At 62.2% G+C, this 224,707-nt stretch carries 220 protein-coding genes, 1 tRNA gene and 1 pseudogene; 117 read left to right on the top strand and 105 right to left on the bottom strand.

The window, feature by feature from the left end:
• Positions 1-228: 228 nt before the first annotated feature.
• The 20 genes from sdhC to AC2YI2_RS15830 all read left to right on the top strand — a co-directional run bounded on the left by sdhC (position 229) and on the right by AC2YI2_RS15830 (position 19,335).
• Positions 229-621, top strand: coding sequence for a succinate dehydrogenase, cytochrome b556 subunit (gene sdhC / locus AC2YI2_RS15925; RefSeq protein ID WP_487387464.1), 393 nt, complete (start codon positions 229-231; stop codon positions 619-621).
• Positions 622-632: 11 nt separating this feature from the next.
• Complete coding sequence (gene sdhD, locus AC2YI2_RS15920) at positions 633-1,013, top strand: succinate dehydrogenase, hydrophobic membrane anchor protein (RefSeq protein WP_487387463.1); 381 nt, start codon at positions 633-635, stop codon at positions 1,011-1,013.
• A 6-nt stretch (positions 1,014-1,019) separates the two neighbouring features.
• Positions 1,020-2,861 carry a succinate dehydrogenase flavoprotein subunit gene (sdhA, locus tag AC2YI2_RS15915; RefSeq protein ID WP_487387462.1) on the top strand — a complete coding sequence of 614 codons (1,842 nt, stop codon included), beginning with the start codon at positions 1,020-1,022 and terminating at the stop codon, positions 2,859-2,861.
• A 9-nt stretch (positions 2,862-2,870) separates the two neighbouring features.
• A complete protein-coding gene (locus AC2YI2_RS15910; protein ID WP_487387461.1) occupies positions 2,871-3,650 on the top strand; it encodes a succinate dehydrogenase iron-sulfur subunit in 780 nt (259 codons plus the stop codon).
• A 57-nt stretch (positions 3,651-3,707) separates the two neighbouring features.
• A complete protein-coding gene (locus AC2YI2_RS15905) occupies positions 3,708-4,469 on the top strand; it encodes a nucleotidyltransferase domain-containing protein (protein ID WP_487387460.1) in 762 nt (253 codons plus the stop codon).
• Positions 4,470-4,569: 100 nt separating this feature from the next.
• Positions 4,570-5,094: a protease inhibitor Inh/omp19 family protein gene (locus tag AC2YI2_RS15900; RefSeq protein ID WP_487387459.1), complete on the top strand. Its 525-nt coding sequence runs from the start codon at positions 4,570-4,572 to the stop codon at positions 5,092-5,094.
• A 28-nt stretch (positions 5,095-5,122) separates the two neighbouring features.
• A complete protein-coding gene (gene zapE / locus AC2YI2_RS15895; protein WP_487387458.1) occupies positions 5,123-6,298 on the top strand; it encodes a cell division protein ZapE in 1,176 nt (391 codons plus the stop codon).
• 167 nt (positions 6,299-6,465) lie between these two features.
• Positions 6,466-7,428, top strand: a complete 963-nt coding sequence (gene mdh / locus AC2YI2_RS15890; protein ID WP_487387457.1) for a malate dehydrogenase — start codon at positions 6,466-6,468, stop codon at positions 7,426-7,428.
• A 35-nt stretch (positions 7,429-7,463) separates the two neighbouring features.
• Complete coding sequence (sucC, locus tag AC2YI2_RS15885) at positions 7,464-8,657, top strand: ADP-forming succinate--CoA ligase subunit beta (protein WP_487387456.1); 1,194 nt, start codon at positions 7,464-7,466, stop codon at positions 8,655-8,657.
• 2 nt (positions 8,658-8,659) lie between these two features.
• Positions 8,660-9,562, top strand: a complete 903-nt coding sequence (gene sucD / locus AC2YI2_RS15880; RefSeq protein ID WP_487387455.1) for a succinate--CoA ligase subunit alpha — start codon at positions 8,660-8,662, stop codon at positions 9,560-9,562.
• Between the two features lie 97 nt (positions 9,563-9,659).
• Entirely contained in the window at positions 9,660-12,659 is a 3,000-nt protein-coding gene (locus AC2YI2_RS15875; RefSeq protein WP_487387586.1) for a 2-oxoglutarate dehydrogenase E1 component, read from the top strand.
• 11 nt (positions 12,660-12,670) lie between these two features.
• Positions 12,671-12,979: a YciI family protein gene (locus tag AC2YI2_RS15870; protein ID WP_487387454.1), complete on the top strand. Its 309-nt coding sequence runs from the start codon at positions 12,671-12,673 to the stop codon at positions 12,977-12,979.
• 51 nt (positions 12,980-13,030) lie between these two features.
• Entirely contained in the window at positions 13,031-14,272 is a 1,242-nt protein-coding gene (odhB, locus tag AC2YI2_RS15865) for a 2-oxoglutarate dehydrogenase complex dihydrolipoyllysine-residue succinyltransferase (protein ID WP_487387453.1), read from the top strand.
• Positions 14,273-14,293: 21 nt separating this feature from the next.
• The gene (locus tag AC2YI2_RS15860) at positions 14,294-14,710 is read left to right on the top strand and encodes an MAPEG family protein (RefSeq protein WP_487387452.1); all 417 of its coding nucleotides are present in this window, start codon (positions 14,294-14,296) and stop codon (positions 14,708-14,710) included.
• A 10-nt stretch (positions 14,711-14,720) separates the two neighbouring features.
• The gene (locus AC2YI2_RS15855) at positions 14,721-15,458 is read left to right on the top strand and encodes a DUF4241 domain-containing protein (RefSeq protein ID WP_487387451.1); all 738 of its coding nucleotides are present in this window, start codon (positions 14,721-14,723) and stop codon (positions 15,456-15,458) included.
• The gene (locus AC2YI2_RS15850; RefSeq protein ID WP_487387450.1) at positions 15,455-15,946 is read left to right on the top strand and encodes a hypothetical protein; all 492 of its coding nucleotides are present in this window, start codon (positions 15,455-15,457) and stop codon (positions 15,944-15,946) included. Before AC2YI2_RS15855 ends, AC2YI2_RS15850 begins: the two co-directional genes overlap by 4 nt.
• The gene (locus tag AC2YI2_RS15845; RefSeq protein ID WP_487387449.1) at positions 15,943-16,701 is read left to right on the top strand and encodes an SDR family oxidoreductase; all 759 of its coding nucleotides are present in this window, start codon (positions 15,943-15,945) and stop codon (positions 16,699-16,701) included. The genes AC2YI2_RS15850 and AC2YI2_RS15845 overlap by 4 nt, the downstream gene beginning before the upstream one ends.
• A gap of 21 nt (positions 16,702-16,722) precedes the next feature.
• On the top strand, positions 16,723-18,129 hold the full coding sequence (lpdA, locus tag AC2YI2_RS15840) for a dihydrolipoyl dehydrogenase (protein WP_487387448.1): 1,407 nt from the start codon (positions 16,723-16,725) through the stop codon (positions 18,127-18,129).
• 124 nt (positions 18,130-18,253) lie between these two features.
• Positions 18,254-18,763 (top strand): cytochrome b, encoded by a 510-nt coding sequence (locus tag AC2YI2_RS15835; RefSeq protein WP_487387447.1) that lies wholly within the window; start codon positions 18,254-18,256, stop codon positions 18,761-18,763.
• Positions 18,764-18,861: 98 nt separating this feature from the next.
• A complete protein-coding gene (locus AC2YI2_RS15830; protein WP_487387446.1) occupies positions 18,862-19,335 on the top strand; it encodes a DUF2867 domain-containing protein in 474 nt (157 codons plus the stop codon).
• Between the two features lie 3 nt (positions 19,336-19,338).
• On the opposite strand, the gene AC2YI2_RS15825 is transcribed toward AC2YI2_RS15830, so the two are convergent.
• The 8 genes from AC2YI2_RS15825 to tsaD all read right to left on the bottom strand — a co-directional run bounded on the left by AC2YI2_RS15825 (position 19,339) and on the right by tsaD (position 25,699).
• On the bottom strand, positions 19,339-20,436 hold the full coding sequence (locus AC2YI2_RS15825; protein WP_487387445.1) for a TraB/GumN family protein: 1,098 nt from the start codon (positions 20,434-20,436) through the stop codon (positions 19,339-19,341).
• A gap of 93 nt (positions 20,437-20,529) precedes the next feature.
• Positions 20,530-21,465, bottom strand: a complete 936-nt coding sequence (locus AC2YI2_RS15820) for a tyrosine recombinase XerC (RefSeq protein WP_487387444.1) — start codon at positions 21,463-21,465, stop codon at positions 20,530-20,532.
• Between the two features lie 50 nt (positions 21,466-21,515).
• A complete protein-coding gene (locus tag AC2YI2_RS15815; RefSeq protein WP_487387443.1) occupies positions 21,516-21,956 on the bottom strand; it encodes a DUF1761 domain-containing protein in 441 nt (146 codons plus the stop codon).
• A gap of 245 nt (positions 21,957-22,201) precedes the next feature.
• Positions 22,202-22,858: a class I SAM-dependent methyltransferase gene (locus AC2YI2_RS15810; RefSeq protein WP_487387442.1), complete on the bottom strand. Its 657-nt coding sequence runs from the start codon at positions 22,856-22,858 to the stop codon at positions 22,202-22,204.
• Complete coding sequence (locus AC2YI2_RS15805; RefSeq protein ID WP_487387441.1) at positions 22,855-23,289, bottom strand: EVE domain-containing protein; 435 nt, start codon at positions 23,287-23,289, stop codon at positions 22,855-22,857. The genes AC2YI2_RS15810 and AC2YI2_RS15805 overlap by 4 nt, the downstream gene beginning before the upstream one ends.
• Position 23,290: 1 nt before the next feature.
• Positions 23,291-23,584 (bottom strand): YciI-like protein, encoded by a 294-nt coding sequence (locus AC2YI2_RS15800; protein WP_487387440.1) that lies wholly within the window; start codon positions 23,582-23,584, stop codon positions 23,291-23,293.
• Between the two features lie 22 nt (positions 23,585-23,606).
• Entirely contained in the window at positions 23,607-24,611 is a 1,005-nt protein-coding gene (locus AC2YI2_RS15795; protein ID WP_487387439.1) for an NAD(P)H-dependent glycerol-3-phosphate dehydrogenase, read from the bottom strand.
• The gene (gene tsaD / locus AC2YI2_RS15790) at positions 24,608-25,699 is read right to left on the bottom strand and encodes a tRNA (adenosine(37)-N6)-threonylcarbamoyltransferase complex transferase subunit TsaD (RefSeq protein ID WP_487387438.1); all 1,092 of its coding nucleotides are present in this window, start codon (positions 25,697-25,699) and stop codon (positions 24,608-24,610) included. The genes AC2YI2_RS15795 and tsaD overlap by 4 nt, the downstream gene beginning before the upstream one ends.
• A gap of 77 nt (positions 25,700-25,776) precedes the next feature.
• Between tsaD and hemC the strand changes: the two genes are divergently transcribed.
• From hemC to AC2YI2_RS15760, 6 genes are all read left to right on the top strand, one after another.
• Complete coding sequence (gene hemC, locus AC2YI2_RS15785) at positions 25,777-26,706, top strand: hydroxymethylbilane synthase (RefSeq protein WP_487387437.1); 930 nt, start codon at positions 25,777-25,779, stop codon at positions 26,704-26,706.
• Between the two features lie 3 nt (positions 26,707-26,709).
• Positions 26,710-27,435, top strand: coding sequence for a uroporphyrinogen-III synthase (locus AC2YI2_RS15780; protein WP_487387436.1), 726 nt, complete (start codon positions 26,710-26,712; stop codon positions 27,433-27,435).
• Positions 27,436-27,515: 80 nt separating this feature from the next.
• Positions 27,516-28,721 carry a COG4223 family protein gene (locus tag AC2YI2_RS15775; RefSeq protein WP_487387435.1) on the top strand — a complete coding sequence of 402 codons (1,206 nt, stop codon included), beginning with the start codon at positions 27,516-27,518 and terminating at the stop codon, positions 28,719-28,721.
• Positions 28,722-28,736: 15 nt separating this feature from the next.
• Positions 28,737-30,350 carry a heme biosynthesis HemY N-terminal domain-containing protein gene (locus AC2YI2_RS15770; protein WP_487387434.1) on the top strand — a complete coding sequence of 538 codons (1,614 nt, stop codon included), beginning with the start codon at positions 28,737-28,739 and terminating at the stop codon, positions 30,348-30,350.
• A gap of 31 nt (positions 30,351-30,381) precedes the next feature.
• On the top strand, positions 30,382-30,843 hold the full coding sequence (locus tag AC2YI2_RS15765) for a tellurite resistance TerB family protein (RefSeq protein ID WP_487387433.1): 462 nt from the start codon (positions 30,382-30,384) through the stop codon (positions 30,841-30,843).
• 5 nt (positions 30,844-30,848) lie between these two features.
• Positions 30,849-31,580, top strand: coding sequence for a glutamine amidotransferase (locus AC2YI2_RS15760; RefSeq protein WP_487387432.1), 732 nt, complete (start codon positions 30,849-30,851; stop codon positions 31,578-31,580).
• A gap of 59 nt (positions 31,581-31,639) precedes the next feature.
• Here AC2YI2_RS15760 and AC2YI2_RS15755 read toward each other — a convergent pair whose 3' ends face one another.
• Positions 31,640-32,890 carry an MFS transporter gene (locus AC2YI2_RS15755; RefSeq protein ID WP_487387431.1) on the bottom strand — a complete coding sequence of 417 codons (1,251 nt, stop codon included), beginning with the start codon at positions 32,888-32,890 and terminating at the stop codon, positions 31,640-31,642.
• 127 nt (positions 32,891-33,017) lie between these two features.
• On the opposite strand from AC2YI2_RS15755, the gene AC2YI2_RS15750 reads away from it, so the two are divergent.
• Together AC2YI2_RS15750 and AC2YI2_RS15745 are read left to right on the top strand one after the other, a co-directional pair.
• Positions 33,018-33,308, top strand: coding sequence for a YggT family protein (locus AC2YI2_RS15750; protein WP_487387430.1), 291 nt, complete (start codon positions 33,018-33,020; stop codon positions 33,306-33,308).
• 1 nt (position 33,309) lies between these two features.
• Positions 33,310-33,621, top strand: coding sequence for a DUF167 family protein (locus AC2YI2_RS15745; RefSeq protein WP_487387429.1), 312 nt, complete (start codon positions 33,310-33,312; stop codon positions 33,619-33,621).
• On the opposite strand, the gene ppa is transcribed toward AC2YI2_RS15745, so the two are convergent.
• Positions 33,611-34,144, bottom strand: coding sequence for an inorganic diphosphatase (ppa, locus tag AC2YI2_RS15740; RefSeq protein WP_487387428.1), 534 nt, complete (start codon positions 34,142-34,144; stop codon positions 33,611-33,613). The two genes, AC2YI2_RS15745 and ppa, sit on opposite strands and share 11 nt — an antisense overlap.
• 168 nt (positions 34,145-34,312) lie before the next feature.
• On the opposite strand from ppa, the gene AC2YI2_RS15735 reads away from it, so the two are divergent.
• The 4 genes from AC2YI2_RS15735 to AC2YI2_RS15720 are packed head-to-tail and all read left to right on the top strand — an operon-like array spanning position 34,313 to position 36,959.
• Positions 34,313-34,954 carry a hypothetical protein gene (locus AC2YI2_RS15735; RefSeq protein ID WP_487387427.1) on the top strand — a complete coding sequence of 214 codons (642 nt, stop codon included), beginning with the start codon at positions 34,313-34,315 and terminating at the stop codon, positions 34,952-34,954.
• Positions 34,955-34,995: 41 nt separating this feature from the next.
• Positions 34,996-35,601: a hypothetical protein gene (locus AC2YI2_RS15730; RefSeq protein ID WP_487387426.1), complete on the top strand. Its 606-nt coding sequence runs from the start codon at positions 34,996-34,998 to the stop codon at positions 35,599-35,601.
• 54 nt (positions 35,602-35,655) lie between these two features.
• The gene (locus AC2YI2_RS15725; RefSeq protein ID WP_487387425.1) at positions 35,656-36,300 is read left to right on the top strand and encodes a hypothetical protein; all 645 of its coding nucleotides are present in this window, start codon (positions 35,656-35,658) and stop codon (positions 36,298-36,300) included.
• Positions 36,301-36,305: 5 nt separating this feature from the next.
• A complete protein-coding gene (locus AC2YI2_RS15720) occupies positions 36,306-36,959 on the top strand; it encodes a hypothetical protein (RefSeq protein WP_487387424.1) in 654 nt (217 codons plus the stop codon).
• A gap of 16 nt (positions 36,960-36,975) precedes the next feature.
• Here AC2YI2_RS15720 and AC2YI2_RS15715 read toward each other — a convergent pair whose 3' ends face one another.
• The 6 genes from AC2YI2_RS15715 to AC2YI2_RS15690 all read right to left on the bottom strand — a co-directional run bounded on the left by AC2YI2_RS15715 (position 36,976) and on the right by AC2YI2_RS15690 (position 44,850).
• Complete coding sequence (locus AC2YI2_RS15715) at positions 36,976-37,485, bottom strand: N-acetyltransferase family protein (protein WP_487387423.1); 510 nt, start codon at positions 37,483-37,485, stop codon at positions 36,976-36,978.
• Between the two features lie 210 nt (positions 37,486-37,695).
• Positions 37,696-38,127 carry an ester cyclase gene (locus AC2YI2_RS15710; RefSeq protein WP_487387422.1) on the bottom strand — a complete coding sequence of 144 codons (432 nt, stop codon included), beginning with the start codon at positions 38,125-38,127 and terminating at the stop codon, positions 37,696-37,698.
• 113 nt (positions 38,128-38,240) lie between these two features.
• On the bottom strand, positions 38,241-40,073 hold the full coding sequence (gene typA / locus AC2YI2_RS15705; protein ID WP_487387421.1) for a translational GTPase TypA: 1,833 nt from the start codon (positions 40,071-40,073) through the stop codon (positions 38,241-38,243).
• A 284-nt stretch (positions 40,074-40,357) separates the two neighbouring features.
• Positions 40,358-43,753: an acyl-[ACP]--phospholipid O-acyltransferase gene (locus tag AC2YI2_RS15700; RefSeq protein ID WP_487387420.1), complete on the bottom strand. Its 3,396-nt coding sequence runs from the start codon at positions 43,751-43,753 to the stop codon at positions 40,358-40,360.
• A 98-nt stretch (positions 43,754-43,851) separates the two neighbouring features.
• Positions 43,852-44,133 (bottom strand): YiaA/YiaB family inner membrane protein, encoded by a 282-nt coding sequence (locus AC2YI2_RS15695; protein ID WP_487387419.1) that lies wholly within the window; start codon positions 44,131-44,133, stop codon positions 43,852-43,854.
• A gap of 30 nt (positions 44,134-44,163) precedes the next feature.
• Positions 44,164-44,850, bottom strand: coding sequence for a PspA/IM30 family protein (locus tag AC2YI2_RS15690; protein WP_487387418.1), 687 nt, complete (start codon positions 44,848-44,850; stop codon positions 44,164-44,166).
• Positions 44,851-44,960: 110 nt separating this feature from the next.
• Here AC2YI2_RS15690 and AC2YI2_RS15685 point away from each other — a divergent pair, with 110 nt between their 5' ends.
• Positions 44,961-45,563 (top strand): TetR/AcrR family transcriptional regulator, encoded by a 603-nt coding sequence (locus AC2YI2_RS15685; protein WP_487387417.1) that lies wholly within the window; start codon positions 44,961-44,963, stop codon positions 45,561-45,563.
• Positions 45,564-45,666: 103 nt separating this feature from the next.
• On the opposite strand, the gene argH is transcribed toward AC2YI2_RS15685, so the two are convergent.
• The gene (gene argH, locus AC2YI2_RS15680) at positions 45,667-47,067 is read right to left on the bottom strand and encodes an argininosuccinate lyase (RefSeq protein ID WP_487387416.1); all 1,401 of its coding nucleotides are present in this window, start codon (positions 47,065-47,067) and stop codon (positions 45,667-45,669) included.
• Positions 47,068-47,093: 26 nt separating this feature from the next.
• Between argH and tlpA the strand changes: the two genes are divergently transcribed.
• The 8 genes from tlpA to AC2YI2_RS15640 all read left to right on the top strand — a co-directional run bounded on the left by tlpA (position 47,094) and on the right by AC2YI2_RS15640 (position 55,560).
• Positions 47,094-47,762: a thiol:disulfide interchange protein TlpA gene (gene tlpA, locus AC2YI2_RS15675; protein ID WP_487387415.1), complete on the top strand. Its 669-nt coding sequence runs from the start codon at positions 47,094-47,096 to the stop codon at positions 47,760-47,762.
• Between the two features lie 276 nt (positions 47,763-48,038).
• Entirely contained in the window at positions 48,039-48,446 is a 408-nt protein-coding gene (locus AC2YI2_RS15670) for a hypothetical protein (protein ID WP_487387414.1), read from the top strand.
• An 8-nt stretch (positions 48,447-48,454) separates the two neighbouring features.
• Positions 48,455-48,754, top strand: a complete 300-nt coding sequence (locus AC2YI2_RS15665) for a hypothetical protein (protein ID WP_487387413.1) — start codon at positions 48,455-48,457, stop codon at positions 48,752-48,754.
• Between the two features lie 156 nt (positions 48,755-48,910).
• Positions 48,911-50,185 (top strand): aspartate kinase, encoded by a 1,275-nt coding sequence (locus AC2YI2_RS15660; protein ID WP_487387412.1) that lies wholly within the window; start codon positions 48,911-48,913, stop codon positions 50,183-50,185.
• A 93-nt stretch (positions 50,186-50,278) separates the two neighbouring features.
• The gene (gene ptsP / locus AC2YI2_RS15655; protein ID WP_487387585.1) at positions 50,279-52,546 is read left to right on the top strand and encodes a phosphoenolpyruvate--protein phosphotransferase; all 2,268 of its coding nucleotides are present in this window, start codon (positions 50,279-50,281) and stop codon (positions 52,544-52,546) included.
• 16 nt (positions 52,547-52,562) lie between these two features.
• The gene (gene prfA, locus AC2YI2_RS15650) at positions 52,563-53,642 is read left to right on the top strand and encodes a peptide chain release factor 1 (protein ID WP_487387411.1); all 1,080 of its coding nucleotides are present in this window, start codon (positions 52,563-52,565) and stop codon (positions 53,640-53,642) included.
• Complete coding sequence (gene prmC, locus AC2YI2_RS15645; RefSeq protein WP_487387410.1) at positions 53,639-54,493, top strand: peptide chain release factor N(5)-glutamine methyltransferase; 855 nt, start codon at positions 53,639-53,641, stop codon at positions 54,491-54,493. The genes prfA and prmC overlap by 4 nt, the downstream gene beginning before the upstream one ends.
• A 323-nt stretch (positions 54,494-54,816) precedes the next feature.
• A complete protein-coding gene (locus AC2YI2_RS15640) occupies positions 54,817-55,560 on the top strand; it encodes a DUF4167 domain-containing protein (protein ID WP_487387584.1) in 744 nt (247 codons plus the stop codon).
• 125 nt (positions 55,561-55,685) lie between these two features.
• On the opposite strand, the gene AC2YI2_RS15635 is transcribed toward AC2YI2_RS15640, so the two are convergent.
• Positions 55,686-56,381, bottom strand: coding sequence for a DUF1013 domain-containing protein (locus AC2YI2_RS15635; protein ID WP_487387409.1), 696 nt, complete (start codon positions 56,379-56,381; stop codon positions 55,686-55,688).
• Positions 56,382-56,614: 233 nt separating this feature from the next.
• On the opposite strand from AC2YI2_RS15635, the gene acs reads away from it, so the two are divergent.
• Positions 56,615-58,567 (top strand): acetate--CoA ligase, encoded by a 1,953-nt coding sequence (gene acs / locus AC2YI2_RS15630; protein ID WP_487387408.1) that lies wholly within the window; start codon positions 56,615-56,617, stop codon positions 58,565-58,567.
• Positions 58,568-58,709: 142 nt separating this feature from the next.
• On the opposite strand, the gene AC2YI2_RS15625 is transcribed toward acs, so the two are convergent.
• The gene (locus AC2YI2_RS15625) at positions 58,710-58,922 is read right to left on the bottom strand and encodes a DUF1674 domain-containing protein (RefSeq protein ID WP_487387583.1); all 213 of its coding nucleotides are present in this window, start codon (positions 58,920-58,922) and stop codon (positions 58,710-58,712) included.
• Positions 58,923-59,004: 82 nt separating this feature from the next.
• On the opposite strand from AC2YI2_RS15625, the gene htpX reads away from it, so the two are divergent.
• From htpX to purH, 4 genes are all read left to right on the top strand, one after another.
• Positions 59,005-60,051, top strand: a complete 1,047-nt coding sequence (gene htpX, locus AC2YI2_RS15620) for a zinc metalloprotease HtpX (RefSeq protein WP_487387407.1) — start codon at positions 59,005-59,007, stop codon at positions 60,049-60,051.
• A gap of 47 nt (positions 60,052-60,098) precedes the next feature.
• Complete coding sequence (locus AC2YI2_RS15615) at positions 60,099-61,412, top strand: RsmB/NOP family class I SAM-dependent RNA methyltransferase (RefSeq protein ID WP_487387582.1); 1,314 nt, start codon at positions 60,099-60,101, stop codon at positions 61,410-61,412.
• Positions 61,413-61,517: 105 nt separating this feature from the next.
• Entirely contained in the window at positions 61,518-63,218 is a 1,701-nt protein-coding gene (locus AC2YI2_RS15610) for a heparinase II/III family protein (RefSeq protein WP_487387406.1), read from the top strand.
• A gap of 87 nt (positions 63,219-63,305) precedes the next feature.
• Complete coding sequence (gene purH / locus AC2YI2_RS15605) at positions 63,306-64,919, top strand: bifunctional phosphoribosylaminoimidazolecarboxamide formyltransferase/IMP cyclohydrolase (protein ID WP_487387405.1); 1,614 nt, start codon at positions 63,306-63,308, stop codon at positions 64,917-64,919.
• On the opposite strand, the gene AC2YI2_RS15600 is transcribed toward purH, so the two are convergent.
• Positions 64,916-66,316, bottom strand: a complete 1,401-nt coding sequence (locus AC2YI2_RS15600; RefSeq protein ID WP_487387404.1) for an MFS transporter — start codon at positions 66,314-66,316, stop codon at positions 64,916-64,918. The genes purH and AC2YI2_RS15600 overlap by 4 nt on opposite strands.
• Positions 66,317-66,495: 179 nt before the next feature.
• On the opposite strand from AC2YI2_RS15600, the gene pdxY reads away from it, so the two are divergent.
• Together pdxY and AC2YI2_RS15590 are read left to right on the top strand one after the other, a co-directional pair.
• Entirely contained in the window at positions 66,496-67,371 is an 876-nt protein-coding gene (pdxY, locus tag AC2YI2_RS15595; protein ID WP_487387403.1) for a pyridoxal kinase PdxY, read from the top strand.
• 17 nt (positions 67,372-67,388) lie between these two features.
• A complete protein-coding gene (locus AC2YI2_RS15590) occupies positions 67,389-68,039 on the top strand; it encodes a carbonic anhydrase (protein ID WP_487387402.1) in 651 nt (216 codons plus the stop codon).
• Positions 68,040-68,087: 48 nt separating this feature from the next.
• Here AC2YI2_RS15590 and AC2YI2_RS15585 read toward each other — a convergent pair whose 3' ends face one another.
• The 3 genes from AC2YI2_RS15585 to AC2YI2_RS15575 all read right to left on the bottom strand — a co-directional run bounded on the left by AC2YI2_RS15585 (position 68,088) and on the right by AC2YI2_RS15575 (position 70,356).
• Positions 68,088-68,912, bottom strand: a complete 825-nt coding sequence (locus tag AC2YI2_RS15585; RefSeq protein ID WP_487387401.1) for a lytic murein transglycosylase — start codon at positions 68,910-68,912, stop codon at positions 68,088-68,090.
• A gap of 174 nt (positions 68,913-69,086) precedes the next feature.
• Positions 69,087-70,109, bottom strand: coding sequence for an aspartate-semialdehyde dehydrogenase (locus AC2YI2_RS15580; protein ID WP_487387400.1), 1,023 nt, complete (start codon positions 70,107-70,109; stop codon positions 69,087-69,089).
• A 124-nt stretch (positions 70,110-70,233) separates the two neighbouring features.
• Positions 70,234-70,356: a hypothetical protein gene (locus AC2YI2_RS15575; protein ID WP_487387399.1), complete on the bottom strand. Its 123-nt coding sequence runs from the start codon at positions 70,354-70,356 to the stop codon at positions 70,234-70,236.
• Positions 70,357-70,610: 254 nt separating this feature from the next.
• Between AC2YI2_RS15575 and AC2YI2_RS15570 the strand changes: the two genes are divergently transcribed.
• Positions 70,611-72,491: an MFS transporter gene (locus tag AC2YI2_RS15570; RefSeq protein WP_487387398.1), complete on the top strand. Its 1,881-nt coding sequence runs from the start codon at positions 70,611-70,613 to the stop codon at positions 72,489-72,491.
• A 74-nt stretch (positions 72,492-72,565) separates the two neighbouring features.
• Here AC2YI2_RS15570 and AC2YI2_RS15565 read toward each other — a convergent pair whose 3' ends face one another.
• Both AC2YI2_RS15565 and leuB read right to left on the bottom strand, forming a co-directional pair.
• A complete protein-coding gene (locus AC2YI2_RS15565; RefSeq protein ID WP_487387397.1) occupies positions 72,566-73,312 on the bottom strand; it encodes a phosphatase PAP2 family protein in 747 nt (248 codons plus the stop codon).
• A gap of 17 nt (positions 73,313-73,329) precedes the next feature.
• Positions 73,330-74,442, bottom strand: a complete 1,113-nt coding sequence (gene leuB / locus AC2YI2_RS15560) for a 3-isopropylmalate dehydrogenase (protein WP_487387396.1) — start codon at positions 74,440-74,442, stop codon at positions 73,330-73,332.
• Between the two features lie 189 nt (positions 74,443-74,631).
• On the opposite strand from leuB, the gene AC2YI2_RS15555 reads away from it, so the two are divergent.
• From AC2YI2_RS15555 to AC2YI2_RS15530, 6 genes are all read left to right on the top strand, one after another.
• Positions 74,632-75,588: a bifunctional helix-turn-helix transcriptional regulator/GNAT family N-acetyltransferase gene (locus AC2YI2_RS15555; RefSeq protein ID WP_487387395.1), complete on the top strand. Its 957-nt coding sequence runs from the start codon at positions 74,632-74,634 to the stop codon at positions 75,586-75,588.
• Positions 75,589-75,832: 244 nt separating this feature from the next.
• Complete coding sequence (gene dapF, locus AC2YI2_RS15550) at positions 75,833-76,738, top strand: diaminopimelate epimerase (RefSeq protein ID WP_487387394.1); 906 nt, start codon at positions 75,833-75,835, stop codon at positions 76,736-76,738.
• Positions 76,735-78,006, top strand: a complete 1,272-nt coding sequence (gene mtaB / locus AC2YI2_RS15545; protein WP_487387393.1) for a tRNA (N(6)-L-threonylcarbamoyladenosine(37)-C(2))-methylthiotransferase MtaB — start codon at positions 76,735-76,737, stop codon at positions 78,004-78,006. The genes dapF and mtaB overlap by 4 nt, the downstream gene beginning before the upstream one ends.
• Before the next feature lie 112 nt (positions 78,007-78,118).
• Complete coding sequence (ftsY, locus tag AC2YI2_RS15540; protein ID WP_487387392.1) at positions 78,119-79,846, top strand: signal recognition particle-docking protein FtsY; 1,728 nt, start codon at positions 78,119-78,121, stop codon at positions 79,844-79,846.
• Positions 79,847-79,902: 56 nt separating this feature from the next.
• Entirely contained in the window at positions 79,903-80,568 is a 666-nt protein-coding gene (locus AC2YI2_RS15535) for a septation protein A (protein ID WP_487387391.1), read from the top strand.
• A gap of 38 nt (positions 80,569-80,606) precedes the next feature.
• On the top strand, positions 80,607-81,158 hold the full coding sequence (locus AC2YI2_RS15530; protein WP_487387581.1) for a DUF2585 domain-containing protein: 552 nt from the start codon (positions 80,607-80,609) through the stop codon (positions 81,156-81,158).
• Here AC2YI2_RS15530 and AC2YI2_RS15525 read toward each other — a convergent pair whose 3' ends face one another.
• Both AC2YI2_RS15525 and AC2YI2_RS15520 read right to left on the bottom strand, forming a co-directional pair.
• Positions 81,159-82,091: a prephenate/arogenate dehydrogenase family protein gene (locus tag AC2YI2_RS15525; protein ID WP_487387390.1), complete on the bottom strand. Its 933-nt coding sequence runs from the start codon at positions 82,089-82,091 to the stop codon at positions 81,159-81,161. It abuts the gene before it with no gap.
• Between the two features lie 81 nt (positions 82,092-82,172).
• A complete protein-coding gene (locus AC2YI2_RS15520; RefSeq protein WP_487387389.1) occupies positions 82,173-82,928 on the bottom strand; it encodes a class I SAM-dependent methyltransferase in 756 nt (251 codons plus the stop codon).
• 87 nt (positions 82,929-83,015) lie between these two features.
• Between AC2YI2_RS15520 and gloB the strand changes: the two genes are divergently transcribed.
• From gloB to AC2YI2_RS15505, 3 genes are all read left to right on the top strand, one after another.
• The gene (gene gloB / locus AC2YI2_RS15515; protein ID WP_487387388.1) at positions 83,016-83,786 is read left to right on the top strand and encodes a hydroxyacylglutathione hydrolase; all 771 of its coding nucleotides are present in this window, start codon (positions 83,016-83,018) and stop codon (positions 83,784-83,786) included.
• Positions 83,787-83,790: 4 nt separating this feature from the next.
• Positions 83,791-84,432 (top strand): DNA-3-methyladenine glycosylase family protein, encoded by a 642-nt coding sequence (locus AC2YI2_RS15510; RefSeq protein ID WP_487387387.1) that lies wholly within the window; start codon positions 83,791-83,793, stop codon positions 84,430-84,432.
• 104 nt (positions 84,433-84,536) lie between these two features.
• Positions 84,537-85,094 carry an HNH endonuclease gene (locus AC2YI2_RS15505; protein WP_487387386.1) on the top strand — a complete coding sequence of 186 codons (558 nt, stop codon included), beginning with the start codon at positions 84,537-84,539 and terminating at the stop codon, positions 85,092-85,094.
• Positions 85,095-85,344: 250 nt separating this feature from the next.
• Here the strand turns inward: AC2YI2_RS15505 and AC2YI2_RS15500 are convergent, their stop codons facing one another.
• Together AC2YI2_RS15500 and AC2YI2_RS15495 are read right to left on the bottom strand one after the other, a co-directional pair.
• Positions 85,345-85,869 carry a disulfide bond formation protein B gene (locus AC2YI2_RS15500; RefSeq protein WP_487387385.1) on the bottom strand — a complete coding sequence of 175 codons (525 nt, stop codon included), beginning with the start codon at positions 85,867-85,869 and terminating at the stop codon, positions 85,345-85,347.
• Positions 85,870-85,877: 8 nt separating this feature from the next.
• Positions 85,878-86,465 (bottom strand): YqaA family protein, encoded by a 588-nt coding sequence (locus tag AC2YI2_RS15495; RefSeq protein WP_487387384.1) that lies wholly within the window; start codon positions 86,463-86,465, stop codon positions 85,878-85,880.
• 151 nt (positions 86,466-86,616) lie between these two features.
• On the opposite strand from AC2YI2_RS15495, the gene AC2YI2_RS15490 reads away from it, so the two are divergent.
• From AC2YI2_RS15490 to AC2YI2_RS15475, 4 genes are all read left to right on the top strand, one after another.
• A complete protein-coding gene (locus AC2YI2_RS15490) occupies positions 86,617-87,576 on the top strand; it encodes an aldo/keto reductase (protein WP_487387383.1) in 960 nt (319 codons plus the stop codon).
• A gap of 63 nt (positions 87,577-87,639) precedes the next feature.
• A tRNA-Leu gene (locus tag AC2YI2_RS15485) sits at positions 87,640-87,724 on the top strand.
• A 113-nt stretch (positions 87,725-87,837) separates the two neighbouring features.
• Positions 87,838-88,491 carry a signal peptidase I gene (gene lepB, locus AC2YI2_RS15480; protein ID WP_487387382.1) on the top strand — a complete coding sequence of 218 codons (654 nt, stop codon included), beginning with the start codon at positions 87,838-87,840 and terminating at the stop codon, positions 88,489-88,491.
• Between the two features lie 94 nt (positions 88,492-88,585).
• A complete protein-coding gene (locus AC2YI2_RS15475; protein WP_487387381.1) occupies positions 88,586-90,247 on the top strand; it encodes an AMP-binding protein in 1,662 nt (553 codons plus the stop codon).
• Here AC2YI2_RS15475 and AC2YI2_RS15470 read toward each other — a convergent pair whose 3' ends face one another.
• Positions 90,248-91,249 (bottom strand): DUF2125 domain-containing protein, encoded by a 1,002-nt coding sequence (locus tag AC2YI2_RS15470; RefSeq protein ID WP_487387380.1) that lies wholly within the window; start codon positions 91,247-91,249, stop codon positions 90,248-90,250.
• 47 nt (positions 91,250-91,296) lie between these two features.
• Between AC2YI2_RS15470 and AC2YI2_RS15465 the strand changes: the two genes are divergently transcribed.
• Positions 91,297-91,842: a gamma-glutamylcyclotransferase gene (locus tag AC2YI2_RS15465; RefSeq protein WP_487387379.1), complete on the top strand. Its 546-nt coding sequence runs from the start codon at positions 91,297-91,299 to the stop codon at positions 91,840-91,842.
• Here the strand turns inward: AC2YI2_RS15465 and AC2YI2_RS15460 are convergent.
• The 4 genes from AC2YI2_RS15460 to ftsE all read right to left on the bottom strand — a co-directional run bounded on the left by AC2YI2_RS15460 (position 91,830) and on the right by ftsE (position 95,207).
• Positions 91,830-92,633 (bottom strand): lysophospholipid acyltransferase family protein, encoded by an 804-nt coding sequence (locus AC2YI2_RS15460; protein WP_487387378.1) that lies wholly within the window; start codon positions 92,631-92,633, stop codon positions 91,830-91,832. The two genes, AC2YI2_RS15465 and AC2YI2_RS15460, sit on opposite strands and share 13 nt — an antisense overlap.
• 88 nt (positions 92,634-92,721) lie before the next feature.
• Complete coding sequence (locus tag AC2YI2_RS15455; protein ID WP_487387377.1) at positions 92,722-93,387, bottom strand: YdcF family protein; 666 nt, start codon at positions 93,385-93,387, stop codon at positions 92,722-92,724.
• A gap of 145 nt (positions 93,388-93,532) precedes the next feature.
• Positions 93,533-94,555 (bottom strand): cell division protein FtsX, encoded by a 1,023-nt coding sequence (locus AC2YI2_RS15450; RefSeq protein WP_487387376.1) that lies wholly within the window; start codon positions 94,553-94,555, stop codon positions 93,533-93,535.
• Positions 94,548-95,207, bottom strand: coding sequence for a cell division ATP-binding protein FtsE (gene ftsE, locus AC2YI2_RS15445; protein ID WP_487387375.1), 660 nt, complete (start codon positions 95,205-95,207; stop codon positions 94,548-94,550). The genes AC2YI2_RS15450 and ftsE overlap by 8 nt, the downstream gene beginning before the upstream one ends.
• A gap of 160 nt (positions 95,208-95,367) precedes the next feature.
• Between ftsE and AC2YI2_RS15440 the strand changes: the two genes are divergently transcribed.
• The 3 genes from AC2YI2_RS15440 to AC2YI2_RS15430 all read left to right on the top strand — a co-directional run bounded on the left by AC2YI2_RS15440 (position 95,368) and on the right by AC2YI2_RS15430 (position 97,099).
• Positions 95,368-96,012, top strand: a complete 645-nt coding sequence (locus tag AC2YI2_RS15440; protein ID WP_487387374.1) for a hypothetical protein — start codon at positions 95,368-95,370, stop codon at positions 96,010-96,012.
• A gap of 59 nt (positions 96,013-96,071) precedes the next feature.
• Complete coding sequence (gene hpt / locus AC2YI2_RS15435; protein ID WP_487387373.1) at positions 96,072-96,614, top strand: hypoxanthine phosphoribosyltransferase; 543 nt, start codon at positions 96,072-96,074, stop codon at positions 96,612-96,614.
• Positions 96,615-96,739: 125 nt separating this feature from the next.
• On the top strand, positions 96,740-97,099 hold the full coding sequence (locus AC2YI2_RS15430) for a response regulator (RefSeq protein WP_487387372.1): 360 nt from the start codon (positions 96,740-96,742) through the stop codon (positions 97,097-97,099).
• 145 nt (positions 97,100-97,244) lie between these two features.
• Here the strand turns inward: AC2YI2_RS15430 and AC2YI2_RS15425 are convergent, their stop codons facing one another.
• The 5 genes from AC2YI2_RS15425 to AC2YI2_RS15405 form a co-directional block, all read right to left on the bottom strand.
• Positions 97,245-99,875, bottom strand: a complete 2,631-nt coding sequence (locus tag AC2YI2_RS15425) for a TIGR02302 family protein (RefSeq protein ID WP_487387371.1) — start codon at positions 99,873-99,875, stop codon at positions 97,245-97,247.
• 124 nt (positions 99,876-99,999) lie between these two features.
• Positions 100,000-101,268 carry a diaminopimelate decarboxylase gene (gene lysA / locus AC2YI2_RS15420; protein ID WP_487387370.1) on the bottom strand — a complete coding sequence of 423 codons (1,269 nt, stop codon included), beginning with the start codon at positions 101,266-101,268 and terminating at the stop codon, positions 100,000-100,002.
• A 21-nt stretch (positions 101,269-101,289) separates the two neighbouring features.
• On the bottom strand, positions 101,290-101,469 hold the full coding sequence (gene lptM / locus AC2YI2_RS15415; RefSeq protein ID WP_487387369.1) for an LPS translocon maturation chaperone LptM: 180 nt from the start codon (positions 101,467-101,469) through the stop codon (positions 101,290-101,292).
• Between the two features lie 181 nt (positions 101,470-101,650).
• Positions 101,651-102,544 carry a DMT family transporter gene (locus AC2YI2_RS15410; protein ID WP_487387368.1) on the bottom strand — a complete coding sequence of 298 codons (894 nt, stop codon included), beginning with the start codon at positions 102,542-102,544 and terminating at the stop codon, positions 101,651-101,653.
• Between the two features lie 157 nt (positions 102,545-102,701).
• On the bottom strand, positions 102,702-103,118 hold the full coding sequence (locus tag AC2YI2_RS15405; RefSeq protein ID WP_487387367.1) for an Lrp/AsnC family transcriptional regulator: 417 nt from the start codon (positions 103,116-103,118) through the stop codon (positions 102,702-102,704).
• A 307-nt stretch (positions 103,119-103,425) separates the two neighbouring features.
• Here AC2YI2_RS15405 and AC2YI2_RS15400 point away from each other — a divergent pair, with 307 nt between their 5' ends.
• Positions 103,426-105,075, top strand: coding sequence for a M20/M25/M40 family metallo-hydrolase (locus AC2YI2_RS15400; RefSeq protein WP_487387366.1), 1,650 nt, complete (start codon positions 103,426-103,428; stop codon positions 105,073-105,075).
• Here the strand turns inward: AC2YI2_RS15400 and AC2YI2_RS15395 are convergent.
• From AC2YI2_RS15395 to AC2YI2_RS15370, 6 genes are all read right to left on the bottom strand, one after another.
• Complete coding sequence (locus AC2YI2_RS15395) at positions 105,063-106,178, bottom strand: serine hydrolase domain-containing protein (RefSeq protein WP_487387365.1); 1,116 nt, start codon at positions 106,176-106,178, stop codon at positions 105,063-105,065. The two genes, AC2YI2_RS15400 and AC2YI2_RS15395, sit on opposite strands and share 13 nt — an antisense overlap.
• 72 nt (positions 106,179-106,250) lie before the next feature.
• The gene (gene hemA / locus AC2YI2_RS15390; RefSeq protein WP_487387364.1) at positions 106,251-107,465 is read right to left on the bottom strand and encodes a 5-aminolevulinate synthase; all 1,215 of its coding nucleotides are present in this window, start codon (positions 107,463-107,465) and stop codon (positions 106,251-106,253) included.
• A 247-nt stretch (positions 107,466-107,712) separates the two neighbouring features.
• Entirely contained in the window at positions 107,713-109,359 is a 1,647-nt protein-coding gene (locus tag AC2YI2_RS15385) for a globin-coupled sensor protein (RefSeq protein WP_487387363.1), read from the bottom strand.
• Between the two features lie 222 nt (positions 109,360-109,581).
• Positions 109,582-110,382 (bottom strand): FAD binding domain-containing protein, encoded by an 801-nt coding sequence (locus AC2YI2_RS15380; RefSeq protein ID WP_487387362.1) that lies wholly within the window; start codon positions 110,380-110,382, stop codon positions 109,582-109,584.
• Positions 110,383-110,395: 13 nt separating this feature from the next.
• Positions 110,396-112,750: a xanthine dehydrogenase family protein molybdopterin-binding subunit gene (locus AC2YI2_RS15375; RefSeq protein ID WP_487387361.1), complete on the bottom strand. Its 2,355-nt coding sequence runs from the start codon at positions 112,748-112,750 to the stop codon at positions 110,396-110,398.
• Between the two features lie 94 nt (positions 112,751-112,844).
• A complete protein-coding gene (locus AC2YI2_RS15370) occupies positions 112,845-113,330 on the bottom strand; it encodes a (2Fe-2S)-binding protein (RefSeq protein ID WP_487387360.1) in 486 nt (161 codons plus the stop codon).
• Positions 113,331-113,601: 271 nt separating this feature from the next.
• On the opposite strand from AC2YI2_RS15370, the gene AC2YI2_RS15365 reads away from it, so the two are divergent.
• Positions 113,602-113,898, top strand: coding sequence for a YMGG-like glycine zipper-containing protein (locus tag AC2YI2_RS15365; RefSeq protein ID WP_487387359.1), 297 nt, complete (start codon positions 113,602-113,604; stop codon positions 113,896-113,898).
• Positions 113,899-114,199: 301 nt separating this feature from the next.
• Positions 114,200-114,673, top strand: a complete 474-nt coding sequence (locus AC2YI2_RS15360; RefSeq protein ID WP_487387358.1) for a chemotaxis protein CheW — start codon at positions 114,200-114,202, stop codon at positions 114,671-114,673.
• Between the two features lie 80 nt (positions 114,674-114,753).
• Here the strand turns inward: AC2YI2_RS15360 and AC2YI2_RS15355 are convergent, their stop codons facing one another.
• Positions 114,754-115,140, bottom strand: a complete 387-nt coding sequence (locus tag AC2YI2_RS15355; RefSeq protein WP_487387357.1) for an ectoine synthase — start codon at positions 115,138-115,140, stop codon at positions 114,754-114,756.
• Positions 115,141-115,250: 110 nt separating this feature from the next.
• Here AC2YI2_RS15355 and AC2YI2_RS15350 point away from each other — a divergent pair, with 110 nt between their 5' ends.
• Positions 115,251-116,138, top strand: a complete 888-nt coding sequence (locus AC2YI2_RS15350; protein ID WP_487387356.1) for a LysR substrate-binding domain-containing protein — start codon at positions 115,251-115,253, stop codon at positions 116,136-116,138.
• Here AC2YI2_RS15350 and AC2YI2_RS15345 read toward each other — a convergent pair.
• Entirely contained in the window at positions 116,118-118,022 is a 1,905-nt protein-coding gene (locus tag AC2YI2_RS15345) for a propionyl-CoA synthetase (RefSeq protein ID WP_487387355.1), read from the bottom strand. The genes AC2YI2_RS15350 and AC2YI2_RS15345 overlap by 21 nt on opposite strands.
• 218 nt (positions 118,023-118,240) lie before the next feature.
• Here AC2YI2_RS15345 and AC2YI2_RS15340 point away from each other — a divergent pair, with 218 nt between their 5' ends.
• Complete coding sequence (locus AC2YI2_RS15340) at positions 118,241-118,618, top strand: hypothetical protein (protein ID WP_487387354.1); 378 nt, start codon at positions 118,241-118,243, stop codon at positions 118,616-118,618.
• On the opposite strand, the gene AC2YI2_RS15335 is transcribed toward AC2YI2_RS15340, so the two are convergent.
• Positions 118,610-119,266, bottom strand: a complete 657-nt coding sequence (locus AC2YI2_RS15335) for a YggS family pyridoxal phosphate-dependent enzyme (RefSeq protein WP_487387353.1) — start codon at positions 119,264-119,266, stop codon at positions 118,610-118,612. The genes AC2YI2_RS15340 and AC2YI2_RS15335 overlap by 9 nt on opposite strands.
• A 133-nt stretch (positions 119,267-119,399) precedes the next feature.
• Between AC2YI2_RS15335 and leuS the strand changes: the two genes are divergently transcribed.
• From leuS to holA, 3 genes are all read left to right on the top strand, one after another.
• Entirely contained in the window at positions 119,400-122,030 is a 2,631-nt protein-coding gene (leuS, locus tag AC2YI2_RS15330) for a leucine--tRNA ligase (protein ID WP_487387352.1), read from the top strand.
• Entirely contained in the window at positions 122,017-122,535 is a 519-nt protein-coding gene (locus AC2YI2_RS15325; protein WP_487387351.1) for a hypothetical protein, read from the top strand. Before leuS ends, AC2YI2_RS15325 begins: the two co-directional genes overlap by 14 nt.
• 75 nt (positions 122,536-122,610) lie before the next feature.
• Positions 122,611-123,657, top strand: a complete 1,047-nt coding sequence (gene holA / locus AC2YI2_RS15320) for a DNA polymerase III subunit delta (RefSeq protein ID WP_487387350.1) — start codon at positions 122,611-122,613, stop codon at positions 123,655-123,657.
• Between the two features lie 23 nt (positions 123,658-123,680).
• Here holA and AC2YI2_RS15315 read toward each other — a convergent pair whose 3' ends face one another.
• The 8 genes from AC2YI2_RS15315 to hemE all read right to left on the bottom strand — a co-directional run bounded on the left by AC2YI2_RS15315 (position 123,681) and on the right by hemE (position 132,443).
• Complete coding sequence (locus AC2YI2_RS15315) at positions 123,681-124,562, bottom strand: ParB/RepB/Spo0J family partition protein (RefSeq protein ID WP_487387349.1); 882 nt, start codon at positions 124,560-124,562, stop codon at positions 123,681-123,683.
• 34 nt (positions 124,563-124,596) lie between these two features.
• Positions 124,597-125,391, bottom strand: a complete 795-nt coding sequence (locus AC2YI2_RS15310) for a ParA family protein (protein WP_487387348.1) — start codon at positions 125,389-125,391, stop codon at positions 124,597-124,599.
• Between the two features lie 19 nt (positions 125,392-125,410).
• Positions 125,411-126,052: a 16S rRNA (guanine(527)-N(7))-methyltransferase RsmG gene (gene rsmG, locus AC2YI2_RS15305; protein WP_487387347.1), complete on the bottom strand. Its 642-nt coding sequence runs from the start codon at positions 126,050-126,052 to the stop codon at positions 125,411-125,413.
• Complete coding sequence (mnmG, locus tag AC2YI2_RS15300; RefSeq protein WP_487387346.1) at positions 126,049-127,926, bottom strand: tRNA uridine-5-carboxymethylaminomethyl(34) synthesis enzyme MnmG; 1,878 nt, start codon at positions 127,924-127,926, stop codon at positions 126,049-126,051. Before mnmG ends, rsmG begins: the two co-directional genes overlap by 4 nt.
• A 51-nt stretch (positions 127,927-127,977) precedes the next feature.
• Positions 127,978-129,300, bottom strand: a complete 1,323-nt coding sequence (mnmE, locus tag AC2YI2_RS15295; protein WP_487387345.1) for a tRNA uridine-5-carboxymethylaminomethyl(34) synthesis GTPase MnmE — start codon at positions 129,298-129,300, stop codon at positions 127,978-127,980.
• A gap of 167 nt (positions 129,301-129,467) precedes the next feature.
• Positions 129,468-130,733 (bottom strand): transcription termination factor Rho, encoded by a 1,266-nt coding sequence (gene rho, locus AC2YI2_RS15290; protein ID WP_487387344.1) that lies wholly within the window; start codon positions 130,731-130,733, stop codon positions 129,468-129,470.
• A gap of 172 nt (positions 130,734-130,905) precedes the next feature.
• Positions 130,906-131,430 carry a protoporphyrinogen oxidase HemJ gene (gene hemJ / locus AC2YI2_RS15285; RefSeq protein WP_487387343.1) on the bottom strand — a complete coding sequence of 175 codons (525 nt, stop codon included), beginning with the start codon at positions 131,428-131,430 and terminating at the stop codon, positions 130,906-130,908.
• Complete coding sequence (gene hemE / locus AC2YI2_RS15280) at positions 131,427-132,443, bottom strand: uroporphyrinogen decarboxylase (protein ID WP_487387580.1); 1,017 nt, start codon at positions 132,441-132,443, stop codon at positions 131,427-131,429. The genes hemJ and hemE overlap by 4 nt, the downstream gene beginning before the upstream one ends.
• A 424-nt stretch (positions 132,444-132,867) precedes the next feature.
• Between hemE and AC2YI2_RS15275 the strand changes: the two genes are divergently transcribed.
• From AC2YI2_RS15275 to dnaQ, 5 genes are read left to right on the top strand one after another with little or no spacing between them, the layout of a single operon-like run.
• Positions 132,868-133,686 carry a pyruvate, water dikinase regulatory protein gene (locus tag AC2YI2_RS15275; RefSeq protein WP_487387342.1) on the top strand — a complete coding sequence of 273 codons (819 nt, stop codon included), beginning with the start codon at positions 132,868-132,870 and terminating at the stop codon, positions 133,684-133,686.
• Between the two features lie 25 nt (positions 133,687-133,711).
• Positions 133,712-134,311, top strand: coding sequence for a Maf-like protein (locus AC2YI2_RS15270; RefSeq protein ID WP_487387341.1), 600 nt, complete (start codon positions 133,712-133,714; stop codon positions 134,309-134,311).
• Entirely contained in the window at positions 134,304-135,164 is an 861-nt protein-coding gene (locus AC2YI2_RS15265) for a shikimate dehydrogenase (protein ID WP_487387340.1), read from the top strand. Before AC2YI2_RS15270 ends, AC2YI2_RS15265 begins: the two co-directional genes overlap by 8 nt.
• Positions 135,164-135,751 carry a dephospho-CoA kinase gene (gene coaE / locus AC2YI2_RS15260; protein ID WP_487387339.1) on the top strand — a complete coding sequence of 196 codons (588 nt, stop codon included), beginning with the start codon at positions 135,164-135,166 and terminating at the stop codon, positions 135,749-135,751. Before AC2YI2_RS15265 ends, coaE begins: the two co-directional genes overlap by 1 nt.
• A gap of 2 nt (positions 135,752-135,753) precedes the next feature.
• Positions 135,754-136,473: a DNA polymerase III subunit epsilon gene (dnaQ, locus tag AC2YI2_RS15255; RefSeq protein ID WP_487387338.1), complete on the top strand. Its 720-nt coding sequence runs from the start codon at positions 135,754-135,756 to the stop codon at positions 136,471-136,473.
• Positions 136,474-136,720: 247 nt separating this feature from the next.
• Here dnaQ and secB read toward each other — a convergent pair whose 3' ends face one another.
• Together secB and AC2YI2_RS15245 are read right to left on the bottom strand one after the other, a co-directional pair.
• Complete coding sequence (secB, locus tag AC2YI2_RS15250) at positions 136,721-137,206, bottom strand: protein-export chaperone SecB (RefSeq protein WP_487387337.1); 486 nt, start codon at positions 137,204-137,206, stop codon at positions 136,721-136,723.
• Positions 137,207-137,328: 122 nt separating this feature from the next.
• Complete coding sequence (locus AC2YI2_RS15245; RefSeq protein WP_487387336.1) at positions 137,329-138,042, bottom strand: FxsA family protein; 714 nt, start codon at positions 138,040-138,042, stop codon at positions 137,329-137,331.
• Between AC2YI2_RS15245 and AC2YI2_RS15240 the strand changes: the two genes are divergently transcribed.
• The 5 genes from AC2YI2_RS15240 (at position 137,923) to gyrB (ending at position 143,283) form a co-directional block, all read left to right on the top strand.
• Positions 137,923-138,627, top strand: coding sequence for a Tim44/TimA family putative adaptor protein (locus tag AC2YI2_RS15240; protein ID WP_487387579.1), 705 nt, complete (start codon positions 137,923-137,925; stop codon positions 138,625-138,627). The two genes, AC2YI2_RS15245 and AC2YI2_RS15240, sit on opposite strands and share 120 nt — an antisense overlap.
• Positions 138,628-138,635: 8 nt before the next feature.
• Positions 138,636-139,739, top strand: coding sequence for a murein transglycosylase A (gene mltA, locus AC2YI2_RS15235; protein ID WP_487387335.1), 1,104 nt, complete (start codon positions 138,636-138,638; stop codon positions 139,737-139,739).
• Positions 139,739-140,347, top strand: coding sequence for a Smr/MutS family protein (locus tag AC2YI2_RS15230; RefSeq protein WP_487387334.1), 609 nt, complete (start codon positions 139,739-139,741; stop codon positions 140,345-140,347). Before mltA ends, AC2YI2_RS15230 begins: the two co-directional genes overlap by 1 nt.
• A complete protein-coding gene (locus tag AC2YI2_RS15225; protein WP_487387333.1) occupies positions 140,344-140,724 on the top strand; it encodes a helix-turn-helix domain-containing protein in 381 nt (126 codons plus the stop codon). Before AC2YI2_RS15230 ends, AC2YI2_RS15225 begins: the two co-directional genes overlap by 4 nt.
• Positions 140,725-140,859: 135 nt before the next feature.
• Positions 140,860-143,283, top strand: a complete 2,424-nt coding sequence (gyrB, locus tag AC2YI2_RS15220; protein ID WP_487387332.1) for a DNA topoisomerase (ATP-hydrolyzing) subunit B — start codon at positions 140,860-140,862, stop codon at positions 143,281-143,283.
• Positions 143,284-143,360: 77 nt separating this feature from the next.
• Here the strand turns inward: gyrB and AC2YI2_RS15215 are convergent, their stop codons facing one another.
• Positions 143,361-143,570, bottom strand: coding sequence for a hypothetical protein (locus tag AC2YI2_RS15215; RefSeq protein ID WP_487387331.1), 210 nt, complete (start codon positions 143,568-143,570; stop codon positions 143,361-143,363).
• 223 nt (positions 143,571-143,793) lie between these two features.
• Here AC2YI2_RS15215 and AC2YI2_RS15210 point away from each other — a divergent pair, with 223 nt between their 5' ends.
• Positions 143,794-144,816, top strand: a complete 1,023-nt coding sequence (locus AC2YI2_RS15210) for a MerR family transcriptional regulator (protein ID WP_487387330.1) — start codon at positions 143,794-143,796, stop codon at positions 144,814-144,816.
• Positions 144,817-144,825: 9 nt separating this feature from the next.
• On the opposite strand, the gene AC2YI2_RS15205 is transcribed toward AC2YI2_RS15210, so the two are convergent.
• The 12 genes from AC2YI2_RS15205 to AC2YI2_RS15150 form a co-directional block, all read right to left on the bottom strand.
• Positions 144,826-146,169, bottom strand: coding sequence for a bifunctional folylpolyglutamate synthase/dihydrofolate synthase (locus AC2YI2_RS15205; RefSeq protein WP_487387329.1), 1,344 nt, complete (start codon positions 146,167-146,169; stop codon positions 144,826-144,828).
• Positions 146,170-146,180: 11 nt separating this feature from the next.
• Positions 146,181-147,074 carry an acetyl-CoA carboxylase, carboxyltransferase subunit beta gene (gene accD, locus AC2YI2_RS15200; protein ID WP_487387328.1) on the bottom strand — a complete coding sequence of 298 codons (894 nt, stop codon included), beginning with the start codon at positions 147,072-147,074 and terminating at the stop codon, positions 146,181-146,183.
• 81 nt (positions 147,075-147,155) lie between these two features.
• Positions 147,156-147,995 carry a tryptophan synthase subunit alpha gene (gene trpA, locus AC2YI2_RS15195; RefSeq protein WP_487387327.1) on the bottom strand — a complete coding sequence of 280 codons (840 nt, stop codon included), beginning with the start codon at positions 147,993-147,995 and terminating at the stop codon, positions 147,156-147,158.
• A gap of 2 nt (positions 147,996-147,997) precedes the next feature.
• On the bottom strand, positions 147,998-149,218 hold the full coding sequence (gene trpB / locus AC2YI2_RS15190; RefSeq protein ID WP_487387326.1) for a tryptophan synthase subunit beta: 1,221 nt from the start codon (positions 149,216-149,218) through the stop codon (positions 147,998-148,000).
• 13 nt (positions 149,219-149,231) lie between these two features.
• Positions 149,232-149,885 carry a phosphoribosylanthranilate isomerase gene (locus AC2YI2_RS15185; protein WP_487387325.1) on the bottom strand — a complete coding sequence of 218 codons (654 nt, stop codon included), beginning with the start codon at positions 149,883-149,885 and terminating at the stop codon, positions 149,232-149,234.
• A gap of 70 nt (positions 149,886-149,955) precedes the next feature.
• A complete protein-coding gene (locus AC2YI2_RS15180) occupies positions 149,956-150,156 on the bottom strand; it encodes a hypothetical protein (RefSeq protein ID WP_487387324.1) in 201 nt (66 codons plus the stop codon).
• 30 nt (positions 150,157-150,186) lie between these two features.
• Positions 150,187-150,945, bottom strand: coding sequence for a M48 family metallopeptidase (locus AC2YI2_RS15175; protein WP_487387323.1), 759 nt, complete (start codon positions 150,943-150,945; stop codon positions 150,187-150,189).
• Positions 150,946-150,987: 42 nt separating this feature from the next.
• Positions 150,988-153,423 (bottom strand): response regulator, encoded by a 2,436-nt coding sequence (locus AC2YI2_RS15170; protein WP_487387322.1) that lies wholly within the window; start codon positions 153,421-153,423, stop codon positions 150,988-150,990.
• 120 nt (positions 153,424-153,543) lie between these two features.
• The gene (locus AC2YI2_RS15165) at positions 153,544-154,137 is read right to left on the bottom strand and encodes a nitroreductase family protein (RefSeq protein WP_487387321.1); all 594 of its coding nucleotides are present in this window, start codon (positions 154,135-154,137) and stop codon (positions 153,544-153,546) included.
• A 30-nt stretch (positions 154,138-154,167) separates the two neighbouring features.
• The gene (locus tag AC2YI2_RS15160) at positions 154,168-154,440 is read right to left on the bottom strand and encodes a DUF2218 domain-containing protein (RefSeq protein ID WP_487387320.1); all 273 of its coding nucleotides are present in this window, start codon (positions 154,438-154,440) and stop codon (positions 154,168-154,170) included.
• Positions 154,441-154,537: 97 nt separating this feature from the next.
• Positions 154,538-155,635 carry a mannitol dehydrogenase family protein gene (locus AC2YI2_RS15155; protein WP_487387319.1) on the bottom strand — a complete coding sequence of 366 codons (1,098 nt, stop codon included), beginning with the start codon at positions 155,633-155,635 and terminating at the stop codon, positions 154,538-154,540.
• Between the two features lie 6 nt (positions 155,636-155,641).
• Positions 155,642-156,523 carry a GntR family transcriptional regulator gene (locus tag AC2YI2_RS15150; protein ID WP_487387578.1) on the bottom strand — a complete coding sequence of 294 codons (882 nt, stop codon included), beginning with the start codon at positions 156,521-156,523 and terminating at the stop codon, positions 155,642-155,644.
• 107 nt (positions 156,524-156,630) lie between these two features.
• Between AC2YI2_RS15150 and AC2YI2_RS15145 the strand changes: the two genes are divergently transcribed.
• From AC2YI2_RS15145 to AC2YI2_RS15135, 3 genes are all read left to right on the top strand, one after another.
• On the top strand, positions 156,631-157,650 hold the full coding sequence (locus AC2YI2_RS15145; RefSeq protein WP_487387318.1) for a zinc-binding alcohol dehydrogenase family protein: 1,020 nt from the start codon (positions 156,631-156,633) through the stop codon (positions 157,648-157,650).
• Between the two features lie 180 nt (positions 157,651-157,830).
• On the top strand, positions 157,831-159,135 hold the full coding sequence (locus AC2YI2_RS15140) for a polyhydroxyalkanoate depolymerase (protein WP_487387317.1): 1,305 nt from the start codon (positions 157,831-157,833) through the stop codon (positions 159,133-159,135).
• Between the two features lie 205 nt (positions 159,136-159,340).
• Positions 159,341-159,790, top strand: coding sequence for a DUF2852 domain-containing protein (locus AC2YI2_RS15135; protein WP_487387316.1), 450 nt, complete (start codon positions 159,341-159,343; stop codon positions 159,788-159,790).
• 54 nt (positions 159,791-159,844) lie between these two features.
• Here the strand turns inward: AC2YI2_RS15135 and AC2YI2_RS15130 are convergent, their stop codons facing one another.
• The 8 genes from AC2YI2_RS15130 to ahcY all read right to left on the bottom strand — a co-directional run bounded on the left by AC2YI2_RS15130 (position 159,845) and on the right by ahcY (position 174,473).
• Positions 159,845-160,339, bottom strand: a complete 495-nt coding sequence (locus AC2YI2_RS15130) for a GNAT family N-acetyltransferase (RefSeq protein ID WP_487387577.1) — start codon at positions 160,337-160,339, stop codon at positions 159,845-159,847.
• A gap of 279 nt (positions 160,340-160,618) precedes the next feature.
• Positions 160,619-160,939, bottom strand: coding sequence for a thioredoxin (gene trxA / locus AC2YI2_RS15125; RefSeq protein WP_487387315.1), 321 nt, complete (start codon positions 160,937-160,939; stop codon positions 160,619-160,621).
• Between the two features lie 92 nt (positions 160,940-161,031).
• Complete coding sequence (addA, locus tag AC2YI2_RS15120) at positions 161,032-164,571, bottom strand: double-strand break repair helicase AddA (protein WP_487387576.1); 3,540 nt, start codon at positions 164,569-164,571, stop codon at positions 161,032-161,034.
• Positions 164,564-167,746 (bottom strand): double-strand break repair protein AddB, encoded by a 3,183-nt coding sequence (gene addB / locus AC2YI2_RS15115; RefSeq protein WP_487387314.1) that lies wholly within the window; start codon positions 167,744-167,746, stop codon positions 164,564-164,566. The genes addA and addB overlap by 8 nt, the downstream gene beginning before the upstream one ends.
• A gap of 171 nt (positions 167,747-167,917) precedes the next feature.
• Complete coding sequence (locus tag AC2YI2_RS15110; RefSeq protein WP_487387313.1) at positions 167,918-168,676, bottom strand: nucleotidyltransferase family protein; 759 nt, start codon at positions 168,674-168,676, stop codon at positions 167,918-167,920.
• Positions 168,673-170,199: a tRNA (adenosine(37)-N6)-threonylcarbamoyltransferase complex ATPase subunit type 1 TsaE gene (gene tsaE / locus AC2YI2_RS15105; protein ID WP_487387312.1), complete on the bottom strand. Its 1,527-nt coding sequence runs from the start codon at positions 170,197-170,199 to the stop codon at positions 168,673-168,675. Before tsaE ends, AC2YI2_RS15110 begins: the two co-directional genes overlap by 4 nt.
• A 15-nt stretch (positions 170,200-170,214) precedes the next feature.
• Complete coding sequence (locus tag AC2YI2_RS15100; protein ID WP_487387311.1) at positions 170,215-172,737, bottom strand: sensor histidine kinase; 2,523 nt, start codon at positions 172,735-172,737, stop codon at positions 170,215-170,217.
• A gap of 332 nt (positions 172,738-173,069) precedes the next feature.
• Positions 173,070-174,473 (bottom strand): adenosylhomocysteinase, encoded by a 1,404-nt coding sequence (ahcY, locus tag AC2YI2_RS15095; protein ID WP_487387310.1) that lies wholly within the window; start codon positions 174,471-174,473, stop codon positions 173,070-173,072.
• Positions 174,474-174,737: 264 nt separating this feature from the next.
• On the opposite strand from ahcY, the gene AC2YI2_RS15090 reads away from it, so the two are divergent.
• From AC2YI2_RS15090 to AC2YI2_RS15080, 3 genes are all read left to right on the top strand, one after another.
• Positions 174,738-175,004 (top strand): helix-turn-helix domain-containing protein, encoded by a 267-nt coding sequence (locus AC2YI2_RS15090; RefSeq protein WP_487387309.1) that lies wholly within the window; start codon positions 174,738-174,740, stop codon positions 175,002-175,004.
• A 186-nt stretch (positions 175,005-175,190) separates the two neighbouring features.
• Entirely contained in the window at positions 175,191-176,909 is a 1,719-nt protein-coding gene (locus tag AC2YI2_RS15085) for a SulP family inorganic anion transporter (RefSeq protein WP_487387308.1), read from the top strand.
• Positions 176,910-177,137: 228 nt separating this feature from the next.
• Positions 177,138-177,611 carry a nucleoside deaminase gene (locus AC2YI2_RS15080; RefSeq protein ID WP_487387307.1) on the top strand — a complete coding sequence of 158 codons (474 nt, stop codon included), beginning with the start codon at positions 177,138-177,140 and terminating at the stop codon, positions 177,609-177,611.
• Between the two features lie 35 nt (positions 177,612-177,646).
• Here AC2YI2_RS15080 and AC2YI2_RS15075 read toward each other — a convergent pair whose 3' ends face one another.
• Positions 177,647-178,342, bottom strand: coding sequence for a DUF4336 domain-containing protein (locus AC2YI2_RS15075; RefSeq protein WP_487387306.1), 696 nt, complete (start codon positions 178,340-178,342; stop codon positions 177,647-177,649).
• A gap of 52 nt (positions 178,343-178,394) precedes the next feature.
• Here AC2YI2_RS15075 and AC2YI2_RS15070 point away from each other — a divergent pair, with 52 nt between their 5' ends.
• Positions 178,395-178,979, top strand: a complete 585-nt coding sequence (locus tag AC2YI2_RS15070) for a TetR/AcrR family transcriptional regulator (RefSeq protein WP_487387305.1) — start codon at positions 178,395-178,397, stop codon at positions 178,977-178,979.
• Between the two features lie 79 nt (positions 178,980-179,058).
• On the opposite strand, the gene AC2YI2_RS15065 is transcribed toward AC2YI2_RS15070, so the two are convergent.
• From AC2YI2_RS15065 to AC2YI2_RS15045, 5 genes are all read right to left on the bottom strand, one after another.
• Entirely contained in the window at positions 179,059-179,340 is a 282-nt protein-coding gene (locus AC2YI2_RS15065) for an HPr family phosphocarrier protein (RefSeq protein WP_487387304.1), read from the bottom strand.
• 8 nt (positions 179,341-179,348) lie between these two features.
• Entirely contained in the window at positions 179,349-179,750 is a 402-nt protein-coding gene (locus AC2YI2_RS15060) for a PTS sugar transporter subunit IIA (protein WP_487387303.1), read from the bottom strand.
• Positions 179,751-179,903: 153 nt separating this feature from the next.
• Positions 179,904-180,374, bottom strand: a complete 471-nt coding sequence (locus AC2YI2_RS15055; protein WP_487387302.1) for an HPr kinase/phosphorylase — start codon at positions 180,372-180,374, stop codon at positions 179,904-179,906.
• A complete protein-coding gene (locus AC2YI2_RS15050) occupies positions 180,371-182,158 on the bottom strand; it encodes a stimulus-sensing domain-containing protein (RefSeq protein WP_487387301.1) in 1,788 nt (595 codons plus the stop codon). The genes AC2YI2_RS15055 and AC2YI2_RS15050 overlap by 4 nt, the downstream gene beginning before the upstream one ends.
• A gap of 23 nt (positions 182,159-182,181) precedes the next feature.
• Positions 182,182-182,916 (bottom strand): response regulator transcription factor, encoded by a 735-nt coding sequence (locus AC2YI2_RS15045; protein ID WP_487387300.1) that lies wholly within the window; start codon positions 182,914-182,916, stop codon positions 182,182-182,184.
• 319 nt (positions 182,917-183,235) lie between these two features.
• Here AC2YI2_RS15045 and AC2YI2_RS15040 point away from each other — a divergent pair, with 319 nt between their 5' ends.
• From AC2YI2_RS15040 to AC2YI2_RS15020, 5 genes are all read left to right on the top strand, one after another.
• Entirely contained in the window at positions 183,236-184,846 is a 1,611-nt protein-coding gene (locus AC2YI2_RS15040; RefSeq protein ID WP_487387299.1) for a phosphoenolpyruvate carboxykinase, read from the top strand.
• 127 nt (positions 184,847-184,973) lie between these two features.
• Positions 184,974-185,408 (top strand): alternative ribosome rescue aminoacyl-tRNA hydrolase ArfB, encoded by a 435-nt coding sequence (gene arfB / locus AC2YI2_RS15035; RefSeq protein ID WP_487387298.1) that lies wholly within the window; start codon positions 184,974-184,976, stop codon positions 185,406-185,408.
• 24 nt (positions 185,409-185,432) lie between these two features.
• Complete coding sequence (locus tag AC2YI2_RS15030) at positions 185,433-185,711, top strand: BrnT family toxin (protein ID WP_487387297.1); 279 nt, start codon at positions 185,433-185,435, stop codon at positions 185,709-185,711.
• Between the two features lie 49 nt (positions 185,712-185,760).
• On the top strand, positions 185,761-186,045 hold the full coding sequence (locus tag AC2YI2_RS15025) for a helix-turn-helix domain-containing protein (protein WP_487387296.1): 285 nt from the start codon (positions 185,761-185,763) through the stop codon (positions 186,043-186,045).
• Positions 186,046-186,092: 47 nt separating this feature from the next.
• Positions 186,093-186,461, top strand: coding sequence for a hypothetical protein (locus tag AC2YI2_RS15020; RefSeq protein ID WP_487387295.1), 369 nt, complete (start codon positions 186,093-186,095; stop codon positions 186,459-186,461).
• Positions 186,462-186,479: 18 nt separating this feature from the next.
• Here AC2YI2_RS15020 and betI read toward each other — a convergent pair whose 3' ends face one another.
• Positions 186,480-187,118: a transcriptional regulator BetI gene (gene betI / locus AC2YI2_RS15015; RefSeq protein WP_487387294.1), complete on the bottom strand. Its 639-nt coding sequence runs from the start codon at positions 187,116-187,118 to the stop codon at positions 186,480-186,482.
• A 120-nt stretch (positions 187,119-187,238) separates the two neighbouring features.
• Here betI and choX point away from each other — a divergent pair, with 120 nt between their 5' ends.
• From choX to AC2YI2_RS15000, 3 genes are all read left to right on the top strand, one after another.
• Positions 187,239-188,183, top strand: coding sequence for a choline ABC transporter substrate-binding protein (choX, locus tag AC2YI2_RS15010; protein WP_487387293.1), 945 nt, complete (start codon positions 187,239-187,241; stop codon positions 188,181-188,183).
• A 1-nt stretch (position 188,184) separates the two neighbouring features.
• The gene (locus tag AC2YI2_RS15005; protein ID WP_487387292.1) at positions 188,185-189,210 is read left to right on the top strand and encodes an alcohol dehydrogenase catalytic domain-containing protein; all 1,026 of its coding nucleotides are present in this window, start codon (positions 188,185-188,187) and stop codon (positions 189,208-189,210) included.
• 126 nt (positions 189,211-189,336) lie between these two features.
• Entirely contained in the window at positions 189,337-189,741 is a 405-nt protein-coding gene (locus tag AC2YI2_RS15000; protein ID WP_487387291.1) for a hypothetical protein, read from the top strand.
• On the opposite strand, the gene AC2YI2_RS14995 is transcribed toward AC2YI2_RS15000, so the two are convergent.
• A complete protein-coding gene (locus AC2YI2_RS14995; RefSeq protein ID WP_487387290.1) occupies positions 189,721-190,215 on the bottom strand; it encodes an SRPBCC family protein in 495 nt (164 codons plus the stop codon). The genes AC2YI2_RS15000 and AC2YI2_RS14995 overlap by 21 nt on opposite strands.
• A gap of 108 nt (positions 190,216-190,323) precedes the next feature.
• On the bottom strand, positions 190,324-191,340 hold the full coding sequence (locus AC2YI2_RS14990) for a DMP19 family protein (protein WP_487387289.1): 1,017 nt from the start codon (positions 191,338-191,340) through the stop codon (positions 190,324-190,326).
• Positions 191,341-192,293: 953 nt separating this feature from the next.
• Between AC2YI2_RS14990 and AC2YI2_RS14985 the strand changes: the two genes are divergently transcribed.
• Together AC2YI2_RS14985 and AC2YI2_RS14980 are read left to right on the top strand one after the other, a co-directional pair.
• Positions 192,294-192,725 carry a hypothetical protein gene (locus AC2YI2_RS14985; protein WP_487387288.1) on the top strand — a complete coding sequence of 144 codons (432 nt, stop codon included), beginning with the start codon at positions 192,294-192,296 and terminating at the stop codon, positions 192,723-192,725.
• Positions 192,722-193,342 carry an alpha-ketoglutarate-dependent dioxygenase AlkB family protein gene (locus AC2YI2_RS14980; RefSeq protein WP_487387287.1) on the top strand — a complete coding sequence of 207 codons (621 nt, stop codon included), beginning with the start codon at positions 192,722-192,724 and terminating at the stop codon, positions 193,340-193,342. The genes AC2YI2_RS14985 and AC2YI2_RS14980 overlap by 4 nt, the downstream gene beginning before the upstream one ends.
• A gap of 8 nt (positions 193,343-193,350) precedes the next feature.
• On the opposite strand, the gene coaA is transcribed toward AC2YI2_RS14980, so the two are convergent.
• The 3 genes from coaA to hisF are packed head-to-tail and all read right to left on the bottom strand — an operon-like array spanning position 193,351 to position 195,456.
• Positions 193,351-194,346 (bottom strand): type I pantothenate kinase, encoded by a 996-nt coding sequence (coaA, locus tag AC2YI2_RS14975; RefSeq protein WP_487387286.1) that lies wholly within the window; start codon positions 194,344-194,346, stop codon positions 193,351-193,353.
• Positions 194,346-194,666 carry a phosphoribosyl-ATP diphosphatase gene (locus AC2YI2_RS14970; protein ID WP_487387285.1) on the bottom strand — a complete coding sequence of 107 codons (321 nt, stop codon included), beginning with the start codon at positions 194,664-194,666 and terminating at the stop codon, positions 194,346-194,348. Before AC2YI2_RS14970 ends, coaA begins: the two co-directional genes overlap by 1 nt.
• Before the next feature lie 13 nt (positions 194,667-194,679).
• Positions 194,680-195,456 (bottom strand): imidazole glycerol phosphate synthase subunit HisF, encoded by a 777-nt coding sequence (gene hisF, locus AC2YI2_RS14965; protein WP_487387284.1) that lies wholly within the window; start codon positions 195,454-195,456, stop codon positions 194,680-194,682.
• Between the two features lie 277 nt (positions 195,457-195,733).
• Between hisF and recQ the strand changes: the two genes are divergently transcribed.
• Positions 195,734-197,593, top strand: coding sequence for a DNA helicase RecQ (recQ, locus tag AC2YI2_RS14960; RefSeq protein ID WP_487387283.1), 1,860 nt, complete (start codon positions 195,734-195,736; stop codon positions 197,591-197,593).
• A 142-nt stretch (positions 197,594-197,735) separates the two neighbouring features.
• Here the strand turns inward: recQ and AC2YI2_RS14955 are convergent, their stop codons facing one another.
• The 5 genes from AC2YI2_RS14955 to hisB are packed head-to-tail and all read right to left on the bottom strand — an operon-like array spanning position 197,736 to position 200,529.
• Positions 197,736-198,044, bottom strand: a complete 309-nt coding sequence (locus tag AC2YI2_RS14955) for a hypothetical protein (protein WP_487387282.1) — start codon at positions 198,042-198,044, stop codon at positions 197,736-197,738.
• A complete protein-coding gene (hisA, locus tag AC2YI2_RS14950; protein WP_487387281.1) occupies positions 198,044-198,769 on the bottom strand; it encodes a 1-(5-phosphoribosyl)-5-[(5-phosphoribosylamino)methylideneamino]imidazole-4-carboxamide isomerase in 726 nt (241 codons plus the stop codon). The genes AC2YI2_RS14955 and hisA overlap by 1 nt, the downstream gene beginning before the upstream one ends.
• Positions 198,770-198,797: 28 nt before the next feature.
• Positions 198,798-199,448: an imidazole glycerol phosphate synthase subunit HisH gene (gene hisH, locus AC2YI2_RS14945; protein WP_487387280.1), complete on the bottom strand. Its 651-nt coding sequence runs from the start codon at positions 199,446-199,448 to the stop codon at positions 198,798-198,800.
• Positions 199,448-199,924, bottom strand: coding sequence for a DUF2628 domain-containing protein (locus AC2YI2_RS14940; protein WP_487387279.1), 477 nt, complete (start codon positions 199,922-199,924; stop codon positions 199,448-199,450). The genes hisH and AC2YI2_RS14940 overlap by 1 nt, the downstream gene beginning before the upstream one ends.
• Positions 199,924-200,529: an imidazoleglycerol-phosphate dehydratase HisB gene (gene hisB / locus AC2YI2_RS14935; RefSeq protein WP_487387278.1), complete on the bottom strand. Its 606-nt coding sequence runs from the start codon at positions 200,527-200,529 to the stop codon at positions 199,924-199,926. The genes AC2YI2_RS14940 and hisB overlap by 1 nt, the downstream gene beginning before the upstream one ends.
• Positions 200,530-200,897: 368 nt before the next feature.
• Between hisB and hslV the strand changes: the two genes are divergently transcribed.
• From hslV to AC2YI2_RS14895, 8 genes are all read left to right on the top strand, one after another.
• A complete protein-coding gene (gene hslV / locus AC2YI2_RS14930) occupies positions 200,898-201,455 on the top strand; it encodes an ATP-dependent protease subunit HslV (RefSeq protein ID WP_487387277.1) in 558 nt (185 codons plus the stop codon).
• Complete coding sequence (locus AC2YI2_RS14925) at positions 201,445-201,981, top strand: GNAT family N-acetyltransferase (protein ID WP_487387276.1); 537 nt, start codon at positions 201,445-201,447, stop codon at positions 201,979-201,981. Before hslV ends, AC2YI2_RS14925 begins: the two co-directional genes overlap by 11 nt.
• Complete coding sequence (gene hslU, locus AC2YI2_RS14920) at positions 201,978-203,282, top strand: ATP-dependent protease ATPase subunit HslU (RefSeq protein WP_487387275.1); 1,305 nt, start codon at positions 201,978-201,980, stop codon at positions 203,280-203,282. Before AC2YI2_RS14925 ends, hslU begins: the two co-directional genes overlap by 4 nt.
• 75 nt (positions 203,283-203,357) lie before the next feature.
• Positions 203,358-203,720: a hypothetical protein gene (locus AC2YI2_RS14915; protein ID WP_487387274.1), complete on the top strand. Its 363-nt coding sequence runs from the start codon at positions 203,358-203,360 to the stop codon at positions 203,718-203,720.
• A gap of 125 nt (positions 203,721-203,845) precedes the next feature.
• Positions 203,846-204,187, top strand: coding sequence for a hypothetical protein (locus AC2YI2_RS14910; RefSeq protein ID WP_487387273.1), 342 nt, complete (start codon positions 203,846-203,848; stop codon positions 204,185-204,187).
• A 131-nt stretch (positions 204,188-204,318) separates the two neighbouring features.
• Positions 204,319-204,819: a hypothetical protein gene (locus AC2YI2_RS14905; protein WP_487387272.1), complete on the top strand. Its 501-nt coding sequence runs from the start codon at positions 204,319-204,321 to the stop codon at positions 204,817-204,819.
• A 69-nt stretch (positions 204,820-204,888) separates the two neighbouring features.
• Positions 204,889-205,830, top strand: coding sequence for a DUF1402 family protein (locus AC2YI2_RS14900; RefSeq protein ID WP_487387271.1), 942 nt, complete (start codon positions 204,889-204,891; stop codon positions 205,828-205,830).
• Positions 205,830-207,221: a cytochrome P450 gene (locus tag AC2YI2_RS14895; RefSeq protein WP_487387270.1), complete on the top strand. Its 1,392-nt coding sequence runs from the start codon at positions 205,830-205,832 to the stop codon at positions 207,219-207,221. Before AC2YI2_RS14900 ends, AC2YI2_RS14895 begins: the two co-directional genes overlap by 1 nt.
• On the opposite strand, the gene AC2YI2_RS14890 is transcribed toward AC2YI2_RS14895, so the two are convergent.
• Positions 207,187-207,720: a hypothetical protein gene (locus tag AC2YI2_RS14890; protein ID WP_487387269.1), complete on the bottom strand. Its 534-nt coding sequence runs from the start codon at positions 207,718-207,720 to the stop codon at positions 207,187-207,189. The two genes, AC2YI2_RS14895 and AC2YI2_RS14890, sit on opposite strands and share 35 nt — an antisense overlap.
• A 173-nt stretch (positions 207,721-207,893) precedes the next feature.
• Between AC2YI2_RS14890 and AC2YI2_RS14885 the strand changes: the two genes are divergently transcribed.
• Positions 207,894-209,891: a hydantoinase/oxoprolinase N-terminal domain-containing protein gene (locus AC2YI2_RS14885; RefSeq protein ID WP_487387268.1), complete on the top strand. Its 1,998-nt coding sequence runs from the start codon at positions 207,894-207,896 to the stop codon at positions 209,889-209,891.
• A 190-nt stretch (positions 209,892-210,081) separates the two neighbouring features.
• Here AC2YI2_RS14885 and AC2YI2_RS14880 read toward each other — a convergent pair whose 3' ends face one another.
• The gene (locus tag AC2YI2_RS14880; protein ID WP_487387267.1) at positions 210,082-211,062 is read right to left on the bottom strand and encodes a flagellin N-terminal helical domain-containing protein; all 981 of its coding nucleotides are present in this window, start codon (positions 211,060-211,062) and stop codon (positions 210,082-210,084) included.
• Positions 211,063-211,334: 272 nt separating this feature from the next.
• Between AC2YI2_RS14880 and AC2YI2_RS14875 the strand changes: the two genes are divergently transcribed.
• Positions 211,335-213,503 carry a malate synthase G gene (locus AC2YI2_RS14875; RefSeq protein WP_487387266.1) on the top strand — a complete coding sequence of 723 codons (2,169 nt, stop codon included), beginning with the start codon at positions 211,335-211,337 and terminating at the stop codon, positions 213,501-213,503.
• Positions 213,500-214,135: a glutathione S-transferase family protein gene (locus AC2YI2_RS14870; protein ID WP_487387265.1), complete on the top strand. Its 636-nt coding sequence runs from the start codon at positions 213,500-213,502 to the stop codon at positions 214,133-214,135. Before AC2YI2_RS14875 ends, AC2YI2_RS14870 begins: the two co-directional genes overlap by 4 nt.
• 180 nt (positions 214,136-214,315) lie before the next feature.
• Here AC2YI2_RS14870 and AC2YI2_RS14865 read toward each other — a convergent pair.
• Together AC2YI2_RS14865 and AC2YI2_RS14860 are read right to left on the bottom strand one after the other, a co-directional pair.
• A pseudogene (locus AC2YI2_RS14865) lies at positions 214,316-214,876 on the bottom strand (aminoglycoside phosphotransferase family protein); the annotation flags it as partial.
• A gap of 254 nt (positions 214,877-215,130) precedes the next feature.
• Positions 215,131-215,793, bottom strand: a complete 663-nt coding sequence (locus tag AC2YI2_RS14860) for a L,D-transpeptidase (protein ID WP_487387264.1) — start codon at positions 215,791-215,793, stop codon at positions 215,131-215,133.
• A 165-nt stretch (positions 215,794-215,958) separates the two neighbouring features.
• On the opposite strand from AC2YI2_RS14860, the gene AC2YI2_RS14855 reads away from it, so the two are divergent.
• Positions 215,959-216,483: an MmcB family DNA repair protein gene (locus AC2YI2_RS14855; RefSeq protein ID WP_487387263.1), complete on the top strand. Its 525-nt coding sequence runs from the start codon at positions 215,959-215,961 to the stop codon at positions 216,481-216,483.
• Between the two features lie 60 nt (positions 216,484-216,543).
• On the opposite strand, the gene AC2YI2_RS14850 is transcribed toward AC2YI2_RS14855, so the two are convergent.
• The gene (locus AC2YI2_RS14850) at positions 216,544-217,473 is read right to left on the bottom strand and encodes a LysR substrate-binding domain-containing protein (protein WP_487387262.1); all 930 of its coding nucleotides are present in this window, start codon (positions 217,471-217,473) and stop codon (positions 216,544-216,546) included.
• Positions 217,474-217,582: 109 nt separating this feature from the next.
• Here AC2YI2_RS14850 and AC2YI2_RS14845 point away from each other — a divergent pair, with 109 nt between their 5' ends.
• The gene (locus AC2YI2_RS14845) at positions 217,583-218,335 is read left to right on the top strand and encodes a 3-oxoacyl-ACP reductase family protein (protein ID WP_487387261.1); all 753 of its coding nucleotides are present in this window, start codon (positions 217,583-217,585) and stop codon (positions 218,333-218,335) included.
• 32 nt (positions 218,336-218,367) lie between these two features.
• On the top strand, positions 218,368-218,967 hold the full coding sequence (locus AC2YI2_RS14840; protein ID WP_487387260.1) for an NADPH-dependent F420 reductase: 600 nt from the start codon (positions 218,368-218,370) through the stop codon (positions 218,965-218,967).
• A 104-nt stretch (positions 218,968-219,071) separates the two neighbouring features.
• Here the strand turns inward: AC2YI2_RS14840 and AC2YI2_RS14835 are convergent, their stop codons facing one another.
• The 4 genes from AC2YI2_RS14835 to lhpI all read right to left on the bottom strand — a co-directional run bounded on the left by AC2YI2_RS14835 (position 219,072) and on the right by lhpI (position 224,429).
• Positions 219,072-219,632 (bottom strand): ActR/PrrA/RegA family redox response regulator transcription factor, encoded by a 561-nt coding sequence (locus tag AC2YI2_RS14835; RefSeq protein WP_487387259.1) that lies wholly within the window; start codon positions 219,630-219,632, stop codon positions 219,072-219,074.
• Between the two features lie 83 nt (positions 219,633-219,715).
• Positions 219,716-220,993 (bottom strand): ActS/PrrB/RegB family redox-sensitive histidine kinase, encoded by a 1,278-nt coding sequence (locus AC2YI2_RS14830; protein WP_487387258.1) that lies wholly within the window; start codon positions 220,991-220,993, stop codon positions 219,716-219,718.
• 14 nt (positions 220,994-221,007) lie between these two features.
• Complete coding sequence (gene hrpB, locus AC2YI2_RS14825; RefSeq protein ID WP_487387257.1) at positions 221,008-223,470, bottom strand: ATP-dependent helicase HrpB; 2,463 nt, start codon at positions 223,468-223,470, stop codon at positions 221,008-221,010.
• Positions 223,470-224,429, bottom strand: coding sequence for a bifunctional Delta(1)-pyrroline-2-carboxylate/Delta(1)-piperideine-2-carboxylate reductase (gene lhpI, locus AC2YI2_RS14820; protein ID WP_487387256.1), 960 nt, complete (start codon positions 224,427-224,429; stop codon positions 223,470-223,472). The genes hrpB and lhpI overlap by 1 nt, the downstream gene beginning before the upstream one ends.
• Between the last annotated feature and the right edge of the window lie 278 nt (positions 224,430-224,707).

Raw genomic sequence — 224,707 nt, 5'->3', positions numbered from 1 at the left:
ACCCCGCGGACGCCGGTTTCCAGCACAGCTAGCTTGGCCGGTCAGCATTTTCTGCTAAGTCCCGGAATAAAAATCGATTTGAATTTCGGCTGGTACTTTGTGAGGGCTTGTCGCGGCGCAATCCGGCGATTAAACACCGTTTTGACGCAATGCACATAAGAACCCCTCTCATTGCGCCGGCGCCGTTTCATGCGGCGGTCCTGCTTGCCCTCTCGGAGGCTTTTCTACATGGCGAACGCGGCTAAGAACCGGCCCCTCTCTCCCCACCTGCAGATCTATCGTCCCATTCCGACAATGATGAGCTCGATCATCCACCGGATCACCGGCATGGCGCTCTATTTTGGCACGATATTGGTGGCGTGGTGGCTGATAGCAGCGGCGTCGGGACCGGAATATTTCGCAACCGCGAACTGGGTCTTCGGCTCCTGGATCGGCCGCCTCGTTCTGTTCGGCTTCACCTGGGCGCTGGTGCAGCACATGCTCGGCGGCCTGAGGCATTTCGTGTGGGACCTCGGCTATGGTTTCGACAAGCACCTGACCACCCGTGTCGCCAAAATCACATTCGTCGCCGCCCCCGTCATCACGATCCTGCTCTGGATCGCCGGCTATATGGCCCGCTGAGGAGAATGACCATGGATATGCGTACGCCCCTCGGCAAGGTTCGCGGCCTCGGTTCAGCCAAGGAGGGCACCGATCACTTCTGGCGCCAGCGGCTGACGGCGGTCGCGAATGTGCCGCTGATGCTGTTCTTCATCGGCTTCATCATCAAATACAATGGCGCGCCCTATGAAGAGGTTGTCGCCGCCCTTGGCAATCCCGTCGTCGCCGTGGTGATGGGCCTGGTGGTGATTTCGGCGCTGATCCATATGCGGCTCGGCATGCAGGTCGTCATCGAGGACTACATCCACAATGAATTCCAGAAGGTCGTGCTTCTGATGCTCAATACGTTTTTCACCATTGTCGTCGGCGCGCTCTGTCTTTTCGCCGTGCTGAAGACCGGTTTTGCAGGATAATTGACCATGGCATCTCCCTCTTCACCGGCAGCCAGCGGCAAGGCCTACGAATATGTCGACCATGCCTATGACGTCGTGGTCGTCGGCGCCGGCGGCGCGGGCCTCCGCGCCACGCTCGGCATGGCCGAACAGGGCTTCAAGACCGCCTGCATCACCAAGGTGTTTCCGACCCGCTCGCACACCGTCGCCGCCCAGGGCGGCATCGCAGCCTCGCTGCAGAACATGACGCCCGATTCTTGGCAGTGGCACATGTACGACACCGTCAAGGGCTCGGACTGGCTCGGCGATGTCGACGCCATGCAATATCTCGCCATGGAAGCGCCGAAGGCGGTCTATGAGCTCGAACATTACGGCGTGCCCTTCTCGCGCACCGAGGACGGCCGCATCTACCAGCGCCCCTTCGGCGGCCATATGCAGAATTACGGCGAAGGCCCGCCGGTGCAGCGCACCTGCGCCGCGGCCGACCGCACCGGCCACGCCATCCTGCACACGCTCTACGGCCAGTCGCTCAGGAACAACGCCGAGTTCTTCGTCGAATATTTCGCGCTCGACCTGATCATGGCGCCCGATGGACGCTGCACCGGCGTCGTCGCGTGGAACCTCGATGACGGCACGATCCATCGTTTCACCGCCAAGATGGTGGTGCTGGCGACCGGCGGTTACGGCCGCGCCTACTTCTCCGCCACCTCGGCCCATACCTGTACCGGCGACGGCAACGGTATGATCGCCCGCGCCGGCCTGCCGCTCCAGGACATGGAGTTCGTCCAGTTCCACCCGACCGGCATCTATGGCGCCGGCTGTCTGATCACAGAGGGCGCGCGCGGCGAAGGCGGCTACCTCGTCAATTCCGAGGGCGAGCGCTTCATGGAGCGCTACGCGCCCAACGCCAAGGACCTCGCTTCGCGCGATGTCGTCTCGCGCTGCATGACCCTGGAGATCCGCGAAGGCCGCGGCGTCGGCAAGGCCAAGGATCACATCTACCTGCATCTCGACCATCTCGATCCGGCCGTGCTGCATGAGCGCCTGCCGGGCATTTCCGAGAGCGCCAAGATTTTTGCCGGCGTCGACGTGACCCGCGAACCGATCCCGGTCCTGCCGACCGTGCATTACAACATGGGCGGCATCCCGACAAATTACTGGGGTGAAGTGCTCAATGCCGATGGTGCCAATCCGGAGCGCATCGCGCCGGGCCTGATGGCGGTCGGCGAAGCCGGCTGCGCCTCCGTCCATGGCGCGAACCGCTTGGGCTCCAACTCGCTGATCGACCTGGTGGTCTTCGGCCGCGCCGCCGCGATCCGCGCCGGCGAAGTCATCGACCGAGTCGCGCCGATCCCGGCGCTCGACAAGGCGGCCTGCGACGGGATCATGGATCGCTTCGACCGCCTGCGTCACGCCAGCGGCTCGACGCCGACCTCCGTGCTGCGTGAAAAGATGCAGCGCGCCATGCAGGAAGACGCCGCCGTGTTCCGCACCCAGGTTTCGCTCGAAAGCGGCTGCAAGCGGATCTCGGAAATCTGGGGCGAGTTGAAGGACATCAAGGTCACCGACCGTTCGATGATCTGGAACTCCGACCTCGTCGAGACCTTGGAACTCGAAAACCTGATGGCCTGCGCCATCACCACGGTCCACGGCGCCGAGGCCCGCAAGGAAAGCCGCGGTAGCCACGCCCGCGAGGACTATACCGAAGGCAAGTTCGCCGGCCGCGACGACGAGAACTGGCGTAAGCATACGCTCGCCTGGGTCGACGCGTCAGGCAATGTCAAACTCGACTATCGCCCTGTTCATACCGAGCTGATCGCAGAGGGCATGGATCCACACAAGATCGAGCCCAAGGCGCGGGTGTATTGAGGAACTGAGATGGTTGAGCTTACTCTCCCCAAGAATTCCAAGATGACCGAGGGCAAGGTCTGGCCGAAGCCGGACGGCGCCAAGAATGTGCGGGAATACCGCATCTATCGCTGGTCGCCGGACGACGGCAACAACCCGTCGATCGACACCTATTATGTCGATGTCGACGATTGCGGCCCGATGGTGCTCGACGCGCTGATCTACATCAAGAACAAGATCGACCCGACGCTGACCTTCCGCCGCTCCTGTCGCGAGGGGATCTGCGGTTCTTGCGCGATGAATATCGACGGCACCAACACGCTTGCCTGCACCAAGGGTACGGACGAGGTGAAGGGCACGGTGAAAATCTATCCGCTGCCGCATATGCCCGTGGTCAAGGACCTCATTCCCGACCTCAACAATTTCTACGCCCAACACCGCTCGATCGAGCCCTGGCTCAAGACGGTCTCGCCAACCCCGGCCAAGGAGTGGCGCCAGAGCCACGAGGATCGCCAGAAGCTCGACGGCCTCTACGAGTGCATCCTTTGCGCCTGCTGCTCGACCTCCTGTCCGAGCTATTGGTGGAACGGCGACCGCTATCTCGGTCCCGCCGTGCTGCTGCAGGCCTATCGCTGGCTGATCGACTCGCGTGACGAAGCCAAGGGCGAGCGCCTCGACGATCTCGAGGATCCGTTCCGGCTCTATCGCTGCCACACCATCATGAACTGCGCCCAGGCTTGCCCCAAGGGGCTGAACCCGGCCAAGGCAATCGCAGAGATCAAGAAGATGATGGTCGAGCGCCGGGTCTGATCGATGCTCGAAGGATTTTCGCCAGACGCCGTCAGCGAAGTCCGAAGACGCCTGGATATGGTGCGGAGTTCGGGCGTCCGCATCCTCTTCGCTATTGAAAGCGGCAGCCGCGCCTGGGGCTTTCCTTCGCCCGACAGCGATTATGACTGCCGCTTCATCTATGTCAGACCGATCGAAGACCATCTGAAACTCGCGGCCGAGCGCGACGTCATCGAATTCCCGATCGAGGGCGAGATCGATACCGGGGGCTGGGATCTACGCAAGGCGCTGCTGCTGGCACTGAAGGGCAATGCGGTCATCGGTGAATGGGTGCATTCGCCGCATGTCTATGAGGAGATGACCGGCTTCCGCGAGCGTCTGGCAAAAGTGCTCGATACGATCGTCGATCCGAAAATGGTGGCTCGCCACTATTTCGGCCTGCTCAAGCGCCACGAACAGACCTTCTCCGGTGAAGACATAAGACTCAAGAAGCTGTTTTATGCCCTCCGCCCTGCTTTCTCGCTGCAGTATATGGCGGAGCGCGGGTTCGAGACGCTGCCACCGATGAATCTGCAGCAGATTCTCAAGAATATTCAATTGCCTGCGGAGCTTTCCGAGCGCGTGGCGGTTATGGTCGAAGAAAAGGCCGCGACGCGGGAGATGGGGCTCGGCAAACCGCCGGAAAGAATCGTCCAGTTCCTGATCGAAGCGAAGGAGCGCTATGGCAGGCTGGTCGAGAGCCTCGACGCTACAGAACAGGACATTTATCGGGAACATCATGCCGTCGCAGAACGCTTCTACATCGATGAAGTCCGTGCAAATGACGGCGTGGCACGGTGATGGCGTAAGTGTTACGACTTGATTAACCATATCGGCTTACGCTAAATCCGCCGCAATTTCCTGTTTTCGGGGAAGTTTGAAGGCTAGAAGGAGTAGATGGATGCAGGGTTCGAAAGTGATCGCGGTCGTGGCGGCCGGCTTGCTGCTTGCAAGCTGTGGCACGGACCGGATGGACACGGTCGATACCACGATGCGCCCGGAGCCGCTCGAGGCGCAGCCGGTGCAGACCGTCGAGACCGGCCAACTCCCGGATCCAACGACTGACACGTCGCAATTCCCGACCAAGCCCGAAAACGAAGTGGCGTTAAACCAGCAGGCCACCGACCAGATGGCCGCTGCAGCGCTTGACGTGAAGAAGGAAAGCATGGTCGGCAGCTGGAAGGTCAGCGCCAATGGTGCGAACTGCCAGATGTTCCTGACGCTCACCAATCTCGGCTCCGGCTCACGTGGCGGCACGCGCGGCTGCGGCAATGAGCTCGCACTGATGAATTCCTGGGAAGTCGCCGGCAAGCAAGTCACGGTCAAGGACCGCAATGGCAACTTGATCGCCACCTTCTTCAAGACCGCCGAAAACCAGTTCAGCGGCAAGAGCTCCACCGGCACGCCGATCAGCCTGTCCCGATAAACCAGGTCTTCCCCAGGTCGTCCACTGAATGCAGCCGCCGCCCGACTATTCCAAGAGCGTCGTCGAGCGGCTTGAATCCCTTGTGGCGGACGGCCAGATCGAGCGCGATCCGCAGCAGTTGATGATCGCCAAGCGGCTTGACGGTGTATTGAACGCGATCAAATCGCGGACGCCCGCGAAGAAATCCTCCGCCCTGGGCTGGCTTTTTGCCGCCAAGCGCCATACCGAAAACCCGGTGCACGGGCTCTACATCCACGGCAGCGTCGGCCGTGGCAAAACCATGCTGATGGATATGATGTTCGAGCTCGCGCCGATCGAGCGCAAGCGCCGGGCGCATTTCCATGAATTCATGGCCGACGTCCACTCCCGTATCCACGCCCATCGCCAGAAGCTCAAGAATGGCGAGACGCGGCAGGCCGATCCCGTGCCACCAGTGGCTGCTGCGCTCCATGATGAAGCGGTTCTGCTCTGCTTCGATGAGTTCACAGTCACCGACATTGCCGATGCGATGATCCTGTCGCGGCTGTTCACCGAGCTTTTCCAGCGCGGTTCCGTGCTGATTGCCACCTCGAATGTCGAGCCGGACAATCTCTATCGCGACGGCTTGAACCGCCAACTGTTCCTGCCCTTTGTGGAACTGCTCAAGCAATATGCCGACGTAGTTTCGCTGGATTCGCCGACGGATTACCGGCTTGAAAAGACCAAGAGCCTTCCGATCTGGCTGACTCCGCTCGGTCCTGAGACCGATGAAAAGATCGAAGCCGCCTGGCATAAACTGACAGACGGCGTCACCCCGCGCGCCGAAAGCATCGAGATGAAGGGGCGCGAAGTGCCGGTGCCGGCCGCTGCCCTCGGTGCAGCCCGCTTCTCGTTTCGGGATCTCTGCGAAAAGCCGCTCGGCGCCTCGGACTATATCGCGATCGCAGAGCGCTATCCCACCGTGTTCATCGAGCATATCCCCGTGCTCACGCCGCAGCAGGGCAACGAGACCAAGCGCTTCATCAATCTGGTCGACACGCTTTACGACAACAAGGTACGCCTCGTGGCTTCCGCCGAGGCGATGCCTGAGCAACTCCTGCCGATCCGCAGGGGAAATACCGGCTTCGAGTTTGACCGCACCGTGTCGCGGCTCTTCGAGATGCGTAGCCGGGATTATGTCGAATCTCACCGCGCATCAGGCGGGAATTCCTTGTCAGATCGATGACACCGATTGACGTTTACGTAAGATAATTATTATCTAACCGATTGAATTTGCTCACCCGAAAATAATGCGTTGACATTTTTGCTATTGGGTTTAAGCCGATTGCCCAAAGGCGACAGCTTCTTGTCAGCCGCCGCCTCGTTTGTCTCATCTGAACAAGGACATATTCCATGGCGCGTAAGAAGATCGCTCTCATCGGTTCCGGGATGATCGGCGGCACGCTGGCACATCTCGCCGGCATGAAAGAACTCGGTGACGTCGTTCTGTTCGACATTGCCGATGGCATTCCGCAGGGCAAGGGCCTCGACATCGCGGAATCCTCCCCGGTCGACGGTTTCGACGCGAACTATACCGGCGCGAGCGACTACTCGGCAATCGAAGGCGCCGACGTCTGCATCGTCACCGCCGGCGTGCCGCGCAAGCCGGGCATGAGCCGCGACGATCTTCTCGGCATCAACCTCAAGGTCATGGAACAGGTCGGCGCCGGCATCAAGAAATATGCGCCCAACGCCTTCGTCATCTGCATCACCAACCCGCTCGACGCCATGGTCTGGGCGCTGCAGAAGTTCTCCGGCATGCCGAAGAACATGGTGGTCGGCATGGCCGGCGTGCTCGATAGCGCCCGCTTCCGCTACTTCCTGGCCCAGGAATTCAACGTTTCCGTCGAAGACGTCACCGGCTTCGTGCTTGGCGGCCATGGCGACACGATGGTCCCGCTCGCCCGCTACTCGACCGTCGGCGGCATCCCGCTTCCCGATCTCGTCAAGATGGGATGGTGCACCAAGGAACGTCTCGAAGAAATCATCCAGCGCACCCGTGACGGCGGCGCCGAGATCGTCGGCCTGCTCAAGACCGGCTCGGCCTATTACGCTCCGGCCGCATCAGCAATCCTGATGGCCGAATCCTTCCTCAAGGACAAGAAGCGCGTGCTGCCCGCCGCTGCCCACCTCACCGGTCAGTATGGCGTCAAGGACATGTATGTCGGTGTTCCCACGATCATCGGAGCCGGCGGCATCGAGCGCATCATCGAGGTGGACCTCAACAGCGCCGAGAAGGCAGCTTTCGACAAGTCGGTCGCTTCCGTTGCCGGCCTTTGCGAGGCCTGCATCACCATCGCCCCAGCGCTCAAGTAATCGCCCTCAAGTAATTCCCCTCAAGGACGTCCCTCATGAACATTCATGAATACCAGGGCAAGGCATTGCTCAAGAGCTATGGCGCGCCGGTTGCCGATGGCGTGGCGATCTTCTCCGCCGACGAGGCCGCCGCAGCGGCTGCGAAGCTGCCCGGCCCGCTTTATGTGGTGAAGAGCCAGATCCATGCCGGCGGCCGCGGCAAAGGCAAATTCAAGGAACTCGGCCCCGACGCCAAGGGCGGCGTGCGCCTTGCCAAGTCGATCGACGAAGTCGTCGCCAACGTCAAGGAAATGCTCGGCAACACGCTGGTCACCAAGCAGACCGGTCCTGCCGGCAAGCAGGTCAACCGCCTCTATATCGAGGACGGCGCCGATATCGACCGCGAACTCTATCTTTCGATCCTCGTCGACCGCGCGGTCGGCAAGGTCGCCTTCGTGGTGTCCACGGAAGGCGGCATGGACATCGAGGCCGTCGCCCATGATACGCCGGAAAAGATCGTCAATGTCGACATCGAACCGGGCAAGGGCGTCACTGCTGAGAACCTCAAGGAACTCACCGGCGCGTTGAAGCTCGAAGGCGAAGCCAAGGCAGATGCCGAGAAGCTGTTTCCGATCCTCTACAAGGCCTTTGTCGAGACGGATATGAGCCTGCTCGAGGTCAACCCGCTGATCGTGATGAAGAATGGCCGCATGCGCGTCCTCGACGCCAAGGTGTCCTTCGACAACAACGCCTCCTTCCGTCATCCGGAGCTTCAGGAGCTGCGTGACCTCTCCGAAGAAGACGACAAGGAAATCGAGGCATCCAAGTACGACCTCGCCTATGTCGCGCTCGACGGCAATATCGGCTGCATGGTCAATGGCGCAGGCCTTGCCATGGCAACCATGGACATCATCAAGCTCTACGGTGCTGAGCCGGCGAACTTTCTCGACGTCGGCGGCGGCGCCTCCAAGGAAAAGGTCACGGCCGCCTTCAAGATCATCACCGCCGATCCGGCCGTGAAGGGCATCCTGGTCAACATCTTCGGCGGCATCATGAAATGCGATGTCATCGCCGAGGGCGTGATCGCCGCGGTCAAGGAAGTAGGCCTCAAGGTTCCGCTCGTCGTCCGCCTCGAAGGCACCAATGTCGAACTGGGCAAGAAGATCATCAACGAGAGCGGCCTGAATGTGATTTCGGCCGACGACCTCGACGATGCCGCCCAGAAGATCGTCAAGGCAGTGAAGGGCTGAACATGTCCATTCTCATCAACAAAGACACCAAGATCCTCGTCCAGGGTCTGACCGGCAATACCGGCACCTTCCACACCGAACAGGCACTGGCCTACCATGGCACCAAGATGGTCGGCGGCACGCATCCCAAGAAGGGCGGCGAAACCTGGGAAGGCAAGGGCGGCGAGAAGCTGCCGATCTTCGCTTCCGTCGCCGAAGGCAAGGAAAAGACCGGCGCCAACGCCTCCGTGATCTACGTGCCGCCGGCAGGTGCCGCGGCCGCGATCATCGAAGCCATTGACGCCGAAATCCCGCTCATCGTCTGCATCACCGAAGGCATTCCGGTGCAGGACATGGTCAAGGTCAAGGCCCGCCTCGACCGCTCCACGTCCCGCCTCATCGGCCCGAACTGCCCGGGCGTTCTGACGCCGGACGAGTGCAAGATCGGCATCATGCCGGGCAACATCTTCAAGAAGGGCTCGGTCGGGGTTCTCTCGCGCTCGGGAACACTTACATATGAAGCGGTGTTCCAGACCACCAACGAGGGCCTCGGCCAGACCACGGCCGTCGGCATCGGCGGCGACCCGGTCAAGGGTACCGAATTCATCGACGTCTTGGAAATGTTCCTCGCCGACGACGAAACCAAGTCGATCATCATGATCGGCGAAATCGGCGGCTCGGCTGAGGAAGATGCAGCCCAGTTCCTCAAGGACGAAGCCAAGAAGGGCCGGAAGAAGCCGATGGTCGGCTTCATCGCTGGCCGCACCGCCCCTCCCGGCCGCACCATGGGCCATGCCGGCGCCGTGATTTCGGGCGGCAAGGGTGGCGCTGAAGACAAGATCGCGGCCATGGAATCTGCCGGCATCCGGGTATCGCCCTCGCCGGCGCGCCTCGGAAAAACCTTGGTCGAAGTGCTCAAGGGATAAATCAAGGGTGGGCGGCTTCGGCCGCCCTCGCTTTCAGCGGACATCGGGTCCGCGAGTATGAGATCAGGAGGCGGAGCAGCGCTCCGCAATGGAAAAGATGGCAGTCGAAAGCGCCAACCAGCAGTTTACCGCGACATCCTTTCTCGATGGCGCAAACGCCCCGTATATCGAGCAGCTCTATGCCCGTTACCAGGATGACCCCAACGCGGTCACCGCGGAATGGCGACAGTTCTTCGCAGCCCTCGCGGACGCGCCTGCCGATGTGACCAAGGCCGCCAAGGGCGCCTCCTGGCAGAAGAAGAACTGGCCGGTGCCTGTCAATGGCGAACTGGTCAATGCGCTGGATGGCGACTGGCCGGCGGTCGAAAAGGCCGTTGCGAAGAAGTTGGAGGCCAAAGCCGCTTCGGTTGCCGTGGACACGCCTGCCAAGGCGATGTCGCCGCAGGAAATCGAGCGCGCCGCGCGCGACTCCGTCCGCGCCATCATGATGATTCGTGCCTACCGCATGCGCGGCCATCTTCATGCAAAGCTCGATCCCCTCGGCATCGCCGCCCCGGTTGACGATTACAACGAACTTTCGCCGGCGAATTATGGCTTTACCGAAGCCGATCTCGATCGCAAGATCTTCATCGACAACGTGCTCGGCCTCGAATATGCGACCGTCCGCGAGATGGTCGACCTTCTCGAGCGTACCTATTGCTCGACGATGGGCGTCGAGTTCATGCATATTTCCGATCCCGATCAGAAGAGCTGGATCCAGGAGCGTATCGAAGGCCCCGACAAGGGGGCGGACTTCACGCCCGTTGGCAAGAAGGCGATCCTATCCAAGCTCATCGAGGCCGAGGGCTTCGAGCAGTTCATCGACGTCAAGTACAAGGGCACCAAGCGCTTTGGCCTCGACGGAGGCGAATCGCTGGTGCCGGCGCTTGAGCAGATCATCAAGCGCGGCGGCCAGATGGGCCTCAAGGAAATCGTGCTCGGCATGGCCCATCGTGGCCGTCTCAATGTCCTCACCAACGTGATGCAGAAGCCGCATCGCGCCGTCTTCCACGAGTTCAAGGGTGGTTCCTACGCGCCTGACGACGTCGAAGGCTCGGGCGACGTCAAGTATCACCTGGGCGCCTCCTCGGACCGCGAGTTCGACGGCAACAAGGTGCATCTGTCGCTGACCGCCAACCCTTCGCATCTCGAAATCGTCGACCCCGTCGTGATGGGCAAGGCCCGTGCCAAGCAGGACCAGATCGCCGTCGAATGGGAAGACGACATCATCCCGCTGCGTGAGCGGGTCAAGGTTCTGCCGCTGCTTCTTCATGGCGACGCGGCCTTTGCCGGCCAGGGCGTCATCGCCGAAATCTTGGGCTTGTCGGGCCTGCGCGGCCATCGTGTGGCCGGCACGATGCATGTCATCATCAACAACCAGATCGGTTTCACCACCAACCCGGCTTTCTCGCGCTCGTCGCCCTATCCGTCCGACGTCGCCAAGATGATCGAGGCGCCGATCTTCCACGTCAACGGCGACGACCCGGAAGCCGTCGTCTACGCGGCCAAGATCGCCACCGAATTCCGGATGAAGTTCTACAAGCCGGTCGTGCTCGACATGTTCTGTTATCGCCGCTTCGGCCATAATGAAGGCGACGAGCCCAGCTTCACCCAGCCGAAGATGTACAAGGTCATCCGCTCGCACAAGTCGGTCGCGACGGTCTATGCCGAGCGGCTGATATCAGAAGGCCTGATGAGCCAGGGTGATTTCGAGAAGATGAAGGCCGACTGGCGCGCCCATCTCGAAGCCGAATTCGAAGCCGGCCAGGCCTATAAGCCCAACAAGGCCGACTGGCTTGATGGTGTCTGGTCGGGCCTGAAGATCGCCGACAATGCCGACGAGCAGCGCCGCGGCAAGACGGCCGTGCCGATGAAGGTGCTCAAGGAAATCGGCAAGAAGCTCTCGGAGATCCCGCAGGGCTTCAACGCCCACAAGACCATCCAGCGCTTCATGGAAAACCGGGCGCAGATGATTCAGTCCGGCGAGGGCATCGACTGGGCGATGGCGGAGGCACTCGCCTTCGGCGCGCTTTGCCTCGATGGCCACAAGATCCGCCTCTCCGGCCAGGATTGCGAGCGCGGTACGTTCTCGTCCCGCCATTCGGTGCTCTACGACCAGGAGACCGAAGCCCGCTATATCCCGCTCGCCAACCTCGCGCCGACCCAGGCGCGCTTCGAGGTCATCAATTCGATGCTCTCGGAAGAGGCTGTGCTGGGCTTCGAATATGGCTATTCGCTGGCCCGGCCGAATGCGCTTACCCTCTGGGAAGCCCAGTTCGGCGACTTCGCCAACGGTGCCCAGGTCGTGTTCGACCAGTTCATCTCCTCGGGAGAACGCAAGTGGCTGCGCATGTCGGGCCTCGTCTGCCTGCTCCCGCATGGCTATGAAGGTCAGGGCCCCGAGCATTCCTCGGCCCGCCTCGAGCGCTTCCTTCAGCTCTGCGCCGAAGACAATATGCAGGTCGCCAATTGCACGACTCCGGCTAACTATTTCCACATCCTGCGCCGGCAGATGAAGCGCGACTTCCGCAAGCCGCTGGTGCTGATGACGCCGAAATCGCTGCTCCGCCATAAGCGGGCGGTCTCGCAGCTGTCGGAAATGGCGGGTGAAAGCTCGTTCCACCGCCTGCTCTGGGACGACGCCGAAGTTATCAAGGACGGCCCGATCAAGCTGCAGAAGGATGCGAAAATCCGCCGTGTCGTAATGTGCACCGGCAAGGTCTATTTCGACCTTCTGGAAGAGCGCGAGAAGCGCGGCATCGACGACATCTACCTTTTGCGCGTCGAACAGCTCTACCCGTTCCCAGCCAAGGCGCTGATCAACGAGCTCTCGCGCTTCCGTCATGCCGAAATGGTATGGTGCCAGGAAGAGCCCAAGAATATGGGCGGCTGGGCCTTCATCGACCCTTATCTCGAATGGGTGCTGGCGCATATCGACGCCAAATATCAGCGGGTCCGCTATACCGGCCGTCCGGCCGCCGCATCGCCGGCAACGGGCCTGATGTCCAAGCATCTCGCACAGCTCGCGGCCTTCCTCGAGGACGCGCTGGGCAGCTAAGGATCAGGTGAATGGGCTATTTCCTCCTCAAACTCGCGTCGCCCCGTCCGACCTTCCCCTTCGACATCACGGATGTGGAGCAGAAGGCGATGGGTGAGCATGTCGAATACTGGCGCAAGCTGACAGCTGACGGGCACGCCGTGGCTGTCGGCCCCGTCTTCGATCCGAAAGGCCCCTGGGGGCTTGCGATCGTCGAGACCGAGAACGAGGCGGAGGCCGAGGCATTCACTGCCGCTGATCCTATCATCAATGCCGCGCTCGGTTTCCGCTACGAGGTGGCGCCCATGCCCCAGATCATCCTGCGCGAATCCAAAGACTGATCCGACATCCTTCCGCAGATATCAGCAATTCAACATTCAGGACTTCAGACAATGGCTACCGAAATCCGCGTCCCGACACTCGGCGAATCCGTCAGCGAAGCCACGGTTGGCACCTGGTTCAAGAAGGTCGGCGATGCCGTCAAGGCCGACGAGATCCTCTGTGAGCTCGAAACCGACAAGGTGACGGTCGAAGTGCCGGCGCCGGCGACTGGTGTACTCTCCGAGATCGTTGCCAAGGACGGCGAGACGGTCGCCCCGGGCGGCCTGCTCGGCCAGATCGCGGAAGGCGCCGTCGCCGATGCCGCACCGGCTGCTGCTCCCGCCGAGCCCGCCAAGGCTGAAGCGGCGCCAGCAGCACCGCCCGCTCCGGTGGCCCCGGCCGCTGTGCCCGCAACGTCCATGCCACCCGCCCCTTCCGCCGCCAAACTGATGGCGGACAGCAATGTCGCCGCTGCCGACGTCGAAGGCTCCGGAAAGCGTGGCCAGGTGCTGAAGGAAGACGTGCTCGCCGCGATCGCCAAGGGGCCGTCCGCTCCCGCCGCTGCTCCGGCAGCGCCCGCCGCACCGCGCGCAGTCTCTGCGCCGACCGATCAGGCCCGCGAAGAGCGCGTGAAGATGACGCGGCTCCGCCAGACCATCGCCAAGCGCCTCAAGGATGCCCAGAATGCGGCCGCCATGCTGACCACCTATAACGAGGTGGACATGTCTGCGGTCATGGACCTGCGCAACAAATACAAGGAACTGTTCGAGAAGAAGCATGGCGTCAAGCTCGGCTTCATGGGCTTCTTCACCAAGGCCGTGACGCATGCGCTCAAGGAAATCCCGGCCGTCAATGCCGAGATCGACGGCACCGATATCATCTACAAGAACTATGCCCATATCGGCGTCGCCGTCGGCACCGACAAGGGACTTGTCGTCCCGATCGTCCGCGATGCCGACCAGATGTCGATCGCCGAGATCGAGAAGGATATCGGCCGGCTCGGCAAGGCGGCGCGCGATGGCGCGCTTTCCATGGCCGACATGCAGGGCGGCACCTTCACCATCTCGAACGGTGGCGTCTATGGCTCGCTGATGTCCTCGCCGATCCTCAACGCGCCGCAGTCGGGCATCCTCGGCATGCACAAGATCCAGGAACGTCCCGTCGTCGTGGCAGGCCAGATCGTGATCCGCCCGATGATGTATCTCGCGCTCAGCTATGATCACCGCATCGTCGATGGCAAGGAAGCCGTGACCTTCCTCGTCCGCGTCAAGGAGAGCCTGGAAGATCCGGAACGCCTGGTTCTGGACCTCTAAGCCGGATTTCAGGTCGAGCAGATGGCGGCAGGCTTGCTTTCATTTCCAGTGCTTGCCGCCCTGAGCGTGGTGCTTTTGATCGTCCACGTCCTGCTGCAATCCTCCCTCGCGGTCCGCGAGACCGGCAAGGAATGGAATGCAGGCCCCCGCGATATCGAGGTGACGCCAAAAAGTGCGCTTGCCGGCCGGGCAAAGCGTGCCTCGGCCAATTTCCGCGAAACCTATCCCGGTTTCGTGGTACTGGTTCTGGCGCTCGCGATCGGCGGCGATGTCTGGCATCTTGGTCTAACAGGCGCTCTCGTCTGGTTCGCGGCCCGTATCGTCTATATCCCGCTTTATCTCCGCGGGGTGTATTATGTCAGGTCCTTCGTCTGGGTGGTGGCGATGGCGGGGCTTGCGCTGATGTTTGCCGGCGTGGTGCTTTCAGCGGCGCGATGAGGGGACAACAATGATGAACCTGCCGGCACGCATCCTGAGCATCGCTCTCCCGCTCCTCGGTCAGACACTACCGGCATTGGCATCGGATATGGCGACCAATCCCGGCGGCGTCGCGAAACTCGTCTCGATGAGTGATTCCGCACTCGATGCCAACAAGATCAAGAAAATCCTGCTCGGCGATGTGGTCCTGACATCGGGGCACATCGTTGCGACCGACCTTCTCGTACAGCCCAAGCGCATCCCCTTTCTCGTCACGGTTCCGCCAGGACGCTATCCCGTGACACTCTTTGAAGCGGAGGGGCGCATCGCCGCCGCGACCATGCGCTTCGCCGGGGGGGACCCGGTTCGCTGGCAGCTCGCCGTCGTCGAAGGCCAGGACATCAAGACGCTGAAGCCGAACGAATATTTCGGCTATGGCGTCGATACCGGCCTCGGCTGCTACATGGACAGGGAAACCGCTGCACTCATCGACGAGCGCGATGCCAAGGTGCAAGCAGAGACGGGCGGCCGGTATATCAGCTATTATGATGACGTTCTCAGCGACGAACTGGCGGCCAATGGCGACGACTATCTCCTGCATCAGCCGATCGCAGACAAGCCAGGCAATGTCGCGATATTCTCCTCCGGCTGGGGCGATGGCTTCTATCCGGTTTATTGGGGCCTGAACGCCGAAGGCACACCGATCGTGATCCTGACCGATTTCCAGGTGATCTCGACGCTTGTGGAAGCCAAGGAGGGCGAGAAGTGAGATCATTTCCCGCTCTGCTGTTCGCCCTCGCCTTGCCATCCCTCGCGCTTGCGGCCGAATGCAAGCAGGAAAAGGCCATCTATGCCGATCGCGACGGCGCCTATGAACTCAAATTCGAAGCCGTCGATTCCGAAGCCGCATCCTCGTCCTACCGCTTCACCATCGCCGTCAAGAACACCAGCGTGACGCTCGACGGCTTCGTCATGGGATCGGAGCCTGTCAATCGTCCGAATGGTATTCTCTTCCACAACTGCCCGGAAGGCGACACGACCGGCGAGGAAATCCAGAAATGCACGGTCTGGCAGGGCGTGATCTATTCCGCCGGATCAGGCAAGGTCGACCTTCTGCCGATAACGGGGTCGCCCGCCGCGTCCGAAATCCTGCTGCCCGGCTTCGCGCTCGGCCTTGTCGATTCTACCGCCTGGGGCACCGGCAAGGCCACGGTCGTCCCCTGGGACGTGCTCACCTTCAAGGGATGCCAGTCATGAGCGGCCCGACCGGCAAGGTGCTCCTGGTCACGGGCGGCAGCCGCGGCATCGGCGCCAGCATTTGCCGCAAGGCAGCCGCCGCCGGCTGGAGCGTGATGATCAATTACGTCGCCAATGACGAGGCGGCCATGGCTCTCGCCGACGATATCCGCCAGGCCGGAGGCAGCGCCAAGATCTTCAAGGGCAATGCCGGCACCGAAGAGGGCATCGCCTCGATCTTCTCCGCCGTCGACGACATGTTCGGCCGGCTCGATGGCTTCGTCAACAATGCCGGCGTCGTCGATTTCCCGCAACGGGTCGAGGATTTTTCCTGGGCGCGGCTGGAACGCATGTTCGCCATTAACGCCATCGGCGCCATCTACGCCGCAGGCGAGGCCGTCAAGCGCATGTCCACCATCCATGGCGGCCAAGGTGGGGCGATCGTCAATGTCTCCTCCGCTGCGGCTCAGCTCGGCGCCCCGAACCAGTATGTCGACTATGCCGCCAGCAAGGCCGCAATCGATACGCTGACGGTCGGTCTCGCCAAGGAAGTTGCGTCCGAAGGCATCCGGGTCAATGGCGTCCGTCCCGGCATTATCGACACCGATATCCATGCCTCGGGCGGCCTGCCCAACCGGGCGAGCGAATCCGCCGAGATCATTCCGATGCGCCGCGCCGGCCGCGCCGACGAGGTCGCCGACGCCGTGCTCTATCTGCTTTCCGACCAGGCTTCCTATATTACAGGGGCCATCTTGAATGTGAGCGGCGGCCGCTGACCGCCTATTGAGGGACTGACCATGTCTTATGATGTCATCGTTATTGGAACCGGCCCCGGCGGCTATGTCGGCGCGATCAAGGCGGCGCAGCTCGGCCTAAAGGTGGCTGTGGTCGAAAAGCGCGCCACCCCCGGCGGCACCTGCCTCAACATCGGCTGCATCCCATCCAAGGCGCTGCTCCACGCGTCCGAAGTCTATGCCCATGCCAGCCATGGCATGGAGAGCCTCGGCATCGAGCTCCAGGGCGTCAGCCTCAACCTCGAAAAGATGCTGGCCCACAAGGACGCGACCGTGAAGTCGAATGTCGACGGCGTCGCCTTCCTGTTCAAGAAGAACAAGATCGACTGGCTGCATGGCACGGGCAAGATCCTGGCCCCCGGCAAGGTCGCGGTAACCTCGGAAACCGGCGAAATCCAGGAGATCGAGGGCAGGAACATCGTCATCGCCACCGGCTCCGACGTTGCGGGCATCCCCGGCGTCCCGGTCGAGATCGACGAGAAGGTGATCATTTCCTCGACGGGTGGCATTGCACTCGACAAGGTGCCGCAGCATCTCGTCGTGGTCGGCGGTGGCGTCATCGGCCTTGAGCTAGGCTCGGTCTGGGGCCGCCTCGGCGCCAAGGTCACTGTTGTGGAATTCCTCGACCAGATCCTCGGCGGTATGGATGGCGAGGTTTCCAAGCAATTCCAGCGCATGCTCGGCAAGCAAGGCTTTGAATTCAAGCTCGGCGCCAAGGTGACCAATGTCGAACGCACGGAAGCCGGCGCCAGGGTGACCTACGAGCCGGTCAAGGGCGGCGAGCCGCAGTCGATCGACGCCGACGTCGTGTTGATCGCCACTGGCCGCAAACCCTATACCGAAGGTCTCGGTCTGGAGAATGCCGGCGTTGTGCTCGATAACAGAGGCCGCGTCGAGATCGACGGCCACTATCGCACCAATGTCGCAGGTATCTATGCGATCGGCGACGTGGTGAAGGGCCCGATGCTGGCGCACAAGGCCGAAGACGAGGGTGTCGCGGTGGCCGAGATCATCGCCGGGCAGCATGGCCATGTGAATTACGACGCGATTCCCGGCGTGGTCTATACCCAGCCGGAGGTCGCCTCCGTCGGCAAGACCGAGGAAGAACTCAAGAAATCAGGCGTGACCTACAAGGTCGGCAAGTTTCCCTTCATGGCCAATGGCCGAGCGCGGGCGATGGAAGCCACGGATGGTTTCGTCAAGGTGCTCGCCGACGCCACGACCGACCGGGTGCTCGGCGTCCATATCGTCGGCTTCGGCGCCGGCGAAATGATTCACGAGGCAACGGTGCTGATGGAATTCGGCGGCTCCGCCGAAGATCTCGGCCGCACCACGCATGCCCACCCGACCATGTCGGAAGCCGTCAAGGAAGCGGCCCTCGGCGCCTGGTTCAAGCCGATCCACACCTGAGCTGACAAGCGTCAACTGCAGGATTAAATCTTAGAAAGATTCTAAAATGCGCCTTGCCTTGCGGGGCGCATTTCTGTTTGATCCATGTCGGAGCGCAATAGTTTCACACCTTAAAGGCAGCCACATGAGACCTCTCATCTACAGCGTGCCCCAGCGGGCGCTTCACTGGATCACCGCCGCGCTCATCCTTTACAGCCTTCTTCTTCCTGGCGAGACCGAACGCGTGGTCGATCTGCTACGCGAAGGCAAGACTCCGACGCCGGAGGAATGGACCTCCGCGAATATCCATATCTATCTCGGCTTTGCCGTGCTGGGACTGACGCTCCTCCGGATAATCCTTCGCGTCGTGCAAGGCGCGCCGGCGGCGCCCGCTTCGGAGCCCCCTCTGCTGCGGCGGCTCGCCGCTGCGACGCACGGAGCGCTCTATGTCCTGCTCATCGCCATGCCCGCCGCGGGCATCGCCAAGTTCTATTTCGGCGTGGGCATCGCAGGCTTCATCCATGGCGGACCGATGAAACTCGCACTCTGGATCCTGATCGGCCTGCATGTCGCAGGCGCGCTGGTGCACAAGTTCTACTGGAAGACCGACGTGCTTGAGCGCATGACCAGCGGTCGGATCAAGTCCACCGGCTGATATCGCCGTGGCGGGCATAGAGTCGCAGCTTGCGATGGATATCTTGGTCGCTCGATAGCGGGATGATAGCCTCGCTCCTATCGATGAGGAACGAGGTCATGTCGAAAACGCGCGCAGTGCCGGTCCGATTGCCAGATCCCGCGCTGCCCGGCGCAGACTGGGCCGACGCCTTCGAGATCGGGCTGCCGGAAAGCAACGTTTCGGCGATCGATGCCGCCCGGCGGGCCCTCGGCAGCATGCCGGGTTGGGTGCGACGGCTGATGGCCGTGCGCAATGCACTGGCGCGGCTCGTTGGCCTCAAGGCCGGTCCCGACGGCGGGGTCGGTCCAGGCCAGAAAATCGGTATCTTCCCGATTCTCGCGGAGGATCCGAAACGGGTGGTGCTGGGACTTGATGACTGGCATCTCGACTTCCGGCTCGTCGTCGAGGTTGAGCATGACAAAGGCGAAGGCACTCTGCTTCGAGCGACCACGCTCGTGCACCGCAAAAGCTTGTTCGGCCGTCTCTATATCGGCCTTGTTGCCCCGTTCCACCGGGTGATCGTGCCCACCGCGCTTCGCAGCGCCCTTTGAGCGCTACTTTACCGCGGTGACCGTATAGCCCTTCTTGCGCAGCAACTCGACCAGCCCCTCATCGCCGATCAGATGCAATGCGCCGACCGCCATGAAGACATTTCCGCGGGCCAGGATCGGCTCGCCGCGATCGGCCATGTGATGATTGCGGGTGGTGATCAGCTTTTCCTCGAACAGCGCCATGTCCTGGAAGTCGCTGGCGTCCAGCTCCGGCGCGAAATAGGTCCCGGCTGGGAAGACAAGGCCGATCTCGCCCTGGAGATAGAGCTGCAGCGTCGTCTCCATCATGTCAGCGGTATACTGCGGATATTTCACCGAGCCGACGAGCGATTTCACGTGAAACGACATCGGCAGGCTGGCCACCACTTCCAACTGCTCAGCCAGCGTCTCGACGCCCTTCACTTCCTTGCCGGCGGCCAGGCCCTCCTGGGCGAGCTTCATGTCGAGGAACGGCATGCCCTGCGCCTTGCGGGACAGCTCACAGCTCGGCAGCGCCACCATCGAGGTGAGCAACCAGGGCTTCATCTTGGCGACGGCATTGAACGGCATGCCACGCTTCATCAACCCGTCTTCGAGCAGCTTCTGCTCGTCGGGCTGGAGGTAGTCGGCAATGGTTTCCTTGCCGGCGAAATACATCAGGTCCGGCCGCGCCATCATCTTGGCGGCTGCCTTCTGCTGGTCGAGAATCTCGTCCGATTCCAGCACCACCACTTTGGCGCCATCGAAAGCCGCCTTGGCCTCGTCGGGCAGGTTGGTCACGCGCGGATCTGAAAGATGCATCGTGCCGAGCAGCCAGTTGGGCTCCAGGCCTGCCCTTTCGACCTTCCAGAAGCGGGCGCCGGAGTTCTTGATCTTCTCGCCCTCGGCCCTCAGCTTCGCATAGGCCGCGGGATTGCTGACCTTGAGCCCGGCCACCAGATCCGTGGCACCGCAGGCCGGATCGTCCGCGGCACGGACGGGCGCGGCGAAGACCAGCGTCAGGGCAAGCGCCAGCAGGAGCAGGAAGGGAACCACGAGAAGCGCCGTCTGCAGCCGCTCGGCGATCCTATCCGGCGCGAACCGATCGAAATGGTGCTTCAATCTCAACTGAGCGGCAGACATGGCATTTCCCTAGAATCTGATCGCGTAGGCTAGCGCCAGGCCGCTCACATTCCCTTAACGTCTATGGTTAACCGGCCCGACGGGCCGGACGTGTCAGGCGCGCGGATGCGCGCGCTCGTAGATATCGAGCAGCCGCGCCGCATCGACACCGGTATAGACCTGGGTGGTCGACAGGCTCGCATGACCGAGCAATTCCTGGATGGCCCTGAGATCGCCGCCAGCAGACAGAAGATGCGTGGCGAATGAATGACGCAGCGCATGCGGCGTCGCGGTTTCCGGCAAGCCGAGCGCCGAGCGCATCTTCTGCATCTCGCGCTGGATGATCGCTGGCTGCAGCGGCCCGCCCCGCGCACCGAGAAAGATCGTCTGCTCCGATCCGACACTATGAGGGCAGAGCTTGAGATAGGCCTGCACCGCTTCAAGCGTCGCCGGCAGCAACGGCACGATCCGCGTCTTGCCGCCCTTGCCGGTGACCCGCAGCGTCCTGGCACCCGCCGGGACATCCTTCAATGTCAGTCCCAGCGCTTCGGAAATGCGCAGGCCGGACCCATAGAGCAGGCTGAGCACCGCCGCATTGCGCGCGGCGATCCACGGCTCCTCGGCCAGTTGGCCCTCGTCCGAACTCACCCGAATCGCCTGCGACGCGGTCAGCGGCTTCGGCAGGCTCTTGCCCTGCTTCGGCGAGCGAATGGCGCGGGAACCGGCCGCATTGACCAGCCCCTTCTTCTCGAGATGCCGGAGGAACGACCGCAGCCCGGCAAGCCCGCGCCCCAGCGTCCGGGCGCCCGCGCCGTCCTTGCGGCGGCTCGCGAGAAAGGCACGCAAATCGGCTGGTCGCAAATCCTTGATATCCGAGAGCTTGGCCGGCCCGCCGGCATGGCCCGCAAGAAACAGCAGGAACTGCCGCGTGTCGCGCTCATAGGCATCGACCGTCAGGGCTGACAATCGCCGCTCATGGTTCAGCGCATCGAGCCAGACCTGCCTTTCGGCCAGCAGTTTCTCATCCGCGAAAATTAGGATTTCGTTCATGCCATGCATCCCGTTGGCCCGGAGCATGCGCTGGAATCGTAAACCGGGCGTTAACCAAGCGTCGCCTCGGAGGGGCCAAACCAGCCAATGATGGCACCCATGGCGATGAGCACCAACAGCCAATGTATGCCGTCGATAACGGTCAGGGACCACCGCGATCCCTGATAGCGATGATTGACGACCAGCGGCACCGCGACAAAGCCGAACCAGAGGATGACCGACCAGGTGAGGCTGGATTTCAGGTCGAAATCCTCGGAATAGGTGCCGGCGAAGGTGATATCATCGAGCACCATATACAGCACCATGGCCAGCACGAATTCGGCGACGAAGGAGATGATGAAAGGCGAATAACGCATCTTCATCGCCGCAGGATCGAGCTCTGCCGCCCGCATCCAGGCCTTGCCCAGCACCATGTAATAGATCGCACCCACGACATAGCCGGCAAGCGTGGCGATGCCGACGGAGAGATAGTTGATCGACGAGAAATCCATGGTGCTTCAGTGCTCTCTTGAATGACAGCACCCCCCTCTGTCCTGCCGGACATCTCCCCTTCAAGGGGGAGAACGGATGGAGCATGCACGCCGGCCATCTCGAACGCGCGTTTGCCAGCACGCAACAGAGGACGAAGTCTGGGGCGGCGCGTCTTGCGGATCTCCCCCTCGAGGGGGAGATGTCCGGCAGGACAGAGGGGGGTAACCAGTGTCCAAACTTCTTTGATCGGATCACTCGAACGAGGTCAAGCAGCCTTGCCCACAAACCGCCACACCGTGGTCTTCTTCACCTCGGCGTCCTCAAGCGCCCGCGTAACCGGCACTTGATAGGTCGTAAGCTCGGTCATGACTTCTTTTGGGCAATAGGACCGGCCCGGATCGCCGACGATGACGGTCTTGCCCTCAGCAACGAGCGACGTGAACCAGGGGATCAGCGCCTCTGCAAAACGCTTGTCATAGAAGACATCGCCAGCCAGAAGCACATCTGCTTCGACCGAATGGCCCAGCTGGTCATCGCTGGTAAAGTCAATCCCAACTTCATTTAGCCGGCTATTGAGCTTCACGGCCATGCCTGTCCACGGATCGATGTCGGCGGCCAGCACCGACGCCGCCCCAGCCTTCATCGCCGCAATTGCCACCAGCCCGGAGCCAGAGGCGAAATCGAGGACAAGTTTGCCGGCGACGACCTCCGGATGATCCAGCACATAACGTGCCAGTCCCTGCCCACCGGCCCAGGCGAAGGCCCAGAAGGGCGGCGGCAGGCCGATTGCCTCGAGCTCTTCCTCGGTCTTCAGCCAGAGCTCATGCGCCTCGTCGGCGAGATGGAGCCGGATCTCCGGCACATGCGGCGGCGCCATCACCGACGTATTGTCGAGAATGAAGCGCTCGGGATCGGTCTTCACGGCGATTTCGGCGGATTGTCCAGGCCGCAGCGCTTGCAGATATGGAAATATTCCTCGTCGGTCACCGGCTGCACCGAGAGTCGGGAATTCTTAACCAGGATCATCTCGGCGAGCTTGGGATCGGCCTTGATCTCGTCGAGATTCATCGGCTTCGGGATATCGACGACGGCGCGGATGTCGACGCATTCCCAGGTCGGGTTGTCGGCCGTCGAATCGGGATGCGCCAGCGCGCAGACCTCGGCAATGCCCACGACCTCCTTGCCCTCGTTCGAATGGTAGAAGAAGCCTTTGTCGCCGATCTTCATCAAACGCATATTGTTGCGGGCGGCATAGTTGCGCACGCCGTCCCACTCCTGCCCCTTCTCGCCTTTCGACTTGAGCTTTTCCCAGGAGAAGGCATCGGGCTCGGACTTGAAGAGCCAATAGGCCATGTCACGCCTCCGGCTTGTTGTATGTCCAGTTCCAGGCCCGGACGTCGACATTGGCGAAGAGTCCGGCCTTGGCATAGGGATCGGCGGCGGAAAGCGCGCGCGCTTCCTCGATCGTCTCGGTCTTGACCACGACGAAGCTGCCATTCGGCTTGCCGTCGGCATCGAGGAACGGGCCGGCCAGCGCCAGCTTGCCCTCGGCATTCAAGCCGTCAAGGAAGGCGATATGGGCTGGGCGAGTATCCAGACGCACTTGCAGTGCGCCGGGCTTGTCCTGGCAGACGAAAGCGAAAAGCATGATCAGTCCTTTCTGAGCAGAATTATTCGGTGGTGATCGGCCGTGACATCAAACTCGCCATCGCGGCGCGGACGTCAAGACGGCCTTCAATGATTTCGGCCACAGCACGGGTGATCGGCATGTCGATGCCGCGTGTTTCGGCGATCCGGTCGGCAATGGCCGCGGCATGCGCGCCTTCGACCAGTTCGCCGGAGGGCAGCGTCGCCCGACCCGTACGGCCGGTCTCGATGCCGAAACGCAGGTTGCGCGACTGATGGCTGGTGGCGGTCAGGACGAGGTCACCAAGTCCTGTCAGGCCGCTCACCGTCTCCGGCGAACCGCCATGTGCCTCGACGAAGCGCGACATCTCGGCGAGCCCGCGGGCGATCAGCGCCGCCCGCGCCGAATCGCCGAGCCCGGCGCCCTCGACGATGCCGCAGGCGATGGCCAGCACGTTCTTCAGCGCGCCGCCGAGTTGCACGCCGGTGCGATCGGTCGACGGATAGAGCCGGTAGGACGGCCCGGAAATTGCCCGGGCGATCCGCTCGGCCTCGGCGAGCTCCGGCGAGGCGACGACCATCGCCGTCGGCAGGCCCTTGGCGATATCGGCGGCAAAACCCGGTCCCGACAGGACTGAGATGGAATGGCCGGGCAGCGCTTCCTCGAGCACATCGGTCAGCAGCCGGCCCGAGGACTTGTCGATGCCCTTGGCACAGGTGACGATCGATTGATGCTGGTGAAGATGCGCGGCGAGGTCGCGCGCGGCGCGCGCCTGTTCCTGGCTCGGCATGACGAAAAGCACAATGTCGGCCGTTTCGAGCACCGTCGTGTCCGACTCGAAGCGAACGGTGGCCGGCAGCGTGATACCGGGCAGGCCCTTGTCGTTGACGCGCGTCGCCCGGAGCGCCTCGACCTGCTCGGGCCGGCGGCAGAGCAACGTCACATCAGCCTTGGCAGACAGGGCCGCAACTGCCGCCAGCGCCGTTCCGAAGGCGCCGGAGCCGACGACGACAATGTTCTCGCGTGTCGGGTTTCCCGCAGCGCTCATGCCTTCGCACCCCGCTTGCCGCTGCCGATCACCGCCGCGGCCTCACTATCGAGCGGCCATCGCGAGCGCGGCGCGATGGTGAGATCATCGGGCTCAAAGCCTTCGGCCATGCGTTCGAGTCCCGCCCAGGCAATCATCGCCGCATTGTCGGTGCAGAGCGCCATCGGCGGCGCGACGAAGCGGAAACGGTTGGCATCACAAATCGACTGCAGCGTCGAACGGACCTCACTGTTAGCAGCAACTCCACCGGCCACGACCAGTGCAGGCTCTACCGCCTCGGGGAAACGCTCCCGGAAACGGGTGAGCCCACGCCCGACACGATCCTTCAGTGTCCGTGACACCGCATTCTGGAACGAGGCGCAGATGTCGGCAATATCCTGATCGGTCACCGGGGCAACCTTTTCGGCTGCCTGCCGCACTGCCGTCTTGAGCCCGGAGAAGGAGAAATCGAGCCGCGCTTCGCCGACCATCGGCCGCGGAAAGGCAAAGCGCTTGGGGTCGCCGCTCTGTGCCGCCCGCTCCACCGCCGGACCACCGGGATAGGGCAGGCCGAGCAGCTTGGCCGTCTTATCGAAGGCCTCGCCGAGCGCATCGTCGATCGTCGTGCCCCAACGCTGATAGTCGCCGACACCTTTGACGAGGATAAGCTGCGTGTGTCCGCCGGAAACCAGCAACAGCAGATAGGGGAAGGCGAGCCCGTCGGTGAGCCGCGCCGTCAGCGCATGTCCTTCGAGATGGTTGATGGCATAGAGCGGCTTGCCGGTCGCCATTGATATCGCCTTGCCGGTCAGCAGACCCACGATGAGCCCGCCGATCAGGCCGGGGCCGGAGGTCGCAGCAATCGCATCGACGTCTTCCAGCCTGGTATCGGAGCGCCTGAGCGCCTCCTCGATCAGCCGGTCGAGCGCCTCGGCATGGGCGCGCGCGGCAATCTCCGGCACCACGCCGCCATAGGCCGCATGGTCTTCAAGCTGCGACAGAACGACATCGGCGAGGATCACGCCGGTGCCGTCCTCGCGCCGTTCGACGATCGCCGCGGCGGTCTCGTCGCAGCTGGTTTCGATGCCGAGGATGCGGGTGGCTGCCAAGCTTGCGCCTATTGTCAGATTGCGGATAGAGCCAAAGATGATTAGGTGGAAGCCGATTACACGAGAGACCGGCGCATATGCAAACAAAAGCTTACCGGATCGGCACGCGCGGAAGCCCGCTGGCGCTGGCCCAAGCGCATGAGACACGCGACCGGCTGATGCTGGCGCATGGCCTGCCCGCGGAAGCTTTCGAAATCGTGGTGCTTTCTACAAAGGGCGATCGCGTCACCGACCGGCCGCTCTCGGAGATCGGTGGCAAAGGGCTGTTTACCGCCGAACTCGAGAACCAGCTTCTCTCCGGCGAACTCGATCTTGCGGTCCATTCCTCGAAGGACATGGCGACGCGTCTGCCCGACGGTCTCGAAATCATGGCTTATCTGCCGCGCGAGGATATCAGGGATGCCTTTGTCAGCCATAAGGCAGCAAGCCTGACCGCGCTGCCTGATGGCGCCATGGTGGGCACTGCTTCGCTCCGCCGCCAGGCGCTGGTGCGCAAGATCCGGCCCGACCTGCAGGTCAAGATTTTTCGCGGCCTTGTCGACACGCGCCTCCGCAAGCTTGCAGAAGGCGACGCCGATGCCACGCTGCTCGCTTTCGCCGGCCTGAAGCGACTCGGCAAGCCGGACGTCGCCACGGAAGTGCTCGACCCCACGATCTTCCCGCCGGCGCCGGCGCAGGGCGCGATCTGCATTGAAGCGCGCTCCGACAATGATGCGATGCGCAAGCTGCTGGAATCGGTCAATCACGCCGACACATTCGCCGCGGTGAGCTGCGAGCGCGCTTTTCTCGAGGTGCTCGATGGCTCATGCCGCACGCCGATCGCAGGATATGCGCTCGTCGAAGGTGACGTCATCCGTTTCTCCGGCATGATCCTCACGCCGGATGGGCAGACACACCATTCCATAGCCAGCGATGGAAATCTGTCGAAGGCAATCGACATTGGCCACAAGGCGGGGCAGGCAGTCCGCGACCGTGCCGGACCCGGCTTTTTCGAAGGCTGGAGCTGAGCGATGCGTGTCCTCATCACCAGGCCCGAAAGCCGTGCCGGAAAGACCGCCGCAAAGCTCGTGGAACTCGGCCATGAGGTCGCGAGGCTGCCGCTCTTCACACCGGTCCATGATCGCGCCGCCGCCGAAGCCGCGATAGCAACGCCGCATGCTTCGATTGCGGTCACATCGGCGGAAGCGGTGCGCGGGCTTGCCGAGCTCGGGCTGGCCTTGGCGCCACATCTCGGCACGAAGGTCTTCGCCGTCGGCAAGGCAACCGCCCATACGGCGCGTGCCGCCGGCTTCCGCAATGTGGAAGTGTCGATCGGCGGAGGGCCGGAACTCGCATCCCTCGTCATCAATTACTATGCCGCGGCCGGACACCCGTCGAAGCCGATCCTCTATCTCGCCGGCGAAAAACGCATGGGCCGCTTCGAAAAGCTTCTGGCGGAGAACGACATCGAATGCGTCGTCGCTGAGACCTATCGCATGGAGCCGATCCCCTATTCCCTGGAAGAGCAGCAAGCGATGCTGGTGGATGTGAAGGCGGATGCGGTGTTCTTCTTTTCACGCGAAGCGGCGAATGCCTTCTTCGCGCTCGACATCTTCCAGCAGAGCCGCGAGGCAATTCGCAAAACGCTCTTCCTCTGCCTCAGCCGCAATATTGCCGAAGCCGTACCGGAAGAACTGCACAACAGCGCTGTCGTGAGCGAGAACCCCGACGAGGACGAGCTCATCGACTTGCTGTGAAACGAAAAATACCTTGCCGCAAGGCGAGGGGCGGCTAAGCTCCTGCCAAGCCGCAAGGCGAAAGAGAGAAAGGCATCCAGATGGAACCGGAAGACCAGAGCCGCAATCCCCGGCCCAAGCCCGACCCCGTCACCATCGATCTCGGGGCGGAAGAGGTGAAGGAAATGCCATCAGCCGATGCCGACGGCACCGAGGACAATGTCACGGCTGACGCGGCGCCCGAGGCGGCAGCGGAAGCGACAGCCTCCGCCGAGTCGAATGCCAAGAGCTATTCCGGCATCCCGAATGCGAGCACCACACCCCGCACCGAGCCTACGGCCGAATCACCCCGCAGTCAGGGCAGCCTCGGCCTGATCGCCGCGAGCCTGCTTGGCGGCGTCATAGCGCTCGGCGGCGCGGCGGGCCTGCAATATTGGGGCGTGCTGCCCTCGCTCGGCACGAACGAGAAGGCCGAGGCCTCGCTCAACCTGATGGCATCGGATATCACTGCACTCAAGACGCAGCTTGCCGAACAGGCCGCTGCAACACCGAAGATCGATCTCTCGCCGGTCGAGACCAAGATCGCTGCGCTCGAGGAAAAGGTCGCCAAGGTGCCGGAGGCGAATGGGCTCTCCGCCGATGCCGATGCGCGTATCATAGCGCTCGCCGAACAGGTGAAGGCAGCGGAAGCCGCGAGCACGACGCTGAAAAGCGAATTGGAGACGGTGCGCGCCGCGCTCGAAATGCGCATCGAGGCGATCGAAAAGAAGCTCGATCAGCCGCGCGATGATGTCGAGGTGGCGATCGCCATCGCCTCTGCCGGCCTCAAGGCCGCGATCGACCGCGGCGGACCTTTCGTGGCCGAACTCTCGACGCTCGAAGGCATCAACCCGGACGATCCCGCGGTCAAGGAACTCAAGACCTTCGCCGCGACGGGGGTTCCCTCGCGCGCCTCGCTGGTTGCCGAGTTCCCCAAGGTCGCCGACACGATCCTTGCTTCCGCCCGATCCGACGATCCGAACCAGAGTCTCACCGATCGGCTGATGTCGAGTGCGCTCTCGGCGATCCAGGTCCGCCCCGTCGGCGAGGTCGAGGGCGAAGGCCCGGAAGCGATCGTCGCCCGAATGGAGGCCCGCATCACCAATGGCGATTTCGCTTCGGCGGCCGCCGAGTGGGACAAGCTTCCAGAACCGGCCAAGAAGGCGTCTGAAACCTACAAGAAATCGCTCGATGCCCGTATCCGGGTGGAGCAACTGGTCGGCACGGCGCTCAACAAGGCGGTCTCCGCCACCAAGACTGACGGTTGAGGGGTATAGAGTTTCATGATTCGTATCGTCGTCTTCTTCCTCCTCATCCTGGCGCTCGGCTTCGGCTTTTCCTGGCTCGCCGACCGGCCGGGCGAGCTCTACATCATCTGGCAGGGCCAGCGCGTCTCGATGACGCTGATGGTCGCGGCCGTGCTGGTCACCATGCTCGTCGTGACCGTCATGCTCGGCTGGTGGCTGGTCCGCACGATCTGGACCTCGCCGCAGTCGATGACGCGCTATTTCCGTGCCCGCAAGCGCGACCGTGGTTACCAGGCGCTGTCGACCGGTCTGATCGCCGTCGGTTCCGGCGACGCCCCGCTGGCGCGCAAGATGCTCGACCGCACCAAGGGCCTGATCTCAAGCGATTCCGAGCCGCTCATCCATCTTCTCGAAGCGCAGGCCAGCCTGATCGAGGGCAAGACAGAGGACGCCCGGAAGAAGTTCGAGGCGATGTCGGAGGATCCCGAGACCAGGGAACTCGGCCTGCGTGGCCTCTATCTCGAGGCGCTCCGCGTCGGCGCCCATGAAGCTGCCCGTCACTATGCCGAAAAGGCGGTCGAGAAGGGCCCGCATCTGCCCTGGGCCGCCGAAGCGACGCTCGAGTACCGCACCCAGGCCGGCCGCTTTGACGACGCGATCCGCCTGCTCGAAGGCCAGCGCGTCCTCGCCGGCATGGACCGCAAGGTGCATGACCGCAAGAAAGCCGTGCTGCTCACCGGCCGGGCGCTGTCAAAGCTTGATGCCGATCCCAAGGGCGCACGCGACGATGCCCAGATGGCGCTGAAGCTGGCGCCCGATCTCGTGCCCGCCGCAACCACGGCCGCGAAAGGCTATGTCCGTGAGGGCAACATCAAGAAGGCACTGTCGATCCTCGAGCAAGTCTTCAAACTGACACCCAATATGGAACTGGTCACCAACCATCTCGCCGCCGGCGGCGCCACCGCTCAAGAAAAGCTCAAGCGCGCCGAACGGCTCGAATCACTGCAGCCTGGAAGTTACGAGGGCGTCTATGCCGTCGCCTGGGCCGCGCTCGACGCCCGCAATTTCCCACTCGCCCGCGCCAAGGCCGAAGCGGCGGCGAAAATCGCCGAGCGCGAGAGCGTCTATATGCTGATGTCCGATATCGAGGATGCCGAGGGCGGCGACCAGGGCCGCATCCGCCACTGGCTCGCCCAGGCACTCCGCGCAACCCGCGATCCGGAATGGGTCGCCGACGGCCAGGTCTCGGCCCACTGGCTGCCGGTCTCGCCGGTGTCGGGCAAACTCGATGCCTTCGAATGGAAACAGGCCTATGGCCCCGCCCAAAGCGCGATCGAAGACTATTCCAACCATGCAGAGGAGGCGTTCCGCAGCCTTCCCGCTCCCGCCAGGGAAGCGGAACCCGAACCAGTGGCAAAGACTTTCGATACGGAGCCGGCTGTCGAGCAGATGGTGGCTACCGCAGAAACGCTTGAGGCTTCGAAGCCGGCGGAGAAGACCAAGCCTGAGCTCGTCGTTGTCGACGAGACCGCGCCAAAGCCGGTCGAGGTGATGTCGCCTGACGCTCCCTTCTTCGGCCGACCGCCTGATGATCCTGGCGTGAAGCCGGTGAAGGCGGTGGCCGGGAAGCAGAGCTTCAAACTGTTCTGAAAACGGGTGGCCTAGCGGCGAGGAAAGTGTGATGTTCGAGAAGCTGAAGACTTTCCTCAATGGCCTCGCCGGCGAAACCCTCAAGGTGGAACCGGACGAGGTGGCCGTGGCGATCGTGGCGCTTGCGCTGCACGTCATCCATGCCGACGGCATTGTCGAGGAGAAGGAGAACCAGGTCCTGGAAACGGAAATCCGGGCCTATTTCAACCTCTCCAAGGGCGAATATGAGGAAATGCTCGCGGCCGCCAAGCGGCAGGAGGAGAGCGCGGTCGATCTTTTCCGCTTTACATCGCGGATCAATCGCGCTCTTGATGAACGTCAAAAGACTGAGTTCATCGGCCTGCTCTGGCAGATCGTCCATGCCGATGACAAGAGAAACGAGCTCGAGGATCACCTGGTATGGCGCATTGCCGAATTGATCGGCGTGTCAGGCCGTGTTCGCATTGAGAAGCGGCAGGACGTGGAACGACAGAGAAAGGGTCTGGATAGTTAGTCGCCATGCTTCAATCGCTCGGAATAGAAAAGCCGGATGACCGGCCGGTTCTGATCGTCCTCCATCAGGAACATTCAACACCCGGCCGGGTCGGCCATATGCTGGAAGCCCGCGGACTTCGCCTCGATGTCCGCCGCCCGGCAATGGGCCAGAAATTGCCCGAGACTCTCGCAAACCATGCTGGCGTCGTCATCTTCGGCGGCCCGATGAGCGCCAATGACACCGACGATTTCGTCAAATACGAGATCGATTGGATCAATGTGCCGCTGACTGAAAATCGTCCCTTCCTCGGCATCTGCCTCGGCGCGCAGATGCTGGTGAAGAATCTCGGTGGCCAGGTTTTCGGCCATCACGAGGGCATGACGGAAATCGGCTGGTATCCGATCGAGCCGACCGAGGAGGGCAGCCAGATCATCGAATGGCCGAAGATGGTCTATCATTTCCATCGCGAAGGCTTCGACCTGCCCAATGGGGCAACCCGGCTCGCCCGCGGCGACATCTATGAGAACCAGGCGATCCGCTATGGCGAGAATGCCTGGGGCATCCAGTTTCATGGCGAGCTGACACGGGCGATGATGCACCGCTGGGTCGTCCGCGGCGCCCACCGCTTCGTCCTGCCGGGCGCCCAGACCGGCGACAAGCATCTCGACGGCCGTTACCTGCATGACGGGCCACTCCGCAACTGGATGTCCGGCATGCTCGACGTGGTCTTCCGCCCGCAGCACGTCAGCGTCTGACTTTCCTGGTAGAAAACCCCTCCCAAACCCTGCCTACAAAGGGGAGGGAGGGGTCCAGTTTAGGCTTTGGCGCCTTCCCGCTCTGGCGCCGCCAGCGTATCGATCTTGCGCAGCTGCGGGAAAATGCCGGCCCAGATCAGCGATACGGCGAGCGCACCGATGCCGCCGACCACCACCGCCGGAACCGCGCCGATGAAATGCGCCATCGTGCCGGCGCGGAACTCGCCGAACTCGTTTGACGCGCCGATGAAGACCGAATTGACCGCGTTCACGCGACCGCGCACGTCGTCGGGTGTCCAGAGCGCAATCAGCGTCTCGCGCACATAGACGGACACCATGTCGCCCGCGCCCATGATCGCAAGCGCCACGATTGACAGCCAGGCCGTCTGCGACAGGCCGAAAACGAGTGTGCCGGCTCCCCAGACCGCGACACCGATGAACATCTTGATTCCGGACGCATGCCGGATCGGGAAGGTCGCGAGATAGAGCGCCATGGCGATGCCGCCGACGCCGGGCGCAGCGCGCAGAAGGCCGAGACCGATCGGACCCAGCACGAGAATATCGGAGGCGAAGATGGGCAAGAGCGCCACCGTACCGCTGAGCAGCACGACGAAAAGATCGAGCGAGATGGCGCCGAGCACCACCTTCTCGGAATTGATGAAGCCGAAGCCCGCCAGGATATAGGACCAGCTGGTCGGCTCGCCGACCTTGCGCTGCGCGGGCTTGGGAATGAGATAGACCAGCATCGCGCCAGCGACCATGAAGACGAGCGCCACCGAATAGGCCACCGTCGGACCGAGCCCAAAGAGCAGGCCGCCTGCCACCGGCCCGACGATCGACGCCGTCTGCCAGGACGAGGCATTCCAGGCGAAGGAATTGGCGAGGTCCTTCTCCGGCACGAGATTCGGCGCGAGCGACTGGGTCGCCGGCCCCATGAAGGCACGCTCGATGCCAAACACGATCAGCACGATGAAGACGGGAATCGGCGCGAAAGCTCCGGTGACGGTGAGCGCCAGCAGGGCGGCAGCGCAGAGCGCGCTGATCGTCAGGCAGATCGCGACGATGGCGCGCCGGTTGTAGCGATCGGTCACGCTGCCGGTCACCAGGATGAGCAGCAGCGACGGCAGGAACTGCACGAGCCCGATCAGGCCGAGATAGAGCGCATTCTTGGTGACGTCATACATCTGCCAGCCGACAGCGACCGAAATGATCTGTGTCGCGAAGGCTGCGAGGAAGCGCGATGCGAAAAAGAGAGAATAGGAACGATGCCGGAAAGCGGCGAAGCGGTCGTCCGCCGAATTGATTTGCATGATTTCGCTCGTGGAAAGTCGTTTTTTCGGCTTCGGCCGTTAATCATAGCGGAGATGGGAGAGACGCCGCTCTTGCCCGATAAAGAGCCAATGATTATCTGTCTGTCAACGCCAGACGGAGACCCGGATGATCCCCCTTCTTAACACGCTGATGTTCGCACTGAATATCTATATCTGGATTTTGATCGCCAACGCGATCTTCTCCTGGCTCTACGCCTTCAACGTCATCAATACGCGCAACCAGTTCGTCAGTATGGTCGGCCGCGCTCTCCATCAGATGACAGAGCCGGTGCTGAGGCCAATCCGCCGATTCATGCCCGATCTCGGCGGCGTCGATATCTCGCCCATCGTGCTGGTCCTGATCATCTATCTGATCCAGCAGATTATCATCTACTATCTCTACCCGCTCGCCGTGTGATTTGGCCAAGGCCAGTTCCTCGCCGGAATCGCGGCTGTCGGTTCGGCTGACGCCGAATGGCGGCCGCGAAGCTATCGATGCCTGGGAATGCAGCGCAGACGGCGGGATATCGATCAAGGCGCGGGTTTCCGCAGCGCCCGAGGGCGGCAAGGCCAACAAGGCGCTTGTCGTTCTGCTTGCCAAGGTGCTCAGGATCCCCAAGACCTCGATCGAAATCGCTTCGGGCGAAACATCACGCACAAAAAACCTCCGGATCGCCGTCGACCCGGAGGTTCTGTTGGAAAAGCTCGCGGCGCTAAAGCTTACTTCGTAGCCTTGTAACGCTCGATTGCCTCGACGATCAGGCGGCGCGCATCGGCAGCGCCCCTCCAACCATCGAGCTTCACCCATTTGCCGGGCTCGAGATCCTTGTAGTGCTCGAAGAAGTGCTCGATCTGCTTTATCGTTATCGAGGGCATGTCGGTATATTCGTGCACCTTCTCATAGCGCAACGTCAGCTTCGGCGACGGCACGGCAATGATCTTCTCGTCCTTGCCGGAATTGTCTTCCATCATGAGCACGCCGATAGGGCGGACATTGATCACGCAGCCGGGGACAAGCGGACGCGTCGAGGCGATCAGCACGTCGATCGGGTCGCCATCCTCGGACAGCGTGTGCGGCACGAAACCGTAATTGCCCGGGTAATGCATCGGCGTATAGAGAAAGCGGTCGACGACCAGCGCACCGGCTTCCTTGTCCATTTCGTACTTGATCGGGTCGCCACCGACGGGCACCTCCACGATCACGTTGACATCTTCCGGCGGGTTGTTGCCGATCTTGATGGCGTCGATACGCATCGGAGTCTCCTTATGATTTGTGCCGGCAATAGAGGGAATCGACGGGTCTGACAACATTGCTGCGCCAGCCACAGAACGATTCTCGACTATTTTCCCAGTCTCCGATAATGAAAGATGAAATCCGGTGGGTGCGACAACGAAAGCCGGTCGAGGTCGGGGGGCCGCCGCATGCTCAAGCATCGCATCTTCTTGTTCGTCCTGATGCTGGCGGCTGCCAGTTCTTCGCCCACTGCCGCTGCCGAAAGCGTATATACCGACTTTCCCTTCGACAACCGCCGCTGCAAGTCGCTTTTGCCAGAAGCAGCTGCCGATGAGCCGGATGGTGGTGGCGTATCGATGGTCTGCCCCGGCTACAAGGGATTCGACGTCTACTACAAGGAGGGCGATAGCCGCGTCAGCGTGCATTACGGCCATCTCGCCGATGAGGTGATCGCCGATGCCTGGGAATCCTTCGGCGCCTTCAACAGCGTCGGCGAAAAGATCGAGTGGCGGCTCGATGCCAGCGGCGTGCCGTTGGCTGCGATCCATCGCTACAATCTGGCAAACTTCAACCCCGAGACCGGCATGGCGGATGAGGCCCTCAAGGGCGAGGTGCTCGTCATTTCCCGAGTCGGCGGCAAGGACGACAAATCCGGATGTTTCGTCGGGCTGGTGGACGCGCGTGCCAACAAGGACGCCAATGAGATCGCCCGCAAGGTAGCCGATACGCTGGCAGCCAAATTCAGTTGCGGCAAGGACATGCCGGAATATCACGGCACACGCGGTCCCAATGCCGGCGATCCCACCATTTCATTCGGCGACGCGCAATAACGCGCCTCCACCATACCCTCCCCTCCTGAGAGGCAACCATCATGATCCGATCCGTCATCGCGTCCTCCCTGGCGATCGTTCTATATGCAGGCCTGCCTGCCGCAGCGGGCGCGGCCGAAAGCGTTTACACCGACATTGTGCTCGGCAAATGCAAGGCGATCGTCGAGCCCAATCCGGACGAGCCCGGGGGCGATTTCATCATCACGCTTTGCCCGGGTCTCAAGGACTACAAGGTTCTCTTCAAGGAAGGCGATCTCAGGCAGAGCCTCCACTACGGCTTTCTGAGCAAGGCGATCGTCGATGACGCGTGGGCGTCCTTCGGACACTTTAACTACATGAACCCCAAGATCGAATGGCGTGTGGACGACACCGGCGTACCCTATGCGGCAATCCAGCGCTTCTTTATCGGTGAGGCGGACAATTTGGGCCAGGTCCTCAGGGTCTCGCGGGTCGGACAGCCGGACGACGAACAAGGTTGCCCCGTCGGCTATGTCGATGCGCTGGCCAACAAGAACGCCAACGATCTCGCGCGTGAAGTCGCCGACACGCTCGCGGCGTCGTTCCAGTGCGGCAAGGACGCAGCCGTGTATCATGGCACACGTGGGCCCAAGGCTGGTGACATTGCTGACTTCACCGGCATGCAATAGCCGTCGCGAATGAATTGCCGGCATGGCGCGTCAGGTGAGTCAAAGGACATCGCCATGCACCGCTTCATCGTTACACTCCTCGCCGCCCTTGCCTCAATGGCCGCGCCGCTTTCTGCCGGCGCCGCCGAGAGCGTCTATACCGACAGCAGGCTCGACAAATGCGAGAACCTGATCCCCAATCCCGAGCAGATCGACATCGACATGGGCGTCGCCTCCTATAGATGCGACGGCTACAAGGGTTATCCTTTCTATTTTGATGAAAACGATGTCCGGCAAAGCACCTATTTCGGCTATCTGAGCGACGAGATCCTCGCAGGCGCCGGCGAGACTTTCGCGGTGTTCAACCATATCGGCGACAAGATCGAATGGCGGCTGGACGACAAGGGCGTGCCGCGCGCGACCATCCTGCGCTACATCCTGGAACACCAGAATCCCGAGACCACGGAACTGGACAAGGCCTTCTATGGCCAGGTTCTCGTGGTCTCGCGCGTGGGCCAGCCAGACGACATGACCGGGTGTGTGATGGCCTATGTCGACGCCCTGGAGAACACGGACGCGAACGAACTGGCGCGAAAGCTGGCAGACGAGCAGGCACCGACCTTTGCCTGCGGCAAGGAAAAGCCCGGTTTCCACGGCAAGGTCGGCGCCAAGGTCAGCGAGCCGCAGTATAACTATCCCAAACTGAGCGAAGTGAAGTGAAGCCAATGACCGCCCTCCGCGCCGCCATCCGCATCTTCCCCGTCCTGCTCGTGATCGGCTTCGGCGCACCGGCCATGGCCGCAAGCAGCGTCTATACCAATGCCTCGATCGAGAAAGGCTGCATGACTATCGGGACACCGAGCCAGGAAGACATCGATATGGGGAACATGTCGCTCAAGTGTGACGGCTACAAGGATTATCCCTTTTATTTCAACAGCTATGACAGCCGGTCGAGCACCTATTTCGGCCATCTGAGCAAGGAGATTCTCGACGGCGCCGGCGAGACCTTCGAGGTCTTCAACTACTTCGCCGACAATGAAAAGATCGAGTGGCGGCTGGACGACGAAGGCGTTCCGCGCGCGACCATCCTGCGCTACCGGACCCAGAACCTGAACCCGGCGAGCTACGAGCCGGACGCTGAGCATGAGGGCCAGGTTCTCGTCATCTCGCGCGTCGGCCAGCCCGACGACATGACCGGCTGCGTCACAGCCTATGTCGACGCATTGGAAAACAAGAATGCCACTGAAATGGCCCGCAAGCTCGCCGACGTGCAGGCGCCGAACTTCCCCTGCGGCAAGGAGAAGCCGGTCTTCCACGGCAAGAGAGGCGATAGGGCAAGCGAGCCGGTCTACAATTATCCGGAAGCGAAGATCGAATGATAGGCCTAACCGGCGCTCACTGGCGCCAGATGAAGCCCAGCTTCTTCAAGGATCGACCGCCGAATTCTTCCATTCCCTCGGCGACATCCATGCCGCCCATGGCGCGGTAGAAGGTAACCGCGTTCTCGTTTTCTTCGAGGCACCAGACGACGAGACCGGCCATGTTCAGCGCTTTAAGCATCCCGCGGCATTCGCGGAACAGATAGCTGCCGAGACCGATTCCCTGATATTCCGGCAGAAGATAGAGTTCGTAGATCTCACCTTCCTGCTTGAGAGCCTTGACCCGATTCACACCGATCGTCGCATAGCCTGCTATCTTTCCGGCGACCTCAAGCACCACCACCGTCGACGGCCCGCGCGAGGCACGTCGCCACCAATCTTCGCGGCGGCGTTCTATCATCTGCGTCAAGGGCTTATGAGGAATGAGGCCCGCATAGCTTGCGATCCATGCCGTACGATGCACATGGGCAATCGCACGCGCATCCTGCGGCTCGGCTCGCCTCACTTCGATTGCCAACGTCGTCATAGCGTTCATCCACCCTACGCAGACGGCTCATGCCGCGAATACTCATTACAAAGTGGTCACCGCCGAGATTAACGCAATGTTAACCATGGCGGCAAGGCGCAAGTTCCGAATCGCAGGTTAAAAGCCGGGGAGTCATGATAAAACCCGGCAACCGCGTGAGTGCCGGGTTTTCAACAGGAAGGTGGCGCTATGGCCAGAGGCGCCGCTCGATCAGGCGGCCTGCGGCATCGGAATAGCACCGATCTGCATCATCAGGCCCAGCATATCGGCGCTCGACCAGCGCTCGATCACTTTGCCGTTTTCGAATTGAAGGATCGTGATGCCGGGCAACACATAGTCAGCGCCGCTTTTCGGCACACCCATGAATTCGCCGGAATGGCGCCCCGACATGACGAAGCGGCAGGTCATCTTGGCGCCGGTTTCAAACGCGTCGAGCACCTCCAGCTTCGGGCTCGGTTTGCCGTCCTGGGCGAGCGACGCCCAGATCTGCCGATAGAAGCCGGCCACCTCCGCCTTGTTCATTGGTTGCGGCACATAGCCGTGCAGTTTGATATCTTCGTCATAGAGCGACAGATAACCATCGAGATCGCCCGCGTTCCAGCGACCGATGGCTTGGTTGAGCATGTCCATATTCGCAGTCATGACAGCCTCCGGGTTTGCGGCGCAAAGAAAAAGCGCCGTAGATTATACGGCGCTTCCCGCGAATCGGATTTGCTTGTCCGCCAGAACTCAATCTGACCGTAAATTGCCAGCGATCAGGCCGCGCCGGCAGCGCGCTGCTTGTCCATGCGCTTCCGATCGTTGGCGTCGAGATGCATCTTGCGCAGGCGGATCGACTTCGGCGTCACCTCCACCAGTTCGTCGTCCTGGATCCAGGAAAGCGCGCGGTCGAGCGTCATGCGGATCGGCGGCGTCAGCTTGACGGCCTCGTCCTTGTTGACCGAGCGGATGTTGGTCAGCTGCTTGCCCTTGAGAACGTTGACTTCGAGGTCGTTATCGCGGGTATGAATGCCGATGATCATGCCCATATAGACCTTCTCGCCCGGATCGATGATCATCGGACCGCGGTCTTCCAGGTTGAACAGAGCGTAGGCCACGGCCTCGCCCGGCGCATTGGCCAGCAGCACGCCGTTGACGCGGCCGCCAATGTTGCCCTTGAAGGGCTGGTAGGCATGGAACAGGCGGTTCATGATCGCCGTGCCGCGCGTGTCGGTCAGCAGTTCCGACTGGTAGCCGATCAGGCCGCGGGTCGGGGCGAAGAACACGAGACGGACGCGGCCGCCTCCGGAGGGGCGAAGCTCGGCCATTTCAGCCTTGCGCTCGCTCATCTTCTGCACGACGACGCCGGAATGCTCTTCATCGACGTCGATGACGACTTCCTCGATCGGCTCGAGCAGCTGGCCGCTCTCGTCCTTGTGCATGACGACGCGCGGACGCGACACCGCGAGCTCGAAGCCTTCGCGGCGCATGGTTTCGATCAGCACGGCGAGCTGGAGTTCGCCGCGGCCGGAGACGTAGAACGAATCCTTGCCCTCGGCTTCCTCGATCTTCAGCGCGACATTGCCTTCGGCTTCCTTGAGCAGGCGGTCGCGGATGACGCGGGACGTGACCTTGTCGCCTTCGGTACCGGCCAGCGGGCTGTCGTTGACCATGAAGGACATGGTGACGGTCGGCGGGTCGATCGGCTGCGCGTGCAATGCCTCGGTCACGCTGGGGTCGCAGAACGTGTCGGCGACCGTGCCCTTGGAGAGGCCGGCGATGGCAACGATATCGCCTGCATGGGCTTCATCGATAGGGGTCCGCTCGATGCCGCGGAAGGCGAGGATCTTCGAGATGCGGCCGTTTTCGATCAGCTTGCCATCCTGGCCGATGACCTTGACGGACTGGTTCGGCTTGATCGAGCCCGAATGGATGCGACCGGTGATGATGCGGCCGAGGAAGGGGTTGGCTTCGAGGATCGTGCCGATCATGCGGAAAGCGCCGTCTTCGTCGCCGACACTCGGCTCCGGCACATGCTCGATGACGAGATCGAGCAGTGGCGCGAGGCCCTGGTCCTTCGGACCTTCCGGGTTGACGTTCATCCAGCCATCGCGGCCCGAGCCGTAGAGGATCGGGAAGTCGAGCTGTTCATCAGTCGCGTCGAGATTGGCGAAGAGGTCGAAGACCTCGTTGATGACTTCCTCATGGCGGCCATCGGGACGGTCGATCTTGTTGATCGCGACGATCGGGCGGAGACCAACTTTCAGTGCCTTTGAGACCACGAACTTGGTCTGCGGCATCGGGCCTTCCGACGAGTCGACCAGAACGATCGCGCCGTCGACCATCGACAGAATACGCTCGACTTCACCGCCGAAGTCGGCGTGGCCGGGCGTGTCGACGATATTGATGCGATGGCCCTTCCACTCGATCGACGTCGCCTTGGCAAGAATGGTGATGCCGCGCTCTTTTTCGAGATCGTTGGAGTCCATCATGCGCTCGACGGTGCGCTGGTTATCACGGAAGGAGCCCGACTGCTTCAGGAGCTCGTCGACGAGCGTCGTCTTGCCATGGTCAACGTGTGCGATAATCGCGATATTTCGCATTTTCATCTGATGGGTCTCTGAAGTTTGTGGCGGGCACGAGGGCGCGCAATTCAATTTGGCGGGCTCATACCCCTTTTTTTGCATTTGCGAAAGGGGTGGAGGCGCAATCTATCGAACGCGCTTAACAGCAATGCGACGAATGCAGGGCTTGGGGACTATCTTGTTGCCCCTCATCCGCCTGCCGGCACCTTCTCCCCGCACGCGGGGAGAAGGGATCAGTGGCACCGTCGACGCCTCCAGCGTCCCCTCTCCCCGCCTGCGGGGAGAGGGTCAGGGTGAGGGGCAACCCCTCACGCCACCTGGCTCGCCACCACCGGCTCCAGTGCCAGCTTCCGCGCCTCGACGAAATCCACTTTGCCCGAGCCCAGCACCGGCACCTTGCCGATGCGCACCTCGGCCGGAACCATGATGTCCATCGCGTTCTTCGACTTGGCATAGGCGAGGAATTCGGCGCGTGTCGCATTCGGCGCGTCGGTCAGCAGGATCAGGCGCTCGCCCTTCTTCTGGTCGGGGATAGCCGAGACTGCCGAGAGCTGGCCCGGCCAGAGGCTGCCGGCCAGTGCCTCCACGGCGGCGAGCGACACCATTTCGCCGGCGATCTTGGCGAAGCGCTTGGCGCGGCCCTTGATGCGGACGAAGCCGTCGGCGTCGATGGTGACGATGTCTCCCGTATCATGCCAGCCGTCCGGCAGGGGTTCGAGCACGCCGGGATTTTCGGCCCTGAGATAACCGGCCATGACGTTCGGGCCCTTGAGATAGAGCCGGCCGCCTTCCTCGATGCCGGGCACCGGTTCGAGCTTCCATTCCATGCCCGGCATGATCTTACCGACCGTGCCCGACTTGTTGTACATCGGCGTGTTGATCGATACGACCGGCGCGGTCTCGGTCACGCCATAGCCTTCCAGGATGCGCAGGCCGAACTTCTCCATATAGGTCTCGCGGGTCGAGGCCTTGACCGGCTCGGCGCCCGAGAAGATGTAGCGGATCGAGCGGAAATCGTAGGGATGCGCGGTCCGTGCATAGCCCGACAGGAAGGTGTCGGTACCGAAGATGATGGTGGCGTTGGAGATATAGATCAGTTCCGGCACGATGCGATAGTGCAGCGGCGACGGATAGAAATAGATCGGTACGCCGGAAATCAGCGGCAGGATGGTGCCTGCGGTAAGACCGAAGGAGTGGAACACCGGCAGGATGTTGAACACCTTGTCGCCTGAATGGAAATCGATGCGCGCGGCCGCCTGCGCAGCATTCGACAGGATGTTGCGGTGGGTCAGCACCACGCCCTTGGGCGAGCCCTCCGAACCCGATGTGAACAGGATCACCGCCGGATCATCCGGATTGCGCTTGACGAGCGGACGCGCCTTGCGGAAATAGCCGACGAGCTTGTCCGTGAAGCCCACCTCCGCACGGAGGTCATCGAGCCAGACGATCTTCACCTGTTTCTGCATTTCCTCGATCACCGGTCCCAGCTTGGCCTGGGTGACGAAGGCCCGCGAGGTCAGGACGTACTCGACCTTGGCTGCAGTGCAGGCCGACAGGAGATTGGCCGCCCCGGCCGTGAAGTTCAGCATCGCCGGCACCTTGCCCGCCGACATCACGCCGAACAGGGTGGCTGCGGCGCCGTTTGCATTGGGCAACATCACGCCCAGCGTCTCCTGGTTCGGGAACATCGTCCTGAACTTCGCCGCGAGCACGGCAGCGCCGGTCAGCAGCTTGCCATAGGTCAGCTTGCCGGTGACCGGATCCTCGACGGCGAGTGTGCCCATGCCGCGATCCCGGGCTGTTTCGACCACCCGCTGCAGCACGGTCGACGAGGTGTTCGACGTCTGGAACATCAGGTCGGACATGATCTGGTAGAGGGCCGCGCCAGCGGCGATGCGGCGCGCGCGGCCCTTGAGTTCGGCCGGCACCTCGAGCTTGCGCGGCTCCAAGATGGTCACCTTCACCTTCGGGAACCAGCGGCGGCGCACCTTGTCATCGTTGAGATAGGTGAAGTAGCTCTTTTCCAGGCCGTCGATGCGGACCGGCACGACCATCGAACCGGTCTTGTCGGCCACCATGGCGGCGCCGTCATAAACCTTCATAAGCGTACCGGTGACGGTCAGACGACCCTCCGGGAAGATGCCGATCGGATTGCCGTCCTGGACGATCTTGATCAGCGTGCGCGTCGCCATCGGCTTGGTCGGGTCGAGCGGCAGGAACTTGGCGAATTTCAGGAACGGCTTGACCCACCAGGCCTGCGCGATCTTGTAATCGACGGCGAAGGTCGGCTCTTCCTCGGTGATGGCGAGCGCCAGGGCGCCGTCGAGCAGGCTGACATGGTTGAGCGCGATGATCGGCGCCTTGCCGGCCTTCTTGATATTTTCCAGACCCTCGACCTCGAGCCGCATGAAGGCGCGGAAGATGATCGAGATGAGGTCGCGGAACGGATTGGTCGGCAGCGTCTTCAGCATCAGCCAGGCGATGCCGAGATTGAGCACCGAGAGGCCGAGCACGATCGCCGGCACCGACAGCCCGAGTGCCTGCAGTACGGCGACCAGGCCGAGGCCCGAGGCGATGAACAGCGCTGACAATACATTGGCCGCACCGATGACACGGGCTCGATGGTCTTCATGCGCCCAGGTCTGCATCGCGGCAAAGGTCGGCACGGCGAGGAAGGCGCCGCCGATCGCCATACCGGCAAGATCCACCGCCACCCGGATGGTATTTTCGCCGGCGAAGAAGCCGGTGATCGTCTCGGCATGAGTGACGGACGCGAGGCCCCACAGATTCCAGGCAAGATCGAGACCAAAGAACGCGACGATTGCCGTACCGACAGGCGCCGGCAGCAGCACCACGCGGCCCGCCGACATCCACCCGGCAATGGCCGAACCCACGGCGATCGAAATGGCGAAGACCGCGAGATAGGCCGGCACGACGATCTCGGACCCACCGAGAATATCCTTCACCATGATCGGCAGCATGGTCATGACGAAGGCGCCGACGAACCAGAACCAGCAATTCATCAGCGCCGCGCGCCAGATGCGCTGATCGGCGCGGAGCTCGTTGACCAGTGTCACGCTCGAACGGAAGACGTTTTTGTCGATCACGAGGTCCGGCGCCTTGGCGCCCGTCTTCGGGATCATGCTGGCCGCAAACCAGCAAAGCACCGCGAGGCCCATCATCAACGGGCCGAAGACCCAGAGGCTACCCTCACCGCTGAAGGAAACCGCAGCGGCAATCGTGCCGGTCAGGATGGCGATGAAGGTACCGCCCTCTATCCAGGCATTCGCCGCGGGCAGTTCGCGGCGTTCGAGATGATCGGGCAGGATGCCGTATTTGATCGGCCCGAACAGCGCCGAGATGACGCCGAAGCCGAAGAGTGCCACCATCAGCACCCAGATCGAAGAAAAGGCGATGCCGGCAACCGCAAGCGCGGCGACGCCGATCTCGGCGCGCTTCAGCCGCTCGGCGATGACGGCCTTGTCGTGTTTGTCGGCGAGCTCACCGCCGATTGCCGACAGAACCAGGAAGGGCAGGATGAAGATGCCGCCCGCAACCGCAACCAGCGCGCCACCCTCGGCCGCCATCTGGTACATGATCAGGAACACAAGCGTGTTCTTGAGGAAATTGTCGTTGAAAGCCGAGAGGAACTGCGTCCAGAACAAAGGTGCGAACTGGCGCGAGGTCATCAAATTGCGTTGCATCGGGATTTTCCCTTTTCGCGGTCGGGCGTAGACAAGCCGCAGAGTGGTTAGTCAAAGGTTGATTTTGAAAAACAACCCTGCGGCGAGGTTAATGCGAATTAACTCGCGTCGTTACGATTGATATTGAGCAGCAGCTTTTCGGTCTTGGCGTCTTCGACCTTGCGGATCAGCTTCTCGGACTCGGCATTGTCGCGGATGGTCTTGGTGACATTCACTGTGGTCTGCACGAGCATCAGGATGCCCATGGCGAGATAGCCCTTCCCCCACAGGTCGAGCGGCATCATGTAGATGCCGAGCGCCAGCATGAAGGCCGCGGTACCGAAGCTCAAATAGGAGAAGCTGACCCACGTGGAAGAATGCTTCTGAAAACTCTCGGTCATTGTTGTATCCCTTGTCCAGTGTTGTGACGGTCAGGCTGCATCGTTCATTCGCCCGCGAAGGCGGGCCAGAATGGCGTCGGCGTCCGGCGTCAGCGGTGCGCCGCATCCCGCCTTGGCAAGTTTCTCGATAATGGCCGAGGGGTCGGTCCCCGCATCCATCTCGCGCAGCGCCTCGGCGGTCGTGTCGATCTCCTGTTGGCGGGTGCGGAGCCGGAGCAGCGTCTCCTCGGCTTCGGAAAGCGTCGCGAGGCCTGATGTCGAGGCCGAACGATCGAGCTTTTGGGTCTGCTCGTTGGCGCGAGCGATGCGCTCGCCGCGATGCAGGTCCCTGAGCCGCGCTTCAGAGGCGCGGACCACCGACCGCATCCGCTCAATCGATGTCTGGAAACGTGCTTGCGCCTTTTCCGACGCCGCGCATTCTGCCTCCAGCCAGCCGATCGCCTCGGCCGCCTCGCGGGCCAGCTTTTCATTGCCTTTGGTAAGCGCCGCGATCGCGCGGGTCTCGAGATCGGCGATACGGGAGAGTGTTATCTTGTGCTGCTCGACCTCCTGTTCGTTCTGGGCGATGGCGATCGCGACCGCCCGGCGGGCGGACTGGATTGCTTGGGCCGCGTCGCGAATCTGCTGGCCGAGCAGCGGGATTGCGTTTCTGTCGAGGAATTCCTGCTCGGCCTCGAAAGCACGGCCGCGCAGCAGAGTGAGAATATGTTTGAACATTCCGGATCCTCCGTCTATGAACAGTGTTCACAATTAAGTTCTGACACAAAGACGAACAATGTTCAAGAATTATTCTGAACGGCGTTCACGAATCGGAAGGCAAATGGTTAATGGCCGGTAAACGCGAACTGAAGCGGGAGGATCTCAAGGCGCGGCTGATCGCCGCCGCGCGCAATCGCATTGCAGAAAGCGGCCTCGCAAACCTCCGTGCGCGCGACGTCACCCAGGATGCCGGCTGCGCGCTCGGCGGCCTCTACACCGCCTTTCGTGACCTCGACGAACTGATTCTGCACGTCAATTCCGAGACGCTGGGCACGCTGGAGCAGGATCTCGTGACCGAACTCGCCGGCGAAGCCGATCCGGCGAAACAGCTACGCATCCTGGCCCATGGCTACCTGCGCTTCGCGCTCGGCCAACGCAATCTCTGGACGGCGCTCTTCGAGCATCGGCTGCCCGACGGGGTCGAAGCCCCGAGCTGGCATCTCGACAAGCACATGTTCCTGATCCAGTTCATCGCCCGGCCGCTCGCCGCGCTCAACCCTGACCTGGCCGAGGAAGACCTGCATATCAGAGCGCTGACGCTGTTCAGCGCCGTGCATGGCATTATCTCGATCAGCCTGGAGGCTCGCTTCGTCGGCCTGCCACGCGGCCGGCTCGAAAGCGAGCTCGACCAGTTCGTGACGCTGCTGGCGGCCGGGTCCAGGACGTCCTGAAACGCAAGCTCCCGCCGAAGCACTAAGCTCGTGCAGAGGGCTCCTCATCGCCTCAGATAGGTCCCCCGCTTCTCCCCGGTAGGTCGAAGTCGGAGATTCGATCTCAGTTCCGCGCCCGCCACCATGCGATCTGTTCTCGCACCCGATCAGGCGCCGTGCCGCCATAGCTCTTGCGTGAGGCGACGGAGGCCTCGACCGTTACGACCTCGAACACCTTGTCGGTGATTCCAGGATGGATAGCCTGCAATGCATCGAGCGGAAGATCCCATAGATCGCATGCCGTGCTTTCCGCGAGCGCCACGACGCGGCCGGTGACGTGGTGGGCTTCGCGGAAGGGCAGACCGAGTTCGCGGACCAGCCAGTCGGCGAGGTCGGTGGCGGTGGAATAGCCGGCGCCGGCGGCGGCCTTCATCTTCGCTTCGTTCACGGTCATGTCGGTCACCATGCCGGTCATCGCGGCGATGGCGAGTTCGAGGTTTTCGGCTGCGTCGAAGACCTGTTCCTTGTCTTCCTGCATGTCCTTGGAATAGGCGAGTGGCAGGCCCTTCATCACGGTCAGCAGCGCCACCAGCGAGCCGTTGATGCGGCCGGTCTTGGCACGCACCAGCTCGGCCGCGTCAGGATTCTTCTTCTGTGGCATGATCGAGGAGCCGGTGGAAAAGGCGTCGGAGAGCCGGATGAAACCGAATTGCGGCGTGCACCAGATGACGATTTCCTCGGCGAAACGCGAGAGATGGACGGCGCAGATCGCTGCGATCGACAGGAGTTCGAGCGCGAAATCGCGGTCCGAGACGGTGTCGATCGAATTGCGGGTCGGTTCGCGGAAGCCGAGCGCCTTGGCGGTCATGTGGCGGTCAATCGGATAGGGCGTGCCGGCGAGTGCAGCGGCGCCGATCGGGCTTTCGTCGAGATGTTCGATGGCATGGCGCACGCGCTGGCGGTCGCGGCCGAACATTTCGACATAGGCCATGCAATGGTGGCCGAAAGTCACCGGCTGCGCGGTCTGGAGATGGGTGAAGCCGGGCATGACGGTGGCTGCATGCTTGTCCGCCTTGTCGAGAAAGGCTGCAATCAGCCCGGTCAGAGCCTTCTCGGTGCGTTCCAGCTCGGCCTTGACCCAGAGCCGGAAATCGAGGGCGACCTGGTCGTTGCGCGAGCGGGCGGTGTGGAGCCGTCCGGCGGCCGGGCCGATGATGGCGGCCAGCCGGCTTTCGACATTCATGTGGATGTCTTCAAGTTTGCGTGAGAACTCGAAGGCGCCGCTTTCAATCTCGCCCTGGATTTGCTTCAAGCCGGCAACAATCTTGTCGCGATCGTCAGCCGAGATGATGCCTTGCGCGGCCAGCATCGTGGCATGGGCGATTGAACCTGCTATGTCCTGCGCATAAAGCTTCTTGTCGAAGCCGATCGAGGCATTGATCTCCTCCATGATGGCCGAGGGACCGGCGGCGAAGCGGCCGCCCCACATCTGGTTGGAGGTCGTGTTGGAATTGCCTGATGACATGGCGCTAACCTGAGAAGAACGAGTGCATGACTGAGGAAAGAAGTCGGGGCTATCTCCCTTCCCTGAAAATGGTGGCGATCGCGGCCTTTGCGGGCCTGCTTGCCGGTGCTGTCGCCGTTTACATGAGAGGGGCGGCCGATGGCAATGGCTTGAACATCGCCGCGGCGGAATGCGCGGCCGCAAAGGACGTTATCGCCCGTCTCGATCCACTCGCCAAGGGCCAGGTCGCTGCCTTCATCACCGAGAAGAACGGCCGCAATCTGACGCTTCCGCCCTTCAAAGGACCTGACGGCAAGGACATCACGCTCGCCGCCTATGCCGGCAAGGTGCAACTGATCAATCTCTGGGCCACCTGGTGCGTACCCTGCCGCGAGGAAATGCCGGCGCTCAACGCGCTGCAGAAGGCGCTCGGCGGCGACAAATTCCAGGTCACCGCGATCAACCTGGACACCGGCGACGCATCGAAGCCGAAGGACTTCCTGGCCGAAGAAAAGATCGACGCGCTGCCGTTGCATCACGACGCGACGCTGTCGAGCTTCAATCAGCTCAAGAAAGCCGGCTTGACGATCGGCCTGCCGGTCAGTGTGCTGGTTGACGGCAAGGGCTGCATGCTGGGTGCGCTGAGCGGCCCCGCGGCCTGGGAGAGCGACGATGCCAAGGCATTGATCAGGGCGGCGATGGGCGAGGGGGTTTGAAGCTCGCGTTGGTTCCCGCATTCGCCGGTTCATCGAGGGTTTCAGCCTCTTCCCCGAGCACGGAACAGTCCGCGACGAACTGGAGCCGGTTTGAGGATTGTTGGTTTCGAACGCCGGATAAGTATCGCGTTCAAAGTAAGTGGCGATGAGGTTATCGTCGCCCGTATTCTCTACGCTGGCCGACAACTGCAACGAAACGAATAATCCCGCCTCTTCCCCCGTTCCTTTTTCGGGCTGTGCTGCGTTTCCACCAGCATATGGGGCATACAGATGCGGATGTACGTCATTGGAGTCATGGTCGGCGTGATCGGACTGGTCGCGGCCAATCAGGTGCAAGCAGATGAGCATTGCGGACTGAAGAGCGCCTCGGTTCTCAAGGTCCAGCGCTGGAATGTCGAAAAGACCAAGTTCGGCAAATACGAGGTCGAGGTCTATCTCGACTCGATGGATCCCAAGGTGATCAAGAATGTCAGCGGCTCGATCGAGTTCTTCGCCGGCAAGGACCACGTTCTGACGCTGCCTCTGAGATTTCCCTATCAGCTTCAGCTCAAGAGCCATTTCCTGCAGAGCTTCGAACGGCGGACGCTGCCGGTACCCATCCTCGCCAATGCGCCCGATGTCGAGGCTTTCGCCTGTGTCGCTGCGATCAACTACGCCGATGGATCCGGCGTCATCATCAACTGAGGTCTGTCATGCCAGCCACGGCACCGCTGATGAACATCATCATGAGGGATGGGACCCGCCACTTCCTGGCCCTGCGTGAAAATGCCCGCGCCGAGGATATCCGCGCGAAACTCGAGGCCATCCCGGGTGTCCGGGTCTGCCAGCTTTCGCGGGGCGGCTTCGAATGGTGGATGTCTTTCCAGTGCATGGGCTGGCGCTTTGCGATCAACAATCCCTTTGGCGAGCTCTGGTTCTTCGCCAATGATCCCGCCTGCCCCGAGGACATCCTTCGCTGTCTCAGCCGGCGCATTTCGGCAGCGCTGTCATAGCGCTGCGATGCGGCGTACCGATAGGGCGCCTTCAGCCATTGAATCTCAAGACTGCATCCGATAAGAGACCGCCGAAATCCACGAGGGAGCTCGCGGATATGACGCAGGATGCGCGGCCGATTGCGAGCCGCGTCAGGGACCGGAAGCGAAAAGGGCATGGCACGTATCGTAATGAAGTTCGGCGGAACCTCCGTCGCGGATCTCGACCGGATTCATAACGTTGCCCGCCACGTCAAACGCGAAGTCGAGGCCGGTCACGAGGTTGCCGTCGTGGTCTCCGCCATGTCGGGCAAGACCAACGAACTGGTCGGCTGGGTGCAGGGCATGGCCAAGGCGACCGGCGCCAACACGCCTTTCTATGACGCACGCGAATATGATGCGATCGTCGCTTCGGGCGAACAGGTGACGTCGGGGCTGCTGGCCATTGCGCTACAGTCCATGGGCATCAATTCCCGCTCCTGGCAGGGCTGGCAGATCCCGATCAAGACCGACAGCGCCCATGGCGCGGCCCGCATCATGGATATCGAAGGCGCCGAGATCATCCGCCGGATGGCAGAGGGCCAGGTGGCCGTTGTCGCCGGCTTCCAGGGCCTCGGCCCGGATAACCGGATCGCGACGCTCGGCCGTGGCGGCTCTGACACATCTGCCGTTGCCCTCGCTGCTGCGCTGAAGGCCGATCGCTGCGACATCTATACCGATGTCGACGGTGTCTACACCACCGACCCGCGGATCGAGCCCAAGGCGCGCCGCCTCAAGAAGGTCGCCTTCGAGGAAATGCTGGAAATGGCGTCCCTCGGCTCCAAGGTGCTGCAGGTCCGCTCCGTCGAACTCGCCATGGTGTTCAAGGTTCGCACTTTCGTGCGATCGTCTTTCGAGGATCCCGATGCGCCGGGCATGGGTGATTTCGACAATCCCCCCGGCACGCTGATTTGTGATGAGGAAGAAGTCTTGGAACAGGAAGTCGTAACCGGCATCGCATTCGCCAAGGATGAAGCACAGATATCGCTGCGCCGCGTCGCCGACCGGCCGGGCGTGTCTGCTGCAATCTTCGGCCCGCTCGCCGAGTCTCATATCAATGTCGACATGATCGTGCAGAACATCTCGGAAGATGGTTCGCGCACCGACATGACCTTCACCGTGCCCACCGGCGATCTCGACAAGGCGCTCGCGGTGCTCGGCAAGGAGAAGGAAAAGGTCGGTTTCGACGTGATTCAGTCTGAAGCCGGCCTGGTCAAGGTGTCGGTCATCGGCATCGGCATGCGCAGCCATGCCGGCGTTGCCGCCCAGGCCTTCGCGGCACTCGCCTCCAAGGGCATCAACATCAAGGCGATCACGACGTCTGAAATCAAGATTTCAATCTTGATCGATGGTGCCTATGGAGAACTCGCGGTTCGCACTTTGCATTCGGCCTACGGACTGGATAAGAAGTAGTTATTGCGAGGAGGGCTCGGCTATCTGGGGATGTGATTCGATCTGGGTGCCGGCTCTTCGAGATGAAACCGAGAGTAGGAGAGCGCCCAGGTGATCAGAGACCTTGCTGCCGGCCCGCGCATCCTGCTTCGGCGGCTGAGGGAACTCACCGCCGAGCCGCTTGAACCGCAGGATCGCCTCGACAAGATCGTCACGCAGATCGCCCGCAACATGGTTGCGGAAGTGTGCTCGGTCTATGTGTTGCGCGCTGACGGCGTGCTCGAACTCTATGCGACCGAAGGCCTGAACAAGGAATCCGTCCACCACGCCCAGCTGAAGATGGGCGAAGGCCTTGTCGGCACCATCGCGGCGTCGGCCCAGCCGCTCAATCTTTCAGACGCGCAGAGCCATCCGGCCTTCGCCTACCTGCCGGAAACCGGTGAAGAACTGTTCCAGTCCTTCCTCGGCGTGCCGATCCTGCGCGCCGGCCGTTCGCTCGGCGTTCTCGTGGTCCAGAACCGCTCCCAGCGCCACTATTCGGACGACGAGGTCGAGGCGCTCGAAACCGTCTCCATGGTGCTTGCCGAGATGGTGGCGAGCGGCGACCTCAAGAAACTCACCCAGCCCGGCCAGGAACTCGACCTCACCCGTCCGGTCACCATCAACGGCGAATCCTATGCAGACGGCATCGGGCTTGGCTATGTCGTGCTGCATGACCCGCGCGTCGTGGTCACCAATCTGCTGAACGATGACGTCGACCTGGAACTCAATCGTCTTTCGGAGGCGCTCGGCTCGCTGCGCATCCATATCGACGACATGCTGTCGCGCCGCGAAGTGTCGATGGAGGGCGAGCACCGCGCGGTGCTCGAGGCCTACCGCATGTTCGCGCATGACCGCGGCTGGGTGCGCAAGCTCGAAGAGGCGATCCGCAACGGTCTGACGGCCGAAGCCGCCGTCGAGCGTGTGCAGAGCGAAACCCGCGCCCGCATGATGCGTCTCACGGATCCCTATCTCCGCGAGCGCATGCACGATTTCGACGACCTCGCCAATCGCCTGCTGCGCCAGCTGGCCGGGTTTGGCGCGCATGCGGCAGCGGATGCCTTCCCCAACGACGCCATCGTCGTCGCCCGCGCCATGGGTGCCGCCGAACTGCTCGACTATCCGCGCGCCAATCTGCGCGGCCTCGTCCTCGAAGAGGGCGCCGTTACCAGCCATGTGGTGATCGTCGCCCGCGCCATGGGCATTCCCGTCGTCGGCAGTGCCGAGGGCGTGACGGCGCTTACGGAAAAGGGCGATGCCGTCATCATCGATGGCGAAGACGGCAAGGTGCATCTGCGTCCTGCGCAGGATGTGCAGCGCGCCTATGAGGAAAAGGCCCGCTTCCGCGCCCGCCGCCAGGAACAGTTCCGTGCGTTGCGCTCCGTCGAGCCGATGACGCGCGACGGCAAGCGCATCAGCCTCAACATGAATGCCGGCCTGCTGGTCGATATGCCGCAACTGGTTGAGTCAGGCGCCGAGGGCATCGGCCTGTTCCGCACCGAGTTGCAGTTCATGATCGCCTCGACCATGCCGAAGGGCGAGGAACAGGAAGCCTTCTACCGCAGTGTCATCAAGCAGACGGGGGGGCGGCCGGTCACCTTCCGTACGCTCGATATCGGCTCCGACAAGGTCGTGCCCTATTTTCAGGCGGCCAAGGAAGAGAATCCGGCACTGGGCTGGCGGGCGATCCGGCTGGCGCTGGACCGGCCGGGCTTGCTCCGCACCCAGCTCCGCGCGCTTCTCAAGGCGGCGGCCGGCGTCGAGCTCAAGGTCATGATCCCGATGGTGACCGAGGTCGATGAGCTCCGCCAGGCGCGCGCGCTGCTGCAGAAGGAAGTGCAGCATCTCTCCAAGTTCGGCCATGCGCTGCCCAAGAAGCTGCAATATGGCGCCATGCTGGAAGTGCCGGCGCTGATGTGGCAGCTCGACGAGCTGATGGCCGAAGCCGATTTCGTCTCTGTCGGGTCGAATGACCTCTTCCAGTTCACCATGGCGGTCGACCGGGGCAATGCCCAGGTCGCCGAGCGGTTCGACATTCTCGGGCGGCCATTCCTCCGGCTGCTGCGCGACATCGTCCGTGCCGGCGAGCGCAATAATACGCCGGTGACGCTGTGCGGCGAGATGGCCGGGCGGCCGCTTTCCGCAATGGCATTGCTCGGCCTCGGCTTCCGCTCGGTATCGATGTCTCCGGCGTCGATCGGCCCGATCAAGGCGATGCTGCTCGGCCTCGATGTCGATGCGCTCTCGACGGTCATGAACGAGGCGCTCGACCGGCCCGGTCTGGGAATGCCGATGCGCGAAGTGCTCAAGCGTTTCGCCGAAACCCACAATATCCCCCTTTAGCTGAACAGAGATCATCTTGGCCCAACTGCCCCTTGAAAAGATGCAGGAGCTCGAACGCCGTCTGGCGGAGGTCGAGGCACGCATGTCGGAAGGCCCGGCGGCGGATGTCTATGTCAAGCTGGCGGGCGAGTATGCCGAGTTGCAACCGGTCGTTGCCAAGATCTCCAGCTATCTCAAGGCGAAGGAAGAGCTTGCCGGCCTCCGGGGGCTGCTCAACGATTCCGGCACCGACCGCGAGATGCGCGAGCTTGCGAGCCTGGAACTGCCGGAGGTCGAAGAGAAGATCGAGGGACTGGAACGGGACCTGCTGATTGCGCTTCTGCCCAAGGATGCGGCCGACGAAAGGAGCGCGATCCTCGAAATCCGCGCCGGCACCGGCGGCAACGAGGCGGCACTCTTCGCCGGCGATCTGTTCCGCATGTATGAGCGCTACGCTGCCAGCAATGGCTGGAAGGTTGAGATCGTCTCGGAGAGCGAAGGCGAGGCCGGCGGTTATAAGGAAATCATCGCTGAAATCTCCGGTCGCGGCGTGTTCTCCAAGCTCAAGTTTGAATCCGGCGTGCACCGCGTCCAGCGCGTGCCGGCGACCGAGTCGCAGGGCCGAATCCATACCTCGGCGGCGACCGTGGCGGTGCTGCCCGAAGCCGAGGACATCGATATCGAAGTTCGCGCCGAAGATATCCGCATCGATACGATGCGGTCTTCAGGCGCCGGCGGCCAGCACGTCAACACGACCGACTCGGCGGTACGCATCACCCATCTGCCGACGGGGCTTGTCGTGACGAGTTCGGAGAAGTCCCAGCACCAGAACCGCGCCAAGGCCATGCAGGTGCTCCGCTCGCGGCTCTACGATATGGAACGGCAGAAGGCCGACAGTGCGCGCTCTGCCGACCGCAGGTCGCAGGTCGGCTCCGGCGACCGGTCGGAGCGTATCCGGACCTATAACTTTCCGCAGGGCCGCCTTACCGACCATCGCATCAACCTGACGCTCTACTCGCTCGACCGGATTGTCGCCGGCGACATGGCCGAAGTCGTCGACGCCCTGATCGCAGACCATCAGGCCGCCGAACTCGCGCGGCTGGGCGAGGCAGGATGACAACACTCGACCACATGATGGCGCATCTCCGCAATCATTTCATGGTCGCCGGCGTTGAAGATCCGATGGCTGAAGCACGCATCCTGGTGGCCGGCATCATGGGCCTCTCACGGACCGATTTCATCACCAGGGCCGAGGATCATATCCCGCTCGCCCAGGAGATCGAGATCAACGCCGCTTCGGGCCGGCGCGTTCACGGCGAGTCCGTCTATCGCATTCTCGGCAAGCGCGGCTTTTATGGCCTGGAACTCAAGATTTCCAAGGACACGCTCGATCCCCGGCCGGATACCGAGGTGCTGGTCGACCTGGCGCTCGATTTCATGAAAGACCGAAAAGACGCGCCGCTCGATATCCTCGATCTCGGCATCGGCACCGGTGCGATCTGCCTGGCGCTACTGGCGAACCTACCGCTGGCACGCGGCACCGGCACCGACCTCGCCCAGGGCGCGCTTGACACGGCGGCGGAGAATGCGGAGGCCAACGGGCTTTCGGAGCGCTTCACGCCAGTGCTGAGCAATTGGTTCGAGAGCGTGTCCGGCCGCTACGATGTCATCGTCTCGAACCCGCCCTATATCAGGTCTGATATCATCCCGACATTGGACCGCGAAGTTCGCGACCATGATCCTTTGCTGGCGCTCGATGGCGGCAAGGATGGGCTGGATGCCTACCGCGCGATCGCTGCAGGCGCCGGGGCGTTTCTCAAATCAGCTGGATTCGTTGCCGTCGAAACGGGTTACGACCAGAAGAAAGCCGTGAAAGAAATCTTCGAAGCGGCTGGATTTGAGCAGGCTGGAGCAGCCAAGGACCTCGCCGGCAACGACCGAGCGCAAGCATTTCGGGCAAAAAGCTGACAGTTTGGTCAAAAAGAAGCTTTTTTCTTATGCGACAGGCAAGAAAGGACTTGGAATCAAGGGCGAAGCGTTCTAGGTTCCAGCCAAGCACCGGGCGGCATCCCTAGAATGAATTTCCACGATGGTTTGCCGGGCTTTGGGGTATCTCAAGCAAAATTGCCGGTTTTAATCGGGCCTGGTGCGGGACTCTGGATTTTTGGATTTGGTTCCGGGATCGATAGCGTCCGGTGACATCCCTGCCGGGTTCTGGCGTGGCCAGAGCCTTGCCGGCATGTACCCCGGCGGCAGCACGAAAAGCCGGAAAATCTCAGGTGAGTGAATTGATGAGGCCTGGACAACAAAAGCAGCGTGGCCGCGGTCGCAATGGCGGCGGAAACCCGAACAATAACAACAACAATAACAATAATAATAACAACAACCAGCGAAAGGGCCAGAATCCCCTCACGCGGACCTACGACAGTTCGGGTCCTGATGTGAAGATTCGTGGCACCGCGCAGCATATCGCAGAAAAATACATGGCACTGGCGCGGGATGCGACAAGCTCCGGCGACCGGGTCATGGCTGAGAACTATCTCCAGCATGCCGAGCACTATAACCGCATCATCGCGGCCGCGCAGGCGATGTTCCAGGAGCGTTTCCAGCGCGATGAGCGTGACGATCGCAGCGAGGGCTCCGAGCGTGACGAGGATGATGGCGATGGAGTTCAGAATCAGAACCAAAATCATCATCAAAATCAAAATCAGAATTACAATCAGAACCAGAACTACAACCAGCAGCAGAACTACAACCAGCAGCAGCCCGACGTCGAAAGCGAAGCGCCGAAGCCTGCGGTCGTTGTCCAGCAGCCTGTCGTTCCGACCATCGACGAGAATACGCCGCAGCCGGTGTTCGACCAGACTCCGGCGGAGGTTCAGATCGAACAGGAAGCAGCGGCAGCAGGTGATACTGCAGAGCGCACCCCGCGCCGCCGCAGCAATGCCGGCCGCCCGCGCAGACAGCCGCGCCAGCCGCGCGAAGACAAGGGCGCCGCTGAGACCCCCTCTCCGGTCGAAGAGCCCGCCGAGTAACCACGTTCCTCCCAAGAAAAAGCCGCCCCATTGGGCGGCTTTTTGCTGCAGCTGTTTCGCATCGAGCAGAAATGAGAAGGGCGGCCCCGGAGCCGCCCTCTTTGTCTATCCGGATAAGTGCAACCTCAGTAGCGGTCTTCTTCCTCGTCGTCCTGGCGGTTGCCGGTGAGCGACTTGAGCTTGGCGAAGACGGCGTCGGCGTCGATTTCCTTCTCCTCCGGTTCGGCCCTGAAACGCTCGGTCTCGCGGGCCGGCTCCAGCGTTGCGCCGGCTTCCTCGGCAGTCTGGAACGGACGACCCTTGGCGGCGCGCTCGACTTCGAGGTCGAGGTCGATCTGCGAGCAGAGGCCGAGCGTCACCGGGTCCATCGGGGTGAGGTTGGTGGAATTCCAGTGGGTGCGCTCGCGGATCTGCTGGATCGTCGACTTGGTGGTGCCGACGAGGCGCGAGATCTGCGCGTCCTTAAGTTCCGGATGGTTGCGGACCAGCCAGAGAATGGCGTTCGGGCGATCCTGGCGCTTCGACACCGGGGTGTAGCGCGGGCCCTTGCGCTTGGATTCCGGCACGCGGACCTTGGGGTCGGCGAGCTTGAGCTTGCGCATCGGATCGGCCTCAGCGCGGGCAATCTCGTCACGCGACAGCTGGCCGGTGGAAATCGGGTCGAGACCCTTGATGCCCGTGGCAGCTTCTCCATCAGCGATCGCCTTGATTTCGAGCGGGTGCAGCTTGCAGAACTGAGCGATCTGGTCGAAGGACAGCGCCGTGTTGTCGACCAGCCAGACGGCGGTTGCCTTGGGCATGAGAAGCTGCTGCTGTGCCATGAGAGAATATCCTTCTTGATCGTCTGCGCCGGTGCCGCAGGCCGTGGGTAGGTTCCACAATGTCCGGGAAATCGGCGGCCTTATAACCGATGTGTCGCGAGAATGCAATTCTCTGCCATACGACTTTGATATGGTGACCAAAGTCGGATTGCTCAAGTGACGCTTGCTGCTATTCATATACCACGAAATGGCGTAAGACGCGCAAAAATATCGCGTTTCCGTGGGAGGAGTGCATGGAGATCAAGGTTCACCCGGTGCTGGAGTCCGCCAAGGCGCGGGCGCTCGTCGACAATGAGACGTATCTCAAGTGGTACAAGGAAAGCGTCGACAATCCCGATGCCTTCTGGGCCGAGCACGGCAAGCGCATTGACTGGTCGAAGCCCTTCACCAAGGTCAAGAACACGTCCTTCGAGGGCGACGTCTCGATCAAGTGGTTCGAGGACGGCGAGACCAATGTCTCCTATAATTGCCTTGACCGCCATCTGAAGGATCATGGCGACCAGGTCGCGATCATCTGGGAGAGCGACGACCCGTCGCTCGACAGGAAGATCACCTATCGCGAAGTGCATGAGCAGGTCTGCCGCCTTGCCAATGTGCTGAAGGATCGCGGGGTCAAGAAGGGCGATCGCGTCACGATTTACATGCCGATGGTGCCGGAGGCGGCCTATGCGATGCTGGCCTGCGCCCGCATCGGCGCGATCCATTCGGTGGTCTTCGGCGGCTTTTCGCCCGAAGCGCTCGGCGGCCGTATCATCGATTGCGAATCGACCTTCATAATCACCTGCGATGAAGGTCTGCGCGGCGGCAAGTCGGTGCCGCTCAAGGACAATGTCGATAAGGCGATCGATATCGCAGCACGCGGCTATGTCATGGTCAAGGACGTGCTCGTCGTGCGCCGCACCGGCAACAAGACCGGCTGGGCGCCGGGCCGTGACCTCTGGTACCACGAGGAATGCGCCAAGGTGAGCGCGGACTGCCCGCCCGAGCCGATGAATGCCGAGGACCCGCTCTTCATCCTCTACACGTCGGGTTCGACCGGCAAGCCGAAGGGCGTGCTGCACACGACCGGCGGCTATCTCGTCTATGCCTCGATGACGCATGAATATGTCTTCGATTACCATGACGGCGATATCTACTGGTGCACAGCCGATGTCGGCTGGGTCACCGGCCATAGCTATATCGTCTACGGCCCGCTTTCGAACTGCGCGACCACTCTGATGTTCGAAGGCGTGCCGAACTATCCCGACCAGGGCCGGTTCTGGGACGTGATCGACAAGCACAAGGTCAATATCTTCTACACCGCCCCGACCGCGATCCGCGCATTGATGGGCGCCGGCGACGATTTCGTGAAGCGCTCCTCACGCTCCTCGCTCCGCCTGCTCGGCTCGGTCGGCGAGCCGATCAATCCCGAGGCCTGGGAATGGTATTACAACGTCGTCGGCGACGCGCGCTGCCCGATCGTCGATACCTGGTGGCAGACCGAGACCGGCGGCATCATGATCACGCCACTGCCGGGTGCAACCGACCTCAAGGCCGGCTCGGCGACCCGGCCCTTCTTCGGTGTCAAGCCTGAGCTCGTCGACGGTGAGGGCAAGGTGCTCGATGGCGCGACCGACGGCAATCTCTGCATCACCGACAGCTGGCCGGGGCAGATGCGCACGGTCTATGGCGACCACGAGCGCTTCATCCAGACCTATTTTGCCACCTACAAGGGAAAGTATTTCACCGGTGACGGCTGCCGCCGCGATGCCGATGGCTATTACTGGATCACCGGTCGCGTCGACGACGTGCTCAATGTTTCCGGCCATCGGCTCGGCACGGCGGAGGTCGAATCGGCGCTCGTCTCCCACGCTGATGTGTCGGAGGCCGCCGTCGTCGGCTATCCGCACGATATCAAGGGTCAGGGTATCTACTGCTATGTCACGCTGATGGCGGGCGTGCAGGGCTCGGACGAGCTGCGCAAGGCGCTGGTCGGCCATGTCCGCACCGAAATCGGTCCGATCGCCTCGCCCGACAAGATCCAGTTCGCCCCAGGCCTGCCGAAAACACGCTCGGGGAAGATCATGCGCCGCATCCTGCGCAAGATCGCCGAGGACGATTTCGGCGCGCTCGGCGATACGTCGACGCTCGCCGATCCGGCTGTGGTGGATGACCTGATTGCCAACAGGCAGAACAAGAAGGGTTAAGCCATTCTTGTGAAGGCGTGAGTCCCGGCCATGCCGGGACTTTTTTTGTCGGCATTCCTGCCGGGCGCCAGTCTCGTCGCCTTGCAGCCAGTTGCAGAGTTGGGTGGCTCCCCGGCCCTGCAATCGGGAATGCATTTTTCGGCTAAAAGTCTATAGCCCGGCCATTTATCTCCCAGTCGCCATAACGCGCAGGGTCTGCGCCGCCACGGCCCCCGACCTCGGCCGGCGTGGCCTCCGGCTTTGTCGCCTTGCGGCGGGCCTCGGCCTCTTCCAGCGCGCGCTTCGCGGCCGGCGTCAGCGCCTTTGGCCGCGGGGCAGACGCTTTGCCCTCGTTGGTTTGATCGGCGTCGGACATAGGAATATTGAACTCAAAGCGGCATATCACCATTCTAAGAAGCAAGTATGTTTCCGGCAAAGACTTGCCAAGGGAGAAAAGGATGAATTTCGCTCGCACGGCGATGCTGCTCGCTTTCATGACCGCGCTCTTCATGGGTGTCGGCTATCTGATCGGCGGACAGGCCGGCATGCTGATCGCGCTGGTCGCCGCTGCCGGCATGAACATCTTTTCCTGGTGGCGTTCCGACCGCATGGTGCTGTCGGCCTATGACGCGCAGGAAATCGATGAGCGCAACGCGCCCGAATTCTTCGAGATGATCAGGGATCTCAGCCAGAAGGCCGGCTTGCCGATGCCGCGCGTCTATCTGATCAACGAGGACCAGCCGAATGCGTTTGCGACCGGTCGAAATCCTGAAAATGCCGCTGTCGCGGCCTCGACCGGTCTGTTGCGCCGCCTCAACCACGAGGAAATCGCCGGGGTCATGGCGCACGAGCTCGCTCATATCGAAAACCGCGACACACTGATCATGACGATCACGGCAACGATCGCCGGTGCGATCTCGATGCTCGGCAATTTCGCCTTTTTCTTCGGCGGGTCGCGCGACAATGAACGGCCCTTCGGCTTCGTCGGGGCGCTGGTTGCGATGATCGTCGCGCCCTTCGCGGCAATGCTGGTGCAGATGGCGATCAGCCGCACCCGCGAATATGCCGCCGACCGACGTGGCGCCGAGATCTGCGGCAATCCTCTGTCGCTCGCCTCGGCGCTGAAGAAGATCGAAGCGGCGGCGCATCAGATCCCGAACAACCACGCCGAAGCCAATCCGGCCACCGCGCATATGTTCATCATCAATCCTCTCTCCGGCGAGCGGATGGACAATCTTTTCTCGACGCACCCGAACACCGACAATCGCGTGGCGGAGCTCGAGAGGTTTGCTCAGGCGATGCGCCAGACACCCCGTCCTGCGCCCAACCAGACGCAGCGAACCGCCGAACCGCGCGCAGAGGCGCCCGCCGGCACGCGCCGCGGTCCGTGGGGACCCTCGACCGAACCGGTCGAGCCTGCTAAAGCGGAGCCGAAGCCGCGGTCCGTTCCCAATGTTACCTGGGGCCGCGGCGACCGCAAACCGCCCGAAGGACCCTATTCTTGACCGAGAAAGTACAGGGCCGGAAGCCGCAAGGCGCCGGCCCAAATCGTATGCAGCATCCTGCCAAGCCCGGCCTCCAGGCACGCATGGCTGCGGTGAAGCTGCTCGCCGCCGTGGTCGAGCAGAAGACCTCGCTCGATGGCATGATGGACGAGGAGCATGGCAATCCGGCCTATAGCGCGCTGAGCATTGCCGACCGTGCACTCGTCCGGGCGATCCTCAATTCCTGCCTGCGCCAACTCACCCGGATCGACGCGATCTTCGACCGCTTCCTGGATAAGCCGCTGCCCGATGGCGCGCGCAACTTGCGCCATATCCTGGCCGTCGCCGCGGCGCAGATCCTCTTTCTCGACGTGCCGGACCATTCAGCGGTCGATCTCGCCGTCGAACAGGCGCGGCGCGATCCGCGTTCCGCCCGCTTCGCCAATCTCGTCAATGCGCTGCTGCGCCGCCTGGGTCGGGAGAAGGATACAGTTCTGGCCGAGGTTAGCGCCACTGTGCCAGTCTTCCCGGCCTGGTTCCAGAATCGGCTGGAGGAGGTCTATGGTGCAGCGGCCGCTCAAGCGATCGGCGACGCCTGCCTGACGCCGGCGCCGGTCGATCTCACGGTGAAGAGTGACCCGAATGGTTGGGCGGAAAAGCTGGGCGGCTTGCTATTGCCCACTGGCTCGGTGCGCCTGCCAGAATTCCAGGGTTCCGTCACCGAACTCGAAGGCTTCACCGAAGGCGAGTGGTGGGTGCAGGATGCTGCCGCCACCATTCCGGCAAACCTCTTCGGTGACCTCAAGGGCAAGGCCGTTGCCGATCTCTGCGCCGCGCCCGGTGGCAAGACGGCGCAGCTGGTTTTGCTCGGCGGCCATGTAACCGCCGTCGAGCAATCGGGGAGCCGGATGAAGCGGCTCAAGGGAAATCTCGCCCGGCTTGGCATGGAGGCGGAGTTCCTGCAATCGAAGCTCGAAGATCTCCCTGCAGAGCCCCGCTTCGATGCCATCCTGCTCGATGCACCCTGTTCCTCCACCGGCACGATTCGCCGGCATCCGGATGTGTTCTGGACCAAGGACGGCGCTGACGTGGAGAAGCTCGCGAGCGTGCAGGAACGGTTGCTGCGTCACGCTTTCGGCCTGCTCAAGCCGGGTGGAACGCTGGTTTTCTCGAACTGTTCGCTCGATCCGCTGGAAGGCGAAGAGCTCATCGAGGCCTTCCTCAAGGACAAGGCCTCGGCAGCGCGCGTTCCGGTTTCCCCAGAAAATTGGCCCGGCCTTGAGGCCGCGATCGACGCCAATGGTGACGTCCGCACGACGCCGGCAATGCTCGGCGGCATGGACGGATTCTATGCCGCGGTGCTCACGCGGCTGCCGTCCTGAAACTGTGTATTCCCAGGCTCACCTGTCCGAAAATCGAACAATGTCAGGTTGACCCCGTCAGGGTTTTAATTTTACCTCTTGCTGAAACATGTATGTAGCTGCGTCATGAGCGTGTCGGGCCGTCGGAGATACCTGTCGCACTATCTGGGGGAAATGCGACGGCGCTTTTCTCACGGACTCGCTGCATTCCGCGTCACCATGCTGCCCAGCATGCGCAGCGGGCCGAAGCGTCTCGTGGTCGCCCCGACCGATCTTCATGCGGCCGATCCTTTCATTGCCGACGAAATTGCCGAGGGCCGTTTTCCACTGGCTGGCCGCCTGCTCGACACCCAGGGACATTCGCCCTTCGCCGTCGAACTGCCGTCGCAAGAATTCGCCTATCGGCTCCACAGTTTCTCCTGGCTGCGGCATATCCGGGCGACACATTCGGATGAACGCTATGCGGTGGCGCGCCGGCTGACTGACGAATGGATTGCCACCCATGGCCGGCGAATCACCGGCCTTGCCTGGGACCCTGATACTACCGCACAGCGTATCGTTGCCTGGCTCTCGCATTCGACCGTGGTGCTGAAAAATGCGGACGTCCGCTTCTACAGACGGGTGCTCAAGAGCCTCAGGATGCAGATCCGCTACCTCGAGCTGACGGCGAAATATGCGCCGGATGGCCAGACACGGCTGAGAATCCGGATCGCGCTCGCTGTCGCGACGGTGTCGCTGTCCTCGTCCAATGGCCGGCTGAAGCGTGCGGCGCGGCAGCTCGACCGCGAGCTCGACCGGCAGATCTTGGGTGACGGCGGCCATATCTCGCGCAACCCGCGGATGGGGCTCGAGCTGCTGTTCGATCTGCTGCCGCTCCGGCAGACCTATGTCAATCTCGGCTATGACCCCCCGACGAGGCTGATGCCGGCGATCGACCGCATGTATCCGGCCCTGCGCTTCTTCCGCCACCAGGGCGGCGAGCTCGCGCTGTTCAATGGTGCCACGACGACCCTGTCCAACGAGCTGATGGCGGTGCTGCGCTATGACGAGACAGCCGGAAAGCCCTTCAAGGCGCTGCCGCATCTCGGCTATCACCGCCTCGCCGTCCGCGACACGGTCTTGATCGTCGATACCGGCAAGCCGCTCAGCACGGCCATGTCGCGGACGGCACATGCCGGCTGCCTGTCCTTCGAGATGTCGGCGGGCAAGCATCGCTTCATCATCAATTCTGGCGCGCCGCGCTTCGCCGGCGAGAACTATCGTCAGCTCGCGCGTGCCACCGCGGCGCATTCGACGGTGACGGTCAATGACACGAGCTCCAGCCGGATCTCCAAATCCTCGATGTCAGGCCCGATCTTCTCCGACGGCATCTCCGAGGTGCAGGTGGAGCGGGGCGAGTTCGAGGATGGCAGCGAGGGCCTGCTCGGCCGCCATGACGGATATTTGGAACCCTTCGGCCTGATCCACGAGCGGACGCTACAGATCAACGCCCAGGGCACTCAGATCCGCGGCAACGACAGATTGGTGCAGGAGGATGGCTCCGATCCGCCCGTCAATCTCCAAACCGTGGCCATCGCCCGCTTCCACATCCATCCGCAGATCGATATCCGAGAAATCAACGAGCACGAGATCCGGCTGGTGGCACCCGATGGCGAAGCCTGGATACTCTCGACCACCGACACGGAAATCAAGGTCGAGGAAGACGTCTTCTTCGCCGACCCCAGCGGCATCCGCGCTTCGCAGCAGATCGAGCTTCATTTCCCGCACGGTGAGTCGCTGGAAATCCAGTGGATCCTGAGTAGAGTGTCGACCGCCGCCGTAAGCTGAAAAATCCCCGATCATGACGGGTTTGCGGTTTTCTCGGGTGGAGGGCTGTGATAGGCGACCGGCATCCATCCGCTAGAGGATCCCGCCATGGCCGTGCAGTCCAAGAACATCCCCGCTCCCGATCGCGTGAAAGTCTCCACCGCGCTGATCTCGGTCAGTGACAAGAGCGGCATTGCCGAACTGGCGCGCGAATTGGCGGGGCTCGGCATCCGTATCCTGTCGACGGGCGGGACCTTCAAGGCACTGTCGGCCGAGGGCATCGCGGTCACGGATGTCACTGACGTTACCGGTTTTCCGGAGATCATGGATGGCCGCGTGAAGACGCTGCATCCCAACGTCCATGGCGGCCTGCTGGCGATCCGTGACGATGCCGACCATGTGGCGGCGATGGAGAAGCATGGCATAGCGGGCATCGATCTCGCCATCATCAACCTTTATCCCTTCGAGGAAGTGCGGGCGCGCGGCGAGAACTACGCCCAGAGCGTCGAGAATATCGACATCGGCGGACCGGCGATGATCCGCGCTTCGGCGAAGAACCACGCCTATGTGACCATCATGACCGATCCGGCGGACTATTCCGAACTGATCGGCGAGCTAAAGGCTGAAGGAACCGTCGGCTACCCGTTCCGCCAGCGCATGGCGCAGAAGGCCTTTGCCCGCACTGCAGCCTATGACGCTGCGATCTCCAACTGGCTGGCCGAGGACCTCAAGATCGCGGCGCCGCGCCATCGCGCGATCGGCGGCGTGCTGCGTGAGGAAATGCGTTACGGCGAGAACCCGCATCAGAAGGCGGCGTTCTACGTCACCGGCGAGAAGCGGCCTGGCGTCGCCAATGCGACGCTGATCCAGGGCAAGCAGCTTTCCTTCAACAATATCAATGATACCGATGCAGCGTTTGAACTGGTCGCCGAGTTCCCGACGACGGCCGGTGCCGCCTGCGCCATCATCAAGCATGCCAATCCCTGCGGAGTCGCGACCGGCGCAACACTCACGGACGCCTATCGCAAGGCGCTGGCCTGCGATTCGACGTCGGCATTCGGCGGCATCATCGCGCTCAATTCTGCGCTCGACGGCGCTACGGCCAGTGAGATCGTCAAGCTCTTCACCGAAGTCATCATCGCGCCCGAGGTCAGCGACGAGGCCAAGGCGATCGTCGCGGCCAAGCCGAACCTTCGCCTGCTTGTGACCGGCGGCCTGCCTGATCCGCGCACGGCCGGGTTGACCATGCGTACCGTATCCGGCGGTTTCCTCGTTCAGACCCGCGACAATATCATGGTCGAGGATCTCGACCTCAAGGTCGTCACCGCCCGTGCGCCGACCGTGCAGGAACTTCAGGACATGATGTTCGCCTTCAAGGTAGCCAAGCACGTCAAGTCGAATGCCGTGGTCTATGCCAAAGACGGCCAGACAGCCGGCATCGGCGCCGGCCAGATGAGCCGCGTCGACTCAGCACGGATCGCAGCGATCAAGGCCGAGGACGCCGCCCGTGCCAACGGTTGGGCCGCGCCGATGACCAAGGGCTCCGCGGCCGCATCGGAAGCCTTCCTGCCCTTCGCCGACAGTCTGCTGTCGATGATATCGGCTGGCGCTACGGCCCTGATCCAGCCAGGCGGCTCAATGCGCGACCAGGAGGTGATCGACGCCGCGAACGCGCACGGCGTCGCCATGGTCTTCACCGGCTCACGGCATTTCCGGCACTAGGGTTTTCGCCCGGTGACCTTATCCGCCGGATAGGGCGTGACAGCAAGGATCGCCATGCCGATCGCGAAGAACAACAGCATCGAGGCCATGCCAAGCCGTGGTGATCCCGATGCCATGATCAGCACCGTGTTCAGGCCGGTGGCGAGGAAGGTCGTGGCCCGGCCGGACAGTGCGTAGATGCCGAAATAGCGGCCGGCCTCTTCGGGCGTGACGCTTCGTGCCAGCCAGGAGCGCGAGGAGGCCTGGACGGGTCCGAAGGCAAAGCCGACCAGAAGGCCGTAGAGGATATAGACCTTCTCGGCCGCCGTGCCGAACAGGCCGCCACCGTCGGCAGTCGGAAGCTGGACGAAGCCGAAAAGGGTGAAGCCCGGGCCGGTCGAGACGAAACCCAGCGTGGCGATGAACAGCATGACCAGCGTCACCGAAACCACGATCTTCGAGCCGAGACGCTTGTCGAGCAGGCTCGCCACGCCGCAGCCAAGTATTGCCGTGATGTTGAGGATGATGCCGTAAAGGCCGATTTCGGTCGTCTCCCAGCCGAACATGCCGACCGCGAATGCGCCGCCGAGAATCAGCAGGCCGTTGACGCCATCCTGATAGATCATCCGGGCGATCATGAATTTCACGATGCCGGTGCGTTGGCGAAGTTCGCCGAGCGTGGACTTGAGTTCCGTGAGACCCGACCGCACGGCCTTGCCGATCGGCATGCCGGTGGCGGTGTCGGGTGTGAACAGGAACATCGGCAGGATGAAGATCAGGTACCAGATCGCCGAGAAGGGACCGGTTATGCGCGCGTCTTCGCCCGCCTTTGGATCGAGGCCGAAGAGTGGATCGATGCCGATCAGGGTCTTGCCCGTCGTCGGGCTGCCGGCAAGCAGCAGAAGCACGATGAAAAGCGCGATCATGCCGCCGAGATAACCGAGACCCCAGGCGATGTTGGAGACCGTGCCAACGTTGTCCTTGCTGACGAGGCGCGGCATCTGGGAGTCGTTGAAGACGATCGAGAACTCCGCGGCGATCGACGCCAGGATCACAAGAAGACCGATCGAGACGACGGAGCTGCCGGGCTCTGCCCACCAGAGCGAGTAGAGTGCTGATATCTTGACGAGCGCGAAGAAGCCGATCCAGCGCTTGCGATTGCCGGTCGCATCGGCGATCGAGCCGAGCACAGGCGAGAGGATCGCAATGACGATGCCGGCAATCGTGGCGGTCAGGCTCCAGGCCAGCTGGCCGGCAACCGGGTCGCTGGCCATGCGGGCGGCGAAATAAGGACCGAAGACGAAAGTGATGACGACGGTGAAGAAGGGCTGTGCGGCCCAGTCGAACATCATCCAGCCGAAGAGCCCGCGCTTCGTCACGCGGCCTTCGGGTTGCGCATAGGCTTCAGCCACGTTCATTCCCCCGCACATGTCCGCGCGGGAACGTCGCACTTTGGCGCGACACATTCAAGACGGGCGGATAGGGAGGGAAAGGAGGAGACTTGTTGCAGCCGGACCTTTCCGGTTGACAAACTATTGCGCTGCGGCAATTGAAGCCGTCAAATAGAGCGATGAATGCTCAGAGGGATGGGTTGGGAATGGATAGCGATAGCCCGGCGGAGATCGTCGCGATATCCAGCCATGTCGTTCGCGGTTCGGTGGGCAATCGCGCCATCGTCTTTGCGCTCGAAACCATGGGTTTTCGCGTCTGGTCGCTGCCGACGGTGATCCTTCCCTGGCATCCCGGCCATGGCCCTTCGACACGCATTCCCACACCCGACGGACAGTTCGCTGCTGCCCTTGAAGATATGGGTGGCTCGCGCTGGGCGGGCGCCGTCAAGGCGGTGGTGACCGGCTATTTCGGCAGTGCCGAACAGGTGGCGCCCGTTGCGCGGCTGGTGAGGAAACTCAAGGAAACCAGTCCCGGCCTGCTCTTCGTCTGCGATCCTGTCATCGGCGATTCCGGTGGCCTCTATGTGAAGACGGAGATCGCAGAAGCGATCCGCGACCAGTTGATCCCGATCGCCGATATCGCAACCCCCAACCGCTACGAACTCGGCTGGCTCTCGGGTGCTGCGCTCGAGACCAACAATGACGTGATCGATGCGGCGCTGGCGCTCGGCCCGCGCCGGGTGCTGGTCACCTCCGCGGTGCCGATGATGGCCGGCGGCATCGGCAATCTCCTGCTCACCGACCGGTTGGCGCTGCTGGCGGAACACCGCATGGTCGGCAATCCGCCGAACGGCCTCGGCGATCTCACTTCAGCGCTCTTTCTCGCCCGCCTGATGCGCGGCGAGACCGAGGAGAGGGCGCTGCAGATGACGACGGCGTCGGTGTTCGAAATCCTCGCGCGTTCCGTCAAGCGCGGCGCCGATGAGCTGATGCTGTTCGAGGACTATTCGAGTTTTCTTACCCCGATGGCGATGGTGCAGATCCGCCAGCTGCTTCATCCCTCGCGTTCAAGACGGAAATAGGCAAAGAAGGAGGCACAATGGACAGTTTTCCATCGCATCTGCTCGACGGCTACCGCAACTTCATGAGCGGGCGCTATGCCGGCGAATCCGGCCGCTATCGCCAGCTCGCCGAAACCGGGCAGACGCCGAAGACGATGGTGGTTGCCTGTTGCGACTCGCGTTCGGCGCCGGAGACCATCTTCGACGCCGGTCCGGGCGAACTCTTCGTCGTGCGCAACGTCGCCAATCTCGTGCCGCCCTACGCGCCTGATGGCCAGAACCACGGCACCTCGGCAGCGCTCGAATTCGCTGTGCAGTCGCTCAAGATCCGCGAGATCGTCGTCATGGGCCATGGCCGGTGCGGTGGTATCCACGCCGCGCTCAACAGCGATGCCAACCCGCTATCCCCCGGTGACTTCATCGGCCGGTGGATGGGTATGCTCCGACCTGCGGCCGAGGAGGTCACGCAGTACAAGTCGATGACCGCGGCCGAGCGCCAGCGTGCACTGGAGCGTATCTCGATCCGCATCTCCATCGAGAACCTTCTGACCTTTCCCTGCGTGCGTATCCTGCATGAGCGGCAGAAGATCAAACTGTCAGGCGCCTGGTTCGACATCTCGTCCGGCGAACTCTGGGTCATGGACCCGCAGACCGGCGACTTCACCCGACCCTACGTACACAAGCAATGAAAAAGGCGGCCGAAGCCGCCTTTTCCGAAATCTCTTGCAGCCAGCCGCTTACTGAGTCTCGCCGTCGATCTGTGCGCCCATGAGGGCGATCGCCTGCTGGTAGACCTTGGCCGCGTTCCAGCCTTGGATCGCGCCGTAGTTGGTCTGGCCCGGCTGGTAGCCGCCGCCGGCCTTCCAGCCATGGCCGCGGAGGAAGTTGGCCGTTGATGCCAGGGCGTCCGCCTTGGAGCCGACCATGTCGATGCGGCCGTTACCGTCGCCGTCGATGCCATATTTCAGAACGTTCTTCGGCAGGAACTGGGTCTGGCCGATCTCGCCATGGGCGGCGCCCTTGGCGTTGATCGACAGCGTGCCAGCATCGACAAGCTTCAGCGCCGACATGAACTGGTCGGTGAAATAGTCGGTGCGGCGGCAGTCGAAGGACAGCGTGGCGACGGCCGAGAGCGTGTGCTCCTTGCCCATGAAGCTACCGAAGCCGGTTTCCATGCCCCAGATCGCGATCAGGGGGCCGGCCGGAACGCCGAAGCGCTTTTCGAGCGAGGCGAAGAGCGCTGCGTTCTGCCGCTTCAGCTTCTTGCCACGCGAAACGATGGTGGAGGCGCCGCGCTTGCGAAGGAATTCATCGAGGCTGAGCTTGAAGCTCTTCTGGCCGCGGTCAGCGCGGATGGTCGCCTTGCTGTAGGAAACGCTGGCAAGGACCTTGTCCGCCGTACGTTCGCTGACGCCGGCCGCGAGGGCATCGCTCTTGATTTCCGACTTCCAGTCATCGAAGCCGGCAGATGTCTTTGAGCAGGAGGCCGCCCAGGCTGATGTTGCGCTGACGGCGAATGCCGCTGCCAATGAAATTGAAAGGCACAGTCCCTTTGCGCTCATTCCCGGCTCCTTATGGCCAATGTCGTTCTGGCTGATCCGCGTTCTGTTGTACTGCCCAGATTCGCTGGCCGTCTCTTAGCAGCAGCTTGGAAATGTTCAATACAAATCCCCGCGAGAAGACGTTTCTCGCGGGGTATTTATTCCAACGTCGTTGCAAAAGACCTGAATGAGGTCTTAGCGGGACTTCAGGAGGCCGCGGTTGACCATTAATTCGGCAATCTGGATCGCGTTGAGCGCGGCACCCTTGCGCAGATTATCGGACACGACCCATATGTTGAGGCCGTTCTCGACCGTGGCGTCCTCGCGGATACGCGAAATGAAGGTCGCGTCCTCGCCGGCACTCTCGTAAGGCGTGATGTAGCCGCCGTTCTCGTGCTTGTCGATGACCTGGCAGCCCGGCGCGTCGCGCAGGATGGTACGGGCCTGTTCGGCGGTAATCTCGCGTTCGAACTCGATATTGACCGATTCCGAATGGCCGATGAAGACGGGGACACGGACGGCGGTGCAGGTCACCTTGATTGCGGGATCGAGGATCTTCTTGGTCTCGGCGAGCACCTTCCACTCTTCCTTCGTATAGCCGTCTTCCATGAAGCTATCGATATGCGGAATGACGTTGAAGGCGATGCGCTTGGTGAACTTCTTGGATTCGACCGGGTCAGCGACGAAAACGGCACGGGTCTGCTGGAACAGTTCGTCCATGCCTTCCTTGCCGGCACCGGAGACCGACTGGTAGGTCGAGACGACGACGCGCTTGATCTTGGCGAAATCGTGCAGCGGCTTGAGCGCGACGACGAGCTGGGCGGTCGAGCAATTCGGATTGGCGATGATGTTGCGCTTCGTATAGCCGGAGATCGCATCAGGATTGACCTCGGGGACGATCAGCGGAACATCCTGCTCGTAACGGAAAGCCGAGGAATTATCGATGACGACGCAGCCCTGCTTGCCGATGAGGGGCGAATACTTCATCGAGACGGCGCCACCTGCGGACATCAGGCAGATGTCGGTACCGGCGAAATCATAGTTTTCAAGGTTCTTCACCTTGAGCGTCTTGTCGCCGAAGGACACTTCGGTGTTGAGCGACCGGCTGGAAGCCAGCGCCACCACTTCGTCGACGGGAAAACCACGTTCGGAGAGAATATTGAGCATTTCGCGACCCACATTACCGGTCGCGCCTGCCACTGCTACCTTGAAACCCATTTTATCAGTCTCTTTCTCTTCTCTCCGCCGGTTGCTTGGAGTTTAGAACCCTCGGCCGGCGCGCGGCCGTGTCGGGTTCCGCTCCCGGCCTAAAGCCGGGGGAGAGAGCGGCGGGCCAGGAACGTCAGACGGTTTTCGTCGTCGTTTTGGTGGCCCGGGTTTTGTTGACCGGAGAAAAAAGCGAACCCTCGCCGGATTGGGCATCCAGCGCGGCAATGACAGGGCGTGCGTATTCGCGACCGATCATGACGGGTTCCTTCTTCGAGAGGCTTGATGATGGTTTTCCGTTCCAAAGTCAAGTTGCCTGGGGAACAGGTCCGGCAAAACTTTTCGCGGCCACGCACGCGCGCATGCCGTGTTGCAAACGCTGCATTGCACCTAATACCTTAGTCATAAGCCCAAAGGAGCGCTGACGATTCAAGGCACTTTCTGTCAGATTTGCGCCCATGCCGCGACGAACCTTGAGGAGGGAACGGCGGCGCAACTGGAGGATCTTTCCCAATGGCTGATATCGCCGTCAATGCGAGCACGACTCGCGGCATGACGTCGGAAGAGAAGAAAGTCATCTTCGCTTCCTCGCTCGGCACCGTGTTCGAATGGTACGATTTCTATCTCTATGGTTCACTCGCCGTCTATATCGGACACGCGTTCTTCAACGCCTATCCTGAGGCGACCCGCAACATCTTCGTGCTGCTCGCCTTCGCCGCGGGCTTCCTGGTGCGTCCCTTCGGCGCGTTGGTGTTCGGCCGGCTCGGCGACCTCGTCGGCCGCAAATACACCTTCCTGATCACCATCCTGATCATGGGTCTCTCGACCTTCCTCGTCGGTCTGTTGCCCGGCTCGGCAACACTGGGCATCGCCGCTCCGATCATCCTGATCGTGCTGCGCCTGCTTCAGGGCCTCGCGCTCGGCGGCGAATATGGCGGTGCTGCGACCTATGTCGCCGAACACGCGCCGGATGATCGTCGCGGTTACTATACGTCCTGGATCCAGACCACGGCGACCGGCGGTCTCTTCCTGTCGCTTCTCATCATCCTGGGCCTCCAGTCGATGATGAGCAAGGATGCCTTCGCTGAATGGGGCTGGCGCATTCCGTTCCTCATCTCCTCGCTCCTGCTCGGCATCTCCGTCTGGATTCGTCTGAAGATGAACGAGTCGCCCGCCTTCAAGAAGATGAAGGAAGAGGGCAAGACCTCCAAGGCACCGATCTCGGAAGCCTTCGGTCAATGGAAGAATGCCAAGATCGCGCTGCTGGCGCTGTTCGGTGCCGTCGCCGGCCAGGCCGTCGTATGGTATTCGGGCCAGTTCTACGCGCTGTTCTTCCTGCAGAACGTTCTCAAGATCGATCCGCAGTCGGCCAACATCATGGTCGCCGCCTCGCTCGCCATCGGCACCGGCTTCTTCGTCGTGTTCGGCTGGCTGTCTGACAAGATCGGCCGCAAGCCGATCATCATGCTCGGCCTGCTGCTCGCGGCGGTGACCTACTTCCCGCTGTTCAAGGCGCTCACCTATGCCGGTAACCCTGCTCTCTACACGGCCCAGCAGAACATCCGCGCCACGGTGAACACCGATCCCAAGGACTGCAATTTCCAGTTCAACATGACCGGTACCGCCAAGTTCACCTCGTCCTGCGACATCGCGACTGCGTTCCTGACCCGGAACTCGATCCCGTATGACATCGTCGCGGCACCGGCGGGAACCGTCGCCTCCGTCAAGATCGGCGGCAAGGACATTCCGTCCTATGACGCGGTGAAGGCCGGTGATCAGGCCAAGGCACTCGACGGCGCCTTCCAGAAGACCGCCTACTTCGCGCTCAAGGAAGCCGGTTATCCGCTAACTCGCGGCACGGCGACGATCGCCGAGTCCAAGCTTGCCGGCTTCGTCGCCGCCAACCCCGAGCTCAACCTGACGGAAGAGGCGATCAAGGCGACGGGCACCTCAAAGATGAACGCCAATGCGGCTATCCGCGACAAGGTCGCCACTGCGGCGGAGCTCAACGGCGCGACGGATGTCGCGGTCTACAAGATACCCGGCGGTGGCGAGTTCAAGATCGTGGCCGACCCGGCCCAGGTCAACTGGATCCAGTGCATCGCGATCCTGACGGTCCTCGTCATCTACGTCACCATGGTCTACGGCCCGATTGCCGCCATGCTCGTCGAGATGTTCCCGACCCGCATCCGCTACACCGGCATGTCGCTGCCTTATCACATCGGCAACGGCTGGTTCGGCGGTCTGCTCCCCGCGATCGTCTTTGCGCTCAGTGCCTCGGCCGGCGATATCTACTACGGCCTGTGGTATCCGATCATCATCGCCTGCATGAGCCTGGTCATCGGAATGCTCTTCCTGCGCGAGACGAAGAACAACAACGTCCACGCGGATTGATCCCTGCAGCAGGGCAACCTGCTTTCCCCCCGGCGCGAGCGATCGCGCCGGGTTTTTCTTTGTCGTGGTGCCGGTCAGATCAGGCGGGTGAGCTTGCCGTCCCTGTGGGAAAAGACCAGGCCGTGGCGGGCGAAGAGAATGGCCATGAAGAAGGCGAACCACATGCCCCAGCCGAAGCCGACCAGCACGTCGGATGGATAATGCGCGCCGACGAAGATGCGGGTGAAGGCGAGATAGAGGCCCACGAGCAACAGCGGCCAGCGCAGCGGCGGAAACAGCAGGGCAAGAGCCGTCCAGAGCGCGCCGCAGGTCGTGGCATGCCCCGACGGAAAGCTCTCGAAGTCCGAATTATGCACGAAGGGATTGAAGGAAAAGAGCCCCTGGTCGCCGAATAGTTCGGGGCGCGGCCTTCCGATCGCACGCTTGATGACGTTGGATATCAATCCCGATACTGCGACCGATATCAGTACGTAGCTCGCCCCGTGGATGGCGCCGACACCCAGCTTGCGGCGATCGTCGTTGCCGGAAAAGCGGTGCAGTAGCGTGCCGGCGATGATGATCAGCACCGTGCCCGTGATGATCCACCAGGACTTGCCGAGATCGGTGAGGAACAGCGAGGGTTGGCGGATCCAATCCGGCCAGGCGCCGTGCATGCCTGCTGCACGCACGTCAAGAAGGAAGAAGGCCGCCACGCCGAGGATCGTAATGACGACGAGCGGCAGAATCTTGGGAACCGGCCTGTGGTCAGGCCGGGTCTCGCGATAGTGGCGCCGCAGGGCGGCGAAAGGGCCGGATTTCGGTTCGGTTTTCTCGACGGTCAATACGGCCCTCCGTGTTCTCAGGAAGAGAGTTTCTCGAATTCGGCGAGGATCGCGTCGCCCATCTCCGATGTGCCGACCTTGCGCGCACCCTCGGCCATGATGTCGCCGGTGCGGATGCCCTGGTCGAGCACGTTGGCGATCGCCTTCTCCAAGGTGTCGGCTTCCTTGATCATGTTGAACGAGTAGCGCAGGCACATCGCGAAGGAGGCGATCATCGCGATCGGGTTGGCGATGCCCTGACCGGCAATGTCGGGCGCCGAGCCATGCACGGGCTCATACATCGCCTTGCGCTTGCCGGTCTTCGGATCGGGCGCTCCGAGCGACGCGGACGGCAGCATGCCGAGTGAGCCGGTCAGCATCGCCGCAATGTCGGAGAGCATGTCGCCGAACAGGTTGTCGGTGACGATGACGTCGAACTGCTTGGGCCAGCGAACGAGCTGCATGCCGCCGGCATCGGCCAGCATGTGGTCGAGCTGGACGTCGGAATATTTGGCCTTGTGGGTCGCGGTCACGACTTCGTTCCAGAGCACGCCCGACTTCATGACGTTGCGCTTCTCCATCGAGCAGACCTTGTTGTTCCGGGTCCGGGCGAGTTCGAAGGCGACAGCCGAGATGCGCTCGATTTCGAACGTGTCGTAGACCTGGGTGTCGATGCCGCGCTTCTGGCCATTGCCGAGGTCGATGATTTCCTTCGGGCTGCCGAAATAGACGCCGCCGGTCAGTTCGCGGACGATGAGGATGTCGAGGCCTTCGACGATCTCGGGCTTCAGCGAGGACGCGGTGGCGAGCGCCGGGTAGCAGATGGCGGGGCGCAGGTTCGCGAACAGTTCGAGATCCTTGCGCAGGCGCAGCAGGCCGGCTTCGGGGCGCGCGTCATAGGGCACGCCATCCCATTTCGGGCCACCAACGGCGCCGAACAGCACGGCGTCGGCCGAGAGCGCCTTCTTCATGTCCTCTTCGGAGATCGCCTTGCCGTGTGCGTCATAAGCCGAGCCGCCGACCAGGCCTTCCTGGACCTCGAAGCCGGCGCCGAACTTCTCGTTCATGCGCGTGATGAACTTACGGACTTCGGCCATTGTTTCCTGGCCGATGCCGTCGCCGGGGAGGAGGAGAAGCTTGCGTGTCGTCATGATCCTGGCTTTCGTGATGTCGCGGATGTTGAAGCTGGGCCTCGTTTATCCGCGCACACACGTGATTTCAAGCTTTCCCGCCGAAATCCGGTACGGACGATGTAGGGCCGATGATGAGGCTTTCAACCCTCTTGAATCCATCCACTGTCATAAATATAGTTGTACAAAGCAACTATATTGGATCCTCCCATGCGTGAAGCGCTGACCCATACCGACATCCTCTCCGTCCGCAATGCCTCGCGCCGGATGGTCCGCGAACTCGGTTTCATGCAGCCGACATTGGCCGAAACCGACCTGCCGCCCTCGGCGGTGCATGCCATCATCGAGATCGGCAATCAGGGCGCGATGACGGCGAACCATCTGGGCCAGGTGTTGCTGCTCGAGAAGTCCACCATCAGTCGCATGCTGGCGCGGCTCGTCGAGCGCGGACTGATCGAGGAGAGGTCGAGCGAGGCGGATGGTCGCGCGAAAATCCTCTCGTTGACCCCGGATGGACATGCACTGCTGGGCGACATCAATCGTTTTGCCAATCTCAAGGTCGGCAAGGCGCTACATTCGCTTAATGGCGCCGCGCGCCAGCGTGTCGTCGGCGGCCTTGCAGACTATGCTGACGCGCTGCGGGCTGTGCACGACCGGAGCGAACCGACACCGCCGGCAATCGAAATCCACGAAGGCTTCCTGCCGGGCGCCATCGGTCGCGTCGCCGAGATGCATGGTCGCTACTATGCCCGCGAATGGTCCATGAGTTCCTTCTTCGAGGCACGGGTGGCGTCAGGTATGGCCGAGTTCAGCCAGCGCCTCGACCGGCCAGCCAATCAGATCTGGCTCGCGCTTCAGGCCGGCGAGATCGTCGGCTCGATCGCGGTGGATGGGGAAGATCTCGGGGAGGGCAAGGCGCATGTGAGATGGGTCATCGTCGATGACGGTTTGCGTGGATCAGGCACGGGCAGGCGGCTGCTGGAGGCCGGGTTGAGGTTTTGCGATGACCGTGGGTTCCCGGAAGTCCATCTCTGGACGTTCAAGGGGTTGGATGCTGCGCGGAAGCTCTATGTGGCCGCGGGATTCGCGCTGTCAGAAGAATGGTCCGGCGATCAATGGGGGCAGGCGCTGACCGAGCAACGGTTTGTGAGGAAGGGATTGCTGTGATTGGTCCTGAAAGACCCCTCCCCATCCCTCCACAAAGGGGAAGGCCACAACGACGCCCTGCCTAATTCTCTTCGCAACCATGACACTTACGTCAACGTTGCCAGAGGCAAGACAGCGACCCCAGACTAGCCCTCCCCCTTTGTGGGAAGAGTTGGAGAGGGACTTTCCGCCGAGTCTAAACAAGACTGGCAATTTCCCCCCTTTTGGCCCATATACAGCCGGAAATCTCTAGGAATGGCATTCAATGGCATCAGACGCGCAATTTGCGAAGATGAACGGGCTTGGCAACAAGATCCTGGTCGTCGACATGCGCGGTCGTGCCGACAAGGTGACGCCGGCTGCCGCGATAGCGCTTGCTGGCAATGCCGAGACGCATTTTGATCAGGCCATGGTGATCTACGATCCCAAGGCCCAAGGTACGGATGCCTGGATCGACATCATCAATTCCGATGGCAGCTTCGCCCAGGCCTGCGGCAACGGCACGCGTTGCGTCGTGCAGGCGCTCGCCGCCGAGACCGGCCGCAAGGCGTTCACCTTCCAGACCATCGCCGGCATTCTCAATGCCGAGGAACATGACGACGGCTCGATTTCGGTCGACATGGGCAAGCCGGAATTCGCCTGGGACAAGATCCCTCTATCAGAGGAATTTGCCGACACCCGCCGCATCGAGTTGCAGATCGGGCCAATCGACAATCCAATCCTGCATTCCCCGTCGGCTGCGTCTATGGGCAATCCGCATGCGATCTTCTGGGTCGACAAGGATGTGTGGGACTACGATCTCGATCGCTTTGGGCCACTTCTCGAGAACCACCCGATCTTCCCCGAACGCGCCAATATCTCGATCGCCCGCATCCGCAGCAAGGATGAGCTCGATCTCCGCACCTGGGAGCGCGGCGCCGGCCTGACGCTGGCCTGTGGTTCCGCTGCCTGCGCCGCTGCCGTTTCGGCCGCGCGCACCAAGCGCACCGGCCGCAAGGTCCGCATCAACATGCCGAGCGGCGGGCCGCTGTTCATCGATTGGCGCGACGACGACCATGTCGTCATGACCGGCCCGGCGGAATGGGAATGGTCCGGCCTGCTCGACCCCGCCACCGGCGACTATGTCAGAGAGACCCAGGAGGCGGCTGCCCAAGAGGCGTCGGTCAATTGAGCGGCGTCGACGTCATCACCTTCGGCTGTCGCCTCAACACCTATGAATCGGAAGTGATCAAGGCGGAGGCCGGCAAGGCCGGGCTCAACAATGCGCTCGTCTTCAACACCTGCGCCGTGACCTCGGAAGCCGTGCGCCAGGCACGCCAGGCGATCCGCCGCGCGCGGCGGGAGAATCCCGAAAGCCGCATCATCGTCACCGGCTGCGCCGCGCAGACCGAGGGCGCCAATTTCGCCGGCATGCCCGAGGTCGACCTCGTCCTTGGCAACGAGGAAAAGCTGAAGTCGGCAAGCTATCGGATATTGCCGGATTTCGGCGTGGCGGCGAGCGAGAAACTCCGCGTCAACGACATCATGAGCGTTACCGAGACCGCGCCGCAGATGGTGAAGCTGATCGACGGGCATGTCCGCGCCTTCATCCAAGTGCAGAATGGCTGCGATCATCGCTGCACCTTCTGCATTATCCCCTATGGCCGCGGCAATTCCCGCTCGGTGCCGATGGGATCCGTGGTCGATCAGGCCCGGATGTTGGCCGAGAACGGCTATTGCGAGATCGTACTGACCGGTGTCGATGCCACGAGCTATGGCGCCGACCTGCCGGGCACGCCGTCGCTCGGCCAGCTCGCCAAGGCGATCCTCAAGCATGTACCGGAGATAAGCCGGCTAAGGTTGTCGTCGATCGACAGTGTTGAAGCGGACGAACATCTCTGGGACCTGATATCAAACGAGCCGCGCTTCATGCCGCATCTGCATCTGTCGCTGCAGCATGGCGACAACATGATCCTCAAGCGGATGAAGCGCCGGCACAGCCGCGAGGATGCGATCACCTTCGTGAGACGGGCGCGCGATCTCCGGCCGGAGATGAGCTTCGGCGCCGATATCATTGCCGGCTTTCCGACCGAGACCGAGGAGATGTTCGGAAATTCGCTGCGCCTCGCCGAGGAATGCGGTATCGCGAAACTCCATGTCTTCCCGTTCTCGCCGCGCGAGGGCACGCCGGCTGCGCGGATGCCGCAGTTCGATCGCGGATTGATCAAGGAGCGCGCGTCACGTCTCAGGGCGGCCGGAGAGCGACTACATACGGCATATCTGGCGGGCATGGCCGGCAGCGTCCAGCGCATCCTGGTCGAGAATACCGGCATGGCGCATACCGAGAATTTCATGCTGGTTGACGGGCTGGGGCTGCCGCCGCGGACCTTTGCCGATGTGCTAATCGCGGGGCATAACGGCAAGCATTTGTTTGCGGAACTGGTGCGGGAGGCGGCATGACGGTTGCGCTTGCGCAAGCCATACCCCCCTCTGCCCTGCCGATGTCACAAAGTGACAGAGGGGGGTATCACTGCGATCTCCAACACCGAGCATTGCCTGGAAAGAACATCGCATGGCGCTAGGCTTCATCAAAAAGATCTTCTCCTTCGGCAAGGATGACAAAAGCGCGGTTGTTCCCGACCCTGAAGTGGTGCGTGAAGCGACGCCCGTCGTAACCGCAGAAGAGCTCCCCCCGACCACTTTCCAGGAAACGGAATCTGCCACTGAGCCCGTCGCCGAAGGACTGGTGCTCGACCCCGTCACCGTAGAGCATCTTGGCGACCGGCTTATCGTGCCGGATGTAATCATCCCCGACGATCTCGAGCATTTCCGCAATGATCAACTGACCGAACTGCGCGAGCAGGCCGATTCCGTGGCGGAATTCAACGAGACGGTCGAACAAGAGTCCGCGCCGGCGATCATTCCGTCGGACGAGCCGGGCATCGATGGGATCGACGAACAGTCTGACGAGGCTGAGGCCGTCGCCGAGCAGGAGCCAACGGCCGAAGCCGAGATTCCGAGCGAGAAGATCGCGGATACAAGCCTCGTCATCGAGCCAGAAATTGTGAACGACACGCCAGTTGTCCAAGCTGCTCAGGCGACCGAAGACGAACCAGTCGCGCCGGTGGCCGAACCGGAGATCGAGCCCGATCCAGAACTCGCAACACAGGCGGAAGCCGAGGCAGTGCCGGTGGCTGAAGACGCTGCGCTCAAGGGGCCTGTAGAGCAGGAAGCGACCGAGCCGGAGCCCGACGTCGATCAACCGGCATCGGAGCCAGCACCCGCGCTGGAGCAACCCCGCGCCGCGCCTGTCCTGCCCGCCGGTTTCTCCTCCACATCCGACCGCATCGAACCCGAGCCCATAACGGCCGAGCGCAAGCTTTCCTGGATCGAGCGCCTGCGCCAGGGCCTGTCGCGCACCTCGGCACAGCTGACCTCGCAGATCACCTCGCTCTTCACCAAGCGCAAGCTGGATGACGAGACGCTGCAGGATCTCGAAGACCTGCTGATCCAGGCGGATCTCGGCGTCGAGACGGCACTGAGGATCACCGATGCTTTGGCCTCCGAGCGCTATGGCAAGGATGTCAGCGGCGAGGACGTCTCGAAGATCATGGCCTCCGAGATCACCAAGGTGCTGGCGCCGGTCGCCAGGCCTCTGGAGCTCGATCTCAATCACAAGCCGCATGTCATTCTCGTGGTCGGCGTCAACGGCACCGGCAAGACGACGACGATCGGCAAGCTCGCGGCCAAGCTGACGCGTGGCGGCCTAAAAGTGATGCTGGCGGCTGGCGATACGTTCCGCGCCGCGGCGATCGAGCAGCTCAATATCTGGGCGACCCGCACCGGTGCGGACATCGTGTCGTCGAAGCTCGGCGCCGATGCGGCGGGTCTCGCGTACGAGGCCTATGAGAAGGCCAAGCAAGCCGGCCATGACGTGCTGATCATCGACACCGCCGGACGGCTGCAGAACAAGACCGAGCTGATGGCGGAGCTCGAAAAGATCGTCCGCGTGCTTGGCCGGCTCGATCCGGATGCGCCGCATACGGTGCTGCAGACGCTCGACGCCACGACTGGCCAGAATGCGCTCAACCAGGTCGAGATCTTCCGCAATGTTGCCGGAGTTTCCGGGCTTATCATGACCAAGCTCGACGGCACGGCGCGCGGCGGCATCCTTGTCGCCATCTCGGCCAAGCACAAGCTGCCGGTCTGCTTCATCGGCGTCGGCGAAGGGGTCGAGGATCTCGAGCCCTTCAACGCCAAGGATTTCGCGGAAGCCATCGCCGGCATCCAGAACAAATAGACCTTCCCATCCGTCCCCGTTGGGACTATGCGAAGGGAAGACAGATGGACTTGAACATGGCTGACGACACGAAAACTGGCCTGCCGGCCCCCCACAAGGAGCATGCCGGCCTGAAAATGGTGCTGGAGCTTGGTCCGATCGTGGTGTTCTTCCTCGCCAATGTCTATGGCGAGAAGCTGTCGACGTGGTTTCCGGCGCTGAAGTCGCTCGGCGAGCCGCTGTTCGTTGCCACCGCCTTCTTCATGGTCGCCACCGTTCTTTCCCTCGTCGTGTCAAAGATCGTCGTCGGCAAGCTGCCTCTGATGCCGCTGATCTCGGGCGTGGTGGTGCTGATCTTCGGCGCGCTCGCGATCTGGCTGCAGAACAAGCTCTTCGCCTTCATGAAGCCGACCATCATCAACACGATGTTCGGTCTCGTGCTGCTCGGCGGCCTGTTCTTCGGCCGTTCCCTGCTGGGCTATGTGTTCAATTCCGCCTTCCAGCTCGATGAAGAGGGCTGGCGGAAACTCACCTTCCGCTGGGGCCTGTTCTTCCTCTTCCTCGCCGTGCTCAACGAAGTTGTCTGGCGCGGCCTGGTCTGGCAGTATGCACCGGATGAGCACACGGCGGAATCGATCTGGATCTCGTTCAAGTTCTGGGGCGCGATGCCGATCACCATCCTGTTCACGCTGTCGCAGATGCCGCTCATCATGAAGCATTCCGTTGAGGCGAAGGAAGAGTGACCGCGACGCCGGTACCCGCGCCCGCTGACAATCGCGGGCTGTTGATCGGTCTTATCCTCTTTGCCGTGATTCTGGCCATCCAGATCCTTGCCGAGCGGCTGATGGGCCGCATCTGGATCTGCGAATGCGGCACGATCAAGCTCTGGGAAGGCGGCGTCAACACATCCGGCAATTCCCAGCAACTATCGGACTGGTACACGCCGAGCCATATCATCCATGGCTTCCTGTTCTACTGGTTTGCCTGGCTCGTCCTGCGCAGTCGCCCGCTCGGTATCCGGCTCGGTCTTGCTACCCTTGTCGAGGCAGGCTGGGAGATCCTGGAAAACTCACCCCTCATCATCGAGCGCTACCGCACCGCGACCATGGCGCTCAACTATTTCGGCGACTCCATCCTGAATTCGGCGATGGACACCATCTGGATGGCGATCGGCTTTTTCTTCGCCTGGCGGATGCCAGTCTGGCTGACCATCGCGATCGCCATCGCCTTCGAGCTGCTGACAGCTTACGTGATTAGAGACAACCTGACGCTCAATGTCATCATGCTGGTCTGGCCGATCGACGCCATCAAGGCATGGCAGGGCGGTATGTAGTCATTCCTGCCGGTGATCGGCGACATCGCGGCCGAAATTCGGCGCTGCGGTATCCTGGCCGGCCTGCACGATCGAGCGGCGGATCGCGCGGGTGCGGGTGAAGAGATCGAACAGCTTGTCGCCCTCGCCCCAGCGGATCGCGCGCTGCAGGTAGGCCAGGTCTTCCGAGAAACGCGCCAGCATTTCCAGGATCGCATCCTTGTTGTGCAGGCAGACGTCGCGCCACATCACCGGGTCGGAGGCCGCGAGGCGGGTGAAGTCGCGAAAACCCGAGGCCGAATATTTGATCACTTCGGATTCCGTGACCGTCTCCAGATCCTCGGCCGTACCGACGATGTTGTAGGCGATGATATGCGGCAGATGCGAGACGATCGCCAGCACCTTGTCGTGATGGGCCGCATCCATCTCCTCGACCATCGAGCCGATCGCTTCCCAGAAGGCGCGAAGCCTGGCCACGGCGTCAGGATCGGAATCCGGCAACGGCGTCAGGATCGTCCACCGTCCCTCGAACAGCGTCGCAAAGCCGGCATCGGGGCCGGAATGCTCGGTGCCGGCCACGGGATGGCCCGGAATGAAATGCACGCCGGCAGGGATATGCGGTGCCATCTGGGTAATGACAGACGTCTTGGTCGATCCGACATCGGAGACGATCGCGCCCGGCTTCAGTGCCGGGCCGATCTCGGCGGCGACAGCGCCGGACGCACCGACCGGCACCGAGACAATGACAAGATCGGCGTCGCGCGCGGCGTCGGCGGCATTGGCATGATAGGACGTGCCGAGCCCGAGCTCTTCGGCGCGCTTGAGCGTCGCCCCACTGCGGGTCGAGATCGCCACATGATCCGCCAGTCCGCGCGCCCTGACCGCATGCGCGAGCGAGGAGCCGATGAGACCGATGCCGATAAGGGCGATCTTGTTGAAATGCACATCACGCATGGGGGAGTCCGGAAGAAATTCGACCGCAAGCCCATAGACCGGGGTGATCAGGATGTCGAGGGGGCGGGGTCTTTTCGCGAGCTACCTGACCTGTCCGGCCTTCTGCCGCGTCGACGGTATCCCCTGGGTCCCCAGCACCGGCACGAAGACGCGGCGCGAGGCGCGGGCGAAGACCGGCAGGCCCTGATAGAGGCGCTTCTGTGCCTCGACGACGATGACGCCAGAGAAGAGCGGCATGGCCTTGCGGCCGAAGGGCTCCATCCATTGGCAGAGCCTCAGCATCCACCGTTTGCGATAGGGCGGGAAGAACAGCGCCTCGGCAAATGCACCCGGCGTGAAATTCGCTTCGCGCAGGATGCTGACGAGCTGGCCGCGTGAATAGGGTCGGCCGGCGCCGAACGGCGTGTGTTCGAGCCGGGCCCAGACGCCGCGCCGGTTCGGCACCACGACCACCAGCCGTCCGCCCGGGGCCAGGACGCGCCAGAGTTCCTTCAATGTCTCGCGGGGATTTTCGGCGAATTCTAGCGAATGGACGAGCAGGATGCGGTCGATCGAGGCGTCGGGCAGGGGAAGTTCTTCGTCGAAGACGAGTGCAGTGGCCGATAGCGCGCCGGGCGGCCAGTTCACGGCACCCTGCCCCGCCGGCATGAAGGCAAAGGTACGCTCGGCGCCACCCTGGAACAACTCGAGATAGGGCAGGGTGAAGCCGAGCCCGATCAGCCGCTCGTCGGGCAGGCGCGGCCAGACACTGGCCACGGCCCTGCCGATCGATGCTGTCGCCAACTGTCCGAGCGTCGAGTGATAGAACTGCCTGAGGTCGACGATGTCAGTACTCATGCCCGAAATGTAACGAGACCGGGTTGGACTTCAAGGGCGATCGGACTACATCTTCGCGAGACATCAGACAAAGAGGGATGAAAGCCGATGGCCAAGCTCGAAATCGAACTTTTCCGCGCTCGCAGCGACAATTTCGGCGTGCTGCTCCATGATCCCGAGAGCGGCCGGACCGCGTCGATCGATGCGCCGGAAGAACAGCCCATCCTCGAGGCACTCGGCCGGCGCGGCTGGAAATTGACCGACATTTTCACGACCCATCATCATCATGATCATGTCGAGGCGAATCTCGCGCTCAAGGAGCGGTTCGGCGTGACCATCACCGGACCGGTCAACGAAGCCGACAAGATTCCCGGCATCGACAAGCGTGTCGGCGATGGTGACCGCTTCGATTTTGCCGGCCATCCGGTCGAGGTGATCGAGACGCCCGGCCATACGGCAGGGCATATCTGCTTCTACCTGCCCGAGGACAAGCTGCTCTTCGCTGCCGATACGCTTTTCGCTCTCGGCTGCGGCCGGCTTTTCGAGCGTCCGGCGAAGGACATGTGGATCTCGCTGTCGAAGCTGATGAAACTGCCCGACGATACCGAAGTCTATTTCGGCCACGAATACACGCTGTCCAATGCCAGGTTTGCCGTCAGCGTCGATCCCGAAGGTTCGGCCTTGAAGGAGCGGGTGAAAGAGATCGAGGCGACGTTGAATGCCGGCAAGCATACGGCGCCGACCACCATCGGCACCGAACGTCGGACGAGCCCATTCCTGCGGCCGCATGATCCCGCCATCCGCAAGCATCTCGGCATGGACAGGGCCGAGGATTGGGAAGTGTTCGGCGAGATCCGCGCGCGCAAGGACAAGTTCTGAGCCGATGCGGCCGATCCGCTCGGAAAGCGACATCAAGAGCGCGATCGAGCGATTGCTGGTAATCGAGCCGGCCTTCCGGCATGTCGTCGATGCCGCGGGACCGGTCCCGCTCCGCAAGCTTGCGACCGGCTATGAGGGGCTTGCGGGTATTGTCGTTTCGCAGATGGTGTCGCGTGCCTCGGCCGACGCGATCTGGGGCCGGCTCAAATCCCGGCTCGGGGATGTGACGCCCGCATCGGTGCTCGGCCGGAGTGTCGAGGAATTGCGCGGCGTCGGGCTCTCCGGCGCGAAGGAATCCACGCTTCGCATCCTCGCCGAGGCCTGCACCGGAGGCCTCGATCTCGACCGGACGGCAACGCTTCCCGCCGACGAGGCGATCCGGGAAATGACGGCGGTGAAGGGCGTCGGCCTCTGGACCGCCGAGGTCTATCTGCTCTTCGCTGCCGGCCATCCGGATATTTTTCCGTCGGGCGATGTCGCGCTTCGCACGGCTGCCGGCGAGGCCTTCGGTCTCTCCGAACGGCCGACGGACAAGGCGCTCCGGTTGATAGCGCGCGACTGGCAGCCAGAAAGGTCCATTGCCGCGCGCCTGCTTTGGGCGTACTACGCACGTCGCCACAAGCGTGACGCAATGCCGGTATTGTAAATGTTGTGAGCGTAAAAAGGCATTTGTTTTCAGGGCTTCACAATCCTGTTGCAATCCGCCTAGTATGAAGTCGAAGGGATTTCGAATCGGTCAGGGAGTATCACTTGACGATTGCAGTATCACCCCAGTCGCTTCCCGCCCTGGTCCTGAATGCGGACTACAGGCCGCTGAGTTATTACCCTCTGTCGCTGTGGTCCTGGCAGGACGCGATCAAGGCAGTGTTCCTCGATCGCGTCAACATCATCGCCGAATATGATCACGCGGTGTCCTCGCCCAGCTTCTCGATGAAGCTGCCGAGCGTCGTCTGCCTCAAGTCCTATGTCCAGCCATCCCGCTACCCGGCCTTCACGCGCTTCAATGTCTTCCTGCGCGACAAGTTCGAGTGCCAGTATTGCGGCGAAGAGGACGACCTGACCTTCGACCACGTCACGCCCCGCGCCCGCGGCGGCCAGACGACGTGGGAAAACGTTGTCACGGCCTGCGCACCCTGCAACCTGCGCAAGGGCTCCAAGCTGCCCAAGCAGGCCGGCATGTTCCCGTTCCAGAAGCCCTACCGGCCGACGGTGCAGGACCTGCACAACAACGGCCGCCACTTCCCGCCGAACTACCTGCATGAAAGCTGGGTGGACTATCTCTACTGGGATACCGAACTGCAGCCGTAAGCGCAGTGTTGACGCTGGCGTTGGGACTTCACCCCTCACCAACTTCGGCCAGGGGTTCGCTCTGCTCACCCGGCCTGCGTATCCTCTCCCACAAGGGGAGAGGATACGTGCCACGAGCTCGGCCCAGCTTGAGGCAAGCCGGTAGCGCCGGTCTACCTCTCCCCTTGTGGGAGAGGATAGCAAGCCCGCATGAGACCGAAGGTCGAATGCTTGGGCGCGCTTGGTGAGGGGTAAACCCAGAACAGGGACCTTAAGCCCTCCGGCTTGCCCCGAACACCGCAATACCCGCCAGCACAACACTCGTGATCACATTCCATCCCGCGAATGAAAGCCCGAGCACGCGCAGCGATGCATCCGTGCAGGAGGGGCCGTGCTGGATGTTGATCTCGTTGAGCAGGTCGCCGGCATTCTTGGTGATGGCATCGACGGATGTCGAGCAGGTCGCCGGACCCTCCCAGAATTTCCATTCCACGCCGGCGTGATAGACGCCCATGCCGGCGCCGATGAGCATCGAGAGCCCGGCCAGCAGCAGCAGCGTGCGGGTCAGCGCAGGCGGAGCGTTCATGGCGGAGGACAGAATGGCGAGGATGCCGATCGGGATGCCGATATAGTAGGGCCAGCGCTGCAGCAGGCAGAGCGCGCAGGGCACGTAGTGGCCGATATGTTCGAAGCCGAGCGCCGAGAGCACGACCACGGCCATTCCCGCCGTCAGAAAGAGCGCCGGCCACAGCATGGCGCGGGATGCGGAGGGAATTGCGAGCGAGGTGGTGGCCATCGGTAACTCTACTTCAGCATGAGATAGACGAGATAAGCGGCAATGAGCAGCCCCGCCGCCAAACCTGCAAGGAGATTGAGGCGTTTTTCGATGAAGTCACGGATCGAGACGCCATATTTCGCAAAAAGCCAGGAGAGCAGCATGAACTTGCCGCCCCGTGCGACCACCGCAGCGACGAAGAACAGCAGCAGGTTCACATGCAGCACGCCGGACAAGATTGTCACGACCTTGAGCGGCGGCAGATGCGCGGCTCCCGAGGTGATCAGAAAGAGCAGGACCAGATTGATGTCGATGCCGTTCTTCATCGCCTCGAACTCATCGAGCTTGCCGTAGAATTCGAGCACGGGCGCGGCGATGGCGGCAAAGGCGAAATAGCCGATCATCCAGCCCGCGACGCCGCCCAATATCGAGCCGAGCGAGGCGATGATGCCGTAGCGCCAGACTTTCTTGGGGTTGGCGATTGCCATCGGCAGGAACAGCACTTCCGCCGGCACCAGGAAGATCGAACTTTCGACGAAAGCGATGACGAAGAGCCAGATTTCAGCCGAGGGACGCTCGGCAAGGCGCATGGTCCAGTCGTAAAGGCTCTTCAGCATTCAATAATCCTGGCAGGAACGTCGTTTGTCTTTAGGCGTTTGGCTTCGCGCTTGTAAACCGGGCGCGACCCTTCGCCGCTCAAATCTCACGCGATTGTCATTGCGCCACACGTTGCTGCTGCCTAACCTTGGCGAAAAAAGGGAGGCAAGGATGGACAAGAGAGCGCTCGGCAATACTGGGCTGGATATCGCACCGATCGTGTTCGGCGGCAATGTGCTCGGCTGGACGCTCAACGAACGCGACAGTTTCCGCATTCTCGATGCCTTCGTCGACCAGGGCTTCAACGCGATCGATACTGCCGATTCCTATTCGACCTGGGTGCCTGGGAACAAGGGCGGCGAATCGGAGACGATCATCGGCAACTGGCTGAAGGCCCGGCCGTCGCTCCGCGACAAGGTCGTCATCTTCACCAAGGTCGGCTCGGAAATGCCCGGCCATACGACGCGCAAGAATCTGTCGGCAAAATGGATCCTTGAGGAGGTCGACAATTCGCTGCGCCGGCTCGGTGTCGAGCAGCTCGATCTCTATTTCTCGCACTGGCCCGACCCCGAGACATCCTATGTCGAGACACTCGGCGCCTATGACACGCTGATCAAGGCGGGGAAGGTCAAGGCCATCGGCTGCTCGAACCTGAACGCTGGCCAGCTTGACGAGGCGCTCACGGTCGCCCGCGACAACGGCCTGCCGGCCTATCAAGTGCTGCAGCCTGAATATAACCTCTACGCCCGATCGAGCTTCGAGGGCCCGCTCGCCGACCTCTGCATCCACGAGGGAATGGGCGTGGTGAGCTATTACGCGCTCGCCTCGGGCTTCCTCAGCGGCAAATACCGCAGTGCGCAGGATTTCGGCCGCAGCCCGCGCGGCGGCGGCATGGGCAAATATCTCAACGACCGCGGCATGGCGATTCTTGCGGCACTCGAACGTGTCGCCTTGCGGCAGAATGCGCTCATGGCCGAAGTCGCACTCGCCTGGCTGATGACCCGGCCGGGTCTCACGGCGCCGATCGCAAGCGCCACGACCGAGGAGCAGGTCGCGAGTTTCGCCAAGGCCGCGCGCCTCACGCTCGCGGACGAGGACTTGGTCGAGCTCGAAAAAGCGAGTGTTTACTGATCCGCAAAAACCGGTTGACCAATGGGGCGTCCATCGTATAGTCCGCCCCGATCACCTTCCCCGGCCCCATTGGCGGAACTGGTAGACGCGCTCGACTCAAAATCGAGTTCCGAAAGGAGTGCTGGTTCGACTCCGGCATGGGGCACCACCACCCGCTGACTCCAGCAACAATCCAGCCACTCCTTGTCAGGAGTGCCCGCGGATCATTGGCTTCCGATTGCTCGCGCGTCTTAGATGATGTGATTTCTGAAAGGACGCCAAATGGAAGCGATTCTCGCGAGCACGTTCACATTTTTCTTCAGGGCGCTCGTCGCACAGCCCTTCACTGTTCCAGCGACGTCGATGGCGCCGACAATCGAACTCAACGATTATGTCTGGGCATCGAAATTCTCCTATGGCTACAGCAATTTCTCGTTTCCTCTCGGCGAGATGCTCCCCGAATTCACCTATGCGAGGACCGATCCGCGTCGCGGCGATGTGGTGGTTTTCCGGTCTCCTGCCGATCTTTCGACCGACTACGTGAAACGGGTGATCGGGCTGCCCGGCGACACGGTGCAGGTCAAGCGCGGAATCACATATCTCAACGGCGAGCCCCTCAAACGCCAGCCGGCAGGCTCATACGAGATTTCCATGGGCCCTTCCCCTTCCGACAAGCTCACAGCGCAGAAATTCGTCGAGACCCTGCCGGGCGGTCGTAACTATACGATTGTCGAATCGGAGGAGCAGTCGATGGGTGACGATACACCTGTCTTTGAGGTGCCCCCTGGCCACTATTTCGTCATGGGCGACAACCGGGACAATTCCAGTGACAGCCGCTTTAGCGCGGGTTTCGTGCCTGAGGGCAACATTCATTCGAAAGTGCTCGTGCTCGTCACCTGGCCCAACGGCAAATTCACCATGCGCGACGTGAAATAGCGTCGAGACAACACCCCGTCACATTTCTGTCTTTTTCATTCCCCGCCTCAGGGAAAAGTGCTACTGCAGCGCAGCAAAACCGGACGTGCTGCGCATGTATCTGCCGAAACGCGAGAGCTACGATTCTCTCATCCGCGACTTCCGCTGGGAAATCCCTGATCGATTCAATATCGGCCGCGCCGTGGCGGATGAATGGGCGGCGCGAGAGCCGGAACGGCTGGCGCTCGAGCATTTCAGCCCGGCCGGAGATCACGCGCGGCTGACCTATGGCGAGCTGCGTGACCGCTCGAACCAGCTCGCCAACGCGCTGGTTTCCATGGGCGTGACGCGCGGTGACCGGGTCGCGCTGCTGCTGCCGCAATCCTTTGCCACCGTCATCGCCCATGTCGCGATCTACAAGATCGGGGCGATTGCGCTGCCGCTCGCGCTGCTGTTCGGCGCGGATGCGCTGGAATACCGGCTGAACGATTCCGCTGCGGTCGCCGTCATCACCAATACCTTCGGGCACTCCAAACTGTCGGATATCAGAGCGAACTTGCCCGGCCTCGCGCATGTCGTCGTTACGGGCGAGGTGGTTGTCGGCAGATCGAATCTCGAAGAGATCATGGCTGGCCAGTCTACAGCCTTCGACGTGGTCGACAGTTCGAAGGACGATCCCGCGCTGATGATCTATACGTCGGGCACGACGGGGCCGCCCAAGGGCGCGCTCCATGCCCATCGCGTGCTGCCGGGCCATGTTCCGGGCGTGCAGATGGCGCAGGATTTCCTGCCGCAGCCCGGCGACAAGTTCTGGACGCCATCGGACTGGGCCTGGGCGGGCGGATTGCTCAACTGTCTGCTGCCTTCGCTGATGATGGGCGTGCCGGTGGTTTCCTCGCCGGCTCAGAAGTTCGATCCCGATCTTGCCTTCCGCATCATGGCCGAGACCGGCGTGCGCAATGCCTTCATTCCGCCGACCGCGCTGCGGCTAATGATGCAGGTCGACAAGCCGCTCGAGAAATATGATCTCAAGCTGCGCAGCATCGGCTCGGCGGGCGAGGCGCTCGGCCGCGAGGCCTATGAGTGGGCCAGGCGCGCTTTGGGCATCACCGTCAACGAGTTCTACGGCCAGACCGAGTGCAATATCGTGCTGGGCTCGATGGCGTCGGTCGGCGTCACGCGCGCCGGCGCAATCGGCCGGGTGACAGCGGGCCATACAGTGGCGATCATCGATGCCGGGGGCGAGGAGTTGCCGCGCGGCATGGCGGGGCAGATCGCGGTGAAGCGTCCCGATCCGGTGATGTTCCTCGAATACTGGAACAATCCAGAGGCGACGGAAAAGAAATTCATCGGCGACTGGATGCTGACCGGCGACCAGGGCGTGATGGACGAGGACGGCTATGTCGAGTTCTTCGGCCGCGACGACGATGTCATCACGTCCTCTGGTTATCGCATCGGTCCGACCGAGATCGAGGATTGCCTGATCTCGCATCCGGCAGTGCGGCTCGCGGCGGCCGTGGGCAAGCCCGATCCGGTGCGGACGGAGATCGTCAAGGCCTATGTCGTGCTGTCGGATGACTTCAGGCCCTCGGATGCGCTCGCCAACGAGATCCGCGACTGGGTGAAGCTCAGGCTGTCCATGCATGAATATCCGCGAGAGGTGGAGTTCATCGATGCGCTGCCGATGACGACCACCGGCAAGGTCATCCGGCGCCTGTTGCGCGACCGCGCCGCGGGCGAGACGATGAAGCCCGAACCAAAGAAGCGGGCGGTCTGATCAAAATGGCGGAATGTGCCCGATCGGCACCATCGAGAGCGTGATCGTGCCCCTGTCGACCACCAGGTTAACCGTCACCTTGTCGTCCTTGGCAAGGCCGCGAAGCAGCGCCGTCATCCCGGAAATCGTGCTTTCGCCGTCGGGAAACAGCTTCAGCAGGTGCTTCTCCCAAAGGTCGAGCTTTTCGAGATGCGTCTTGAACTCGCCGGAAATGTAGCCCTCGCCGTCGACCTCGTAAGGACCGCTCAGCTCGCCATAGAGGCCGTCGGGCATCTCGATCTTGAAGCTGGTGAGATCGCCCCTGACCGGCTTGGCGGCAAGGCGCTGGCCCTCGAGAACACCAATCCTGTCGGCGAATGTGATCTGCAGGCTGGTCGAGAGAACAGGCAGGATCGGGTCAGCGCCCTCCGCGCCGAGCTCGAAATTACGTGCGAGCACTGCGGCTTCGAGGTCGTTGCCATTGCCGCGGATATGGAATTCGCCGTGGCTGGCCTTGGCCGTTATGGCCTTGTAGAGCGCGTCGCTCAGATAGTTGAGGTTCACATCCTCGCCGACGGCGGAAAACGTCTTGAGTCGGGTGAAGCCGACGGACAAGGAAGAACGCATGCTCTTCCACTCGGCCGTGACCGATGAGCCGTCGGCCAGCGAAACATTGGCCGGACCGTCGACCTCCACCACGGCCGAGCCCGGACTGTAGATACGCGCGGCGGCACGGAAGGCGCCTGCGGTCAGCGAGTTGCCGCCATCGACAACCTCGGTCTTGTCGCAGGTGAAGCCGATCAGGAAGGGGAAGCCCGACGTTGCCAAGCCGGGGCACTTGATGCCAGCCGGGCCTGCGCTATCGAGCTGGTCCTTGAGAAAGGTTTCGAATTTGCTTGCAACGAAGAACCAGCCCGCGGAATAAAGGGCCACCACGATCGCGACGGCGATGCCGAGCCAACGGATCTTGCGCGATGCAGGCCTGGCGCCAGAGGTCGTGCCAGGGGTCGTCTCCAATGCCATCAAGTCGTCCTTGGAAAAGAATCAGAAAGTGAATGCGGTTCGGGCAGATGACAGCGGATATGGACGAATTTTGGGTGTTTGGCTACGGCTCGCTGATGTGGAACCCGGGCTTCGACCATGAGGACAAGCAGATCGTGACGCTATCCGGCTATCACCGCGCGCTCTGCATCCGCTCCTGGGTCCATCGTGGAACACGCGAACATCCGGGCCTTGTTCTCGGTCTGGATCGCGGCGGCTCCTGCAAGGGCGCGGCCTTCCGCGTGCCGGCGGACAAGCGTGACGCTGTCGTCGATTATCTCCGCGAGCGGGAACTGGTGACCAATGTCTATCAGGAGCGGGTTCTCTCCATCCGCTTCCGTGACGGGCGGCGCGGCCAGGCACTGACCTACACTGCCGATCGCAGCCATCCGCAATATGCCGCCGGCCTGACTGTCGAGGATGCGGCACGCACCTGCGCGACGTCGGAGGGCAAGTCGGGCCACAATGCGGACTATGTCCGCAACACCGTCGACCATCTCAAGCAGCTCGGCATCCGCGACCATTGGATGGAAGCGGTGGCGAGCCGGATGGAGAGCCTGCTTCAGGTGCCCTGAGCTTGAGCCTGAGCGGCGGCGAGTTCCTCCAGCCGCTTTCTCGCGCTCTCGGGCACATCTATCTGCGGATTGTCGCGCACGGTCTCGATGAGCAGTTGGTCGCTCGCCTTTTCGGTCACCTCGATCAGATGCCGGAAGAACACATCCGGCGCCATGCCCGGCTCGATCGGATCGAGGAAGCGCACCTTGAAATGCCCGCCTTGCCGCTTGAAGGCGTGGCGTGGCCAGAACAGGCCAGGATGCATGACGACCGGCACGACCGGTACCTTCAGATCGCTGTAGAGCCGCGCGATACCATATTTATAGTCAGGCGGCGCCCCCGGCGCCTTGCGGGTGCCTTCGGGATAGATGATCAGTTCGCGGCCGCGCGCCAGTTCCTCACGCGCCCGGACCAGCATTTTGGGGATCGCCCGACCTTTGTCGGCGCGGTTGATCGGGATCATCTCCTGCTTGGCGGCGTACCAGCCGAAGAGCGGAATCCACAACAGCTCGCGCTTGAGGATATAGACCGGATCCTCGAGCGAGGGGATCAGCGCGAATGTGTCCCAGAAGGACTGGTGCTTCGCCGCGAGGATGACGCCGGTCTTCGGCAGCCTCTCCAGGCCCTCGATCTCGAAGGTCAGCCCGAGAATGTGCTTGGCGAGCCAGAGGTTCGACGATGCCCAATTCTTGGGGATCCGATAGGCCGTCTTCCGCGGCAGAAAAAAGTAGATCGGCGTGAAGATGATCATCTGCACGATGAAGGAGAGATAGAAGGCGAACTGAAAGGTCGCCGAGCGCAGATAGGTCATGCGGGGAGCCCTGGAAGCAGACGAATGCGGCCCTTCCATAGAGCAAAGAGCGGTGTGTTGGAAAGGTCCTGTGTCGTGGCAGACAGGGTCAGATCGAAATTCCCGTCCAGTCACGGCTGACGACCAGCAGGAACTTCACATATTCCGCAGCCAAGGTGCGAACGAGAAGCGGATTGCGCACCAGTTCAGACGGGCTGACATCGGTTGGTACCGGGTAGGCAATGAAGCGGGTGCCGTGATCGGTGCGCTCCAATTCCGCCAGGCTGCGCGGCATGTGATAGTTGTTGGTGACGAGGATGATGCTCTTGTAGTCATTGCTGCGAATCCAGCGTGCCGTTTCGGCCGCGTTGCCCGTCGTGTCGAGCGCCTCGTGGCCGATATCGACACAGCAGTCGAAGAGATCGTCCGGGCTGCGGGTCAGCAGCCGGATATGATTACCCGTGGTTGCAGGGTTGACGCCCGATATCAGGAGACGTTTTCCCGCGCCTTTTCCGAGAAGCTCCACGGCATGGTCGATGCGCTGGTAGCCACCGGTGAGGACAACGATTGCATCCGCCCGGGCATCTTTGGGCGGCGTCAGTGCCGCGACATGCTGATAAAAGATCGCGAAACCGCCGAGAAAGAGCGCAAGGGCGGTGATGATCAGATAGAAGAAGACACGCAGGATATGTCGGGCCACGCGAATGCCGAGGCCGCGATGTTCGATGGCGCCTCGCTCGGCCGGGTCCTGAAATCCCGCATCGTGTGTCATCATTTTGGTGAGTGTACTAGAAATTTGGGGCGCTATATAGGCGTTTCAGGTTGAATGCGAACAGGCTCACTTTCATCGCATGCCAGGCTTTCCGCGCGCTTACTTGCGATGGTTTTGCGTAAGCTTGCGACCGCGCTCCGGCTGCCCCTCAACCATCCAGCCGGCCCGGATCGGAGCGGACAAGGTCGATTTCGTTGATCGTCCGCATGACGGTGAAGCGGGCGGTGATCGTGGTGAGCGCGGCGATGACGGCCATTGTGATGAAGATGCCGAGATAACCGGTCCAGTCGATGGTGAAGCTGCCGAACAGCGCTGCCGCCTGATCGGCCTCGGGTGTCGCGATCCGCGCGGTCTGCCACCAGGAGAGGCTTGCGAACAGAGCCGCGGCGAGGAAGGCGCCGGCCAATGAACCCCTCAGGCTGACCATGAGAAAGTGCTTCTGGAATTCGCCGGCGACGAAGGAGGCCTCGGCGCCGACGAAATGCAGGACCTCGACGATGTGCCGGTTGCCGGCCAATGCGCCGCGCGTGGCGAAGATCACCGTCAGGACCATGGCGAAGAAGACCAGGCCCAGTACGCCCGAGCCGATGAACACCGTCGTGCGTGCCATCGAGACCAGCCGGTCGACCCAGGTACGGTGGTCGTCGAGATAGGCTTGCGGGATCTTGCGCTTGAGCTCGGTGCGCATGGCGGCGAAATCGGGTGGGTTCTGCTCGTCGATGGTGATGATGACGAGGCGCGGAACAGGCAGTTCGTCGATGTCGAGGCCGGTGCCCAGCCAGGGCTCGAGCAGGCGCGCGGTCGCCTCCTTGTCAAGCACCTGTCCGTCGCGGGTGCCGACGAAGGACAGCGCAAGATCGCGCGCCTCGATCAGCTTCTTCTCCATGTCGATGGTCTCGTCCGGCTTGATCTGGATGGTGATCTCGCGGGAAATCTGGCTTGCCCAGCTGCCGGCGGTGGTTCGGATCATGCTGACCGCCCCGATGGTAAGACAGGCGAGGAAGGACATGATGACGATGACGGCGAGCAGCGCCTTGCCCTGTACGCTCTGTTGCGGGACGATCGAGCCGGTGCGACGGAGCGTGGCTTCCTTGCGCGCGGCCGGGGCCTTTTCCTTCGGCTTGGCCTGCTGTGAATTCGCTTGCTGAGATTTTTCCGGGCCATCACTCATGGATGTCGAGCCGCCCCGTGGTGAGGATCATGCGGCGCGCCTCGATCTGGTCCATCAGCGTCAGATCATGGGTGGCGATGACGACGGCCGTGCCGAAGCGGTTGAGCTCCTGGAAAAGCTTGAGGATGCGCCGCGCCATCGGCGGATCGACATTGCCGGTCGGTTCGTCGGCTAACAAAAGCTCCGGCTGGTCGATCAGCGCGCGGGCGATGGCGACGCGCTGCTTCTCGCCGCCCGAGAGCACCGGCGGCAGGACATTGATGCGATCACCAAGGCCTACCCATTTGAGCAGTTCCAGCACATCGGTGCGATAGGAAGCCTCGTCCTTGCCGCGCACGCGCAGCGGCAGCGCGACATTCTCGTAGGTCGTCATGTGGTCGAGCAGGCGGAAGTCCTGGAAGACGATGCCGATCCGGCGGCGAAGCATCGGCAGCTCCATTTGTGGGATCGACGAAATCTCGCGGCCGAAGATCCGGATCAGCCCGCGGGTCGGCTTGAGCGACATGAAAAGCAGGCGCAGCAGGCTGGTTTTTCCCGCACCCGACGGGCCGGTGAGGAACTGGAACGACTTTTTCGGGATGTCGAAAGTCAGATCCTTGAGGATCTCCGGGCCCATACCGTAACGAAGACCAACATTTTCGAAATGAATCAATGTTTTGTCCCGTCCGGAGATAACGCGAGGATAAACATGCCCGGTCAGTCTGTCGATGATTTGCGAAGCATTAACCAAATCAGTTTACTTTCCGTAAACCTCAAGTTCAATGGCCGCAGGCCCGAGCTTAACTCGGATTCAGTGCGGCGAAGGGGCCTAGATGCAGGCAGGCAGAAAAAGCACTGGTCGGACGATCGAGGTCTATGACGTCCTTCCGCCGGAGCCGGCCGCCCGACGCGAAAGAATGCGCTATGCGCGTCCCGTGCTGGTCGAAGACGCGATCTTCGAAGTTGTTCCGGTGCGACCGCGGCGCGAGCACAACGACAATCCGGCGCGCCAGACATCCGACAGCCGTATCGATGCCACCCGCCTGCTGGCCGTCATCGGCGTTTATCTGGTCAATCGGTTGGAGCGGATGCTCTCCGGGCTTTCGACCCAGGCTTTTGCAACGCTGATCGCTTCGCTCTTCTTCCTCGTCTTCTGGGTCTTCGGCGGTTTCAACGCGCTTGCGACGCAGCCGATCAAGACGCCTGGCTCACCTTTCGTCATCAACAGCGTGTTCACGGAAGAGGTAGACGAGAACGGCATGCGGCTTCTCGTTGTCGGCGGGATGCTGATGAACCGGTCGGACGTGACAATGGCCGCGCCATTGCTCTCCGTCGTCGGCGAGGGCGGCGAGTTGATCGGCTCCGTCACGCCATCTGCAACGAAGATTGTCGCCGGGCAATCCGTCCGCTTCTTCAGCCGATTGAAGCTCGCTGGTGGAAAATCAGGCGCCGTGACGATTTTTCCCGTCTCCAAGTGATGCGATGACGCGAGCGCTGTGCTAACGACGGGCTTTGATATTACGGAGTCCCGGACCATATGCATGTCATTCGCGGAAAAAAGATCGAGCAGCTCTTCACTGCCGAGATGATCGCCAAGCGGATGGATGAGCTCGCCGGCGAGATCGCCGCCGGCCCGACCAAGGACCTGCTCGTCATTGCGGTGCTCAAGGGCTCCTTCATCTTCGCCGCCGACCTTATCCGGTCGCTGCACCATGTCGGGTTGGCACCGGAGGTCGAATTCATCACGCTCTCGAGCTATGGCACGGGCACGACCTCCAAGGGCGTCAGGATCGTCAAGGACATCGATAGCGACGTCAAGGACCGCGACGTGTTGCTGATCGACGATATCCTCGAATCGGGCCGCACGCTCACTTTTGCACGTGATCTCTTGAATGAGCGCGGCGCCCGCCATGTCTCGATCGCGGTACTGCTCGACAAGCACGACAAGCGCCAGACCGCGATGGAAGCCGACCATGTCGGCTTCCGCTGCCCCGACCATTTCGTCGTCGGCTACGGCATGGATGTCGCCTACGCCTTCCGCGAACTGCCCTTCGTCGGCGTGGTCACCGGAGACGCCTGAAGTCGTCCCGTAAAGATTTGGGCAAGCATAACCGGAATTGAACCGGCCGCTTGCGCCCTCCGTTTACCCTTCGAAAAGGGCCCCGGGTGTTGACTGGGGCTCAAAGTTAAAACGGGGTAAAGAACATGGCACGCATTCTCATCACCGAAGACGAAGATTCGCTTCGCTCCTTCGTGGCGCGCGCACTCCGCATGGACGGCCACGACACGGTGGAAGCCGCCGATGGCGCCGAGGGCCTGGAAGCCTTGGCCGGCGGCAATTTCGACCTGCTTCTCTCTGACATTCGCATGCCCGTCATGGACGGCATCGAACTGACCCACAAGGCCGCCGCCGCCCATCCCGGCCTGCGCATCCTGCTGATGACCGGCTATGCCGAGCAGCGCGAACGGGCGGATGATCTGGCGGAGAAGATCGTCGATGTGGTGTCGAAGCCGTTTACGCTGCCGGATATCAGGACGGCCGTGGCAAAGGCGCTGGCGGCTTAAATAGCCCCCGCTTCTCCCCTTGGGGAGAAGATGCCCGAAGGGCAGATGAGGGGTTTTCAGCCTCTTGCTATTCGCTTAACGGGAACCCCTCATCCGGCCCTACGGGCCACCTTCTCCCCAAGGGGAGAAGCGGGGTGTCTCACCCTCACCGCAAATCCAGCAACCGCTCCAGATACTCCCGTTCGATCAAGCTCGCAGGCCCATCGCCCAGACGTTTCCGAATTTCCTCAAGGATTTCCCGGGCCCGCTGGACGTCGATCTGATCAGGCACCTTGACGCTGTCGTCGAATTCGCTGCCGAGCTGGCCGGACTTGCGGCCGAGCGGGTCGCGGCCCTGCTGGTTCATCGCGCTGCCGGGCATCGGCATGCCCATGTCCTGGCCGTCCTGATTGCCTTGCTGCTGGCTCATCATCTGCTGCAATTGCTGCATCATGTCACCGGCGCCGTCACGCAGCGCCTGGAGCGCGCGGCCCTGGGCATCGGCGGAGCGCTGGCCCTGCGACTTTCCGAGCGCTTCCGATGATTCGCCCATCTCCTTCTCGGCCTCGCCGAAACCCTTCGGCGCCTTCATGCCGAGGTCGCCTAGGCCCTTCTGCAGTTCCTTGAGGTCCTTCTGCAGCTTGTCCTGCTGTGCACGAAGGTTCTTGAGCGCCTCGCGCAGCTGCTCGGCCGTCATGTCCTGCTGCTGGTCGCCAGGCTTCTGCTGGTCTTGCTGTTGCTGGTCCTGCTGCGATTGCTCATCGCCGGGATTCTGAGGATCTTCCTGCTCTTCGGGATCGCCGCGCTGCATCCGGTCACGCAGCGCTTGCTCCGTGCGGTGCGTATCTTCCATCAGCTTCTGCTGGTCCTGCATGAGCTTGCCGAGCTTGTCGAGCTGCTGGCGGACCGGATTGTTCTCCTGGCCGGGCTGCTGGCGCGGCCGCGCGGTCTGCAGGTTGTTGAGCATGCGCTGCATTTCGTTGAGCAGCCGCTGCGCCTCCTCGCGATTGCCTGACCGAGACAGGTTTTCGAGCTGGTTCAGCATGTTCTCGAAATCCTGGCTCCGCATCATGCGCTGCGCCTGCTGGGACATGCGGCTCATATCCTGGTTCTGCATGCGCTTGGAGAGCTCGGCCATGTATTGCTTCATCGCCTCGCGCAGTTCCTGCATCAGCTTGGCGATTTCCTGGTCGGAAGCCTTGTTCTTCAGTGCCTCCGAGAGCTTTTCCTGCGCGTCGCGCAACCGCTTTTCGGCGGTCGAGAGATTGCCGTCCTCGATATAGCGGGCGATGTCCCAGAAATATTTTGCCGTATCGGTCAGCTGCTCCTTGCCGTGGGCGAGAATCAGGCGATTTCGGGCCGACTGCACGAGCAGGAAGTGGGACAAGGTTGGAATTGTCTCGTCGGCGCGGAATGTCGAGGCTTCGTTGAGCTCGAGCGCGCGGCGGATCTGCTGCGTATCAAGCGCGAAGACCTGTCGTTGCTCGGCGACGGAACCGGCCAGACGCTCGCTGAAGAAGCGGGCTGGCAGGACGATCTCCTTGGTCTCGCTGCGGCCTTCGACCCCGCCGGCATCCTTGGCGATCAGCGTCAGCCGCACCTTCTTGCCGGACAGGGGATGCTCGGTCAGGTCGCGGCTGACAGTGGCCTTGGCGCTCTTTCCATCGCTGCCGGGCAGGTCGAGCGGGAATTTCGGCGGGTCGAAAAGCGGCGACGCCTTGGTGTCGGTCTCGACGGGCAGGATTTCCGCGCGGGCTTCGGTGACGCCGTAATCGTCCTTGACCTGGAAGGCGAGTTCGAGGGCACCGTTCAGCGCGCGGCCGGGTTCGCGGACGAAGGAGATTTCCGGCGCCTTGTCTAATATCAGCGTGAAGGCATATTCCTTCGGGCCGGCCGAAATCGTGCCGTCCTTGGTGAGCTTGAGCTTGAAGGTCCGGTTCTGGGTGGCGGCGTCTTCGCTGGCGACCGTCGGCTTGGCGCTATCCTTCTTCTCGGGCACCTCGGCCTTGAGGTCGATGGCGTCTCCTTCGACAGGCACGAATCGCACAGTGCCCGTGGCATCCTTGCCGCTGATGCGGACGGTGAGTTCCGAATTGACCGGCACTTTCAACGCAGAGGCGTTGTTCTTCTCGATATTGCTGCTGAGATAGAGGGGTGCCACGCCGGTATAGGCCGGCGGGGTCACCCAGGCGTCGATGCGGATATCGCTTTGCGGCACGACCGGCTTGGCAAAGGTGAAGATATCCCCGACGCGGCCGCCATAGTTCGAGAACGAGAAGCTCCAGGCGACGATCAGCACGAGGATGACTGCAGCGCGCAGCGCCCAGGGGTCGTGGCGCGCGATGTCGGCAGCCGGGAAGCCGGCTTCGATCACGTTGATCTTCTTGGCCATCCGCGCCTGATGGGAGTGCCAGAGCGCGATCGAATAGGGATCCTTGGAGACCGGGACCTCGCCCTGCACGCTGATCGCCTGATGCGGCAGCCGGCTGTTTTCCTCGAGCCGACGCTCGGCCTCGACGCGATCGGGCATCCGGAAGCGGCGGAGCGGCACGAGTGCTGCGAGGAACGCGACGGCGAAAGCGATACCCACGCCGATCTTCACCAGGTCAGGCATCTGCCGCAGCAGGCCCATCCAGCTCAGGATCAGGTAGAGCGCGACGACGGCCAGCAAAGGCAGCGCAGCGACGAGCCCGCGCTCCAGGAACATGGACGTCAGTGCCAGGATGCGTTTGCCGGCGATGCGGCGCCTGAGCTGCACAATCCGGGGGTCGGGCGTTGTCTGGGCGTCCTCGGCCATATCCTGCCTTGCTCGATATACGAAGCAGGCAGGATAGCATTGTTTTAGGCAAAGGCGAGGCGAGCCGCCCGGATTCGCTTCACAAGCTGTTGAAGCTTCGGTGAATGCGGCCCAACCAAGCCGATCAGTCAAGCCAGGCGGGTACGCTATCCAGGCCGATCAGCTCTTCGTAGGTGGTCCGGCGCCGGATGACGTGGAACTGGTCGTCCTTGACGAGGACCTCCGGCACCAGAAGCCGGGAATTGTAGGTCCCGGCCTGCACTGCGCCATAAGCACCGGCAGAGCTGACCGAAAGCAGGTCACCCGGCTCCGGCCGCGCCATCTCACGATCAAGCGCAAGGTAGTCGCCGGTCTCGCAGACCGGGCCGACCACGTCGGCCTTGATGCGAGGCTCGTTGCCCGAGGTTGCGACGACGGACTGGATCTCATGCCAGGCCTCGTAGAGCGTCGGGCGGATCAGGTCGTTCATCGCCGCGTCGACGATGACGAAGGACTTGTCCTCGACATCCTTCACATAGATGACCTCGGTCACCAGGATGCCGGCATTGCCGACGATCAGCCGGCCCGGCTCGGTGACGATCTTGCAGTCGAGCGACCGCAGCTGGTTCTTGACGACCTTGGAATAGGCTTCAGGATTGGGCGGCGGATCATTGTCGATCTTGTAGGGAATGCCGAGGCCGCCACCGACATCGACATGCTCGATCACATGGCCGTCGGCGCGGAGATGCTCCACGAGCTCCCGCAGCAGCCGAAAGGCGTCGTCGAAGGGATGAAGATCGGTGATCTGGCTGCCGATATGCATATCGATGCCGGTCACCTCAATGCCGTCAAGCTTCGCGGCATGGGCATAGACTTCGCGGGCACGATCATAGGAGATGCCGAACTTGTTTTCCTTCTTGCCCGTCGAGATCTTGGCATGCGTGCCGGCGTCGACATCGGGATTGATGCGGAAGGAAACCGGCGCGCGCTTGCCCTTGGCGGTGGCGCGGGCATTGAGCACTTCGAGTTCCGGCTCGCTCTCGACATTGAAGCAATAGATGCCGGCGTCGAGCGCCAGATCCATCTCGCGCGGCGTCTTGCCGACGCCCGAGAACATGATACGCGAAGCCGGAATACCGGCCGCCAGCGCCCGGCGCAGTTCCCCCTCCGAGACGACGTCGATGCCGGCGCCGAGCCGGCCGATCGTCTTCAGCACCGCCTGGTTGGAATTGGCCTTCATCGCATAGCAGACGAGTGAATCGACGTCGGCAAAGGCTTCCTGGAAGACGCGGACGTGACGCTCGAGCGTGGCGGTCGAATAGAGGTAGAAGGGCGTGCCGACGGCGCGGGCAATGTCCGGCACGGGAACGTTTTCGGCGTGGAGCACGCCATCCTTGTAGTGGAAGTGATTCACGTGTGTATCCTGGGACGGAAATTAGAGCAGCGGGTCGAGCAGGAAGGGCCGATCTTCGACCGGCGCTGCTTTCTTGTTCGCATTGTTCTGGTCGACGACGGGGGTGCCGGGCACGTCGAGATCGCCCTTGCGGCCGCAGCCGGCAAGCGTAAGCGAGGCGAGGGCAAGGACGGCAAGCGGTACTATCAGCGATCGGCTCATGGCATTCCCCGGAAATGTCAGAGACGTTTAGCGGATAAGCGCTGACTTGTGCACCCTGATTCTGTTGAAGTGGGGTTCAGCGGGATTGATGAGACTTGCTCCCCTTCTCTCCAGCTGGGTTCGAAGGACAAAGCGCCACTGTCGTGCAGAAAGACCCCTGTCGTCTCGCCGAAGCTGACAGCTAAAGCGGCGCGACCGTAACCGATGCCCGATTGCGGCGCATCTCGGCAAGGATGTGGCCGAAGAGAGCGGCGAGCACCACCGCGCCGCCGATCTGCGTCGCCTGCGACGGCACTTCATTCATGAAGATCCACACCCAGAGCGGCGTCAGCGGCACTTCGAGCGCGGTCAGCAGGCTGGCGTCGACCGCCGGAATGCGCTTGGCGCCGAAGGTATAGAGCGCAAGACCCATGCCGTTCTGCACGATGCCGAAGGCTGCGATCAGGCCGAGATCGGTCGCACCTGCCGAAAGCGGACTGGCGAAGGGCGCGGTAGCGAGCGAACAGAGCCAGGCGGACGCCGCCATGGCCGGCAGCATCGAGACTTCGCGATGCTTGCGCATGACAACGGCAAGCGAGGCAACCGTGAACGCCATGATCACGGCAAGCCCCTTGCCGAGCAGCGACCCGTCGCCCCGGCTGTCGGTCACCATATAGAGCACGCCGAGAAAGGCGATCGTGCTGGCAATGATCGTCGCCTTGCTCGGCTTCTCGCCGATATAGAAATAAGCGAGGAAGGCGGTGATGAACGGCGCCGTCGCATAGATCACCATGCTGTCGGCGATCGACGTGTAGTAGAGCGAGCCAAGCCCCGACATCATGCTGGCGGCCGACAGCACGGCCGCCATCAGCGTCGGCCAGCGCATCGCCTTGAGAATCTCCCAGGCCCGGCCGCGCTCGACGATCAGGAACAGCAGGAAGACGGTGGTGCCGGAGACGAGGCCGCGCAGGAACAGGATGGTCATCAGATCCGTCTCGATCGCCCGCATGAACAGGCCAGACAGCGACCAGAGCAGGGCCGACACAGCAACATAGGCCACGCCGAGGCGATAGGAATTCTGTTCGGTGACGGTCATGGAAGCCTGCGGGCGACGGAGGGAGCCAAGGTATCCCCGATTCTTCAAGCACCCGCAAGCCAGTTTGAACGCTTGATCAAGCAGTTGACTCGGGTAGCGGGATGAAGCCCTCGCCAGGGGCGCCCAAGCATTCGCTTGCGGGCCATTCGGGCTCGGCTCAGGCCGGTCCGAGGAAGAGATGCGTCTCCGACTTGGCGACCCCATCCATGCTGCGCACCGCCGTCACGACAGTATTGAATTCGGCAAGACTGGGCACTTCGATTTCGGCAATTAGGTCCCAGATGCCGTTGGTCGTATGCAAGGCCGCGAAACCCGGATTGCGGCGGAGCGAGGCCACGGCCGGCTTGATGTTGCGGCCGGCGAGTTCGATCATCATCACGCCGCGCACCATGGCATCGGACCGGTTCTCGCGCAGTTTGACCGTGAAGCCGGCGATCACCCCCGCCGCCACCAGTTTGTTGAGCCGCGCCTGCACGGTTCCGCGCGCAACGCCGAGGATGGTTGCAAGCGTCGGCACCGAGGCTCGGGCGTTCACCCGGAGTTCGGCGATCAGGCGCTGGTCGAGGTCGTCCATGGATGGTTTGTTTCCGATTTCGGCAAATCTATTGCCGATTTGGTCAGGATGCTACCCATGTCGACAGTTTGCGTTGTTTCCGTCAACAGGGCGATCACCTATGCTCGCGGCAGAAATAGAGACCCCTCCCCAACCCCTCCCCACAAGGGGGAGGGACTTAATCCGCCTCTTCGCTTTGCCACATCATCAACACCTGGATTCGCAGCAACGTTGCTTGAGGCAGGGGACGTGCCGCGCATTAGCCCCTCCCCCCTTGTGGGGAGGGGTTCGGGAGGGGTCCTGTCGAATCTATGGGATAATGACGAGCATGACCGAAAACTGGCACCCCTATGACCGCGTGAAGGACATCTCCTACCGTCTCGTCTCCTGGCCGAGCGAAAGCGGCACAGCAGGCGAAGCCGCATTCGGCGAGAAACTAGCGGGCCTGCTGCGCGAGATCCCCTATTTCCGTGACCACCCAGGCGATATCGTGGTCCTCGACAGCCATGGCTCACCGATTGCGAAGAATGTCGTGGTGGTGGTGCGCGGCAAGGGCCGGCGGACGCTGGCGCTGGGCGGTCACTTCGACACGGTCGAAACGACCAACTATCTCGACCTCAGGCACCTCGCCTGCGAACCCGATGCGTTGAAGGTCGCGCTGCTCGCCGATCTCGAGAGTCGACCACTCTCCGCCACGGAAACTCGCGCGCTGGAAGATCTCCGAAGCGGCGATTTCATCCCCGGCCGCGGCATGCTCGACATGAAGAGCGGCGTCGCAGCCGGCATCGCCGTGCTCGAGCGCTTCTCCGAAATGCCGGACCGCGAGGGCAATCTGGTCCTCTTCGCGACGCCCGACGAAGAGCGCAATTCGCGCGGCATGCGCTCGCTGCGCGATGCCCTGCCCGGCCTGATGAAACGGTGGGATCTCGATCTCGTCGGCGGCGTCAATCTCGACGCCACCAGCGACCAGGGCGATGGTTCGGACGGCCGCGCAGTCTATTACGGCACGATCGGCAAGCTCCTGCCCTTCGCCTTCGTCATCGGCCAGTCCTCGCATGCCAGCTATCCGTTCGAAGGCGTCAGCGCCCACCGCATTGCATCGGAGATCGTGCTGGCCCTCGAGGCCAATCCAGCACTCTCGGACACCGGCAATGGCGAAATCTCCCCGCCGCCAGTATGCCTGGAGGCCAAGGACTTGCGCGGCGGCTATGAAGTGACGACGCCGGACAAGGTCTGGCTTGCCTTCAACTGGCTGTTCCACTCCCGGTCGTCCGCCGATTTGCAGAGGGATTTCAATGCTATCGTCGATGGCGCCATGGGCCGGGCGCTCACCGATTTCGCCGCCAAGGCAAAAGCCTTTGCCGAGCTCTCTGGCGCGGATGCCGGCACCCCCGATATCGCCGGCCGGTTGATCCCCTTCTCCGAACTGCGCGCGAAAGCCTTCCAGTCTGGAGGCGTCGCCGAGCGCTACACGGCGTTGGAGGATGAACTCGAAAACAATGACAATCCGCTCGACGTCACGCGGCGGCTGGTGGCCATGCTGGTCGGCGAGGCGCGACTGACCGGCCCGGCCGTCATCACCGGCTTTTCAAGCCTCCACTATCCGCACAGCCATATCGATGAAACGAAGGCATTGGACCGCGACCTCGCCGCCGCCATCGGCCGGGCGCAACAGACGATCGAGACGCGGCATGAAACGAGCTTCAAGCGCCGCGAATATTTCACCGGCATCTCGGACATGAGCTTCTTCGGCACATCGGGCAATAGCTCGGGCAGCACGGTCGTCGCCGATAATACGCCGGCTAATCTCTGGGTGGACCAGCCTCCAGCCGATGCGCTGGAATACCCGGTGGTGAATATCGGGCCCTGGGGTCGCGAGTTTCATCAGCGGCTGGAACGACTCTACACACCCTACGCTTTCGATGTCTTCCCTGATTTCATCTTCGAGATCGCATGCGAAGTTCTTCAGAGGCCGTAGACGGCATCCCTGATATCCTGCGGAAACAGGCCGGTGCAGCCTTCCAGCGCATTGTTGGTCACGACGAGCGAGGTCAGGCCGGCCTCGCGATCGATGAACCAGTCGAGGCCATAGACACCGCCCCAGCGCACCGAGCCGACCGATTGCGGCGTCAGCGCCAGCTTCCTGTTGTCGACCACCGCGCCGAAATAGCCGAATTTCATCCCCGGCTCGTCGCGCTCGATATCACCGATCTGGTTCGACAGCCCGGCCTCGACAGTCTCAGGCTTAAGCACACCCCTGCCGCCCGCCCGCAGCATGTCGAGGAAGGTCATGATGTCACCCGCCGTCCCGACCATGCCGCCGCCGCCCGATTGGAACGCCTTGGGATTGAAGATCCGCTTCGGCGAGAAATTCAGCGTCCATCCGTCGGAGTCCTCGGCCGCCCATTTGTCAGGCATCCGCACCGGCAGCGGAATCGCATCCGCATAGGGCACCGCCAACCGCGCCTTGTCGGTCACATGGAACCGCGTGTCCGTCATGCCGAGCGGCCCGGCGATGTATTGCACCACCGCATCTTCCAGCGTGCCGCCATGAACCGCAGCGATGGCCGCGCCGAGAATGTCGGTCGCAAAGGAATAGGCCCATTGCGTGCCCGGCGGAAAGGCGAGCGGAATCATATTGTGCCGGCTGAAATTGGCCTCGAAATCGAGATCCGTGTCGGAGATGCCCATGGTGATCCGCCGGTCGTCAGGCAGTTCCTCCAGCATTGGATTGTACATCAGCCCGGATGTGTGGGTCAGCAGATGATGGATGGTGATATCGGGCACCGAGCCGTCGGCGAGCGGTGGCCGAAACCAGGGCAGGTGCTTCGTGACCGGGTCGGCGAGCGAGATCAGCCGGCGCTCCGCCATTGCCAGCGCCGTGGCCGCAACGATCGGCTTGGTGACGGATGCCATGCGGAAGATCGTGTCGAAGGCGACGGGAATGCCGGCTTCGCGATCCGCAAGGCCGGCGGCGCGGGCGTAGACCGGCTCGCCCCTGCGATGAACCAGCATCACCACGCCGGTGATCTTTCCGCTTTCGAGCGCCCGGTTGATGACGCTGTCCAGAGCCGCTTCCATGCCTACCCCCAAACGAACATTGCCGACCAGCTTTCACCGGTCGGCAACAAAGTTTCAAGCCGTCTTGATGCTTTAAGCGACCGCGCGGGCCAAAGCGCAACGCGACCAGAGCGAATGCAGCGCGCTGACGAGATGCTCGAGATCGGCATCCGAATGATAGGGCGCCGGCGTGATGCGCAGCCGCTCGGTCTTCTTTGGAACCGTCGGATAATTGATCGGCTGGACATAGATGCCGCAATTGTCGAGCAGCAGGTCCGACAGCCATTTGCACTTCGCCGCGTCCTTGACCATCACGGGGACGATATGGCTCGGATTGTTGAGATGCGGGATACCCGCCTTGTCGAGCGCCGCGCGCAGCTTGCGCACGCGGTCCTGATGGCGGGCGCGCTCGAAGGGGCTGGCCTTGAGGTGCTGGATCGACGCCAGCGCGCCGGCGGCGATGGCCGGCGGCAGCGAGGTCGTGAAGATGAAACCCGAGGCGAAGGACCGGATGAAGTCCACAAGCGCCGCCGATGCGGTGATATAGCCGCCCATCACCCCAAAGGCTTTGCCGAGCGTGCCTTCGATAACATCAAGGCGATGCATCTGGCCGTCGCGCTCGGCGATGCCGCCGCCGCGCGGGCCATAGAGGCCGACGGCATGGACTTCGTCGAGATAGGTCATCGCGCCATACTGGTCGGCAAGGTCGCAGATTTCCTTGACCGGCGCGATATCGCCATCCATCGAGTAGACAGATTCGAAGGCGATGATCTTCGGCGCCTTGGGATCGGCGGCCGCGAGCTTGGCGGCGAGATCGTTCAGGTCATTGTGCTTGAAGATCACCCGCTCGCATTTCGAATGGCGGATGCCTTCGATCATCGAAGCGTGGTTGCCGGCATCGGAGAACACGATGATGCCGGGGATCTTCGAACAGAGCGTCCCGAGCGTCGCCCAGTTGGACATGTAGCCGGAATTGAACAGCAGGGCGGCTTCCTTGCCATGCAGGTCCGCGAGCTCGCGCTCGAGCAGGACATGGTAATGGTTGGTGCCGGAAATATTGCGGGTGCCGCCCGCACCGGCGCCACAGCTTTCGATCGCTTCCTTCATGGCCGCGATCACCTTGGGATGCTGGCCCATGCCGAGATAGTCGTTGGAACACCAGACGGTCACGTCCTGCGGGCCGTTCTCCGTGTGGCGAACCGCCTTGGGGAAGCTGCCGGCGCGGCGTTCGAGATCGGCAAAAACGCGGTATCGGCCTTCCTGATGCAGGCCCTCGATCGCGTCCTTGAAAAAGGCTTCGAAATCCATTTCTAACTCCAGATGTCCCAAACCTTTTGTTTGGAATCATTCCAATCGTCAACCCCTACGGCACGGAATTGAAAATACCGCGTCGGAATGGCGCACAGCTTGCGGGCCGATTGCTGGATCTCATATTAGCCCAACCGGGCCAAGACGTCTTGATCGAAGTCAAGACGTCCTGATAATTTCGATTATTCGAGCCACGAATGCATGTCTTCAGCGCAGGCTCACGCCACCGTGGCCGCGCCGCAGACACTCAGAATTCTTCCCAGCTGTTCTCTGCGAGGGCCGTATTGCCGACGACCGCGGGAGCCGCGCGATGCGTCGCCGCCGGGGCAGGCCGGACGGCGGGCTGAGGCCGGGATTGAGGCTGCTGGACTCGCACCGGCGCCGAACGCGGCGTTGCCGCGACCGTGCTCGGCTGGGCCGCGCGATGGCCGGTGGTGAATTCCCCGAGCATGTCGCTGATCCGGGCGGCTTCCTCCGCCAGCTTGCGGCTGGCGGCATTCGTGCCCTTGACCATGGCGCTGTTCTGCTCGGTCCCCTGGTCCATGACGTTGACGGCCTGGTTGATCTCGCCAAGCGCCTGTGTCTGCTCCTGTGCCGCGCGGTTGATCGCAGCGATATGCTGGCTGATCTCGGTAACCTCGCCGACGATCGTGCCGAGCGCGCGACCAGTCTCGGCCACGAGATCGACGCCGCTCTTCACCTGTTCGGCGGAATTGTTGATCAGCGCCTTGATTTCCTTGGCGGCATTGGCTGACCGCTGGGCCAGTTCGCGCACCTCCTGCGCCACGACGGCAAAACCTTTTCCGGCGTCACCGGCACGCGCCGCCTCGACGCCCGCATTGAGCGCCAGCAGATTGGTCTGGAAGGCGATTTCGTCGATCACGGAAATGATCTTCGAAATCTCCCGGGACGAGCCTTCGATCGCGCCCATCGCCGCCACGGCCTGGTCGACGACGCGGCCCGATCGTTCAGCACCGTCCTTGGCCGTGCCGGCGAGCCGATTGGCGTCACTGGCGCGTTGAGCCGAATCCCTGACGGTCACGGTGATCTCCTCCAGCGCAGCCGCCGTCTGTTCGACGGACGAGGACTGCTGCTCGGTGCGGCGCGCGAGATCATCGGCCGAACGATGAATGTCGGAGGCTTCGGCCCGGACCTGGTTCGCCGACACCTCAATATCGCCGATCGTGCGCGCGAGTTCAGCGATCGCTGCGTTGAACGTGTCCTTCATCGCCCCGTAGGCTTCCGGCAGTTCATCGGTGATCCGGTGGTCGAGCTTCTTTGCCGCAAGCGCCGAAATCGCCTTGCCGAAGACAGCCGAAACGGCATTCGCCTCGTCGAGCATCTGCTGCTGCGTCTTGCGCAACGCGGCTTCCTTTTCGTCGATATAGACCGAGATGGCGAGATCCATATCGAGCAGCACCGCCTTGGCCAGGCTGCCGAGCTGGGCGCCGAATTCGCCGGCTTCGACCGGACGCTTGGAAAACAGGCCACGCTTGGGGAAATTGGCATCGACGGCCGCCTTGATCAGGTGATCCAGGATCATCGCATAGCCACCGATATACCATTGCGGCTCCAGACCGATCCTGGCATGGACGGTGCCGATTGCGCGGACCTTGGCGGCATATTCATCGCCGAAATTGCCTTTTGCGATGTTCGCCCAATGGCCGAGCTGCGCATTCTTGGCGCCCGCCATATGCTGGTCGGAGCTGAAGAAACGACTCGTTTCCGGCGTGACCTTGACCTTGCCGTAGAACTTGTCGAGCGCCTTGGGCAATTCCCGGGCCACCAGATCACCAAGGGCTGCGACTTCGGCCCTCTCCGACTTGCCCAACTCCATGAAGGAAAGGCGCTTGTTGACGTCTGGAAGGGGGAGAGTGTTGTCGCTGGACTTCATTGTGATCCCAAGAACGCAATGCGGCTGCCACTTGGATCATCCCCGGACCGGCTCGCTGATTCCCACCTCGCATCGATGGTTATTTGAACGAGTGATAAGTCGAAAAATTTAAGGAGATTTGAATAATCGCCAGCGAGTTTCGTCAATTGTCCAAACAAATCCGGCACCCGCGCGGACGGACGGGTGCCGAAAAGGCTCTTGCGGTCAATGCGGTGCCCGGCCTCAGCCGGCGGCTGCGACCGCGCGCTTGGCCATGACCTTCACGAGGTTGGCGCGATACTCCGACGACCCATGGATATCGGCCATCATCTGGCTTACATCCACGCTCTGCGACGCCACGGCATCCGGCGACCAGTTGGCCTTGAGCGCAGCTTCCATGCCGGAATGGCGGAAGACGCCGTTCGAGCCGGCACCGGTCACGGCGACGCGGACATCGCCACTGGCCGTCTTCGCCACGAAGACGCCGGTCATTGCATAGCGTGACGCGGGGTTCGGGAACTTGGCATAACCCGCCTTGGCCGGCGCCGCGAATTCGAAGGCGGTGACGATCTCACCGTCTTCAAGGGCCGTCTCGAACAGGCCGCGGAAGAAGTCGTCGGCCGCGATGCTGCGCTTGTTGGTATGGACAGTGGCATTGAGCGCCAGCACCGCGGAGGGGTAATCCGCCGCCGGATCATTGTTGGCGACGGAACCACCCATCGTGCCCATATGACGGACATGCGGGTCGCCGATCATGCCGGCGAGATCCGTGATCGCGCGGCAAACGCGGCGGAGTTCCGCCGAGGTCGCCACGTCGAAATGCCGGGTGCCGGCACCAATGCGCACAGTGGAGCCATTGACCGAGATGCCCTTGAGATCGGCGATATGCCCGAGATCCACAAGGTCGCTCGGCGAGGCAAGCCGCTGCTTCATGGTGGCGATCAGCGTCATGCCGCCGGCGAGATATTTGGCATCGTCGCCATTGCCGAAGGTTGCTACGGCATCGGCCACCGAGGATGCGCGGTGATAGGTCGTGTTGTACATAGCTTCCTCCTCCTCAGGCGACTTTAGCCAGAGACTGGACATGGGCCCAGACCTTGGCCGGGGTTGCGGGCATGGTGAGCGAATTGTCACCGATTGCGTCGGTGATCGCGTTGATCAGCGCCGGTGGCGAGCCGATGGCGCCTGCCTCACCACATCCCTTGATACCCAGCGGGTTGGACGGGCACGGCGTGTTCTGATGCGAGACGCTGAACGACGGCAGGTCGTCGGCGCGCGGCATGGCGTAGTCCATGTAACTCGCGGTCAGAAGCTGGCCGTCAGCGCTGTAATGCACGCCTTCGAGCAGCGCCTGGCCGATGCCCTGGGCGATACCGCCATGGACCTGGCCCTCGACGATCATCGGATTGATGATATTGCCGAAATCGTCTGCCGCAACGAACTGGATGATCTCGGTCTTGCCCGTCTCCGGATCGACCTCGACCTCCGCGATGTAGCAGCCGGCCGGGAAGGTGAAGTTGGACGGATCGTAAAAGGCACCTTCCTTGAGGCCCGGCTCCATGCCGGATGGCAGGTTATGCGCGGTATAGGCCGCGAGCGCCACCTGGAACCAGGGCAGCTTCTTGTCGGTGCCGGCAACCACGAGCTCGCCGTCCTTGATCTCGATATCGGCCTCGTCGGCCTCCATCAGGTGGGCGGCAATCTTCTTCGCCTTCAGCTCGACCTTGTCGAGCGCCTTGACGATGGCCGACATGCCGACGGCGCCGGAGCGCGAGCCGTAGGTGCCCATGCCCATCTGTACCTTGTCGGTATCGCCATGCACGATGTTGACCGAGGACATCGGCACGCCGAACCGGTCAGAGACGAGCTGGGCGAAGGTCGTCTCGTGGCCCTGGCCGTGGCTGTGCGAGCCGGTCAACACCTCGATCGTGCCGACCGCATTGACCCGCACCTCTGCCGATTCCCAGAGGCCGACGCCAGCGCCGAGTGAGCCGACCGCGGCCGACGGCGCGATGCCGCAGGCCTCGATATAGCAGCTCATGCCGATGCCGCGCAGCTTACCGCGCGACTTGGCTTCCGCCTTGCGGGCGGCAAAACCGTTCCAGTCGGAAGCCTGCATGGCGGCATTCAGTGATGCCTCGTAGTCGCCGGCGTCATAGGTCATGATAACGGGCGTCTGGTAGGGGAAGCTGCGGATGAAGTTAGTCTTGCGCAGTTCCGCCGGCGATACGCCGAGTTCGCGCGCCGCCGTCTCCATCGTGCGTTCGAGCAGGAAGGTCGCTTCCGGCCTGCCGGCACCGCGATAGGCGTCAACCGGCACGGTGTTGGTATAGACCGTCCTGACATTGGCATGGATCGCCGGGATCGCATATTGGCCCGATAGCAGCGTCGCATAGAGATAGGTCGGCACCGCCGAGGAGAACAGCGACATATAAGCGCCGAGATTGGCGATCGTGTCGACCTTGAGTCCGGTGATCCTATTGTTGGCATCGAAGGCCATCTTGACGGTCGAGACATGGTCGCGGCCATGTGCGTCGGTGAGGAAGGCCTCGGTGCGATCGGACGTCCATTTCACCGGCACGCCGGTGCGCTTGGAGGCCCAGAGACAGGTGATTTCCTCCGGATAGATATAGATCTTAGAGCCGAAGCCGCCGCCGACATCTGGGGCGATGACACGGAGCTTGTTCTCGGGCGCCACATTGTAGAAGGCGCTCATCACCAGCCGCGCGACATGCGGGTTCTGCGACGTGGTGTAGCAGGTGAAATGATCCTCGGCCGCGTCATAGATGCCGAGCGCCGCGCGCGGCTCCATCGGGTTGGGCGACAGACGGTTGTTATAGATCTTCATCTCCGTGACGTGGGCCGCGCTGGCAATCGCCGCGTCGGTCGCAGCGCCGTCGCCGATTTCCCAGTCGAAGATCAGATTGCCGGGCGCATTGTCATGCACCTGCGGTGCGCCGGGCTTCATCGCATCGACGGCTTCGGTCACGGCCGCGAGCGGCTCATAGTCGATCTCGACCTTTTCCGCCGCATCCCGCGCCTCGCCGACGCTGTCGGCCACGACGATGGCCACGGCATCGCCGACATAGCGGACGGTGTCGATTGCCAAGGGCCGCCATGGCCCCATATTCATCGGCGAACCATCCTTGGAATGGATCATCCAGCCGCAGATCAGGTTGCCAATGGCATCGTCCTGCATCTGCTTGCCGTCGAGCACGCCGATCACGCCGGGCATGTCGAGCGCGGCAGAAATGTCGATGCTCCTGATCTTCGCATGCGCATAGGGGCTGCGGATGAAATAGGCATACTTCATCCCCGGCACGTTCATATCATCCGTATACCGACCCTTGCCGGTGAGAAACCGCTTGTCTTCCTTGCGCGCGACCCGCGCTCCAATGCCTTCGATACCCATCTGTCGCTCTCCTCCAGAGAGTCAGTAGTCAGTAGATATTGGTCAGTAGGGGGCCGAGAAGCGCCTACTGACTACTGACTAACTGACTATTGACCTACTCGGCTGCCTGCTTGGCGCTCATGTTCTCGGCCGCACTCAGCACGGCCTTGACGATGTTGTGATATCCGGTGCAGCGACAGATATTGCCTTCGAGCTCGTGCCGGACCGTGGCTTCGTCGAGCTGGCCGCCATGGCGGCGAATCATATCGACCGATGTCATCACCATGCCGGGCGTGCAGAAGCCGCATTGCAGGCCGTGATGTTCCTTGAAGGCCGCCTGGACGGGATGTAGCTCGCCATCAACAGCCAGTCCTTCGATCGTCGTGATTTCGGAACCGACAGCCTGGACGGCGAGGATGGAACAGCTCTTCACCGAGCGGCCATCCATATGCACCACGCAGGCGCCGCACTGTGTCGTGTCGCAGCCGACATGCGTGCCCGTCAGATTGAGCTTGTCGCGAATGAAATTCACCAAGAGCGTACGGTCGTCGCAGTCACCGCTCATTTTGCGGCCGTTGACCGTCAGCGTCACCTTCGTCATCTTTTCCTCCCTTGTGGGCAGAACCCGGATCGTAAGCTGACTCCAAACGCGTGAATTTCCAAGAACAGTTCGTTCTGACGCCGCGCTTCCGAAGCCGGACTGGCGCATCCGTGAGACACTGGCTCGTAATGTGGCTGGCTTAACCGCGACGGTTCGCCGCTTTCACATTTTAAACTTTTTTCATCCATAATCGGGGGCAGACACCACGCGTGCGGCGCGACCAGCAAGGGAGCGGGGCGCCGCGAGCGGGTCAGAAACGGAGTTCTCGAAAATGATCAAAGCCATTGCAGTGATCCTGGCCGGCCTGACGCTAGCCAGCTGCACCCAGACGGAACAGGGGGCGACCCTCGGTGCTGCCACCGGCGCAGTCATCGGCGGCGTGCTGGGCAACAATGTCCGCAGCGCAGCAATCGGTGCTGCCATCGGCGGCGTCCTCGGCGCCGTCGCCTCGCAGCCCGGCCAGTGCTATTACAAGGACGAATACGGTCGCAAATTCATCGACGATTGCCCGCCGGACTACGCTGTCCGCGTGCGTGCGCCGCGGACCAAGGTCGTCGTCCGCATGTAACCGAGCGGATCTCGCGACAACACCGAACCCCGGATGTAAGCAACGCGGCATCCGGGTTTTTTTGTTGCCTGGATCGGCCGGCAATTCGTTCGGATTTAAGGGAAATTAACGAAACTGCTTTATCCATGAACCACGGGCATATGTCAGGACGCGACCGGGTACGGATGCAGGACTGTCGGCGGCATGATGCGGCACCCTCGCGCAGCCTTCGTGGCGAGCGCCATCATCAATCATCCGCGCTCACCAGCCACGACAGCGCGCCACTCGCTCACGCCCCGGACGCCTGGGAGGAATGTTAGACATGACCAACACGAGTTCCACTGCGATTTTCGAAAGCGACACGCTGGAAATCATCGCCTTTCGTCTCCACGACCAGGAATTCTGCGTCAAGACCACGACAATCCGCGAAATCCGCGGCTGGGCGCCGTCGACCCCCATTCCGCATGCACCGAAGGAAGTCATCGGTGTGATGAACCTGCGCGGCACGGTCATCCCGATCATCGATCTTGCCTACAAGCTCGGCCTGCCGAGCACCGCCGCCAACGAGCGCAGCGCCATTGTCGTCACCGAAGTCAAGAACATGGTCATCGGCATGCTGGTCGACCGGGTCTCCGACATCCTGACCATCAAGGGCTCCGAAGTGCAGCCGGCACCCGAGATCACGACGTCCTTCGACAAGGGCTACACCGACGGCATCATCGCCCGCGAAGGCGGCATGATCTGCTTCCTGAACCTCGCCAAGATGTTCCATGACCAGGAAGCCATCGCGGCCTGACGCCGACGGCATCCGATTCTCCTGAAATCAAAAGCGCCCGGGATCCTCACGGATTCCGGGCGAGTTCGACTGGATCTTTCTTAGTAGGCCGAGCCTTGTCCTGCCTCCAGCCTGTGGCGCTCGGTCCCCTTGAGCGGCGGATTGAAGACGCTGACCAGGATCAGGTCCGCCCGCTTGCCGCCGCGCAGATAGTGCTTGTCATGCTTGTCGAGCACATAGATATCGCCCGGCCGGATCGGCAGGACATTACCTGCCATGTCCTCCACCTCGCCTTCGCCTGATATGCAGTAGCAAGCCTCGAGATGGTTGCGATATTCGAGCACGGATTCCGAGCCGGCCCGCACCACCGTATGGCAGACCGTAAAGCCCATGCCATCAGCCTGGGTCAGCAGCCGATGGCTGGTGCCATTGCCCCATTCGACGAAGAAATCGCTGGTCTCGACATCGGACAGGCTGCGCTTGAACATCTCGTTCTCCTCAGGAAATTTGACAGATATTGGACTGCCATCCATTTGCTTTCCTGGAAGCTTCGTCGAAAACTGACAATACTTCTCCAATATGTGAGATTTATTGACAGATGAAGCTGCCGCCGGCAAATGCCCTCCGTGCCTTCGAGGCCGCCGCCCGCCTCGGCAGCATTTCGCGCGCCGGCGACGAACTGGGCGTGACGCATGCCGCCGTGTCGCACCATATCCGTCATCTCGAACAATGGTTCGGCACCGATCTTTTCCGCAAGGAAGGCCGCAATGTGGTGACGACATCCGAGGGCAGGGCGCTGTCAGAGACGCTCACTGACAGCTTTCGCCAGATCGAGGCGCAGTGCCGCGCGATCCGCAAGGGCAGCAATCCCGCAGGCCTCACCATCGCCTGCATCCCCTCGATCGCCAGCCGCTGGCTGATTCCCTCGCTTGCCGAGTTCCAGGCCAGCCACCCGTCGCTCGAACTCCGCGTCATCTATGCCAAGGCAAGCGACCGGCTCGCCGATCTCGATGCCGACATTCTGGTGACCCTGACGGAGGGTGACGAGCTGGGCACAACAAGCCGCCGGCTATTCTCCCGGCGGAACCATCCCGTGGCGAGCCCGCATTATCTGACAAAGCTCGCCGGCCACAATCCGTCGGACATCGCCGCGGCCAACCTGCTGCATGACGAAGACATGACGAACTGGCGCGAATGGTTCCGCAAGGCCGGCGTCTATCCGTTGCCGGAGCTGAAAGGCCCGATCTTCCAGGACTTCAACCTGCTGGCAACATCGGTCATCGCCGGCCATGGCGTGGCGCTTTGCCCCGTCGAGGTGTTTTCACGTGAAATCACGGCGGGAGATGTCATCGTGCTCTCCGACATCGCGACGATGGAGGACGCCAGCTATTTCGTCGTCACGCCGGCGCGGACCCGAAGCGAGGTCGGCGCCTTCGTCGACTGGTTCCTGGCATCGGTCAAGAACTCAGCCGGTGCGTGCCCGTAGCGCCTCGCCGATCTCTTCGAGGATGGCAGGGTCGTCGATCGTCGCCGGCATCTTCCAGTCTTCCCGGTCGGCGATCTTCTGCATCGTGCCGCGCAGGATTTTCCCTGACCGCGTCTTGGGCAGGCGTTTCACGCAGAGCACCATCTTGAAGGCGGCAACGGGACCAATCTGATCGCGGACCAGCCCGATCACATCCTTTTCGATATCCGCGACCAGCCGCGTCGCATTGGCCTTCAACACCAGGAAGCCGCACGGCACCTGGCCCTTGATCGGGTCCGCAACGCCGATCACCGCGCATTCGGCCACATCAGGATGCCTGGCGCAGACCTCCTCCATCGCACCCGTCGAAAGGCGGTGGCCGGCGCAATTGATGATGTCGTCGGTGCGCGACATGATGAAGAGATAACCGTCCTCATCGAGATAGCCGGCATCGGCGGTCTTGTAGTAGCCGGGGAACTCCTCGAGATAGGCCGAGCGGAAGCGCTCGTCGGCATTCCACAGCGTCGGCAGGCAGCCGGGCGGCATCGGCAGCTTGATCACCACATTGCCGAGGGTGCCCGCAACTACGGGATGACCTGCGTCATCGACCACCTGGACGTCATAGCCCGGCATCGGCCGGGCGGGCGAACCGTGTTTCACGGGCGTCAGGCCGAGGCCGAGCGGATTGACCGCCACCGGCCAGCCGGTCTCCGTCTGCCACCAGTTGTCGATCACGGGCACGCCGAGCTGGCTTTCCGCCCATTTCAGCGTTTCCGGATCGGCGCGCTCGCCGGCCAGGAATAGCGCGCGGAAATCCTGCCGTGGATATTTCTGCACCAGCTCGCCTTCGGGATCCTCCTTGCGGATGGCGCGGAAGGCGGTCGGCGCGGTGAAGAGGGCTGCGACCTTGTGTTCAGTAATCACTCGCCAAAAGGCACCCGCATCCGGCGTCCCCACCGGCTTGCCCTCATAGAGGATCGTCGTATTGCCATGCATCAGCGGGCCGTAGACGATGTAGGAGTGCCCGACGACCCAGCCGATGTCGGAGGCCGCCCAATAGACCTCGCCCGGATCGACGCCGAATATGGCTTTCATCGACCAATGGAGCGTCACCGCGTGCCCGCCATTGTCGCGCACGACGCCCTTCGGCTGGCCGGTCGTGCCCGACGTGTAGAGCACATAGAGCGGATCGGTCGCCTTGACGGGCACGCATTCAGCCTCGGTGCCGCCCCTTGCGCGGATATCGGCTATGGCAGTGGAATAGTCGACATCGCGTCCGTCAACGAGTTCTGCCATCAGTTCCGGACGCTGCAGCAGCAAGCAGTTCGAAGGCTTATGCTTCGCCAGATTGATGGCCTGGTCGATCAGCGGCTTGTAGGCCACGATGCGGCCCGGTTCCAGACCACAGCTCGCCGTGATGATCAGTTTCGCCTGCGAATCGTCGATACGGGTCGCCAGTTCCTGCGCCGCAAAGCCACCGAACACGACCGAATGCACGGCGCCGAGGCGGGCGCAGGCCAGCATGGCGAACACCGCCTCCGGCACCATCGGCATATAGATGATGACGCGGTCGCCTTTCGTCACGCCAAAGCCGCGTATGACGCCGGCGAGCGCCTTCACGTTATCCAGCATCTCGGCATAGGTGAAAGTCAGTTTCGTGCCCGCCATCGGGCTGTCATAGATCACGGCAATCTGATCGGCTCGGCCACGCTCCACGTGGCGATCGAGCGCGTTGTAGCAGGTGTTCAATTCCGCATCCGGGAACCATCGGCCGTAAACACCGGCTTTGGCGTCGAAGATCGTCTCTGGCGCTTTGACCCAATCGATCGCCTTGGCCGCCTCGCGCCAGAAGCCCTCGGGATCACGGCGCCAGCCTTCATAGACCTCGAAATATCTGCTCACCATGTATTCCTCCCGACAAGCCCGCTCCTCAACGGACCGCATGGTGTGCCATGCTGTTCGGGCTAGTTATGGAGCAAAAGCCGCTACGCCGGAAGTGCGACCAAGGATCTAAGCGGAAAGCGGTAGGGTCCCCATATTCATACGCTCGCGTAACAGTCGATTGCCAAGCCCCTTCAACCGGCATATCGTTCTGCCGTTGTTCAGAAATTCGGGGGAAAACGATGAACACGCTTGCCAGAATCTGTTGGATCTCGTCGCCTGTCTACCTCTTGGTAGGCATGACATTCGGCATCTGGATGTCGGCCACCCAGGATCATACCCTGGCACCGGCCCATGCCCATCTCAATCTCATCGGAGGCGTTCTGATGGCCATCTTCGGTGGCTTCTATACGCTGTTCCCAACGGCGGCGCAGACCATGCTGGCCAAGATCCAGGTCGGGATAACCCATCTCGCGGTCTGGTTCATGTTCCCGGGCATCATCATGGCCATCCTGGGCAAGGGCGACTCGCTCGCCAAGATCGGCTCGATCCTCGGTATTCTCGCCATTGTGCTGTTCCTGGTCCAGGTCGCCCGCGCGCCAAATACCCGCTCAGCGTGATCCGAAGATCGCCGACCCGACTCTGACGCTCGTCGCGCCGAAGCCGATCGCGGTTTCGAAATCACCCGACATGCCCATGGAGAGCTTCTCAACGTTGCTCTCCCGGGCGAGCTTCCGGAGCAGCGCGAAATGCGGACCCGGATTCTCATCGGCCGGCGGAATACACATCAGGCCTTCGATATCGAGGCCCAGCTCGTCGCGGCAGAGCGTCACGAATGTCGCCGTCTCATCCGGCGCGATCCCAGCCTTCTGCGGCTCGAGCCCGGTATTGACCTGGACATAGAGCCTCAGGCGCTTGCCCTGCTTGTCCATCTCCGCCTTGAGTGCGCGGGCAATCTTCTCGCGGTCGACGGTCTCGATCACGTCGAACAGCGCAACGGCATCCGCCGCCTTGTTGGATTGCAGCGGCCCGATCAGATGCAGTTCCAGCCCTGAAAATTTGTCGCGCAGGTCAGGCCATTTGCCCTCTGCCTCCTGCACGCGGTTCTCGCCATAGACACGATGCCCGGCTTCGAGCACCGGCAGGATGTCCTCGGCGCCGAACGTCTTGGTCACGGCCACCAGCGTCGCATCATCCGTCCGGCCGACCTCTTTGGCAGCCTTCGTCATCCTCGCCTTGATCTCCGCGTAACGCTCCAGAACAGTCATCCGACACCTCTCATTCCGCCCTCTTCCTAGTGCTTTGGAAGCGGAATGCAAAGCCCGGAAAGCTTGACGCGGCGCACCTTTCGTGGTGAAGGTCGGCCCCAAATTTTCCGGGAATTCAGGGTTACTGACGAGAATGGCGACAGAACGTTACAATCCGCGCGAGGTCGAACCGCGCTGGCAGAAACATTGGTCCGAGAACAAGGTTTTCGAGACCAACAATGACGATCCGCGCGACAAATACTACGTCCTGGAAATGTTCCCCTACCCGTCCGGCCGCATTCATATGGGCCATGTGCGCAACTATGCGATGGGCGATGTCGTCGCCCGCTACAAACGCGCCCGCGGCTACAATGTGCTCCACCCCATGGGCTGGGACGCCTTCGGCATGCCGGCCGAAAATGCAGCAATGAAGAACAAGATCCATCCCAAGACCTGGACCTATGAGAACATCGCCACGATGCGCAGCCAGCTGAAAAGCATGGGCCTGTCGCTCGACTGGTCGCGCGAATTCGCCACCTGCGATGTCGAATATTACCAGCGCCAGCAGCATCTCTTCCTCGACATGATGGAAAAGGGCCTGGTCTACCGCAAGAATTCCAAGGTCAACTGGGACCCGGAGGACATGACCGTGCTCGCCAACGAGCAGGTCATCGATGGCCGCGGTTGGCGCTCCGGCGCGCTCGTCGAACAGCGTGAGCTGACCCAGTGGTTCTTCAAGATCACCGACTTCGCACAGGATCTGCTCGACCAGCTGGATCACCTCGACCAGTGGCCGGAAAAGGTCCGGCTGATGCAGAAGAACTGGATCGGCCGTTCCGAAGGCCTTACGGTCCGCTGGAAAGTGGTCGAAGGTACTTCGCCGGATAAAAGCCGAGAGATCGAGGTCTATACCACCCGGCCCGACACGCTGTTCGGCGCGTCCTTCCTCGCCATTTCCGCCGATCATCCGGTCGCCAGGGCGGCCGCCGCACGGAATGTCGAGATCGAGGCCTTCTGTGACGAAACCCGCCGCCAGGGCACGTCGCTCGCCGCTCTCGAGACTGCCGAAAAGAAGGGTATCGACACCGGTATTCGCGTCACCCATCCCTTCGATCCGGACTGGCAGATCCCGGTCTATGTCGCCAACTTCGTGCTGATGGACTACGGCACGGGCGCCATTTTCGGCTGCCCGTCGGGCGACCAGCGCGACCTGGATTTCGCCAACAAATATGGCTTGCCCGTCGTGCCGGTGGTCCTTCCCCCGGGCGCCGACAAGGATACGTTCGCGGTGACGGACGAATCCTATATCGGCGACGGCACGATGATCAATTCGCGCTTCCTCGACGGCATGGACACCGACACGGCCTTCGACGAAGTGGCCAACCGCCTCGCCGCACAGAGCCTGTTCGATGCCCCGCAGGCCGAGCGCAAGGTGAATTTCCGCCTGCGCGACTGGGGCATTTCGCGCCAGCGCTATTGGGGCTGCCCGATCCCGGTCATCCATTGCGAAGTCTGCGGCGTCGTACCCGTTCCAAAGAAGGACCTGCCGGTGCAACTGCCCGACGATGTGACCTTCGACACGCCCGGCAATCCGCTTGATCGCCATCCGACCTGGCGTCATGTCGCCTGCCCGCAATGCGGCAAGGACGCGCGGCGCGAGACCGACACGATGGACACCTTCGTCGACTCGTCCTGGTATTACACTCGCTTTACTGCGCCCTGGGAAGATGCACCGACCGATCCGAAGGCCGCCGACGCCTGGCTGCCTGTTGATCAGTATATCGGCGGCATCGAGCACGCGATCCTGCACCTGCTCTATTCGCGCTTCTTTACGCGTGCGATGCGCGCCACCGGCCATGTCGGATTGGACGAGCCGTTCAAGGGCCTGTTCACCCAGGGCATGGTCGTGCACGAGACTTATCGCCTGGGCGAAGGCCAGAATGGCGCTTGGATCGAGCCAGCTGAAATCAGGATCGAGGAGGTCGACGGCAAGCGCCGCGCCTACATGCTGTCATCAGGCGAAGAGCTGATGATCGGCTCGATCGAGAAGATGTCGAAGTCGAAGAAGAACGTCGTCGATCCCGACGATATCATCGCCTCCTATGGTGCTGATACCGCTCGCTTTTTCGTCCTCTCCGACTCGCCGCCGGATCGCGATGTGATCTGGACCGAGGCCGGTGTCGAAGGCTCGCACCGCTTCGTCCAACGCGTCTGGCGTCTGGTCTCGGAAGCCGCGGATGTTCTGCGCGATGCGGAAAGTAAGTCGGCTAAGGATGGCGACGCACTGGCGATTTCTCAAGTCGCCCACAAGACGCTGAAGGCCGTCGGCAGCGACTATGACCGCCTCGCCTTCAACAAGGCCGTGGCGCGCATCTATGAACTGGTCAATGCGCTCGCTGCTCCGCTCGGCCAGGTCGCATCCGGCAAGGCCGACAGTGCGACCATCTCGGCCGTTCGCGAGGCCACCGAGATCCTGGTCCGCCTGATCGCCCCGATGACACCCCATCTCGCCGAAGAGTGCTGGACGCTGCTCGGCTGCGGGGGAATCGTCGCAGAAGCAGCGTGGCCAGCCTATGATGAAGCCCTGGTCGCCGACAATGTCGTCACCATGCCGGTGCAGATCAACGGCAAGAAGCGCGCGGATTTGACAATCGCCCGCGATGCGGATCAAAGTCAGGTCGAACGCGCGGTGCTGGAACTCGAGGCCGTCCGCACGGCGCTGGAGGGGAAGGCGCCGAAGAAGATCATCGTGGTTCCACAGAGGATCGTGAATGTCGTTGTCTGATGCGAGAAATCTGAGGCTCGCGGGCCTCGCGGCTGGTCTATGCGCGATTCTTGCCCTGACCGGATGCCAGGTAAAACCGCTCTATGCCACCAGTTCCGGCACGGCGCAGGCCATGGCCTCGATCGATTTCTCCGAAGCCGATGACCGCGTGGAACTCGAGGTTCGCAACAATCTCGTCTTCCTGGCCGGCGGCGGCGCGAGCGAGCCGGTGAACCCGGAATATGACGTCGATTTCAACGTGACGACGCGCTATATCGGCGTTCTGCTCGACCTCAAGGACGATCTGCCGCGCGCCGGTCGCGTCGAGCTTCGCGCCGATTTCACGCTGAAGCGTCGCGAGACCGGCGAGATTCTCAAGACCGGCAAGCGCCGCACGGTCGCCCTGGTCGACTATCCCGGCCAGGAGTTCGCCAAGATCCGCGCCACGCGTGACGCGGAGAACCGCGCGGCCCGCGAACTCGCAGAATTGATGCGCGCCGACATTGCGAGCTGGCTCGGCCGCTGAGTGCATCCGGGCGACGCGAAACATCGCCCGGCACTTGCCCCGAAGACATGGAGCGCCCCGCTCCCAGGAAACAGCATGGCGGAGATCAAGGCTCACGAATTCGACCAGTTCGCCAAGCGCCGTGCCCGCGAGTTCAGGATTTTCCTGATCTATGGGCCGGATCGCGGCCTTGTCTCCGAACGCGCAACGGTATTGGCGAAGATGACCGGCGTCGACATGAACGATGCCTTCTCCTTCATGCGGCTCGACGCCTCTGATATCAATGCCGATCCCGGCCGCCTGTTCGACGAGGCCAATTCAACGGGCCTGTTCGGTGGCGAGAAGCTTATCTGGATCAAGGGTGCAGGCGCCGACAAGACCCTCTCGGAAGCTCTTTCGGGCCTCGCGGAAAACCCGCCCTCCAATGCCTGGGTCATTGTCGAGGCGGGTGATCTCAAGAAGGGCGCCAACCTGAGGAAAGCGGCGGAAGGTGCCGGCGCCGCCATGGCAATCCCGTGCTATGCCGACGACGCCAAGTCATTGAATCTGCTGATCGATGAGGAACTCGCCGGGGCCGGATTGCGCATCACGGCGGACGCCCGCATGGCGCTGCAAGACTGCCTCGGCGGCGACCGGATAGCGTCTCGCAACGAAATCCGCAAACTCGCGCTCTACGCCAGGGACGACGGCCTGATCGAGGAAAGCCATGTCACCGCAATCGTCGGCGACGCCAGCGCCATCTCGACGGACGATGCGGTGGATGCCGTGCTCAAAGGAGACTTAGCCGGCTTTCATCATGCCATCCAGAAAGTCGTCGCATCCAAGACGCCGGTGTTTCTCGTGCTGCAGGGCTGCCTGAGGCAACTGCAATTGCTTGATATTATGCGCACGGAGATCGACGGCCGCCGCGCCAGCGTACAGGACGCCGTCAATGCACATGGTCGGCATCTCCACTTCCGACGCAAGCCCGTCGTGGAAGGCGCGCTCAGAGCACTTTCGGCACAGGCGATCTCAACGGAAATGAATCGTCTGCAGGCCGCCGTGCTTCAAAGCCGCCAGAGAGCCAGCCTTGAAGACACCATCGCGATGCAGGCACTGCTCGCGACGACACTGGTCGCCGGGCGAGGACAGGGCAAGCGCTAGATTTCGTTCCGTATTCGAAACGATTATCTGCGTTCCAGCAAACGGCAGATATTCTCAAGCTGTTCCAACGACTTATAAGAAATCGTCAGGCGGCCGCCATTGCCCTTGTGATTGATCACCACATCGAGACCAAGGCCATCCGACAGCGTACGCTCCAACGCGATCGTGTCCGGATCCCTTTGCACCGACTTTGTTTCCGGCGCAGGCTGCGACTGGGCACGAATATTGTTCTGGGCGATGCGTTCGGCATCGCGGACCGAAAGGCCCTTGGCGATGATGGTTCGGGCCAGGCCAACGGGATCGGAGGTCGGAATCAGCGCGCGAGCATGGCCGGCGGAAAGTGTGCCCGATATGATCATGTCGCGCACGAGATCGGGCAGTTTGAGCAGGCGCAGGCTGTTGGCAACATGCGACCGGCTCTTGCCGATGATTTCACCGAGATCATTCTGGGTGTATCCGTGTTCTGCAATCAGCTGGTCGTAGCCCAGTGCCTCTTCGAGCGGATTGAGGTCGGCGCGCTGGACGTTCTCCACGATTGCCAGCTCAAGCGCGGTGCGATCATCCACATCCCGGACTAGGACGGGAATCTCGTTGAGGCCAGCGAGCTGCGCCGCCCGCCAGCGGCGTTCGCCGGCGATGATTTCAAGCTTGCCATCCGCGATCGTGCGGACAACGACGGGCTGGACGATGCCGTGCTGACGGATCGACGAGGCCAGGTCCTGCAGATCTTCCTCGGCAAAATGCTTGCGCGGATTCTTCGGGTTGCGAACGACGAGATCGATCGCCACTTTGCGGTCGGCGCTAACGCTCGGCCGTGCGGTGATATCCGACATCGGCTGGTCCATTTCGCCGATGAGTGCTGCGAGGCCGCGGCCCAGACGCCGCTTTGAAGGATCGTCGTTCATCTCTCTGTCCGAATTCATTTCGTTTCTGAATCGATTACGCCGCGCGGGCTTGCCGCTCGCGTTGAATGACCTCAGAGGCCAGCTGCAGATAGGCCTGGCTGCCGGCGCATTTCAGATCGTAAAGGATCGCCGGCTTGCCATAAGAAGGGGCTTCAGACACCCGAACGTTGCGAGGGATAAGTGTTTGATAAACCTTGCTTCCCAGGTGTTCGCGCACATCCGAAACGACCTGTTGCGCCAGGTTGTTGCGGGCGTCGAACATGGTCAGGACGATACCCTGGATGTCGAGGCCGGGATTGACCGTTCTGCGCACCTGATCGATGGTTTCCAGAAGCTGGGACAGGCCTTCCAGTGCGAAGAACTCGCATTGAAGCGGCACCAGCACTGATTGGGCAGCGGCAAGCGCATTCATCGTCAGCAGGTTGAAGGAGGGCGGGCAGTCGATCAGAATATAGTCGTAGAGATCCGCATCGGGGTGCATCAACGCCTTCTTCATCCTGAAAACGCGATCGTTCTCCCGGCCGATCTCCATCTCGACACCCAGCAGGTCCATCGTCGACGTCGCAATCCAGAGATTGGGCACCGCGGTGGGCATAGCGACTTCTCTGATCGTGTTGGCACCGACCAGGAGGTCATAGGTCGAGAATTTGCGGTCCTTTCGGTTGATTCCAAGGCCGGTCGACGCATTTCCCTGTGGATCGAGGTCGACAATCAGCACGCGCTCGCCAATGGCGGCAAGCGCCGTGGCCAGATTGATGGCAGTCGTGGTCTTTCCCACGCCACCCTTTTGATTGGCGATGGTGATAATGCGATGCGTTGGCTTGTTCATTGCTTTGCCCAGGCTGCGCCTAAAGGGGTCGAATTCCGCCGATTTCGAGCACGACGGAATCCTTTTCGATGATACTCTCATGTATTACCAGATCGAACTCCCATCGCCTACGCGATTTCTCGATCTCGCTGCGGTAATCCCGGCCTTTGTGGAAGTAGGCCTTGAGCTGGCCGTTCTTATCGGCCCAGGGACGGGCGAATTCGAGCAATAGATCGAGCTCAGCGAGCGCGCGAGCCGATATGGCATTGCATTCAGGAACCAAATCCGCCGCATTCTCGATCCGAACGGGGTGCACCGTGCCGCGTGCACCTGTTTCCGCTAAGACAGTGCGAAGGAAAGCGGCCTTCTTGTTGTTGCTCTCAACGAGATGCACCCAGCCATCACCCAGCTCCGCCAGGAAGATGGCTGTAATGACACCCGGAAATCCGCCGCCACTGCCCAGGTCAACCCAGGTCCTTGCGCCCGGCGCCAGTTGAAAAATCTGAGCCGAATCAGCGATGTGGCGATTCCACAGATCGTCGAGGGTTGAGGGCGCGACGAGATTGATCGCCTTGGCCCATTTGGCAAAAAGCGCGGCAAAATGCTCCAGCCGTGCCGCTGTTTCACGTGAAACAGCCTGGCCGTTTAACGAGCGCGGCAGACTCGTGCTCGTTGAACTCATCCGGCGAGGCTCTTCAATTCGTTGTGTCGTTTCACCGCCAGAAGGATCAGTGACGTCGCCGCGGGAGTCATCCCTTCGAGCCGCGATGCCTGGGCGATATTGGCCGGTCGTGCGCGACCAAGCTTCTGCTTGAGCTCGTTCGAAAGGCCAGGCAGCGCCTGATAATCCATATCGGATGGGATCTGGCGGCCCTCCTCCCGACGAATCTCGGAAATGTCGGCCTCCTGGCGACCGAGAAAGACCGAATATGAGGCCTCGATCTTCAATGCCTCGGTCGTGCGGCTCGAAGCCTTGCTCAATTCCGGCCAAACGCGCAACAGGTCGCCATACTCAATATCGGCGCGACTGAGAAGTTCATAGGCACTCCGCCTTTGTCCGTCGAGATTGATGTCAATCCCATGAGCGCGGGCCTCGTTCGGTGTCAAACTACGCGCCTTGAGTTCGTTGCGAGATGCGTCGAGTTCTTCGTTCCACCGCCGGAACTTCTCACGCCGCCCCTCAAGAACCAACCCAAGTTCATCGCCCCATGACGTCAAGCGCTGATCCGCATTGTCGGCGCGCAAGCTGAGACGGTATTCTGCGCGCGAGGTGAACATCCGATAGGGCTCAGCAACGCCGCGTGACGTGAGATCGTCTATCATCACACCGATATAGGAATCGGTGCGGCTGAAAACCGTCTGCGGCGAACCGGCAGATTTGCGCGCGGCGTTGAGCCCCGCGACAAGACCTTGCGCGCCCGCTTCTTCGTAGCCGGTCGTGCCATTGATCTGTCCGGCGAGATACAGACCTGACAAGCGTTTGGTTTCCAACGTCAAATGAAGCTCGCGCGGATCGACGTGATCATATTCGATCGCGTAACCAGGCTGAAGAATGCGAGCCTTCTCCAGACCGGGGATCGTATGAATAAAGGCTTCCTGCACGGCTTCCGGCAGCGACGTCGAAATGCCATTCGGGTAGATCGTGTCGTCATCGAGACCCTCTGGCTCAAGGAAGATCTGATGGCCGTCGCGCTCGCCGAATTTCACGATCTTGTCTTCGATCGACGGGCAGTAACGAGGGCCCACCCCTTCGATCTGACCGGAATACATCGCGGATTGATGCAGATTGTCGGCAATCAGCTTGTGTGTCGCTGGCACCGTGCGCGTCACGCCGCACTCGATCTGCGGATTGTTGATGTGATCGGTCATGAAGGAGAAGGGCACGGGTTCCTCGTCGGCGCCCTGCCGGCCAACCGAGTCCCAATCGACTGTCTTGCCGTCAAGCCGTGCCGGCGTACCGGTCTTCAATCGGCCGAGCGCGAAGCCGGCTCCGTCGAGGGTCGCCGAGAGCCCAACCGACGGCGCTTCTCCGACCCGACCCGCCGGAATTTTCTTGTTGCCGATGTGAATCAGTCCGCGAAGGAACGTTCCTGTGGTCAGGACGACGGCCCCGCAGCTAAACTCGCGCCCGTCTGCCAGAATGATGCCAGAGACCGTTTCGGAATCGACTCGAAGATCGAAAGCGTCACCTTCAATGATCGTCAGATTGGCATGGTCGAACAGCTCCGCCTGCATCGCCTGGCGATAAAGCTTGCGATCTGCCTGCGTTCGTGGACCTCGGACCGCCGGACCCTTGCGTCGATTCAACAGACGAAATTGAATGCCCGCGGCATCGGCCACACGACCCATGAGACCGTCCAGGGCATCAATCTCGCGGACAAGGTGACCTTTTCCCAAGCCGCCAATCGCCGGATTGCAGGACATGACACCGATTGTGTCGCGTTTGTGCGTGATCAAAGCCGTTCTGGCTCCGAATCGAGCCGACGCAGACGCAGCTTCACTGCCGGCATGGCCGCCACCGATCACGATGACATCAAATGTTGTCGGTTCGGCCATCAGCCAATACCACTTCCTGTTTCACGTGAAACCTTCGACTCGCTCAAGCTGTCACTTGCCGATGCAAAACTCAGAAAAGATGACATCGAGCAAATCCTCGACATCAACTCGTCCGGTGATCTTGCCCAAACTATGCCCCGCGAGACGCAGATATTCTGCTTTTAATTCCAATGACATAGCATCCGCCACAAGGCAGTACTCGATATCTGTGACGGCCTTGCGCAAATAGTCGGCCTGTCGTTTCCGGGCCGGGCCGAGGCCCCCCGCAGCCGCCGTGCTCGCCTCGATCTCTTCCGAGATTCGTTTCGCGAGTGAATCGAATCCCTCGCCTGTCGTGGATGACAGATAGAGAATGCCTGACTGGCGAGGCGTCGCAGCATCTAGCAGATCGGACTTCGAGTGTATAGTCAGGAATCTTTTGCCCTCCGGCAGGGGGGTATCATCAACCATGTCGCCGGCCCCTCCCAACAGCAGCACCAGATCCGCCTGCTCGATTGACCGGAACGCCCTGCGGACTCCCTCCCGTTCTACGACATCGCTGGTTTCACGAATACCGGCCGTGTCCATGAGATGGACGAGGTAGCCGCCGACGTCCAGATCCACGCCCAACACATCCCGGGTCGTACCCGCGACGTCGGTGACGATGGCGACGTCGCGCTTGACGAGTGCATTGAGCAGGCTGGATTTCCCGGCATTGGGCGGACCCACAATGGCGATCCGGTAACCGTCGCGGACAATCTCCGAAGCCGCGGCGCCAGCCAGATGTTGGTTCATCTCCATCATCAGCTCCGACAGAAGCGGCCACAACTGATTGCTGACGGCGCCGGGAACATCCTCCTCGTCGGGAAAATCCAGCTCCGCCTCGATCAAAGCGCGGATGCGGGTCAGGCGCTCGGCCCAGCCCGCATAGAGCGACGATAGCGCTCCGCCGGATTGCTCGAGCGCCAGTTTCCGCTGCATCTCGGTATCGGCGGTGATGAGGTCGGCAAGGCCCTCGATCTCGACAAGGTCGAGCCGGCCATTGTCGAAGGCGCGCCGCGAGAACTCACCCGCCTCGGCATGGCGCAGGCCGTCAAACGTCGCGAGTTCCTGCAGGATCGCCGCAACGACCGCCCGGCCGCCGTGGAGCTGGAATTCGACGCAGTCTTCTCCGGTGAAAGACGCAGGCGCGGGAAAGGTCAGAACCACGCCCTGGTCGATGCGGTCGCCGTTCCGCTTCCGAATCCATCGCAGCGATGCGCGCCGGGCATCCGGCGTCGCGCCAGCGAGCGTCTCGGCGACGCCGAGAGCATGCGGGCCACTCAGGCGTATGACGGCCACGCCGGAGGGCAGGCCGCCCGAAGAGAGGGCGAAGATCGTGTCGCGTGCGGTCAAATCGAGCGCGTCCCGGATTGCAGTGTTGGCCTCTAGCGCTTATCGCGCCTCGCAGCCCACGGCAATGGTTTCACATGCCACGGAGCAACATGGTGGTGCGACAAACGGAAAGGTCGCCGCGGACATCCGGGCGACCTCAAGAATCCGGCTAAGAATCCGGCGAAATTTCAAGTGTTCATCGAGTCGAAGAAATCGCCGTTGGTCTTCGTCTGCTTGAGCTTGTCGATGAGGAATTCGATCGCGTCGGTCGTGCCCATAGGTGCCAGGATGCGGCGGAGCACGAAGACCTTCTGCAGATCCTGGCGCGGCACGATCAGGTCTTCCTTGCGGGTACCGGACTTGAGGATATCCATGGCCGGGAAGATGCGCTTGTCGGCGACCTTGCGGTCGAGCACGATTTCCGAGTTGCCGGTACCCTTGAATTCTTCGAAGATGACTTCGTCCATGCGGCTGCCGGTATCGATCAGCGCGGTTGCGATGATGGTGAGCGAGCCGCCTTCCTCGATGTTGCGGGCGGCACCGAAGAAGCGCTTCGGGCGTTGCAGGGCGTTGGCGTCGACACCACCGGTCAGGACCTTGCCCGACGACGGCACGACGGTGTTGTAGGCGCGGCCGAGGCGGGTGATCGAATCGAGCAGGATGACGACGTCTCGGCCGTGTTCCACGAGGCGCTTGGCCTTCTCGATGACCATTTCGGCGACCTGAACGTGGCGCACGGCGGGTTCGTCGAAGGTCGAGGACACGACTTCGCCGCGCACCGAGCGCTGCATGTCGGTCACCTCTTCCGGCCGTTCGTCGATCAGCAGGACGATCAGGTAGCATTCCGGATGGTTTGCGGTGATCGAATGCGCGATGTTCTGCAGCAGCACCGTCTTACCCGTACGGGGCGGGGCGACGATCAGGCCGCGCTGGCCCTTGCCGAGCGGTGCGACAAGGTCGATGACGCGCGCCGAGATGTCCTTGGTGGTCGGGGCATCCAGTTCCATCTTAAAGCGCTCATTGGGATAGAGCGGCGTCAGATTGTCGAAATGGACCTTGTGGCGGATCTTTTCGGGATCCTCGAAATTGATTGTATTGACCTTGAGCAGCGCGAAATAGCGCTCGCCTTCCTTGGGGCCGCGAATCGGGCCTTCCACAGTGTCGCCGGTCTTGAGCGAGAAGCGGCGGATCTGCGACGGGGAAATATAGATGTCGTCAGGACCCGGCAGGTAATTGGCGTTGGCCGAACGCAGAAAGCCGAAGCCGTCCTGCAGCAATTCGACGACACCCTCGCCGATGATCTCCACTTCCTGGGCCGCGAGATTCTTGAGAATGGCAAACATCAGCTCCTGCTTGCGCATGACGCTGGCATTTTCCACCCCGACCGATTCGGCAAATGTGAGGAGGTCGGTGGGTGTCTTGTTTTTGAGTTCTTGAAGCTTCATTTCAGCCATGAAGTTAAACCACTGGAGGGGAGGAGGAGCGGACGTCTGGGGGAGGTCTGCGAAAAGGCATGCGCAGAAGAGGAAAGCACGCCGCAATGCCGGAAGGCGCTTGTTAGATAGCGCCTCGGTTTCGACGTCGCAAGAGCGCTGTGCCAGAATCGTCTGGCTTTGGCAAGATATATCAGAACGGCTTCAATACGACGAGAAGCACGATGATGACCATCAGCAGGGCCGGTACCTCGTTGACCATCCGCCAGTGCCGCGTCGTTCTCGGCCTTTGGTCGCGACCGAAGGCGCGCAGCGCAAGGCCGTAATAGACGTGCATCGCCGTCATTGCCAGGACAGCGACAAACTTGGCATGCAGCCAGGCCGCGTCGAACCATTGGCCATGCCAGACGAGGATGAAGCCCAGGATCCAGCTGAGCATCATGGCCGGGTTCATGATGAAGCGATAGAGCCGGGTTTCCATCGTCTTGAAAGTCTCCGACGCATCCGAGCCGGGTGCCTTCTCATGATGATAGATGAAGAGCCGCGGAAGGTACAAAAGTCCGGCCATCCAGGCGATGACGGCCATGATATGCAATGCCTTGAACCAGAGATAGGCATTGTCGGACAGGACGTTGACGGCGATCGCGCCTGCAACGAAGACGACGAGCGCGATTGCGGCGCGCAGCCCGCTCTTCGCACCCGCATCATCTCCGCTCATGACCTTGCTCCGTCCGAGCGCACGCGGGCAATCAACCGTTCGACATTGGCGGTATCCGCTTCCGGCGTGATGCCATGGCCGAGATTGAAGATCAGCGGTCCCTGTCCGAGCTTCTGGAGAATGCGGTCGACGGCATGATCGAGATTGTCGCCACCACTCACCATTTTCAGCGGATCGAGATTGCCCTGGACGGCGCCATCCTTTTGCAGCTCGGCGGCAAAATCGAGCGGCACGGTCCAGTCGAGACCGATCGCGTCGGCGCCGGTGGCCTGGCGATAGGTCTTGAGATTGTAGCCGGCGCCCTTGGCAAAGGCGATGATCTTTGCGCCCGGACGTTCGGCGCGGACCATATCGATGATCCGTTTCACAGGCTTTGCGGCATAGGCGTCGAAATCCTCATCGCCCAACACCCCTGCCCAGCTGTCGAAAATCTGGACCGCATCGGCGCCGGCATCGAGCTGCGCTACCAGATAAGTCGCAGATGCCTCAGCGATGAGGCTGAGCAGCTTCTCGAACGCCTTGGGGTGACGTGCCGCAAACAGCCGCGCCGGGGCCTGGTCGGGCGTACCGTGGCCGGCAATCATGTAGGTAGCAATTGTCCAGGGTGCGCCACAGAAGCCCAGCAGTGTGGTCTCATCGGGCAGCTCGCGCCGCAACCGCCCGACCGTCTCGAGCACCGGGGCGAGATAAGCCTTCACATCAGGCACCGTCAGCTTCTCGATGCCGTCGACATCGATCGGATCGAGAAGCGGTCCTTCGCCTTCCTTGAAGCGAACATTGCGTTTCATCGCATCAGGAATGACGAGGATGTCGGAGAACAGGATGGCGGCGTCGAAGCCAAAACGACGGATCGGCTGCAGCGTCACTTCGGTTGCGAGATCGGGCGTATAACAGAGATTGAGGAAGCCATTGGCCGTGGCGCGCACCTGTCGGTATTCCGGCAGATAACGCCCCGCCTGTCTCATAAGCCATATCGGAGGCGGTGTGACGGTGCTGCCCGAAAGGACATTCATCACCTTGCGTTCGGCAGTTCCCACAGGCGCCCCTAAATCAAATAATTTCTTAATGACTGGTTTCTATTTCTTAAGAGTCGGTGAGATTCAAGGATTAAAGTGCCGCACAGGTTTTTCCCTGATCCGTCCACCGGGAGCGCTCGTGTGGATAGCGATCCTGATCGACGAGCAGGATTTCGCGGATAACGCAATTCTTTCTTTGGAATCAAGGCGCTTGCCGCTAAGGCGAAACGAGCTAGATTGTGGACAGCGTGTTGACGGTCATGGAAAGTTCATACTTTCTTAACCCGCTCCACAAGGCTCCCGGAGATCTGTCCTTTCATGCTAAGGCTGTGGAGAAATCGGCGGTTTTCCCGAGGGCGGTTAAGGATTCGTTAGGATCCGTGACTTTCTCCACAGGCATCAACAGGGCACCTCAATAAGCGTGGAAAACAAAAAAAACTTCTTCCACCTGCATCTCATCTCCGATTCGACCGGCGAGACGCTGATCGCAGCGGGGCGGGCGGCTGCTTCGCAATTTGCCGATTCACATGCGGTCGAACATGTCTATCCGCTGGTGCGGAACCGCAAGCAGGTCGCCGATGTGCTGGCCGAAATCGATCGTCTCCCCGGCATCGTGCTCCACACCGTGATCGACCAGGAGCTTGCGGGCGTGATCGACGAGGCCTGCACCGCGATGGGCGTGCCCTGTGTTTCGGTGATCGAGCCGGTGCTGCAGATCTTCCAGTCCTATCTGGGTGCGCCCTCGAAGCGCCGCGTCGGCGCCCAGCACGAGCTCAATGCCGGCTACTTCGCCCGCATCGAAGCACTCAACTTCACGATGGATCATGACGATGGTCAGCTGCCGCATAATATAGACGAGGCCGATGTCATCCTGCTCGGCGTCTCCAGGACGTCGAAGACCCCGACCGCCATCTATCTCGCCAATCGCGGGATCAAGACGGCGAACGTGCCGATCGTCGCCGGCATGAAACTGCCCGACAGCCTGTTCAAGGCAAGGCAGCCGCTGATCGTCTGCCTGATCGCCGCGATCGACCACATTTCTCAGGTCCGGCAGAATCGCGTGCTGGGTTCGACCATGGGCTATCAGGAGACCTATACCGATCGCGCGGCGATCGCCGAGGAGATCAAGTTCGCCAAGCAGCTCTGTGCCCGCCACAACTGGCCGGTCATCGACGTCACCCGCAAGTCGATCGAGGAGACCGCGGCAGCCATCGTTGCACTGCGCGTGAAACAGCGATAGTCAGCGCGAAAACGGGAGGACAAATATGGCGGCAAGACTGATCCTCGCCTCGAACAGCGCATCGCGAAAAGCGCTGATGAGCGGGGCCAAGCTCGATTTCACGACCCAGGCAGCTGACGTCGATGAGCGCCGGATCGAGGCTGAACTGACGGGCAGGAATGCAACGCCTCCGGAGATCGCGGTGGCGCTTGCCCGTGCCAAGGCGGTCGATGTCTCGCGGCGCGCGCCGGATGCATATGTCGTCGGATCGGACCAGGTCCTCTCGCTGGCCGGCCGACTGTTGCACAAGCCCGCCGATATGGCCGAGGCGGGTGATCACATCCGCGCCATGTCCGGCACCACCCATCACCTCAATTGCGGTGTCGCCATCGCGCATGACGGCGAAGCGATCTGGTCGGATGTCTCGATCGCCCGGATGACCATGCGGCCGATCTCGGAAGCCTTCCTCGAAAAATACCTCGCCATATCGGGGGAGGGCATCCTCGGCAGCGTCGGCGCTTATCATTTCGAGGGGCCTGGCGTTCAGCTTTTCGAAAAGATTGACGGCGACTATTTCACCATCCTCGGTCTGCCGATGCTGACCCTTCTGGCGGGACTGCGCGAACTGGATCTCATCGATGCATGATTCACGTGAAACATCATTGACCCGGGCCTTCGTCACAGGCTTTCCGGTGAAGCATTCCCGCTCGCCCATGATCCACGGTCATTGGCTGAAGCATTTCGAGATATCAGGGACCTACCAGGCGGTCGAAGTTGCGCCGGCGGATTTCGCGGATTTTATCAGTTCGCTGAAGGATGGCAGTTCGGGCTTTGCCGGCGGCAATGTCACCATCCCGCACAAGGAGCAGGCCTTCGCCCTCGCCGACGCACCGGACGAGATCGCGACGGAACTCGGCGCGGCCAACACGCTCTATCTCCGCGACGGCAGGCTTTGCGCGACCAACACGGATGGCTACGGCTTCCTCAACAATCTCGATGATCGCGCGCCGGGCTGGACGGACCGCAAGGATCGGGCGGTGGTGCTCGGTGCCGGCGGAGCGAGCCGCGCCATCATCCAGGCGCTGCGCGATCGTGGCTTCAGCGAGATCCATGTCCTCAACCGCACCGTGGAACGGGCGCAGGAACTGGCCGACCGTTTTGGCCCCCGTATCCATGCCGCACCACTGGGTGAACTTGCCGAACGGCTCTCGGGCGCCGATCTCTTCGTCAACACGACTTCGCTCGGCATGGATGATTCGGATGCCATCGCGATCGATTTCACCGCCACGCGCTCTGGCGCGCTGGTGACCGACATCGTCTATGTTCCCCTGATCACGCCGATCCTGGCCCAGGCCAGGGAACAGGGCATGCGCATCGCCGATGGCCTCGGCATGCTGTTGCACCAGGCCGTGCCGGGTTTCGAAAAGTGGTTCGGAAAGCGGCCGACGGTCACGCCGGAACTTCGTGCGCTCATCATCGCGGATATGGAGAAGCATTGATGATACGCCTCGGCCTCACCGGTTCGATCGGCATGGGCAAATCTACGACCGCCCAGATGTTTCGCGACGAGGGATTGCAGGTGATTGACTCGGATGCTGTGGTCCATGATCTCTATCGCGGCGAAGCTGTGCCGGCGATCGAGCGCGCCTTCCCCGGCGCAGTTGTCGATGGGCAGGTCGACCGTGTCAGGCTCTCGGCTCATCTCGCCGCCCATCCCGAGGATTTCAAACTCCTCGAAATGATCGTCCACCCGCTGGTCCGCAAGCGGGAGATCGAGACGATCAGTCAGGCCCAGGCAGCCGGTGCTGACATCATTGTGCTCGATATCCCGCTACTTTTTGAAAGTGGAACCCAGGCCCGCGTCGACAAGGTCGTGGTCGTCACCTGCGATCCGGAGATCCAGCGCGAAAGGGTGCTGGCGCGGCCCGGCATGACGGAGGAGAAGTTCAGGATGATTCTCAGCCGCCAGACGCCCGATGTGGAAAAGCGCCGGCGGGCGGATTTCATCATCGACACCGGCCGGGGATTTGACCATGCTCGTGCCGAAGTCCGCCGCATCATTTCCGCGCTTCGCCCCAAGGGATAGACATGGCACTTCGCGAAATCATCTTCGATACGGAAACCACGGGACTCGATTCCCGCGAGGACCGGATCATCGAAATCGGCGGCATCGAGCTGATCGATCATTTCCCGACCGGCCGGACCATCCATCTCTACATCAATGCGGATGGCCGCAAGGTTCATCCCGATGCGCTTGCCGTGCACGGCATCACGGATGAGTCTCTTGCCGACAAGCCGAAATTTGCCGAGGTCGTGGACCAGATCCTCGACTTCTTCGGCGACGGCCAATGGATCGCCCACAACGCGACCTTCGACATGGGTTTCGTCAATGCCGAACTCGCCCGGCTCGACCTGCCGCCCATCCTGCCGGCCCGGGTGGTCGACACACTCGCCATCGCCCGCCGCAAGCATCCGATGGGTCCGAACTCGCTCGATGCACTCTGCAAACGCTACGGCATCGATAATTCCCACCGCCTCAAGCACGGCGCGCTCCTCGACTCCGAGCTGCTGGCCGAAGTCTATATCGAGCTGATCGGCGGCAAGCAGACGGCACTCGGCTTCGGCGGTGCATCGGATGGCCGCGCAGGTGGTGCGGTGGTCACCCAGGTGGTCGAAATCATCGCCCGCCCGGCGCCGCTTGCGCCACGACTGACGGCCGAGGAAGCCGCCGCCCACGGGGCGATGGTTGGCAAGCTGGGTGAGAAGGCGATCTGGGCGAAGTACGGTCTGGGTGGCGAGAAGCATTAATCGACGTTCTTAAGACCCCTCCCCATCCCTCCCCACAAGGGGGAGGGCTAACCCAGAGCGGCGCCTCGCCCCAACGGACCGACCTGCCACTCAGGCGGCGCGTTGTCCGGTGGAGGAAGAAGCGCATTAAGCCCTCCCCCTTGTGGGGAGGGTTTGGGAGGGGTCTTCTTTCCGCCATCCACCCAACAAAAAACCCGGGCCATTTGAAATGACCCGGGTTCCTCATCAGTCCATCAGCGACCGAAAATCAGTTGGTGGCAACCTTCGCCTTGACCTGTTCCTCAGCCATGCGCTGCTGGAACATCTGGGCGAAATCGATCGGGTCGATCATCAGCGGCGGGAAGCCGCCGTTGCGGGTGGCGTCGGCGACGATCTGGCGGGCGAAGGGGAAGAGCAGGCGCGGGCACTCGATGAAGAGCACCGGCAGCATGTGCTCCGGCGCGAAGCCCACGACACGGAACAAGCCGCCATAGGAAAGCTCGGCATGGAACACGATCTTGTCGCCTTCCTTGGCCGAAGCGTCGAGCGTCAGGACGACATCGAAATCGGTTTCCGAAATCGGATTGGCATTGACGTTGACGGAGATGTTGATGTTGGGAGCCTTCTCGCGCGACTGCAGCGAGCGCGGCGCACCGGGATTTTCGAACGAAAAGTCCTTGGTGTACTGCGCCAGGATGTTGATGGAAGGCTGGGCGGCAGCAGTGGCCGCGCCGTTGGTGTTTTCGTCTGCCATGATGTTTCCTCGTGGGCCGGCGTGAAGCCTGGCGTACCCGGCGTCACCGAATTCTATTCGGTTGCCGCTCTATCACTTAGACCCATAAGTGACAACCCTCGGAACCAGCCTGCGCGTGAGTGCTAATCGCGGTGATCGATGGTCGGCCGCGGCGGTTCGCGAGGCTCCTTGCGATGGAAATCTTCGGGCGACAGGTCGACGACGTCTTCCCCGCGGCGAGACCGCCGAAAGCCGCCACGAAAGCTGCCGAATCCCCGCACCGTGACGCGTGATTTGAGAAAGTTACGGACCAGCCGCCGCACGAAGGGGATCATCAGCATCAGGCCGATAATGTCGGTGACGAACCCGGGCACGATCAGCAGCACACCGCCGACCACGATCAGGAAGCCATCGAACAGGTTGGCATCCGGGGTGCGGCCCTGTTTGAGATCGCGATCAAGCCTGCGGATCACGCCGATGCTCTGGTAACGCAGCAGGGCGGCGCCAAGAATTGCGGAGAGGAAAACCAGCGCCAGCACCTTCCAGGCACCGATCGCCTGGCCGACCTTGATGAAGACGGCGATCTCAACCGCGGGCACGAGAAGCAGCAGGATCGGAATGAGGATGAGCGGCATATCGTTTTCCCTTGTTCCTGCCGTTTGAATGATCGATAAATCACGACTATATGGGGGACGAAGATGTTCCAGCCAAGGTGAGAAATGGGTACCGACAATATCATTACGCTGTTTTTCCTGATCGTCGCCGCGCTCATATTCCTGAATCTGCGCAGCGTGCTCGGGAAGCGGACCGGTAACGAGAAACCCCCATTCGATCCCAACAGCCGCGATCAGCGGCAAATGGACAGCCAGGCCCAGCCCGCCGACGATGGCAAGGTGATCACGCTGCCGCGCCGCGAACAGTCGCAGCAGGCACCCGCGGAGACATTCAACCGCTACCAGGTGATCGACGATTTCGTGCCTGCCGGCACCGAACTCAATGACAAGCTGCGGCGCGTCTATGATGTCGATCCGACTTTCGAGCCCCGCCAGTTCGTCGACGGCGCCAAGGTCGCCTATGAAATGATCGTGCAGGGTTTTGCCGAAGGCGACCGCAAGTCGCTCAAGACATTGCTTTCCAACGAAGTCTATCAGGGCTTCGACCAGGCGATCGGCCAGCGCGAAAAGGCCGGCCAGAAGGTCAAGTCGACCTTCGTCGGTATCGAGAAGGCCGAAATCACGGACGCCCGCCTCGATGGTTCCGAGGTGACGATCGTCATGCGCGTCGTCAGCCAGCTGATCTCCGCCACCTATGACGCGGATGGTGAAGTGGTCGACGGCAATGCCGATGCCGTGGCGGAAGTGATCGACAGCTGGAGCTTTGCCCGCGACACGCGTTCGCGCGATCCGAACTGGAAGCTCGTGCAGACCCAATCGGAAGGCTGACGCCGGCGATGGAATTCTCGCTCAGGCCCGTGCCGTTTACAGAACTCGAAGGCTGGGAGGATGATGATCCTTCCAGCCTTTTTCCCGTCATGATCAGATGTCTTGGCCATATCAGGGATGTGAAACCCTACAGGACCGGCTCGCTCGGCGTCACCGCGGATGAACTGGCTGCGGTGTTCGCGGCCGCCGCCGATCGGTCGCCGCAGACGCCAGCCGAGGCACGCGCCTTCTTCGAAGAGGCATTCCAGCCCTTCCGCATCATGCGGTCCGATGGTGGGACCGGGTTTGTCACCGCCTTCTACGAGCCCGAGGTCGAGGTCTCCGACGCTCCCTCAGACGAGTTTCGCTTCCCCTTCTATCGCCGTCCACCCGACCTGATCGATATCGATGACACCAACCGTCCGGAAGGATTCGATCCGACCTATGCCTTCGCCCGGAACACCAAGGAAGGCATCGGCTACTATCCGCGCCGTGAAGCGATCGACAAAGGCTATCTCGACGGCAAGGGGTTGGAGATTGCCTGGGCGAGGTCACGCGTCGATGTCTTCTTCGCTCATGTCCAGGGCGCCGCACGACTCGTCTATCCCGATGGCCGCATTCAGCGCATCACTTATGCCGCCAAGGCCGGCCATCCCTTCACCGGCATTGGCCGCCATCTCGTCGATATCGGCGAAATCCCATTGGCCGAGGTCTCGATGCAGTCGATCCGTGCCTGGCTGGCCGCCCATCCCGATCGGGTGAGTGAGGTCCTCTGGCAGAACCGCTCCTACATTTTCTTCCGTGAGGCGCCGGTCGATAATGGCTCACTCGGACCGGTTGCGGCGGCAAAGGTGCCACTCGAGGCGATGCGCTCACTCGCGGTCGACCGCCTGATCCACACCTTCTCCTCACCCTTCTTCATCCGCAGCGAGACGCTCACCCATCTCACCGATGGAAAGCCCTTCGCGCGGCTGATGCTGGCGTTGGATACCGGTTCGGCCATCGTCGGGCCGGCGCGGGGCGATATCTTCACCGGCTCGGGTTTCGATGCCGGCGAGCTCGCCGGCAATGTCAGGAACGATGCCGACTTCGTCATCCTGATCCCCAGGGCAGCGGCGCCGAGGTTCGGCTGATGGCGGGGCGCGGTCGAAAGACGCTGAGCACGGACGACCGCATCCTCTGGGGCAAGGTCGCCCGCTCGACCCATCCGATGCCGGGCCGCATGGAAGAAATCGAGGCGCTTGAGAAGACGATCGCCGAGGCCGAAGAGGAAAAACCGGTCATCAAGGCGGCCGCACCGTCTCTGCGCAAGGGCGCGACAACCCGCACTTTCGACGACATGAGCTATCAGGCGCCGCCGCAACCCAAGCCGGTGCCCGGTCGCCACCAGCCGCTCGAACGACCGGTCAAGCGCAAGATCGCCAAGGGCCGGCTGGAACTCGAGGCCCGCATCGACCTGCACGGCATGTTCCAGAACGAAGCGCATGGCCTGCTCCACGCCTTCATCCAGCGCGCCTTCGACCGTGGCCTGCGGCACGTGCTTGTCATCACCGGCAAGGGCGCTTCCATGGGTTCGGACGGGGCGCTGAAACGCCTGGTGCCGATGTGGTTCGGCAAGCCTGAATTCCGCCACCTGATTTCCTCCTGGGAGACTGCGGCACAGAACCATGGCGGCGAAGGTGCGCTCTATGTCCGGCTGGCCCGGCCCAGGGGAGTCGAGAGGAGGGGAGGCGAGGAATGACCACCCCCTTCGGTGAGGCGATCCGCAGGATCAGGCGTGAGCGCGGCATCAGCCAGAAGGACATGGCCCGGGCGCTCAATGTGTCCGCTGCCTATCTCTCGGCGCTTGAAAACGGCAAGCGCGGCCAGCCGGGTTTCGACTTTCTCCAGCGCGTCGCCGGCTACCTCAATATCATCTGGGACGAGGCGGACGATCTCTTCCGTGTGGCGGCGATCTCACACCCGCGCGTGGTGGTCGACACATCAGGAATGCCAGCCTCCTACACCGCCTTCGCCAACCGCCTGGCCCGGCAGATTCGCGCCCTTCGACCCGAAACGGTAAGGGAATTGGGCGATGTTCTCGAGCGGGCCGCGCGAAGCGGTGAAAAGCATCGCTGATCCCCCGATTTCTGCCGTATTTTCAGGCTCCTGATTTGGTAACCGGAGCCAAAATCCCTATATTCGACATATATTTCGCGAAGTGATTCGGACTGGCCCCTGTGACGCCTCCGATCCGCAATAAGAAAGTTCTCCATGGCCGAAGAAGTTGTTCAGCCGTCCGCCGAATACGGCGCCGATTCCATCAAGGTGCTCAAGGGACTGGATGCCGTCCGCAAGCGCCCCGGCATGTATATCGGCGATACCGACGACGGCTCGGGCCTGCATCACATGGTCTATGAAGTCGTCGACAACGCGATCGACGAGGCGCTCGGCGGCCATGCCGACCTTGTGACGGTGACGCTCAACCCGGATGGCTCCGTGACCGTCACGGACAATGGCCGCGGCATCCCGACTGGCATGCATGACGAGGGCGTCTCGGCGGCCGAAGTCATCATGACCCAGCTCCATGCCGGCGGCAAGTTCGACCAGAATTCCTACAAGGTCTCCGGCGGTCTGCATGGCGTCGGCGTCTCGGTCGTCAACGCGCTCTCGGTCAAGCTCAAGCTCAAGATCCGCCAGAAGGGCAAGATCCATGAGATGAGCTTCACCCATGGCGTGGCCGATGCGCCGCTGGCCGTGACCGGTGATGCCGGCGACGAGACTGGTACCGAGGTGACCTTCACCGCCAGCACCGATACCTTCACCAAGACCGAGTACGACTACGCCACGCTGGAGCACCGCCTGCGCGAGCTCGCCTTCCTCAATTCCGGCGTCCGGATCGTGCTGACCGACAAGCGCCATTCCGACATCAAGCAGGAAGAGCTGCTCTATGACGGCGGCCTCGAAGCTTTCGTGCGTTATCTCGACCGTTCCAAGAAGCCGCTGATCGACAAGCCGATCGCGATCCGGAGCGAAAAGGATGGCATCACGGTCGAAGTCGCGATGTGGTGGAACGACAGCTACCACGAGAATGTACTCTGCTTCACCAACAACATCCCGCAGCGCGATGGCGGCACGCATCTCGCCGGGTTCCGCGGCGCCCTGACGCGCCAGATCACCGGCTATGCCGACAGCTCCGGCATCCTCAAGAAAGAAAAGGTCTCCCTGACCGGCGACGATTGCCGCGAAGGCCTGACCGCCGTGCTCTCGGTCAAGGTCCCGGACCCAAAATTCTCGTCGCAGACCAAGGACAAGCTCGTCTCGTCCGAAGTCCGGCCGGTGGTGGAAAACCTCGTCAACGAGGCGCTCAATCAGTGGTTCGAGGAGCATCCGTCTGAATCGAAGGTCCTGATCGGCAAGGTGGTGGAAGCTGCCGCCGCCCGCGAAGCCGCCCGCAAGGCGCGCGAACTGACCCGCCGCAAGGGTGCGCTGGATATCTCGTCTCTCCCAGGAAAGCTCGCCGATTGCTCCGAGCGCGATCCGGCCAAGTCCGAAGTCTTTCTCGTCGAAGGTGATTCGGCCGGCGGCTCTGCCAAGCAGGGCCGCTCGCGCGAGACGCAGGCGATCCTGCCGCTTCGAGGCAAGATCCTAAATGTCGAGCGGGCGCGCTTCGACCGCATGCTGGGAAGCCAGGAAATCGGCACGCTGATCACGGCGCTCGGCACGAGCATCGGCAAAGACGAATTCAACGCCGATAAGCTGCGCTACCACAAGATCATCATCATGACGGACGCTGACGTCGACGGCGCCCATATCCGCACCCTGCTGCTCACCTTCTTCTTCCGCCAGATGCCGGAACTGATCGAGCGCGGCCATCTCTATATCGCCCAGCCGCCGCTCTACAAGGTAACCCGCGGCAAGTCCTCGACCTATCTCAAGGACGAGAAGGCGTTCGAGGAATATCTGATCAATGCCGGCCTCGAAGAGGTCACGATGACCCTGGGCTCCGGCGAAATGCGTGCCGGACGGGATCTTCGCGAAATCATCAGCGATGCAATCCGCCTGCGTGGGCTGCTGGAGGGACTCCACTCCCGCTACAGCCGCTCGCTGATCGAGCAGGCGGCGATTGCCGGCGGTATGAATGCCGAACTGATGAGCGACAAGGCGCGCGCCCAGTCGGTGGTCGACGAGATCGCCCGCCGCCTCGACATGATTGCCGAGGAAACCGAGCGCGGCTGGACCGGCGCGCTCGGTGACGACGGCAGCCTGCGCTTCGAGCGCATGGTGCGCGGCGTCAAGGAATTTGCCCTGATCGACATGGGCCTCATCGGTTCGTCCGATGCCCGGCATATCGACCAAATGAGCGCGCGTCTCAACGAGATCTATTCCGTTCCGCCGAAACTCGGTCGCAAGGAAGGCTCGACGGAGATTTCGGGACCGAAGGCACTGCTTGAAAGCATCTTCAGCTTCGGCCGCAAGGGCCTCTCCATGCAGCGCTACAAGGGTCTCGGCGAGATGAATGCCGAGCAGCTCTGGGAAACCACGCTCGACCCGAATGTCCGCTCGCTGCTGCAGGTTCGCGTCCACGATGCCGTCGATGCCGACGGCCTCTTCTCCCGCCTGATGGGCGACGAGGTCGAACCCCGCCGCGAATTCATCCAGGAAAATGCGCTGAACGTGGCGAATCTCGACATCTGATCGGATCAGCATCACCGAAATGAAGAGCCCGGCCGCAATCGCGACCGGGCTTTCTTCTTTTCGCGGACCAGGTCAGATCAGTATTTGCAGATCTTGACACGCTTGTAGTGGGCGTAGCCATAGTCGTCGTACCACACGACCTTTTTCCAGTGGCAATGCCGATACTTCTTGTGATGATAGGTATAGCCGTAGTCATCATCTCCATAATAGGAGCCAGCATTTGCAGCCGGCGCAACGGAGGTGAAAGCAACCAGGGAGACAAAGGTGGAGATAAGCAGGTTCTTCATAGTAGTTTCCTTCGGATGTTTGGTTTGTGTTCCGAACTACTCAGTTCGTGATCCTGTTGTCGCATCGAAATCCTCCCGCTCATGTTTCCGCAGGAACAGGTTTGAAGAATTATGAAAATTTCCGCGAATAAATCGGCAAGCGCATCCGTTGAGGTCCTTCCGCCGTTGACCCAGCCCCAGGGGCAAGGTCGATAAGGGGCTGCACAGGGCTGCGAGGTGATTCGTGAGGCAGAAGGTTCGATTTCTGAATGCCGGCGAGGCGGCGCGTCAGCTGGGCGTCTCTGCGAAGGCGCTTCGGCTCTATGAGAAGTTCGGGCTAATCGTGCCCGACCGGAGCCGCGCCGGATGGCGGAACTGCGGGTCGGCTCATATGGCCCGCGCTGCAGAAATCGTATCCTTGCGGAAGCTCGGACTCGGCCTGGCGGAAATTTCTGCTCTTCTCGCAACCCCGCCGGCTCCACGCGAGAAGGTGCTGGCGGCGCATCAATCGCATCTCGAATCGCAGCTGCGCGAATTGAGCGGCAGGTTAAGAGCGGTGGGAGAGCAACGATCCAGCCACCGGCCGGCGCGGGGTGGGCAAGAGGAAATCTCCTTCGGCCTGCCGTGGCCCTGGAACGGCGAACGGTTTGTGGCGCCGGCGACCGAGCCCCTGACCTACATCACGGGCCCGCTTGGATCCGGCAAGACGCGACTGGCCCTGCGCCTGTCCGAAAGGCTGCATGGTGGTTCGTTCCTGGGCCTCGATCGCTTCGACGACGCGTCGCATCCGGTGCGATCGCCAGCCGATAAGGGCCGGCGATCGGCCACCCAGCAAGTGCTGGATGCACTGGGAACCGACGGCGCCACGATGTCTTCGGCTCTCACGATCCTGGTCATGGCGCTCTGCTCGGGCGACGGTCCGCTGGTCGTCGACATGATCGAACAGGGGCTCGATCACACGACCCAGCTGGTTCTCGTCGCTTATCTGAGACGCCGGGAGAAACCGGCACGACCGCTTTTCCTCATGACGCGATCCTCTGCAATCCTTGATCTCTCGATAGCCGAATCCGGCGAAGCAATCATCTATTGCCCGGCCAATCACGCGCCGCCCATGATCGTCTACCCCGATCCGCCTTGGCCAGGCTATGAAGCCGTGGCGTCATGCCTCGCCAGTCCAGAGGTCCGCGCGAGGACGGCTGGTGTTATCGCCATTCTGCCTGTCGAGACGCGACCATCCCGTGGTGATTCACGTGAAACTATTTCTTAACCGCAGATATTAATCCGGCGGGGTGCCATTCTCTTCGAGAATGTTGCCGGCGAAATAAAGCGAGCCGCCGATCAGGATGCGCGGAGGCCGCTCGTCGGCGCGGGCGAGCTGGGAGATGCGGATCAGCGCATCCCTCGCCGAATCGACCGGTTCGGCCTTGAGGCCAGCCTCCGCGGCGTCGTGGGCCAGCGCCACCGGATCGATCGTCGCGTCCGAATTGCGGATGCCGACGGTGAAGGTCTGGCGGGAAAGTCCCTCGAAGGCCTCGAAATAGCCCTTGGGGTCCTTCGTGTTGATCATGCCGGTGATCATATAGAGCGGTCTTGGATCGCGCTCTTCGAAGGCGGCCATCGCCTCGGCCACCGCCCGGCCGCCATGCGGATTGTGCCCGCCGTCGAGCCAGATCTCGGAGCCCTCGGGCGCGAGGTTCACCAGCGTGCCGGTCTTGAGGCGCTGGAGCCGAGCCGGCCATTTCACATTCCTCATCGCGCGTGACGCGATTTCCTCGGTGACTTTGAATCCCGCGGCCTTCACGGCCCGGATCGAAGCGCCGGCATTGGAATATTGATGTCGCCCCGGCAGGGCCGGCAGCGGCAGGTCCATCAGTCCGCCGTCATCCTGGTAAAGCAGGCGGCCATTCTCCTCATGGGCGAGATAATCCTGTCCATAGACAACATAGGGCGCACCGAGCCGCTCGGCACGATCGATCAGGACACCGAGCGCCGCTTCGTCGTCCTGCCGGCCGAACACCGCAGCCACGCCGCGCTTGATGATGCCGGCCTTGGCGAGCGCGATTTCTTCGATCGTCTGGCCGAGCCATTGCTGGTGATCCATGGCGATGGGCATGATCAGCGACACGGCCGGATGCTGCAGCACATTGGTCGCGTCATACATGCCGCCGAGGCCGACCTCGATCACGGCCGCATCCGCAGGGTTCTCGGCAAAGAGAATGAAGGTGACCGCGGTCAGCAGTTCGAAGACGGTGATCGGCTGGCCGGCATTGACGCGCTCGGCCTTGAGCACGGCCTCCAGCAACACCTCGTCGCTGACCAGCCTGCCCGGCTCGCCCTTGACGCCGATGCGGTAGCGTTCATGCCAGCGGACCAGATGCGGGGAGGTGTGGACATGGACTGCGAGGCCCTGTGCCTCGAGCAGCGCCCGCGAAAAAGCGGTCGCTGAACCCTTGCCATTGGTTCCGGCGACATGGATCACCGGCGGCATCGCATCCTGCGGCCGGCCGAGCTCGTCGAGCAGCCGGGCAATGCGGTCGAGGGAGAGATCGAAGCCGCGCGGGAATATCCCGAGCAGGCGGTCTATTTCCTGCTCGGCACGGCTTGGCGCCATCGTCGTCATATCGGGACCCGTTATTCGGCGGCGAGCGCCAGATGTTGCGGCTTTTCGGCCGGCATATGCGTCATGATCCGGCAGAGGCGGGCGACCATGTCGGGGATTTCGTGGCGGGTGATCACCATGTCGACCATGCCGTGTTCCATGAGATATTCGGAGGTCTGGAAGCCCTCCGGCAGCTTCTCGCGGATCGTCTGCTCGATGACGCGTTTGCCGGCGAAGCAGATTTCCGCACCCGGCTCGGCAAGATGAATGTCGCCCAGCATCGCATAGGATGCTGTGACGCCGCCGGTGGTCGGGTTGGTCAACACGACGATATAGGGCTGGCCGGCTTCCTTGAGCATCTCGACGGCGACCGTGGTGCGCGGCAACTGCATCAGCGACAGGATGCCCTCCTGCATGCGGGCACCGCCCGAGGCCGGGAACATGACGAGCGGGCACTTTTCAGCGACAGCGCGCTCGAAAGCCTTCACGATCGCTTCGCCAGCGGCCATGCCGAGCGAGCCGCCCATGAAGTTGAATTCATGCACCACGCCGACCATCTTGACGCCGCGGACATAGCCGAAGCCGGCAAGGATCGTATCCTCCTGGGCAGTCTTGGCCTTGGAGTCGCGCAGGCGGTCGGTATATTTCTTGGAATCGCGGAAGCGCAGCGGATCCTGCGCCACCTTCGGCTGCGGCAGGGCCTCATAGACGCCGTCGTCGAACAGGTCGGCAAGCCGCTCCCTGGCCGGCATTTTCATGTGATAGCCGGAATTGGGGATCACCCACTTATTGGCTTCCAGCTCCTTGTGGAACACCATCTCGCCGGTCTCGGGGCACTTGATCCAGAGATTCTCGGGCGTCTCGACAGTGGGGCGGCCCAGCATCGAATTGATCTTGGGGCGAACGAAATTTGTAATCCAGTTCATTTCGAACTCCTTCTAGAGCGCCGCGCGTCTCTTGAGACGCGCAAAGGGCGCTCGAAATCCTCAAACGGAGATATGGCCCGTTTACTCTGCCGCTGCAAGACGGGCAGCGCGGACGCCTTCGGCAACGTTAGCCACGAAATTGGTCACGGATGAGACGGTCTTCGCGGTCGCCTTGCCATCGCCATCGAGGGAATCGGCGATCACGTTGACGATCGCCGTGCCGACCACGACGCCGTCGGCTGCCGCGCCGATCAGGCGGGCATGTTCGGCAGTCTTGACACCGAAGCCGACGCAGACCGGAAGCGCGGTATGGCCCTTGATGCGGGCGACCGCCGCGCCGATCTTCGAGGGATCGGGAAGGGCAGAACCGGTGATACCGGTCATCGAGACATAATAGACGAAGCCCGACGTGTTCTTCAGCACGGCCGGCAGACGGCGGTCGTCGGTCGTCGGCGTCGCGAGCCGGATGAAGTTGAGGCCCTTGGCCAGCGCCGGCACGCAGAGCTCGTCATCCATTTCCGGCGGCAGGTCGACGATGATCATTCCGTCGATACCGGCCTCGACCGCCGCGTCGAGGAATTTTTCGACGCCGTAGACATAGATAGGATTGTAATAGCCCATCATGACGATCGGCGTCGTCTGGTCGACCTTGCGGAAATCCCGCGCCATCGAAATGGTCTTGACCAGCGTTTGCCCGCCCTTCAGCGCGCGCTGGCCCGCCATCTGGATCGTCGGACCGTCGGCCATCGGGTCGGAGAAGGGTGAGCCGAGTTCGATGATGTCGGCGCCGGCCGCGGGCAGGCCCTTCATGATTTCGAGTGCGGTGTCGTAATCGGGGTCGCCGGCCATGAAATAGGTCACGAAGGCCGGGCGGCCTTCCGCTTTCAGCGCAGCAAATTTTTCGTCCATACGCTTTGTCATTCTCAGAGCCCCATACCCAGAATCTTGCCGACGGTGAAGATGTCCTTGTCGCCGCGGCCGGAGAGGTTCATCAGAATGATCTCGTCCTTGCGCATCTTGGGCGCACGCTTGATCACTTCCGCGATGGCGTGGCTGGGTTCGAGCGCCGGGATGATGCCTTCGAGCTTGGTGAGGAGCTGGAAAGCTTCGAGCGCTTCGTCATCCATGATCGGCACATATTCGGCGCGGCCGATATCGTGCAGCCAGGAATGCTCGGGGCCGATGCCGGGATAGTCGAGGCCGGCCGAGATCGAGTGACCCTCGAGGATCTGCCCGTCATGGTCCTGCAGCAGATAGGTGCGGTTGCCATGCAGAACACCGGGCGAACCGGCTGTGATCGAGGCGCAATGTTCGGCGCCCTGCAGACCGCGTCCACCGGCTTCGACGCCGACGATCTTCACGCTCGCGTCATCGAGGAACGGATGGAAGATGCCGATCGCGTTCGAACCGCCGCCGACGGCGGCAATCACCATATCAGGCAGCCTGCCTTCGGCTTCCATCAGCTGCTGCTTTGCTTCCGTACCGATCACCGACTGGAAGTCGCGCACCATTTCCGGATAGGGATGCGGGCCTGCCGCTGTGCCGATCAGGTAATAGGTATCGTCGACATTGGTCACCCAATCCCGAAGCGCTTCGTTCATCGCGTCCTTGAGCGTGCCGCTGCCTGATGTGACCGGCTTCACTTCTGCGCCGAGCAGCTTCATGCGGAACACGTTCGGCGCCTGGCGCTCGACGTCAGTGGCGCCCATATAGACGACGCAAGGGTAGCCGAAGCGGGCCGCGACGGTCGCCGAGGCGACGCCATGCTGCCCGGCGCCGGTTTCGGCGATGATACGGGTCTTGCCCATGCGCTTGGCAAGCAGGATCTGGCCGATGCAATTGTTGATCTTGTGCGAACCGGTATGGTTCAGCTCTTCGCGCTTGAAATAGATCTTGGCGCCGCCGAGATGCTCCGTGAGCCGTTCGGCGTAATAGAGCGGGCTCGGGCGGCCGATATAATGGGTGCCGAGGCTCTTGAGTTCTGCCTGGAATTCCGGATCGGTCTTGGCCTTTTCCCACTCGGCCTGCAGCTCGAGGATCAGCGGCATCAGGGTCTCGGCGACAAAGCGCCCGCCGAAAATGCCGAAGCGGCCGTCCTCGTCGGGACCGGCGCGCAAGGTGTTGGGTCTCAGGGTTTCGTTCATTGTTGTTCTCCCCTCAGGCAGCGACGCGGGCTGCGCGCACCGCCGCGAAAAACTCGTCCATCATTTGCAGGCTCTTGACGCCGGGGCTGGATTCGACGCCGGACGACAGGTCGATCCCTGTCGGCTTGGCGATACGAAGCGCTTCGGCGACATTATCCTTGTCGAGCCCGCCCGACAGCATGTAGTCGATCCGTTCGCTGAGCCCGGCAAGCAGCGTCCAGTCAAAGCTGATGCCATTGCCGCCCGGCAGCTCGGAATTCTTCGGCCGCTTGGCATCAAACAGGTAGCGGTTGGCGATCCCGTCGTAGTCATCGACGCGTTCGAGATCCTTGGCCTCGGAAATCGACAGCGCCTTCCACACCGGCAGGCCGGTCACGGCCTTGACCGTCAGCACCCGATCGGGGCTCTCGCGGCCGTGCAGCTGCAATATGTCGGGGCGGATCATCGCCATGATCTCGTCGAGTTCGTCATTGTCGGCATCGACGGAGACCGAGACGATCTTGGCCCGGCCGCGGACACGATCCGCCAACCGACCAGCGTCCGCGGGTTCGATATGGCGGGGGCTCTTGCCGAAGAAGATGAAACCGATATGGGTCGCGCCCAAGGCCACCGCATGATCGACGGCTTCAGGCGTCTTCAATCCGCAGATTTTGATGTCCAACCTCATGCGCATGCCACTGACATGAAATATCGGTCGAGTCGAGGCCAAATTGCGGCATTTGCCTGCGTTTGCCGCCTCAGCGGCTCGCGGAAATCAGCATGGCAATCATGGTCGCGATGGCCCCGACCAGGAAGAACAGCGCCACCAGCGGCCAGGATGCAGCCAGCGCCAGCAGCCAGAGCCCTTCAAAACGATCGGAGGCCTTTCCGGTCATCGCCACGCCCACGAAAATCAGCGTCGCTCCGAGCAGCCAGACGTAGAATACCAGCTCCACCATGGCACCATGATAGCATGGCGATTGTGACGTTCAGCCGAAATCCATCACATGCAGCATGGCGCCGTTTCGCTTCAGCCAGCGCTTGGCCTCATCGGCGCGCGGGCAAAGATCCTCGCAGATCACCCAGAACCGGTCGGAATGGTTCATCTCGGCGAGATGCGCCACCTCATGGGCCGCGAGATAGTCGATGACATGTTCCGGCGCCATCACGATCCGCCAGGAGAAGGACAGGTTGCCGTCATGCGAGCACGAGCCCCAGCGGCTCTTGGTGTCCTTCATCGAGACCGAAGCCACCCTGCGGCCGATCCGTGCGGCGTGCTGGCGCGCCAGAAGGTCGAGATCCTTGCGCGCCTCCTGCTTGAGAAAGTCGCGGATGCGGCGGGCGAGATGATCCTCGGCGCCGCCGACCAGCAGCACTCGCTCGCCATCGACCTCGGAAATCTCCGTCAGTCCGCGCAGCTTGCCGGTCCTGATGATGCGATGGGCTTCGCCACGGATGCGGATGTAGCGGCCTTCGCTCACCGCTGATGATGTCGGAAAACGGGCGAGCTTGGTCATCAGCCAGCCCTGGTGGCGGGCGAGAAAATCCTGGATTTCCCGTTCCTTGAGCCCCTTCGGCACCGTGAGCTTCAGCGATTGTCCGCCCGGATCTATCCGCAGCGTAATGCGCCGTGCCCGCGCATCCGGTCGCACGGTCAGCGGCACGCTTCGGCCCGCGACATCGATCGTCCGGGTCTTGGGTTCGGACGGTCGCTCGGGCTTCTGCAAAAAGGAGAGGCGAGACAGCATAGTGTGTTGGTAGCAGATTCGCCCGAGATCGCGATATAGCCTTCAGCCCGGCGTCAGACCCAGCGCACGGGCGAGATCGTCCTCGTTGAAGGGCTTGCCGAGCACGATGCTGTTTTCGAGCGGCGGCTTCATCTGGTGGCCCGTCGCGAATATGGCTGGCACGTCGGGATGGCCCTGTCGCAGCTTTTCGGCCAGTTCTATCCCCGAACCATCGGGCAGGCTGACATCGAGGATCAGCATGTCGACGCTCGAATTCATAGCCGCCAGAGCGTCGCGCACGGTGGCTGCCTCGATAGTCTTGATACCAAAATCCTTGAGCATTTCCGCAACGACCATGCGGATCAGCGGCTCGTCCTCGCAGAGCAGGACCGTGCGTATGGGCGGGGTTCGTTTTGTCGCAATATCCCTGTCGTCCAATACCTGCCTCACCTTTCGTGCCAGCTGTTCGCGGCTATAGGGCTTGCTGAGAAAGTTGATGCCCCGGTCGATCCGGCCATCATGGACAATCGAATTCTCTGCATAGCCGGAATTGAACAACACCGGCGTCCGGGGCCGCATCGCCTTCACGCGTCCGGCAAGTTCCACCCCTTTGATCGCCCCCGGCATTACGACGTCTGTGAAGACGAGATCGATGGCCGGGTCGTGTGTCAGGAGATTGATCGCGCTGTCTCCGTCCCGGGCGATCAGCACGTCATAGCCGAGGTCGCGCAACAGTTCCGCCGAGGTCTCCCGCACAGCGTCGTCATCCTCGACTACGAGGATCTTCTCGGTACCGCCCGCGACAGACTCGATGACCTTGTCGACAATCTCTTCCTCGGCCGTGGCCTTGGGCAGATAGAGACGCACGGTCGTTCCTTTTTCCGGTTCGGAAGAGATCTTCACATGGCCGCCTGATTGCTTGGCAAAGCCGTAGACCATGGAGAGGCCAAGCCCGGTGCCCTTGCCTTCCGGCTTGGTCGAGAAGAAGGGATCGAAGACCTTGTCGATGATATCGGCAGGAATCCCGGAGCCGGTGTCCGTGACGGCGAGCATCACATATTGCCCGGCCGTCACATCGATGGCGCGGCGCGCATAGTCGTCGTCCAGCTCGACATTGCCGAGTTCGATCGTCAGCTTGCCGTGGCCGGACATCGCATCACGGGCGTTGATCGCGAGATTGAGCAGCGCTGTCTCGACATTGGTTGGATCGGCCAGCGTGTTCCAGAGGTCTTCGGCCACGATCGTGCGGATCGCAATGCCTTCGCCGATGCTTCGACGCAGCATGTCATCCATCTCACCGACCAGGCGTTTGAGATTGATCGCTTTGGGTTCGAGCGGCTGCCGTCGCCCGAAGGCGAGAAGCTGGGAGGCGAGCTGCGTGCCGCGCTTGGTCGCCGAAAGCGCATTGTTGAGGTAGTTCTTCCCGCGCTCGTCCTGGATCTGTCTTTCCAGAAGCTGCAAGCTGCCCTGCATCACTTGCAGCAGATTGTTGAAATCATGCGCGATGCCGCCGGCAAGATTTCCGACCGCCTCCATCTTCTGCGACTGGCGCAACACTCCCTGCATCTCGAGCAGTTCCTGCGTCCGTTCTTCCACCCGGCCTTCGAGATCGGCCGCGAGCTCTTCCAGCCGCGATTGCGCAACCTTCTGTGCGGTCACGTCATGGCCCTGGACGAAGATGCCGGTCGTGCGGCCGTCGGCATCCTGGATCGGCTGGTAGACGAAATCGAGAAAGCGTGACTCCTCAGCGCCGCCGGGTCCACGGTTGAACACGATGCGCGCGCCTTCGGCGACCAGCGGCGCGCCACTCGCGAAGACATCGTCAAGCGCAGCCACGAAGCCCTGCTCCACCACTTCCGGCAGCGCCTCCGCCACCGATTTTCCGATAATGTCGGAGCGGCCGATAATGTCGAGATAGGCCTCGTTGGCGAGTTCGAAAACGTGGTCGCGACCGCGCAGCACGGCCATGAAGCCCGGCGCCTGTGCGAAGAGCGAGCGCAGATATTCGCGCTCCTGCAGCAGAGCCAGATTCTGGCCCGCAACCTTTCCGGCGCGTTCGAGAATATCGCTCTCGACCCGGAAATCCCGCTTCCGGGCGGCTTTGCGCAATTGGGTGAGCTCAGTCACATCCACCGTGTGCTGCAGCACATAGACCCGCCCGTCCACCGATCGAAAGGGCGTATGCGTGGCGCTCCAATAGCGATCGGCGACAGTCCCGTCCGGAAGGGCGATTGGATAGGGGATTAGCGGCAGCATATCCACTTCGCCGGTCTGGATCGAGTGCTCGAGCGACCGCCGAAGCATCTGCTCGGACTCCGAACCGGCCTCGCTCGGAAAGGCGTCGAACATATTGCGCCCGACAATATCTTCTCGCCGCCGCATCGTGACATCAAGGTAAGCTTCATTCATCTCGACGATCACGAATTGATCGTCGATGATGACATAGGGATTCGGCGCCTTGCCGAATATCTGACCGAAGTCGAACTGCGCATCTTCCATGTCCCGATCACTAGACCAAACACGGGTCTGTGACGAGAGATTCAATGAACCAGATGCGCGGCGACGAACGAAAAAACCGTTGCAGGTACGCTAGCGTACCGACAGCAACGCCAATTCCGCCTAGCCCTTGAATTCGCCCCGAAAAGCCATCTCTTCGAGCGGCCGCCGCTGGCTCTTCTTTTCGCGCTCCCGGAAGCGCTCCGGAAGCTCTTCCTTTGGCGCCAGCCTGCCGATCGCGACACCGCATTCGACCTTGTAGTCCTCGTCGTCGATACCGAGTTCCTCGCAAATCTTTTCGGGCAACACGCCGCCCATCGGATGGGCGATATAGCCCATCATTGACGCCTGCAGCGTGAAGCTCTGCAACGCGCATCCGGTGTCGAGCGAGTGCGTGCCGATGTTGCGCGGCGCCGAGCCGTCCGTCGGCTTGGTCCTACGTGCGGAAATGACGATCACGACGGCGGCCGCCTTGTGCGCCCATTCGCGATTGCCGTCGTCGAGAAAATGGACGTACTGATCGAAATTGGCGTCTCCGCGCAGTGCATAGGTAAAGCGCCAAGGCTGGCGATTGGAGGCGGAATGCGCCCAGCGCGCCGCCTCAAGCATCGAGAGAATATCCTCCTCCGGCATTGTTTCGCCGGTGAAGGACCGCGCGGACCAACGCGTGGTGAAGATCGGATTGATCGCGTGATCGGGCTTGCGTTCGTCCGTCATTGTCTTCTCCTGCCGTCAGGCCGCCTTCGCTCAATCGAATACCAGCTCTTCGCGGAAAGCAAAGCGCTTGAGGTGATCGGCGACGACGCCTTCCATGCGGTCGAGCGAATCCTCGGGCGCGTCAAGCTTCAGATGCAGGCTCGAACCGTCGGCTTCGAGAAAGAGTTGCGCGCCGGAAGGAAAGTCGACGCGGCCCTTCGCCGGATCGAATTCCGTCACCATCTTGTGGGACCAGTGCTTGCAGAGCTGCTGCAGATATTTGCTGCCGTGTTCGGTCGCGACGTCGGCGGTGGACTGTGCCATCGGGTTCTTCTCCTGTTTTGCTGTCAAATATGGCGGCGACAGAGACGATCCGCAATCGCGATACCCGCGACATTCCGTTCACTGTGGGCAAACAGGGTCACGCGACACCCTTGAGCATGTCGCGCAACGTCGGCGCATCCGCACCGCTCCAGTCGAGAAAGCCGCCCATACGCCGCCGGATCTTTTCCTCATGGTTCTGCAGGATGTCGGAAAGCCGGTGCTCGAGGAACGGGTTTTCAAACCGCTCGACAGTCTGCCGGACATAGGCCTCCGCCGCCTCGCCCATGCCCTTGAGCGCAAAGCCGGGTACGACCTCCTCGGCATAAAGCCGTTCCAGCGCGTCGCGCATGTCGGAGCGCGCAAGCAGCTTTTTCACGGTCATGTCCCGGTCGAGACCCGCCTTCACCCAGCGCTCGGTAAGGAAGCTATGGCCGAGATTGAGGATGAACAGCTTGAGTTTTTCGTATTGGCCGATATCGGGCGCCACGATGATATCCGGATGGCTGCAGGGCAGGGTCAAGCCCGGCCGCGACTGGATGGCCCAGAGCGCGTAGGGCTCGGCCACGGCGCCGGCCGGCTCGATCGGTTCGGAGACGATTCGATCGACCAAGGTATTGGAGACGATGACCTTTTCATCGAGCCAGGCCATAAAGTCGTCGCCGAGCTGCCAGGTCTTGGCCAGCGTCGTGACGATCTCCTTCAGTCGGTCGCCATTCTGCGGGATGAGTTCGGCGGGCAGTATGGAGAGAGGCTCGCCGGAGCGCTGGAATCGCGCCAGCAACAGCTTCGTGAGCTTGCCCGGAAAGGAGACGGGCACGCCCTCCGGGAGAGCGTCCGCCTCCTGTGAAATGTCATAGCCCTTGTCCGCAGTATTGCAGATCACGAGCTTTATTTCGCCGGCGAAGATTCGTTCGACCTCTTCCCATTGCGCGAGCGCCGACAGGGCCCTGTGGACAGACGTAACGCGCACGATCTCATCGACGACCTGGCCGCCCTTCTTGCCCTTGATATGAACCGGGAAGCCTTCGGATGCCGCCAGCGCCGCCAGCCGCCCACTCCTTTCGCTCGATCCCGTTGTCTGGACCACCGTGACCGGGCCAAGCGCCTCGCCTTGTTTCATCGCCTCGCTGACGAAGAGATCGGCATGCGCCTGGAGGAATCGGCTGGTGCCGAACTGGAGAATGGGAGTTTGCATGAAACCTCAGCCTGGTACGGATTGCAGCAGCGTCTCGCGCGCCGAATTGAGATGCAGCCGGCAGGCCGCCTCGATGCGTTGGGAATCGCGCGAGCGCAGGGCCGCGATATAGTCGAGATGTTCGTGGATCGCGCGTTCGTTGCGGGCGCGGGCAAATGCCTTGTTCCACTGGTAGTGATAGTGGAAGATGAACGCGATCACATCGTAGAAATCGACGACGAAACGGTTGCCGCTGGCCCGATGCACCAGCAGGTGGAATTTCTCGTCAAGCGCGGAAAAGTCCTTGTAGCGATCGTCGATCTCATCGAGCAGCGTGCGGTGCTCGTCCTCGATCGCGTCGAGATCGAACCAGGCCGGATGATCGTCGGCAAGCAAGGCGAAGGCCGCAGCCGAACGCAGCTCGAACATCTCGCGCACCTCGGTCAGTTCCAGTGCGAAATCCAGGGTGAAGCCCTTGAGGATCCAGTGGCTGTTCGGGCGCTTCTCGATCAGTCCGAAGCGCGAGAAGCGGATGAGGAATTCCCGCACGCTCGTCGTGCCGGTACCGATCTCGCGCGCCAGCTCTGCCTCGTTGATCTGCGCGCCGGGCTCCGCCTCGCCGGTCAGGATACGGCGCATGAAGCTCTTTTCGATGATGTCGTTGAGCGAATTGGTCTCTTCGTCGGGGAAGAAGTCGCAATCCTTGGGCACGCGCAGCACGGTCTTGACGCGCTTGTCCCAGTTGATCAGCCCGCTGTCATGCATGCGGCTGAGGATGGCGCGCACCGTGGTGCGGCTGATGCCGAGCCGTTCGCCCAGCTCCGGCTCCGAGGGCAGGCTTTTTTCTGCGTTGAGACCCGCCAGACAGCGATTGTAGGCTTCCTTGAAGACGGTGTTGTGCCGCGCCATCGCTTCGATCCAACCCTGCTGTTGCTGCGTCATAATACCGATTGACGGTCTTCTGTCTATTGTCGATAAAAGACAAATCCTCCGCGCCGACGATTCCAGGACATGTCATGCGAGCACTGATCTGCAACGAGCCGGGCCGTCTCGCCCTCATCGATCGCCCCGCACCAGGCGCTCTTCAACCCGGGCAGGTGCGGCTTGCGGTCAGCCATGTCGGCATCTGCGGCACCGACTATCACATTTTCGAGGGCAAGCATCCCTTCCTGCAATATCCGCGTGTCATGGGACATGAGATCTCCGCTCGTGTGGTGGAGGCCGGGCCGGACTCGATTCTGCGCATCGGCGAACTGGTCATCGTCAATCCCTATATCGCCTGCGGACGCTGCATCGCCTGTCGCAAGGGCAAGCCGAATTGCTGCATGGCGATCCAGGTGCTGGGCGTCCATACAGACGGGGCCTTCTGTGATGAGATCGTCGTGCCGGAGAGCAATGTTTATCCCGCCGGCGGGCTGACGCCGGAACAGGCAGCGACGGTCGAATTTCTGGCGATCGGTGCCCATGCCGTGCGCCGCGCGGGACATGCCGATGGCAGTCGCGCCCTGGTGATCGGCGCCGGCCCGATCGGCCTCGGCACCGCATTGTTCGCCCGCATCGCTGGCTTCGCGGTGACGCTGGCCGATGTCAGCGAGGAGCGCCTGGCGACCGCGCGCGATCGTTTCGGCTTCGCATCATCGTTGCTTGCGGGGGATGAAGCCCTGGCCGCCGCCATGATCCTGACTGACAATGAGGGTTTCGACGCGGTCTACGATGCGACCGGCAATGCGCGCTCGATGAATGCGGCGCTCCCTTTCGTCGCCCATGGCGGCGCGCTGGTCTTCGTCAGCGTTGTCAAGGACGAGATCAGTTTCCACGACCCGGAATTCCACAAGCGGGAAATGTCGATCATCGGCAGCCGCAATGCGCTCAGGGAAGATTTCATGCATGTCGCGGCATCCATCGCCTCGGGCGCCGTGGATACCGGCAAGCTCATCACCCATCGCACGACCCTCGAGGCCGCGGTCGCCGACTTGCCGCGCTGGGCGCATGCCAAGGAAGGGCTGATCAAGGCGACGATATCGGTCGCCGCCTGATCAGGTTGGCACAGGCAACAATGGTTACTACATTTAGTCATACGAATTGATAGGTTGACCATGATTGGAACAATCGGATTTGTTGTCGATTAAGGGAAACCTGTTAAGTTCTTCGCGACTGCAAAAGGCATAAGACGGAAGACGGGAATCCGCGATGCCTGAAAAAAGTAAGGCGTTTGAATGTTTTACCAGCTCTATGAATTGAATCATGCCGCCATGGCTCCATGGCGCGCTGCAGCAGACTCTCTTCGCGTCGCCTACCGCAATCCCTTCAATCCGCTCGCCTATACCAGCGTTGGTCGCGCCTTCGCTGCCGGCTTCGAAGTTTTCGAGCGGGCAACCCGCCGATACGGCAAGCCGGAATTCGGGCTGCCCCATACCATGATATCTGGCAAGCCGGTGGAAGTGCATGAGTCGGTGGTCTGGTCCAAACCCTTCTGCGATCTCCTGCATTTCGGCCGCTGTCTGCCGCCGGGCCACCCCAGGGATCCCAAGGTCCTGATCGTGGCGCCGATGTCCGGCCACTATGCCACGCTCCTGCGCGGCACCGTCGAAACACTGCTTCCTTCCGCCGATATCTACATCACCGACTGGAAGGACGCGCGCATGGTGCCGCTGTCCGAAGGCCGGTTCGATCTCGACGACTATATCGATTACGTGATCGAGATGCTCCATCATCTCGGCGAAGACACCCATGTCATCGCCGTTTGCCAGCCGGCGGTGCCTGTCCTGGCCGCCGTCGCCCGCATGGAAGCCGAGAAAGATCCCTTCGCCCCTTCGAGCATGACACTGATGGGCGGACCGATCGACACGCGCGTCAACCCGACCGCCGTGAACCAGCTTGCCCAGACTCGACCGCTCTCCTGGTTCGAGGAAAACGTCGTCATGCCGGTGCCGTGGCCGCAGCCCGGCTTCATGCGGCAGGTCTATCCGGGCTTCCTGCAGCTTTCAGGCTTCATGTCGATGAATCTCGACCGCCACATGGTCGCCCACAAGGAGTTCTTCGGCCATCTGGTGAAGAATGACGGCGATTCCGCCGACAAGCACCGCGAGTTCTACGACGAATATCTCGCGGTCATGGATCTCACCGCCGAGTTCTACCTCCAGACCGTGGACACGGTGTTCATCAGTCACGCGCTGCCGAAGGGCGAGATGACCCATCGCGGCAAGCCGGTCGATCCGTCCGCCATCGTCAACACGGCGCTGCTGACCGTCGAAGGCGAGAACGACGATATTTCCGGTGCCGGCCAGACTCAGGCCGCCCAGACGCTCTGCTCCAATCTGCCGGACCATATGCGCCTGCATTACGTCCAGCCGGATGTCGGCCATTACGGCGTCTTCAACGGCTCGCGTTTCCGCCGCGAAATCGCGCCGCGCATCATCAAGTTCATGCAGGAACATGCCAAGGAAAACCGCACTGCGACGAAGTCGAATATGCGTGTGATCGAGGGAGGAAGGCGTCGTAGCGCCACTTCTGGAAAGTAAGTAACAGACTGATATAATTAAGTTTTGTAAAGCGGCTCGAAGCGAAAAATCGCCTCGGGCCGTTTTTCTTGTATGAAATGTGACTTGAATATCAAGGACCTGTTCGATTTCCCTGCTGGCTCTTCTTGAAGGCGCTCAACTCCTTCCCCACTTCGTTCTCATCGGTTCACGCTTCCGTGAGCCGTATACTTACGAGGACTGAAAGATGTACCGCACTGCACCACTCATACGGCCCGACTGGACGCCGGCCACCATCGCGCTGATGGTGCTGGGCTTCATCGTCTTCTGGCCGCTTGGCCTGGCCATGCTGGCCTATATCCTCTTCGGTGACCGGCTGCATGCCTTCAAACGCGAGGCAAATGAAAAGATGGATGGATTCTACAAGAGCTGCCGTCGTGGCGGCTGGCACGGTCGCGACCGTGGCGGCTGGCACCGCGACACCGGCAACGTCGCCTTCGACGACTGGCGCAAGGCCGAACTGGAACGTATCGAGGAAGAGCGCCGCAAGCTCGACGCGATGCGCGAGGAGTTCGACAGCTATCTCCGCGAACTGCGCCGCGCCAAGGACCAGGAAGAGTTCGACCGCTTCATGCGCGATCGCGACAATCGCCAGGCGCCGTCGAACAACGACCACCAGAACGGCTTCTCCGGCTGATCCGCCAGCAGCCAGGGGAATCGGAGCCCGCGCCTCGAAAGGGCGCGGGCTTTCTCATGCCGCGTTGAAGGCCGGATGGAAGACTATCGCCCCTTTGGGAAGCGCGCCGCCGAAGGGCAGAGCCATCACATATTCGTCCGGCACCCCGTCATAGCCGAGACCGGGCACGGTCTTGAACCCGAAGCGGCTGTAATAGCCGGAATCGCCAACCAGCACGCAGCCGATCGCGCCTGTCGCGCGCATGCGATCCAGTCCCGTCTTGATCAAAGCCGAACCGATACCGCCGCGTTGCAGCTCAGGCTTGACCGAAACCGGCCCCAGGCCGACCCAGCCCACCATGCCGTCGATCGTGACGTCCGAGAACACGACATTGCCGATAACCTCGCCACCGGACACTGCCACAAGCGAAAGCCGGATGGCGTCGGCAGCCCTGAGCCCGTCGATGACCTCGGCCTCCGTTTGGTCGCTATAGGGCTTGTCGGCAAAGGCCGCTTTGGTGACGGCGCGGATCGCGTCGATATCGGCGGGTGTTTCGTCTCTGACGTCCAACATTCCTCTGCCCTCACGGTTTCTGTTGCAGAAGTCCCCTCCCCATCCCTCCCCACAAGGGGGAGGGCTAATCCGCAGCACCGTCGCGACTCCCCAGCCGGCCTTCAGTATGCAGAACGGCCATTCGTGGCAAAGCGGATCAGCAAGTTAGCCCTCCCCTTGTGGGAAGGGATGGGGAGGGGTCTTATCTAACAGAACAAAAAGCCGCGCATCTTGCGATGCACGGCTCTTCGACATTTCATCTCAGCGGCAACAAGTCACCGCATGGTTTCACGTGAATCACGCGGCGCCAGAAATCCAGGCAGAGAGCGCGGTCTTCGGCGCTGCACCCACCTTGATGTCGGCGACCTTGCCGTCCTTGAAGATGGCGAGCGTCGGGATCGAGCGCACGCCGAACTGCGCGGCGAGTTCCGGATTGTCGTCGATATTGAGCTTGACGACCTTCACCTTGCCGGACATCTCGATGGAGATCTCTTCCAGCGCAGGCGCGATCATCTTGCACGGGCCGCACCATTCCGCCCAGAAATCCACGACTACGGGTTCTGCGGAATTCAGCACTTCGCTCGCGAAATTGTTGTTGTCGACCTTCACGGTGGCCATTGCACGCTTCCTTTCTCAACGGCGCAACCCGCGCCTGTCAGCATTCTTGACCCCTATGTGAGCATCTGGGCCGTCTGTTTCAATGGGGTAAATCATCCCGCCGAAATAGCAAGCAGGGCTTTTTCAAGTTCCTCAGGAGTCAGGGAATAAAGATGCGGTCCCTCGGTATAGACCAGCAAGCATTCCACCGTTTTGCCCTCAAAAAGAGGAGACAAAACCTCGCGGTAAAGTGAGAGCTGGGCGCGATGCGCGAAGGGGATATCGTCGCGGCTTGCCGGCGGCACACGGTTGGTCTTGTAGTCGGCGACGAAGACCCTGTCACCATCGACCCCCATCCGGTCGACGCGGCCGGAAATCGCATAGTCGCGGCCGCGCACCCGGATCGTTCCCATCACCGACACCTCGGCGCGCGAGCCCTCGCCGAACAATGCCGCGAATCGCTCATCCGCCACGATGCCGAGCACATTCGCTGCCAGCTGTTCCCTATCCGCCGCGCTCCAATGCGGCGCTGCGCGCAAGAGATAGCGCTCCGCCGCCTCGGCACGTTCCGCGGCTGGAAAGTCCGGCAGCGCCTGCAGCAGCCGATGGACGATCTTGCCCTTCACCTGCGCGCCACTGCCCAAGGGTTTGTCGGCAAAAAGCGCGGAAGGAACGATCAGGTCGCCATCCTCCTCGTCGATCACGGCGGTGACGCCCGACGGTGCGAGCGGACGCGGGAGCGACGGCATCGGCGGCAATGGCGCGAACAGCGAATCCGGCAAAGCAATCTGCTCTCCCGCTGCCACAGGGGGTGCACCCGGCGTCGCCCTGTTGGGTGCGCGGTGATGATAGCGCCAGCTCAGGCCTTCCCAACTCTGGCCACCGGCCGCGAAACTCGCCGGCACGCATCGCAGCTCATCGGCGGAAAGTGCCATCCGCACCAGTTGCGCCCAGCTATCCGGTACATCCCGCCGGCGGCGATAGCCGCAGACCACCAGCCGGTCGGACGCGCGTGTCAGCCCGACATAGAGCAGCCGCCGATATTCCTCCTCCGCCAACCGCCCCAGCCGATCATCGTCAGCGGTAGAGATCCGGCTCTGCACGTCCTTGACCGGCACCCAGAACGGAATGTCCGGCTGATCCTCGCTGCCCGGCCGCAATCTCAACTTCGGCAGCAGCGACTTGTCGAACGGCTTCGAGCCGCCATCGACAAGGAAGACTACCGGCGCTTCGAGACCCTTCGACGCGTGCACGGTCATGATCCGCACTTCATTGCGGCCCTTGTCCTGCTCGCGCTTGATCTCCGGCGAATCCTTTTCCAACGTTGCAATGAAGCTGGTCAGTCCCGGCAGCCCGGCTTCCTCATGCGCGAGCGCGAAATTCAGGAATTCGTCCAAGACATCGCTGACCTCATGCCCGAAGCGCGACAGGAACAGCTTCCGCCCGCCTTCGCGCCCCAGCAGCGCGGCATAGAAATCATGGACCCGCATCGCGCAGGCCATCTGCACCCAGCGGATCAGCTTGTCCTCGACCTGCCTCCAGCGCTGGTCGGCCTGCGCGAGGTCCTTCAGTCGCTCCCAGACCCGCTGCCCGTCGGCGCGATGGCCGCAGAGCGTGTCGACATCTTCCTCGGTCATGTCGATCAGCGGGCTCTTGATCAGGGCTGCGAGCGACAGGTCGTCCTCGTTGAGCAGGGCGAAGCGGCCGAGTGCCATCAGGTCCTGGATGGCGATATGGCTCGCCAGCACCAGCCGGTCGGTACCGGCGACCGGAACGGAGCCGTTCCGCTTCAATTCGCGGGCCAGCGCGCCGGCAAAGGCATCGCGCTTGCGCACCAGCACGAGGATATCGCCCGGTCCGACCGGCCGCGGCCCATCCTTGGTTTCCAGCACCTCGCGACCGATCATCTCGCGGATCACGGCCGCCATGCGGCCCGCAAGCTGCATGACCGAGGATTTCTCCGCCGGCCGGTCGAACGGCGCGAGCCAATCCTCGTCCTCCTCGTCCGACCCTTCTTCGGCGATGACATCCCAGAGATCGACCGCGCCCGCCTGGCCGATGCGGTTGGAGACATGCACCACCGCCTCGCCCTCGGCGCTCAGCCCGCGCCGGTTGTCCTCGCGGGAAAACACCTGGTCGACAGCGGTCAGCACATCCTCGGTCGAGCGGAAGGAGACGCGCAGCATCAGCGGCTCGAACCGTTTCGCGCCCGATTCGGCCCGGGCCTCGGCGCGCCGTCTTTCGCTGGCGAAGCGTTCCGGCCGCGCGCCCTGGAAGGAGTAGATCGACTGCTTCTCGTCGCCGACGGTGAACAGCGTGCGGTTGACCATCCTCGCCGAGGCACCGGAGAAGAATTCCTCGGTCAGCGACATGATGATCGACCACTGCGTCGGGCTGGTATCCTGCGCCTCGTCGAGCAGCAGGTGGTCGATGCCCTGGTCGAGCTTGTAATGTACCCAGGGGCCGATATCGCTCTTGCGCAGCAGCGCGTCGGTGCGGGTGATGAAATCCTCGAAATCGAGGAAGCTGCGCTCCTTCTTCAGCGCCTCATAGGCCGAGAGAAAGTGCCGTGCCAGAACCAGCGCCGACCGCGTCGCTTCGAACATCCGGTAGACCTTGAAATCCTGCCAGACATCGGCAAGGAAGGGTGCCGCCTGCGCCACCGCATCGCAGAGGGCGGGATCGATCTTGCCCATCGCGCTCGTATAGTAGCCCGTCGCGGCATAGGGCTGCTCGTCGCTCTTCTTGAGCAGCGCCGCGCGCAGCAATTCCAGCCGCCGCACCGGGTCCGCCTCGCTTCGCGCCAGCCCGAGGCCATAGGCGCGTTCCTGTGCATTGGCCCCGCCCTTGCTGTTGGCGAGCGCGACATAATCCTGCACGCGTCCGTCGCTGAGGCCAGCCAGCGGCCAGGCACGGGAGGCAATCGAAGCCGCATCGGCAGAAACAGCGATGCCGAGCCCGCGCTTGAGGGACCGCTCGACACCCTCGCGCCGTGCACCGTCGAAGAAGCGCTGCAGCGCAGAGCGGTTGGCAACGATATCGCCCAGCAGCCGGTCCAGCCCGGTTTCGTCGGCTATATCAAGCACATCGTGGAAGGCCGCGGCGAGTTCGGCATCGTGCCCGCTCTGCGTCTGGGTCAACAGGCTGCGCCGCGCCTCGGATATGAGCGCCGCGGCCGCCTTGTCGTCGAGCACGGTGAAGTGACCCGCGACATTTGCTTCCAGCGGAAACTGATGCAGCAGCGCCTCGCAAAAGGCATGGATGGTCTGGATCTTCAGCCCGCCCGGCGTCTCCAGCGCCCGCGCGAAGAGTTTTCGCGCATTGGCAAGCGTGATCCGGTCCGGTGCCTTGCCCTCGACCTCGGCGATCTCCTTCGACAGCGCCGCGTCATCCATCGCCGTCCAGCGCGCCAGCCGGTCGAACACGCGGTTCGACATCTCGCTGGCTGCCGCCTTTGTATAGGTGAGGCACAGGATCGAGGAGGGCCGCGCACCCGCCAGCATCAGCCGGATCACGCGCTGGGTCAGCACATGCGTCTTGCCGGAGCCGGCATTGGCCGAAACCCAGGCGGAATGCCCGGGATCGGAGGCGAGGCTTTGCAGCCGCCGCGTTTCGTCCATGATATCGCCGGGCGGCGGCGCGATCTCATTCATCGGCGTCACCTCCCTCGGCATCGGCGACCGACCATTCGGCGACCCGGGCGAGATGGTCATATTCGCCGCCATGGTCGCCGTCCTTGAAGGGCGCGACGCGGCTCTTGAATCCGGCTTTCTTTCCCCGGAGTGCGTCGGTGAGACGGATAAGCTGGCTCATCGACTCCTCGGCCAGTTCCATTGCCGAGCGCCTGTTTTCGCCCTTGCCGCCCTCATTGTTGACGGTGTCGACGGAAAAGCGGCTGCCTGGCCTGAGCCGGACATATTTGAGGTCCTGCGTCTCGCGCGATTGGATCTCGCGGAAGCCGCCACCCTTGAGCACCGCCGCCTCGAGCGCCAGCTGCGGATCGAGCAACGTCCGCGCCACCTTGGCCGAAGGCGAGGCGCCGGTCTTGTAGTCGATAATGTCGGCGCGGCCATCCTTGCGCATGTCGATCCGGTCGGCCCGGCCGGAGACGGCCAGCGCGTCGGTGACCTCGAGATAGGCCGATTGTTCAACCATGCTGCGCGCCACCAGCGGCCGCCGCTCGCCGTCCCACTCGAGAAAACGCCGTGCCATCTCGATCGCCCGCGAGCGCCAGACGGCATCGACATGCGCGGGCAGCGCCCATTCCTCGAACACCTGATGGACGATCTCGATGATCGTCGCCTCTGCCGCATCTCCCCGTGAGTCGATCTCGCTCTTCATGAAGCGCTCGACGATGGCGTGATAGATATTGCCACGGTCGATCACGCCGGGATCCTCGTTGAATGCATCAAGTGGATCGAGCTTCAGCACCCGCCGGGCATAGACGGCATAGGGGTCGCGGCGAAGCTTCGTCACCTCGCTGAAGGAGAAGCGCTTGGGCTGGCGCTCGGCCTCCGGCGTCGGCGCCGGACGTATCGCGAAAGCCTGCCGCGCCGCTTCCGGAGTCTCGTCGATCAAGGCCGCATAGCCGAGATAGTCTGCACCCCGCGCCCGCATTGAATCCGCAATGTCCTTGCCGGTCACGGCGAGCAGCCGCTGCAGGAAGCGCGAGGCGACCGAGGGCGCGCCGCCCTGCCGGAGCGCGCGGGTCAGCAACAGTGTCTTCGTGCCGAGACCGTCGATGAAATCATGCGCCGATTGGCCGATCCGGCGTTCGGGCGGCTCGAGTCCGATCTCGGTCTTCATGGCGAGTGAAAGAAATGGATTGTTGGCCGTGGCGCTGGGCCAGGTGCCTTCGTTCAGCCCGCCGAGAATCAATGTGTCCACACTCTGCAGCCGGGCTTCCAGCGTACCCCAGATGAAGACGCGGGGGTGGCCGATCGATTTTGGCTTGATGCCGACTCCGGCTAACAAGGCAGTCGCGATATCGACCCATTGCGGTCCGGTGGCGGTGAGCGTGTCCTGCGTATCGATCAGGTCCTTGAGCAGACCAGCCAGCGCGTCGCCGGCGTCACCGGACCAGAGCGCGGCCAGGTTTCCGCGTTCGTCGCTGCAAAGCGCCTCCAGCACCCGACCCGTCGCTTCCGCCCAGGTTCCGAGCGGGAACTCGGTTCTGAGGCCAGTATCCGTGTCGCGCAGCAGCAACCGGGCCAGCGGCTCGACAGCACGTTCGAGTTCGCGGGCGAGGTCGAGCACCTCGGCCTGGCATTCGACCGTGCGGATACGCGCCTGCCACTGCCTGAGAAAACGATCATTCTCCGCCATCGCGTGAACGGCCTCCACCACGACGGGCGAAAGGCTCGCAATATTGACCGAGGCTGTGCCGCCGCGCAGTGCCATAAGTTCCAGTGCATGCGTCACCGGATCGAGCGCCTCGCGCGAGCGGCCGAGCCGCACCAGCGGATGCTTGATCAGGCTCGCCAGCGCCACAGGGTCACCAGGCCTGAGCACGCATTCGAGCGCCAGCATCAGCAGGCTGCCGTGCTGCGAAGAGGAGAGCGGCGTGCCGGCCGAATCGTCAGCCTCGATGCCGAAACGCAGCAGTTCCGACGAGACGCGCCGCGCGAGCGTTCGATCCGTCGTGATCAGCGCCGCCTGCGCCTCCGGCCCCTGCCGGTCCAGCGCCAGTTTCAGCGCGATGGCGATGCCCAGCGCCTCCTCGCGTTCATTCGCCGCTTCGATCAGGGCGACATCGGCGAAGGCCTCCGTGAGCGCTTCGCCCTGTCTGTCGCGGAAATCATGATGATGGATATCGGATTGCGAGGGCAGGAAGGCGGTCGAGGCGGCGCGCAGACGTGTTTCGATAGCCGGCTCCATATCGCCGATCGCAATGACCTCCTCGCGATCCACTCTCAGCTTCGAGAGCAGATGGAAGAGGCCATATTGCGGATGGCTGCGGCTGGCAGGGTCCGGATTGCGAATCGAATCCATTTGCATCGCGCCGGCGAGCTGCCAGTCGGCCGGCGCCATCATTCTATCAAGCCCCGGCAGCACGACCGCACCTTTCTCCAATCCATGGATGGCGGCGATCAGATCCGCGGTCGAGGGAATCGAACCGGTAGAGCCTGCGACGACGACGGGTCCTTTCGCGCCATCGCGGCCGATCCGCGCCGCCTCCGCCCGGATGGCGAGATTTCGGTGCAGCGCCGGCGACGAGCGCTTGAGTTCTTCCAGCCGCGCCGGCCAATATTGGCTCGCGACCTTGATGAAGGCGCCGCTCAGCTCCCACCACAGCGCGCGGTCGGCCTCCTTGAACTTCTCGACACCCTCCCAGCCGGTCTCTTCGGTCTCAACCGCATCGATGAGCTCGATCAGGCTGCGGGCCAGCCAGATTGCGTCCGCCGGGCTGGCGGGGGCCACGAGCGGCGAATCGTCGTGCACCGAGAGCAGATGCTGCGGCAGCTGGTTGCGCCAGGCGAGCACCAGCCGGGCGAGCTCGACCAGCCGTGTCAGGCTAGAGACCGGTGGCAGCAGATCGAGATCGCTTGAAGCTTCGTCGTCGAAATAGCCGGCATCGTCATCCACCTCGCCAAGCGGCCGGATAACCGGTAGGATCGCCGAGCGCCCGCCGAGCAGGTCGACGAATTCCGAGCGCAGCACGCGCGCAGCGCGCCGGGTGGGTAGATAGATGGTGGCGGAGGCGACGCTGAGAGGATCGGCGGGATCGTGCCGAAAGCCCTCGACGAGCCGGCCGTCGCAGATGGATTGCGCGAGCACCTTGAGGAAGGGCGCACCGGGCGGAATGGTGAAGACATTGCTTTTGCGCATGGTTCTTTCGCCTCCCCCTAGTTTCGATGTGTTGATGAGGGAACCCCTCACCCCGCCTCCGCTAGGCTCGGCGGACCTCTCCCCAATGGGAGAGGGGATCCGAGGCCGAGCGGCAGTCTCCCCGCTTCTCCCCTTGGGGAGAAGGTGGCCCGAAGGGCCGGATGAGGGGTTCTAAAGGTCTGCCCGATTCGTATACCGCCGCACCGCCTCCTCGGCGGGTGCGATGGCCTCGGGCGTGCCGGCCGTCACCCAATGACCATCGAGTATTAGGCCATAGAGACGATTCGCGGCAATCGCGCGGTCGAAATAGATGTTGAGATTGAACGGACCGTCTGGAGCATCTTCGAGCAGGTGCGAGTCCATGACGATGGCGCCGGCATAGACCACACCCTCGCCATCGGGCAGCTTGCCGCCGACGGGGCGGTAGCGGACGAGCTCGCCCTTGCCACCCATCGCGAAATCCACCTTGCCGTCATGCCCGGTCGTGTCCTCGATCCGGACGCAGAGCATCGCCATGTCCATGCGGTCGGGGTCGAAGAATCCGGCTAAGCGTTCCAGGCTGGTCAACTCGTCCCAGGCCTCGCCGATCCAGAACAGATCGGCATTCATCACATAAACTGGGCCTGGATCGAGCAGCTTCAGCCCCTTGGCCAGTCCGCCGCCGGAATTGAGCAGCGCGGCCCGCTCGTCGGAGATGACGATGTCCATGCCTGGATAGCTGGCGAGATGGGCCTCCATCTGGTCGGCGAGCCAATGAACATTGACCACGGCCTTCTCGCAGCCCGCTGCCTTCAGCGTATCGAGCGCGTAGTCGATCAGCGGCTTGCCCGCGATCTTGACCAGCGGCTTCGGGATCGTGTCAGTGATCGGCCGCATGCGCGTGCCAAGGCCGGCGGCCAGAACCATGCCCTGGCGAATCGGATCACTCATGCCGGCACGGCTTGCGGCGCCGCCTCGAACTCGACACCCATCTTGCGGCACCAGTCCCTGAGCGGCGCATTGACCGGATGTTCGAAGGCCATGGAGAGATGCCAGAGCGTGCGCGGCATGTGCCGCATATAGCTTTCCATGCCGTCGCGCTGCCAGAGCCGCACCCAGAGGCCGTTGAGCCGGCAGGCGCGTTCGGCGGACATGATGGCGAAGCTCTTGGCAAAGGCCGTGCGATCGAAATCACCCTGCGCCTCGCGCGCCGTCTGATAGATTTCGATCAGCCGCTCCATCAGCGGCCGCGGCACCGTCACGCGGGCATCCTGCGCCAGCGACACGACGTCATAGGAGGTCGGGCCGATGATCGCGTCCTGGAAATCGATAATGCCGACGCGGTCGAAACCCTTGCGCTCCGGCATCCACATGATGTTGGGCGAATGATAGTCGCGCAGCACGAGATTGGTCTCGAGCCCGGCGAGTTCGTCGATCAGGTGGTCCCAGATCTCGAGATATTCGCGGGCTTCCGCCTGGCTCGCCTTCTCGCCACCGCGCAGCCAGGGAATGTGCCAGTCGAGCAGCACCTCGGCCTCGAATTTCAGCGTCTCCCGGTCGAAGGACGGCAGGTCGTGGTGTTCGCCATTGCCGACGGGCAGGCGCACCGGCGGCTGTTGGCGATGCATGTCGGCGAGGCCGCGGACGGCTTCCTCGTAGCGCTCGGCGATCGGCTTGCCCTCGGTATCCAGAACGCCCCCGGAGCCGAGATCCTCGATCATGAGGATGCCTTCTTCGATATCCATCTCGTAGATATCAGGCGCCGAGAGCCCCATGCCCTTGAGATATTTGCCGATGGCGATGAAGGGCCGGACATTCTCCGCGAGATGCACCAGTTGCGAATAGGGCTTGCCGTCGCGGATCGGCGGACCATTGGGCCGCGCCGCCGAATCCATCAGAATGAAGGGCTTACCATCCGAGGTCTTGACCCGCTCATAGGCGCGGAACGAGGAATCGCCGATCAGGAAGCGCCGCCGCCCACCCTTGTAGCCGTTCTGATCCATGAAGGCGCGGATTGCGTTGACGCGGGTCAGGCGATCGGCAAAACGGCCCGTACCGCAGGTGATCGTCACCCGCCGCCCTTCGCCTTCATGGGTGATCTCGACCGAGATTGCATCTTTAGGCAGCGAAGAACCGGCCTTGTCCGGCCATTCGATCAGGACCACGCCGCGGCTCAAGGCCTCGTCGAGCCCGAGTTCGGCAAGCTCGCTCTCGTCGGCGAGGCGATAGAGATCGAAATGGAAGATCGGGTATCGCAGCTCATAGCTCTGGACCAGCGTGAAGGTCGGGCTGGGCACTTCGAGCGCATCATCGCCGGCGACGGCGCGAATCAGCGCGCGTGACAGCGCGGACTTGCCGGCGCCGAGATCGCCACGCAAGGCAAGGCAATCGCCCGGCTTGACCGTCAAGGCGAGATCTTCGCCCAGCGCGCGGGTGGCATCGTCATTTTCGAGGAAATAGGAAAAACTCGGCATTTAGTCCCAATATGTCTATTCGGCGGCTGACAGCCGCGAGGCCTCCCCGGCCGGAATGCGGCAGGTGATCCGGGTTCCCTTGCCCGGTGCCGAATCGACCGAAATCGAGCCATGATGCAGGCTGACGAAGCTTTCGACAATCGCAAGGCCGAGACCGGCGCCGGTGCGGCGTCCGCCGCGGCCGTCGCTTTCGAAGCGGTTGAACACCTTGGCGATCATTTCCGCGGTCATGCCTGGTCCCGAGTCGGACACGATGAACAGGAAATCATGCCCCTCGCGCCAGCATTTCAGGCCGATCGCACTGCCTTCGGGCGCGAAATTGGCGGCGTTGGACAGGAGCTTGATGAAGATCTGCTTGAGCCGCTGATGGTCGGCAAACACAGTGCCGAGATCGTTGTCGGCGGTGATCTTGAGCGTCAGATTGCCTTCCTGGAGGCGGTGGGCGATCTGCAGCCCCACTTCGTCCAGCAGTTCGTTGACGTCAAGCGGCTCGAGACTGAGCTGCATGATACCGGCATCGACGGTGGCGAGATCGAGGATGTCGTTGACCAGTGTCAGCAGCACCGAGGACGAATTCGAGATGTGGTCGAGATAGTCGGCCTGCCGGCTCGATAGCGGATCCATGCCCGGCGTGCGCAGCAGGTCGGTGAAGCCGATGATGTTTGTCAGTGGCGAGCGCAGCTCGTAGGAGACGTGCTTGACGAAGTCGTTCTTGAGCTCGTCGGCCTTGAGCAGCGCCTCGTTCCTGTCCTTCAGCGCCCGCTCGGCAAGCTCGCTGTCGGTCACGTTGACGAAGGTCAGCATGGTCTGGGCGTCGGGCAGCGGGATCACGGCATAATCGAGCACCAGACCGGTCTTGAGCTCCAGCTTGCCCACGATCTGCTCGCGCCTGTCCTCGAAGGAGGTGATGGCGCGGCTGAAGGTCTTCCAACCCTCCGGTCCGTCATGACTCGGTGCGCAGGCGGCCTCGATCGCCTTGATATGGGTGCCGGGCTCGGCCTCCGTGGCGGTGATGCCCCAGAGCGCGCGGAAGGCCGGGTTCGATAGCGTGATCCGCCCATCGGGCGCGAAGACCGCGACGCCCTCGGCGAGATGGTCGATGGTTTCGCCCTGCACCTTCAGCAGCGTGTTATAGCGGGTCTCGAGATCGACCTGCTCGGTCAGGTTCTCGAACACCCAGGTCGCGCCGCCGCGGGGACGCGCGGTCGCGAAGACGCGCAGCGTCTGCCGGCTCGGCAGGTGCCAGACATCGGTATGGGTTTCGAGCGAGCGGTAGACCGACAGGATCGAATCCTTCCAGGTCTTCCAGTTGAGCTGTTCCGGCACGCGGCCGGCGGCGCGCAGCCGCTCCAGCAATTCGCCATGCGCGGGCTGGGAGTCGAGAAAGGGAACGTCGAGGCCCCAGAGATGCCGGAAGGCCTGGTTGTAATATTGCAGCTGCTGGCGGTCATCAAAGATCGCCACCGGCGTTGCCAGCAGTTCGAGCGTCTCGGCATGGCTCTTGATCGTGCGGTTCAGCTCGTCGCGGATTGCCTCCTGGCGGCTGACATCGGTGGCGATCCCGGCCGAACCATTGGCGGTCTTGACATCGACGACCTCGTAGAAGGTTCGGTTGCCGTTCACCACCGTCGCCACCTTGTCGCGGTAGGGCGTATCGACAGTGGCGACCGCCTTGATCTTCTCGCGGCTCACGGTTTCGAGCAGTTCGCGGCCTTCAGAGAGGACGGCCTCCTTGTTCGGCGCCTGCACGGCCTCGCTATAGGCATCGTTCACCCAGGCGAGCTTGCCGTCCGGCGAGCGCTGCCAGCTCGGCGTGTCGACCGCGTCGAGCAGGACCTGGAACGTGCTGATCGAGCCCTGCAGTCGGTCACGCTCGAGCTGCAGTTCGGCAAGCTGGGCGCGGAGATTGTTGAGCGAGACGAAGCGGACGAAGGCGCGGCCGCCGGAGACGCGGCCCTGGGCTTCCAGCACTTCGTCGCGGCTGGTCTCGATGACAAGATCGAAGATCGTGGCGTCGCTGCGCAGCGCGTCGACAGCCTTTTCCAGCGCCGAGGCCGAGCGCGGCTTGAGCCAGCGGCCGAAGGCGAGGAAATCGCGATCATTGGCCGGCGCGCCGATTTCGGGCGGCAGCTGGCCAAGCAGTTCGGCACTGCCGCTGCGGCCTTCCCAGATCACGATCCGGCGGTTCTTGTCGGCGATCAGCGATTCATAGCGCGAGATACGGCTCTGGGCATCTGACAGCGCGGAACGGATCTCGCGATTCTCGTTCTCGATCACCGTGCGGCGCTTCATCAGCATGAAGGCGCCGGCAAGCGAGACGGACACGACACCAGCCACGGCGGCAAGGCCGATCATATGGGTGCTGGTCAGCAGGCGTTCGGCCTCGGGGGCCGCGAGTGCGGAAGCGGGAATGAGGGCGGTCGCAGTGGAAAGCAAGTTGCGCAGCAGGCCGCCGCGACGCTTCGGAGCCACAGGCTTCCGGGTCGAATACGTCGCTCCTTGCGAATGCGCCGCAATATCCTCGATTCCCGAATGCATCAGGCAGTCCCCGTTATTCCGCCACATAACTTGTCTTATGCGGCCGGTCACGCCGCTGTCGGACCAAGGGTCCAGACCCGATGCCGCAACCTAGGTCGCCGGCAGAGGCTTGCCTCATGCGAAGCCCGTCGATGCTCCACCGGTCCGTACCGGTGGCCGCCCGTTTCGCATCCCGCCACCGCCGCCGTGGGGTGGGATTCGTCACAGTCGAATCAACATAGAAAACAATACTATCGCGGGCCTGACCTAGGAAGCGATCTGCCGAAAAAAGAAAGCCACGGCCGCAAGTTACGGCCGTGGCTACAAGATTTGGTATAATGGTTAATAAATGGTTAATAGCGGTAGTGTTCGGCCTTGAACGGACCGCTCTTCTCGACCGAGATATAATCGGCCTGCTGGTCGGAAAGTTCGGTCAGCCTGACGCCGAGCTTCTCGAGATGCAGGCGCGCGACCTTCTCGTCGAGGTGCTTGGGCAGAACGTAGACTTCGTTCTTGTACTGGCCCTTGTTGTTGGCAAACAGTTCGATCTGGCCCAGCACCTGGTTGGTGAAGGAGGCGCTCATCACGAAGGACGGATGGCCCGTGGCGTTGCCGAGGTTGAGCAGGCGTCCTTCCGAGAGCAGGATCATGCGGTTGCCGCGCGGGAACTCGATCATGTCGACCTGCGGCTTGATGTTGTTCCACTTGAGGTTCCGCAGCGCCTGCACCTGGATCTCGTTGTCGAAGTGGCCGATATTGCCGACGATCGCCATGTCCTTCATCTCGCGCATATGGTCGAGACGGATGACGTCCTTGTTGCCGGTCGCGGTGATGAAGATGTCGGCGGTCTTGACGACGTCTTCGAGCTGCACGACTTCGAAACCGTCCATTGCGGCCTGCAGCGCGCAGATCGGATCGATTTCCGTGACCTTGACGCGGGCACCGGCGCCGGCGAGCGAAGCGGCGGAGCCCTTGCCCACATCGCCATAACCGCAGACGACGGCAACCTTGCCGGCCATCATCACGTCGGTGCCGCGGCGGATGCCATCGACCAGCGATTCCTTGCAGCCATACTTGTTGTCGAATTTCGACTTGGTGACGCTATCGTTGACGTTGATCGCCGGGAAGGGCAGCAGGCCCTTTTCCTGCAGCTGGTAGAGGCGGTGCACGCCGGTCGTGGTTTCTTCGGTCACGCCCTTGATCGCATCGCGCTGCTTGGTGAACCAGCCGGGAGAAGCGGCCATGCGCTTCTTGATCTGGGCGACCAGAACTTCTTCTTCTTCCGACTGCGGGTTGGACAGCACGTCCTCACCGGCTTCGGCGCGGGCGCCGAGCAGGATGTACATGGTGGCGTCGCCGCCATCGTCGAGGATCATGTTGGAGAAGCCGCCATCGGCCCACTGGAAGATCTTGTCGGTGTAGGTCCAGTACTCTTCAAGGGTCTCGCCCTTGACGGCATAGACCGGAATGCCGGCAGCGGCGATCGCGGCAGCGGCATGGTCCTGAGTCGAGAAGATGTTGCACGAAGCCCAGCGGACTTCGGCGCCGAGCGCGACCAGCGTCTCGATCAGCACACCGGTCTGGATCGTCATATGCAGCGAACCGGTGATGCGCGCGCCCTTGAGCGGCTTCTTCTCGCCGAATTCAGAGCGAGCGGCCATCAGGCCCGGCATTTCGGTTTCGGCAATGGTCAGTTCCTTGCGGCCGTAGTCGGCAAGGCCGATATCGGCAACCAGATAGTCCTTGGCAGCGGTCATATGGAATCTCCAGATTGGCAGGATGCGCCACACGTCAGGCGCTTGCCGGGCCGCGGGTCGCAGCGCACCGACATTGGCGCGGGATGTACCAGTGTTCGCGGCAAAAGGCAATAAGGATATAAAGAAGTCTTTATATGATTTGTCGCCGCTGCCACAAACTTGCAATCGGCCTGACGTGCAAGCGCCAAGCATGGATACTGATGCTTGACACATCACAGTACATGCGTCATACAGTGATTGTGATAGATTGAAGAGATTCTCGAGATGATGACCGCCGCGCAATTGCGCGCAGCCCGCGCTCTCCTCGGTATCGATCAGAAGACGCTCGCCGAGATGGCGGGGGTCTCGGTGCCGACGATCCAGCGCATGGAAGCGAGCCAGGGCAATGTCCGCGGCGTCATCGACAGCCTGTCCAAGGTGGTGGATGCGCTCAATGCCGCCGGCGTCGAGCTGATCGGAGAGGGTGGTCAAAGTCTCGGAGGCGGTCGCGGCGTCAGATTGAAGGAGCCGGCTGTCAAAAGAGATGCCTAGGCGGTTGCGGGAAAGCGTCACACGGCTTTCGATCCGAAACCGCAGCAAGACAAGAACCTGACGCGGTTCCGCCTCCCGAGGGGAGATGCGGTACCGCGTGAAAATGCATTCATCGCTCGTTGCGACGGCGACCGCCGACATTCAAGCCGACGATCCCGCCGCCTTTTCGCAAGGTCGCCGGAGATCATGTCCGCAAACACCACCGCTTCCCCGCCGCTCAGGTCGGAACCCACCTTCGCCGAGCTCTTCACGCCCAAATCCGTCACCGTCCTGCGGGAGGGCTACGGCCTCGCCAATTTGCGCGCCGATGCGGTTGCGGGGCTCACCGTCGCCATCGTGGCACTGCCGCTCTCCATGGCGATCGCGATCGCGTCCGGGGCCTCGCCGGCGCAGGGCCTTATCACGGCGATCATCGGCGGCTTCCTCGTCTCGGCGCTCGGCGGCAGCCGGTTCCAGATCGGCGGCCCGGCCGGCGCCTTCATCGTGCTCGTCGCCGCCACAGCGGCGCAGCACGGCATGAGCGGCGTCATTCTTGCCACCTTCCTCTCGGGTCTCATTCTGCTCGCGATCGGCTTTCTCAGGCTCGGCACCTACATCAAGTTCATTCCCTATCCGGTCACGGTCGGATTCACCGCAGGCATCGCCGTCATCATTTTCGCAAGTCAGGTCAAGGACTTGCTCGGCCTGTCGCTCGCCGGCCCCGAGCCCGGACCACTGCTCGAGAAACTGCCCGTCCTGTGGGCGGTGCTGCCCAGCGCCGACCCGGCCTCGATCTGGCTCGCATCGATGACGATACTGCTTATTGTCGGCCTCAAGCGCTTCAGGCCGCATTGGCCCGGCATGCTGATCGCGGTCGCGGTGGCGGCGGTCGTCACCGTGCTGCTTTCCCTTCCGGTCGCCACCATCGGCACGCGCTTCGGCGGTATTCCGAACAGCCTGCCCATGCCCGGTCTGCCCGATCTCAGCCTCGACAAGATCCAGGCGGTCTTCCCGATGGCGATCGCCTTCGCCCTCCTCGGATCGATCGAATCGCTGCTCTCAGCCGTCGTCGCCGACGGCATGACCGGACGCCGCCACCGGTCCAATTGCGAACTCGTGGCCCAGGGAGTGGCCAATATCGGATCGTCGCTCTTCGGCGGCATCTGCGTCACCGGCACCATTGCCCGCACCGCCACCAATGTCCGTGCCGGCGCGCATGGACCCATATCGGGCATGCTGCATTCGGCCTTCCTGCTCGCCTTCATGCTGCTCGCCGCCCCCCTCGCGAGCTATATCCCGCTGGCCTGCCTCGCCGGCGTTCTCGCGGTCGTGGCCTGGAACATGGTCGAGAAACACGCCTTCGCCACGCTGGTCCGTGCCTCGCGCGGCGATGCGGCGGTACTGCTGACCACCTTCCTGCTGACGATCTTCCGCGACCTGACGGAGGCGATCGTCGTCGGCTTCGCACTCGGCTCGGTGCTTTTCATCCACCGCATGTCGAAGACCACGGCCATCGAGACGCACACGCCTTTTGTGACCGATGACCGCGCCGACGACGCAAACGGTGACCGCAAGCCCTATGACGAAGCGATCGCCAATGATCCCGAGGTCGTCATCTACCGGATATCAGGCGCTTTCTTCTTCGGCGCCGCCGCCTCGATCGGCTCGGTGCTCGACCGTATCGCCGACACCCACCGGCTGCTGGTCGTCGACCTCGCCGCCGTGCCGTTTCTCGATTCCACCGCAGCCAATACGATCGAGAGCCTGGCGCACAAGGCCAGGCGCCACAAGGTGGAGGTCTATCTCACCGGCACCAACCACGACGTCCGCACGGAACTCTTCGCCCACGGCATTAAGCCGCCGATGGTGCATTACGCCCTAACGGTCGAGGACGCGGTGCGGAAGGGCAAGCACGCCAAGGAGTGAGGTGATAAAGGGCGTTCCGGGCCTCTATTTCCTCGGCCTGCATCTGATGCATACGATCAAGTCCGGAATGCTTTTTGGCGTTGGCGCGGACGCCTTGTTCATTGCTGAACATATGGAAGCAAGAAACGACACCAGGCAATCGGCTCAACCGAACAATTCTTAGCGGCCCCTTGGAAATCCCCTCTATTCAAGACAAACTCACCCGCTCTGGTGTTTGGGGAAATTCGGATGGAAAACCACGAACCGTTCTTGCGCGAGGCGATCGCGCTCTCGAAATCCGCGGTGGAAAAAGGCGACGAACCGTTTGGCTCGGTGCTGGTGAAAGACGGCGAAGTCATCCTGCGCGCCGAAAACAGCGTCTTCACCGGCCACGATATGACGAACCACGCCGAGATGAACCTGGTGAAACTGGCGGCGCGGCACTACGATACCGCCTTTCTCGCCGACTGCACGCTCTACACCAGCACGGAGCCATGCGCGATGTGCGCCGGGGCGATTTACTGGTCGGGCATCGGGCACATGGTGTTTGCCTGCTCCGAAACGCGGCTTGGCGAGATCGCCGGGATCGGATTGAACGTGCCGAGCCGGGCGGTGCTGCAAACCGGCGCGCGCATCGTCACCGTGGTTGGCCCGACGGACCTCGAAGACGAAGCCGCCGAAGTGCATCAGGAATTCTGGCCGAAGCATCTCGGCAAGGCATAGCCTCTTTTCGTTCGATATATCGCGGTCGATAGACATCAGGCGCGAATTAGCCAGCGAAACGCGCGGCGGAGAAATGCCTGCCCGTCGGCGGTGACCGGGGCGCCATGCGCGATCAGCACCTTGTCGGTGGGCCAGGCCAGAATGCGCGCGACGGCTTCCCGGGCGGCCGTCCGATCGGTGAAGGCAAGCCGAAACTTCCTGGGCACCGTCGGCTCGCCGGCGACCATCAGATCCAGCCGGGCGATCAGCAACCGCCATCCGCTGAACCAGTCGGACGGAAACTGCTGCAACAGATCGGCAAAGATGGCGGTGCCGCTCTTTCGATGAAAGAGAACGGCTTCGTTTGTTATGCGGTTGCCCCAGACAATGGCGACATCAATCTGCCCCGCCCATGCCGGTATCCCGGCATCGATGAAGTCACCCTCGAACTCGATATCCTTGCGCTTTTGCCTGAGGCCCGGTGGGGCATAGACCCTGGCTTTGGGGTAGGCCCGTTGCCAATCGCCAAGGAAGCTATGATGCAGGGAATTGGGCGGAACGAGATACCGGACGATGCCCAAATCTTCGACGGCGCGACGCAGCGCCTCCGAGAACTGCACCGGCGACCACAGGACGAGATCGCCGTTCTTCAGTCTGATGATGGCCATGCGTGTCGGAAAATGAAACCCAGCCGCCGCCGTGACGATCGGACCGTTCACAATCCAGATGTCAGGGCCGAACACCTGCAGCACGCAATGTCTTCCATTTATTTACACATGTATAAAAATACACTACAGTGTAAATATGGCAAGCCCGAAACGCACCGACCGCTCGCGAAATCTCATCCTCGACGCTGCCGACGCGGCGTTTCGCGAACTCGGCTTTACCCAGACATCGATCGAAGAAATCGCCAGCCGCGCCGGCCTGACCCGCAAAACGATCTACAATCTCTTTGCCTCGAAAGAGGCTGTTGCCCAGCAGCTCATCGCCCGCGTGGAAGGGCAGGATGCCGGCTATCGCGCAAAAATGGCCGCGGATGAAAACGTCATAGATTTGCTTGAACTGGTCCTTCTCGACAGCGCCCGCTGGTGCCTCGCCAATCCGTCGCTCGCGCGGCTTGCCCTCAGCCCTGCCGACCGTCCGTCGCCCGCGCCCGCCCCGGACCGGCCATCCTTCCAACGCCTGGTGCGGGACATACTAATCCTCGGCCAACGCCAGGGGCGCATCCGGGGCGACGAAGATCCCGATTTCATGGCGCTGGTTCTGCTCGGAATCTTCGGACAGGCCATGCTGAGCGCGATGTCGGCCGGATCCTACAACGAGTACGATATCAAGAAGATAGTCCGCATCGTCATCGAAGGCATCGGCAATCGGAGTCGGACCGCCTGAAGCTGCGGCCGGCTGCTTGCCGAGACGTAGGATTGTGTGAAAAACTTGAAACGACCAGGCTCGGCCGCCAATCGCCGCCTCACATCTCCTCGCCGAACTTGTCGGCGATAAGCTGCTCGATCGTGTCGAGCGCTTCCTGCGCCTGCGCGCCCGAGGCGGTAATGTGGATGGTGGTGCCGGGTGATGCTGCGAGCATCATCAGCCCCATGATCGAGGTGCCGCCGACGGTCATGCCGTCCTTGGAGACATGGATTTCGGCGTCGAAGCCTTCCACGGTCTGGACGAACTTCGCAGACGCCCGCGCATGCAGGCCGCGCTTGTTGATGATGAGGATTTCGCGCTCGAGTCCGCCGTCAGCCATCTGAGCCCTTATTTCCCGGACAGAACGCGGCTGGCGACATAGATATATTTGCGGCCGGCTTCCGAGGCCTCGACAAGCGCCTTCTGCATGTTGTTCTCGCCACGTACGCCGGCCAGCTTGATCAACATCGGCAGGTTCATCCCGGCGATGACTTCGGTATTGCCGCGCGACATGACGGAGATCGAGAGGTTGGAGGGCGTGCCGCCGAACATATCGGTGAGGATGATGACGCCATTGCCGTCATCGGTGCGCGTCACCGCATCCATGATGTCCTGGCGGCGGTTGTCCATATCGTCTTCTGCACCGATCGGAATGGTTTCGAGCGCTTTCTGTGGGCCGACCACGTGCTCGAGGGCGGACCGAAATTCATCCGCCAGATTTCCGTGCGTGACTAGCACCAGTCCGATCATTCTGAAGAGGGCTCCATATGCGGTCTTTTTCAGATCTCGTTGTTCTCGGGCGGTGCTGTTAGCCGAAAGCAGATGCCGCGTCCACTCTGTGGGCGGCCATCATGACGAGGAAACCCGGAAGTTCAAGTCAAAAAAGCGACAAACAGCAAGCTTTCATTCACCATTTGGTATGAGGGAGCGAAGGGGAAATCCATCGATCAGCGCCTCGAGCCAGGGATAGGGATCGCGCACCTTGCGGTCGAGAAACAGCATCGGCAGCTCAACCCCGCCTTCCGCCCGCCAATATTGATTCTCTTCGGGAATCCGGTTCTCCGAATGAACGTCGACGAGGCGGATCGCGTGGTGCAGTGCAGCCTCCGGGACGGACTTCACCTTGCCGATGCCGCTGCCTCTCAGCTCGATCAATCCGGAAATCGTCGTCGGCGTGCTCGCCCGGATTTCGCCATTAACTGCTTCGAGAAAAACCTGATCGTCGCTCACAAGCGCAGCGGAATGCCCCGTGAGTCGGGCGGAAAACATCGTCTGCAGCGCAAGCGAGGATTTGCCCGAACCGGCCGGTCCGACGAAGAGCAGGCCGGTATCGCCGACGACGATCGCCGTAGCATGGGCCAGGATGCGGGTCACGACGAACCTTTTTCGGGCAGGATGAGGATGAAGCGCGCGCCCTTGCGGTCCCCATTCGCGTCGAGCACGTTCTCGGCCTCCAGCGAACCGCCATGGGCTTCGGCGATCTGCCGGCTGATCGACAGGCCAAGGCCGGAATTCTGGCCGAAATCTTCGGCGCCCGGCCGGTCGGTATAGAAGCGCTCGAAGATGCGGTCGATATTCTCCGCCTCGATGCCGGGACCGTTGTCCTCGACCACGACGATGCAATTGCCGTCCTTGCGGGAGAGATGGACGTCGATGCGGCCGCCGTCTGCCGGCACGAAGGAGCGCGCATTCTCGATCAGGTTGGTGATGATCTGGCCGAGACGTGATTCGTGGCCGACAACCTTGAAGCCGGACTTGCCCGAGGTCTTGCGCTCGGCCTGGAAGGTGACGGCGACCGTCTTGCCGCGCGCCCGCACCTGGCTGGAAATCTCGCAGAGCCCCGCGAGCAGCTTTTCGAGGTCGACGGGCTTGGCATCGGCGCGGGCGAGCTCCGCATCCAGCCGCGAGGCGTCCGAAATGTCCGAGATCAGCCGGTCGAGCCGGCGCACGTCGTGCTGGATGACATCCATCAGCCGCTTCTTCGATTCCTCGGTCTTGGCGAGCGGCAGCGTTTCGACGGCACTCCTGAGCGAGGTCAGCGGGTTCTTGAGTTCGTGGCTCACATCGGCCGCAAAGCTCTCGATCGCGGCGATCCGGTCATAGAGCGCATTGGTCATTTCGCGAATCGCCGAGGAAAGGTTGCCGATCTCGTCCTGGCGGAAGGAGAAATCCGGGATCTCCTCGCGGCTCTTCACGCCGCGCCGCACCCGGATGGCTGCGGCCGACAGGCGACGCAGCGGATTGGCGATGGTCGAGGACAGTAGCAGCGACAGGATGACCGTCACCATGGTCGCGACGCCGAAGACGCGCATGATGGCGAGACGTTCGGCATGGACGATCTGGTCGATATCGCCGGCCTGGGTTGAGAGCAGCAGCACGCCGACCACGGCACGGAAGCGCTGCACGGGCACGGCGACCGAGACGATCAACTCGCCATTCTCGGTCACGCGCACCACAGCGCCGCGCACGCCGGTCAGGGCATTCTTGACCTCGGGGTAGATCAGGCCGTCGCCACCCGGGCTTTCCTTGTAGACCGGCAGGTTCGAGGGCTGCAGCAGCCGGTTGACGATGCCGCTGAGCCGTTCCGACCACGGCACCGACTGGGTCTCGACGGGCGGCAGGTCGAATCTGAGCACCTGGCCGCGCGAATAGAGGAATCGCGTGTCGAGGATCAGGTTGGCGTCGGGATCGAAGATCCGCGCCCGCGTATGCGTCGGCGAGATCAGTCGCCGCAGCACCGGCGCAACCTTTTCCGGATCGATCGGGAATTCGAGATCCTCGTCGTTCGGCACCGGCGTTATCGATTGTCCCGCCTGCAGTTCGAGCAGCTTCTGCGGGTCGATGGTGATCGAATTGGTGTCGATCGAAGCCTGGGCCGACACGGCAGACGCGATGATCTCGCCTTGGGTCAGCAGACTCTCGACCTTGGCGTCGATCAGCCCCTCGCGGAACTGGTTGAGATACATGATGCCGCCGACCAGAACGACCAGCGCCACAAGGTTGAAGAACAGGATCTGCCGGGTCAGGCTCGAAAAGACCGCATGGCCGAGAATGCGGCGGATGAAGGTGAATGGGCGGCTCCAACGGCTCCGCCGCCGCGCCCGCGTTCTCACGGGTGCGGTGACTTGCTTCACCAGATCTGCATCTGCAACGGCCATTCACTCCGCCCGACAGTGGAGCCTCAAGCAGGCACGCTCTCGCGGAAGCGGTAGCCGACGCCGTAGAGGGTCTCGATCATGTCGAAGTCATTATCCGCCATTTTGAATTTCTTGCGAAGCCGCTTGATATGGCTGTCGATGGTGCGGTCGTCGACATAGACCTGTTCGTCATAGGCCGCGTCCATCAGCGCATCGCGGCTCTTCACCACGCCAGGCCGCAGCGCCAGCGCGTGCAGAATCAGGAACTCGGTCACGGTCAGTGTCACCGGCATGCCCTTCCAGGTGCAGGTATGGCGCTCCTGGTCCATGCTGAGCAGTCCGCGTTCGAGCGATTTCGATTGTGCGGTCGCACCTGGCTTGGTGGGCGCAGCGATACCGGCAATGGCGGCATCCCGCGCAGCACCACGACGCAGCACTGCCTTCACGCGCTCGACCAGCAGCCGCTGGGAGAAGGGTTTGGTGATGAAATCGTCGGCGCCCATCTTGAGGCCGAAGAGTTCGTCGATTTCCTCGTCCTTGGACGTCAGGAAGATGACCGGCAGGTCGGATTTCTGGCGCAGCCGGCGCAGCAGTTCCATGCCGTCCATGCGCGGCATCTTGATGTCGAAGATCGCAAGCTGCGGCGGACGCTGCAGCAGGCCGTCCAGCGCCGAGGCGCCATCGGTGTAGGTTTCGACCTTGTAGCCTTCCGCCTCCAGAGCGATCGATACGGAGGTGAGGATGTTACGGTCGTCATCCACCAGGGCGATTGTCAGCATAGGGGTCTCCGTTACTGCAGGTCCTTGGCCACGATTGCCGCGGCACGACGCAGTCTCATGAGTATAAAGGTGGAACAAATTGTGGCAAAGAGTGCTGTGGTTGTTTTTTGGCTTGTGCCGGACCTGGCACATTTCCGTCCCGAAATCACCTGATCGACCGATCAATTCAAACGATTTAAAAAATGTGACAATTCTTTAAATCGATTAATACATTGATAGGATTGGCTTTTTCAATGTTTCCCCTCTTGTCTTTTTAAAAGAGCTGTGTCCTAGCTGCCCCTGTCGAACAACGACTGCGCTCCTCGGAAAGGATAGAGCCATGAAAGAACTCGGAATGACGAACCCTGAAAATCGCCTGGAAGCGTTTGGTTTTGCCGGCCTGGTTTCGGTTCGTTATAACTATTCCGAGCCGGAGCTCTATGAAGAGGCGCTGCGCAATGGCGAGGCGGTTCTCACGGCCCATGGTGCGCTACGCGCGCTGACCGGCCAGCATACCGGCCGCTCGCCCAAGGACAAGCATGTCGTCCGAGATGCCAATACCGACGGCACGATCTGGTGGGACAATAACCGCGAAATGTCGCCCGCGCATTTCGCCGTGCTCAAGGCCGACATGCTGGCTCATGCCAAGGGCAAGTCGCTCTATGTGCAGGACCTGATCGGTGGCGCCGATAAGGACAATGCGCTGCCGACACGCGTGGTGACCGAGCTCGCCTGGCATTCGTTGTTCATCCGCAACCTGCTGATCCGGCCTGACAGGGAAGAGCTCGAGAGCTTCGTTCCGAAACTGATGATCATCGACCTCCCCGACTTCAAGGCTGACCCCGCACGCCACGGCACCCGGTCGGAAACGGTCATCGCCTGCGACCTCACCAACGGCCTCGTCCTGATCGGCGGCACCTCCTATGCCGGCGAAATGAAGAAGTCGGTCTTCACCGTGCTCAATTACCTGCTGCCGGCAAAGGGCGTCATGCCCATGCATTGCTCGGCCAACATGGGCAAGGATGGCGACACGGCGGTGTTCTTCGGCCTCTCGGGCACAGGCAAGACCACGCTCTCGGCCGATCCGAACCGTACGCTGATCGGTGACGACGAACATGGCTGGGGCGAGAACGGCGTCTTCAATTTCGAAGGCGGCTGCTATGCCAAGACCATCAAGCTCTCGGCCGAATCCGAACCCGAGATCTTCGCCACCACCCAGCGCTTCGGCACGGTGCTCGAGAATGTCGTGCTCGATGAGAACAGGAAGCCGGATTTCAACGACGGCTCGCTGACCGAGAACACCCGCGCGGCCTATCCGCTGCACTTCATCCCGAATGCGTCGGAGACCGGCCGCGGCAATCACCCGAAGACGATCATCATGCTGACGGCCGACGCTTTCGGCGTGATGCCGCCGATCGCCCGCCTCACGCCCGACCAGGCCATGTACCACTTCCTGTCCGGCTACACCGCCAAGGTCGCCGGCACGGAAAAGGGCGTGACCGAGCCTGAGGCAACCTTCTCGACCTGCTTCGGCGCTCCCTTCATGCCGCGCCACCCGACCGAGTATGGCAACCTGCTCAAGGACCTGATCGCCCGTCACGGCGTGTCCTGCTGGCTGGTCAATACCGGATGGACCGGCGGCGCCTATGGCGTCGGCCGCCGCATGCCGATCAAGGATACCCGCGCCCTTCTGACAGCCGCCCTTTCCGGCCAGCTCAGCAATGCCGTCTTCCGCCGCGACGCCCATTTCGGCTTCGAGGTTCCGGTGGCCGTGGAAGGCGTTTCCACCAAGCTGCTCGACCCGCGCTCGACCTGGGTCGAAGGCAAGGCCTATGACGCCCAGGCCCGCAAGCTGGTCGACATGTTCGTCGCCAACTTCGCCAAGTTCGAAAGCCATGTCGAAGGCTCGGTCCTCGATGCGGCACCGGGCATCCGCATCGCCGCGGAGTAGCCGGGTCGGATTCACGTGAAACTTCAAAGGGCGGCTCCTGGGTGCCGCCCTTCTTTTTGTTTGGGCTCGTCCAGCCTTGACTGGCGCGTGACCGGCTCTCGTGGCATTCAGGTGCCAGGAGAAGACCATGCCCGCCGACACCCTTTATATCGACGACACCATCGCCATTGCTGGCTGGGAAATGACGGAAAGCTTCGTGCTCGCGTCCGGCCCGGGCGGCCAGAATGTCAATAAGGTCGCGACCGCCGTCGAACTCCGCTTCGACCTGCTCGGCTCGCCCTCGCTTCCCGAGCGCGTGAAGAGCAACGCCCGCCGCGTCTTCGGCCGCAAGCTCACCAAGGAAGGCGTGGCGGTCATCTTTTCCGATCGCTTCCGCTCGCAGGACCGCAATCGCGAAGATGCCCGCGAGCGATTGAAGGAACTCATCCTCGAAGCCAATCAGCCACCGCCGCCGCCGCGCCGCAAGACCAAGCCGACCAAGGGCTCGATCGAACGCCGGCTGAAAGCCAAGGCGGGCCGCGGCGAGATCAAAAAGGGCAGGGGCAAGGTGGGCGAGGATTGAACTACTGGTAACCCGTAGGTGGCTATGGTAGAATTCGAGTGGGATGATGAGAAGAACCGTATCAATAGGGTCAAACACGGCTGGGATTTCGCCGATGCGATCCGAGTGTTTCGCGATCCCCTGTTCTACATAGCGGAGGACAGATCGCTCGACTATGGTGAGCGGCGCCACAGGATAATCGGCTATGCCGGACATAAGCTGGTGACTGTCATTTATACCGAACGGGGCGGCACTATCAGAGTGATATCCGCTTACAAGACATCGCCTCAGGAGCGAAGAGATTATGAGAGTAAAGCTCGCTGATTTGGACAAGCTTCCTCCGGGCGACACCGATTGGGCTCGGATAGAAGCGATGACCGATGAAGAGGCGGCAGCTAACGCCCTGGCCGACCCCGACAACATTCCGGTGGAAAAATGGGTTCCAGCTGCACCTTCAAGGGTAGTGCGGACCAGACTCTTGCTCACCCAGGAAGAATTCGCCGCCCGCTATCACATCCCCCTCGGCACCCTACGCGACTGGGAACAGCACCGCAGCGAACCTGACCAAGCAGCGCGCGCTTTTCTCAAGGTGATCGCCAAGGAGCCGGACATCGTGGCACGTGCCCTGGCAGAGGACCGACCCGCCGCTGCCGAATGAAAGCTGACTCTGGCGCGTCTGAGGGGAAACATTCCCGAGGAAGCCTGATGTCACGCAAAGCCCAAAGCCCCATGGAGATCGAATGGCGCGTCATGGAGGACCTCCAGGCGCTCGACGGCCGATGCTGGAAAGAGGCGCAGGGCGAATATCACGGCGCCTATGAGGAGATGGCGGTCTGGATCCTGCTGGCGAAAGCCGAGGATATCGATGCGGCCCACAAGAAATTCCGCGATGTCATCTCGGACTATGCTTATCAAGCCCGCTTCACCGTCTCTTACAGCGTCAGAATGCCGGAAGGCGAGATGCTGCTCGAATTCCTCGCCGGCAATGACGCGATCGACGGAATCGGTGTCAGTCGGCCGCTGGGTTCGAATCCGACCCTCAAGCGTTCCGGCAGAAGCATCTTCCGCAAATAAAGGTCGCGAGAGAATTTCTCAGCCCGCTTTCAGAGTCGCCACGACCTCCTGCCCCAGCATCTTCTTGACATATTCGATCAGCAGACACTTGGCCTCGTCGAGCCACATATCCGTCTCCGAATGCCCGCGCCGGAGCCACAGTCCGTCGATCATGGCAGCAAAGCCGCGCACGAAGTGATCGATCTCGTCGGTCGCCATCACCGGTTTGAGGATGTCGGCGATATTGGACCGCAGCCGCCGGTAATAGGGCCGGATCAGCCTGGCATAGCGCTCGTTATGCGCCGCCTCGGCATAAAGCGAGATCCAGGCCCGCGCCGTCGGCCGGTCATAGTGGGCGGCCGGGAAATTTCCGTCGATCAGTGCGATCAGCCGCTCCCAGCCATTCCGCGCTGCCCTGAGATGGGCGACAATCTCATCCGCCAACAGGCGGTTGTTCATCCGCACCATCTCGAACAGCACCTCTTCCTTGTCGCGGAAGTAATAGGTGAGAATGCCCTGCGACATGCCCGCCTCGGCGCAGATCCTGGTGGTCGTCAGCCCCTTCAGCCCCTCCCGCAGGAATATGCGATGCGCGGCATCGATCAGCTCGACGCGGCGAATGTCCTCGATGCGGGTCTTCTGTCGCTGGGTCTTTTGTGTCTTGGGCCTGGCACTCATGCATTTTTCCTTAGCATCTCAAAAATTTGTACGCCCTAACAATTTTTTGTCTTGCCACAGAAATCGCATCGCCTATTCTGCCCTCAAACCCCGACAAGGGGCCAAAACAAGGGGAACGCCATGAAAACCAAGACGCTTGCGATGTCGATCGCGCTCACCGCCCTGATGGCCTCGACGGCGCTCGCCGCGGAGAAGCCGGAATGCAAGCAGGTCCGCATGTCCGATCTCGGCTGGACCGACATCGCCCTGACCAATACGACCGCCGAACTCATCCTCAAGGCGCTCGGCTACGAGCCCAAGCAGTCGCTGCTCGCGCTCAACGTCACCTTCGAATCGCTCAAGAACAACGAGATGGATGTCTTCCTCGGCAATTGGCGCCCGGTGCAGGATATCGACTACAAGGCCTATTTCGACGACGGTTCGGTCATCCCGGTCGCAACCAACCTGACCGGCGCGAAATATACGCTGGCCGTGCCGAAATACGTCTCCGACGCCGGCCTCAAATCCTTCGACGACCTGCAGAAATTCGCCGACAAGCTCGATCGCAAGATCTACGGCATCGAGCCGGGTTCGAACAAGCCGCTCGTCGACATGGTCGAGCAGAAGACCCACGGCCTCGACGGCGACTGGGAGGTGGTCGAATCGAGCGAAGCGGCGATGCTGCAGCAGGTCAAGCGCGCCGTCCAGAACCAGGATTTCATCGTCTTCCTCGGCTGGCAGCCGCATCCGATGAATGTCAACATGGAGATGGCCTATCTCGCCGGCGGCGATGTCGAATTCGGCCCGGATTTCGGCGGCGCCACGGTGCGCACCATCGTCCGCAAGGGCTATCCCGAGGATTGCCCGAATGTGACGAAATTCTTCTCGAACCTCGTCTTTGACATCACCTACGAAAGTACCGGCATGAACCTCATCATGAGCGACGGCATGGAGGTGCCCGATGCCGCCACCAAGATGATGCAGGCGCACCCGGAAAAGCTCGATGCCTGGCTCAAGGACGTGACCACCATCGACGGCAAGCCCGGCCTTGAGGCCGTCAAGGCGGAACTCGGCATCGGGAAGTGACGTGACCAGCAATCAGATGCGCGCGGCGGTGCTCGCCGGATATGGCGAGCCGCTTGCAGTGGGATTCGTCCCGAAACCCACGGCCGGGCCGGGTCAATTGCTTGTCCGGCTAATGGCCTGCGGCATATGCCATTCGGATGTCCATATCTGGAAGGGCGATGTGCAGCCGCCCCATGCGCCAACCCCCTTCGTCCTCGGCCACGAGGGCGTCGGTGTCGTCGAGGCCGTCGGCGCGGGCGTCGCAGGCTGGGCGGTCGGTGCTCCTGTCGGGGTGCCCTGGCTGCATGATACCTGCATGCATTGCGACGAATGCCGCGACGGCCAGGAATCCTTCTGCCAGCACCAGCGCGCCCATGGCCTCAACGTGCCCGGCGGCTTTGCCGAATATGTCGTGGCGGATGCGCGTTTCGCTGTGCGCCTGCCCGATGGCGTCGATCCAGTGACCACCGCGCCGGTCATGTGCGCCGGCGTCACCGCTTATGGCGCGATTCGCCGCGCCGAGCTCAAGGCCGGCGAGCGCCTGGCGGTCTTCGGTTGCGGCGGCCTCGGCCTTTATGCGGTGCAGATCGCCGCCCGCATGGGCGTCGATGTGCTTGCCATCGACCGCGATCCGGCCAAGCTCGAACATGCCCGCCTCTATGGCGCCCGCGCGACGGAACTCGCCGACGCCGGGCTTGCCGAACGGCTCGCCGCCAGCCCGGCCAAACCCCATGCGGTCATCAATTTCGCGCCGACCCCGGCCACCTGGCCCGCGATGATATCAGCCATCCGCCCGCGCGGCCGTATCGTCGCCGCAGCCCTTGTCTCCGAGCCCGTTCCGCTCAGCCAGGAATGGCTGACCGCGACCGGCGTCACGATATCAGGCACCAGCGTCGGCACGCGCAAGGAGATGGGCGAAGTGGTGGCGCTGCACGCCCGCCAGCCACTCCGCAATCCCATCGAAGTGATCGGATTGGAGGGCGCATCCGAAGCACTCGAAATGCTGGAAAGCGGAAAAGCGGCAGGCCGCTATGTCATAAAATTCTGACGTGGAACGCGCTTCGCGACATCCGCCTGAAACAAAACAATATTACATTTTCGTAAGGCGTTGGAAAAGCAGAATGAAGCGAGCCGCTTGTGCGTCATTTGATCAGTCGAACGGGATAACTGATCAATGCAACACACTCAGCCGAATTCAGCGGAAGTCGCATATCGTGCCTTGGAAGAACTCGAGGCCCTCCAGGGGGTCTATTGGCGGGCGGTCAAGGGAGAGTTCCAGGGCGATCACGATGAAGTCACCATCTGGATCCTTCTCACCCATGTCGGCGACATAGCCCGGGCCCATCGCCGCCTCCGCGATGTCGTGTCCCCGCGCTTCTATCTCGCCCATTTCACCGTGTCCTACATCTGCTGGACGCCCGACGGCGAAATGCTGCTGGACTTTCTCGCCGACAATGACGAGATCGAGCAGGCCGGTTCCTCGCGACCGCTCGGGATCAATCCCGTTCTGCGACGCGCCGCCACGAGCATCTTCCGCCCGAGCGTCAGGGCGATCAGTTCACGCCGCCGCGTTCACTGAACCAGCGCCGCGCTGATCGATGAGATAGGCCTCCAGCCCGCGCCGGCCGCGTTCCATCACCTGGTTATGGTTCCAGGCGAAGACCGGGCGGAGCAGGAAGGCGAGCCGCACCATCCACGGCTTGGTGACCGCGACGATCCAGTCATAGCGCACCCGGCTGCGATTACCCTCCGGCGTCAACGTCCAGCGCCCGATGCCGTCGAGCTCGCCCTTGGCGTGACCCTCGATCAGCCGCATCGGCTCGACCTTGACGGTTGTCGTCTCGAAACTGATGTCATAGGGCAGCGCGGTCGACCATGTCAGTCGCCGCACCGAACCGACGCCATTCTCATCCCCCGGATCGAGAAGCTCGACGCGTTTAACGGTCGGCCACCACAGGGGCCAGCGCTCGGGCTCGATCAGCACGTTCCAGACTTCCTCCTGCGAGGCGTCCAGCAGCCATTCGGTGACAAGATGAAATTCCGTCGACGCCATCATTCCCTCCCGGCGCAAGCAGGCGGCCGGTCTGGCTCGGCCACCCGCTCGCACCACGATACGCCGACGGCCATCGGGCGCAACTGCTTTGTCGGGGAGCATCCAGGGTCACTTCGGCAAGATGCCTGTTTCGCGCGCGGTGCGAATCATCGCCAACAGTACCTCGCCCTCGTCGATGCTGCCGGTCAGGACGTCGAGCGCCGCACGGAACGCTTCACCTTTGGCCTCCATGACTCTCCGCCGGTTTTCGAGTTCACGCGGATAGGGTTTGGGGAAGGAGTCGATGGCCGCCTGTAGCTCCTCGGCATATTTCGGCAGTCCCATGGCCGAAAAGGCGCGCACAACATCCGGCGCAAGTGTGCCGGAGGAATTGTTGAAGAACTGCTCGACTGCGCCGTTGAGTGTCTCGGCCTGGAAAATGAAGGTCACGGCTATATGACGATACGGTTCGGGCAGTTCGGCAAGCCGCACGCTCACTACCTCTGGCGAGTCGTAATGGCCCAGGCATTTCCAAAGCCCGAAACCGAGATAGGAAAGCCTTTGTTCGTCATCGATGGCGGCGCGTGTGGGCTCGAATAGCGCCGTCAGTGAAGGCGACGCCATAATGCGTTCGGCAGCGAACTCGATCGGATCAGGCAAGGCGCGATAACGGCTCGAAAGAGCGAGAAGTTGCGCATCGAGCACGACATCACGGATTTCGCCATGTCCATCACTCCACCGGTCGTAGCGCTGTTGAACGCTGCCATAGTCGGGTCCGAAGAGAGCCCGCCCCTCCCGGAAAAGCGCCGCATGTTCCTTCAATCCCATAGTGTCGAGTGTCCGAACGACCTCATCATAGTAGGTGCCTTGCGGCAGGACAAAGAAGTTGATCATCGGATCCGTACCGCTGGTCCACTCGGAAATGGCAGCGAGCATGATTATCGGACGCAGCTCGGGCTCAAAGCCCGCGAGCCCGCGCGCGAGCGCTGCGAGTCGTGCAGATTCGGGCGCCGGATCCCAATAACTGAAATTCTCTCCCGGTCCAGGAAAGTGGAATTCGGGGGCGGCAAAGCCAATTGCTCCCGCCTTCAGTACCTCACGCATCGGGTATTGCTTGAAGGCATCGAGATCACAGGTCTTGGGCATTGCAGGGACCGCCTCCGCAGTTGAGAATAGAATGAACAGTGCAATGATGGGCTTGAGAAATCCGGACAACTTTCCGCTCGCTTCCTGTGGCCCGCCGTCAATGTCGGACCTCCGGGATGACGGGCCAACCGCCAAAAGCATTCGCTGGGCGGAACCCCTTTCTCACCAACGGCGGCCAAGGATTCACTCTGCTCACCCGGCCTGCATATCCTTTCCGGCAAGGACAGAGGTGCGGTGCCACAAGCTCGGCCTCACCTGGAGCACGGCGTTGCCGCGAGTCTGCCTCTCCCCTTGTGGGAGAGGATAGCAAGTCTGCATGAGACAAAGTCGAATGCATAGACGCGCTTGGTGAGAGGTAGAAACCCTTCCAAAAATTTCGCGGCATTATTGATTGAATACAATTCACTAACCCCGCTTTTCCCCACCCCCCAGAACCCGTGCGATAATCACTCCGTCCCGCATCGGCTACAACGCATGGCGATGCGTCGAGGCGGGGCCGGTGTTGCTGGTGTGGAGAGACGACGCAAAGCTCCATGCCAGGGCCCGTGCAGAAAATGGTCCTCCTCAGGCCTGAAAAAGGGCCTGGCGTGCCTGTGAGGCATAGGAGGCATTCGAATGCCAGCCGGGGGTGATGGACCGGCACTTCCGGACTGCCAGCGATGGAGGACGGAGGAACATCGTGGGCGTGGAGGCTGAGCAAGCGTCTGCGTACCCAAGGCATTCGGTGACGCAGAGGGACCGGAGTTGCGCGGGAAGAACCACCGAACGGGGCACGGAAACGCGCCTTATCGGCTGCCGCGAGGCAGTCATTACTAACGTGGCACGATTTCGTGCCCCGGCCGATATCCTTTGCGAAAGCGGGGGGATCGGGAGCGAGAATGGCCAGAACCCGGAAGCAAATCGGCTTGCCGGGCGTTCGATGCTGCGCCACAAGGGGATTAGAGGAGACTGACATGACGAGATTTCTTGCAGCTACCGCTCTCGCGATGACGATGATGACCGCCGCCCTTGCAGGCGAAGTTCATGAGCCGGCGAAAGGATCGGCCGAGCGCAAGGCGATCCTCGATGCCATCCGCCCGGCCATCGAGGCGCAGATGCGCACGGAGGTCGAATTCCAGATCAACATCATGCTCAGCGACGGCGACTGGGCCTTTGTCGCCGCCAATCCGCAGCGTCCCGGCGGTGGCGAGATCGATCCCGAAACCACTGCTTTTGCGGGCAAGTCCGACATGATGGATGGCCTCACCACCTATGCGCTGGTTCGCTTCGCCGACGGTCGCTGGAACCATGTGGATGACATCGTTGGTCCGATGGATGTCGCCTATATGAGCTGGCTCGAGCAATATCAGGTGCCGAAGACGGTTCTCGGCATGGAGCAGCAATGAAGTCGCCGCTTCCCCCGGGCGTCCGCCACCTGCCCGGTCATCTCGACAAGGCGAACCAGGAGGCGCTCGTCGAGGTCGTCAGGGCGATCGTCGTCGAGGCGCCGCTCTATACGCCCACCATGCCGAAATCAGGCAAGGAAATGTCCGTCCGCATGACCAATTGCGGCTCGCTTGGCTGGGTGACCGACAAGGAGCATGGTTATCGCTATCAGCCGACCCATCCCGTCACCGGCAAGCCCTGGCCCGCGATTCCCGACATCCTGCTCGATATCTGGCGGGATACGGCGGAGAGCGATGTCGAGCCCGAGGCCTGCCTGATCAACTACTATGATCCCACAGCCAGGATGGGCCTGCACCAGGACCGCGACGAACGCGAATTCTCCGCGCCGGTCCTCTCCATCTCGCTCGGCGATGATTGCCTGTTTCGCGTCGGCGGCGTCAGGCGCGACGATCCGACCACGTCCTTCCGCCTTTCGAGCGGCGACGTCGTGGTCATCGGCGGCGAGGGGCGCCTCGCCTTCCACGGCGTCGACCGAATCTATCCCGGCACGTCGATGCTGCTGAAACGCGAGGGGCGGATCAATCTCACTTTGCGACGGGTGAATCCGGCGAAGTGATTTTTCACCTAAAGTTTGCGCAGCGAAACCTGCTCGACCAGATGGTCCTTACCCTTGCGCAGGATAAGATCCGCCCGCGGCCGGGTCGGCAGGATGTTGCGCCGGAGGTTCTTCAGATTGATGTTCTTCCAGAGATATTCCGCCCGCTCCAGCGCCGCCTCGTCGGTAATTTCGGAATAGCGGTGGAAGTAGGATTTCGGATCGACGAAGGCGGTTTTTCTCAGCCGCATGAAGCGATCGACATACCAGCGATGGATCTGCGCCTCGTCGGCGTCGATATAGATCGAGAAATCGAAGAAATCCGACACCATCGGTACGATCTTGCCGTCGGCCGGCAGATCCCGCGACTGCAGAACGTTGATGCCCTCGAAGATGAGGATGTCCGGCCGGTCGACGATCTGGACCTTGTCCGGCAGCACGTCATAGGTCAGATGCGAATAAAGCGGCGCCGGCACGCCCGCCTGCCCGGCCTTGATCGCGGAGAGGAATTTCAACAGCGAGGGCATGTTGTAGCTCTCGGGAAAGCCCTTCCGCTCCATCAGATCGTGTTCTTCGAGATAGGCGTTCGGCTGCAGGAAGCCGTCCGTCGTGATCAGGTCCACCTTCGGGCTCGTCGGCCAGCGCGACAAGAGTTCCTTGAGCACGCGGGCCGTCGTCGACTTGCCCACCGCCACCGATCCGGCAATACCGATGATGAAGGGCGTCTTCTGGTCGAAGGCCAGATTGAGGAAGTGCTTGCGCTGCGCGAACAGGATCTGCGACGACTCGACATGGGCCGAAAGCAGGCGCGACAGCGAGAGATAGATGCGCCGGACTTCCTCGAGGTCGATCGGGTCGTTGAGCGACCTGAGCCGCGTGACTTCGTCGGCAGTGAGCGTCAGCGGCGTATCGGCGCGGAACTGCGCCCATTCGGCGGCAGTAAAGAAGCGATAGGGCGAATAATCGGCATCGCGGAGGTGATCGAGGGCCACGGCTTCCCTGCCAATCTTCGGCTTCTGGTTCATCAGCCCTTCCTCGCTGCCTTTTCGGCAATGCCTGACTGTGTCGTACGCCGCTCGAGTTCGGCCATCACGTCGGAAAACGGGATACCGGCAATCTTGAGAACAACGAGGAGGTGGAAAATAAGGTCCGCGGCTTCGTCGGTGAGATTTTTGCGGTCGTCTGATATCGCGGCGATGACGGCCTCGACCGCTTCCTCGCCGAGCTTCTTGGCGGCCTTCTTCTGCCCGCCTGCGACCAGCTTGGCCGTCCAGGACTCCTCGGGCGACGCCGCGGCGCGCTGGGCGACGATCCTTTCGAGATCGGCGAGCGTAAATCCGCTCATCGCAACTCCCTCCTCAGTCCAGCCGCATCGCGATGCCGTGGTCCGACATATAGCGCTTCGCCTGGCCCACCGTATAGGTGCCGAAATGGAAGATCGAGGCGGCCAGAACCGCGGTGGCATGGCCATCCCGGATGCCCTCGACCATGTGATCCAGCGTGCCGACGCCGCCGGAGGCGATGACCGGCACCGGCACGGCATCGGCGATGGTGCGGGTCAGCGCAATGTCATAGCCGGTCTTCTGGCCGTCCTGGTCCATCGAGGTGACGAGCAATTCGCCTGCACCGCGCTTGACCATGGCATCGGCAAATTCAACGGCATCGAGCCCGGTCGGATTGCGGCCGCCATGGGTGAAGATTTCCCAGCGGTCGATCTCGCCCGCGGCCGAGACCTTCTTGCAGTCGAGAGAAACGACGATGCACTGATCGCCGAACTTGTCGGCGGCTTGCGCCACGAAATCGGGATCCTTCACTGCGGCCGAATTGATCGAGACCTTGTCGGCGCCGCAGAGCAGGAGCTTGCGGATATCGGTGAGCGCGCGCACGCCACCGCCGACGGTGACCGGCATGAAGCATTGTTCGGCGGTGCGGGCGACGACATCGAAGATCGTCTCGCGATTGTCCGAGGAGGCGGTGATATCGAGGAAGCAGAGTTCGTCGGCGCCGGCGGCATCATAGGCGATGGCGGCTTCGACCGGATCGCCGGCATCGACGAGATTGACGAAGGAAACGCCCTTGACGACACGGCCGTCCTTGACGTCGAGGCAGGGGATTACGCGGGCCTTGAGAGTCAAACTCTGTCCTCTACGCTCATGGCTTGCAATTGCCGGCTTCATACCGGCCAAAACGCCAGATGGCGAGGAGATTCTTTGGTGCCCAGACCTGCATGCGTCGCATGCCTGCCCAGCCAGCCTCCCGCCTTATTGCCTTCCCTACACTTTTTTCCGATGAAGGGCCATTGTCGGAAAGTCGCAGCAATGTTTCAGTGGATACGAGCGCAGATAGCATGGCACAGCAGGCTTGCACCGCACGGCTGTGCCATAAGCCGCTTATCCGAGTTGAAGTGATTCCATGGCGTATAGTTCGAATTCCACCAATATTCTTTTCGACCGCACCAGCGCCCGCGATCCGCTCGATATTCTCAAGCGGATCTATGGCTATCCCGCCTTCCGGGGAAAGCAGGCCGATGTCGTGCGCCAGGTCGTTGATGGCGGCGACGCCGTGGTCCTGTTTCCGACCGGCGCGGGCAAGTCGCTCTGCTTCCAGATACCGGCACTCTGCCGCGACGGCGTTGGCATCGTCGTCTCGCCTCTGATCGCGCTAATGCGCGACCAGGTCGAGGCGCTCAAGCAGCTGGGCGTCCGGGCGGCGGCGCTCAATTCGTCGCTGACGCGCGAGGAATTCATCGACGTCAGGCGGTCGATAGACAATGGCGATCTCGACCTGCTCTATGTGACGCCGGAGCGCATCGTCACCCCGGGTTTCAAGGAGCTGATCGGCAATAGCAGGATCGCGCTCTTTGCCATAGACGAAGCGCATTGCGTCTCCCAATGGGGCCATGATTTCCGGCCGGAATATCGCGAACTCGGGAGCCTCGCCGAGCTCTATCCCGGCGTACCGCGCCTGGCGCTGACGGCCACCGCCGATCCGCATACCCGCGACGACATCATCGACAAGCTCGGCCTCGGCGCGGCGGAAGTCTTCACGACCTCCTTCGATCGGCCGAACATCTCCTATGAGATCGTCGAGCGCGACCAGCCGCGCCAGCAGTTGCTGCGCTTCCTCGAGCGCCACAAGGGTTCGAGTGGCATCGTCTATTGCCTGTCGCGCGCCAAGGTCGAGGATATCTCGGACTGGCTGAACACCCAGGGGATCCGATCCCTGCCCTATCACGCCGGCATGGACCGGGCTCTGCGCGACGCCCACCAGGATGCCTTCCTCAAGGAAGAAGATCTCTGCCTCGTCGCCACCGTCGCCTTCGGCATGGGCATCGACAAGCCCAATGTCCGCTATGTCGCCCATCTCGACCTGCCGGGCTCGGTCGAGGCCTATTACCAGGAGACCGGCCGCGCCGGCCGCGACGGCCTGCCGTCGGAGGTCTGGATGGCCTATGGCATGGCCGATGTGATCCAGCGCGCCCGGATGATCGACGAGGGCAATTCGGCCGATGATGTCAAACGCGTCGAGCGCGCCAAGCTCAATGCCCTGCTCGGCATCTGCGAGACGGCGGGCTGCCGCCGCCAGGCGATCCTCGCCCATTTCGGCGAGGTGCATGCCGGCCAGTGCGGCAATTGCGACACCTGCATCAAACCCGTCGATACCTGGGACGGCACCGATGCCGCGATCAAGGCGCTGGCGGCGATCTACCGAACCGGCGAGCGCTTCGGCACCGGCCATCTCATCGACGTGCTGCTCGGCCATGAAAACGAGAAGACCAGCCGCTTCGGTCATACCGGCATGCCGGTCTTCGGCGCCGGCAAGGATATTTCGTCTCGCACATGGCAATCCGTCTATCGCCAGCTCCTCGCGAGCGGCTTGATCAGCGTCGACCACAATGCTTTCGGCGCATTGAAACTGACGCCCGATGCCCGCGCCGTCTTCAAGCGCGAACGCGAAATCCGCTTCCGCCACGACCGGCCGACCAAGGGCAAGGCGGCGAAGAGCAGTTCGTCGAGTTCCGCCAATGCGAAGGCAGCGCTGCAGGGTTCGGACGTCGAGCTTTTCGAGGCGCTACGAAAGAAGCGGACCGAGATCGCCAAGGACCTGGCCGTGCCGCCCTATGTGGTTTTTCCGGACACGACGCTGGTGGCATTTGCCAAGGAACGGCCAGTCGATGAGGACGAGATGCTGGGCATTTCGGGGGTAGGACAGTCGAAGCTTGAGCGGTACGGGGATGAGTTTCTGAAGGTGATCAGGGCGTTCGAGGAGTAGGAAAGGGAATGTCAGTTTTCGACGGCCGATCTGATTACAAAGTTTTCGCGAATGCTTTTGCCAGCGGACCGTTCTGCTTCGCCAGCCGGCAGAATCCGGGTTTTTCGCCCGGCGCCATCGTGGCCCACAGCTCTTCGCGGATTTAAATGAGCACTTTTGGGTCCTCAGCACTTTGCAACTGCCAACCCACCGCGAAATCCGCTTCGCTTTCGGGCAGAGCGATATTCAAATCAGTCCTGACGAAGTCTTTGGGGTTTGTAAACGGCTCGGTTGGACGCTGGTCCCATTCCGGCACTTCTGGGGTTGGGCACCGATTGTAAAGCCAGACATCTGCCATGATCGCGCCGTCCGAGGCACGAAGATAGGCGTAGGAGACCCGTCCATCATCGTCGATGACAATGGTGCATCCTGTCTGGCTATCCCTAAACTGGACAAGGATGTCGACCGTCATCAGCGCCTCAAGATCTGCAGCGCCTCACCCGGATCAATCCGCCCGTCATACAGCGCCCGCCCCGAAATCGCGCCTTCCAGGATCGCCGCATCCGGCTCCGCCAACCGCCTGATATCATCCAGCGACGCCAGCCCGCCTGAGGCAATCACCGGGATCGAGGTCGACCTCGCCAGTTCCAGCGTCGAATTCCAGTTGATGCCCGCGAGGATGCCGTCGCGGTCGATGTCGGTATAGATGATCGCCGCCACGCCGGCGCCCTCGAAACGCTTAGCCAGCTCAATGATGCCGAGCTCGGAGGCTTCCGCCCAGCCCTCGACCGCCACCTTGCCGCCCTTGGCATCGATGCCGACGGCGACCTTGCCGGGGAAGAGTTTGCAGGCCTCGATCACCAGATCAGGATCGCGCACGGCCACCGTGCCGAGGATGACGCGGGAGAGGCCCTTGGCAAGCCAGGCCTCGATATGGGCGATGGTACGGATGCCGCCGCCGAGCTGGACCGGGTTCTTCGTGGCTTTCAGAATCCCTTCGACGGCCGCGCCATTGACGCTCTCGCCGGCGAAAGCGCCGTTGAGGTCGACGACATGCAGCCATTCGAAGCCCTGGTCCTCGAAAGCCTTGGCTTGGGCGGCGGGATCGGGATTGTAGACAGTCGCCTGCTCCATGTCGCCGAGCTTGAGGCGCACGCATTGGCCATCTTTCAGGTCGATCGCGGGGAAGAGGATCATGTCAGGTGGACCTTTTAAACGGGCTTTCTCAGGGTGCCCATTTCAGGAAATTGCCGATCAGGCGTAGACCCAGTGTCTGGCTCTTTTCCGGATGGAACTGGGCGCCGGCCATGTTGGCGCGGGCGACGAAGGCGGTGACCGGACCGCCGTAATCGGCTGTGGCGATCACGGTTTCCGGCTTCTCCGCCGCGAGATGATAGGAATGGACGAAATAGGCATGCAAACCGGTCTCGCCGGTCGGAATGCCGTCGAACAGCACATGCGGATGGGCGAGTTCCAGCGTGTTCCAGCCGATCTGCGGGATCTTGAGGTTGGGATCGGAGGGCTCGATCAGCTTCACGTCGCCGGGAATCCAGCCGAGACCCTGGGTGACGGTCTTTTCCAGACCGCGCGAGCTCATCAGCTGCATGCCGACGCAGATGCCGAGGAAGGGCCGTGCTTTCGCCTCGACGACGTCGCGCAATGCCGCGACCATGCCCGGCACGGCATCGAGGCCGCGACGGCAGTCGGCATAGGCGCCAACCCCAGGCAGCACGATGCGGTCGGCGGTGGCGACACGCTCGGCCTTGTCCGTCAGGTCGATCTCGGCATCGACGCCGGTTTCACGTGAAGCGCGCTCGAAAGCCTTGACTGCGGAACGGAGATTGCCCGAGCCGTAGTCGATGATGGCGACCCGCATCAGCGGTCTCCCTGCGGCCCGATCAGGCCGAGTGCGACGGCATTGTTCTGCCCGAGCGGCTTGGCGGTCGGCAGCGATGGAAGCGGCTCGGTCGGCCGGCGCCTGCTGGCAGCCGCCTTCTCGGCGAAATAGATTGCCTCCGCATCAGCAACATTCTCGGCTGCCATCACCCGGTCGATCTGCCAGCCGAGACGTTCGAACCTGCCCGCCCGCGCCAGCCCGCCCTCAAGTGACACCCAGAGGCTGAGCAGGAAGGAGAAGGCGATCGGCACCGTGTCGAGCTCATATTGCTCGGCAACGAAGATCGACACGAGATAGAGCGCGACGGCGATGGCTGCCGCCAGCCAAAGGCGGCGAAACAGCAGCCAGGGCAGCGGAAACAGGAAGGCGAGCCACGAAAAGCCGTCGCGGATGAAGACCGTATCGCGGTCCGGATCGACCGCGGCGGGCGCCGTCATCACATAATAGCTCTTCATCAGAGCGTTCCCTTGGTCGAGGGAATGCGGCCGGCCTGGCGCGGATCGATCTCGGTCGCCGTGCGCAGCACCCGGGCCACGGCCTTGAAGCAGGTCTCGGAAATGTGGTGGTTGTTGGCGCCGTAGATGTTCTGGATATGCAGCGTGATGCCGGCATTCATCGCCAGGGCCTGGAAGAATTCGCGCACCAGTTCGGTGTCGAACGTGCCGATCTTCGGCGAGGTGAAGGCGACGTTCCAGACCAGGAACGGCCGGCCCGAGACGTCGATGGCGGCCCTGGTCATGGTCTCGTCCATGGCCAGATCGAGCGAGGCATAACGGGTGATGCCGCGCCGGTCGCCGAGTGCCTTGGCGATGGCAAGGCCGATCGCGATGCCGGTGTCTTCGACCGTGTGATGGTCGTCGACATGAACGTCGCCCTTGGCTTCGATTTCCATGTCGATCAGCGAATGGCGCGACAGCTGGTCCAGCATGTGGTCGAAGAAACCGACCCCGGTCAAGATCGTGTTGGCGCCGGTCCCGTCGATATTGACGGTCACGGAGACCTGCGTCTCGTTGGTCTTGCGGGAAATCGTCGCCTGGCGCGTCGCGCTCGTCTCTGCCATGGAGGCTCCATCCTGTTTGGGAGGATATTACGGGCGGTCAATAACAGGGGCAATTTGAAATATCCAGCGCGCTCTTGCTCCCTCTTCTCCCCAGCGGGGAGAAGGTGGCCCGAAGGGCCGGATGAGGGGGTGCGCGAAGCACCAAGTGCTATGGGCCTTCGGCACCCCCTCATCGCTTCGCATGCGCTCGGCACTCACCGGGGTCGAGACACTTGTCTCGCCCCGTCCTTCGGACCCCCGCTGGGGAGAAGAGGGAGCCTGCCTCAGCGCCTTGACTCCGCCAATCTGCCTCCGGATTGCATTTCCAGCCCCCAAGCCTACATATCAGCGGAAAGCGGCCATATCGGCCGAGAACCAAGAGTTTTGACATGAGTGAACACAATCCCTTCGGCGACATGCATGCCACCACCATCATCACCGTCCGCAAGGATGGCCAGGTGGTGATGGCGGGCGATGGCCAGGTTTCGCTCGGCCAGACGGTGATGAAGGGCAATGCCCGCAAGGTGCGCCGTCTTGCCAAGGGCGAGGTGATCGCCGGTTTTGCCGGTGCCACGGCCGATGCCTTCACCCTGCTCGAGCGGCTCGAAGCCAAGCTCGAGCAATATCCCGACCAGTTGCAGCGCGCCTGCGTCGAGCTCGCCAAGGACTGGCGGACCGACAAGTATCTGCGCCGGCTCGAAGCGATGATGCTGGTGGCCGACAAGTCGATCACGCTGGCCGTCACCGGCAATGGTGATGTGCTGGAACCGGAGCATGGCACGATGGCGATCGGCTCCGGCGGCAACTATGCCTTTGCCGCCGCCCGTGCGCTGATGGATTCGGACAAGTCGGCCGAGGAAATCGCCCGTAAGGCCATGGGCATCGCCGCCGATATCTGTGTCTATACCAACCACAATGTGGTGGTGGAGAAGCTGGATGCCTCTTGATTCCACTCGGATCGGCTTCGCTCCCGTCGAGCCTGCGCATTATGCGCTGCTCGGCAACTGGTTGGCCGCACCGCATATGCGGGAGTGGTGGGGCGATCCGGACGAGGAACTCGGCTTCATCAGGGACATGGTCGAGGGCCGTGATACGACGCGCCCCTTCATGATCCTGCTCGACGGCGAGCCGGTGGGCTATATCCAGTATTGGTTCATCGGCCATCACCAGAACGAGGAATGGATCAAGGACAATCCATGGCTCATGGCGCTGCCCCCGGAGAGCGTCGGCGTCGATCTCTCGATCGGCGATGCAGAAAAGCTGTCACAGGGCATCGGCTCGGCGGCACTGCATGAATTCGTCACCAAGCTGCGCGTCGAAGGCCATGCCACCATCATCATCGATCCCGATCCAGCCAATGTTCGCGCCGTGCGTGCCTATGAGAAGGCCGGCTTCACGCCGATCCCAGAGCTCGTGGGCCGCAGCGGCGACGACGTGCTGATCATGCAACATCATCTGAAAGCGATAGAATGACCACCTTTACCCCCCGCGAGATCGTCTCCGAGCTCGACCGCTACATTATCGGCCAGAAGGACGCCAAGCGCGCCGTCGCCATCGCGCTGCGCAATCGCTGGCGCCGCCAGCAGCTGACCGGCGATCTGCGCGATGAGGTCATGCCGAAGAACATCCTGATGATCGGACCGACCGGCGTCGGCAAGACCGAGATTTCCCGCCGCCTGGCCAAGCTCGCCGGCGCCCCCTTCATCAAGGTCGAGGCGACGAAATTCACCGAAGTCGGCTATGTCGGCCGTGACGTCGAGCAGATCATCCGCGACCTCGTCGAGGTCGGAATCACCCTGGTGCGCGAGAAGAAGCGCGCCGAAGTGAAAGCCAAGGCGCATATCAATGCCGAGGAGCGTGTGCTCGACGCACTGGTCGGCGCGACGGCCTCGCCCGCGACACGTGACAGCTTCCGCAAGAAGCTGCGCGCCAATGAACTCGACGACAAGGAAATCGACATCGAGGTCGCCGACACATCAGGTGGTCCGGGCTTCGAACTGCCAGGCATGCAGGGAGCCTCCGTCGGCGTCTTCAACCTCAACGACCTGCTCGGCAAGGCCATGGGCGGCCGTTCGAAGAAGGTCAAGACGACGGTCAAGGACAGCTATGGCCTGCTGGTTGCTGACGAATCCGACAAGCTGATCGATTCCGACCAGATCAACCGCGAGGCGGTGCAGTCGGCCGAGAATGACGGCATCGTGTTCCTCGACGAGATCGACAAGATCGCGGCGCGCGACGGCGGCATCGGCGCCGGCGTGTCCCGCGAAGGCGTGCAGCGCGACCTGCTGCCGCTTGTCGAAGGCACGACGGTCTCGACCAAATATGGTCCAGTCAAGACCGACCATATCCTGTTCATCGCCTCGGGCGCCTTCCACGTGTCGAAGCCATCGGACCTGCTTCCCGAACTTCAGGGCCGGCTGCCGATCCGCGTCGAGCTCAAGGCGCTGACCAAGGAAGACTTCCGCCGCATTCTCACCGAAACCGAAGCGAGCCTGATCCGTCAGTATGTCGCGCTGATGAAGACGGAAGGCGTGACGCTGAACTTCACCGAGGACGCGATCGACGCGCTCGCCGATGTTGCCGTCAAGCTCAACTCGACCGTCGAGAATATCGGCGCCCGCCGGCTGCAGACCGTGATGGAACGGGTGCTGGATGAACTGTCCTTCGATGCGCCCGACCAGGACGGCCAGGAGCATCAGATCGATGCCGCCTATGTTCAAACACATGTTGGTGAAATGGCGGCCAATACCGATCTTTCGCGTTATATTCTCTGATTGCATGCCGCCCCCATTCTTGTGGGGCGGCCATTCAGACCCTATGTGCTCAAGAGAGTTCTGGAGAATAATCCGATGAAGAAGCTTGTCCTCGTTGCCATCGCCTCGATCTTTGCCGCTACCGGCGCGGTTTCGACCGCCTCCGCTTCGCTGTCCGATCGCGACGGTACGGTGTGGCATCAGAAGAATGCAGTTCAGGTCGCCCGCGGCGGCGACAAGGGTGGCCGCAACGAGGGTGGTCGCAACGATGGTGGCCGCGGTCGTGACGCTCACCGTGACAAGAAGGGTGACAAGGTCATCTGGCGCATTCGCGACGGCAAGCATCGTCCGTTTTGGCTCTTCCGCCACGATCGCGGCGAAGATTGCTTCGTGCGGAAGATGCCGGTCGAGAATGCCGATGGCAGTGTTTCGACCAGAAGCATCCGCATGTGCGAATAAAGACACGCCTTAGCCACAGGTCCGCCACAAGCCTGTCTGTCGGATGAACGGCCACTTCAGGGCCGGTTCAACCGAGGTCACTTAGCTTCTCCTCCAGAGCATTGGCTCCCCTGGAGGAATTCCCCATGAAGAAGCTTGCATTGACCGCCCTCGCTGCCGCGATTGCACTCGGCAGCCTCGCATCCACCGCATCCGCAGACTCTCGCAACAGCAACGACGATGAATGGCGCCGTCACAGTCAGCGTGACAGCAACGACTGGGATGGCCGGCGTGACGGCGACCGCGAAGCCCGCCGCCATCACAACGATAACGACGAATGGCGGTGGCGCAACCGTCGTGACAATTGGCGTCATCACCGCCCGCACTGGACCCATCGCTACGATCGCGACGTCTGCTGGGTGAAGAAGGTTCGTCGCTACGACGATTGGGGCAATGTCTACGTCAAGCGCATCCGCGTCTGCCAGTAGCGGCCTCCGAAGACAGCCCTTATCCTGGACAGCGACCTCTCCCACGATATCGGGGGAGGTCGCGCCACATCTGGGATTGAACTCGATCCGGGCCTTCGATTAGCCTGCCCCTGATATCGAAGGCGGATGACATGTATGAGATCAAGGGCATCGTGGGTCGGCAAAACGATCTCGGCCTAGTCGCAGCGCTCGACGCCCGGTTTTGTGTTGTCGCGCTGGCACTTGAACCATACGCGCTGTTGCCACTCGATGATTCCGCCATGAAAGCCGTGCGAGAGCTCTGGGGTCTGCCTGCGCCGGATGCTCGTCCGGGCAACACGGTCGGCGTCGGCTTCTTCAAGGCATTGACCGAGCCTGTGGTTCTCGCGACGGGAGCGCAAGCGGCGCTCGCTTTCGTGGAGGCCGAGTTCTTTGGCGGTTCAGGCCAGGGTGAGGCACTGGCGATGCGCATTGGCGAGATCGCGGTCTTCGACGCGCCCGACGATCCCTGGCCGGACACAAATATCAGCCAGGCGCTCAAATGGATCGGGGTTCCGGAGCGACTTGATGTTCATCAGGACGCCTTCGATGTCCTCGGTCTCGGGCGGTTCCGGCGCAATGAACAATGGCGGACATCATTCACCCTCTCTTGAATTCGCCATCATTGCGGTACAAGCGACCAATCCGGTATAACCTTCCCAACGCCAACCGGATCTCAGCCCTTGCGCCGTCTTCTCGCCACGCTCATCGTCGCTGTCGGCTTTGCTGCCGTCTCCATTCTTCCCGTGCAGGCGGCGACGCTGGTACCGGAAGGCAACCGGCACGCGGAACAGCCTCCGGTGCCGGGCGCCTCCAAGCGCCGCACCAAGGCCGGCAAGACGACCTTCGACCTGAAATATGCCAAGGTCGTCAAGCTGCTCGCGCGCGACAAGAAACTGATTTCCAAGATCAAGTCGATCTCGAGCCAATATGGCATCGCCCCGATCCACATGGTCGGCGCCCTGGTCGGCGAGCACACCTACAATGTCGACGCCTATGACCGTCTGCAGTCCTATTATGTGAAAGCGGCCGCCTATTCGGGCGACAAGTTCCGCTTTGCCTATGAGGGGCAGTCGATCGAAGACCTGATCGCCATGCCGCAATTTTCCGATTGCAATGGCAAATCCGGCTCCTACGAACTCTGGACCTGCCGCGAGCGTGTCTGGAACAAGTCCTTCCGCGGCAAAAATGTCGGTGGGATCAGCTATCCGAAAAACCGCTTCTCGGCGGTGTTCTTCCAGCCATTCTATTCCGGCCAGACTTTTGGCCTCGGCCAGATTAACCCGCTGACGGCGCTTGAGCTTTCCGATCTGGTCAGCCGCGTCTCTGGCTATCCCAAGCTCGACGAACGGAATGCCGGCCAAGTCTATGACGCGATCATGGACCCCGACAAGTCGCTCGCCTATATGGCCGCCTCGATCAAGATGTCGATCGAGGAATACCGCAAGGTCGCCGGCGTCGATATCTCGAAGAATCCCGGCATCACCGCCACGCTCTACAATGTCGGCAATCCGCGCGAGCGGGCCTATGAACTCAAGGCACGGGGGGCGGGCGTGATGCCGGAAGAGAATTATTACGGCTGGCTGATCAACGACAAGCTGGCCGAGCTGGAAAGCCTGCTCTGATGGACATCCGGCCGGAACCCTTCGAGCCTCCGGCCCCGATCCCCAGGACGATCCCGCCGTCGCGGCTGGAAATCATCAAGGTCATGTTCCGCAATCCCCTCGAACTCTGGGGAAAGCCGAGCTACACCCTGCCCTACATGCAGGTGAAGTTCTTCGGGCAGCTCACGACGATCTGCCATGATCCGTCGCTGATCAAACACGTGCTCGTCGACAACGCGCAAAACTATGCGATGCAGCCGATCCGCCAGCTCGTGCTGCGGCCGATCCTGCGCGACGGGCTGCTGACGGCGGAGGGGGATGTCTGGAAACGGTCGCGCAAGGCGATGGCGCCGGTTTTCACGCCGCGTCACGCCCGCGGCTTCGCCGGCCAGATGCTGAAAATGTCGGAAGCCTTTGCCGAGCGCTATGCTGAGCCGGCTAAGAAAGGCGCGGAGATCAACATCGCGACTGGCATGACCGAGCTCACCTACGAGATCCTGGCCGAGACCCTGTTTTCCGGCGAGATCGCCACCGGCACCGAGGGTTTCGCCGAGCGCGTCGATTCGCTCCTGCACAATATGGGCCGCATCGATCCAATGGATCTGCTGCTCGCGCCGGCCTGGATCCCCCGCGTCACCCGCTTTCCCGGCCGCAAGGCGCTCAAGGCTTTCCGCCAGATTGTCGCCGACACGATGACGGCGCGACGGGCGAAGATGGCGGCGGGCGAGACGGTGCCCGGCGATTTCCTGACGCTTCTCCTGAAGATCGAAGGCCCCGACGGCCTGACCCGTGACGAGATCGAGGACAATATCCTCACCTTCATCGGTGCCGGCCACGAGACCACGGCCCGGGCGCTGGCCTGGGCGCTCTATTGCATCGCCGAGTCGCCCCACTTCCGCATCCTGATGGAGGAGGAGATCGACCGCGTGCTGTCCGATGGCGCCGATCCGGTCGACTGGCTCGAGCTGATGCCGCATGTCCGCGCCGCCTTCGAGGAGGCGATGCGGCTCTATCCACCGGCGCCGTCGATCAACCGCGCGCCCATCGAGGACGACACCTGGACGGCGGCCGACGGCACCAGGCTAACGCTTCCCAAGGGCGAATCGGTGCTGGTCATGCCCTGGACGCTGCACCGCCATGAGCTCTACTGGGACCGGCCGCGGCATTTCATGCCCGAGCGCTTCCTGCCCGAGAACCGCGAGAAGATCCATCGCTTCCAATACCTGCCCTTCGGCGCCGGCCCGCGCATCTGCATCGGCGCGACCTTCGCGCTGCAGGAAGCGGTGATCGCGCTCGCCGTGCTGATGAAGCGCTACCGCTTCGACGTGACCGAAAATACCAGTGCCTGGCCCGTCCAGCGCCTGACGACGCAGCCGCTCAACGGGATTGTGCTTCGGGTGTCGGCGCGCTGAGCTTGTTCTTCGGCTTGCCGATCTTCTTGATCCGGGCGCAGGTTGCTTCGGGATTGTCACAGGGCCGGTAGGTCACGATCTCGCTGCCCGACCCGTCGGCCCACACCACCTGGATCGTCAGCGTCTTCGCTTCCTGCGCGCCCAGCGTGAGATAGATATAGCGTCCCTCCGGATCGTCTGCCGGCACATTAAACGGCTGTTCCACATCGCATTCGCCGAGCGGGAAGCGCTGGTCGAGCTTATCCGAATTCACGGAATAGCGGATTTCGGACAGACGGCAGCGCATGGTCTGCAGCGCGGTGAAATAGATCAACTGCTTGCCGGAGAATTCGCGGAACTGGATCCAGCCGGGCTGGCGGTTGGCATCCAGCATCGCCTTGTAGATCTGCATATCGGGCAGTTCGGGCTTGTATTCATCCTCCTCGCTTTCCTGTGCGAAGGCCGGAAAGCTGCAGGCCGTAATGGCGAGAGCAAGAAGAAGGCGTGGGATCAGGGTCATGGCATTGTCCGGACGGTCGTGAGGCCTATCATTTTTCATATATCGGTGTCGCTTGGCGCACTGGATAAAGCACTGGGAATGCCATAATCCCGTTCCTCACGGAACGTGCCTCCACCTGAAGGTGGATTCAAGGCGCGAATCGTCAATCGAACTGATTCAAAGTGGTAGACGGCGTGGCATCGCGATTTCTTCTCGGCATCGATACTGGCGGCACTTACACCGACGCGGTTCTCTTCAATCCTGAAGAGGGAGTCAAGGCGCGTGCCAAGGCGCTGACCACGCGGCATGACCTGTCCGAGGGTATCCGCGGCGCGGTCGAGAACGTGCTGGCGGAAACCGGAACCGACCCTTCTGCAATCCGGCTTGCCTCGCTTTCGACGACGCTTGCTACCAATGCCCTGGTCGAAGGTCAGGGCGGCCGCGTCTGCCTCGTGATGATTGGCTTTGGGCCCGAAGATCTCGAGCGTGATGGTCTCAGGCAGGCGCTCGGCAGCGATCCAGTCATCTTCCTGCCCGGCGGACACAACGTCCATGGCCACGAGGCGCCGCTCGACACGACCACTCTGGTCGAGCGACTTGACGAACTCGCCGGTGCCGTGACCGCCTTTGCCATTGCCGGCTATTTCGCCGTCCGCAATCCCGACCACGAACTGCGGGTGCGCGACCTGATCCGCGAGAAGACCCATCTGCCTGTCACCTGCAGCCACGAGCTTTCCTCCAAACTCGGCGGCCCGCGACGTGCGCTCACCACGCTGCTCAACGCGCGGCTGGTGTCGATGATCGACCGGCTGATCGGCTCGTCCGAGGATTTTCTCAAGGCCCACGGCATAGAGGCGCCGCTGATGGTGGTGCGGGGCGACGGTGCGCTGATCTCGGCCGCTGAGGCGCGGCTGCGTCCGATCGAGACCATTCTCTCCGGCCCGGCGGCGAGCCTTGTCGGTGCGCGCTTCCTGACCGGCCTCGACGATGCCGTCGTCTCCGATATCGGCGGCACCACCACTGACGTCGCCATTCTCGACGAGGGCCGGCCGCGGCTCGATGAAAACGGCGCCGTCGTCGGCGGCTACCGCACCATGGTGCAGGCCGTCGCCATGCGGACCTATGGCCTCGGTGGTGATTCGGAAGTGCATGTGAATACCCGCGGCCTCGAAGGCGCGCTTACCCTCGGACCCCGGCGGGTGCTGCCGCTCAGCCTGATCGGCAAGCTGCATGGCGCGCCGGTGCGTGAGATGCTGGAACGGCAGATCAAGGCAACCCATTCCGGTCGCTATGACGGCCGCTTCGCCGTCCGTTCCGGTCTACCGGATCGATTCGCCAGCGGCCTCTCCGCCGCCGACCAGGCGCTTTACGAGCGCGTGCCGTCGACGCCTGTCGCATTGAACGACCTCCTGATCTCCTCGATGCAGAAAGCGTCTCTCGATCGGCTGGTCAGTCGTGGTCTGGTGCATATTTCGGCGATCACCGCGTCGGACGCCATGCATATCCTCGGCCGGCAGGGCCAGTGGGACAAGGACGCGGCCCGTCTCGGCCTCGAGCTCGCCTGCCGCACGCGCGACGGTTCGGGCAAGCCGATCGCCAGGTCGGCCGTCGAACTGGCGCATAAGATCGAGGCGCGGATGACGCGTCAGTCGGCGGAGGTGATTCTCGCGGCGGCGCTGGGTGAGGACGGCGTGGAGAGCGTCGATCCTGCCAAATCCGTCTCGATCGACCGTGCTCTCAACCGCACGTCGGGTGTCGTGCGATTCTCGCTCGCACTGGACCGGCCGCTGATCGGTCTTGGTGCGTCGGCGCATGTCTACTATCCGGCTATCGCCGCGATGCTGGGCGCCGAATCGGTGATCCCTGCCGATGCCGGTGTCGCCAATGCCATTGGCGCGGTGGCCGGCGAAATCAGCCAGACCGTACTCGTCACAGTCACGTCGCCGGAAGAAGGCGTCTTCATCGTCTCCGGCGGCGGGCCGACGGAGCGGATGACCGACGAGGATAAGACGTTCAAACTGGCCCGCCAGCGCGCCCGCGAAGCCGCGATTCGGCTTGCTGTGGACAATGGCGCCGAGGATCCCGTTGTGCGGATGGTCGAGCAGATCGACGCGCCGGAGATCGAAGGCAGCCGCAAGCTGGTCGAGGCACGATTCTCCGCCACGGCATCGGGCCGGCCGCGGATTACCTGATACGGCTTCAGGATTTCGGACAAGACCCCTCCCCAACCCTCCCCACAAGGGGGAGGGCTTAACCCAGGCTCGCTGTAGTGCCCTGCTCAGCGTTGCACATGTTGCGAGGTGGTTGGAGGCTGGGGAGAGTGCCACAAATTAGCCCTCCCCCTTGTGGGGAGGGATGGGGAGGGGTCTTACGGCGCTAGCCTTATCTGAACAGCGAAATGATATTTTCAGGATTGGAATTGGCCATCGACAGCGCCTGGATCCCAAGCTGTTCCTGCGTCTGCAGCGCCTTGAGCCGTGCAGACTGATCGTTGAGATCCGAATCGCGCAGCCGACCGACGCCCCGGGTGGCGGCATCACGCAGGTCCTGAACGAATTCGGTCTGCCGGTCGAAGTAGTTCGCCATCGCCCCGAGCTTCGCTGCCGTCGTGGTCATGCCCTGTATCGTCCAGTCGGCGAACGAGATCATATTGTCGATTTCTTGGTTGGTCGTATCCGCATCGACGGCAATTTCCTCGCCCAAGGGCCAGGGATCCTCGCCAAGCACGAAGACGTCATAGAGCGGACCCGTCAGGTCGAAACCTATCGCGGGCGACGGCATCGTCAGCCAGCCATACATGCCCGCCGAGGTACTGCTTTCATCGATCAGGCGATTGGGCTCCCCCAAGCTGCCATTGTTGGCCCCATAGGCCATGTTGCCCAAGCGCACCGTGTTGTCGCTATTGCGAATGAAGGATGTCACGAGGTTGCGCGTCGGCTCACTGGCTCCGTCCTGCGTTAGGAGCCAGTTCTCGCCATTGAAGGACGAACTCTCGGCAATGGTCCGCAACTGGTTTCTGAGCTCGTTGAGCTCGGACGTGATCTTGTTTCGGTCGACGCCGGGCTCACGGGCCGCCACCAGCTTGGACTTGAATTCGTCCATCACCTCAAGCGCATTGCTCATGCCCATGGAGGCGACATCGACCGAGGCGGCACCGAGCGCCAAAGCATCCTGCACCGCCGACATGGCCTTGTCGTCCGATCGCATGGTCGTGGTGATCGACCAATAGGCCGCGTTGTCGCTCGAGTTCGCGACTCGGAGGCCGGTGGCAACCTCTTTCTGGGTGTGGGACATGTCGCGGCCGACAGTGCGCAAAGTGTCCAATGCGGCAATGGCGCCGCTGTTCGTCATAATACTTGACATAGCAAACTCTATCAATCGGGTGGCGGACCGATACTGTTAACGCAACGCTAACCATGTCCATTATGGTACTATTATCCTTAATTTTTCGCTTCTTTCCGGAAGAACAACGAAAGCCGGGCCTTGCGAGGTTCGTGAGGTCATTGGGCGTCGCCTTGTCTGAATGTCGGGCCTCCGTCCGATCGGAGAACGCTTTGCCTCGAAGGTGTTATTGACGTGCGACATCGGCTGTCGCAGTGTCCGCGCGACTTGAATTCGGCGACGGGACGACAGGCATGGCAAAGATCGAAGAACACGGCCTTCACATCGATGAGGTTCTTCACGACTTTCTGGTGAACGAGGCGCTGCCAGGCACCGGGATCAAGCCCGACAAATTCTTCACCGCCTTTGCCGACATCGTCCACGCGCTGGAGCCGAAGAACAAGGCGCTGCTGCACAGGCGCGACGCGCTGCAGATGAAGATCGACGACTGGCACAAGGCCAATGGCGCTCCCTCCGATATGGCGGCTTATGAAGCCTTTCTGCGCGAGATCGGCTACATCGTGCCGGAAGGTCCGGACTTTTCCGTTTCGACGACCAATGTCGATCCTGAAATCGCCTCGATCGCCGGTCCGCAGCTCGTCGTGCCGGTAATGAATGCGCGTTATGCGCTGAACGCCGCCAATGCCCGCTGGGGCTCGCTCTATGATGCACTCTACGGCACCGATGCGATCCCGGAAACCGATGGCGCGACCCGGGGCAAGGGCTACAATCCCGCCCGTGGCGAGAAGGTCATCGCCTGGGCACGCGATTTCCTGGATCAGGCCGTACCGCTGGCGGGCGGCAGCTGGAAGAGCGTGTCGAAGCTTGCCGTCAAGGACGGCACGCTGCTCGTGACCAACGAAATCGGCGAGACCGGTCTTGGAAATCCCGGACAGTTCGCCGGCTATCTCGAGAAGGATCTCTGCGACCTGCAGGTCCTGCTGCGCAACAACAATCTGCTGATCGAGATCCTCGTTGATCCCACCAGCGAGATCGGCAAATACGATCTGGCCAATATTTCCGACGTCTGGGTCGAATCGGCGATCACGGCGATCATGGATTGCGAGGATTCGGTCGCGGCCGTCGACGCCGAGGACAAGGTCGTCATCTACCGCAACTGGCTCGGCCTGATGAAGGGTGATCTCGAGGAGGAGGTCACCAAGGGCGGCAAGACCTTTACCCGCAAGCTCAATCCCGATGCCGAATACAACACACCCGATGGCGGCAAGCTCTCGGTCAAGTGCCGCTCGCTGATGCTGATCCGCAATGTCGGCCACCTCATGACCAATCCGGCGATCCAGGACAAGCACGGCAATGATGTGCCCGAAGGCATCATGGATGCCATGGTCACGGCGCTGATCGCTTTGCATGATATCGGCGCGGGCGGCCGCAAGAAGAACTCGTCTCAGGGTTCGATGTATGTCGTCAAGCCGAAGATGCACGGGCCTGAGGAAGTCGCCTTCGCCACCGAGATCTTCACCCGCGTCGAACAGACGCTCGGCATGCCGCTCGACACGATCAAGATGGGCATCATGGACGAGGAGCGCCGCACGACGGTCAACCTCAAGGAATGCATCCGCGCCGCCGCCGGCCGGGTCGTCTTCATCAATACCGGCTTCCTCGACCGCACCGGCGACGAGATCCATACCTCGATGGAAGCGGGTCCGATGATTCGCAAGGGCGATATGAAGCAGGCGGCCTGGATCTCGGCCTATGAGAACTGGAATGTCGATATCGGGCTCGCCTGCGGCCTCTCCGGCCGGGCGCAGATCGGCAAGGGCATGTGGGCGATGCCGGACCTGATGGCCGCGATGCTGGAACAGAAGATCGCCCATCCCAAAGCCGGCGCCAACACCGCCTGGGTGCCGTCGCCGACGGCGGCGACGCTGCATGCCACGCACTATCACAAGGTCGATGTCGCAAAGGTCCAGGAGGGGCTCAAGACTCGCGCCCGCGCAAAACTCTCGGATATCCTGAGCGTACCGGTGGCGCCGCGTCCGAACTGGACGCCGGAGGAAATCCAGCAGGAAATCGACAACAATGCCCAGGGCATCCTCGGCTATGTCGTGCGCTGGGTGAGCCAGGGGGTCGGCTGCTCGAAGGTCCCCGACATCCACAATGTCGGCCTGATGGAGGACCGCGCGACGCTGCGCATCTCGGCCCAGCACATGGCCAACTGGCTGCATCATGGCGTGATCTCGGAAGCGCAGATCATGGAGACGATGAAGCGCATGGCCGAGGTGGTCGACGGCCAGAATGAAGGCGACCCGCTTTACGAACCGATGGCGCCAAATTTCGGCAGTTCCGTCGCCTTCCAGGCAGCGCTCGAACTGGTGATGAAGGGCCGCGCCCAGCCGAACGGCTATACCGAGCCGGTGCTGCACCGGCGGCGGCTGGAAGAGAAGGCGAAACATCCCGCATGACGGTCACGGTCTACGGCGCCGATTACAGCTGTTATGTGCGAATCGTCCGGCTCGCGCTCGAAGAGAAGGGCGTGCCGTATCGGCTGGTGCCGGTCGACATCTTTGCCGAGGAGGAGCGGACGCCGGAATATCTGGCGCGGCATCCTTTCGGAAAGATACCCTCATTCGACCATGATGGTTTTGCGCTCTATGAGGCGTCGGCGATAACCCGTTATGTCGACGCGGCCTTCTACGGGCCTCCGCTGCTGCCCGACGATCCCAAGACGAGCGCGCGTGTCGAGCAACTGATGTCGGTGTGCGACTCCTACGTCTACCAGCCTCTGGTATGGGATGTTTATGTCGAGCGCCTCGAAAAGGGCAGTCGCGGCGAAGCCTCGGACGAGGACAGGATTGCCGACGGTCTCGACAAGGCAAAGATCAGCCTGGCGGCGATCACCAGGTTGATGAGCGGAAAGGCCTGGCTTGCCGGCAATGACATCACGCTCGCCGATCTTCATCTCGCGCCGATGATGGATTTCTTCCTGATGACGCAGGAAGGGCGGCGGATGATCGCCGGTTTCCCGCTGCTCGGCGCATGGTGGGAGCGCATGAAGCGCCGGCCCAGCATGCTGGCGACCCCTTATCCCGCTTAGTGCCCGAGAAAGTTCGCCACCGCGGCCTCGATCGAGTGCCGCGATATCGCGACCAGCAGCGGATTGGTTTTGATGTAGTAAAGGCAAAGCAATCACGGCGACTGAAATTGCCCAGGCTCGACCGCGAATCCACGTGGCATCATCAACGTTGAGCTCGGCGCGGAAGATTGCGCGGCTTTCCTGATCCAGCATCGACCAGGCCACCGTCAAGTCGCAGGCCGGGTCGCCCGCGCCGAGGCAACCCCAGTCGATGACGCCGGTGATTCGGCCACCTTCGGTCAGGAGATTGCCGACATGGATGTCGCCATGGAGCCAGATGGGCGGACCTTTCCATCTTGGCGTAGCGAGCGCGTCGATCCAGATCGCATGGAGCGTTTCGGTATCGACGAGACCTTCACAGGCCCCAATCGCCCGTCGGGTGGCGGAATCTCGGTAGACCAGATCGACGCCGCGGCCTGATGTGGTCACGGCACGCGATGAATCGGTGGCCACGGGTACCTCTTGGAGCGATCGGACGAAGCGGGCCAGCCGGTGTGCCGAATCGATCAGATCATCGACCGGCCGGACGAAGGCATTTTCGCCGTCCAGCCAGCGGCAGATCGACCAATGATGCGGAAAGTCATGCGTCGGCAGGCCGAGTTCGATCGGTTCGGGAATGGCGAGCGACAGATGATTCGCGAGCCGTGGAAGCCAGATTGCTTCCCGTTCTGCCTGCTTCACCGCACCCGCCACGCGCGGCATGCGAATCGAAAGATCATCGCCGAGGCGGAAGATGGTGTTCTCGGTGCCTGCCGAGGAGAGCTTTATGATCGGCAAATCGGCGAGATGAGGAAACTGCTGCGCGACCAGCGATCTGGCCAGCGCGGGGCTGATGTCGATCTCGTCGGCGTGCATCCGCACATCAGCCATTCGCCGCCTCCAAAAGCAAAAGCCGCCAGGGTTCGCCGGCGGCTTTCATAGTCAGCTATATCAAGATCGATCGTATTCGATTGATCTCAGAGAACGACCACGCGGGCACCCGTGCCCGGACGGACGCGCGAATAGAGATCGATGACATCCTGGTTGATCATGCGGATGCAGCCCGACGAAGCGGCGGTGCCGATCGAGTTCCATTGCGGCGTGCCATGGATGCGGAACAGCGTGTCCTTGCCCTTGTCGTCGAAGAGATACATCGCACGTGCGCCAAGCGGGTTGCTGATGCTCGGCTCCTGGCCCTTTTCGACATATTTCGCGTATTCAGGCTTGCGCTCGGCCATTTCTGCCGGCGGATGCCAGGTCGGCCATTCCTGCTTCCAGGCGATATAGGCCTCACCCTTCCAGGCAAAGCCCTGCTTGCCGATGCCGATGCCGTAGCGAACAGCCTTGCCGCCGCCCAGCACGTAATAGAGGAAGCGATTCTTGGTATCGACGATGATCGTGCCGCGCTTCTGGACCGTCTGGTAGGAGACAATCTGGCGATGGAACTTCGTGTCGAGGCGCTTGATCGGGATCGCCGGCAGTGCGTAACCGGAATCCGTGACTTTGCCATAAGAATCGGAGAAGATTTGAGAGGTCTCGACAGCACCGGGATCGCCGGACGTCGTAGCAGAGGTGGAGCAGGAGGCCACGCCCAGGCTGAGCATGATGCCAACTGCCGTGACAAGTGTGCGGACGCGCATCTTATTCTCTTATATTCTTGGGGGCGGGCTGCTCCCCGCGAGCCGCCCGTAGGTTATGGATATGTCCGAAAGCCCGTGATTTGCAAGGGATTGGGGGGCGCGCGCCGCTGGCCGGAAATGCAAACGGAAAACAGATGACTTTTTTGCAACAGAAACGGGACTGACATGCCGATTGTCTCGCTTCACGGCGATAATCCACTCAAGGACGGGCGCCAATCCGCACGCGCGATGCAGATCCGCCGCGGCATGCAGCGCCAGCTGATCGAGATGCGGCATGTGACGCTGCCGGAACTGCCGCTCAGGAGCGGCCGGCGCGCCGATATCGTGACGCTCTCGGTGAAGGGCGAGATCTGGATCATCGAGATCAAGTCGTCGATCGAGGATTTCCGCGTCGACCGCAAATGGCCGGAATACCGCGATTTCTGCGACCGGCTGTTTTTCGCGACCCACAAGGATGTACCGGCTGAGATCTTCCCCGAGGATGCCGGCCTGTTCGTCGCCGACGCCTATGGCGCGGAACTCCTGCGCGATGCGCCGGAGCACCGGCTGTCGCCACCAATGCGTAAATCGATGACACTGAACTTCTCACGGATCGCTGCCGCCCGCCTGATGCATGCCGAATGGGCTGCTGATCGGCTGGGCATTCCCAACCCGAACGATCCGTCAGAGAGCGAATCGCCGGACTTTTGAGCGATTGACTGTTCGTCCGGGCAACTTGGTACGAAAGGCGCCTTGGTGTCCCGCCTGTCGCTACCCGATGCTTCCGGCGAAGCGTTGCGGCCAGCGATCGCGTTGCGACATCTCGGTCACGAAATCGATGAACACCCTCGTCTTCGACGGCAAGAGCGTGCGGTTGGCGTAGTAGATCGAAATCGGTCCGGCGTCTGCATACCAATGCGGCAAGAGCCGGACGAGCCTTCCGCTCTCCAGGTGCGGCTGGGCGTCTGGCTTGGCGATCATGGTCATGCCGAGGCCAAGAAGGGCGGCGTTGCACATGGCGGCCGGATCGTTGACGACGATGCATTCTCTTGGCGAAGCCAATTGCTCGATGCCGTCGGCGTTGCGCATCTGCCAGTGCCTGATCCGGCCGGTCCGAGTCGAGCGCATCACAATGCCGTCGAGCTCTGCGAGCCCAGCGGGTTCGAAGGGGTGCAGCCTGTCCTGCAAGTAGGAGGGCGAGGCAACGGCGATGATATGGGCCGGGGCCAGGGTCTTGGCGATGATCCCGGGCGAAAGATCGAACCCGCCGCCGATCGCTGCGTCATATCCCTCGGCGATCAGATCGACTTGCCTGTTTTCGAACGTCCATTCTGGGCGTACCAGCGGATAGCGCTTCTGGAACTCGGGCAGGAGCGGCAGCAGATAGCCCATCCCGAAGGTCGGGCTCATTGAGACCTTCAGCGTTCCCGCAGGCGCGGACCGATCGGCTGCGGCATCGGCAATGGCATCCTGAAGCCCCGTCAGGTTATCGCGGATCGCGAGCAGGAATCGCTCTCCCGCCTCGGTCAGCGTCAGGCTGCGGGTGCTTCGTTGGAACAGGCGCACACCAAGATTGCCCTCGAGCGCCGCCACGTTGCGGCTGACCGCTGCCGGCGTGACGGAAAGACGGCGGGCGGCGGCCGAAAAGCCGCCAAGCTCGGCACTGCGAACGAAAGATTCGAGATTGGCCAGAGTCTCCATGTCATCATTTTCAACGATTGCTTGAAGATTAGTCAAGTCACTCCAGGCTAATCAACGGGGAATTAACAAGCGATATTCACTCCATCGAAACTACCACGGAGCAATCGCAATGACTGACCTTACAAACAATCTCGCCGGCAAAGCCGCCCTGGTGACCGGCGGCTCGCGCTCGATCGGCGCCGCAATCGCCAAGCGCCTGGCCGCTGGCGGGGCGGATGTCCCCATCACCTACAGCGCCTCCCCCGACAAGGCGGCGAACGTCGTCCGCGAGATCGAAGCGGCGGGCGGCCGCGCCATCGCCATCCATGCCGACGCCGGCGACCCCGCGGCCGTTCGGGCAGCCGTATCGACGGTGGAAAACAACTTCGGCACCCTCGACATCCTGGTCAACAATGCCGGCATCGCGCTTGGTGGCCCGATCGAGGACATCACGTTCGAGGATTACGAAAGGATGATTGCCGTCAATGTCACGGGCGTGTTCGTGGCGACGCAGGAAGCCGCTCGCAAGATGAAGCCGGGCGGCCGGATCATCCATATCGGGTCGTCGATGTATCGCTATGCGGCATTTCCGACTGCATCACTCTACACGCTTACCAAGGGTGCTGTGGCCGGCTTCAACCGCAGCCTCGTGCGCGACCTCGGCCCCAAGGGGATCACGGTCAACACGGTCCATCCCGGCCCCACTGACACCGACATGAACCCAGACGGTGGTCCGGTTTCAAAAGTCGTCGGGCCGGGAATGGCCATCGGCCGCTACGGCAAGGACTACGAGATCGCCAGCCTGGTCGCCTACCTCGCCAGCCCCGAAGCGGCTTTCGTCACCGGCGCCGATATCGTCGCCGACGGCGGCTTCACCGCCTGACCCAAGCAGATCAACATCGAAAGGATATGACCATGTCTATAGGTATCATTGGAGCTGGAAACATCGGCTCCGCATTTGCCCGCGCCCTCGCCCGCAACGCCGTCGGTGCAACGATCGCAAACAGCCGCGGCGCGGCCTCCCTGGCCGCTCTCGCCGGCGAGCTTTCGCCCTACATCAGGGCGGGCGACATCAGCGAAGCCGCAGCAGCCGATATTGTTCTCGTGGCGGTGCCCTGGTCGAAGCTGCCCAAAGCGCTGGTCGACCTGCCGAACTGGAACGGCCGGGTCGTCATCGACGCCAATAATCCCATCGAGGCTCCGCTCTTCCAGCCGGCAGCACTGAATGGCCGACTGTCGACCGAGGTCTTCCAGGATCTCGTTCCAGGTGCCCGCGTCGTGAAGGCATTCAATCATCTCAGACCGGACCTGCTGTCGGGCGACCCCAGAGCGGAGGGTGGCAGCCGTGTGCTGTTCTATTCCGGGGATGATGCCCAGGCGAAAGCGCAGGTCGCGGGTTTGATTGACAAGCTCGGCTTCACTGGCATCGACCTCGGGCCGATCAGCGTGGGCGGAAAGCTCGCCCAATTCCCTGGCGGCCCACTTCCCAGCCTGAACCTTGTCAACTTCAGTTGAACCGACCGGCCCCGGCCCGAGAGTGGCGAGTGCACTCGGGCCGCAGTTGTGTCCGCTGAGGCCGGGCGCTGCCAAGCAGGCCTTCCCTGATCAAGAACAAGCCGCTACTTCGGCGCCCGCTTGGCCAATATCCGCTGCAGCGTCCTGCGATGCATGTTGAGCCGCCGCGCCGTCTCCGAGACATTGCGGTCGCACATTTCATAGACGCGTTGGATATGTTCCCAGCGCACGCGGTCGGCTGACATCGGATTTTCCGGTGGTTCGACCTTGTCGCCCAGGCGGCGGGTGAGCGCGGCGAAGACTTCGTCGGCATCGGCGGGCTTGGAGAGATAGTCGACGGCGCCGAGCTTCACGGCGGTCACTGCGGTCGCGATATTGCCATAGCCGGTCAGCACGATCATGTTGGAATCGTCGCGCTTGGTGCGGATGGTCTCGATCACGTCGAGGCCGCTGCCATCCGTGAGCCGAAGATCGACCACCGCATATTTCGGCGGCCGGGCCTTGGCCTTGGCAACGCCTTCGGCCACAGTTTCCGCCGTCTCGACGGCAAAGCCGCGCGTTTCCATGGCGCGCGCCAGGCGCTTCAAAAAGGGTGCGTCGTCCTCGACGATGAGCAGCGAGGGATCGGCGCCAATGGCGTCAGCGGCGGCTTTCGGATCGGTCATTCTGTTTTCTACTCTTCAGCTCAGCGGCCAGTTCTTGATCTTAGCCAATTCTATATAGAGAGATGTGGCGACAAATGCGAGATTCACCGCACTTCCATAGAGTCGCGCCTCCAGTCGACCTTGATCCGGGCGCCGGGTGAGTTTTCGAAGGAGAGCTCGGCGCCGGAACGCTCCAGAAGCGTCTTGGCGATGAACAGGCCGAGGCCAAGGCCGCCGGCCTTCGCCTGAGGATTGCGCCGGGTGACATAGGGGTCGCCGATGCGCTGCAGGATGTCGGGCGCGAAGCCTTCGCCATCGTCCTCGATTGTCAGCGTCACCCTGTGCTCGTCATGCATGACTGTAATGGTGACCTTGGACTTGGCGTAGTCGACGGCATTCTCGATCAGGTTGCCGAGACCATAGATGATGCCGGCATTGCGCCGGCCCAGCGGTTCGGTCGCCCGCGGCGAGCGCTCGTTGACCTCGATCGCTATGCCGAATTCGCGATGTGGCGCGACGACCTCCTCGATCAACGACGAGAGCGGCAGGAGCTTCATATGCTCTTCGGTGCCGGTCGAGAGCGTCGTCAGCCGCTTGAGGATGTCGCGGCAGCGCTCGGCCTGTGAGATCAGCAGGTGCACATCGTCGAACAGCCGGTGGCCCGGTTCGATTTCGCGGCTCATTTCCTTGGCGACCAGCGAGATCGTCGCGAGCGGCGTGCCGAGCTCATGCGCGGCGGCGGCCGCGAGGCCGTCAAGTTCGGACAGATGCATCTCCCGTTGCAGAACCAGCTCGGTCGCCGTCAGCGCTTCCGACAGCTGATTCGCCTCATGCGACACGCGATAGGCATAGAAGGCGGCGAAGGACGTGGTCGAGACGATGGCGAACCACATGCCGGCGAGCAGCAGCGGTTCGAAGGGCACGACGCTGCCGGGATACCAAGGCAGCGGGAAGGGCGAGAAGACAAGGGCGGTGATGGCGAGCATGGCGATCAGCACCAGCGCCAGCGAATAGCGCAGCGGCTGCGAGGCGCTCGAAATGATGACCGGCACCGAGATCAGCGGCGCGAAGGGGTTTGAAATGCCGCCGGTGACGTAGAGCAGGGCGGTGAGCTGCAGCAGATCGAAGGCGAGCAATGCCAGCGCCGAGGAGGGCTCCAGCCGGTGCGTCGCGGGGTAGGAGAATTTCAGCCAGGCATTCACCGCCGCCAGCAGCACGATCAGCCCGATCGAGATCTCGATCGGCATCGAGAACTGCATGAAGACGCCGACGATCGCCACGGTCGCCATCTGGCCGCCGACAGCCAGCCAGCGCAGCCGGATCAGGGTCTCCAGCCTGAGCTTGCGGCTTTCCGGGCCTTCGCGGATGAGTTCAACGGTCATGGATGTCTCTCTTCTCACGTGCCTCGCGGCTTGGCGCGGCTGGTCGGCGGCGCCTCGGCCGGATCTTCGGGCCAGGGATGTTTCGGATAGCGTCCGCGCATATCGGCCCGCACGTCGCGCCAGGAGCCGGCCCAGAAGCCCGGCAGGTCGCGGGTCGTCTGGATCGGCCGATGCGCCGGCGAGGTCAGCTCCAGCGTGAGCGGGATGCGCCCGCCGCCCACGGCTGGGTGAATCTTGAGGCCGAACAGTTCCTGAACGCGCACCGAGACCAGCGGCTCGTCGCCACTATAGTCCAGCGGATGGCGGTTGCCAGCTGGCGTTTCGAAATGGGTAGGTGCCAGCTTGTCGAGATCGCGGCGCAATTCATGGGGCACGAGGTTCAGCAGCCCGTCATGCAGTGAACCGGCATCGATCGAATCAATCCCGCGGATGTCGGTCTGGAACGGCAGGAACCAGTCGTCGAGCGAATCGAGCAATGCCTGGTCGGAAACATCGGGCCAGGGCTCGCCGATCGTACGGTGCAGAAAGCCGATGCGTTCGCGCAGTTGCAGGGCGGCTTTCGAAAATGGCAACGCGTCGATGCCCAGAAGCCGAACGCCGTCTGCCAGGGCCGCCTGAGCGGCAGGGCCCTTGGGACGCGGCAGCGGCTTTTCCTCGAAGATGATCGCGCCGAGCCGCGTCACCCTCCGCGCCCGGACCTGCCGGCTGGTGGGATCGAAGAAGCTCTGGCCCTCGCTGACAACAGCGTCCGGCAATTCCTCTTCGAGCTCAGCCCGCGAAATCTCCGCCGCCGCGAGGATGCGCTGGGCGGCCGCCCGGCCGGTGAGATCGGCGACGACGATCATCCCGGCATTGGCCAGCCGCTCGGTCTCCATGATCTCGCCGCCGCGTCCATTGGCCATGACGAATCGTCCGCGCCCGCCGCGCTGCAGAGCGATTCGATCCGGGAAAGCATGGAGCAGCAGCCGCCCGGCATGGGTTGGCGTGCCGCCCTTGCTTCTGCCTTTGACGCTTTCCGCCAGCCGCCGCGCCAGCCGGCGCGACGATTCAGCCCGCTCGCCGCGCTCGTTGCGGAAGCGGGAGAGCCGGTCCTCGAGATCGACCGAATTGCCGCCGAGTCCCTGCTCGGTCAGCAACACGGCGAGTTCGGCCGCCGCCAGTGCCTGTCCTTCATGTGATGCTGCGACCACCATGGCGGCAAGCCGCGGCGGCAAGGCGAGGTCGCGAATGCGTTTACCCTCGCCCGTGATTCGCCCCTCGTTATCGAGCGCGCCGAGCGAGATCAGCAGGTTCCTTGCCTCCGTGATGGCGGATGCCGGTGGCTGGTCGAGAAAGGAGAGCTTGTCCGGTCCCGAGACGCCCCAATGGGCAAGGTCGAGCATCAGACCGGAGAGATCGCTTGCGAGAATTTCCGGCGGGGTGAAGGCCTCGAGCGCCGCATTCTGCCCCTGATGCCAAAGCCGGAGCGCGATGCCGGGCTCGGTCCGGCCCGCACGACCGGCACGCTGGTCGGCCGAGGCTCGCGAGGTCCGTCGGGTTTCGAGCCGGGTGATTCCCGTGGCGGGCTCGAACACCGGCAGGCGCTGCAATCCGCTGTCGATGACGATCCTGACGCCATCGATGGTGATCGACGTTTCGGCGATCGAGGTGGCAAGCACGATCTTGCGCTGGCCCGCGGGCGGCGGCCGGATCGCTTGGTCCTGCTCGGCCTGGCCGAGATTGCCATAGAGCGGTGCGATGATCGTCTCCGGCCCGAATCGCCCTTCGAGCCGCTCGGCGGTGCGGAGGATTTCGCGCTGGCCGGGCAGGAAGGCGAGGATCGAGCCTGATTCGCGGCCATGCGACTCCGATATCGCCCGGCTCATTACGTCCTCGATCCGCTCGCTCGTATCCCGGTCCTGGTAACGGATATCGATCGGGAAGGAGCGGCCCATGCTCTCGATCGCCGGCGCGTCGCCCATAAGCCGTGCCACGCGCGACACATCCAATGTCGCCGACATGACGAGAATTCGCAGATCCTCGCGCAGCCCGACACGGACATCGAGCGCCAGCGCCAGCCCGAAATCGGCATCGAGCGAGCGCTCGTGAAATTCGTCGAAGATGACGAGAGCCACGCCCGAGAGTTCCGGGTCGTCAAGGATCATCCGGGCGAAGACACCCTCCGTCACCACCTCGATCCGGGTCTTCGCCGAAATCCGGGAGTCGAGCCGCATCCGGTAGCCGACGGTCTCGCCGGTCTTCTCGCCGAGAAGCGAGGCCATGCGATTGGCCGCCGCCCGCGCTGCAAGCCGACGCGGCTCGAGCAGGATAATCTTGCCGTCGTTGCGCCACGGTGCGTCGAGCAAGTGAAGTGGCACGATCGTCGTCTTGCCGGCGCCCGGCGGCGCCGAGAGCACGGCCATGCCCCGCGTCGCAAGCGCTTCCGACAGGGCTCCGAGCGTTTCGCTGACGGGATAGTGGGGCAGTCCTGGACGCATCAGAGTTCGTCGGCAGCGTCGCGATTGTTCTCCTCGAAGGCGAAGATCGCGCCCGCGAGGTCTTCGAGGCTGGCGCCGACCGACTTGAAGAGCGTGATTTCCTGGTCGTTCGTCCGGCCCGGATGGCGCTCGCGGGTCAGTTCCGCCAGATCGGCGGCGATTGAACCGGCCGTGATCAGCCCGGCCTTGATCGGCTGGACGATATCGCCTCCCTCGGAGAGTGCACCGGCGCGGGTATCGACGAAGAGCGTCGCGCGGATCACGCATTGGTCGTCGGTCTCGCGCATATCAGGCTTGAAGGCGCCGACGAGATCGAGATGCGCACCGGGCTTCAGCCATTCGCCCGATATCAAGGGTTCGGTAGACAACGTGGCGCAGGAGATGATGTCGGCCTGCCGCGCCGCCGCTTCGAGATTGTCGGTGGCGATTGCTTCGAGGCCGAGAGCCGTCGCCTGCCGGGCGATCGCAGCAGCCTTAGCCTGGTCGCGTCCCCAGATGAAGACCTTCGTGAGCGGCGAGACGGCCTTATGCGCCTCGATCAGATTGGCGGAAAGGCGTCCCGTTCCGGCCATCAGCATCACGGAGGCATCCTTGCGCGCGAGATAGGAGGCCGCGAGCGCCGAGGCGGCGGCCGTCCGGCGGGCGGTGAGCTCGCCGCCGTCGATGATCGCGAGCAGTTCGCCGGTGACGGCAGAGGAGAGCAGATAGGAGCCGAAGATCGACGGCAGTCCGCGCGTCGCATTGCCCGGAAACACGGAAACCTGCTTCAGTCCCATATAGCGGCCCGGAAGCCAGGCGGGCATCAGCAGCAGCGTGCCATTGGGCTCGCCGGGAACCTGGACATCATGATGATGGCGTGGCGGCGCCTCGCAGCCGGAAATGAACATGGCGCGGAGTGCCCCGATCAGGCCGGGAAAGGGAAGCGCATTGCGGGCGTCGTTATCGTCGAGGATCAGCATGGTCAGGCTCGCTTGGCATAAGGCGTGAACAGTCCTCCCGGCCTATCCCGCTCCGGAGCAAAAGTCGAATCCGCGCGCATATGCGCATGCGTAGGGGCGGTTCAGGGCGCCTGTTAATCGCTGGTCAACCATCCCGTACAGCTTTTACCGCTTGGTCAAAAAAATCCGGTGGATTCCACGGAAAAATCGGCCTGAAAAAGGGAATACCACCCTCAAAACGAGATTTTTCGTAGCATGTTCAATAACATGACACAAAAATGACTTTTCTCGAAAAACCG

The sequence above is a fragment of the Rhizobium sp. SRI_017 genome (genome assembly GCF_057586295.1).
This window is presented reverse-complemented; position numbering and strand designations above follow the sequence as displayed.

Bases quoted from the DNA above. Each gene is read 5' to 3' on its own strand.
- sdhC (WP_487387464.1), top strand. From the start codon at position 229: ATGGCGAACGCGGCTAAGAACCGGCCCCTCTCTCCCCACCTGCAGATC.
- sdhD (WP_487387463.1), top strand. From the start codon at position 633: ATGGATATGCGTACGCCCCTCGGCAAGGTTCGCGGCCTCGGTTCAGCC.
- sdhA (WP_487387462.1), top strand. From the start codon at position 1,020: ATGGCATCTCCCTCTTCACCGGCAGCCAGCGGCAAGGCCTACGAATAT.
- AC2YI2_RS15910 (WP_487387461.1), top strand. From the start codon at position 2,871: ATGGTTGAGCTTACTCTCCCCAAGAATTCCAAGATGACCGAGGGCAAG.
- AC2YI2_RS15905 (WP_487387460.1), top strand. From the start codon at position 3,708: ATGGTGCGGAGTTCGGGCGTCCGCATCCTCTTCGCTATTGAAAGCGGC.
- AC2YI2_RS15900 (WP_487387459.1), top strand. From the start codon at position 4,570: ATGCAGGGTTCGAAAGTGATCGCGGTCGTGGCGGCCGGCTTGCTGCTT.
- zapE (WP_487387458.1), top strand. From the start codon at position 5,123: ATGCAGCCGCCGCCCGACTATTCCAAGAGCGTCGTCGAGCGGCTTGAA.
- mdh (WP_487387457.1), top strand. From the start codon at position 6,466: ATGGCGCGTAAGAAGATCGCTCTCATCGGTTCCGGGATGATCGGCGGC.
- sucC (WP_487387456.1), top strand. From the start codon at position 7,464: ATGAACATTCATGAATACCAGGGCAAGGCATTGCTCAAGAGCTATGGC.
- sucD (WP_487387455.1), top strand. From the start codon at position 8,660: ATGTCCATTCTCATCAACAAAGACACCAAGATCCTCGTCCAGGGTCTG.
- AC2YI2_RS15875 (WP_487387586.1), top strand. From the start codon at position 9,660: ATGGCAGTCGAAAGCGCCAACCAGCAGTTTACCGCGACATCCTTTCTC.
- AC2YI2_RS15870 (WP_487387454.1), top strand. From the start codon at position 12,671: ATGGGCTATTTCCTCCTCAAACTCGCGTCGCCCCGTCCGACCTTCCCC.
- odhB (WP_487387453.1), top strand. From the start codon at position 13,031: ATGGCTACCGAAATCCGCGTCCCGACACTCGGCGAATCCGTCAGCGAA.
- AC2YI2_RS15860 (WP_487387452.1), top strand. From the start codon at position 14,294: ATGGCGGCAGGCTTGCTTTCATTTCCAGTGCTTGCCGCCCTGAGCGTG.
- AC2YI2_RS15855 (WP_487387451.1), top strand. From the start codon at position 14,721: ATGATGAACCTGCCGGCACGCATCCTGAGCATCGCTCTCCCGCTCCTC.
- AC2YI2_RS15845 (WP_487387449.1), top strand. From the start codon at position 15,943: ATGAGCGGCCCGACCGGCAAGGTGCTCCTGGTCACGGGCGGCAGCCGC.
- lpdA (WP_487387448.1), top strand. From the start codon at position 16,723: ATGTCTTATGATGTCATCGTTATTGGAACCGGCCCCGGCGGCTATGTC.
- AC2YI2_RS15835 (WP_487387447.1), top strand. From the start codon at position 18,254: ATGAGACCTCTCATCTACAGCGTGCCCCAGCGGGCGCTTCACTGGATC.
- AC2YI2_RS15830 (WP_487387446.1), top strand. From the start codon at position 18,862: ATGTCGAAAACGCGCGCAGTGCCGGTCCGATTGCCAGATCCCGCGCTG.
- AC2YI2_RS15825 (WP_487387445.1), bottom strand. From the start codon at position 20,436: ATGTCTGCCGCTCAGTTGAGATTGAAGCACCATTTCGATCGGTTCGCG.
- AC2YI2_RS15820 (WP_487387444.1), bottom strand. From the start codon at position 21,465: ATGAACGAAATCCTAATTTTCGCGGATGAGAAACTGCTGGCCGAAAGG.
- AC2YI2_RS15815 (WP_487387443.1), bottom strand. From the start codon at position 21,956: ATGGATTTCTCGTCGATCAACTATCTCTCCGTCGGCATCGCCACGCTT.
- AC2YI2_RS15805 (WP_487387441.1), bottom strand. From the start codon at position 23,289: ATGGCCTATTGGCTCTTCAAGTCCGAGCCCGATGCCTTCTCCTGGGAA.
- AC2YI2_RS15800 (WP_487387440.1), bottom strand. From the start codon at position 23,584: ATGCTTTTCGCTTTCGTCTGCCAGGACAAGCCCGGCGCACTGCAAGTG.
- AC2YI2_RS15795 (WP_487387439.1), bottom strand. From the start codon at position 24,611: ATGAGCGCTGCGGGAAACCCGACACGCGAGAACATTGTCGTCGTCGGC.
- hemC (WP_487387437.1), top strand. From the start codon at position 25,777: ATGCAAACAAAAGCTTACCGGATCGGCACGCGCGGAAGCCCGCTGGCG.
- AC2YI2_RS15780 (WP_487387436.1), top strand. From the start codon at position 26,710: ATGCGTGTCCTCATCACCAGGCCCGAAAGCCGTGCCGGAAAGACCGCC.
- AC2YI2_RS15775 (WP_487387435.1), top strand. From the start codon at position 27,516: ATGGAACCGGAAGACCAGAGCCGCAATCCCCGGCCCAAGCCCGACCCC.
- AC2YI2_RS15770 (WP_487387434.1), top strand. From the start codon at position 28,737: ATGATTCGTATCGTCGTCTTCTTCCTCCTCATCCTGGCGCTCGGCTTC.
- AC2YI2_RS15765 (WP_487387433.1), top strand. From the start codon at position 30,382: ATGTTCGAGAAGCTGAAGACTTTCCTCAATGGCCTCGCCGGCGAAACC.
- AC2YI2_RS15760 (WP_487387432.1), top strand. From the start codon at position 30,849: ATGCTTCAATCGCTCGGAATAGAAAAGCCGGATGACCGGCCGGTTCTG.
- AC2YI2_RS15755 (WP_487387431.1), bottom strand. From the start codon at position 32,890: ATGCAAATCAATTCGGCGGACGACCGCTTCGCCGCTTTCCGGCATCGT.
- AC2YI2_RS15750 (WP_487387430.1), top strand. From the start codon at position 33,018: ATGATCCCCCTTCTTAACACGCTGATGTTCGCACTGAATATCTATATC.
- ppa (WP_487387428.1), bottom strand. From the start codon at position 34,144: ATGCGTATCGACGCCATCAAGATCGGCAACAACCCGCCGGAAGATGTC.
- AC2YI2_RS15735 (WP_487387427.1), top strand. From the start codon at position 34,313: ATGCTCAAGCATCGCATCTTCTTGTTCGTCCTGATGCTGGCGGCTGCC.
- AC2YI2_RS15730 (WP_487387426.1), top strand. From the start codon at position 34,996: ATGATCCGATCCGTCATCGCGTCCTCCCTGGCGATCGTTCTATATGCA.
- AC2YI2_RS15725 (WP_487387425.1), top strand. From the start codon at position 35,656: ATGCACCGCTTCATCGTTACACTCCTCGCCGCCCTTGCCTCAATGGCC.
- AC2YI2_RS15720 (WP_487387424.1), top strand. From the start codon at position 36,306: ATGACCGCCCTCCGCGCCGCCATCCGCATCTTCCCCGTCCTGCTCGTG.
- AC2YI2_RS15715 (WP_487387423.1), bottom strand. From the start codon at position 37,485: ATGACGACGTTGGCAATCGAAGTGAGGCGAGCCGAGCCGCAGGATGCG.
- AC2YI2_RS15710 (WP_487387422.1), bottom strand. From the start codon at position 38,127: ATGACTGCGAATATGGACATGCTCAACCAAGCCATCGGTCGCTGGAAC.
- typA (WP_487387421.1), bottom strand. From the start codon at position 40,073: ATGAAAATGCGAAATATCGCGATTATCGCACACGTTGACCATGGCAAG.
- AC2YI2_RS15700 (WP_487387420.1), bottom strand. From the start codon at position 43,753: ATGCAACGCAATTTGATGACCTCGCGCCAGTTCGCACCTTTGTTCTGG.
- AC2YI2_RS15695 (WP_487387419.1), bottom strand. From the start codon at position 44,133: ATGACCGAGAGTTTTCAGAAGCATTCTTCCACGTGGGTCAGCTTCTCC.
- AC2YI2_RS15690 (WP_487387418.1), bottom strand. From the start codon at position 44,850: ATGTTCAAACATATTCTCACTCTGCTGCGCGGCCGTGCTTTCGAGGCC.
- AC2YI2_RS15685 (WP_487387417.1), top strand. From the start codon at position 44,961: ATGGCCGGTAAACGCGAACTGAAGCGGGAGGATCTCAAGGCGCGGCTG.
- argH (WP_487387416.1), bottom strand. From the start codon at position 47,067: ATGTCATCAGGCAATTCCAACACGACCTCCAACCAGATGTGGGGCGGC.
- tlpA (WP_487387415.1), top strand. From the start codon at position 47,094: ATGACTGAGGAAAGAAGTCGGGGCTATCTCCCTTCCCTGAAAATGGTG.
- AC2YI2_RS15670 (WP_487387414.1), top strand. From the start codon at position 48,039: ATGTACGTCATTGGAGTCATGGTCGGCGTGATCGGACTGGTCGCGGCC.
- AC2YI2_RS15665 (WP_487387413.1), top strand. From the start codon at position 48,455: ATGCCAGCCACGGCACCGCTGATGAACATCATCATGAGGGATGGGACC.
- AC2YI2_RS15660 (WP_487387412.1), top strand. From the start codon at position 48,911: ATGGCACGTATCGTAATGAAGTTCGGCGGAACCTCCGTCGCGGATCTC.
- prmC (WP_487387410.1), top strand. From the start codon at position 53,639: ATGACAACACTCGACCACATGATGGCGCATCTCCGCAATCATTTCATG.
- AC2YI2_RS15640 (WP_487387584.1), top strand. From the start codon at position 54,817: ATGAGGCCTGGACAACAAAAGCAGCGTGGCCGCGGTCGCAATGGCGGC.
- AC2YI2_RS15635 (WP_487387409.1), bottom strand. From the start codon at position 56,381: ATGGCACAGCAGCAGCTTCTCATGCCCAAGGCAACCGCCGTCTGGCTG.
- acs (WP_487387408.1), top strand. From the start codon at position 56,615: ATGGAGATCAAGGTTCACCCGGTGCTGGAGTCCGCCAAGGCGCGGGCG.
- AC2YI2_RS15625 (WP_487387583.1), bottom strand. From the start codon at position 58,922: ATGTCCGACGCCGATCAAACCAACGAGGGCAAAGCGTCTGCCCCGCGG.
- htpX (WP_487387407.1), top strand. From the start codon at position 59,005: ATGAATTTCGCTCGCACGGCGATGCTGCTCGCTTTCATGACCGCGCTC.
- AC2YI2_RS15615 (WP_487387582.1), top strand. From the start codon at position 60,099: ATGCAGCATCCTGCCAAGCCCGGCCTCCAGGCACGCATGGCTGCGGTG.
- AC2YI2_RS15610 (WP_487387406.1), top strand. From the start codon at position 61,518: ATGAGCGTGTCGGGCCGTCGGAGATACCTGTCGCACTATCTGGGGGAA.
- purH (WP_487387405.1), top strand. From the start codon at position 63,306: ATGGCCGTGCAGTCCAAGAACATCCCCGCTCCCGATCGCGTGAAAGTC.
- AC2YI2_RS15600 (WP_487387404.1), bottom strand. From the start codon at position 66,316: ATGAACGTGGCTGAAGCCTATGCGCAACCCGAAGGCCGCGTGACGAAG.
- pdxY (WP_487387403.1), top strand. From the start codon at position 66,496: ATGGATAGCGATAGCCCGGCGGAGATCGTCGCGATATCCAGCCATGTC.
- AC2YI2_RS15590 (WP_487387402.1), top strand. From the start codon at position 67,389: ATGGACAGTTTTCCATCGCATCTGCTCGACGGCTACCGCAACTTCATG.
- AC2YI2_RS15585 (WP_487387401.1), bottom strand. From the start codon at position 68,912: ATGAGCGCAAAGGGACTGTGCCTTTCAATTTCATTGGCAGCGGCATTC.
- AC2YI2_RS15580 (WP_487387400.1), bottom strand. From the start codon at position 70,109: ATGGGTTTCAAGGTAGCAGTGGCAGGCGCGACCGGTAATGTGGGTCGC.
- AC2YI2_RS15575 (WP_487387399.1), bottom strand. From the start codon at position 70,356: ATGATCGGTCGCGAATACGCACGCCCTGTCATTGCCGCGCTGGATGCC.
- AC2YI2_RS15570 (WP_487387398.1), top strand. From the start codon at position 70,611: ATGGCTGATATCGCCGTCAATGCGAGCACGACTCGCGGCATGACGTCG.
- leuB (WP_487387396.1), bottom strand. From the start codon at position 74,442: ATGACGACACGCAAGCTTCTCCTCCTCCCCGGCGACGGCATCGGCCAG.
- AC2YI2_RS15555 (WP_487387395.1), top strand. From the start codon at position 74,632: ATGCGTGAAGCGCTGACCCATACCGACATCCTCTCCGTCCGCAATGCC.
- dapF (WP_487387394.1), top strand. From the start codon at position 75,833: ATGGCATCAGACGCGCAATTTGCGAAGATGAACGGGCTTGGCAACAAG.
- ftsY (WP_487387392.1), top strand. From the start codon at position 78,119: ATGGCGCTAGGCTTCATCAAAAAGATCTTCTCCTTCGGCAAGGATGAC.
- AC2YI2_RS15535 (WP_487387391.1), top strand. From the start codon at position 79,903: ATGGCTGACGACACGAAAACTGGCCTGCCGGCCCCCCACAAGGAGCAT.
- AC2YI2_RS15525 (WP_487387390.1), bottom strand. From the start codon at position 82,091: ATGCGTGATGTGCATTTCAACAAGATCGCCCTTATCGGCATCGGTCTC.
- AC2YI2_RS15520 (WP_487387389.1), bottom strand. From the start codon at position 82,928: ATGAGTACTGACATCGTCGACCTCAGGCAGTTCTATCACTCGACGCTC.
- gloB (WP_487387388.1), top strand. From the start codon at position 83,016: ATGGCCAAGCTCGAAATCGAACTTTTCCGCGCTCGCAGCGACAATTTC.
- AC2YI2_RS15510 (WP_487387387.1), top strand. From the start codon at position 83,791: ATGCGGCCGATCCGCTCGGAAAGCGACATCAAGAGCGCGATCGAGCGA.
- AC2YI2_RS15500 (WP_487387385.1), bottom strand. From the start codon at position 85,869: ATGGCCACCACCTCGCTCGCAATTCCCTCCGCATCCCGCGCCATGCTG.
- AC2YI2_RS15495 (WP_487387384.1), bottom strand. From the start codon at position 86,465: ATGCTGAAGAGCCTTTACGACTGGACCATGCGCCTTGCCGAGCGTCCC.
- AC2YI2_RS15490 (WP_487387383.1), top strand. From the start codon at position 86,617: ATGGACAAGAGAGCGCTCGGCAATACTGGGCTGGATATCGCACCGATC.
- lepB (WP_487387382.1), top strand. From the start codon at position 87,838: ATGGAAGCGATTCTCGCGAGCACGTTCACATTTTTCTTCAGGGCGCTC.
- AC2YI2_RS15475 (WP_487387381.1), top strand. From the start codon at position 88,586: ATGTATCTGCCGAAACGCGAGAGCTACGATTCTCTCATCCGCGACTTC.
- AC2YI2_RS15470 (WP_487387380.1), bottom strand. From the start codon at position 91,249: ATGGCATTGGAGACGACCCCTGGCACGACCTCTGGCGCCAGGCCTGCA.
- AC2YI2_RS15465 (WP_487387379.1), top strand. From the start codon at position 91,297: ATGACAGCGGATATGGACGAATTTTGGGTGTTTGGCTACGGCTCGCTG.
- AC2YI2_RS15460 (WP_487387378.1), bottom strand. From the start codon at position 92,633: ATGACCTATCTGCGCTCGGCGACCTTTCAGTTCGCCTTCTATCTCTCC.
- AC2YI2_RS15455 (WP_487387377.1), bottom strand. From the start codon at position 93,387: ATGATGACACACGATGCGGGATTTCAGGACCCGGCCGAGCGAGGCGCC.
- AC2YI2_RS15450 (WP_487387376.1), bottom strand. From the start codon at position 94,555: ATGAGTGATGGCCCGGAAAAATCTCAGCAAGCGAATTCACAGCAGGCC.
- AC2YI2_RS15440 (WP_487387374.1), top strand. From the start codon at position 95,368: ATGCAGGCAGGCAGAAAAAGCACTGGTCGGACGATCGAGGTCTATGAC.
- hpt (WP_487387373.1), top strand. From the start codon at position 96,072: ATGCATGTCATTCGCGGAAAAAAGATCGAGCAGCTCTTCACTGCCGAG.
- AC2YI2_RS15430 (WP_487387372.1), top strand. From the start codon at position 96,740: ATGGCACGCATTCTCATCACCGAAGACGAAGATTCGCTTCGCTCCTTC.
- AC2YI2_RS15425 (WP_487387371.1), bottom strand. From the start codon at position 99,875: ATGGCCGAGGACGCCCAGACAACGCCCGACCCCCGGATTGTGCAGCTC.
- lptM (WP_487387369.1), bottom strand. From the start codon at position 101,469: ATGAGCCGATCGCTGATAGTACCGCTTGCCGTCCTTGCCCTCGCCTCG.
- AC2YI2_RS15410 (WP_487387368.1), bottom strand. From the start codon at position 102,544: ATGACCGTCACCGAACAGAATTCCTATCGCCTCGGCGTGGCCTATGTT.
- AC2YI2_RS15405 (WP_487387367.1), bottom strand. From the start codon at position 103,118: ATGGACGACCTCGACCAGCGCCTGATCGCCGAACTCCGGGTGAACGCC.
- AC2YI2_RS15400 (WP_487387366.1), top strand. From the start codon at position 103,426: ATGACCGAAAACTGGCACCCCTATGACCGCGTGAAGGACATCTCCTAC.
- AC2YI2_RS15395 (WP_487387365.1), bottom strand. From the start codon at position 106,178: ATGGAAGCGGCTCTGGACAGCGTCATCAACCGGGCGCTCGAAAGCGGA.
- hemA (WP_487387364.1), bottom strand. From the start codon at position 107,465: ATGGATTTCGAAGCCTTTTTCAAGGACGCGATCGAGGGCCTGCATCAG.
- AC2YI2_RS15385 (WP_487387363.1), bottom strand. From the start codon at position 109,359: ATGAAGTCCAGCGACAACACTCTCCCCCTTCCAGACGTCAACAAGCGC.
- AC2YI2_RS15380 (WP_487387362.1), bottom strand. From the start codon at position 110,382: ATGTACAACACGACCTATCACCGCGCATCCTCGGTGGCCGATGCCGTA.
- AC2YI2_RS15375 (WP_487387361.1), bottom strand. From the start codon at position 112,750: ATGGGTATCGAAGGCATTGGAGCGCGGGTCGCGCGCAAGGAAGACAAG.
- AC2YI2_RS15370 (WP_487387360.1), bottom strand. From the start codon at position 113,330: ATGACGAAGGTGACGCTGACGGTCAACGGCCGCAAAATGAGCGGTGAC.
- AC2YI2_RS15365 (WP_487387359.1), top strand. From the start codon at position 113,602: ATGATCAAAGCCATTGCAGTGATCCTGGCCGGCCTGACGCTAGCCAGC.
- AC2YI2_RS15360 (WP_487387358.1), top strand. From the start codon at position 114,200: ATGACCAACACGAGTTCCACTGCGATTTTCGAAAGCGACACGCTGGAA.
- AC2YI2_RS15355 (WP_487387357.1), bottom strand. From the start codon at position 115,140: ATGTTCAAGCGCAGCCTGTCCGATGTCGAGACCAGCGATTTCTTCGTC.
- AC2YI2_RS15350 (WP_487387356.1), top strand. From the start codon at position 115,251: ATGAAGCTGCCGCCGGCAAATGCCCTCCGTGCCTTCGAGGCCGCCGCC.
- AC2YI2_RS15345 (WP_487387355.1), bottom strand. From the start codon at position 118,022: ATGGTGAGCAGATATTTCGAGGTCTATGAAGGCTGGCGCCGTGATCCC.
- AC2YI2_RS15340 (WP_487387354.1), top strand. From the start codon at position 118,241: ATGAACACGCTTGCCAGAATCTGTTGGATCTCGTCGCCTGTCTACCTC.
- AC2YI2_RS15335 (WP_487387353.1), bottom strand. From the start codon at position 119,266: ATGACTGTTCTGGAGCGTTACGCGGAGATCAAGGCGAGGATGACGAAG.
- leuS (WP_487387352.1), top strand. From the start codon at position 119,400: ATGGCGACAGAACGTTACAATCCGCGCGAGGTCGAACCGCGCTGGCAG.
- AC2YI2_RS15325 (WP_487387351.1), top strand. From the start codon at position 122,017: ATGTCGTTGTCTGATGCGAGAAATCTGAGGCTCGCGGGCCTCGCGGCT.
- holA (WP_487387350.1), top strand. From the start codon at position 122,611: ATGGCGGAGATCAAGGCTCACGAATTCGACCAGTTCGCCAAGCGCCGT.
- AC2YI2_RS15315 (WP_487387349.1), bottom strand. From the start codon at position 124,562: ATGAACGACGATCCTTCAAAGCGGCGTCTGGGCCGCGGCCTCGCAGCA.
- AC2YI2_RS15310 (WP_487387348.1), bottom strand. From the start codon at position 125,391: ATGAACAAGCCAACGCATCGCATTATCACCATCGCCAATCAAAAGGGT.
- rsmG (WP_487387347.1), bottom strand. From the start codon at position 126,052: ATGAGTTCAACGAGCACGAGTCTGCCGCGCTCGTTAAACGGCCAGGCT.
- mnmG (WP_487387346.1), bottom strand. From the start codon at position 127,926: ATGGCCGAACCGACAACATTTGATGTCATCGTGATCGGTGGCGGCCAT.
- rho (WP_487387344.1), bottom strand. From the start codon at position 130,733: ATGGCTGAAATGAAGCTTCAAGAACTCAAAAACAAGACACCCACCGAC.
- hemJ (WP_487387343.1), bottom strand. From the start codon at position 131,430: ATGAGCGGAGATGATGCGGGTGCGAAGAGCGGGCTGCGCGCCGCAATC.
- hemE (WP_487387580.1), bottom strand. From the start codon at position 132,443: ATGAATGTCCTTTCGGGCAGCACCGTCACACCGCCTCCGATATGGCTT.
- AC2YI2_RS15270 (WP_487387341.1), top strand. From the start codon at position 133,712: ATGGCGGCAAGACTGATCCTCGCCTCGAACAGCGCATCGCGAAAAGCG.
- AC2YI2_RS15265 (WP_487387340.1), top strand. From the start codon at position 134,304: ATGCATGATTCACGTGAAACATCATTGACCCGGGCCTTCGTCACAGGC.
- coaE (WP_487387339.1), top strand. From the start codon at position 135,164: ATGATACGCCTCGGCCTCACCGGTTCGATCGGCATGGGCAAATCTACG.
- dnaQ (WP_487387338.1), top strand. From the start codon at position 135,754: ATGGCACTTCGCGAAATCATCTTCGATACGGAAACCACGGGACTCGAT.
- secB (WP_487387337.1), bottom strand. From the start codon at position 137,206: ATGGCAGACGAAAACACCAACGGCGCGGCCACTGCTGCCGCCCAGCCT.
- mltA (WP_487387335.1), top strand. From the start codon at position 138,636: ATGGAATTCTCGCTCAGGCCCGTGCCGTTTACAGAACTCGAAGGCTGG.
- AC2YI2_RS15230 (WP_487387334.1), top strand. From the start codon at position 139,739: ATGGCGGGGCGCGGTCGAAAGACGCTGAGCACGGACGACCGCATCCTC.
- AC2YI2_RS15225 (WP_487387333.1), top strand. From the start codon at position 140,344: ATGACCACCCCCTTCGGTGAGGCGATCCGCAGGATCAGGCGTGAGCGC.
- gyrB (WP_487387332.1), top strand. From the start codon at position 140,860: ATGGCCGAAGAAGTTGTTCAGCCGTCCGCCGAATACGGCGCCGATTCC.
- AC2YI2_RS15215 (WP_487387331.1), bottom strand. From the start codon at position 143,570: ATGAAGAACCTGCTTATCTCCACCTTTGTCTCCCTGGTTGCTTTCACC.
- AC2YI2_RS15205 (WP_487387329.1), bottom strand. From the start codon at position 146,169: ATGACGACGATGGCGCCAAGCCGTGCCGAGCAGGAAATAGACCGCCTG.
- accD (WP_487387328.1), bottom strand. From the start codon at position 147,074: ATGAACTGGATTACAAATTTCGTTCGCCCCAAGATCAATTCGATGCTG.
- trpA (WP_487387327.1), bottom strand. From the start codon at position 147,995: ATGACAAAGCGTATGGACGAAAAATTTGCTGCGCTGAAAGCGGAAGGC.
- trpB (WP_487387326.1), bottom strand. From the start codon at position 149,218: ATGAACGAAACCCTGAGACCCAACACCTTGCGCGCCGGTCCCGACGAG.
- AC2YI2_RS15185 (WP_487387325.1), bottom strand. From the start codon at position 149,885: ATGAGGTTGGACATCAAAATCTGCGGATTGAAGACGCCTGAAGCCGTC.
- AC2YI2_RS15180 (WP_487387324.1), bottom strand. From the start codon at position 150,156: ATGGTGGAGCTGGTATTCTACGTCTGGCTGCTCGGAGCGACGCTGATT.
- AC2YI2_RS15175 (WP_487387323.1), bottom strand. From the start codon at position 150,945: ATGCTGTCTCGCCTCTCCTTTTTGCAGAAGCCCGAGCGACCGTCCGAA.
- AC2YI2_RS15170 (WP_487387322.1), bottom strand. From the start codon at position 153,423: ATGGAAGATGCGCAGTTCGACTTCGGTCAGATATTCGGCAAGGCGCCG.
- AC2YI2_RS15165 (WP_487387321.1), bottom strand. From the start codon at position 154,137: ATGACGGACGAACGCAAGCCCGATCACGCGATCAATCCGATCTTCACC.
- AC2YI2_RS15160 (WP_487387320.1), bottom strand. From the start codon at position 154,440: ATGGCACAGTCCACCGCCGACGTCGCGACCGAACACGGCAGCAAATAT.
- AC2YI2_RS15155 (WP_487387319.1), bottom strand. From the start codon at position 155,635: ATGCAAACTCCCATTCTCCAGTTCGGCACCAGCCGATTCCTCCAGGCG.
- AC2YI2_RS15150 (WP_487387578.1), bottom strand. From the start codon at position 156,523: ATGGCGCGGCACAACACCGTCTTCAAGGAAGCCTACAATCGCTGTCTG.
- AC2YI2_RS15145 (WP_487387318.1), top strand. From the start codon at position 156,631: ATGCGAGCACTGATCTGCAACGAGCCGGGCCGTCTCGCCCTCATCGAT.
- AC2YI2_RS15140 (WP_487387317.1), top strand. From the start codon at position 157,831: ATGTTTTACCAGCTCTATGAATTGAATCATGCCGCCATGGCTCCATGG.
- AC2YI2_RS15135 (WP_487387316.1), top strand. From the start codon at position 159,341: ATGTACCGCACTGCACCACTCATACGGCCCGACTGGACGCCGGCCACC.
- trxA (WP_487387315.1), bottom strand. From the start codon at position 160,939: ATGGCCACCGTGAAGGTCGACAACAACAATTTCGCGAGCGAAGTGCTG.
- addA (WP_487387576.1), bottom strand. From the start codon at position 164,571: ATGAATGAGATCGCGCCGCCGCCCGGCGATATCATGGACGAAACGCGG.
- addB (WP_487387314.1), bottom strand. From the start codon at position 167,746: ATGCGCAAAAGCAATGTCTTCACCATTCCGCCCGGTGCGCCCTTCCTC.
- AC2YI2_RS15110 (WP_487387313.1), bottom strand. From the start codon at position 168,676: ATGAGTGATCCGATTCGCCAGGGCATGGTTCTGGCCGCCGGCCTTGGC.
- tsaE (WP_487387312.1), bottom strand. From the start codon at position 170,199: ATGCCGAGTTTTTCCTATTTCCTCGAAAATGACGATGCCACCCGCGCG.
- AC2YI2_RS15100 (WP_487387311.1), bottom strand. From the start codon at position 172,737: ATGCATTCGGGAATCGAGGATATTGCGGCGCATTCGCAAGGAGCGACG.
- ahcY (WP_487387310.1), bottom strand. From the start codon at position 174,473: ATGACCGCTGCCAAGGACTATCTGGTTGCCGATATCGGCCTTGCCGAC.
- AC2YI2_RS15090 (WP_487387309.1), top strand. From the start codon at position 174,738: ATGATGACCGCCGCGCAATTGCGCGCAGCCCGCGCTCTCCTCGGTATC.
- AC2YI2_RS15085 (WP_487387308.1), top strand. From the start codon at position 175,191: ATGTCCGCAAACACCACCGCTTCCCCGCCGCTCAGGTCGGAACCCACC.
- AC2YI2_RS15080 (WP_487387307.1), top strand. From the start codon at position 177,138: ATGGAAAACCACGAACCGTTCTTGCGCGAGGCGATCGCGCTCTCGAAA.
- AC2YI2_RS15070 (WP_487387305.1), top strand. From the start codon at position 178,395: ATGGCAAGCCCGAAACGCACCGACCGCTCGCGAAATCTCATCCTCGAC.
- AC2YI2_RS15065 (WP_487387304.1), bottom strand. From the start codon at position 179,340: ATGGCTGACGGCGGACTCGAGCGCGAAATCCTCATCATCAACAAGCGC.
- AC2YI2_RS15060 (WP_487387303.1), bottom strand. From the start codon at position 179,750: ATGATCGGACTGGTGCTAGTCACGCACGGAAATCTGGCGGATGAATTT.
- AC2YI2_RS15050 (WP_487387301.1), bottom strand. From the start codon at position 182,158: ATGGCCGTTGCAGATGCAGATCTGGTGAAGCAAGTCACCGCACCCGTG.
- AC2YI2_RS15045 (WP_487387300.1), bottom strand. From the start codon at position 182,916: ATGCTGACAATCGCCCTGGTGGATGACGACCGTAACATCCTCACCTCC.
- AC2YI2_RS15040 (WP_487387299.1), top strand. From the start codon at position 183,236: ATGAAAGAACTCGGAATGACGAACCCTGAAAATCGCCTGGAAGCGTTT.
- arfB (WP_487387298.1), top strand. From the start codon at position 184,974: ATGCCCGCCGACACCCTTTATATCGACGACACCATCGCCATTGCTGGC.
- AC2YI2_RS15030 (WP_487387297.1), top strand. From the start codon at position 185,433: ATGGTAGAATTCGAGTGGGATGATGAGAAGAACCGTATCAATAGGGTC.
- AC2YI2_RS15025 (WP_487387296.1), top strand. From the start codon at position 185,761: ATGACCGATGAAGAGGCGGCAGCTAACGCCCTGGCCGACCCCGACAAC.
- AC2YI2_RS15020 (WP_487387295.1), top strand. From the start codon at position 186,093: ATGTCACGCAAAGCCCAAAGCCCCATGGAGATCGAATGGCGCGTCATG.
- betI (WP_487387294.1), bottom strand. From the start codon at position 187,118: ATGAGTGCCAGGCCCAAGACACAAAAGACCCAGCGACAGAAGACCCGC.
- choX (WP_487387293.1), top strand. From the start codon at position 187,239: ATGAAAACCAAGACGCTTGCGATGTCGATCGCGCTCACCGCCCTGATG.
- AC2YI2_RS15000 (WP_487387291.1), top strand. From the start codon at position 189,337: ATGCAACACACTCAGCCGAATTCAGCGGAAGTCGCATATCGTGCCTTG.
- AC2YI2_RS14995 (WP_487387290.1), bottom strand. From the start codon at position 190,215: ATGGCGTCGACGGAATTTCATCTTGTCACCGAATGGCTGCTGGACGCC.
- AC2YI2_RS14990 (WP_487387289.1), bottom strand. From the start codon at position 191,340: ATGCCCAAGACCTGTGATCTCGATGCCTTCAAGCAATACCCGATGCGT.
- AC2YI2_RS14985 (WP_487387288.1), top strand. From the start codon at position 192,294: ATGACGAGATTTCTTGCAGCTACCGCTCTCGCGATGACGATGATGACC.
- AC2YI2_RS14980 (WP_487387287.1), top strand. From the start codon at position 192,722: ATGAAGTCGCCGCTTCCCCCGGGCGTCCGCCACCTGCCCGGTCATCTC.
- coaA (WP_487387286.1), bottom strand. From the start codon at position 194,346: ATGAACCAGAAGCCGAAGATTGGCAGGGAAGCCGTGGCCCTCGATCAC.
- AC2YI2_RS14970 (WP_487387285.1), bottom strand. From the start codon at position 194,666: ATGAGCGGATTTACGCTCGCCGATCTCGAAAGGATCGTCGCCCAGCGC.
- recQ (WP_487387283.1), top strand. From the start codon at position 195,734: ATGGCGTATAGTTCGAATTCCACCAATATTCTTTTCGACCGCACCAGC.
- AC2YI2_RS14955 (WP_487387282.1), bottom strand. From the start codon at position 198,044: ATGACGGTCGACATCCTTGTCCAGTTTAGGGATAGCCAGACAGGATGC.
- hisA (WP_487387281.1), bottom strand. From the start codon at position 198,769: ATGATCCTCTTCCCCGCGATCGACCTGAAAGATGGCCAATGCGTGCGC.
- hisH (WP_487387280.1), bottom strand. From the start codon at position 199,448: ATGCGGGTCGCCATCATCGACTACGGCTCGGGCAATCTCCGTTCCGCA.
- AC2YI2_RS14940 (WP_487387279.1), bottom strand. From the start codon at position 199,924: ATGAAGAGCTATTATGTGATGACGGCGCCCGCCGCGGTCGATCCGGAC.
- hisB (WP_487387278.1), bottom strand. From the start codon at position 200,529: ATGGCAGAGACGAGCGCGACGCGCCAGGCGACGATTTCCCGCAAGACC.
- hslV (WP_487387277.1), top strand. From the start codon at position 200,898: ATGAGTGAACACAATCCCTTCGGCGACATGCATGCCACCACCATCATC.
- AC2YI2_RS14925 (WP_487387276.1), top strand. From the start codon at position 201,445: ATGCCTCTTGATTCCACTCGGATCGGCTTCGCTCCCGTCGAGCCTGCG.
- hslU (WP_487387275.1), top strand. From the start codon at position 201,978: ATGACCACCTTTACCCCCCGCGAGATCGTCTCCGAGCTCGACCGCTAC.
- AC2YI2_RS14915 (WP_487387274.1), top strand. From the start codon at position 203,358: ATGAAGAAGCTTGTCCTCGTTGCCATCGCCTCGATCTTTGCCGCTACC.
- AC2YI2_RS14910 (WP_487387273.1), top strand. From the start codon at position 203,846: ATGAAGAAGCTTGCATTGACCGCCCTCGCTGCCGCGATTGCACTCGGC.
- AC2YI2_RS14905 (WP_487387272.1), top strand. From the start codon at position 204,319: ATGTATGAGATCAAGGGCATCGTGGGTCGGCAAAACGATCTCGGCCTA.
- AC2YI2_RS14895 (WP_487387270.1), top strand. From the start codon at position 205,830: ATGGACATCCGGCCGGAACCCTTCGAGCCTCCGGCCCCGATCCCCAGG.
- AC2YI2_RS14890 (WP_487387269.1), bottom strand. From the start codon at position 207,720: ATGACCCTGATCCCACGCCTTCTTCTTGCTCTCGCCATTACGGCCTGC.
- AC2YI2_RS14880 (WP_487387267.1), bottom strand. From the start codon at position 211,062: ATGTCAAGTATTATGACGAACAGCGGCGCCATTGCCGCATTGGACACT.
- AC2YI2_RS14875 (WP_487387266.1), top strand. From the start codon at position 211,335: ATGGCAAAGATCGAAGAACACGGCCTTCACATCGATGAGGTTCTTCAC.
- AC2YI2_RS14870 (WP_487387265.1), top strand. From the start codon at position 213,500: ATGACGGTCACGGTCTACGGCGCCGATTACAGCTGTTATGTGCGAATC.
- AC2YI2_RS14860 (WP_487387264.1), bottom strand. From the start codon at position 215,793: ATGCGCGTCCGCACACTTGTCACGGCAGTTGGCATCATGCTCAGCCTG.
- AC2YI2_RS14855 (WP_487387263.1), top strand. From the start codon at position 215,959: ATGCCGATTGTCTCGCTTCACGGCGATAATCCACTCAAGGACGGGCGC.
- AC2YI2_RS14850 (WP_487387262.1), bottom strand. From the start codon at position 217,473: ATGGAGACTCTGGCCAATCTCGAATCTTTCGTTCGCAGTGCCGAGCTT.
- AC2YI2_RS14845 (WP_487387261.1), top strand. From the start codon at position 217,583: ATGACTGACCTTACAAACAATCTCGCCGGCAAAGCCGCCCTGGTGACC.
- AC2YI2_RS14840 (WP_487387260.1), top strand. From the start codon at position 218,368: ATGTCTATAGGTATCATTGGAGCTGGAAACATCGGCTCCGCATTTGCC.
- AC2YI2_RS14835 (WP_487387259.1), bottom strand. From the start codon at position 219,632: ATGACCGATCCGAAAGCCGCCGCTGACGCCATTGGCGCCGATCCCTCG.
- AC2YI2_RS14830 (WP_487387258.1), bottom strand. From the start codon at position 220,993: ATGACCGTTGAACTCATCCGCGAAGGCCCGGAAAGCCGCAAGCTCAGG.
- hrpB (WP_487387257.1), bottom strand. From the start codon at position 223,470: ATGCGTCCAGGACTGCCCCACTATCCCGTCAGCGAAACGCTCGGAGCC.
- lhpI (WP_487387256.1), bottom strand. From the start codon at position 224,429: ATGCTGATCCTCGACGATAACGACGCCCGCAATGCGCTTCCCTTTCCC.